Origin of the sequence: Lacibacter sp. MH-610 (assembly GCF_045780045.1) — a bacterium.
Taxonomy (GTDB): Bacteria; Bacteroidota; Bacteroidia; order Chitinophagales; family Chitinophagaceae; genus Lacibacter.
Window position 1 is genome coordinate 3,109,645 of sequence record NZ_CP116002.1, and the last position, 230,686, is coordinate 3,340,330.

The window sequence follows — 230,686 nt, forward strand, 5'->3', positions numbered from 1 at the left end:
ATCGCTTCAACAAGGAGTTCATAGTCAGGGTATGTGTATTCAAACCTAAACATGGTACTACCCTCAATTTAAATACAAATCAGCAGAAATGCAATGATAAATATTGTGTTACCACCTGATAGGATTCCGTTTTGTATACCAAACGTATTGTTTAATATTCATCCAAAAGGCAATAATGAAATAAAATAATACCGGCGAGCCCAACGTGAGGAAAGAGATATAAATAAAATACTTCCGGATGGTAGAGGTAGAGATATGAAAGCGTTCGCCCAGGAATGTGCAAACCCCAAATAAATTCCATTCTATGAAGTGCCGGATGCGGTTCATGTTCACGAAATTACAGATGTATTAACAAACGGAGAAGATAAAAGGTTTAGAGAACGTCATATTTTGGTAACTTCGCCCCGCAATTTTTCACCACTAAAACTTTCTTTCATGGTATTTGACCTCGACCTCATTAAAAAGACATATGCCGAAATGCCGGCCAAAGTGGATGCAGCCCGTAAAGCCTTGGGTCGCCCGCTTACACTTGCTGAAAAAATTCTCTACTCCCATTTGTGGAAGGGAGTTGAAATCAAAGATTTCCAGAGAGGGAAAGCCTATGTAGATTTTGCGCCCGATCGTGTAGCTATGCAGGATGCCACGGCACAAATGGCTCTTTTACAGTTTGATACTACCGGCCGCAAGAAAGTAGCTGTACCTTCTACGGTTCACTGCGACCACCTGATTGTTGCCAAAAATGAAGGCAAGAGTGATTTGAGCAAAGCAGTGGCTGATAATGAAGAGGTTTATAATTTCCTTGCTTCTATTTCTAATAAATACGGTATCGGTTTCTGGAAACCGGGCGCCGGTATCATTCACCAGGTGGTGTTAGAAAACTATGCCTTCCCCGGCGGAATGATGATTGGTACAGACAGCCATACGGTAAATGCCGGTGGATTGGGTATGATTGCAATTGGTGTGGGTGGCGCTGATGCCTGTGATGTAATGGCCGGCCTTAGCTGGGAACTGCTGATGCCCAAACTGATTGGTGTAAAACTTACGGGTAAACTCAACGGCTGGACGGCTCCTAAAGATGTAATTCTGAAAGTGGCCGGTATCCTTACAGTTAAAGGCGGTACCAACTCCATCGTTGAATATTTTGGCGAAGGTGCTACCAGCATGAGCTGTACGGGTAAAGGAACCATCTGTAACATGGGTGCAGAAATTGGTGCTACAACTTCCACCTTTGGTTATGATGAAAGCATGGCCCGTTATCTCCGTGCCACCGGTCGTGCAGAAGTTGCAACTGCTGCTGATGCCATCAAAGAATATTTAACAGGCGATGCTGAAGTGTATGCCAACCCCGAAAAATATTTTGACCAGGTAATTGAAATCAACCTGAGTGAACTGGAACCTCATTTGAACGGACCTTTTACTCCGGACCTGGCAACACCCATTTCTCAAATGAAAGAAGTGGCTGCTAAAAACGGATGGCCTACGAAAGTGGAAGTTGGTTTGATCGGCAGCTGTACCAACTCTTCTTATGAAGACATCAGCCGGGCTGTTAGTCTTGCCAAGCAAGTAGCTGAAAAAGGATTGAAAACAAAAGCTGAGTTTACCATCACTCCCGGAAGTGAGCAGGTACGTTATACCATTGAGCGTGACGGTTTCCTCGAAACATTTGATAAAATTGGTGCAACTGTTTTTGCCAATGCCTGCGGACCATGTATTGGTATGTGGGACAGAATGGGTGCTGAAAAACAGGAACGCAACACCATCGTTCACTCCTTTAACCGCAACTTTGCAAAGCGTGCAGATGGTAACCCCAACACACTTGCATTTGTAGCGAGCCCTGAACTGGTTACTGCTTTAGCCATTGCCGGCGATTTAACGTTCAACCCACTTACTGATACGTTGACCAATGAAAAAGGTGAACAGGTAAAACTTGATCCTCCAAGTGGTGATGAATTGCCTGCTAAAGGTTTTGCAGTAGAAGATGCCGGTTACCAGGCGCCTGCTGAAGACGGAAGCGGTGTGATCATTGATGTGAAGTCTGACAGTAAGCGTTTACAATTGTTATATCCTTTTGCTGCATGGGAAGGTACTGATCTGAAAGGATTAAAACTCCTGATCAAAGCCAAAGGAAAATGTACAACCGATCATATTTCTATGGCGGGTCCCTGGTTGAAATTCCGTGGTCACCTGGATAACATCAGTAACAACTTATTGATTGGCGCAACCAACTTCTTCAACGAAAAAACAGATAGTGTAAAGAATCAACTCACCGGTGAATACGGACCTGTTCCTGCAACGCAGCGTGCTTACAAAGCAGCCGGCATTGGCACCATTGTAGTGGGTGATGAAAACTATGGAGAAGGCAGCAGCCGTGAACATGCGGCGATGGAACCCCGTCACCTGGGTGTGCGTGTAGTGCTGGTAAAATCATTTGCACGCATTCACGAAACCAACCTGAAAAAACAAGGTATGCTGGCTCTCACATTTGCGGATAAAGCAGACTATGATAAAATTCAGGAAGACGACAGTATTGATGTAGAAGGTTTATTATCATTTGTTCCCGGCAAACCATTGCAGATTGTTTTAAATCATAAAGACGGAAGCAGCGAAACCATCCAGGCGAATCATTCTTATAATGAGCAGCAGATTGAATGGTTTAAAGCGGGCGGTGCACTCAATGTAATCCGTGCTGAGTTTGCCAAAGGCTGATAAATTTGTCTTTTGTAACAATATCATCCCCCTCCTGCGAGGGGGATTTTGTTTTTAGCGACTATAACGCAACGATGCAGGTGGGATATTAGTTATATTTGGATAGTATGCCGTTACGGATTGTTTATAGTGTCATGTTGCTGTTGATTACGGGTTACGTATCAGCACAATCCTGCGGCCGTCTGGGACAAACACCGGCTTCAGCTTATACCATTTGCGGAAACGGTACCCAATCAATTGCACCTTCTTCCAGTTGTTTTAACGGCAGTTTCTTTTTACCGGGCTGTACCAATGAAAATACCAGCTATGGAGATCTGAATGGAGTCTATTTTAAATTCACCTGCAAAACAGCAGGTTCACTTGCATTTTTTATTGCAGCATGGAAACCTGAGGATGATATTAACTGGCAACTGTTTGATATTACCGGAAAAAATCCCAATGAAATTTTTACCGATCGCTTTTTAACCATCGCCGGCAACTGGTCCGGCACAATTGGTCCTACAGGTGCATCTGCACAGGGCAGTTCTTTGATCCAATGTCGTACGTTTGCAGGGCAGGGTAACCCGGCCAATACCTTCAGCAGTATGCCGCAGTTAAAAGAAAACCATACCTACCTGCTCATGGTTGCGAATCTCAGTTTTCCGGGTGGTTTTGCATTAACAGTGGATGGAGGCAGTGCAGATATCAGCGGTGATATTGCAGTTCCTTTAAAAGCTGAAACAGCTTCCTGCAATCAAAACCAAATGATGCTGGTATTCAGCAAGCCGGTACAATGTTCCAGCATTACTTCATCAGGTTCTGAGTTTTTGCTTGTTCCCGGTGCTTCAGCTATCAGTAACATTCGTTTGTTTAACTGCAGTACAGCCGGCGAAACAGATTCTGTACTGCTGCAGTTTGCACAACCGCTTCCTTTTGGCAGCTATTCGCTGCTTATTAAAAACGGAACTGATGGAAATACTGTTCGAGATAATTGCGGCAACATCATTCCGCTTAATACAGAAATAAAGTTTAATGTTACGCCATATCCGCAAATTGATTCCATCAGCATCACCAGTTGCAGGCCTGATAAACTAACGTTGCTGCTTTCCAAACAAACGCTTTGCAACAGCATTGCTGCTGATGGTTCTGATTTCAGCATTACAGGTCCTTCGGCTGTAACGGTTCAATCAGCTACTATTGTATGCAGCAACGGCACTGCCAATCAAATTGAGCTTGTACTTCAAAATCCGATTACTGTAAACGGCAATTATAATCTGCAGCTTAAAACAGGCAGCGATGGTTCCACCATCACAGATGTATGTAACAATACATCACCTGTTGGCTCAGGAAAAAGCTTTCGCATCAAAGGTGTAGTTGATCCAGACTTTAATATATCCATAGCAAAAGGCTGTATTGCAGATACTGTTTCCTTTGTTCATGCCGGTGGTAATGAAATCAACCAATGGAACTGGAACTTCAGTAATAATACCGGCAGCAATCAGCAACAACCGGTGGTTCTTTTTACAAACGGTGGTACACAAACTGCTTCCCTCTATGTAAGCAACGGTCAATGTTTTGCCAACCTTGAAAAAACATTTGTACTTGAAGAAAAACTCAAAGCTGACTTTGATATACCTGCAATCGGCTGCAGTAATCAACTGATAACTATAACTGATAAAAGCATTGCAGCTTTGACGTATGAATGGAATTTTGGCAACGGCAACATCAGTAATCAACCGAACCCACCTGCTCAAACTTATACAACAGCTATCGATAAAAACTTTGCAGTCATACTCACCGTTCAAAAAAATGGATGTGTTGCAAGCACCGCTAAAAGTATCAGTGTAAAAGCCGGTTGTTTTGTTTCGCTACCAAATGCATTTACTCCCAATAACGATGGTTTAAATGATCTCTTTGGTCCACTCAACGGTTTTGGAGTAAGCGATCTGCAGTTCCGCATCTTTAACCGGATGGGTGAACAGGTATTTCAGGCTGCACCAACTGTATACCAGTGGAACGGAGATTTTAAAAATCAACCGCAGCCTGCTGGATTATATACATGGACGTTGCATTATACAGATCCTTTTGCCGGAAAAAAAATAACGCAGAAAGGAACAGTTATGTTGATTCGCTGATGGGAGTTTTTATTTTACTCTAACCCCACCCTTAATAACCATATCAACTTTTTGCAACAGGTTGATGTAACGCAGCACATCACCACGAACAGCAATAATATCAGCCGTTTTGCCTTCAGTAATCGTACCTACTTTATCTTCCACACCATGAAAAACAGCCGGCCAGTAAGTAGCAGAGCGTATGGCCAGCATAGGATCAACACCCATTTCCCTAACCCAGATATCAAGTTCGTTCCAGGTGCTTTGACTGTGAAATTTCATGGGGATGCCGCTATCTGTACCAATTAAAAGAATAACGCCGCTTTCTTTCAACTGAGAAAATTTTCTTTTCAATGTTGGCTTACGGTACGGCGTTACCTGGAAGTAAGAAAGCTGTGATGGATGAGCTAATGAGTTACGGATATCCTTCACAACACTGTCAGGCAATCCTACCTGCCAGCTGGGATCATCTAAATGTTCTGTATTACGGATATTGTAATCATTGTTAAACAGTCCTTCAACTGTAGGGCACCAGAATAATTTAGTGTTGCTGTTGGCAGTACGTTCCTTAATCATCTTCATCACATCTTCCGGATACTCAGGTGCGGTAGCCAATCCCGTGTGTTCAAAACAATCCACGCCTGCAATCATTCCTCTTCTGATTTCTTCAGGCCGATGACTATGCGCCACCACTTTTAATTTCCATTTATGCGCTTCATCTACAATTGCATTTACTTCTTCCTGCGTCATTTGATCCTGGTCAATAAGCTTAATACAATCAACACCGCCTTTTGCTAACCGCTGTACTTTAGCCCTTGCATCTGCTGGACCATTCACACCCCAGCGAAATTGTTCTGTTCCGGGGTAAGGTGCATGTTGTAAAAAAGGTCCGCTTACATACAAAGTAGGTCCAATCATTCTTCCTTTATTAATACTGTCCCTCACAGCAATAATATCTTCCAGCGGTGCACCTAAATCCCTGGCACTGGTTACACCGGCCATTAATAACTGACGGGCACCCGCCGGCATAATTACATTACGGAACAGTGGTGGATACTTTTTATCCCAATACGGATAATCGCTATGACCGTTTATCATGAGATGCACATGCATATCCCAAAGACCGGGCAGCACACTCATCCCTTCTGTTGAAATCACTTCATAACCGGCGGGTACAGGAAGGGTTTCTATCGTACCTACTTTTTCAATTTTAGTACCACTGATCAGAATAACGGAATTACGGAGCGGATCACCACCAAAGCCATCAATTAAAGTGCCGCCCACCAATGCTTTTTTTTGTGCAGTACTGCTGAGGAAAATCAGCAACAGGCACATTGAAAGAAAACTTCTCATGCTGTTGTAAATTAAGGGAGCTGTAAGTTAAGGAAAATTGTTTTGTAAGCGGTAAGCACTACTTGCCATCTTCTTCTTATCTTTTACATCAAAATAAAAAAGCTATGGATCAGCAAATCATCAATCTTTATGATGAATATACACATAAGCCTTTAACAAGAAACGATTTCATGAAACGTTTGGTAGTGCTCACCGGCAGCACTGCTGCAGCATTGGCCATACTTCCGTTACTGGAAAATAATTATGCCAAAGCAATGGCCACACCTGCTGATGATTTGTTTACTGAATACATAACTTATCCTTCTGTTTCCGGCGAACCTATGAAAGCTTATGTGGCCAGACCCAAAAAAGAAGCGAAGTACGGAACAGTGATCGTAATTCATGAAAACCGTGGATTGAATGCACATATTGAGGATGTAGCACGTCGTGCGGCCACTGCAGGTTTTTTAGCCATTGCGCCCAACGCTTTAGCGCCACTTGGTGGAACGCCTGCTGTAGAAGACGAAGCACGCACTTTGTTTACCAAACTCAACCAGGATGAAACCAAACAAAACTTCATCAACATCTTTCAGTATCTCAAGACAAGAAAAGATAGCAACGGCAAGTATGGATGTGTTGGTTTTTGCTGGGGTGGCGGTATGGCGAATACGTTAGCAGTAAGTGTTCCTGAATTAAAAGCTGCGGTTGCATTCTATGGTCGTCAGGCTGCAGCCACAGATGTTCCCAAAATAAAAGGAGCTGTTCAATTACATTATGCTTCGCTGGACGAACGCATTAATGCAGGTATTGCTGCTTATGAAGCAGCCTTAAAAGAAAATAAAATTACCTATGAGTTGTATATGTATGAAGGTGTAAACCATGCTTTTCATAATGATACAGCAGGACAACGTTATAATGCAGATGCAGCAAAACTGGCATGGGGCAGAACCATTGAATTCTTTAATAAGTATCTCAAGTAAACAAAAAGCTATCACTATACCACATGATTATGTGATCTTAAGTAAAGCATGTAACCTGTTTCTTTACGGAAACGTATTACTTGCATGACCATTCAACCTTTCATCAGCCAGAAGTTTAAGTTCTATTCATTTCTGTCCATGTTCTTATTGGTATATGTGCATGGATACAATCTGAACAACTCTTACCTGCAGCCTTTTACCATTGTAGAAGAGCCTTTAACTTTTACAACCTTTTTTGAATATCTCACTGCAAATGGTTTATTCCGTTTCCGTATTCCGATGCTGTTTGCCATTTCAGGCTATTTGTTTGCATTGGGTGATGAACAACCCTATCTCCAACGCATCGGCAAAAGAACCAGTACATTATTGTTACCCTATTTTATCTGGAGTGCAATTGCATTACTGATTACTTTTTTATGGCAGCAGTTTCCCGTAACGGCAAAAGCTGTTTTTAATGCACAAATAGATCAGTTTGGTGATAACCGTCCGTATACACAAATAGGCTGGAAAGGCATCTTGGAAAGATGGACACTTGTACCGGTTGCTTTTCAACTCTGGTTTGTCCGTGTCTTGTTTTTTTACAATCTGCTCTACCCTCTTTTGAAACTGGCCGTAATTAAAATTCCGAAAATCTGGTTCCCGATCAGTATCATCTTATGGTTAGGGATGTTTGGATTGCATTTTATTGAAGGAGAAGGAATGTTGTTTTTTTCATTAGGCATCTGGCTGGCTAAACGAAACAAGGATATCACTGTTGTACCCCGGTGGCTCAACCTGAAATGGATTGCTCCTGTTTTCATCGTTGTTTGCATCTTAAAAACGGTTCTTGCATTTTATGCATTGCCCAATATGTTCTATGGAATCACTTTACTGCTGCTGCATAAAATAACCGTCTTTACCGGCTTTATTACTGTTTGGTTCGGTTGTGATGGATTGGTGAGATACTGTATGCAGAAAAAATGGTTTGTATGGACGAGTGCGTTTTCATTTATCATTTATGCACTTCATGTGCCATTGATTAACTATACGCATCAACTTATTTTACCTTACATCAAAACAGTAGCATTGTACCGTCTTGCTGATTACCTGTTGCTTCCTGTACTCATTACAGGCATCAGTATTGCAACAGGCGCTTTATTACGTGCTGCAATGCCAAAGGTGTACAGCGTATTAACGGGAGGCAGAGGTTTGTAAAATCAATACCGAATCACTGCTTTTAACTTTCCCCACAGCTCATTATCAAAGCTGGAAACAGCGAGTTGCACATTGCCGGCGCTTTCTCCCATACGAATGACCACCAGCCGCTGCGAGGGAACCACATAAATTTTCTGATCGTTTTTACCCAGTGCTGCATACATATCAGCCGGTGCATTGGGAGCAAAACTTCCGTTAAACACGTGAGAAGTTGCAGGAAGCATATGTGTAGCTTTTCCATTAAGCCAGGTTAAATAACCATAACTAAGATTGAGATTTTGTGAGGTGTTTACCTGCGCATTAAAATAATTTGTATCAGCAAGAATAGCAGTCCCATCCCATTTGCCTTTATTCAACATCAGCAAGCCAAAACGGGCCATGCTACGGGTATTACTGTAATAAATATTATTATACCCGTTTTTAATCCACAGACCATTCATACCAATACGGTTTCTTATCTTATTCTGGAAATAGGCATTATAAGTTTGACCGCTTGCGTTTTCCACTACTTTATCAAGTAAGGTATAAGGTGCATTGTGATAAAACCATCGTGTACCTGCATCAGCTTTGTACTGCAGGCAGGATGGCAAAGTGCAATCATCATCAGGTACATTGTTTTCCAAACCAGTGGTCATGGTTAACTGGTTACGTACAGTTATCAAATCTTCTTTTGCCTGAGGCATACTCGTCCAGCCATTACCAAGATATTGTGAAGTTTTATTGTTGATGTTAAGCAATCCTTCCTGCTGGGCAATACCCACCAGCATACCCGTCATTGTTTTTCCGGCCGATGCCCAGTACCAGATACTATCAGCCGTGAATGTTCCGAAATAACGTTCTGCTACAAGCTTGCCATCTTTGAGAATGATGAATGCTTTTGTATTTTTTGAAACGAGGTAGGTATAAAGATTGTTCAACTCAGTTGTGTTCCACTTTAAAGAAGCCGGATCAGTTGTTTCCCAAGTCGTACCACTCACAGGAGGAAAGTACATTACAGGCACAGCAGGAGTTGTTGGTGTTGGGGCCGGTTCTTCTGTAGACTTTTTACAGGAAATCAATAATAGAAGTGCCGCAATAAGAAAGTTGAGTTGTTTCATAACAATGGTTGAGGCTATTGGATGCCGTAATAACGAAAAAGTTTAAAGATTGTTTTAAAAAACAAAAAATCATTATTTTGCAATACATCCAATTTCTGCATGAAACAACTGATTATTGCTTCTTTCGTACTTTTTTTCGCAATCAACCTGTCAGCACAAACACCCCCCAAGCGTGAGCTGCGTAGTGCATGGATTGCCACTTACATTAACCTTGACTGGCCCACCAACGCTTCACAAACTCCAGACCAGGAAAGAGCTGCTTTCATCAATCTTTTAAATACCTTAAAACAAACCGGCATCAATGCCGTGTATGTACAATTAAGAAGTGAGTGTGATGCCATGTATCCCAGCAGTATTGAACCATGGAGTGCGGCGTTAACAGGAACACAGGGCACACCTCCAAGTCCGTACTATGATCCGCTGCAGTTTATGATTGATGAATGCCGTGCACGTGGTCTTGAATTTCATGCATGGTTCAATCCGTTTCGTGCCATTAATAATTTTAATAATATCAACAACTTTGCTGCCAACCATGTTGCCAAAGTACACCCGGAGTGGTTACTCTCCCAGGGCACGTACCGCATTTTAGATCCGGGTATTCCCGCCGTTCGTGATTATGTGATCAGTGTGGTGATGGATGTTTTACGGAGATATGATATTGATGGCGTTCATTTTGATGATTATTTTTATCCTTACCCATCACAAGGTGGTTCGCCTGCCCCTCCCCGTTTTAATGATGATGCTACTTATACCGCTGATCCAAGAACCTTCCCCAACACCACTGCCGGAAGAAATGACTGGCGCAGAGACAATGTAAACATTTTTGTACAACGCATGTACGATAGTATTAAAACTGCTAAGCAATGGGTAAAGTTTGGCATTTCCCCATTCGGTATCTGGCGTAACAGCAGCAGTGACCCGGTAAATGGCTCTGCAACGAATGGACTACAGAGTTACAGTGATATCTATGCAGACACACGTTACTGGTTGCAAAATGGTTTATTGGATTATGCAACGCCACAGGTATACTGGAGTATTGGTTTTAATGCGGCTAATTACGGTGTATTAGCACCCTGGTGGAATAACAATTCATTTGGTCGTCATATCTACATTGGTCATGCTGTGTATAAAGTAAATGCGGATGCAGATGCAAACTGGACCAATCCATCTCAAATCAATAACCAGGTACGACTGAACCGTCAGCAGCCAAACGTATGGGGCAGTACATTTTTCAGAACCGGAAATTTAATTGCCAATCCTTTGTTTGTTCGTGATTCACTCACTCAATACGTGTACACAAAGCCCGCATTATTACCGGCCATGAGTTGGAGAGATAATACAGCACCGCAACCGGCCAGCAATTTAACAGCTAATGTTACTGCAAATACTGTAACACTCAACTGGACCAAAACACCTTCTACTCCCAATGAACTTGATAAAGCAAGGCAATATGCCATCTATCGTTTCAATACTGCTACCATTGATCTCAATGATGTAAATGCGTTGCTTCATATTACTCCTAATGATATAAGCACTTTTGATGATAACAATGTATTACCCGGCACTTACTATTATCTAGTAACAGCTTTGGATCGTTTTCACAATGAAAGTACAGCTACCAATACTGCGGTAGCTACGGTGGTAACAACCGGCATCAACTCTCCGGAGTTGCGCAGGCTCAACTTCAGAGCCTATCCAAACCCGGCTATGGCTGCAACGCAACTGAGTTTTGAACTCATCAAACCCATGGATGTTTCATTAAAGCTCTATGATATCAATGGAAGGGAAGTCATGCATATCAGCAACGGTAAACGATTCCCAGGTTTGAACATCGTTCCCCTTCCTGCAGAATCATTACAGGCCGGAATTTATTTTGCAACACTTCAAACAAATGAATTCACAAAAACCATTCAGGTTGTTATTGTGAAGTGATTTTGATAAGCTGTTGTTGGTGTTATAATCTGTACTACACTGCCTACCTTTGCACAAACAATTTTATGGCAGAAGATTTACATATTATACAGGGCACAAAAGAAGAGCAATACAAAGAACTCATTCCACAAATCAAAGGTTTACTCACCGGCGAACCGGATTTAACAGCAAATCTTGGAAATATCTGTGCCGCATTAAAAGAACAATTCAGTTGGTTGTGGGTGGGATTTTACTGGGTAAAACCCTTCGGCTCCGCTCAGGAAGAATTAGTTTTAGCTCCCTTCCAGGGACCCGTTGCCTGCACCCGCATCCGCAAAGGAAAAGGAGTTTGTGGTACCAGTTGGGCACAAGCCAAAACCTTAATTGTTCCGGATGTAGAACAATTTCCCGGTCATATTGCCTGCAGCAGTTTAAGTAAAAGTGAAATTGTGGTACCTGTTATCAGAAACGGACAGGTGCTGGGTGTACTGGATGTTGACAGTACGGAATTAAATACATTCGACACTACTGACCAGAAGTACCTCGAAGAAATTGTTTCGCTTATTGAAATCTCCACGAATGAAAACTAAAGTGCTGGTTTATGGTGCCAATGGTTATACAGGTGAATTGATTACCCGTTTTGCAAAAGACTTTGGAATAGAACCCATTGTTGCCGGAAGAACAGAGGCAACCGTTGTGGAAGTAGCACATCGTTACAATCTTCCCTATCATGTTTTTTCATTGGATGATACAGAGGCTTTGGTGAATGCGTTAAAGCATGTAGCTGTGGTAATTCATGCAGCCGGACCGTTTCATTACACAGCTAAGCAAATGGTGGAAGCATGTATTGCTACCGGCACCCATTATATTGACATCAACGGTGATACTTCTGTTTTTGAATTCATAAAGCGGTATGATGCCAAAGCAAAAGCAGCCAATGTAATGCTGCTGCCCGGCAGTGGTTTTGATGTAGTTCCTACTGATTGCCTTGCTTATTCATTAAAAGAGCAAATGCCTGATGCAACACATATTGAAATCGCTTTTTTACCAAGAGGCGGTGGCGGAGTAAGTCATGGCACGGCTACTACAATGGCTTCTAAAGCAGGTGAAGGCGGATGTGTAAGAGAAAATGGCAGCATCAAACGAACACCACTAGGGCATAAAGGCAAATGGATCAGCGTAAACGGTAAAAAAATATTCGCTATGTCCATACCATGGGGCGATATTTCCACAGCGTACACCTCCACTGCTATCCCAAATATCATCACCTATACAGCCATGAAACCATCGGTGTACCGTGTTCTAAAATTTCAATTTCTCTTTAATTGGCTGTTACGAATGGGTTGGATACGTAATATCATTCAAAACAAAATCAACAAACGTTCCACCGGTCCTTCTGATGAACAACGTAAAAACGGGAAAACATATGTATGGGCGCAGGTAAGCAATGCAAAAGGTGAAACCAAAACAGCTGCCATTCAAACCAATGATGGCTATACAGTTACTTATGAAGCTGCTCTCATCATTGCAAGGAAAATTTTAAACGGATATTGTAAACCCGGCTATCAAACACCTGCCGCCTGTTATGGCGCTTCTTTAATCTTTGAACTGAGCGGCACTAAAGAATTACAGTAATAAAATACGTTTATAAATTGCGCTGATGAAAAGCAGTATTTTCTTCACACTTACATACAAACGCAACCCTTAGTTTTGCGTTGCTGAAAGATTATTACGCCATATTAGAACTGCCGGTTACTGCTACCATTCCTGAAATAAAAAAAGCATACCGGAAACTGGTGATGCTGTATCACCCTGATAAAACGGGTGCTGATACATATAGTGCTGCACATTTCAATGAAATTAAAGAAGCATATGAAGTGCTTACCAATTCCACAGCTAAAGAACAATACCTGCAGCAACGTTGGTTAAAAAAAGCAGCCGGCGCCTGGATGCCGGATGAACCTATAACTCCTCCCATTGTTTTAAAACAGGCATTGGAATTGAATAAATCTATTTCATTACTGAATGTTCACCGTATGGATGCAACCAATGTGGCGCAACGCATTCTGCAAATCATTCCTACGCCCACCATTGAAAAAATGAAAAGTTTCAATGAGCCTGAAATCAATGCAGCCATCTTAACCACCTTGCTCCAGGCAACTTCTGTACTGCCCTTGCAACAAACAGAAATGGTAACAGACCAATTAAGAATACTGGCAGGAACTAATACAGAAGAACAGATTAAAATTGACCGTGTACTGCTGCAAAAAAAGAAACAGGAAGATTGGGAGCGGCGCAAAATCTGGTTAATCCTCATTGCAGTAGTAGCGCTTTGCCTGCTTATTTACTGGAGCGGGAAAACATGAGTTTTTAAAACAAAAGCATAACTGAACGCCGGGCTTTATCTTTGCCGCATGCATTATGTATCGGCAGAAGGATTGACCAAGAGTTACGGTATCACACCCCTGTTTTCAACTATTACATTTCATATTGAGGAAGGCGATAAGATTGCTCTCATTGCACGCAATGGCAGTGGTAAATCCACGCTTTTAAAAATATTGGCCGGTAAAGAAACAGCCGATGATGGTAAACTGTGGATCAATAAAGACGTAACCATTGCTCTCTTTGAACAGGAACCGGGCTTTGAAGAAACGGCCAGCATCATTGATAATATCTTTCATCATAGCCATCCTGTTATTAATGCCATTAAGGCTTATGAATTGTTGATTGATGAACCGTTGGAATCAGCTGAATACTTTCAGCAACTCAATGATGCTACCATTAAGATGGATGAACTGGGCGCCTGGGATTTTGATGCCAAAGTGAAACAGATACTCGGCAAACTGAACATTCATCACCTGCAGCAGCCGGTAAATACACTCAGCGGCGGACAACGCAAACGGGTGGCGCTTGCAAGAACTTTAATTGATATCGGCTTTGAACATAAACACGTGCTGCTGATTATGGATGAACCTACCAACCACCTGGATATGGAAATGGTGGAATGGCTGGAACATTATCTCAACAAAGAAAACATTACACTCTTACTCGTAACACATGACCGTTATTTCCTCGAAGCGGTGTGCGATGAAATATGGGAACTGGACGGCAGCCGTTTGTATGAATACAAAGGCGACTATGAAAATTATCTGGAAAAGAAAGCAGCAAGAGTGGAAAGTGACCTTGCCAGTATTGATAAAGCAAAAAATCTATACCGTAAAGAACTGGAATGGATGCGCAAGCAACCCAAGGCACGTACTACGAAAAGCAAAAGCCGGCAGGATAATTTTTATGAAGTAGAAGCAAAGGCAAAGCTTAAAATAGAAGAGCAGCAACTGCAACTGAATATGAAGATGAACCGGCTGGGTGGAAAAATTATCGAACTCAAAAAAGTGTATAAGAGCTTTGGTGAGAAGCCGATTCTCAAAGGCTTTGATTATACATTTAAAAAAGGGGAACGTGTGGGAGTGATTGGCAAGAACGGAGCCGGCAAATCAACATTTATTGAAATTATACAGGGCTTACAGTCTGCTGATAGTGGTAAGATTAATATTGGCGATACAGTGATCTTCGGTAATTATTCGCAGAAGGGACTGGAAGTAAAAACAGATATGCGGGTGATTGAATATGTGAAGAACATTGCTGAAAGTTTTCCGCTGGCTACGGGCGGATCACTCAGTGCTGCACAGTTTCTGCAATTGTTTTTATTTGATCCGGAAAAGCAGTACACCTATATCTCTAAATTGAGCGGTGGTGAAAAACGTCGGTTGCATCTGCTTTCGATTCTTTTCCGCAATCCTAATTTTTTAATACTGGATGAACCTACAAACGACCTCGATCTTCCGACACTGGCCGTATTGGAAAATTTTTTGAGTGAATTCCCGGGATGTTTGTTGATTGTGAGTCACGACCGGTATTTTATGGATCGGTTGGTAGATCATTTGTTTGTGTTTGAAGGTGATGGAGTGATCCGTGATTTTCCGGGAAATTATTCACAGTACCGGATTTGGGAAAAGGTACAAGAGACCACAGACGACAGACCACAGACCACAGTGAATACATCTAAGCCTGCAATGGTTGAGCAGGAAGTGGAAAGCGTGCAGCCCAAAAAAAGAATGGGCTTTAAAGAAAAGCGGGAGTTTGAATTGCTGCAAAAAGAAATTGAACAATTAAGCAAAGAAAAAGAAACCATCACCCAACAGCTTAACAGCGGCGCCCTGCCGTTTGAGCAATTGCAGCAGTTAAGCACACGCATAGGTGAAGTAACACAGTTGCTGGATGAAAAAGAAATGCGTTGGCTGGAGCTGAGTGAGATGAGTGAGTGAGGTAGTAACGCATTGAATATATTGTAATGTATTTTACCTGGTTAAAACTTTCGTATATTTAATTGTTGTGCGAAACCGTAACTACCAAAACGATATCATGAGTAAAGAGTTTGTAAATATTCCTTTGACCCAAAGTGAGGCGCTCGTATTGTTGGATATGTTAGCAAGAATCAATGAAACTAAAAACGAGTCACTTTTCGAACATGACGCTGAACGGAAAATACTTTGGAGGATAGAAACATCATTAGAAAAGACAGTTACTGAAACTTTCTCACCTAATTATAATGAACTGCTTGCTAAAGCACGACAAGAAATAAATGAAGCCAATTAAGGAAGACAGTATATTAAAAATCATTTCTTATTTAGAAAAACACTTGGGAAAAGACAGTTTCCTAATTGCAGACCATTGGGATGCAGATATGTGTGCTATCGGACTGACACATCCAACTGGTGAACCATTAATTTACATTAGTAATTACAATAAGCCGACAGATACATTCTACGTTGAAATCGAAAAGACAGGTTCAAGCGATAGCAAGATCTGTTTTGAAACAGTGTCTAAAGAGCGGTTGCTTATCATTTGTAAAGAACAATTCGCATCTGGCGCAGGTCTCCCGACCTGATGCCATCCGTTACTTTTTCCCGCATCTGGCGCAGGTCTCCCGACCTGATGCCATCCGTTACTTTTTCCTAAATAATTTTTATCCTAGTGCTACAAGTGAAAATAATCCATTTCTTTTTCCGCCCTTGTTGGTCTCTTTCTGGCGCAGGTCTCCCGACCTGATGCCATCCGTTACTTTTTCCTAAATAATTTTTACCCAAGCATTACAAGAGAAAGCAATCCTTTTCTTTCAGTATAATAATCAAGTGCACTGCTGTACAACCATTCTTCAGGCACACTAACAAATCCTGCCCTTACAGGATTTTCATGCAGGTATTTCATACGTTCATCCAGCATTTTATTTGTATCCAGGAGTACGGGGTGGTTTTCGTGCTGCCAAAACTGAAACCGGTAATTACTCTTATTAGACTGTCCGTTCTTTTCAAATAAATCAAGCATCCATTTTTTTCGGCTTTCCTGTGGATTGTTAATAATCGCATCAATGATTTTCAATGCTGTAAAGCTCTTGATGTTCTTTAATACCAAAGCAGGGTCTTTCCCATCAACAACAGAATAGATCATGTGCAGGTGATTCGGTATTAACATCCACGCATGTACCTGCAATCCCTGGTTTTGCTGACAATGCCTGATGCTATCCAGTAAAATATTTTTGTAAACATCACGTGTAAAAACATCAATCCAGTCAACGATCGTTGCAGTTACAAAATAAGTTGCCGTTGTATCAGTGAATTTGTATTTGGTGCTCATTCACACAAAGTAAACATTCAATCACAAAAAGAAAAGTGACGACAAGGCACAGGTCGGGAGACCTGCGCCAGTTAAGGTAACGCATTGAATATATTGTAATATATTTTACCGGGTTAAAACTTTCGTATATTTAATTGTCAGCTATAATTTTATGGAAACTTCTTGCCAACGTATCTCACTATTAAAATTTAATGACAATTTCAAAAATCTACTATTTAATATTCGCTTTGACTTTATTCAGTTGTTCAACTTCTAATAACAATTCAACGAATTTAATTGGCACTTGGATACTAGACAGCATTTCGACTCCAAGACAAGGTTTTGTTAGTGTTGACAAATGTGAATCACTAATATTTCATAATCAAACAGACTATTCCTATATAAGAGTTTGTGGAGACGTTCACCAAAATTTTACTGGAAAATACTTTGTTTTGTACAACCCGAAAAGAGGACTAAAAACAGTTACATTAATTCCAGACATACATATTGACACACTATCTAAGGACACAATAAGAATCGGCTACTCAAATTTTGACATTGTTAGTTTGACTCCAGACAGACTTCAAGTTGTGAATGAAACTAAATTTATAAATAGAGACAACTTGCCGACAGTCTTTTTTAACAAAAATGAAATTTATAAGCGTAATAAATAAATTTACTGATAACATTACATTTGCGATATGTCGGCAGACAGATTATGCCGCTTCAACTGCGTGCTACTTTCAGCTTCTGCCCAGCCTTACCTTTTAAATTCAGCAACAGAATTAATCATGAACTTTTGTATTTTACATCAGCATTTGTACTAAGCTTACGGTTTTCAAATTCCGCCACAAACACAAATTCGAAATCGTTGGTCGTAATTGCAACCGATATTTCAAGCATATAAGAGTAATGAAAAGACAACTTGCATATGTTGAATTGAAAACTGGTTATTCAGACAATGGACCTGCCTGGATTGGCTTAGTCGAATTTTCAAAATCTGGCCAGACTATATATTTTGACGACAAGGCTTTAAAAAAGCAAAAAATACCTGGTAATAATTCAAATCACTACGATATTGAAACGGGAAATGAATATTGGGTGTCTGGTGTTAAAAAAAATGGGCAGGACAGACATTGGGCTGGAAAGGGAAAGATAATGATTGACAAAAATTCTATTGAAGATTATTTATTATTCACAAATACAAAAGAATTAAACTCGACAAAATTTCAAATCATTGAGTTTAAGAAAACAGACAAAGAACGGATAAGCAAAATTGAAAATGCAGTTTTGACAGATGAAGAGTGGAATGAAAACAGTCGCCAATATTGGGACAAGGGTTCTAAGAAATTTGAGATTTAATTTTACCAAGTCGACGCAACATACTTCATCTGACACAACTCTCCCTATCAGATGTAATCCGTTTCTTTTCCTAAACAGTTCTTACAAGCCATAGGTAAACAGATTACTATCAATTAAAAACAATCCCTCTACTCTTCCACCACAAACCCTTCCTGCTTGGGAGAATTTTCAATCATAGCTGCAACTACGGGAGGAGGTATAGTAAGTTTTCGTTTCATGAGATCCATCCATGCAAGATCGGCATACAACACAGCGGCTACTGTACCATCTGCTTTGATAATTTCATGATACACGCTGAAACGGCTTCCGTCTTTGCGGGCCTTGGTGAGCTGAAAGTTTACGGTTACTACTTCACCGGCTACCAGCTCTCTTCTGAAAATACATTCTTCCCGGAACAGAATCGGTCCGAATAACTCTTTCTTAAAAAGCTCCGGTGTAATTCCGTTTTCGTACAAAAAGCTCATACGGCAATGAGCGCCCAGTTCATAATATTTAGAATGCATCACATGCATATTGGCATCCACATCGCTCCAGCGGAGTTCAAAGGTTTTTGAGTAAGTGTTCATGAAGTGAAAGTAAGAAGAAAAGCCCCTCTAACTTCCCAAAGGGGAGAATTGCATGTCATGAGGCCAGCTTGTTAAAAAAGATTGAATGATTAATAGCAGAGTGTTTATCCCCTCCCTGGAGGGGTAGCAGAGATTAAAACAGTGATACTGTTGGAAAGGGGTGGGTTGATGAATAGAAATAACCAAGTAGAAGTGTGCGACGCAACCGCATTTACATAGCAGTACATCAGCTAAGTACATAAAAATAAAAAGACCGGTCTCTCAACCGGTCTTCAATTATATGCACTACAGCCAATATTCACTATTGACTATTCACTATTCACTTCTTCTTGTACAGCAGGTTATAATACTCAGCCGCCATGCGGTTACTGTCAAACTGGAAGCGAACATCACGCATACCATTCTGCATAATCTGGCGCCATACGCTGAAGTTTTCATAATACAGCGGAAGGATTTGTTTTTCCAGCACTTCATATACCTGGTCCAGGTCGTATTGATCCTGCTCGGTTACATGCACACTTGTATAATCAATAGGCGGAACAATAAAGCTGTTATTACCATGATTGGCAAACTCACAGATCCATCCGTCAAACGTGCTGAAGTTTACAGCACCGTTCATAGCAGCCGTCATACCACTGGTTCCGCTTGCTTCACGGGGCACACGGGGATTGTTGAGCCACACATCTGCCGCCTGTTTTAAACGTTTGCTCAGCGACAGCTCATAACCTACACACACCGCCATGTTTTTATACTGCTTGCTGATGTGTACAAGGTTGTTAAACTCACTGATGGCAGGATAATCCAGCGGATAAGGCTTACCGGCCCAGATCACCTGCACCGGGTATTTTTTATTGTTCATGAGCGCATGAAAACGCTCTGTATCCCTCGTTAATAAATCAGCACGTTTGTAACCGGCAAAGCGACGGGCCCATACAATGGTAAATACGTTGGGGTCAAACAGTTTACCGGTTTGATCTGCCACCATATCCATAGCACGCTTCTTCAGGTATTTCTTTCGGTCATCAAAACGTTCCTCATTGCTTTCGTCCATGGCAAAGTACATCTGCTTATCAGCCCAGTACCTCCAGTTCTGTGCATTGGTGATGCTGATGATGGGAGCAATACTTTCATAAGCGCCCCACATTTTACGGCTCACTTCACCATGCAAAGCACTTACACCATTGGCAATACGTGCAAAACGCAATGCTGCCAGTGAATGGTTGAACTGATCATCCTGGATGCCGGTGATACGACGAACTTCTTCCAACGGTACACCGCAGAAGTAACTCATTTTTTCGCAGAGATAAATATCATGCTTTTCATTACCTGCTTCTTCGGGTGTATGCGTAGTAAACACCAGGTGTTTTTTAACTTCTTCGGTACTGCCCCATTTTTTATAGAGATAAAAAGCAGAAGAAATAGCATGTGCTTCGTTCAAATGATAAACATCCGGATTAAAGCCCAGCTCATCAATAAGCTTTGCCCCACCCACACCCAACAATATAAACTGGGCTACTTTGGTAGCTACGTTGGCATCATACAAACGATGGCTGATGGTTTGCGATACATAATCATTCTCCGGCAAATCCGTACTCAGCAAAAACATGGGAGCCGTTTTAAAGGTCTCCGGGTTTAAATACCATGCTTTTACCCATACAGGATGATCGTGAATGCTGATCTGGAATTTAATACCGGTATCTTCCAGGAAATTGTAGATCTTTTCATTCCACTGCACCTGCAGGGTTTGATCCTGGTTGCGGGCCTGATCGTAATAACCATACTTCCACAAAATACCGATACCTATTAAGTTTTGTTTGAGTTCGTATGCGCTGCGCATGTGTGAGCCTGCCAGGAATCCTAAACCACCACTGTAGATTTTCAAAGGTTGGTGCACGGCAAACTCCATCGAAAAGTAAGCTACCTTTTTGGCGTAATTACTATCCACGCTGTAAGGCACTTTAAAATTTGTAAAGGACATAATCGAGTTAGGTTTCACTAAAAAGTGTCGCAATATAGGCCTTAAAACTTAAACAGGGGTTTTTTGTGGGGAGGGGTTTATACACAGTTAAGGTGCGGTAACGATTGCAGTAGCCTCTATTTCCACTAACATCTGTTGGTTAATGAGGGCGCTTACTTGTACCATAGCGGAGGCGGGCTTAATGGATTGAAATACTTCACCATGCGCCTTACCCACTTCTTCCCAGCGGCTGATGTCAGTTACATATACACGGGTACGCACCACATCATTCATGGTGGCACCTGCAGCTATGAGTGCTTTTTCTATTTTTTGCAGAATGAATTTTGTCTGTTCGTACATGCTGTCGCCGCCAATCAATACATCACCAACTACTGCGGTGGTACCTGCTACTTCAATAATATTACCGATACGAACAGCTCTTGAATAACCTACGATATCTTCCCATGGTGAGCCGGAGCTGATGTTGATTCTGTTGCTCATTTCTTTTTGGATGATTTACGTTTTACAGCTTCTTTTTTGCGTGGATAGCTGCCTTCAAAAAAACAGGTAATATCCCTGTAACTGCCGCAGCCATTTGTTTCTTTAATGCTTACACTGTTGCTGCTGAATGAAAACAATATTTCACAGGGACTTCCTTTATCATGAAACACACCTTTTCCATTAGCAGTAAACTCACCTTCGCCCTTTAACTCACCCACACAATCACCGTTCTGTTTACTGAAATGAATAAAGAACTGAAAGGTTTTGGGTGTTCGTCCGTCACGTATAGAAACAAGATTCTTTTTATCACCGGAGTAATCACCCGAGTATTTGTTTTTTCTGGGCAATGTATCAATGGGGTTGCCCATGATTTCATCACTCAAATCTTCTGTACTGTTGGTCATGGTGAGCACCATCTTACCGGTCGGGTCCATGTAATAAATACTTTCATCGGTCCAGTACTCACCTGTGGCTGTACGTTGTTCTTTGATGAACGAAATATTGTAACGGCTGTCTATTCTTACATAACGGCCGGGTTTGGCAGCGGGGCCATTATCCAGCAGTTTGGTACTTCCTGTAAAATTGCTTTTTTCATTAAAGTAGTACAGGTGCACTGCTTTGCGGTTGCCGGCTACAGATTTAATGAAGACATAGTTTCCTTTTTGAGCATCGGTTGATTTACCGAGTACAAAAAGTTTGAGTTGTTTGGTTACAGGATAATTCTTTTTAAAAACGGAGTCGGGTATAAAAGATTGAAATACTTTTTGATTGAGCGCCGTGGAATCTTTTTCTTTTTTCTGCAGAGTGGAATCATGCACTACAAAAGGAAGCTTTAACTCCGGCGAAAGTTGCAGAAAGTCTTTAATGGTAAGATCTTCATCTGCCACGCTGCGAACCTTGGTTTCTTTACAGGCAAACAAAAACGTTACAAACAGAGTACAAATGATTCGAAGCATCATATGTTGCGGTTGGTTTTGTGAATATAAAGCATCAAAATCGTGCCGCAAAATTCTGTTTGGGGCTACGGAAGAAAGCAGGAAAAGAGTTCCCCGGTTTCCCACAAAGACACAAAGCTCACAAAGAATATTTTTCCCCTCCCCGCCTTCCCATCTTCCCGGCAACTTCTCTCTTCTTTGTGCCTTCGTTCCTTCGTGGTTTGTTATACCACTAAGACACAAAACTCACAAAGAATATTTTTCCCTTCACCGCCTTCCCGCCTTCCCAGCAACTTCTCTCTTCTTTGTGCCTTCGTTCCTTCGTGGTTTGTTTATACCACTAAGACACAAAGAACAAGAAGAATACATTTTTAGTGTAGCGATTTACCGCACCAGTGTCCTTCTTCTTTCTGTCTTAGCGCCTTCGTGGTTTGTTTATCACCAAGACAAAAAGCCCACGAAAATTTCTTTTTCCTTCCCCACCCTCCCGGCCTTCCCATCTTCCCGGCAGTTTTTTTCTTCTTTGAGTCTTTGCGTCTTCGTGGTGAAAAAAATTTACAGCGGATTCAAAAATTATTTTTAGGTTTGTCTAAATTTTATTTTCATAGCACATGAACTTTTCCATCGCTGAAGAAAATTACATCAAAGCCATCTGGCATCTGCAGCAGACTGACAGCAACGTTACCACCAATGAACTGGCTGCAGAACTCAACACCAAGCCCGCTTCTGTTACTGATATGCTCAAACGGCTCAAAGAAAAAAAACTCCTCAACTATGAACCGTATTACGGAGTGAAACTAAATGCCGAAGGAAAAAAATTAGCACTCAACATCATCCGCAAACACAGACTGTGGGAATATTTTTTAGTAGAGAAATTAAAATTCAACTGGGATGAAGTACATGCCATTGCCGAAGAACTGGAACATGTGAGCAGTCCCGAACTGGTAAAACGCCTGGATGATTTCCTCGGCAATCCCCGCTTTGACCCGCATGGCGACCCCATCCCCGACCACAGCGGCAAAATGGAAAGCATCAACCAAATAAGTTTGCATGAACTCAAAGAACACACATCAGCAATCGTAACAGGTGTGGGCGACCAAAGCAGCAGCCTGCTGGAACTGCTTAATCGAAAAAACATCAACATCGGCACCAAACTCGAAATCAAACAGCGCAACAGCTTTGATGCTTCTGTTGAAATTAAACTACGTAACCAGCCACTCGTTACCATCAGCGAACAACTGGCAAAGAAAATATTTGTAAAAACAGTTTAATACAGGTTTGTAGTTTGGTGTTTGTAGTTATGCAATCAAACTCCTCAAGCCACCAACAACAAACCAGAAACTACAAACTATAAACTACAAACTGAATGATGCAACAACTCGAAACTTTTTTTCAAAATGCCGGTCCTATGTGGAGCGCACTCATTGGCGGTGTGTTTACATGGCTCTGTACATTACTCGGCGCCTCCTTTGTTTTTTTCTTTAAAGAAATGAAACGCTCCGTGCTTGATACCATGCTGGGACTCAGCGGTGGTATTATGCTGGCCGCCAGTATCTTCAGTTTGCTGGTGCCAAGTATCGAAATGAGTGAAACCATTTATCCATCCATGCCGTGGATGCCTGCCATTGTTGGATTTGCATTGGGAGCTTTGTTTGTATTTGGATTGGATAAAATTTTACCGCATGTGCACATCAATTTTAAAACCAGTGAAGCAGAAGGTGTAAAATCATCATGGCACCGCACTACCCTATTAATTATGGCCATTACCTTACACAATATTCCCGAAGGCCTGGCCGTAGGTGTTATTTTTGGCGCCGCATTGGAAGGCGGCACTGAAACAACCATCGCCGGAGCTATTGCACTCGCTATCGGCATCGGCATACAGGATATACCGGAAGGTTTTGCAGTAAGCATGCCTTTGCGCCGGCAGGGTTTGAGCCGATGGAAAAGTTTTTATTACGGCCAGCTATCTGCTGTTGTTGAACCCATTGCTGCACTGCTGGGTGCGGTGCTGGTTATTTACATGCAAAACTTTTTACCCTTTGCCCTTGCCTTTGCAGCAGGCGCTATGATTTTTGTGGTGGTGGAAGAAGTGATTCCCGAAACACAGCGTGATAAATACACTGATGTGGCAGCGCTTGGTTTTATTGCCGGCTTTTTGATTATGATGTTTTTAGATGTGAGTTTGGGATAGCATTTACCGGTCGGCCCGGGTTCAGTGGTCTGACCGATTAATGCGATAATGATGAAAAGAAATTATTGGGGCTGTGAGCAGTGGTGCTTGCAGGAGCTATTATCGGGCTTTACGCTATACCTCCGCTACGCTTCGGTGCCGCTTCAATCCCGCAGCCAGTAAGCATATAATAATCTGTAGAGCATTAAAAAAATCAGTTTTACTATAATCAATATAGATAATTTCAAGTAAACAGATTTCATAATTGAAACAAATAATAATATTATAAAAGCCATATGCAAGTCCAAATAATATCTTACCACTTTTGCAGTTAATACGTTCAGTATTAAGAATTAATTTAATAAATAAACAAGATGTTAAATACTCATTAAGTCATTTTACCTTACAAGGCATCTTTTTGAATCCAAAAAAATACATCTCCTTAATTGATGAAATTTTTAATACTTATCTTTATTTATTAAGTAAATGATTTATCAATGAAGAATAACATACCAAAGCCATTTTTAAAGTGGGCAGGCGGAAAAAGTCAACTAATAAACGATATTAATAAAGCTTTACCCAAGGAAATTACTAAGTCAAACTTTACATATATAGAACCATTCGTTGGAAGTGGCGCAGTTTTATTTTGGATGCTTACAAACTACCGAAACATCCAAAAAGCTGTAATTAATGATATCAATGAAGACTTAATAAATACCTATAAGATTATTGCCTCAAAACCAAACGAACTAATTGGTTTACTTCAAACACTTCAAGAAGAATATCATGCCCTAGAAAATAAGGCCGAAGAGAAAAAAGAATATTACTATCAAAAAAGAGAATTATATAACACAAGAAATGAAGAGAAAAGTAGGCAAGCAGCGTTGTTTATCTTTTTAAATCGAACTTGTTTCAACGGACTTTATCGAGTTAATAGAAGTAATGCTTTTAATGTACCAATGGGTAGTTATAAGAAGCCAACTATTTGTGACTCGTCTAACATTTTAGCAGTGAGCGATGCCTTGCAAAAGGTAGAAATTCTTTGTGGTGATTATGAAGCCACAATAAATAAAACTACAGACAACTCATTTTTCTATTTTGATCCACCCTACAAACCTCTAAGTAATACTTCAAGCTTCAATTCTTATGCAAAAGACGAATTCAACGACGAAGAACAAATTAGACTAAGAAATTTTTGTTCCTTACTAGAAATGAAAGGACATAAGTGGATATTAAGTAATTCAGATGTTGCTGGGAAAAACGTAAACGATACTTTCTTTGACGAAATTTATTCAGACTTTTCAATTTCCAGAGTAAAAGCAAGAAGAACAATAAATGCCAATTCAGAGAAAAGAGGAGAATTAAATGAACTTTTAATCAAAAACTACCATTAGCATTTACCTAAATCCTGGCTGGGAAGCTTGAACAACTTGAATATAATCTGCTGTTCCATTAGTGTAATCAAGTACTGTCTGAAGTAAATCTCTAAACATATAAGCTCCTGCATTTCTCTTTTCGTTTAGACAAAACAGCTCAATAATTATTGCTACATATTCTAACGAAAGAGTATAGGACTGATTAATATGTGAATAGTTAGCTACTATATGCCCCAGAGTTTGTAATTGATAATTATGTCTTGAATTAGGAGTTTGAAAAGGGGTTAGTGTGTTATAAAAGTCCAAATAATATTTAACTATATCTCTTACTTCATTTTTGTAGTCATTTATTTTCAACATTAAATCAACAACCCATAAAGAGTGTATAGGAGGAAAAGGCCTTTCATTCAAACCCGGTTTTAATATTTTTACTACAAAATCGATATCTGGATACTGTCCTCTTTTTCCTTGAAACATTCCTATTATAATACCATCACTAGTTTTATAAGTGTTAATCGCTTTAGCAGCAGGTCGTAATTGCCAAAGAGAATTAGAGTGATAATAATTTGAATTATAGTTCATTTATAAACCGATTTCATCCAAAGGCAAAACCTCAATAAAGTATTTGCACCCTACACTATTAATATATTCAAAAACATCTCTATTGGAATCCTGTTCAAACCATCTATTTAGAACATAGTAGAACTCTACATTTATTCCTAAGGGTGCAAATAGCTTTTGATACTGCTTTTTCTTAAAGTCACATGTCTGCAGCTTTTCATCAACAGAACCTGCACCGGCTTGATATTTTTTTTCAACTATATAAAGAGTATCACCAACCAATAATGCACCATCTGGCAAAAGCTTTTTACTTAGAACTGTCTTATAGTTAATCCCTTTGGGCTCAAGAAACTTTTTATATAGACCATTTTTTTCAAAATATTGAGCAACAACTAAGTTGTCTTTTACAACTTCATCTTTTTCATTTAACTTATAAATTGGATGTTGCCTTATAGCTTCTCTTAGATCTGTTCTTCCTTCAAACTGAAGTCCGTTTAAATTTGTTCTTGCTCCACCTCCAACCAAATTGGGCATTTTCGCCATAGCTTATAATTTTAATAAATCAGACATTGTTAACCCAAAACACTCCGCAAAAATTTCAACATTCTTTAACGATAGGTTTCTTTCACCTCTTTCAATCATACCAATATAGGTTCTGTGGAACCCAGTTTTGTCAGCAAGTGTTTCTTGAGACCATCCTTTTTCGTTTCGGAGTTCTCGTATTTTATTGCCGAACTTTATGAGAATATCGCTTTTCACTTCTGCAAAGTTGTTACAATGCACACAAAAAGTCTACATACAATTAGTAGCGTTCAGTAAACGTTTTATATATTTGCTATATGATTAAACCCTACTTTAAGTCTTTAGATAAAAACTTTAATCTTCTTCACGGTGATACAATGGAGCTTTTGCCTCAATTCAACCACAAGTTTGATATGGTTTTTGCTGACCCACCATATTTTCTTTCAAATGACGGGCTTTCAATTCAGAGTGGAAAAATTGTTAGTGTTAATAAAGGAAAATGGGACAAGTCCGAGGGTTTTGATTACATAAATGAATTCAACAGAAAATGGCTTTCGTTAGTAAGAGAAAAAATGAAAGATGATGCTACTATCTGGATCAGTGGTACATTACATAATATATTTTCAATAGGGCAGCTATTAACTGAACTGAATTTTAAAATTTTAAACGTCATTACGTGGGAAAAAAATAATCCACCTCCGAATTTTTCATGCCGCTTTTTTACACATTCAACCGAACAAATTATATGGGCACGAAAAAAAGAAAAAGTACCACATTATTTCAACTATGAATTAATGAAGCAACTTAATGGTGATAAACAAATGAAAGATGTTTGGAAACTTCCTGCCATTGCACCATGGGAGAAGTCCTGTGGTAAGCACCCAACTCAAAAACCGCTTTCAGTTTTGACAAGAATAATTTTAGCCTCCACAAAGCCTAATTCATGGATACTTGACCCCTTTACAGGTAGTAGTACAACGGGAATTGCAGCCAATCTTGCAAACAGACGGTTTTTGGGAATTGACAAGGAAGAAGAGTTTTTAAATATTAGCAAAATAAGAAAAAAAGAAATAGAAAATTTAAAAATAGCTTCTGAGTACAGACAAAAAATTGGCGGTTTTAACAACAAGAAAGAACTTGAATTATTCTTATTTGAAGAAGCAGTATCAGATTATGGATCAGATTTACAACTCTAAAAAATCAACAACATACTTCTTAAAGTGTTTTACTTCCGCCTTAATTCGTATCTCCACAAACCATATTAAAACTAATACCTAAATAAATACCTTTATTCTAAAATTAGTTGTTATGGAAGCAGAAAAAATGCTGGACTTTATCAGCCGTGGTCGTACTGATTTCGTTTTGGAGTTAATGAATCATCCTGGTTGGAAAGAGCTCTTGCAGCAAGGTGCGGTAAAACCCCTGCAATGGCTCGTTTATTATAACGATATTACAGGGCTCAAAGCAGTTTTAAAAGCAGGCGGTTCGCTTGACAGCATCAACCTGAACGAAGAATTGGGTAATGCTGCTTTCTTCGGGCATTGGAAAGTATGTGATTTCTTAATCAATAACGGTGCAGATGTAAATGCAAGAACAAATAAAACGAACGAATCACCTTTGCACAGTGCACTTTCAAAAGCAGGACGGCCTTATTATTTCCATACCGTAAAACTTCTTGTAGATAAAGGAGCAGATGTAAATGCAAGAACCATTGCAGGAATGGAAACAGGCGCATTTATGCGTGATGTAAGAACAAAAGGAGAAACCCCATTACACAGAGCGGCTGCTTATGCTGATGAAAAAACAATTTCTTTCTTATTAGAACATGGTGCCGATAAAAAGATGAAAGACGCTCATGGCAATTCGCCATTAAGTTGGGCCAGTGAACATTTACGACCCGGAACGATTCTGTCATTGTTAACGTATGACCATTTCCAAATCAGTGATAAGCATAAAATCTTAAACACAAGCGACCATGGAACCGGCTGGGGAAACAGTATGGACTGGAATTTATTCGGTGACTATTTGCCTGAATAACAATTTTACATCACCGCTCCCTCAATCTTCACATCAGCCGCTTTAAACGCTTTTTCAAATCTAACTTTCACCGCCGCTGCTTCTTTTGTTTTTTGCTGCAGCAATAAACTTTGATACAAACCCATCAAGGCCCAACCGTTCTCAGCATTGTTCAATAAATCTTTTTCAAACACCGCTTGTGCTTCTTTTCCTTTTTTGGCTTTGAGCAAGGCATCACCATAATAATGTTTGGGGTTGAGCAACCAGTCACGGGGTTCATTGTACACCATATTTTCTTCGGTAGTCGCAGCTATTTTAAATGCAGCAATGGCGTCATTCAATTTATTTTCTTTTAATGCAATCGTACCTTTTAATAAATGTTCAGCAACAACAGCGCCATCAATAGCAGGAGAAAAAGGTGTAAACGGTATTTGCAATACAGAATCTTTCATCCACTCCTGCATCTGTTGCAATTGTTCTTTGGCTTCATTCAACTTTCCCGTGTTAGCCAATGCCATGCCTTTACCAAATGCAACAAGTATGTTGGCATATACCTGTTCTTTCGGCGGTTGTTTCAACTCTAACAAATCCTTCCACTTTGCAAAACGTATTTGTGCCAGTACAGGCACATGATACACATACTGCACGAGACTGCCCATGGCACCGGGAATACCCAAATAGTAAATAGGAATACTTTCCTGTGTTTCCATAGCAGCAGCCAACGTAGTTTTTGAATCGCCCAGCAACATCGCATTATTTGTTTTCATGTGCAGGTTGTGGATGATGTATAAAAAGTCAGCGCCTGTAACAGGTGCATACAATGGAATGGAAGTTTTATAACTGTTCACCGCATTAATATTTACATCCACACCTTTTTGATAATAACCTGTTTTCAAATAAATATGCGAAGGCATGTGCACTAAATGTGAAAGACCCGGATTCGTTTTTCCCAATCGCTCACTGCTGGGCAAAGCCAGCTTTGCAAACGGTGATGCTTCCATTACATGAATGTAGTAATGATTGCCGCCGGGATGCATAGGTGAAACGGCAAGTGTTTGTTCCAATGTTTTACGAATCAAAGGCGTCCATGGTTTGGGTGTGCCGTTACCATTCCATAATTCCCAGGGATGTTCCAGCATCATCGCATCGGCATACAAAGCCAATGCATCAGGATTTTCAGGATACTTCGATGTTAACTGTTTCATTCTTGCTGTATAAGCTTCATTCAATTGTTTGCGGGTGGCATCAGTTGAGTCAGCAGTATAACGCACTGTCATCACATCCATCAACTCTTTTTCAAATGCAGTTACATTGTTTGCAAACTGTTTGGCTTTGTTCAACGCTTCCAATGCTTGTGGTGAAGCACGGTAACCATAGTCGTTAATGTTGGGGCCGTAGGTTAATGCCTGAGCCCAATAAATCATAGCACATTCCGCATCAAACTTTGCTGCTTTCTTAAACGAAGCCATCGCTTCAATGATATGAAAGCCGTAGTACATGTTGATGCCCTGGTTAAAATAGAATTGGGCACTGTCGCTCTTGGTGGAAATCTTCCATTGATAGGTTCCTGCACCGGGCATGGGTGGAATATCCGTTTCTTCCAGCCAATCTTTTAACGCTTCCCAATCTGCCGTACAGCGAATGATGGATTTGTTTTTATAGGTGCGACTGTTAACTGAAGTTTCTTTTTGTTGCTGTTGTTGTTGTGTAAAGGCAACGATGCCTGCCGTAAAAGCAACGGATGCTGCAAAAAATAAAAAGCCTTTCATACACTTGGTTATTTTGGGTGAAGAAAAGGTACAAAAAAAAGTCAGCTGCAAAAACTACGGCTGACTTTTTCATAAAGAAACTTTTTAAAGCCTTTACCAAAGAGTATAATTGAATAAATGATAATTTCATTAGCGTTCTCCTCTGCGAACTCCTTTCCTCTGCGTGCCATTCTTATATTGAACTTCATTCTCACGCAGAGGAGCAGAGGCCGCTGAGAAACAAATGCTGCGCATTTTCACAAAAAGAGCCCACATGATGAGTTTGTCTTATTGCTTCTTCCCTTCTATCTCCCTGCCGTTTTGATAGAGCACCAGTGCAACTGTTTTACCCGATGCATCTTTCTTAAATTCAATCTGTGCATCTACTCCTTTGGCCTTAAAACGCACCGGGCTGATGGCTTCCATTCCGATTTTTCCTTGTCCTGTAGCCTGGCCAACTAACTCATCCCCTTCCTGTGTAATGGTTAAGATAAAGTTGGCCGCCAGTTGATACGCTCCTGTATAATCTGCAAGCAACGCAGGGTCAACCTTAATCACTGCGATCGGCTGTGGCAAAGGTTTGTTTGTTTTCTTCCACTCAGATGTTTCGTTGTTATTTTTATAAATGAGTTTATCAAAACTGCCGGAGCTGCCTTTCACAAACTCTATGAATGAAAAAGAACCCTCAAAGAAAAATTTATTGGTTTCATACATTTTCAGTTCAAACACATTACCGCCTCCCCGTTTTGAAGTGAGCTTACCATCTTTCCATTGAATGATGCGTTCTTCATTTTCATACGCATACACACCTTCATACTGTTTGGCATCTGCCTCTTTCAACGGTATTGCTGTGAAATTGTAAGGCTTGCCAATGGTAATGGCGGCCATTTTGGTAGCCGCATTATCAGGACTTTTACAATCACAGTTTGAAAACACGGCCACAAATACATCATCTTTCGGCATATAAATTCCATAGGTTAAAAAACCGGGGATACCGCCGCCGTGGTCATACACCGGGCTGCCCTGTATGGATGAAACAGCAATTCCATAACCATAATTGGTGGATTTTCCATCAGCCAGTTTGCAAGGCGTAGTGAGTTTATCCACCCATTCTTTACTGATGATTTTGTAACTGTACAACGCTTTATTCCATTTCCATAAATCATCCACCGTAGAAACAATAGAACCTGCTGCATGCGGTAAGGTCATGCTGATATAATCGGAATTAAAAAAATCTTTTTCAGTCTTCTTATATCCTTTTGCACGGTTTTTAATAATCCTGCTGTCACTGCCGAAATAAGAGTTGTTCATACCCAACGGGGTAAAAATATTTTGCTGCAGATAATCTTCATAAGTTTTGCCGCTTAGTTTTTCAATGATATAACCGAGCATCACAAAAGCCGTGTTGTTGTAATTGTATTTGGTGCCGGGTTTAAACTCCAGTGTATCTTTTTCGGTGAGGCGGATAATTTCCCGTGGCGTCAAGTCTTTCCGCATCTGTTGCCAAAAGGTATCCACATTGGTATAGCTTTTAATCCCTGATGTATGCGTGAGCAGATGTTCAATGGTAATGGGTTCTTTGATGCCGTAATCAGGAATGTATTTTTTGATGTCATCCTGCAGGGCGAGTTTTCCTTCGCTTGCCAGTTTGAGAATACAAACAGCCGTAAACTGCTTGGTAATGGAGCCGATGCGGAACACCATATCCGGTTGCACCGGCACATTCAATTCCATATCGCCCATGCCAAAACCTTTTTTGTAAACCACTTCCCCTTTCTTTACCACAATGGCTGCGGCACCGGGTTCACCGGTTTTAAATTCTTTGTTGAGTAATGAATCAAACGATTTTGTGAGCGTATTGCTTTTTGTTTGGGCATTTGAAACCGAAACGAGCAAACAGGCAACTGCAAGTAATAAGTAACGCATGATGATGAATAATTTGGTTGATTGTTTTGTGAGACGCTGTGAGACCAATTGAAGTTACAGGTTTAAAAAACAAACCGCAATAGAGCAGAAGCATTTATTTTTGCCCTTTATGAATCTTCAACTTGCATCCATCAACAGCGGCAGCAATGCCAATTGCTATTACATCGGCAATGATAAAGAAGCGGTGCTTATAGATGCAGGCCTCAGCTGCCGGGAAACGGAAAAGCGGATGAAACGGCTGGAACTGGACATTCAAAAAGTAAAAGCCATCTTCATCTCCCATGAACATGCTGACCATATTGCCGGGCTGGAAGTGCTGAGCAAAAAACACCAACTGCCTGTGTACATTACGCCACGTACCTTGGCCAACAGCAATCTGAAATTAGAAACCCATCTCATCCATTCATTCAATAAAAACAAAGCAGTTAATATTGGTGATTTAGAAATTCTTCCGTTCACAAAAAGTCATGATGCCGATGACCCGCACAGTTTTACAATAAGCGCTTACGGATTAAATGTCGGTGTGATTACAGATATAGGTTATGCCTGCAAACAGGTGCTCAAACATTTTGCAAACTGCCATGCTGTTTTCCTTGAAAGCAATTATTGTGAAGAGATGCTGATGAATGGCGGCTACCCTTATCATCTCAAGCAACGCATCAGCGGTGATGAAGGACACTTGAGTAACAAACAGGCACTGGATTTATTTCTCAACTACAAAGCACCGCATTTACAACTGCTGCTGCTCTCCCATCTCTCAAAAAATAATAACAAACCCGAAGTAGCGGAAGCATTGTTTGCACCGCATGCCGGCCATGTGCAAATTGTAGTAGCAAGCAGAGATAAAGAAACAGAACTGTTTACAATAAAGAACAGCGGCTTTGCTTTTAAGCCCCGTAAGCACACACAAAAGAAAAATCAATTCCAGCTCAGCCTGTTTGATGGAGGCATTTAAAATCAACGTATCTTTTCTCATAAATCATTGTATGAGAAAATTACTCGTATTCATTTTTTGCTGTTCGCTTTTCGGTTGTACGGAAAAAACAGAACATGCCACGCTTCAACAACATCTGAAAAGTGGTCAATGGATTGACCTGAGTTATGATTTTTCTGATAAAACATTGTACTGGCCCAACAATCCCACAGGCTTCAAATTAGATACACAGTTCAACGGAATGACGGATGCCGGATTTTATTATTCATCCAATGCTTTTTTTACACCTGAACATGGTGGTACACATTTAGATGCACCGGTGCATTTTGCAAAAGGCAAATGGAGTGCTGATGAAATTCCGCTTCAAAGTTTACTGGGTGAGGCCGTAGTGATAGATGTAAGTAGAACAGTTGGTACTAATGCCGATTATTTAATTTCAGTTGATGATGTTACTGCATGGGAAAAAACAAACAGCACCATTCCTGATGATGCGATTGTATTGTTTAAAACGGGCTGGGGAAAGTTTTATCCGGATGCTGAAAAATATTTAGGTACAAAAGCAAAAGGTGATAGTGCTGTAGCCAATCTGCATTTCCCGTCTATCAGTCCGGAACTGGCAACATGGATGGTTAAGAACAGAAAAATAAAAGCAGTGGGTGTAGATGTTGCCAGTGTTGATTACGGGCAATCCAAAGATTTTAAAACCCATCAGATTTTGTATGAAAAAAACATTTTAGGTTTTGAAAATATTGCCAACATGGATGCCTTACCGGTGAAAGGTGCCTACATCATTGCTTTACCCATGAAAATAAAAGGTGGCACCGGCGGACCGCTTCGTGTGATTGCATGGATACCAAAAACAAATTGATATGCTGAAAATTTATTGTATCGGAATTATTGTTTTATTGATTGCTATACTTGCCAATGTGCTTGCAAGTGTATCAGGTGTGATGAGTTGGTATGATGCTATCAGCGGCTTGCAAAAAAACGGTTGGGCTTCGTTAAAAGAATGGAGTTGGAAAGATTATCTCTGGTTATTCTTGTTGTATCCTTTGATTTTAGGTGCAGCAGGTTATTATGGATTAAAACTGTACGAAGTGTTGATAAAATAAACGGGGCGCCGCAGGCGCCCCGTTATAAACCTATCGTTGAAAAATCCTGAATGCCTCTTATAATGCAAGACCCAAGCCAACCTGCAATCCCTGGTTTCTCCACTTGGTTGAATTACTTACATCGCTGATATCATTTAACCCGATCATATAACGTCCGTACACCCGCAACTTTAAAAGATTCAACTGCACACCACCCAGGAGCGAAAGATCTCCGTTCTTAAACGCATTACTTCCGTTTTGAAGTGCCGTACTGCTCTTGTCAATTAAAATACCAAACTGCGGACCTGCCTGGAAGGTGATAACCTTTGCCGGCGAATAGTTGAGCAGGATGGGAATGCTGAGATAATTGAGTTTTAAATCATTGAAATTATCAGCCTGGTTGCCGAGGTTCTGGTACAATGCCTTGAACCCTGAAACCGTATCCGTACTGATTTGATTCCACAATACCTCCGGCTGGATACCCCACTTCTTGCTGAAGTTGATCTGTACAAAGCCACCTACATGATAGCCTAAAGAATATTTTTCATCAAAGCCGGCGCCATCAATTTTACCCACATTAGCGCCCAGCTTGGGACCGATTTTAATACCCTGGGCAGAGGCACTGAAACCGGCAATGGTTAAAAACAGAATGATAAGATACTTGTTCATGTGATTTTGATTTAGTGTATAGTTAACGTTCCAATTAAATGCCAATTGCATAAGCAGGTTCGTAAATTATTGTTAACCCTTTTCTGTTACAGACTTTCTCATAAAATAAATCCGGCCTGTAAAGTAAAAATAGTCGTGAGCTTTTGATCAGCTTCCGGGAAATAATAATCAAAATATACCTGCGGGTTGATATAAAATTTCTTCAGGTAAAGTGTGGCCTCGAGATTGAGACCAAGTGATTGTAATTGAAAACTGGTGGTATTTAAAAAATTACGGGTTTCATTCAACCCTGAAAAGCTTCGTTTCAGCTCTCTTAGAAATTGTTCCCTTAATAAAGGTCTGCTTTGAAGGAAGAACTGTGTGCGGGGAGATAAAGCACTGGCAGATGAATATTCAACTTCGTATTCGTTCCTCGCAAAAAATAAGAGTAAAGATGGTGTAAACGTAATGTAATTGTTTGCATTCTTCATCTCAAATACAAATTCCTTCCTCGCAGAAAGTATTGCAGAGAAATCTCTGAGTTTTACACGTAATGTATCAAAAATTGTGTACTGAATGGTTGTATCAGGTCGAAAAGGTCTTTGTAAAATGAAAGAGGTATCCGTCTTCGATGTTTCAGTAAACTTACCAGTAGAGTAACCGAATGCGAGTGATGGTTCTACCTGCCATTTATTGTATTGCAAATACCCGTAAAAATCATTTTGATAAGGTGATGAAATCTGTGCAAAGTTTTTGTTGCCGATAAAACGGGTATAAGAAAAACCAAAATCAAACCGCTTATCTTTTGAAAAATCATAGGCCGGGGTAATACTGTGCTGTACAATGCCGCTGTTGTTGTTATTAATGCTGATGAAATTATTATAGGTAAAGCTCAACCCGCTTTTATCGTAATACATTACCGTAGGAATCAGTGTTACGCCTTTACTTACCTGCTGTGCATTAAGGGCCACATTGTTCACACTGAACTGGGTATTACTGGCCCCCAATGATAATTGCCAGTAGCTTTTAGGTTGTTTGGCAGAATCCAGCAAGGCAAGGAATTCATCTACAGCTTTCTCAATGGAGTCTTTATTAACAGGAATAGAATCCTGTGTTTGGGCTAATAGATTGAAAGAGAAGAACAGCATTACTGCCGGCAGAATAAATGTTTTCTTCATACAATGGTGGTTCGGGTTAAGACCATTGTGATGCAAGATAGTTTAAAGCTTCGGTAAAAATTATACGAAAGCCGCAGGAGCAAAAGTATTGAAGATCTGAGAAAAGAATACCTGTTTCACCATCAACTCAACTCAATCAACGTAATCTCCGGCAAAATGCCCACACGGCCGGGGTAACCGATAAATCCAAAGCCACGGTTCACATACAATTTCTGGGCAGCTTCCTCATACAATCCTGCCCATTGTTTGTACACATACTTCACCGGGCTCCAGCGGAAACCGGGAATTTCAACACCAAACTGCATTCCATGTGTATGACCGCTGAGAGTTAAATCAATATCATTAAACTTTTTAGTCACCTCTCCGTTCCAGTGAGAAGGATCATGACTCATCAGTATTTTAAAAGGTGCTTCTTTTGCACCGGCATGTGCTTCTTCTAACTTACCAAACGAAGGGAACCGGCTTTTGTAGCTGGTATTATCCACACCAAGGATCGCTATTTGCTCACCATCCCTTTCAATCAACTCATGGGCATTGCTCAATGTTTTCCAGCCAAGCTGTTGATGCACCCCTACCACTGCAGCAGCATTGGTTAATTGCATTTGCTTGGTTTCTTCTTTTGTTTCACCACGTGGAAAACCATAATCATGATTGCCCAATGTGGCATATACACCATGTTTCGCTTTCAACTGACTGAACACATCCATATAGTCCTTCATCTCATCTGCATGATAATTCACCAGGTCGCCGGTAAACAAAATCACATCCGGGTTTTGTTCGTTAATCAATTCCACTCCACGTAACACCGCCTGTTTATCAGTAAAACTGCCGCTATGAATATCGCTTATATGAATGATTTTAAATCCTGCAAAAGAAGCCGGCAGGTTGGGAAACTTCATGGGCACCCGCTGCACATTGTAACGGTACTTGTTTCCAAAACCATAGATGAGTGATGAAAACAATCCGCCACCTACAGCAATACCCATCCAGCTCAGAAAAGTGGAACGGGTGATGCCGGTTCCGGTACCCGTGTTTTTAGGGTTGAGTGAAGGCATTACAAAACTGGCAGCCCATTGCACCATCCGGCGTAAATCATCTACCAGGAAAAAAGCACTGGCCAGCAGTTTGGCAAAAAACAAACCCATGATACCGGCAAACACATAGGTACGAAGGGTACGATGCCATGTTTCATAATTGGTAAAAGCCAGCGAAATCATAAGCGTTAGCGCCATGATGCTGATGCCCCAATACGTTCCGTAAATTATCCAGCGGGTACGGGGTGCCGTGCTGAGTGTTACGGCTTTAACGGCCTGGAACACGTAAATATCCACCACAAAAAGGACGAGTATAAAAATCCAGGAACCTGCTAATCGTTGCATGTGTACAAAATTGAGAAATGAACCCGATAATTGCTGTTATGATTTTGTTGTAGTCTGTAACAGTTCGGGGATAAGTATTGTTCCCGAAATCTGTGCCAACCCTTATTTTTGTCACAATGGCATTTAGTGGGTCTTTTCAACTTTTTTAAAGGCCTAAGCCGGTAAAACCGTAACTCGTAAAAGCAATGAAACTTACATATTTCGGACATTCCTGTTTCAGCGTGGAAGTAAAGGGGAAACATTTGTTGTTTGACCCTTTTATTACGCCTAATGAGTTAGCCAAGGGCATTGATGCTGATTCAGTACAGGCCGATTATATTTTTGTAAGCCATGGTCATGCTGATCATGTGGCTGATTTAGTAAGTATTGCCAAACGCACCGGGGCGCTTGTGATTTGTGCATGGGAAATTTATGTGTGGCTGCAAGGCCAGGGCGTTGAAAATGTACACCCCATGAATACCGGCGGCAAAAAGGAATTTGATTTTGGCTGGGTGAAATGTGTGGTGGCCCAACATTCCAGCAGTTTGCCCGATGGTAGCTATGCCGGCAACCCAATGGGTTTTGTAATAAGGGCTGATAAAAGTTTTTACTATAGTGGCGATACAGCATTAAGCATGGAAATGCAGCTGGTAAGTCAGGGCGGTGCACTGGATTTTGCTGTAATGCCTATTGGCGACAACTTTACCATGGGCTATGATGATGCAGCGAGGGCCGCACACATGATTAATTGTCATACGGTAGTGGGAGTTCATTACAATACATTCCCCTACATTGTGATTGATACGGTAAAAGCAAAAGATCATTTCAGTAAAAACGGGTTGAATTTGTTGTTGCCTGCGGTGGGAGAAACGATTAATATTTAAGAAGCTGATAGCTGTAAGCTACAAGTAGTACTATTAACCTTATAAAACTTTGCTGGCAGCTCGCAGCTCTTAGCTCGAGGCATAGTAATTTTAAACTTTGGAACTATAAAAATTCATGGGAAGAATCATTGGTATTGCAAATCAGAAAGGAGGTGTTGGTAAAACAACAACGGCTATTAACCTGGCAGCGAGTTTTGCTGTGCTGGAATACAAAACATTGCTGGTAGATGCAGATCCGCAGGCCAACAGTACTACCGGTGTTGGTTTTGATTTGCACAATATTCAGCAGAGTTTGTATGACTGTTTTGTAAATAATGCCAATGCAAAAGATGTGGTGCTGAAAACGGAAGTACCAAACCTGGATTTGATTCCCTCGCATATTGACCTGGTAGGTGCTGAAATTGAAATGATCAATCAACCCAACAGGGAAAGTGTTCTTAAGCAACTGCTGGAGCCGTTGAAAAATGAATACGATTTTATTGTGATTGATTGCTCCCCTTCGCTCGGACTGATTACGGTGAATGCATTAACAGCTGCAGATAGTGTGGTGATTCCTGTGCAGACAGAGTTTTTTGCACTGGAAGGTCTGGGCAAATTGCTCAACACGGTAAAGATTGTACAAAGCCGCTTGAATACTTCACTGGTGATTGAAGGTATTTTGATGACGATGTATGATGGTCGCCTTCGTTTGTGTAACCAGGTTGTGAGTGAAGTACGCAGGCATTTTGAAGGCATTGTGTTTGACAGCATCATTCACCGCAATACACGTTTGAGCGAAGCACCCAGTTTTGGTAAGCCGGTGATATTGTATGATGCAGATAGTAAAGGCTCTATTAATTATTTGAATTTGGCGAAAGAAATTTTGCAACGGAATAATCTGACGAAGATTAAGCAGGAAGACAGGGTGCTGGAAGGATAGTAAGAAGTTTATTGTTTGTGGTTTATAGTTCTGAACTATTGAATTCAATGACCATTTGATTTGATCTTCCATCGATTCTTCATTATTCAACATTATTTTTCTTTCTCATTGAATGAAAGCAACTGATTTACGAATTGTTTTTATGGGTACGCCTGAGTTTGCGGTGGCGAGTCTGGATGCGCTGGTGAAAGCTGGTTGCAATATTGTGGGAGTTGTTACCGCTCCTGATAAACCGGCAGGTCGTGGTATGAAGCTTAACGAAAGTGCAGTGAAGAAATATGCAGTAGAGCACGGACTGCATGTATTACAACCAGAAAAATTAAAGAACCCTGTTTTTATTGATGAGCTTAAAGCATTGCAAGCTGATTTGCAGATTGTAGTTGCTTTTCGCATGTTGCCTGAAGTGGTATGGAATATGCCGCCCATGGGAACAATTAATGTGCATGGCAGTTTATTGCCGCAATACCGTGGTGCTGCACCTATTAACTGGGCAGTCATCAATGGTGAAAAAGAAACAGGTGTTACTACGTTTAAACTCAAACACGAAATTGATACCGGTGATATTCTGTTGCAGCAATCATTCCCCATTGGTGAGGATGAAACAGCAGGTGAAGTACATGATAGGATGAAAGAGATTGGTGCACAATTGCTGGTGAAGACGGTGGAGGGAATAGCGGAAGGAAGGCTGGAAGAAAGACCACAGTCCACGGTCCACAGTCCACAGTTGAATACAGATTCACTACCGTCGTCTGTCGACCGTGGACCGTCGACCCTTCTCAAACATGCCCCCAAAATTTTTACTGAAACCTGCAAGATTGATTTTTCAAAAACGGTGGAGGAAGTGCATAATTTGATTCGAGGGCTCTCGCCTTTTCCCGGTTCGTTTACAGAGTTGCAGGGAAAGATGTTGAAGATATATCGGTCGAAGAAAGAAACCTCCCCTAACCCCTCCCAAGGAGGGGAATTAGTGACCGACAACAAAACCTTTCTCAAATTCTCATGCAGCAATGGATACCTACATGTATTGGAATTACAATTAGAAGGAAAAAAACGAATGGGTGTGGAAGAGTTTTTGAGGGGATGGAGAGGATAGAAGTTTACTTTAAATCAACTTTACGTTTGTTTCTTTCTCGTATTAATAGAATTATAGTTGCAACTAAAATTGACGTTGTAATTAAAATAAAGCCGATAATTGTTGTAACAAGCCAAAGTTCAACACTATCAAAGCTATCAAATAGATATTTTACAACTAATTCGGAAGAAAAAAACCACATTACTGAAAGAGTTAGCCACAAAGAGATAAGTATAACTATTTTCTTAAGCATATAATTGCATAATGAACTTCATTAGTTTGCAATTTATCATAAGCTATTGAATGTTTATTGCTGCGATAGAAACAGAACCATGAAACGAGCGTGGCAAAACCGCTGCCATGAAAAACAAAAGCCGGTAACCAAAAACTACAAACTAAAAACTCAGAACTGATTTACTTTCCCCACACCAACTCCGCATTAAACTTCTCTGCACTGATGCCAAGCTGTGATGCAGCCGCATTACTCAATAAAAACAATGCACTGCTGTTGGGCGTTGTTTCTTTTACACCTGCTAATACCTTTGCATAAATCGCTTTGCCATTAGAAGGATTCCGTACCATCACAATCGTTCCTTTTTCAAGGTTATCCATCAACACATAATATTTTCCATCGCTCCAGCCGCTGGTGCTTTTGAAGGTAGCACCATTTCCATTGGCAGAAGATGTGTTGCGTCCGTTATTGCTTTGTTTGTTGTATTCGTCTTTAAAAAATCCATTGCCTTCATACGAAGCAGGTGCGGGTTGTGTTTTGGGCTCTTCCTTTACAACAGGTTTGGGTTCTTCTTTTTTAGGTTCGGGCTTGGGCTCAACTTTTGGTTCAACCTTTGGCTCTTCTTTCTTAGGTTCTTCTTTTACCACTGGCTTGGGCTGTTCTTTTTTGGGCTCCTGTTTTACCATTGGTGGTTCCTGTCTGCTCATGCCTTGTGCCGCCAACGGAGATAATGTTTTATCTACTTTCAAAAAACCGATGATGATTTTTTTACCCGTAGCGACTGCATCCGAACTCAGATTATTCCAGCTTTTTAAAGAAGCATTATCTGTCTTAAAAGTACGACTGATTGCAGCGAGGTTTTCACCTGTACCAACCGTGTAGTACAAAGGCAATACCACTTCATTTTCCTTACGGCCACCGGCTTGCCAGAAATTCTGTTCGTTCAGTGGAATTCGAATTGCCTGACCGATACTCAACGGACTTGTTAACTCTAAACCATTGTAAGGTGCAAACACTCTTGGGCTGATATTGTAAATGCGACCCACGCTGTAAAAATTTTCTTTAGGTGCCAGCGTGTGTACAAGATAAGGCTGATTCTTACTGTCCAGCTGTACTGTTAAAGGCGTAGTTTGCGCTGTAACTACCGCACACATCAAAGTCAAAAGATAAGCAACAAAGGTTCGCTTCATGGAATTTGTATTTACGGGGCAAAGATGCAGAAATATCGGGCCAAAACAAAAAACGACCTCATCCTCTCATCCTTCTCCCAGGGAGAAGGACGGTACAAATGAATTTTTTCAAGCTTTTTATTCTACCACACATGACATTCATAATTTTCAGCATTAACGCTACTAAAAGAACAATTAGTGTTTACAAAAAGTTAGGATTGTGTGCGGTTCCTCTCCTTTGAAGTAGTTAGGTGAGGCGCATTTTTCTTTAACATTGTATTGAAATGAGCAAACAAAAATTTTATGTAGTATGGAAAGGTAAGCAGCCCGGTATTTATCATAACTGGAATGATTGCAAAACACAGGTGGACGGGTTTCCTGCAGCGGCTTACAAAGCCTTCCCTACTATGATGGAAGCAGAGATTGCTTTTAATGAACATTTTGCCAAACACATCTACAAAAAAGATAAAGAAGAACCGAAAGTAAAAGCCGGAGTTGGTACTCCCATACACGACAGTATTGTTGTTGATGCTGCGTGGAACAGTGTGCAGAAAGATATGGAGTACCAGGGTATTCTGTATAAAACCAATACCCGCATTTTTCACCAGGGACCTTTTGCAAACGGCACAAATAACATTGGTGAATTTTTAGCCATCGTTCATGCATTGGGCTATTGCAAAAAACATAACCTTACAGTAATCCCTATTTACAGCGACAGCCGGAATGCCATTGCATGGGTAAAAGCCAAAAAATGCAAAACCAACCTGGAAGTAAGTGCTAAAACAAAACATATTCATGATTTAATAGCCCGTGCGGAGCATTGGCTTGCCAACAACAACTATAAAAACAAAATATTGAAATGGGAGACTAGTAGTTGGGGTGAGAACCCTGCTGACTTCGGGAGAAAGTGAGCCCCCATCCCCTAAAGGGGGGCTTTGAGAATGCGATATTCTTTCGGATAATAATTATTGATACGATTGCCCAGCAGTTTCATCCATCCGAGATTCATTCCTTTATACCTTGCCAATGCCCAGCCTTTTTGTGAAGCATCAATGTGCAAATCATTTTTACGTAAATAGGTTAATGCCTGTTCTTCATTTAATTCCACGAAAAAAATGTGTTGATTGATAAGCGTGCTTAGTGCTAATGCATGCTCCGGCAACAAATCATTCTTGGCAATGGTGCCGAGCTCTGTTCCTGCATAACGCACCTTCAACTCCTGCATAAGAAATTGAATGGTGTGATGCCATGCAGCAGGAATTGCAGCTATATTTTGTCCCTGTAAGATGAAGGATATATCCTCGGTTGATTGCAACCACTTTGCTGCAATCTGTATATCCTGTTTTGACGGAACAGTTTCTTTTTTAATTTTCATCCGCAGTTCATCTGTTGCTTCTTTTTTCCGGAACGCTGCAATAAAAAAACCTTCACCTTTTACTTTATACGGCCAGAAACGATAACCATAAGCACCTGTAGCACTTTGTACTTCATCAATATTCCATTCTTGTTCTACCTTCAACCTTATGCCTTCCACCTTTAACCTTTGCACCGTCCAATCCAGCAGTTCTTCATCTTCTTCTGTTGAATACGAGCAGGTAGAATAAATAAGCACACCGTCTTCTTTCAAACAATTCCATGCATCGGCAATAATTCGTTGCTGACGTTGGGAACAGAGTTGCACATTGGCTTCACTCCATTCATTGATCGCTTCGGGGTCACGACGGAAGAGGCCGCTACCGCTGCAGGGTGCATCAATCACCACAATATCAAACAATCCGCTGAGCTTCGTAAAATCTTTCGGGTCATTGTTAGTTACAACAACATTGCTGCTACCCCACTTGATGATGTTTTCTTTTAGGATGTTTACCCGTGACTGAATCACTTCATTACTCACCAATAAACTTTCCTTGCTGATGATGCTTTGCAACAATGTTGATTTACCGCCGGGTGCTGCACATAAATCCAACACCAATAATGGTTGTGAGGTATCAGTTGTTTGCTTTACTGCTTGTTCCAGAAACATAGAGCTGGCTTCCTGCACATAATAGGTACCTGCATGAAACAATGGATCGAGTGTGAAGGAAGGACGGGATTGAAGGTAGTAGCCGAGGGAAGACCAGGGAACGGATGCCGCCCTGAGCGGAGTCGAGATGGATTGCTTTGCAGGATTTATTCTTATGGAAGTAATTTGTTCACCGCTTTGATGAATGTTGATGAAAGCAGCTTCATCAAAGTTCTTGACTTTACTTAGAGAATTGATTAAGAAAATCGGAAGATTCATTGATTAACCCTGCTTCTTTGGGCGAAGTTGAGCTTTTTATTAATGTGATGGCGAAAAAAAAGAGTGCAGCAAAATAAAACACCAATAATAATATTGTTGAAGCGGGATAAATTATAAAATTACCAATTCTTGCGGCATCAGATATTATTCCATTTGGTGATGACATTTTAAAAAGTGGAGCACTTAAAGGAACCAGAACTAATGCTATAAATGAAAGCCAAACATGAACCCTGCAATAAAAAATATTGACATATCGCTGTCGCATAATAAAGTATCCAATTGCAGTTACTAAAGATATTAAAACACAAACCAACCCGATTTTAGTTTGGATGTCAAAAATTAATGACCATGATATAGGATATTGATAAGTATACTTTTTTTGTAATGCTACTAATGATAAAACCCGTGAACAAATTGAATAGACCCAGAAAATAATTATGATAGAAATGACGATAAGAGGGAATCGCAGAAATCTATTTTGATATTTCATACTATTCAAAGGAAGATTTACTATTGATTACTAGAATCAAACCCCGTCCGACGAGGGCGTCTGACGTGGCGTTACAAATTCTTCACCTCCCCAATCAAATCCTGTATCACCTTTTTTGCATCACCAAACAACATACTTGTTTTGGGACGGAAGAACAACTCATTTTCAATACCTGCATAGCCGGGCTTCATGCTTCGTTTGTTTACAATCACATTCTTGGCCAGTTCCACATCTAAGATGGGCATGCCGTAAATGGGTGATGTAGGGTCGGTTTTAGCTGCAGGATTCACCACATCATTGGCACCCAGAATCAAGACTGCATCAGTTGAATTAAATTCATCATTTGCTTCTTCCATTTCTTTGAGCAAATCATAACTCACATCTGCTTCGGCCAGTAATACGTTCATATGACCGGGCATACGGCCTGCTACGGGATGAATGGCATACTTTACTTCCACTCCTTTCTCTGCCAATAATTTTTCCAACTCATGACAGGCATGTTGCGCCTGCGCTACTGCCAAACCATAACCGGGAACGATATACACTCTGTTGGAATAGGAAAGCAATACAGCAGTATCACTTAATGAAATTTCTTTGTACGTGCCCTGTGCTTTTGCTCCGCCGCTTGCTGCACTGCTGCCGCCAAAGTTACCGATGAGTACATTCGTCAACGAACGGTTCATGGCTTTACACATCAAAATGGTCAGCAATGTACCTGCAGCACCCACCAGTATACCACCGGTGAGCATTGCTTTGTTATCATACAGAAATCCACCACAGGCTGCAGCCACACCGGTAAAAGAGTTGAGCAGCGAAATTACAACAGGCATATCTGCACCGCCGATGGGCATAACGAAGAAGATGCCGTAGATAATTGATAAAGCAAGAATCACGTAAAAGAATAAAATCGTTTCTTCAGGTCTTGCGATTAAGATGAATGCAGTTAGTCCGATTAAAACAACCAGCATTAAAATATTGAATACCTGCTGACCTTTAAATGAAAAATCTTTTACTCTTCCGTCCAGTTTACCCCATGCAATCATACTGCCGGCAAAAGAAACCGTACCAATAATTAGCCCGGCAAGAATGATTAACAATGTAGTGCCATCCAATGAACTGAAGAATGTAAAATCATCAGGATTATAATTATGTACCAGGTGGTCAAACTCAACAATTGAAATCAAAGCCGCACAAGCACCACCCATACCGTTGAACAGACTTACCATTTGCGGCATGGCCGTCATCTTTACTTTTTTGGCTGCTAATGTTCCAACTACTGAACCGATAATTAATCCGCCGAATATCCAACCGTAATTCCCCAGCTTCACACCCTCTTCTTCATACAAAAAGATAGTGGCCAATATGGCAATAACCATTCCCGCCGCTGCAATTAAATTTCCTTTGCGTGCAGTAGCAGGATTGGACAACATTTTTAATCCTAGAATGAAGGTTACAGATGTAATGAGATATGATATGATGAGTATGTTCATAATTAAAAATTAAATTCCAAAATACAAATAACAAGAACCAAATAATGAATACAAAAAAATACTAAATCAAAAAACCTATTCACCTCCACGTTTTCTTAGGATAGCAGTAAAAATTAAAACAAGTTCTTTTGCTTCCTGTCGCAACGCTGCTCTTTCGTTATTCGCCTCAGTTGTTCCATCAGTTATTACCATCCGTAACCAATAGGCTGATTCTTTTGCTTCACGCCTGCAAGTTTTAATTTTCATTTTAAAGTCTTTATCACCTAATGTTTCATTTGCTTCAATGTAATTAGCGCCTGGCGAACTACCGGAACGAATTAATTGAGGAATGTATTCCTTATTAGCTTCATTCTTTGGTAGCTTTAAAGCAAAATCTCTTATTCTTTCAGCATAAACCGCCGTACGCTCTTCCAAGTCGTATTTCTTAGGATTGTTTTCCATTTGAGATTTGACTTTTTGTTTTTCTTTTTTGGTTCTTGCCTTTTGGTTCTTGGTGCTTTTTTATTTTTTCTTCTTAAACATTTCAAGCATTCGGTCTGTCACTACAAAACCACCAACTACATTAAGTGTTCCCACAATCACCGCAATAAAGCCAAGAATGAGTGCCAGGTAATTATCAGCTTCAGCTTTGCCCATCACAATGATAGCACCGATGATAACAACACCATGTATAGCATTGGCACCACTCATTAAAGGTGTGTGCAATACAGCAGGCACCCGGCCAATGACTTCAATACCTACAAAAACCATCAGGATGACGATGTAGATCATCTGCTGATGCGTGGAGAAGAAAGAAAGAAAATTATCCATATCGTTATTTGTTAGTGATTATTTTAAATGATGATTGTTTCCCACAAAGACCACGAAGGGCACAAAAGTTTGTAATAACGAACCACAAACTATAAACCCTGCATCCTTTCATGCACAACCACTCCTTCATGTGTAATACAACAACCCTTCACTAAATCATCTTCAAAATTTAAGTTGATGTTTGCTTCTTTATCAATAATCAACTGTAAAAAGTTGAAAATATTTTTTCCGTACAACTTACTGGCATCACTGGGCATGGTAGCCTGTAAATTACTATTGCCGATAATGCTCACACCATTGTACAATACCGTTTCATTATTTTTTGTAAAAGGCGTATTACCGCCAGTGGCTGCTGCTAAATCAATAATCACAGACCCATTACGCATATTTTGCAGCATCTCTTCTGTAATCAGTATGGGTGCCTTCTTGCCGGGTATCTGTGCCGTGGTAATAATGATATCAGCTTTAGCAGCACACTCTGCAATTTTTTGTTGTTGCTTCTGTTTGTACTCTTCTGTTTGCTCTACTGCGTAACCGCCTGCAGCACTTGCATCAGCTGCACCTTCCACTTCAATAAACTTTGCACCCAGACTCATCACTTCTTCTTTCACCGCAGGTCGTGTATCAAACACTTCCACCACTGCACCCAAACGCTTAGCCGTAGCAATCGCCTGCAAGCCGGCTACACCGGCTCCCAGTATCAACAGTTTTGCAGGAGCAATACTTCCGGCCGCCGTCATAAACATGGGAAAGTAACGGCCATAGTTAGCAGCAGCTGTTAATACCGCTTTGTATCCGGCAATATTTGCCTGACTGCTGAGTACATCCATACTCTGTGCACGGGTGGTACGTGGCAGCATATCCATGGAAAAAACAGTAGTACCGGCAGCTGCAAATGTTTTCATCGCATCAACATTCATTAACGGTTGATAAACGCCGATTAAAATTTTATTGCTGATACTATCAGCAGGTTGATGAATGCTTAACAATACATCAGCGGCAGCCATTACTTCGCTTCTGCTTTTTACGGAAGCCCCTGCTGAAGTATAATCAGCATCAGCAGCAAAAGCGTTAGCTCCTGCGCCTTCTTCCACAACTACCTTTATATTTTTTTTAATGAGAGCGGATACGGTTTCGGGCAACAGTGAAACTCTTGTTTCAAAGCCCGGTTCTTTTAACACACCAAGAATCATGTGAACGTTGGTTTATTATGTGGTGAAAATAAGTAAAAAATAAATGATAAGATGAAGCCCACCCCCTTCAATCAACATTAATATTTAATACGACGACGCCCCTCCAGGGAGGAGATATGCATCCTGCTGTTCTCACTTTGCGCCTTAGCGTCTTAGCGGTAAAATCAAAACCGCACCACAAAATGCTCTTTCTCCTTTTGCTCTTTTCTGAAAAAGACCAACCCGATGAAAAATAAATCAACCGTTAAGGTAACTGATGCATGCTTCTTGATTTCTTCCCAGGTTTCTTCCATCTCTTTACTCCAGTGAATATCATCAAATACCATTACGGAATTGTTATGTACACAGGGAATCAATTGACTGAAATAACGCAGTGTGGGTTCTTTACGATGATTACCGTCAATAAAGATGAAGTCGTAATCTTTATTTGTTACAGTTTGCAGCGTTTCATCAAAATTGCCTGTAACTGTTTTGATATTCTTTAATTGTAGTGTATCAAAAGTTTGTTGCGCCAATGCAGCAATGGAAGCAGCTCCTTCCAAAGTGGTAACCTGCGATTGTTTAGCAGCACTTGCAAGGTAAGATGTTGTAATACCAAGAGAAGTACCCAGTTCCAATACTTCTTTTGACTCAAAATACTTTACCAGTCTGTGAAGCAATTGTGCATACTTCTTCGGCTTGAGTGAGGAAGCTGCAATCTGCTGCACCACCCTTTGCTTCTTTAGTCCTTTTACAGAGCCGGCTCCAAAATCATCCACTTCAATAATAGATTCATTACCCAGCAATAAACTTCGCTGCTGCTCAATTCGTTTATATTCAGGATAGTTTGTTTTATCATTCAGTACCTGTGTAACCAGGTTGAAAACAAAAGGCGAATGAATTCCATGACCCTTACCGTTGGCAGCCGTGCAATAGTAACGGAGATATTTTGAAGCAAGTTGAAGAGAAGAATACATTAGAATAAAATCGAAAATTAAAAGTTCAAAATAAAAAGCAGTATTGCAGTATGATATATTTCCGATTTTTCACTTTTCATTTCCTACTTTTTCCGCTCCCATACCTGTATAGAAAATGAATACGCATGTTTTTCATCCGCATTAAAATCATTGTTCTTAACCAACTCCCACTCTTCTACATTGATATCAGGGAAAAAAGTATCAGCTTCAAAATGCGCATGCACACGGGTCATGTAAATACGATGAGCGATTGGCATTGATTGTTCATAAATCTGTGCCCCGCCTACTATAAAAATTTCATTGCAATGTAATTGCCGGGATTGTTCAATGGCTTGTTCCAGTGATGTGGCCCACCATACTTCCCCATCGGTTGAGGCCTGTGCATTTCTGGAGATGATGATGTTTTGCCGGCCCGGTAATGGTTTGCTGTTGACAGACTCAAATGTTTTACGGCCCATAATCACCGGCATGGCCCATGTGGTATTTTTGAAAAACTTTAAATCAACCGGCAAATGCCAGAGCAATTGATTGTTTTTGCCGATGGCGTTGTTGGTGGATGCAGCTACAATTAAACTTATAATCACATTTCAGATTTTAGAATGCCGATTGCGGATTGTAATCTAAAATCTACAATCTGCAATCTGAAATTAAACAGCTACCGGCGCTTTAATAGCCGGGTGACTCACATAATTCTCCAGTGTAAAATCTTCAAACTTAAATTCAAAAATATCTTTCACTGCCGGATTTAATTTCATTGTTGGTAATGGATAAGGTGTGCGGCTTAATTGCAACTGCACCTGCTCCATATGATTGCTGTAAATGTGCACATCACCAAACGTATGAACAAATTCGCCATACTCTAAATCACAAACCTGTGCAATCATCATCGTTAATAACGCATACGATGCGATGTTGAATGGCACTCCTAAAAACACATCAGCACTGCGTTGATAGAGTTGACAACTTAATTTTCCATTGGCCACATAAAATTGAAACATCGTATGACAAGGCATCAAGGCCATCCTGGGCAAATCAGCCACATTCCAAGCACTGATGATGAGTCTTCTGCTATCCGGATTTTTTTTGATTTGCGCAATCAGTTCTTTCACCTGGTCTACCACTACTCCATTCGCCCCTTCCCAGCTTCTCCATTGTTTGCCATACACCGGACCGAGCTCTCCATTTTCATCTGCCCACTCATCCCAGATGCTCACTCCGTTTTCTTTGAGATAAGCAATATTAGTTTCACCCTTGAGAAACCAGAGCAATTCATGAATAATACTGCGGAGATGTACTTTTTTTGTGGTAACCAACGGAAAGCCTTCATTTAAATCAAAGCGCATCTGGTAACCAAAAACACTTTTGGTGCCTGTTCCTGTGCGGTCACTTTTTTCAGCACCTGTATCTAAAATATGCTGTAGTAATGCGTGGTATTGTTGCATGGCTGCAAGGTAAATAAAAGCCGCAAGTTGTTAACCTGCGGCCCCTGACTGTGGGCAATATGTGGAAGATGTTTATTTTCCTTTAAAACCAAAATAACGCTGATAACCAAGATATAACCCGGTATTATTAGCATGCATCTCAAAAGAACCGAAACGACCATTGATAGAAACACCCCCTCCCAGTGAGGCCATTAATTTCAGACCCTCTTCCTTGTAGCGGTAATTAGTCCAGCCCGGGTAGGAAGAAGGATAATTGGAACCCGATTCATAGCTTGAATAAAGAACGGGAAATGAACCCTGCCCAAACAGGCTCACCACATTTCTGCGACCCAGTGGCACATAATAACGGGCAAATGGTGCCAAACCTAAATCAACTCCCTTGCTGGTATTTTTGGTGTCGCCAATATATCGGGGTGGATTAACACTGTAATCATAGTTGGAGTATGAGTAAGACTCATGATTAAACCCTACAATAGCCTGTGCACCTAATACAAAGTTGCGTTCAATAAACCATCCAAAAGAAGGCAAGGCCAGCAGTCCATATCTTTTATTGGACTCGTTAATATCCAGAACAGTTACGGAATTAATAGGATACTCGCCTGCAACACCCAATTGCAAACCAATTACTTTATTACCACGCTCAAAATAATTACGGTATGAGGCCCGCTCTTCTTTTTGAGCCAGAACAGATGTAGAGGAAAAAACAAATAAAACAAGCAACAGTGATGTGTATTTCATAAACATGTGTTTTACCAAAAATAAACACGCAAAACATCCAAAACGCTGCTCTGCCGTTAAAGAAAATAAAATATAGCAGTTAGTGATAAATCAGGAAATGGCTCTTCGTTTCATTTCTTTTTTGATCAACCCTAATTCTCTTCCGGTTTGTCCGCTCATACTGCTGTTTTCCTGTGCCCGACGCATAAGGTAGGGAACCACATCTTTAATGGGACCAAATGGCAGGTACTTGCTTACATTATAACCTGCTTTGGCAAGATTGAAAGTGATGTTATCACTCATTCCATACAGTTGAGAAAAATGTACATGATGATGATTGTGCGGCAATCCTTTTTCATCCAGAATTTTTGCAGCCAGCAGATTACTTTCATCATTATGAGAAGCTACAATGGTTGCAATTCGATCAATATTATGTAAACAAAAGGTGACAGCCGCATTAAAATCACGGTCGCTGGAGGCTTTGTCCGGTTGAATGGGCGAAGGATAGTTCATTTCCTCAGCACGTTTTCTTTCTTTTTCCATGTAAGCACCACGAACCAACTTCATTCCAAGTATAAAATTCCGTTGTGCTGCTGCTTCAAAACAATCTTTTACAAACTGCAAACGATCGTGCCGGTACATCTGAGCTGTATTATAAACAACAGCCTTTTCTTTGTTGAAATGATCCATCATGAGGGTTACCAATGCATCCACCGGATTCTGTATCCATGTTTCTTCCGCATCAATCAGCACACCGATATTTTTTGAAGAGGCGGTCGTGCAGATCAACATCATTCTGTCCCACACCCGTTGCCACTCTGCTTTTTCATCAGTATTCAACTGTGTAAGTACCTGTTCATAACGTTTGATTAAAGTACCCTGTGCTTCGTGCATCAGCTGATCCATTTTTTCCAGCAACGAAAACCGAACCAGCCCGGTAACTTTAATACTCATAAAGGGAATATTATGTTGCGTAGCCGCATAGTTGATCACCCGTATGAATTCGTCCCTTGCATGATCTTTTTCATCTTCACCATAATCTCCGCCTTCCACTCCATAATCCAGAATCACCTGTACATGATATTCTTCCAGCTTATCCGCCACTTTAGCTGTTTGTTCCAATGTTTCACCACCTACAAACTGTTCGAAAATGGTAGAACGGATGATTCCTTTTATGGGCAAACCGGCTTTAATAGCCCAGGGTGTAATTTTTGTGCCGATGTTCACCAGCCAGTTATTACCCATGGCGGAAAACAGGAAATGTGCTTTTTTTAATTGCTGGTTGGATTTATACTCAAACGCATTGGCAGTATTGTCAAATGACAGATTCAAACTCATAAAACAATCGTTGTGGCGCAAATATAAATGAAATCCAAGATGAAGGAATTTACCGATTAAGTAATATACATCATACATTATCTTGATCTCTGCAGATAAATTTGGGCTTTAAAATATCATGAAGGCCTTTCATAAATATGCATGATCAAATTAAGTTGTTTATCATAGCTAATTGTATACTTTGAGTCCTGTACCCTGCCCAATCCTGCCCTACGCATAACAAACGAGACAGATTCGGTTGTCTCTGTTTCTACCTTCAGAACTATAATGTATGTTTTCCCGGGAAGTCCATTTAAATCCATTTCAATATAGTTATCCTGTGCAGAAGACCACTCTTCTAATTTCACACCATCAAAATACAAGGCAACTTTTACAGCAGGGTTGTTTTTTTTAGCCGCCAGAAAATCAATAACAGGCTTCTCAACCTTTCTTTGAGGGTAGGCAATATGCCTGATTACTATATCATTTACTTTATGTTTTGCAATAGAATCAGGGAAATACTTTTTTTTAAACCCGTTAATTTTGTCAATTGTAAGAGTAGATAACTCATCGTCTCTCTTTTTTAATTTCAAAGTGCCAGGTGGTCCTAATAAGGTTTCTTCCATCATAAAAACAGAAGCCTTAATACTAGCTCCTGATTCATCAATCGAAATAACGCCTTCTGCTTTCAGAAATAACCCCACATCGGAATTGTTCATTCCAAAATTGTCAATAACTTGCAAACGCTTTAATTCAATCTTGTCTCTTTTTGATTCGCCCCATATCAAATAGTCACAGCCTATAATTTTTCCTTTCTCGTTGTTTCTTACAGATAGAACCCCAAAAAAACGATTCCCATCTTCCGTAATTTCTAAACTTGAATTAAGTCTGAAGGCATCAGAATCAAATTTGTAGACAAGTGTCCCGATCCATCTTCCGGATAATGAATTAGCAGCAGTAACGAAAGAAACAAATATGAAAACTATGAAGATGTATAAACTTTTCATATTTGAAAAATACCTTATTTTCTGTTCTGCAATATTTATAACAGGTTAAATGATTTAAAAAATTTAAATCGCCTGGTGATTAAAAGGCTGTAGCACCATTTCACTCACCACCCCGCTGGCAGGCTGCTGGCAGAGGAACCAGATGGCTTTGGCGGCTTCTTCAGCACGGATCATTTTTTCACGCTGTACCCGTAAATCAATGGTATCCCAAAATGCAGAATCAACACCACCCAAAAAGAGATTGGTGATACGGATATCCGTACGCTTTAATTCTTCCCGAATGCTCTGCATCATTCCCACCAATCCGTATTTGCTGGCACTGTAAGCAGCAGCTCCCGCCATCGGCGTTTTACCCAACACACCTGGGATATTTATAATTAAACCTTTCTTTTGCTCTTTCATGTTAGGCAGAAAATTCTTAATTAAAAGGAACGGAGCATAGAGATTGAAATTCAATGAGCGTAAAAATTCAACTTCGCTTAATGTATCCATTGGCTTAATGATTCCAACACCTGATGCATTCACCAGCACATCGATAGCAGGAAAAACAGCAAAGAACTGTTGTGCCAGTTGCTGCACCTGCTCCGGTACACTTAAGTCTGCTGCAAATGTGTGTGTTTGGGGAATAGATAATTGCTCCGCTACGGTATGCAGTTTTTCAGCATTACGACCGGTTAAAAATACCTGCGCCCCACTGCCTGCCAGCAATTTTGCTGTTTGTGAACCGATACCGCCGGTAGCTCCTGCAATCAAAACATATTTTCCTTTTACTGATTCCATGCTGGTTGATTTTTTTTGATTGATTACAACAATGCGCAGGAGGATTTGTTGTGTACAGCATGTCTTTAGCCACGCTTATTTTTCCGCACCAGTTGTTTGAGTTAAACCCGGCATTGCAGAAAGATGTTCCTGTTTTTCTTGTTGAAGAATTCCTGTTTTTTAAACATTACAATTTTCACAAACAGAAACTGGTGCTGCACCGTGCTTCTATGAAACATTATGCACAGGAGCTGGAAGCAAAAGGATTTAAAGTGAACTATGTGGAAGCACCGGAAAAAGAAAGTGATATAAGAACTTTGGTCAAATCATTATCTAAAAAAGGAATCACAGCGCTGATTTATGTGGATACAGTAGATGATTGGCTGGAAAGAAGAATAAAGCAATCTGCAAAAAAGCACCAACTGCAACTGCATCAAAAACCATCGCCCAACTTTTTAAATCAGATGGCCGAGGTGGAAGATTTTTTCAGCAAAAAGAAAACCTACTTCCAGACAGATTTTTATACCTGGCAACGCAAGCAACGGAATCTCCTGCTGGATGAACAACAAAAACCTTTAGGCGGCAAATGGACCTTTGATGCTGAAAACCGTTTGAAGTTTCCCAAACAGGAAAAAGTACCTGTGATTCTTTTCCCAAAAGAAAACAAGTTTATAAAAGAAGCAAGATCGTATGTTGAAAAGCATTTCCCTAACAATTACGGTAACCTTGATTCATTTATTTATCCTGTTACGCATCAAGAAGCCGGACAATGGTTGCATGAATTTTTAGAAACAAGATTTGAAAAGTTTGGTGTGTATGAAGATGCCATGGTGGCGAAAGAACATTTTCTCTATCACTCGGTATTAACACCCATGCTCAACATTGGGCTGCTCAATCCAAAACGGATAGTTGAAGCAGCTTTACAAACGGCTTCACAAAAAAATATACCGTTAAACTCACTGGAAGGTTTCATTCGCCAGATCATTGGTTGGCGGGAGTTCATCCGTATTGTATATGAGCGGGAAGGAAGAACACAACGCACTAAAAACTATTGGGGCTTCACCAGGAAAATTCCGGAATGCTTCTGGAATGGCACTACGGGTATTGAACCTGTTGATGCAGTGATTAAAAAAACAATACAAACAGGCTACAGTCATCACATTGAGCGGTTGATGGTGCTGGGCAATTTTATGTTACTGTGCGAGTTTGATCCGGACGAAGTCTATCGCTGGTTTATGGAACTTTATGTGGACAGTTATGATTGGGTGATGGTACCAAATGTATATGGCATGACACAGTTTGCTGACGGCGGCTTGATGACCACCAAGCCTTACATCAGCGGAAGTAATTATTTAATGAAGATGGGTGATTGGAAAAAAGGTGACTGGCAGCAGATATGGGATGGATTATTCTGGCGCTTCATGCATGTGCACAGAAACTTCTTTGGATCCAATCCAAGATTGGGCATGTTGTTAAACACGTTTGATAAGATGCCTGAAGCAAAAAGAAATGCACATCTGCAGCATGCAGAGCAATTTCTGAAAAAGCTGGATACACTGAATGATTAATCTTTCACCACCAGGCGATTGATTTCATACGTGCCGGGAGCTACTTCCGTAAACACAGAGCCATAACGCTTTTTACGTACATCAGTTTTAATGGCCTGGTACATGTGTTGTTTGATGAACTCTTCATCCTGCGGACGCCAGTAACCATCTTTGATGGCTTCCTTGGTAATCTCAGTATAATGCAGCGGACGGCCTGCTGTCTTGAGAATTTCAATAGCGGCCTGGCGGAATGTAACAGCGTCTAACGGCTTATAGGTGGTAATTGTTTCTTCCATAAGCTATCAACAAACACAAAAAGAATTTGTTTAAATAAATTTTTAAAATATCACATGAAAGAACAACAACTGAGTGCAGCAGATACAGACCGGATTATAGAAATGGCCTGGGAAGACCGTACCCCGTTTGAAGCCATTGAACTGCAGTTTGGTCTGAAAGAAAAAGAAGTAATTGAGCTCATGCGCCGGCAAATGAACGCCTCCAGTTTCCGTATGTGGCGCAAACGCATGCAGGGCCGCAGTACAAAACATGCCCAACTCCGTTTGAAAGATGTTAGCCGTTTTAAATGCAGTCGTCAAAGAACCATCAGTAATAATAAAATCAGCAAACGATAAACTATGACTTTTCCTGTTGACTATCATTCGATATTACAAAAAGTAGAAAATATTGATCCCATACGCTATGGAAAAACAAGAAATTTTATTGATGGTGATGTAACGTATTTATCGCCTTATATTTCAAGAGGTGTGCTTACACTACCGCAGGTGAGAGATATCGTGTTGAAAAAAGGGTATAAACCTTACCAGGTTGAAAAGTTTTTACAGGAGCTGGCCTGGCGTGAATTTTTTCAAAGGGTGTGGTTTGCAAAAGGAACAGCATTATTCAGTGATTTAAAACAACCACAATCAGAAGTAGAACATGAACAGATGATTGCAGCGGTGGCTGATGCACGAACAGGTATCACTGCCATAGATGAACAGATCAACCATCTTTATGAAACGGGCTACATGCACAATCATGCACGTATGTATGTGGCGGGCATCACCTGCAACATTGGTAAAGCTTATTGGAAAGCACCCAGCCGCTGGATGTATTATCATTTGCTGGATGGTGACCTTGCAAGCAACACCTGCAGCTGGCAATGGGTAGCCGGCAGTTTTTCATCAAAAAAATACATTGCGAACCAGGAAAATATCAACCGGTATTTAAAAAGCAATCAGCAGCATAGCTTTTTAGACCATCCCTATGAAACCATTTTTAATCAACCGGTTCCGGATGTATTGAAAGAAACAACAAATCTCAGCTTAATTACCAAACTTCCGCAAACAGATGAAGGCTTTGCAATTGATGCATCAAAAGATGTCTGCATTTATACTTCTTATTGGCTTAATCCGCAATGGAGAAAAGAAGAAGATTGCAACCGCATCCTGCTGCTGGAACCATCTCACTTTGAGCAATTCCCGGTGAGTGATAAAGTAATTTCATTTATTACAGCACTTGCAACAGCAAATATTCCGGGCATTCAGATTTTTACCGGTTCATTTGAAGAATTACAGCAACAGTTACAGCCCCGGCAAAAAATTTATTTTCTTGACCACCCGTTGCACCGTCATTTCAAAGGCTGGGCCGATGCTTACCCATGGATGTTTCCGCAGGTAAGCGGTAGTTTTGGATCCTTTTTTTCGTTTTGGAAAAAAGCAGAACGGTACCTGTAAATTATTGCCGAATAAAATAAAGCACAACATTGATAGCGCCCGTGGCAGCTGCTGAAATTTCCTGCATTACACCCTTGTGCTGAATAATAATTCCAAGAACGGCTTTGTAGCTGCTTACTGATTTATTGACAATAATGAGATTGTTTTCACCCACCGGCATATCTTTCAGGCGTAAGCGAAGAGGATTTTTATAGAGGTGATTGATGGAAGTAAGTATTTCACTGTTGAGATAAACATCAATGGAATCACGTGCAGTTGAATCCCTGCTTCGTATTTCAACAACCAGGTCGCTGCTGTCCACTTCGCCATTGTAGATGCCTTCAGTAAAACGGTCTTCCACTTTCAAAAAAATCTTTTGTTCTTCATAAGATTGTATAACAGCAGCTTTGTACAATGCAAATTCTTCCTTTGCGGTAAAGGAAACAGAATCGCTTACTTTTTTACATTCTGCCAATTGATTCTCCCAGTATCCATTGCCAGATGCCGCTGAGTGTTACAGAATCTTTCATTCTTAAAAGAAGTGCTGCCATTTGAGAGCAATCATCCTTATTCATACTGATGGCACGTTGTACATTTGCCCAGCGTAACTGTACGGTATTACTTGAAAATTTACCCGTAATAATATAATCACAACCAAACATGGTGTTCTTTTTATAACCTCTGCTGTACAATACGCCGTAGCAATCATCTCCTTCCTGCATTAACTCCATACGTATTTTCAGCCGGTCTGCCTTTGCATCTGTTAACTTTACCACGCCTTCCCAAACACCTGTAAGAGACTGCGCAACTGCTGATGAAAACAGCAGTGTAAAAAGCAGTACAAAAGTTATTGGTATAATAATAGTCCTAATCATCCAAACCCATAATTACAAGAACCTGTCGTTGATAACTAAAGTCGAACAAAAGATCTTTTACCACATTAGCTGCACTTCTGCGCACTGTAAATCTCAGAATTTCAACAGAAGGCGTTTCTACCTTCAACACAAAACAATGCATGCCTGCATCCAGCTTTGTAACATCCACTTCCATGGTATTGGATTCATTGGCCTTCCATTGATCCACTAAATTTCCATTAAAGTACAAACTCACTTTTACTGAATCAGCATTTCCTTTTGCAGGTATAAATTCAAAAAAAGGTTTTGTTCCTAACTGCTTTCGCCATAAGATCGTTCTGAAATCTGTATTCATGATAGCAGGCGCCCCTGCCTGTGAAGGAAAGAACAAGGCAGTATATTTCTTTAACAACTCTTTTGACTCTGCTGTGAGTGCTGTATCTTTTTGCTGCAACTTCAAAGTACCCGGAGGGCCAAAAGTATTTTCTTCTTTCATAAACACAGCTGCCCTTATTTTTTGTTGCCTGTCAGAAAAATCAAATTTGGCATCGGCTCTTGTAAACAGTGTTGCATCCACCTCCGTCAAGCCGTTATTTTTCAGAATAAGCATACGGCGAAGTTCCAATCGTTCTTTATTAATCCAGCCGTATATGAGATAATCACATCCTGTTTCTTTTCCATTCTCCTGCCGGGTGAGATATAAAACACCCATCATGAAATTTCCGTTTTGCTCAAAATCCATGCGGGCATTAAAACGCAAATCCTCCAGTGAAATCATATAGTTTAAGGTTCCTGTCCAAGTACCGGTAAAACCACCTGCCTTTACGGCTGCAGAGAGAGTAATTACAAATAAAAAAGTAAACATTTGTTTCATAAGCTGCTGCAATTTTTCTACCGGAAAATACATGAAAATCATTCAAATGTTCAAACACCTTCGTTAATTTACTTATAAAGCTTAACCGGAATTCAAGATAAGTTCTTTCCTTCATAAAAAAGGTCCCGTTATAAGTAACGGGACCTTTTCATTTACTTCGTGATTTTTAGAAAATATACCTGATACCAAACTGCATCTGCCAGCGGCTTTGCAAATCAGGATTTGATAAAAATGTTTTTGTAAGAGAAGGATCAAAACGATAAACAGGTGTATTACCACTCAATGATACACTAAGAGGTTGAAAATAACCTGAAGTTGTTGCATATTGTCTTACACCCCATTTACTGCTGATGAAATTACCAAGGTTGATAAAATCAAAACTGAACTGCACCATCTGCTTTTTATCCTTTCCGATCTTCATATCCTGGAGAACACGTAAGTCTACCTGGCTGTACCATGGTGTTGTAGCGCCATATTTTTCAGTGTATTTTCCACGGAGACCACTGAGGTATTTATCCTGTGAAATAAATTTTTGAAAAGCGGTACGCTGTGCGGCAGGACTTTGTACGTTACCATTAATATCAGTAAAAGGAGCAAAGCTCATCGAATTGATTTCTGCATCAGTAGGAACATACATAATATCATTGGAATTAGTACCATCGTTATTGATATCACCACCATATACATAAGCAAAACGATCACCTGCATTCCATGAACCAAAAGCAGAGATGGTAGTAGACCAACGTTTACCGTAATCATACTTCTTGGATACGGCAGCAATAATGCGGTGCTGAATACCATACAAAGAAGGTGATAGTATGGCTGCATTGGCATTATTCAGAATCGGGTTACGGTCAAAGGCATCACTTGAAATTTCTGCAGAAATAGAGCTTGCATCTTTAGCAGTGAGGTAGTTATATGCAACCATTGCATACCATCCGTTTTTGAATGTTTGCTGTGCCTGGAAACTTGCATTAAACTGATACCCCACATTGGTATTAGTAAACACATATGCATTAGCCGTGCCTTTGTCAGCCGCCGTATAAATTTTACGGTTATCACCTGTACCTGAATTCAATGTACCTGTAGGCGTACCTAAATTATAATTACGAACCATCATGGCATTCACATCTTTTGTATAAGCAATATCAACGGTAAAGATGGTTCCGAAAGGAATTTTAAAATCAGTGCCGATATTGGTTCTCCAAACCTGCGGCCATTGGAAATCCCTGTCTGTTGCATTATAGAAAAAGCTGAAAGGATTACCGATGTGATTACCAATCCATACAAAGGGGAAACGACCGGTAAACAATCCGCTACCACCACGAATCTGCACACTCTTATCACCTTTTACATCCCAGTTAAATCCTGCACGGGGTGATAAAAGAAATTTCTTAGTAGGAAGACGATTATTGTCTAAATCTCTTCCGGCACCATTTGTGATTCTTCTTCCGCTTGCATCAAACAATGTAAGATTGTCGTTATTCTGAAGAGTGGGTGAACCTTGTGTAACTGTTCCTTTATAAGTACCATCTGCATTAAAATCCGGACTCACAAAACTCAGGTTTGTATAATTGGGCTTATCTGCACGTAATCCTAATGTAAGCGTAAAGTTTTTAGATACATTTATTTCATCCTGGAAATAAAACGATAACTGTGATACTGTTAAATAATACCAGGACCATTGATCAGCTCTTGCACGGTTGCGGGCATAATTTACGTCAACATCCAATGGATAAGCACCAAATACAAATGGCCTGCTTCCCGGAACACTGTCTTTAAATGTTTGAATATCGGCCTCTGAAAATAAAGTGGGGCCATATCCTGTTAAGTTAAAGGAGTTACCAAACTTAAACTGCTCATAAGAAAATCCTGCAGTTAAAGTGTGATTTTTCAAGAACACATTGAAGTTATCAGTGATTTGTAATGCATCCTGGTTTAAACGGTTATAAATGGAGAAAGGCTCGTGCCCTGCAATAATATAACGAACTCCGTTTTTGGTAAGGTTAACTACCGGGAATGGTTCTGAAAATGGATTTCGCTTATCACGAAAACTCGTAAACACGCCACGCAGTTTATTAGCAAACTTGCTGTTGAAGTTTGATTTTAATTCACCACTGAAAGAGTTCAGATTGTTCACGATTTCATAACCGGAGTTACGGAATTGCAAAGTTGTAAAATCAGGCCCACGGCGTCCAATAGCGCTTGGGTGTGCCGGCTTGCCTTTTGATGCACTCAAACCATTATAGGTTAAAGCAAGTTTATGAACCTCGTTAATATTCCAGTCAATTTTTGCCAGCCACTTGTAGTTTGTTTGGTCATAAGTAAATCCCTGGTAAGGACCGGTTTCATAATTAAACTTGTTTCTCAAAATGGAACTCACAGCAATCAGATCGCTTTCTAATACACGGGAAGTATTGGATTTACCTGTATTACCTGCATTCTGAGCCACATAACTGGTGGGTTGATCTGAACGTTGCTCTGTTTCAAAATTAATGAAGTAGAAAAGCTTGTTCTTTTTAATAGCACCGCCCAATGATGCACCAATTTGTAATTGACTGAGCGAAGGAATTTCAAACTTTGTTCCATCTACTTTTTTACCTGTAAAATTTTGATCACGGTAAAACACATAAACGGTTCCGAATGTTTTGTTACTACCACTCTTGGTTACAGTATTAACACCTGCACCGGTAAACCCGGCTTGTGTAACATCATATGGTGCAATATTTACCTGTATCTGATCAATGGCATCCAGTGAAACCGGTTGTGCATTGGTTTGTCCACCGGGTGTTGGTGCGTCCAATCCAAATGGATTATTAAACACAGCACCATCCAATGAAAAATTATTATACTGACCGTTTCTGCCGGCAAATGACAACCCATTATAGGTGGAAGATGCTGAAGGTGTTAATCGTAAATAATCATCAGCAGAACGATTAATGGTTGGCAGACTTCTGATAAGACGGTTATTGATTGTGGTAGAAGCCCCGGTTCTTTTGTTGTCAAATATTCTGTTACCACCTTGAATCACTACTTCTTTTAACTCACCCGCCTTTTCTTCCATTGCCACTTCCACCGGAGTATTCTGACCTAATTCCAGGAAAACATTATTAACAACAGTGGTATTAAATCCTACAAAATTGATGGTGATTTTATACGGGCCTCCCACACGCAGGTTCGGAACTGTAAATCTTCCGTCAGCTTTGGTTGTTACTGTTTGTTTAATACCGGCATCAGGAAATTCAATAGTCACCGTTGCTGCAGCAAGAGCGGCTCCTTTTTTATCCTGTACCAATCCGTTTAACGTAGCTGTAGTAACCTGTGCTGTTGCAAAGTAACCACAGAAAAGCAGTAGCATACTTAATGATGCTTGAAGTAAATATTTCAACATAACTGATGATTTGCAACAAAAGTAAGCGGCAGTTAATAATAAGTTGACGATTTTTTAACACATCCTTAAAACTTAATATTGCTATTCACAACTTATGCAGGTATTTGTGCTTTTCTGTCCCGCTGTCAAAGCATGATGAATAAGAATTACAACAAAAAGCCCGTCAGTTGACTGACGGGCTTAAATTCTTTCGATTCATACAGCCTACTCCAATCCAAATATTCCTTTATTCAGCACTTGTAATGTTTTGGTTCGGTCATCGCTGGGCACCAGCAAAGAAATGTTATGCGGACTGCCGCCATAGCTCACCATTCGAACGGGAACATCTGAGAGGCTATCAAACAGTTTGGTGAGTACATTTTCTGTTTTGGCAATTTCATTACCCACAATACTTACAATACTCATGTTCTTATCAATATCAATGGTGCCGAATGGTTCCAGCTCTTTAATAATTTCTGCAAGATGCGTATCGTTATCAATCGTAACTGAAACCGCCACTTCAGAAGTAGTGATCATATCAATAGAAGTACGGTACTTCTCAAACACTTCAAATACTTTACGTAAGAAACCATAAGCCAGTAACATGCGGCTGCTCTTGATCTTGATGGCAATGATGCCGTCTTTGGCTGCCACTGCTTTTACTCCTACACTTCCGGCCTCTTCCACAATCAATGTGCCCTTGGCATCAGGCTGCATGGTGTTGAGCAACTTCACGTGAATATTGTAATGTTGTGCCGGCCAGATGGAAGCAGGATGCAGAATTTTTGCACCGAAGTAAGCCAACTCTGCCGCTTCATCAAAACTCAACTGTTCAATAGCTACTGTTTTCTTTACAATACGTGGATCATTATTGTGCATACCATCAATATCCGTCCATATTTCACAAACGCTGGCATTGATAGCTGCAGCAATCAGTGAAGCTGAATAATCACTGCCACCTCGTTTTAAATTATCCACTTCACCTTTAGCATTACGACTGATGTAACCCTGCGTAATAAACAATTGTATATCCTTATGCTGATTGAGCAACTGACTCAACTTTACTTTAATGGTGCCTACCTGAGGTTCATCATAACTGTCAATAGTCATAAAATCAAGAGCCGGCAACAATGCATGTTTGATTCCTTTTTCTTCCAGGTAACAGCTGAACATTTTTGTACTCATTAATTCACCCTGCGCCAGGATATCTTTATTCAACGCTTCATTAAAAGATATCTTCAGAATAATATTCAAAAACTCAAAATGCTCGGCAATGATGGTACGGCATTTTTCTTTGGCTGCATCTGTGCTTAAGAGGTTGTTGATGAAATTTTGATAATGCTCATTCAAGGCATCAATCTTTTGTTTGGCTTCCCGTTTATCACCGTTGGCTAATGCATCACCTATAGCTACCAAAGCATTGGTAGTGCCGCTCAATGCACTTAACACCACAATCTTGCTTTCGTTATCACGTGTAATTAAACTTGCTACATCATGCATACGTTCCGGCTTTCCCACAGACGTACCGCCAAACTTCATCACTTTCATGTTCGTAAATTTTGCCCCCATCCCCTAAAGGGGTGTTATTAGCCATCTAATTAAAATGGGAGTGGTTTTAAATTTATATTTTATGTTTTATGTTATCAGTTTCACTACTACTATTCAACTGCTGTTGCGTCGCATGGTACATCACGTCTTTAGCGTGACTCTTTTGCTTTTTGATTTTCATGGCATCAACACACCTCTTTCAATCCTCACTATTTTTTTGAGCCACTATTCCCCCTCCGGGGAGGGGATAAACAGTTTCCTTAAAAGAGATAAAATATTGTCTCACCTGCCAGGTGTCTAACGTCTTCGACGTCCTGACACCATTAACTCACTGAAATTTCAACATGCGAATTCACCGATGAATTTCTTCATCATCCCCCCACCGTCTTGTTAAAGTTGAAAATTCTTTAAAAGCCGTTCAGCAAAAAATCTTTCTTATGAGCAAGCAATCGTACCGGCGGTGATTAGCATCTAAATCAGCCGGGCTGCGAAATTAAAGATTGACGTTGAATTTCTGTCCAACTTTTGTCAAATCTTCCACCACTGATGCTACCAGCGGAATTCCTTTCTCCATCCTTTCCTGTTCAAACAAACGTTCAGGGTCGCCGGGTACTAACACTTTTTGTTCCGGGTGAATGGGAGTTGCAGTTCGGAAACGATGCAGCCATTGGTCCATATCTTTTTTAAAATCTTCAGCTTTACGAAATGCATCAATACGCATGGCACCTAAAAAATGTCCCAAGCCCTTGCCGGGTTGATTCTCCGGCATGGGTACATACGCAGGAAAAGGATTAGCCCAGGGACCGTAATTAGCACCGCTCAACACTGCTGAAAAAATATCAACAATACTTCCCAATGCATATCCTTTATGACTGCCATGTTCTCTATCACTGCCGAGTGGCAATAAGGCCCCGTTATTTTTTAAGACATGCGCATCGGTTGTTTCATTTCCGTTTACATCCTGGATCCACCCCAAAGGTGCATCAGCATGCTTACGCTGAAGAATTTCAAGTTTACCATTAGCAGCAGTTGTTGTTGCAAAATCAGCAACAAATGGTTCTTCCGCTCCGGCGGGAATTGCCACTGCAATAGGATTAGTACCCAGCATCCGTTCTTTTGAAAACGTTGGAGCTACTAATGCACTGGCATTGGTCATGGCCATACCAATCATATCATGCTGTAACGCCATCATGGCGTGATAGCCTGCAATACCAAAGTGATTACTGTTTTGTACACTTACCCAACCGGTACCACAGATTTTGGCTTTTTCAATAGCGATGTTCATGGCATACACAGCAACCACCAAACCGAGGCCGGCATCGCCGTCTACTACTGCTGTTGACGGGCTTTCATGAATAATGCGGATGTTGGGAGTTGCATTTACACGACCTGCTTCCCACAAACGCACATAACCACTCAGGCGTGCCACACCATGACTATCAATACCTCTTACATCGGCCGCCAATAATGCTTTTGTGGCGGTTGCAGCATCTTCATCACTGCAACCAATGGCGAGAAAAATATTTTGGGTGAAATTGTAAAGATGTGTGTATGAAAAAGTTTGATCCATGAACAAAACTGTAATTAATTGTGATGATTACAATTGCAGACCAGCGCCGCTATATGCACATGCTCTGATGTGTGCGACGCAAGGGACGATGCTATGGAAAGCATGCGTTGGTATCAAAAGAATAATTATTAATTATTCATTACTAATTATTCATTACTTATGCCTGCGCCGTGGGCCCGCCAAAATTCATGGGAATAGCCATTTCTTCCAGGTCACGGATGCTTCCATTAGCCGCTTCAAAACGCTGAATATTTTCTGTGAGCGCCTTCATAAAACGCTTGGCATGCTGCGGTGTAAAAATGATACGGCTTTTTACCTTGCTCTTGGGCGTGCCGGGCATAACGTTTACAAAGTCAATCACAAACTCTGCATGGCTGTGGGTAATAATGGCAAGATTGGCATACTCCCCTTCGGCTACTTCTTCGGTAATTTCAATATTGAGCTGGTTCTGGGGATTCATTTGTTGTTCATCCATAATAAAAAGTTGAGGGGCGAAGATACGATGCCGGGTTGATGAAAAACGGCTTCTGAGTTGGAGCGAAAGCTTAAAAACAAAAAAGGCTTCGAATCTTATTCGAAGCCTTTGCGGACCGGACGGGACTCGAACCCGCGACCTCCGCCGTGACAGGGCGGCATTCTAACCAACTGAACTACCGATCCTTGAACCCGAGCCATGACCTCTGACATGATCAGAATTATGGTTCGTTTTCGGGACGGCAAAGATAGGGGTTTCAACTTTTCAGCGAAAAACTTTTTAGATTTTTTATTGCAGAAAAATCAACCTGAAAAAGAAGCTCTACCATAACTCCCTACCCTGGTAAAAATCAAGCAGTTTGGTACGGAAAGTATACTCATACTTCGCCTGGATGAGATTGATGGTACTCCGGTCAAAATTATTTTTTACGAGTAAGAACTCCACAGCGTTGATTACGCCGTTTTCAAAACGAACCGTGGCAGCACGGAAAGATTCTTCAAAATTCATAACCTGCTCCTGCAAGGCATTGTAACGTTTGTACGAAGCATTCATGTTGAGCCATGCCTGTTCAATATTCTGACGAAGCTGGTAATGGGTGTTTTGTGCATCCAGCTGAACATTTTTATAATTGATATCAGCCAGTTTGATACGGTTCCTTGCCTGCAGGTTATTGAAGATGGGCACCTGCACACTTAAACCGGCGAAATAACCGATGTTGTTTTTCATTTGTGTGAAGTATCCAACAGGTTGTTGATTGAACTTTTGCACTTCCGTAAAAACAGGTGTACGTACGGAACCGTTTTTGGTGTACAACCCTGTATTTTCTTCCACAACTGATGTGGGGGTTAAACTTCTGAAAAAACTGGAATACCCACTACCCATGGCGCCTGTTAAACTTATAGTAGGAAAGTAAGCACCCTTTGCCACCTGCCTGTTTTTTTCGGCACTTTTTACCCGGTATTCATTGGCTTTTATAAGCGCCATGTATTCCATTGCTGCTGCAATAACATCTGATGAGGATTGTGCATACACTGCATCATTTAATTGAACCTGATTCCGTTCCAGTGTAAGTGCTGCTGCATAAGGTATGTTCATGAGCTGGCACAAACTGAGTTTTGATTGCTGCAAACTGTTTTCCAGGTTCACCAGGTTAATCTGTTCGTTCGCCATCTGGCCCTTCATATCAGTCAGTTGAAAACTTCCTGCCGAACCTTCTTTCACCAATACATCCATTCGCTCCACTTGTTTTTGCGTAACTGCCAGTTGAGCTTTGGATGCAGTAATCAAATCTTCATTCACCAATACCTGCATGTAAGCAAGAATTACATTGAGCACCAGGTTATCCTGCGCCTGTTTATAATCCATGGCTGCGGCTTTATAATTATAGTTAGCCTGCTGCAGCAGGTTTTGCAAACGCATGCCGTTATACAGCACCACGCCTGCATTTACATTGGGGTTGGATGATTCCAGTTGATTGTTGGTAAATGTATTGGTGATGGGGTCCACATTCCGGCCAAAGTTGAAACCATAGTTCCAGGAGCCATTTACGGCAGGCAGTAAATTCATTTTTGCCTGCTGATTGTTAATGGAAGCTGTTTGTTTTTGCAAACCGCTCTGTTGTACCTGGATGTTATTTTTAAGGGCTGTATCAATGCACTGCTTTAACGTGAGTTGCTGTGCATGAAGGCTGCAGGAAAAAAGAATAAAGATTGCCGTTAAATAATATTTCATAACTAATTGTGTATTGTGTTTTCAATTCTTCCATCCAGCAGGTGAATGGTGCGGCTTGCATAAGCTGCATTTTTTTCACTGTGTGTTACCTGTATTATAGTAACTCCTTCCTTGTTGAGCTGTTTAAATAATTCCATAATCTCCTCCCCTTGTTTGGAATTGAGATTACCGGTTGGTTCATCCGCCAGAATCAAACGTGGCTTGGATATGAGCGCCCTGGCAATACCAACTAATTGTTGCTGACCACCGCTTAACTGCGTGGGAAATAAATCCTTTTTACCAACGATGTTGAACCGATCCAGCATATCTGCCACCAATGCTTTCCGTTCAGATGATTTTACATCCTGGTAGAGTAAGGGCGTTTCAATGTTTTCATATACGGTTAATTCATCAATCAAATGATATTGTTGAAATACAAAGCCGATGTATTGCTTATACAGTTGGGAACGTTGCTTTTCTTTTATCTGGTGCACTTCTTCATGAAGAAACCGGTACGCACCTTCATCAAAACCATCCAGCATACCAATCACATTCAACAGTGTTGATTTACCTGAACCGGAAGGCCCCATGATGGAAATAAATTCGCCTTCCTGCACCTGCAGGTTAATATCTTTGAGCAGAAAGGTTCTGTTACCACCGATGGTAACCCACTTGAAAATGTTTTTTAATTCTAACAGCATTGTATTTTATTTATTCTGTTCTTAGAGATTTTACAGGATTTGAAACGGCCGCTTTTACCGCCTGGAAGGAAACAGTAAGTACGGCTACGAGTATAATGCACACGCCTGCAATGACAAACATCCATGCATTCAACACTGTACGATATGGATAATTCTGCAACCATTTATCGGCCAGCAACCACGCAACAGGAATGGAAATAAGGAGTGAGATAATTACCAGTTTTAAAAAGTCTTTTGATAAAGCTGTAGTAATGTTTGTAACAGATGCCCCCAACACTTTACGAACTCCAATCTCTTTTACCCTTCTTTCTGCTGCCAATACGGATAATCCGAATAACCCGATGCAGGAAATAAAAATGGTAAGTACAGCACCAAATAATAACATCTTTTTCCACCTCGCTTCTGATTCATATTGCCGTTGATTACTGATGTCTTTAAACTCATAACTGTAAGGCTGTATTGGTAATAGTTTTTTAAACACCTGTTCAATGTAGGGTAATACAGCTGCGGCAGTTCCTTCCTTCATACGTACAACAGCTAATCCAAAGTTATTTTGATTATTACTGAATAATTGAGGTTTAATTGCTTCATTCAGGGATGAGTAATGGTGATCTCTAACTACGCCAACTACTGTTAATTTTTTTTGATTATACCAGAAATCAACTGTTTGTCCTATCGGATTTTTCCAGCCTGCTGCTTTTACAAATGCTTCATTTACCAGCACAGATGAAGTAGAATCATAGGCCATCGTCTTTGAGAAATTCCGGCCCTGTACAACAGGTATTTTATAGATGGGCAAATAGTCTGCATCAATCCAGTCCATCGTAAATTCAATTTCCTTGTCCACATTCACTCTTGCAACGGTGATGTTAAAACCATTGTTACGGATGGCTACCTGTTCAATATTCGGATTCTTGAGCAACTCCTGTCGGAAAACAGATATTTCATTATTTGAAACATTAGGTATGGTGATTAAATGCTTATCATCATATCCCAGGTCTTTTGAAACAAGAAAATGAAACTGCTTATACATAACCGTTGTAGCGATGATAAGTAATGTAGCCAGCGAAAATTGCAGTACTACGAGTGATCGTTGCACATAATTTTTTCCGGAGAGTCTGAACCGGTTGTATAATGTTTCAACCGGGTTGAACCCTGATAGCACCAAGGCCGGGTAAAAACCAGCTAAAAATCCTGTGATCAGGAACAAAAAAACATATCCAGCCAACAGCTTCCAGTCAAACAAATAGCTTAATGACAAAACTTTATTAGAAAGCTCATTAAAAAACGGAAGTAAAAGTTGTGCAATTGCCAGGGCTAAAAGAAATGCAATCAAACTGATGATATAGGACTCACCTAATAATTGCCAGATGAGTTGCCGGCGATCGCTGCCCACAACTTTACGAACCCCGATTTCCTTAGCCCTTTTTAATGAACGTGCCACAGTTAGGTTTACAAAGTTGATACAGGCTATGATGAGAATAAATAAGGCAATTCCGGAAAGAATATAGGAGTACATCGGATTACTGGCACCAACCATTCCATTGTCAGCCCTGTACTCTTTACTCAAATGAATATCAGTATAAGGCTGCAGCAAATAAGTAGCTTTTGATTGGAAGTTATACTTCTCAGCCATCTGCTTAATCATTTCTTTTGCATCCGTTTCATAGAAACGCATCATCTTGGCTTCTGTTTGCTGTACATCAGCACCGGGCCCCAGTACTACAAATGTGTTGAGAAAGAAATTGAACCAATTGGCTCTGTCAGAAATTTCCTCGGGTGTTAATTGCAGTTTTGTTAGCAATTGAAATTTGAGTGATGAATTTTGCGGACAATCTTTAGCCACTGCTGTAACGGTGAATGGTACAAATCTGCCATCACGTTTTAATTCCATTGTCTTGCCTACTACATCCGAGGTGCCAAAAAATTTTTCAGCAACTGTTTCAGTGATTACAACAGCATCAGGATTTAACAATGCAGTCTTTGCATTTCCATAAAGTAGCTGAAACTGCATGAGTGAAAAGAAATTACTATCCACTCTGTGCCCTTCCTGAGGTAATATCTCGGTTCCTTTTCTAATATTCAAAAAATCACCCTGGATGCGTACAAACGAAACAATTTCAGGAACACCGGATGCAAATGCCGGTCCATGAAAACTTCCTGTATTACCACTCTGCATTTGAATACTTCCATCAGGATTTACATGCTTGCTTACTATGCGATAGATGTTTGAAACGTTTGGCAGAAACCGATCATAGCTCACTTCATCTTTTGTATACAAAAGAATCAACATAGCACAGGCCAGCCCCATGCTTAACCCGGCAATATTGATGATAGAATATACCTTATTCCTGATGAGGTTACGGAATGCTGTTTTGAAATAGTTTTTGAACATAACAGGTATTTAATTTTAAGCATACTAACATATCAGTAACTCGCAATGAATCATTCCTGATTACTCGGTCCTCAACCCCTTTACAGGATTTGAAAAGGCAGCCCTCCATGATTGCGATATCACAATCAATAAACTCAATGCCAGCATCACAAACACACTCAACACCAATATCCAGATGCTGATGCCTACACGATTTGCAAAAAAACGAAGCCACATATTATTGAGGATATATGCAAGGGGCAAAGCAATCACGGTTGCCAGCAACAACAGTTTTACAAAACCTTTTGATAACAGCATCATTATTTGCGGCACGCTGGATCCAACCACTTTGCGTATGCTTATTTCTTTGCTTCTTGTTTGAGCAGTATAGGAAGCCATGCCCAACAAACCAAGACAGGAAATGAAAACCGCCAATAAGGAAAGGAAGCCTAACACTTTTGCCACATCGCTCAGCATGGAATGAGTAAACAATATCTGTTCATCGAGAAATTGGTATTCAAACTTTGTGTTAGGGTTCACTTTCTTCCAGGTGCTTTCTAAAAATGCTATGGTGCCTGCAGTGTTAGTGCCGGAAATTTTTACAGCAGCCACTCCAAATGTTTTCGGCCTGTTACGTAGTATCAGCGGCGATATGCTGTTAGTGACATGCAGAAACTGGAAGTCTTTCACTACACCAATGATTTCAACTGTATTATCTTCCATCAATACTCTTTGACCGATAGCAGCACTGGCAGCACCAAAATGCCAGTCTTTCAACAAAGTTTCATTCACTATCACATAACTTTCGCCGGTAGTATCGGGTATCTCCGGAAACGTTTTTCCTGCAATCAGTTGCAACCCCATCACATCAAAAAATCTGGAATCAACATCAATAAAACTTATTTGCAAACTGTCTTTAAGATTATCTGCTTTAAAAACCTGTGTGCCGTTTTGTGTGCCTGTAGAAGGCATGAAAGAAACTGCAGACACACCCGCCACAGCCCTGTTCTTTGAAATTTCCTGTGCAAAGCGCTGATAGTTTCCGGGGTTATACAGGTTTATATCCACCACATTACTCTTATCAAAACCATAATCAAAATGGAGTACATGATTTGTTTGCTGATACAACACTGCTGTGGAAACAATAAATATGATTGATATGGTAAACTGCAGCACCAGCAACGCTTTTCGTATAGTAAGTCTGCGAAACATTTTCATACTACCTAAATTCCGCATCATCACAACCGGGTTGAATGCAGACATATACAGGGAAGGAAGCAACCCTGCAATAACCCCTGTTAAAATGCTGAAGAAAAGAAACAGCACATACAAAGAAAAATTCTGTTCCAAGCTGATATGCAAAAACTGGTTGAGCCAAAGACCGGTAAACGCATTTTTTAAAAAGGATAAAAAGCCAACAGCCAATATGAGCGAAAGCAACGCTACTATAACTGCTTCAGCAATAAACTGCATGAATATTTGTGCCCTTGAAGCGCCTGATACTTTGCGGATGCCTACTTCCTTTGTACGTGCCAGCGACCTTGCCACTGATAAATTAGTGTAGTTTAAACAGGCTGACAGCATTACAATCAATGCCAGCACACCCAGCACCAGAAGTACTGTTGGAGGCAATGTAAAGTTTGTTTCGTTGCCAACAGGATCAGACGATGCTATTTGAGTAAGCGGTTTTGATGTAAAAGCATATTCATTTCCACTACCTTTTATATACTGGCTTGCTGCAATACGGTTGAGTGCCGATTGCAAATCCTGTTCTGTTTTAGATTTATCAAGCAGCACATACGTATAGCTTTCCCACACGTTGTTCCAGTCATTTACATCAATGTTGATTTTTTTGTCCACTACCAGCACAGGCAATGTGCTTAATGATGCCAGCAATTTAAAAGGCAGATGTGTTTTACCGGGCACTTCTTTGAGCACGCCGGTGATTGTGAACAATCCATACGGAGTTTCCCTGTTTCCTTTCTCAGGTCCGCCGGGATTGACACCTTTATCATTGAACTGAACAACTTTTCCGAGCGCTTCTTCATTGCCAAACAACTGCTTCGCTAAATCTTCAGCAATCACCAGCGAAAAAGGGTTTTCAAGTGCTGTTGCAGCATTGCCTTTACTCAATGCGAAATCAAAAATTTTGAATAACTGTGCGTCAGCAAAATAGCCGCCACCGGTCGCCGCTTTTTCTTTATACAGCATATCGCCGCCTATTTTCCTTACCAATGTGGCGCTTTGCTCCATACCGGGAAAATCCTGTTTCAGTTTTTGGGCCAATGGAAATGCTGAACTGGCAGTTTTAAATTCATTCCTTCCCCTGCCCTCTGTCATGATCCTGTAGATGCGGTCCTTTTTGCTGTGAAAAGAGTCATAACTTTTTTGCTCCGCAAACATATTGATGATGAGCAGGCAAACCGACATGCCAACAGCAAGCCCGGTGATATTAATAAAGGAGAACACTTTGTTTTTTACCAGGTTTCTCCAAGCAGTTTTAAAATAGTTTCGCAGCATGATGATTGGTTTTATTCAGTTCGTAAGCTTTTTACAGGATTACTCAATGCAGCTTTTATAGCCTGGAAACTTACTGTAATGATGGCAATAGCCATTGCTGCTATAAGCGTTACAGCAAACACCTGCCAGCTTATATTAACCCTGTAAGCAAATTTTTGCAGCCATCCGTTCATTACGTACCATGCCAGCGGAGATGCGATGACAGAAGCAATCAATACGGGTTTTAAAAAGTCTTTTGACAATAATGAAACGATACTTGCTGTACCTGCACCCAGCACTTTACGTACACCAATTTCTTTTATACGCTGCTCAGCGCTGAACGCCGCCAGGGCAAATAATCCCAAACAACTGATGATGATGGCAATACAGGTAAAATACCAAACCAAAGAAGATAATTGCTCCTGTGCCTTGTAGTTCTTTTGAAAATCAGCATCAAGAAAACTGTATTCAAAAGGTTCATCAGTTACAGCCGTCTTCCAGCTTTTTTCAACAGCTGAAATTACCTGGTTCATAGCATGACCATTACCATGCACAATCAGGTAATTATAACTGCTCCCAGTATTCAACAGAAAAGCATAAGGTGTAATGGGCTGTTGTAAATCTTCATAATGAAAATCCTTTACAACGCCTGTCACTGTAAAATCAAGAACCTGGTTTCTGAAGTTGAAGAAAACTTTTTGCCCGATGGTGTTTTCAGCCGAAGCAAAACCCATTTCTTTTACAGCTTTCTCATTCAGGATAATACTACGGTTAGTGTCAGCAGCAAATTGTGACGAAAAGGAACGACCGGCGATTGTTTGAATGTTGAGCGTTTTTAAAAAATCATAATCCACCCTGTTGATTCTTGTATGTTTTGCCTGTGATGCATCCTGACCTTCTTTGTACAGGTTGTTATCTTCCGGATTAAAAATACCGGGATAATACACCGATGCTCCCACTGAAAGAACATCTTTGTTCTTACTGATTTCAGTTTTGAGAAAAGAATATGCCCGTTTTGCTGTTTCACTTCGCAGTGGTATTACCAGTTGATGCTCCTTTGCAAAACCTAAATCCTTGGAACGCATAAAGTTCATTTGCCGGTTGATAACCACAGTGGCCAGGATAAGACTTACTGAAACAATAAATTGAACTACCACCAATGCTTTCCGTAACGTAGCTGCGGCGAGGGTATTGGTAATTCTTCCTTTTAAAACTTTAACGGGTTTGAAAGAAGAAAGGTAAAATGCAGGATAGCTTCCTGCCAGCACACCTGTAATAAATGCAAGCAAAAAGAAAAACAAAATGAGCATCAGATTTTCAGTAAAGGAAAACGTTAACTCTTTACCGGCAATGGTTGAGAAAACAGGAATCACCATTTTTACAATGAGCAAGGAAAACAAAAATGAAATCAACGCCATCAATACAGATTCACCAAGGAATTGCCTGATGAGTGAAGATTTTTCTGCACCTAACACTTTTCGTACGCCTACTTCTGCTGAACGTTTGGAAGAACGTGCTGTTGCCAGGTTCATAAAGTTGATACAGGCTATGAGCAATACAAATAATGCAACAGAGCCGAGTATATAGAGATAAGTTAAGTTACCACTGGGTGTAACTGTATTATCCATTCCTGAATGCAGGTGCAGGTCTTTGAGCTTTGTAAGAAACTGAACTTTTTGCAGACCTGCCGCTTTAAGATCATTACCGGCATGTTTTTCCAGGAAAGCCGGAAACTTTTTTTCCAGAAGCCCAGCCTCAGTGCCCGGTTTCAATTTAAGATAAGTAAAGAACATGTTGTTGTTCACTAAGTTTTTGCCCTGGCTCAGTACATACTCTTCAATTGCACTTCCTTTATATGCCAGGAAAAAACGGGCGTCAATATGTGAAGGTTTACCGGTGGTTTTAAATACACCTGTAACTGTAAACTCTACATCACCGCCGGTAAGATTACTGGCAACGGTGATGCGTTTATTGAGAGCGGGCTCTTTACCGAAAAACTTTCCAGCAATTTCATCCGACAATACAACGGAACGGGGTTGTTCCAATGCAGTTGTAGCTGTACCTTCCACGAACTCATAACTGAATACTTTAAAAAATGCCGAATCAGCGATATATCCTTTGGGTTCATAAAAAGTAAGTGGTGCACTGTTAGCAGGTTTGTAGCGAAGCAGGGTTTTATCTTCCGTAAACAAACCCAGTAGTTTTGTATTGGTACTTATTTCAGGAAATTCCTCTTGTAACATGGAACCGAGTAAATAGGGAGCTGTTGGCATTTTATTTTCATCACCTGATCGTTTGATAACAGTACCAACCTGGTAAATCTGTTCATGATCTTTAAAATGCAGATCATAGCTGTGCTCATGTACCAGGTAAATAACAATCAACATACATACAGCAAGACCAACCGTTAACCCGAATACATTAATAGTGGTTGCTGTTTTGTTTCTGAGCAAATTTCGCCAGGCAATTTTGAAATAATTCTTCAACATGATGATAGGTTTTATTCTGTTCGTAAACTTTTAACAGGGTTATTTAATGCTGCTTTAACAGCCTGGGAACTTACTGTTAGCAGTGCAATCAATAAAGCAACAAATCCTGCCAGAGCAAATACCCACCAGCTGATAGTAACTCGGTAAGCAAAATCCTGCAACCATTGGTACATAGCCCACCATGCCACAGGAAATGCTACAAGAGAAGCAATACCCACCAGTTTTATAAAATCTCTTGATAACAGCGTAGTAATACTTCCTACAGATGCACCTAATACTTTACGTACACCAATTTCTTTGGTCCGTTGTTCAGCCATGTAGGCTGCCAAACCAAATAAACCCAAACAGGCAATGAAAATGGCCAGCAGGGAAAAGGAAAGAGCCACTTTGCCAACCCGCTGTTCTGCACGGTACATATTGTCAAAAGATTCATCAAGGAACTGGTAGCTGAAAGGCATATCAGGAGCCATTGTTTTCCATTTCTGCTCAATGGTTTTGATGAGACCATTTACATCAGCTGCGGCAACTTTAAATGCAGCAGCCCACTTATTATTGCCCAACCGCATGGAAAGAGGACCGATGTTTTGGCGCAGTGATTCAAAGTTGAAATTTTTAACTACACCAATTACTGTATAAGCAGTGGCAGTACTGGCGCCATTGCCATCCGATGAATATAATTTTTTACCAACAGGATTATCTACACCCATGATTTTTGCTGCAGCTTCATTAATAATGATAGCCGATGAATCAGAACCATACTGTGTTGAAAAATTACGGCCCATGACCATTTCCATTCCTAAAACCGGTATGTAATTATAATCCACGTTCCATGTCTGCATATTAAACCCGGTTTTTTCTGTCATCACCGCTTCGGTGGAAAAGCTGTTATCACTACGTGATGAATTACTTACAGGCAAATAACCTGCAAAGGACGATGCCTTTACACCACTGATTTTGGCCACTTCATTTCTGAATGCATCTACATTACTGCCCAAAGCTGAAGTGCCATTAATAATCAATAACTGATCTTTATTAAAACCGATTTTAGTGTTCTGAATATAGTTAAGCTGTTTGTACACCACAATGGTTCCGATGATGAGCACAATGGATGTAAAAAACTGGAACACCACCAAGGCACTTCTGAAATTATTTTTACTGAAGCCACTGTTTATTTTTCCTTTAAGTACAGTTATGGGCCGGAATGATGAAAGAAAAAATGCAGGGTATAAACCTGCGAGCACACCCGTTGCAATGGGCATAAGAATCAAAAACAAAAGATAACCGGGTTGTAAAAGTTCCTTTATGTTTAATGCTTTACCTGCTATAGAATTGAAATAGCCAATACTTAACCCTACCAGCCCGATGGCAAGTATAAGACCCATAAACACCATAAGTGTTGATTCCGTTAAGAACTGACCGATCAGCATTTTCTTTTCTGTACCTAACACTTTTCTGATACCTACTTCCTTCGCCCTGTTTGCTGAACGGGCTGTGGAGAGATTCATAAAGTTTACACAAGCAATGAGCAGAATAAATAGTGCAACTGCAGAAAAAATATAAACATATTGCATACTGCTGTTCACACCCAGTTCCGGAAAACGGTCTGATTTCAAATGAATATCCAGCAACGGCATCAGTGAGTACACAAGTTTATTGCCTGTTTTTTCAAAGTCGGCCATACTATTAATCTGCATAAACTGTTTGGCCTGTGGTAAAATATACTTATCAACAACCTGCGTAAAGTTTCTATCAAATGCTTTGGTATCAGTTCCTTCTTTCAATAAAAGATAAGTATGAAAATTATGACTCAGAAAATTTCCCCATCCATACTCCACATTATCCATGGAAAAAAAGAAATCAAAATTGAAATGTGAATTGGCTGGAATATCTTTTATAACAGCAGTTACTTTGTAAAGTGTTTTGGTATTATCATTGGTTTCGATATTTTGACCAATGACGTTTACAGTACCAAAATATTTATTGGCGGCTGATTCTGTAATCACCACCGTGTTCGGTTCATTTAAAGCAGTTTGCGGATTTCCGGCAATCACCGGCAGGGTAAAAACTTCAAACAATGTTGAATCAGCATGTGTAACACGGGTTTCATTAATAAACGCATTTCCCTTTTTTATGAGTTTGGAGCCGGCGGAGTTATAAATCCTTACAAACTGCTCCACCTGCGGATAATCTTTTTTAAGCGTAGCACCCATGGGATCACTGGATACTGCCAGTTTTAAATCTGTACCACCAAAACGTATATCAGAGTTAATCCTGTAGATACGGCTTGCTTTTTGGTGATAACGGTCATAACTCAATTCATCTACTACATACAAAGCAATTAAAATAAAACAAGCAAGCCCTACTGCCAAACCTGCTATATTAATGATGGAAAAAGTTCTGTTTTTCAGCAAATTCCTCCAGGCAATAACAAAATAGTTTTTCAGCATAACGATAAGGTTTTATTCTGTTCTTAAACTTTTTACCGGGTTTGATACAGCCGCTTTAACTGACTGAAAACTTACAGTTATCAATGTGATGAACAAAGCAACTCCTACTGCAAGTACAAATACCCACCAGGGCATATCAGTACGGTAGCTGTACTTCTGCAGCCATTCACGCATGTAGTAATAAGCAATGGGCACAGCAATCAACGAAGAGCATAATACCAGCAGTACAAAATCTTTTGAAAGCATTTGCCAAAGGTTGAGTACCGATGCTCCTAATACTTTGCGGATACCGATTTCTTTGGTTCTTTGTTCCGCTACATAAGCAGATAAACCAAACAGACCCAAGCAGGAAATAAGAATGGTTAACAATGCAAATATGGCTGCCAGTTTACCCACCATCATTTCAAAACGGATCTTCTTACCAAACTCTTCATCGGTAAAATGATATTCAAACGGAAAAGCAGGATTGTATTTCTGGAAAATAGGTGTGATGGCAGCAAGAGCTTTACCGGCAGAAACATTGGATTTAATCCTGAACATTAACGTGCTGGACCAACCCGGATTGTAAAAAAACAAAGCAGGGCCCACCGGTTCAAACGGATTACTCATGATGGTGTTTTCTGTAACGCCTACAATGGTATGTTTTATTCCGTCGCCAAGATTCACATATTTACCGATGGGATCTTTCAATCGCATTCTTTTTACGGCTGCTTCGTTAATGAGCACATTGGTTGAATCTATACCGGATCCATCCTGGTAAAAATCTCTCCCTTCTTTTATTTTTATATAGAGTGTTTTAAAATAATCTTCACTGGTAGCAATGGTAGCTACAGTGATATTTTCACCGGGCTCTTTACCGGGAAAATCTTCCACCAGCCAGTTTGACCAGATAGAACTGATGGGACTTGACGACTTGGTTACATCCTCAATGTATCCTGTAGCCAGCATTTCTGCTTTTACCACATTATAGTTTTTAGCCAAATCCTCTTTCATATCTACCTGCACCACGCCGTTAGGATTAAAACCCAATGGGCGTGCCTGTACTTTTTGGATCTGCCTGTAAATAACAATGGTACTAACAATGAGTGCTACTGATGCTGTGAATTGTGCCACCACCAGTATCTTGCGTGGAAGTGCAGCGTATTTACCTAACTTAAATGTTCCCTTCAGCACTTTGATGGTGGAGAAGGAGGAAAGATAAAATGCAGGATAAGAACCGGCAATGATTCCTGTTGTTAGAATTACCAGCACACTCATGATCCAGAAGTAAGGGCTGGAAAAAGGAATGCTGATTTTTGATTCAATCAACTGATTGAAGGATGGCATCAACAGCAACAAAAAAAGCAATGCTGTTATATAGGAAAGAGCTGCAATAAAAACAGATTCACCGAGAAATTGCAGTACCAGGCTTCGCTTGTCGGAGCCGATTGATTTACGTACCCCTACTTCCCTTGCACGTTTTTCGCTGCGGGCTGTACTCAGGTTCATAAAGTTGATACAGGCAATCAATAATACCAGAAAACCTATAACACCAAACATTTTAATATAATCAATCAAACCACCATTGGCTTTCCATTCATGAAATTCGTTATACAAACGCCATTTTGTAATGGGGTGTAATGCTATTTCACTTTTAGCCGTTGAATCATGTTGCCTGATGAGCCCTCTTATTTTAGATTCTACCTGCTCCTGTGTTACATTTTCATCCAACGCCACATACATCTGAAAGGAATAATTATCCCACTGTGTACGTGCCTGCTTTACCCAACTCTGCCTGTTTTCATAATGAGCAAAACTCATGAAATACTCAAACTCGTTGAAGTAACTGTTTTGTGGTATATCCTCCACAATGCCTGTTACTTTTAAATCAGCTACATTGTTCCAGCGAACAGTCTGGTTCATGGGATCCTTATCACCAAACAGGCTTTTAGCAGTACTTTGCGTAAGTACAATATTATCCGGCTGCTGTAAAACTGTAGCCGCATCACCTCTTAAAAAACGAAACTGAAAAATCTTAAAAAAATCAGGCGCTACTTCGGTTCCATACTTTGTGAATTTGTTGTCGCCCACTTTTAACCCCTGCTTGCCTTCCCAATTAGTTTCGGCTACATACTTAATGCCGGGAATATCCTTTCTGAAAATTTCAGCAAAAGGAAGCAATACCGCCGTCATTGTAAACTTTTCACCGGTATTACCACTTACACCATTTACCATTACCCTGTATACCTGGTTTTTGTTTTTATGAAACCGGTCATAACTCAGCTCGTTATAAATCCATAAACCAATGAGTAAAGAAACAGTGATGCCGATAGCTAAACCAAAAATGTTGATGGCACTGAAAGCTTTATTCTTACGAAGGTTACGCCAGGCAATTTTGAAGTAGTTCTTAAGCATGTGATAAGGTTGAATGTATTTACACCAGGATGTTTTCTGTAACTGTCTGCCCGTCCAGCATTCTTATAATACGGTGACTGTATTTAGCATCATGTTCACTATGTGTTACCATAATGATGGTAGTGCCCTGTTCATTTAAATCAGTAAGCAACTGCATTACTTCATTTCCATTGCTGGAGTCAAGATTACCGGTAGGTTCATCAGCAAGAATAAGTTTGGGATTGTTTACCACGGCTCTTGCTACTGCTACACGCTGCTGCTGACCACCACTTAACTGCTGGGGATAGTGATTGCGGCGGTGCATGATCTGCATTTTGTCCAGCACCTCTTCCACACGTTTTTTTCTGTCTGCTGTTTTTACACCTGTATAGATCAGGGGCAGTTCTACATTTTCAAAAACAGTGAGTTCGTCAATGAGGTTAAAACTCTGGAATACAAACCCGATATTCCGTTTGCGGAGATCAGCACGTTTACGTTCATTAAAACCTGCTACTTCAATTCCGTTGAATAAAAAGCTGCCGCCATCAGGATCATCTAAAAGTCCAACGATGTTTAATAAGGTTGATTTTCCGCAACCGCTGGGTCCCATTACAGCTACAAATTCACCTTCCTTTACTTCAAAAGAAAGTTTATTGAGTGCCACTGTTTCCACTTCTTCAGTGCGGTAATACTTTTCCAGGTTGGTAATTTTTATCATGTGCTATGGTTTTTACTGTTGAATTAATTAAAGAAAAAAGATTGGGTTAAAGGTGAACTGTCAAAAACTTGGAATTTTTGAAGAGCCGTTTTTTTGGAAACAGGCTTAACTGCACCGGTTTTCTTTGCCGCCGGCTTTTCAGTATTAGTTGTTGATTTTGTTTCGTTGACGCCGGGATCCGTCAATAAAAAAATGGAAACCAGGATTGTAAAAAAAGAATAACTCATAAATAAGGTTTAATGATTAATGATCAGTCCAACTATTTTTTCAGAATCAGTTCCTGCATGGTTCCATAGTTTTCGTAACTGCTGGTAACTACTTTATCACCGGGTTTTAAACCGCCTAACACTTCATAGAAATCAGGATTCTGACGGCCCAGTTGGATATCTACTTTATACGCCATTGTTCCGTTCTCATTCACTTTAAATATCCAGTTACCGCCGGTTTGCTGGTAAAAACCACCTTTGGGTACCAGCACAGCCTGTGTTTCATCACTCAATGCCAAACGTATCTGTAAGGTTTGACCACGACGGATGGACTCAGGAATTTTTTCAGTAAACTCCATATCTACCTGGAAGCGGCCACTCACTACCTGTGTGTACACTTTTTTTATTTTCAACTGGTAGGTTTTTCCGGCTACATCACAGTTACCAACAAGGCCTGTAAAAATGCGGCTGATATAATGTTCATCAATATCCACTCTTACTTTATAGCCACTCATCACATCAATCTGCCCCAGCCGCTGACCTTTATTTTTGTTTTCACCAATTTCTGCATCGAGTGAAGTGAGTTGTCCGTCAACCGGTGCACGTACAATCAAATCACCCACCTTCTTACGCATTAATGCCAGTGTACGTTTCATTTGCTCATAACTTTCAGTAGCCTGGTCTACCTGTTGTTTGGTACTTACCGCATCCGTCTTCATTATCTGCTCAGAAAGTTTTTTGCGGCGCAACTGGTACTCGTATAAATTTTTACTGCTTTGATATTCCTGTGCACCAATCACTTTTTGATCAAACAGTTTTTTATTGAGATTGTAAACACGTTCCGCTTCCCGTAAAGCATTATCAACATCCGCATCCTGGTTTTGACGGGTAATGGAGTTTTGCTCCACATTGTTTTTGGCAATCTGCATCTGGGTTAACACATTAAACACCTGTGTTTCCTGGTTTGCCAGTTGTAATTCAAGATCGGTATTGCTTAAACGAAGAATGGGTTGATCTTTTTTCATCATAGCACCATCTTCAACAAATTTTTCTTCTACACGTCCGCCTTCCATCGCATCCAGGTAAATAGTTGTAACCGGAAGTACTACTCCGTTTACCGGAATAAACTCCTGGAAGGTTCCTTTTTTAATTTCACTGATGGTGATGCGTTCTACTTCTACATTCAGTTTTGATTTGCCCGAAGTAAAATAAATGCTGCCTGCAACCAATGCCACAATTGCGGCGACGCCTGCAATGGTGAGCACCCGTTTTGAATTCCATTTCTTTTTTTCTATCACTCTGTCCATAAAAATCGTTCCTGTATTCTTTAAGTTATTGATGATACGTTAGAACGTATGCCACCGTTACAGATGGCATACGTTTTTTTACCAAAAATCAATTGTTGATGATAAGAGCTGCACATTACCTGTTAAATCCGTGCCAGTAAGTTAAGTGCCTGATTTTCATGCAGGTTGACAAACCACTAATCAAAAAGTGTTCGGTTTTGATACACTTGTTGTACGGTTTTGATACAGCCCGCACAAAAGCTTCCGGAAAAAGAAGAATTAGTTGTGAATGGTAATTGAAGTTGGTAAAATTGTGTTTTGAAATCAGAACACAAAAGTGCATATACGGCAGCCGGTAACATGAACATTAAAAATGCATCCATACTTGTAATTGATGATGATACAGATGTGCTCACAGCTGTGAGGCTGTTATTAAAAACGGAAGTAAAGGAAGTTGTTACCGAAAAAAATCCTGAAAACATCCGTCAGCACATCACCCGTCATCATTTTGATTTGATTCTGCTGGATATGAATTATAACAGCAGCATCAACACAGGTAATGAAGGCATTTACTGGCTCCGTAAAATCAAAGAGATTACAAAAGAACCTGCCGTTATTATGATCACTGCTTATGGCGATATTGACCTTGCTGTTCGCTCATTAAAAGAAGGAGCTGCTGATTTTATGATCAAGCCCTGGCACAATGAAAAACTGATAACCACCATCAGCGAAGCACTGAAGAAAAAAGAACAAAACAAAGCAACTGCTTCTATAAAAGCAAAAGCAACAATCGGAAGCTCGCCCATCATTGGAGAAAGCGAAGCCATGAAAGATATCTTTGTGAAGATTGAAAAAATTGCACCTACTGATGCCAATGTTTTGATCCTGGGCGAAAACGGAACTGGTAAAGATTTAATTGCCTCGGCCATTCATCAACAATCCTTACGGGCAGGTAAACCATTGATTAAAGTGGATGCGGGTGCTTTAACAGAAAGCCTGTTTGAAAGTGAATTGTTCGGTCATAAGAAAGGAGCGTTTACTGATGCAAGAGAAGACCGTATCGGCAGGTTTGAAGCTGCAGATGGCGGCACTTTATTTCTTGATGAAATCGGAAACATTTCTTTACAGCAACAGGCCAAATTACTTTCTGTATTACAAAACAGGCAGGTGATTCGTTTAGGAACCAACGAACCCATACCCGTGGATATACGTTTGATCTGCGCTACCAATCTTCCAATTACTGAACTGGCAAATGAGCAACGGTTTCGTAAAGACCTGGTGTACCGAATCAATACGGTTGAAATGATATTGCCGCCGCTGCGTAAACGAAAAGATGATATTCCGCTGCTGGCACAACATTATATGCAGGTGTACGCAGAAAAATACATCAAACCCAAATTAGAACTGGATAAAAAAGCCATTGACAAATTGATGAGTCACCCCTTCCAGGGTAATGTGCGTGAACTGCAGTACACTATTGAACGTGCAGTGATTATGGCCGAGGGTGAATTCATTAAACCGGAAGACCTCATCTTCTCTCCCATTGAACAGGCAAAAGAAGATACAGGCGAGGAACAGGATTTCAGTTTGAGTACGGTTGAAAAAAACACCATCCTGCGGGTGATTGAAAAACATAATGGCAATATTACGAAAGCGGCTAAAGAATTGGGTTTAACCAGGACTGCCCTGTACAGAAGATTAACGAAATATGATATTTAACCGATACGAATGGCGTTTATTGATCCGCATTGTACTGCTGGCTGCTGTATTATTTGCAGAAGCCTGGCTGGTACAAAAGCAATTGTACACTTATGCTTTTGTGTTGGCATTGCCAATATTCTACCAGTTGTATGATTTATACAGGCTCCTGAAAAAAGCACAGGATGAAGTAAAAGAATTTGCAGAGAGCGTACACTACCGTGATTTTTCAAGATACTTTAATGTAAAAACCGCTCCTGCTGAACTGCAACCCCTACGGGAAGGATTTAATGAAATCAACAGCACGTTTAAAGTGATCAGCCGGGAAAAAGAAACGCAGTATGTGTACCTGCAAAAAATCCTGGAGTTGGTGGATACAGGTATCATTTCCTACAATGTGGGCAGTGGTGAACTGGCATGGATGAATGAAACTTTTAAAAAGATGATGGACATTCCTTATCTCAAAACCATTCATTCCCTGGAAAAAAGAGATGAGCAACTGTACCGGGAAGTGATGAGTATTAAAACGGGCGAAACAAAGATTGCCAAAGCAAGTACCGGGCGCAGTAGTTTTAAAGTATTACTATCAGCCACCGCTTTTCAAACAGATGAACAGATTTTTAAATTGATTGCTTTTCAGAATGTGAGCGAAGCATTGGATGAAACAGAAGCAGAAGCCTGGCGCAAACTGCTGAGTGTAATGACGCATGAAATTATGAACTCCGTTGCGCCCATCTCTTCACTGGCAGATACATTGAAAAACAGGCTTACGCTTGCGGCTAATCATTTACAAAATCATGAAGGTGCAGTAGATGACCTGGAGCTGGGTATTGAAACTATTAAACGTCGCAGTGAGGGTTTACTGAAGTTTGCAGAAACCTATCGTAATCTGAATAAAATTACCACACTCAATATTAAAAAGATATTGGTGCGTGACCTGTTTGAAAACCTGCATCAATTGATGCAGCCTACTTTAGAACAAAAGCAGATAGAACTGGATATTATTTTAAAAGACCCGGCTGTTACACTGGATGTTGATACCAATTTAATTGACCAGGTACTTATTAACCTGCTGGTCAATGCCATTGAAGCTGTAAAGGAAAAAGAGCACCCGGTGATTACTCTTTCAGCACAAACCACCAATAACAAAACTACCATTAAAGTAGCTGATAACGGAACCGGTATGCCGGCAGAAATCTTAGACAAAATCTTCATCCCTTTCTTCAGCACCAGGAAAACAGGCAGCGGTATCGGTCTGAGTTTATGCAAACAGATTATGCTCTTACATAAAGGCAGCATACAGGTGCAGAGTAAAGAAGGCGAGGGAACGGTGTTTGTGTTGGTATTTTAAAAAAGCGGCCTTCCACCAACCCTTATTATATTTGCTGAATAACATCTTTATCATGCTCAAAATCGGCGTTTTTGGTGCGGGTCACCTGGGTAAATTTCATTTAAACAACTGGAAGGAAATTGAAGGCGTGGAATTGGTTGGCTTTTATGACCCCAGCGACCGTACCGCCAAAGCTGTTACTGAAAAATACAACCTCAAACGTTTTATCAACCCGGAAGATTTAATGGCACTGGTAGATGCGGCTGATGTAGTGGCCCCTACCAATCATCATTTTGATTTATGCAAGCTGGCCGTACGTATGGGCAAGCATGTGTTTGTTGAAAAACCCATGTGCAATACCATGGAAGAAGCCAATGAACTGGTGAAACTGGTGCGGGAGGCCAATGTAAAATTACAGGTAGGTCATGTGGAGCGTTTCAACCCGGCATTCCTGGCGGTTAAAGACCTGCAATTGAACCCAATGTTTATTGAAGTACATCGTCTTTCGCAATTCAATCCACGTGGCACAGAAGTGAGTGTGATACTGGATTTGATGATTCATGATATTGATATTATTTTAAGCCTGGTGAAGAGTGATGTTAAACAGGTGCATGCCAATGGTGTAGCAGTGATGACGGATACACCCGATATTGCCAACGTACGTATTGAATTTGATAATGGCTGTGTAGCCAATCTTACCAGCAGCCGCATCAGTATGAAGAAGATGCGTAAGATCCGTTTGTTTCAACGGGATGCGTATATCGGCATTGATTTCCTTGAAAAGAAAAGTGAGATCATTAAAATGAAAGACACCAATGATAAGGATGCCTTTACGTTTGATATTGAAACAAAGAACGGCACCAAAACCATTGCGGTTTCTAATCCTGCTGTTAAAGATGTAAATGCCATTAAGATGGAATTACAGCAGTTTAAAGATGCAATCATTAATAACACACCTACTGCTGTAACAGAAGTTGATGGTTTGCGGGCAATGGATGTAGCACACCAGATTCTGCAAAAAATTGAACGTAGTACCGCCGGGTGAACATGAGTTTGAATAAAAAGATATCAGTCCGTTGGTATTTGCTGGGCGATTGGCTGGCAGCGGTTATCAGTTGGGGTTTATTCTACCTGCTGCGTCGTTTGGTTTTGGGAGAAGCTCAATCCCTGTTTCAACAGGAACTGGATGATAATTTTTATCTCGGCATCACCATCATTCCACTCTGCTGGTTAGCTTTATTTCATCTGGCAGGCACCTATCGGAATCTTTACTATAAATCAAGATTGCAGGAATTAACCAATACTTTTTTCAGCACCTTACTGGGTTGTACTTTTTTATTTTTTGCATTCCTGCTGGATGATAACATTTCTTTCTACACATTGTATTATAAAGAAGCCGTTCTTTTATTCGGCATTCACTTCGTTTTATTCTGGTTAAGCCGCTGGAGTATATTAGTGTATATAAAAAATCAATTAACCAGCAGGCAGGTTGTTATTCCCACTCTTATTATTGGAAATGGACTTAAAGCATTGCAGGTTTACAAGGACATTAAAGAAGCCCGCTCGGAAATTGGGTATGAAGTATGTGGTTACATTCAAACAGGTAACTACAATAACGGATTTAATAAACAGGTTCACTTATCAGGTACCATTGATAATCTTTCTGATGCTATCAGGCAGCACTCCATTGAGCAGGTTATTATTGCCACTGAAGAAAAAAGCACCACTGATTACTGCATCAATCTACTCAGTGAACATGATGTAAATATTAAACTTTTACCCGATACTTCTGATATTCTTTCCGGTTCGGTAAAGACAACTAATATCACAGGTGCTGTGTTGATTGAATTGCATAATAACATGATGCAGGAGTGGCAACTCAACATCAAACGCCTGGTGGATGTGGTGCTTTCCTTACTTGCTTTATTGATTCTTTCACCGTTGATGCTTTATACAATGCTCCGTATTCGTTTCTCATCGCCGGGAACAATTTTTTATTCGCAGGAACGGATTGGTTTGAAAGGAAAGCCCTTCCGAATTCATAAGTTCAGAAGTATGATTATGAATGCCGAACCTGACGGGCCGGCACTTTCATCAAATCATGATGAACGGATTACAGCCTGGGGTAAGGTAATGCGTAAATGGCGGCTGGATGAGTTGCCGCAGTTCTGGAATATTCTGAAAGGAGACATGAGTCTCGTTGGCCCACGGCCGGAACGTAAGTTTTATATTGACCAGATTGTACAAAAAGCACCGTACTACCGGTTTTTGTTGAAGGTAAAACCCGGGCTCACCAGCTGGGGCATGGTCAAATTCGGCTATGCTGAAAATGTAGATGAAATGATTGAGCGGAGTAAATACGATTTGGTGTATATTGAAAACATATCACTGGGACTGGACCTGAAAATATTAATCCACACTTTACGTTTAATATTTTTGGGGAAAGGACGATAGCTGAAATGCCAGATCCAAACAAACCGGAACACAACGCTTTACATTTTAATATCCATTAAGTGAGATACATAACCCTGCTGCTTACGTTTTTTATTTCAACTTATGCTTTTGCCCAGTCATCCTACTGGCAACAGCAGGTAAATTTTAAAATAGATGTAGCGCTCAATGATGCAGAACATACACTGGATGGCTTTGCAAAAATTGAATACATCAACAGCTCCCCGGATACACTCCGGTTTATATGGTTTCACCTTTGGCCTAATGCTTACCGTACCGACCGTACTGCTTTCAGTGATCAGTTATTAAAAAACGGTCGTACGGATTTTTATTTTTCTAACAAAGAAGAAAGAGGGTATATCAACCGTCTTGATTTCAGGGTAAACGAAGCAAGGGTAAATACAGAAGATCACCCGCAGCATATAGACATAATAAAAGTTGTATTGAATGAACCATTGGCTCCTGGCGCATCTGTTTTAATTACCACACCCTTTCATGTTCAACTGCCGAAGAATTTTTCAAGAGGTGGTCATGTTGATCAATCTTATCAAATAACACAATGGTACCCTAAACCGGCTGTGTATGATAAGAATGGCTGGCATGAAATGCCTTACTTAGACCAGGGAGAATTTTATAACAACTTTGGTAACTATGAAGTGAAAATTACCATTCCTAAAAATTATGTAGTGCTCAGCAGTGGTGAATTGCAGAATGCAGAGGAAAAACAATGGCTCATCAGCAGAAAGAATTTTACAGTACCGGTGGTGAAAGCTGCAGCACCTAAGCCCGGCACCATCCCTTCAAAAACAAAACCCAATCCAGTTCCATCTGCTAAAGAATTAAAAACACTTGTTTTCAAACAAAACAATATTTCAGACTTTGCATGGTTTGCTGATAAAAAATGGAGAGTATTACATGATACAATTCAAAGCAGTAACGGTAAAACAATTGATGTATTCACAGCCTTTGACCCCTCATCGCAAAAAATCTGGGCGCAAAGTACAGCCATGGCAAAAGATGCTATTCGTTTCCGCAGCAATCTCATTGGTGCATATCCTTACACATCCGTTGCAGTGGCAGAAGCTAAAATGGGATTTGAAGGGGGAATGGAATATCCCTGCATCACCAGTATATCTCCAACTAACAGCGAAGAAGCATTAGAAAGTGTAATTGAACATGAAGTAGGACATAACTGGTTCCAGGCAATGATAGGCAGTAATGAACGGAGATTTGCGTGGATGGATGAAGGCATCAATTCCTACTACGATAAACGCTTTGACAAGGAAGTGAGCCGCTTTAAAGAATATTGGCTGCACGAAGAAAAAGATATTGCCGGTGAAAAAACATTCCTCAGCAGTTTGTATCAATGGAAAAAAGATCAACCTTTAAATACAAACAGTGACAGTTTAACGGAACTGAACTATGGCTTAATTGCTTATACAAAAGGTGCAGCGTTTATGCAACTGCTGGAGCATAAGCTTGGCAAAGCTGCATTGGACAAAGCTATGCAATTGTATTTTGAACAATGGAAGTTCAAACACCCCTCCCCTGCTGATCTGAAACAAACACTGGAACAATCCAGCGGTATGACTCTGGACTATGAATTCAGCCTGCTGAACAAAACAGGTCCGTTAGTGCAACCCTCGAAGTTAAAAATACAGTTCAAGCCTTTGATTGGTTTTGGTAACGATAGTACAAGAATTGTTTCTATCAGTCCTTTTCCTGCTTTTAACATGTATGACGGTTTCATGCTGGGCGCAGCAGTTACAAACTACACATTACCTTCCTCCCGTTTCCAGTTTCTGCTGGCACCGGCCTACGGTTTCAAAAGCAAAGAGTTGAATGGTTTAGGAAGAATAGCTTATACATTTCACCCCCACAAAACATTTGACCGCATAACGATTGCCCTCAGTGCAATGAAATTCAATGCAGACAATTTTACGGATACCGCTAACAATATTTATAATCTCGCCTTCAGGAAAATAGCTCCCTCCATAAAAATTATTTTCAAAGAAAATGACCCTCTAAGCACAAGAGAACGATTTATTCAATGGAAAACTTTTTTCTTTAATGAAGATGGTCTTCGTTTTGGCAGAGACACATTACCGAATGGCGATCGCATTACCAGGATTTCTGAAGAAAGAAGCAGTCGTTATCTCAATCAACTTCGTTTCGTAATAAGAGAGAGCAGAGCACTTTATCCGTACAGTGCTGAGTTGCTGGCAGAACAAGCCAAAAATTTTGTTCGGCTTGCTTTTACAGGTAATTATCATTTTAACTACAATGATAAACATGGAGTTGATGTACGTTTCTTTGCAGGCAAATTCTTTTATACCGGCAATATCACAAGTACAGAACGTTTTCTAACAGATCCGTTTCATTTGAACCTTACGGGTGCCAATGGTTATGAAGATTATACGTACAATAACTATTTTGTTGGGAGAAATGAATTTGAAGGATTTACCAGTCAGCAAATTATGCAGCGGGATGGTTTCTTTAAAGTGCGCACAGATTTACTGGCTTCTAAAATCGGTAAAACAGATGACTGGTTAACAGCCATCAACTTTACATCAGATATACCGGACCAGATAAATATACTCAATGTATTACCGGTAAAAATTCCTTTAAAAGTATTTGTTGATGTGGGCACCTATGCAGAAGCGTGGAAACGGAATGCAGAAACCAGCCGGATTGTATATGATGCAGGCTTTCAACTGTCCCTGTTTAAAAAAGTGTTGAACATTTATGTGCCTGTTTTGTACAGCCGTGTGTTCAGAGATTATTTTCAGTCATACATTCCAGAGAAGCGTTTTACCAGGAATATCAGTTTCAGTATCAATATTCAGAACATCAGTTTAAAAAGTTTTGACAGACGTTTGCCCTTCTGATGGCTGCCATTCAATACATACCAAACCAGTCAATCAATAAAGAAAAATGGGATCACTGTATTACACAATCTTCCAATGGATTGATTTATGCTTACAGTTGGTACCTTGACACGATGAGTAAAAACTGGGATGCACTGGTATTAAATGATTATGAAGCTGTACTGCCATTAACATGGAATAAGAAATATGGCATTTACTATTTGTACCAGCCTTGGTTTTGTGCTTCATTGGGGATTTTTTCAGGCAGAACAATAACTGAAGAACAGTTGCATGAATTCTTAAAAGCAATACCGGAAAAATTCAGGTACATTGATATTTACCTGAACCGTAAAAATATGTTTAGTATCGAAGGCATTCCCATGACGGTTCGAAGTAATTATATTCTTGATCTGCACCAAACTTATGAACAAATTACCGGTAAGTACAGAACCAACCTGAAACGGAATATTAAGAAAGCAGCAACTTCAGCATTGGAAATTCGTAATGATGTTCCGGTAAAAGAGGTACTGGTTTTAGCAAAGCAAACCCTGCAACGGATTTCACCTATCCGTGACGAAGAAGTTGAACTGTTTGAACAATTGTACCAGAAAGTACAGCAACATCAAAAAACTGAAAGCATCGGGATTTACCTGAAAGACGAGTTACTGGCTTCTGCCATTTTTTTCTTTTCACACAATCGCTGGTACTATATTCTTGCCGGTAATCATCCCAATGGAAAAACGATCGGAGCCTCCCATTATTTGATTGATCGTTTTATACATAAACATGCAGGCGAAAATTGCTTATTGGATTTTGAAGGAAGTGATGTAAGGAACCTCGCCTATTTTTACAGCAGTTATGGGGCGATAGAAGAAACCTATCCCGCTTTAAGAATGAATCGCCTGCCTAAATTACTGAGATGGATGAAAGAATAGTGATCAATTTTCAAGGATACTTTCAGCAATAACCAAATCAACAGGATTCGTAATCTTAATATTGGTTTCCTCACCAGGCACCAGTGTTACTTTCAAACCAAAGGCTTCCACTACATTGGCTTCATCAGTAAACCGTTCTTTATAATCAATTTCAAAAGCAGGCAGGAGAATTTTGCTGTGAAATGTTTGTGGCGTTTGTACCAGTTTTAATTTACTGCGGTCAATGGCTTCATTACCGGCTTCAGAAACCTGCCGGACACTATCCTTACAATCCGTTACAGGTATGGCACTTCCTGTTTCCATAGCTGTTTCAAAGCAACGTTGGATCAACTGTGTACTTAACAGGCAGCGAACACCATCATGCACAAATATTATACTTTCTTCTTCAATAAGTTTTAACCCGTTTTGTACTGAATGAAATCTTGTTTCACCACCTCTTGTAATTAAGATACCGGAGGCATCAAAATAACCATCTACAATTTCTTTTCCTAATTCCAGATGTTCTTCGGGTAAAACAAGAATAATCCTGATATCATTGAATGCTTTCTGAAATGCATGGATGGTATAATACAATACCGGTTTGCCCTTCAACAATAAAAACTGTTTGGGAATTTCAGTACCCATTCTTTTCCCGGAACCTCCGGCAACAATTACGGCGTATTTCTGCATATGTCAAAGATAAGACAGAGATGTATTATTGATAGATAGCCGTTACTTTTTCTCCGTTACTCTTCTGCCATCCACGATACATTCCTTCGCTGTTAAAAACCAAAGCCACATTCCCGTTTGCATCTGTACCAATCATTCCTCCTTCTCCGTTTATCTTTACCAGTTTATCCAGCGTAACGGTTTCCATTGCCTGCTGCAAAGTATATCCTTCATACTCCATCAAACAACTTACATCATAAGCAGCTACTGCTTTTATAAAAAGCTCTCCATGCCCGGTACAGGAAATAGCACAGGTTCGGTTATTAGCATAAGTACCGGCTCCTATGATGGGTGTATCGCCAATACGATTGTAGTTTTTATTGGTCATACCACCTGTACTGGTAGCGGCTGCAATATTCCCCTTTGCATCACAAGCCACAGCGCCAACTGTTCCAAACTTTTTTTCTGTTTTAATATTATGATCCAACGCTATTGTTTGTTCATCTTTTACTAACTGCCATTGTTCATAACGGAATTGCGAAAAGAAATAAGTTTCTTCTTCCAGTTTCAGTTGCTGCTCTTTAGCAAACTGAAGAGCTCCTTCGCCGCTCAACATTACATGCTCACTCTTTTCCATAACCGCCCTTGCCAACAAAACAGGATTCTTCACCTGCTTTACACAGGTAATTGCACCCGCCTGTAAGAAAGCTCCATCCATAATGGATGCATCCATTTCATGTGTTCCTGTTTTCGTAAACACAGCACCACGGCCGGCATTAAAAAGAATACAATCTTCCAATGATACTACTGCTGCGGCTACTGCATCCATAGCAGAAGCTCCTTTTTCGAGTAAAGAATACCCTGCTGCCAACGCTTCACTAAGAGCAAGATGATAAGCCGCTTCCTGTTCAGGTGAAAGATCATTTTTTGAAATGGTACCTGCACCACCATGAATGGCTATAGAGAATGGTTGACTCATGCTAATAATCAGAAAGAATTAAATAAATATAATGGCTTGCAAACAACTACTACTGCATGCAGCATTAATTAAGTAAATGTTTACACTCCTGTAACAAACGGTCTTTGTTGATGGCTGCCGTACCTACTTCTTCGCATACAAGACCACCGGCTATATTGGAAATTTCAGCCATCAGTTCTGTATTTCCGGTAGCAGCAAATACCAATGCCGCTGTGGCAATCACTGTATCACCTGCTCCACTCACATCAGCAATATTGCGGAGATGTGAAGGGATGATTTTGCTTTCTTTGGAATCTCTGTAGAAAACGCCTTTTTCTGAAAGCGTAATAAACGAAATCTGATGCTTCAGCTGTTGATGTAATTGCTCATGAATACTCTGAAGCGATTCTATATCAGCTTTTGCTGAAAGTATGTTCAGTGCTTCTCTTACTTCTTTTAAATTCGGTTTGAAAATATCTACACCTGTGTAGGTAAAAAAGTTTTTCCGCTTCGGATCAACCGCCGTGATAATGCGATGATGCTTACACAAATCAATAACTTTACGGATCACTGTTTCTGTTAATACTCCCTTGTTATAATCTTCAAGAACAATCACATCCGGTTTTTCCTGGGCAATAAAATGTTGTACAGCCAGTATCAACCTGTTTTCATCTTCATAACCAAGATCAGCAGTAATTTCATTATCCACCCGCATCATCTGTTGATTACGGCTGATGATACGTGTTTTATTAGTGGTTATACGTTTGCTGCTTTCCAATAAAAAATCAGTCTTGATTTTTTGATCTTCCAATAATCCTTTCAACTGACGGCCATCTTCATCTGACCCCATCACACTCAGCATACTTACCTGTGCTCCGAGTGAAGCAAGATTCAATGCTACGTTTCCGGCACCGCCAATACGGGCTTCTTTTTTCTCCAGTGTAATAACCGGCACGGGAGCTTCCGGTGAAATACGTTCTACCTTCCCCCATAAATAGGAATCAAGCATTACATCACCTATTACTCCGGCTTTAATAGATTGAAATTGCTGAAATAATTGTTCAAAATTCACACGCATTGTTTTATTTCTTTTGCGAAGCTACAGCAATATAATACAACGGTATTCCAATCAATGTAATTCCAAGTCCAATTAATGCAAACTTCGGCTTCATTAAGATCAAGAATACACAAAAAGTTACTGCCAGTAATATATAAAAGGCAGGGAGAATGGGATAACCAAAAGCCTTATAAGGTCTATCTATTTGTGGTTTGGTTTTTCGTAATCTAAAAATTCCAAATATTGTAAGTGCATAAAATAATACCACAACAAATGATACCATATCCAAAAGGTCACCATATCTACCACTTAAGCACAATAAACATGCGACAATACATTGTGCCCACATTGCCCATTCGGGAACTGCATTCTTGTTTAATTCACCTGTTTTTTTAAAGAACAAACCGTCTTTAGCCATAGTATAATAAACTCTGGCACCAGCAAGTATTAATCCATTATTACAACCAAAAGTTGAGATCATGATCATAACAGCAATAATAATAGAGCCAGCTGTTCCAAATATTGAATTTGAAGCTGCAACAGCAACACGCTCACCTTCCGGAAAAGCAATACTATTTGTACCTGTTAATGGAAGAACATAGAGGTACATTAAATTAGCGGTAATATAGATAATAGTAACTACTGATGTTCCCAAAAAAAGACTTAAGCCGATATTACGTTTTGGATTTTTAATTTCTCCTGCTATAAATGTTACATTATTCCAAGCATCACTGCTAAATATTGAACCCGTCATAGCAGCAGCAATCGCCCCAATTAAAGCAGTTCCTGATATTGGTAACCAATTGCCATTTTGTAAGAAATTCCCATCAGCTCCCTTTTCCAACTGAGCAGATTGTAATCCTGTTTCCCAATTTTGTGCCCAAAAATTTTCTTTAGCGAGTAAAAAGCCTAAAATAATTAACCCAAAAAGGGAAAGAAGCTTTGCCGAAGTAAATGTTGTTTGAATTATTTTACCGCCTTGAATACCCTTAGTATTTGTATAAGTTAATATTATAATCAACAGTATTGCCAATAATTGTGCGGCACTTATTGAGAAAGAATATTGCATTACACCTGCTTCATTCAAACCATTTTCAATACCCCATAGAATATTTTTTTCACCAACCGCAGGAATTAGAAATGCGGTGAATCGGCTAAATGCTACACCAACTGCTGCAATTGTAGCGGTTTGTATCACTGCAAAGAAACTCCATCCGTATAAAAAGCCTGCCAAGGGATTAAATGCTTCCTTTAAATAAACATACTGCCCACCAGCTTTTGGATACATACCACTTAGTTCACCATAGCTAACGGCAGCTATTATAGTCATTAAGCCGGTGATCAGCCATACAGCAATCAGCCATCCGGCACTGCCTACATTTCGGGCAATATCTGCACTAACAATAAAAATACCGGAACCGATCATACTGCCCGCTACAATCATGGTAGCATCCAGCAATCCCAAAGTGGGTTTAAATTCAGTTTGTGACATGGGGTTGGTTTTCGTTTCAGAATTGAAACGGAAGATAAGCATTAACCGTAAAAAAGGAAGCTGATTTTAAAACCGGTACCCTTACTGTTTCTTGGTCTTTTTATATTCTTCATTGAGGCCTTTAATCACGTCAGCAGTAATATTAAAGGCACTGTCCTTATAATACAAAGTAGGATTTCCTTCCTGGGTGGAGAAAATAAAATCGTAACGCTTTGATTGATTATAACCCTGCAGAAACAGGTTGATTCTTTTTTGAATATCATCAATGGCTTTTGCCTGGCGGTCTAAATGTTGATTCTGGAGTGTTTGCTGACGTTGACCTATTTGCTGATATCTTGACTGGTACTCCTGCTGAAATGCTTCTGCTTCCTGCTGGGTGATGGATTGACCACGTTTTAAGAAAGCAACCCGGTCATTTTCCAGCTTGGAAAGATCACTCTGAATCTGGTTATCGATACGCTGTTTATCAGATTCAATTTCGTTATTCTTCAGTTTGAAAAATTCATAGTACTTCTGTATGGTATCCAGATCAATATAAGCAACCTTGATATGACGTGCTGAATCATTAGGGTCCTTTGCTTCTTTTTTATCAGATGCCGGAGATGATGATTTTTTACCGGCAGTAAAATGCAATACAAATAAAACCGCAACTGCAGCCGTTACCACATACAATAATATACTCTGAAATCCTTTCATAGCGGGCAAAGTAACACATTCAACGCCTTTCAAAAAAATTGAAATGAATTTTAAGAATGCATTAACAGATGCGCCATTCTTACAATGAAAAACGCCTCAACAAATGAATGTTGAGGCGTTGAAAATATTCGACTAATGGTTATTCTTCGTCGTCAAAACTCATCGCTTCCTTGGTGGTTAACAGCAATTCATATTCTTCCTTGCTGCCCACGATCATGTTTTCAAACTCACGCAAGCCTGTACCTGCAGGGATTGCGTGACCGGTGATTACATTCTCTTTCAATCCAAGTAAGTAATCCGTTTTACCTTCTATGGCTGCAGTGCTCAACACCTTTGTTGTTTCCTGGAAGGATGCTGCAGAAATCCAGCTTTGTACACCCAATGAAGCTTTGGTAATACCCAGCAATACCGGTTGTGCAGTAGCAGGATGTGCATCACGTACTTCAATCAACTTCTTATCAGCACGGCGCAGCACACTGTTTTCTTCACGCAGTTCACGGAGGGTGATGATTTGACCGGGACGGAACTTACTGTCGCCGGGCTCTGTTACCACCTTCTTATCAAAGATGCGGTCGTTCTCATCAATGAATTCGAAACGATCCACTAAATCTTCTTCTAAGAACTTGGTATCACCCGCATCAATGATTTCTACTTTCTTCATCATCTGGCGAACGATCACCTCAATATGTTTATCATTGATTTTTACACCCTGTAAACGATATACTTCCTGAATTTCATTTACCACGTATTCCTGTACTGCAAAAGGACCTTTGATGGTAAGGATATCACCGGGAGCAATTTGTCCATCGCTCAAGGCGCTGCCTGCTTTAACAAAGTCGCCTTCCTGTGCCAGGATCTGGCGTGTAAGAGGCACTAAGTATTTCTTGGTTACTTCATCCTTACTGGTTACAATGATCTCCCTGTTACCACGCTTAATGGCACCAAATGCTACCACACCATCAATTTCAGAAACAATAGCAGGGTTACCTGGGTTACGGGCTTCAAACAACTCCATAACACGTGGAAGACCACCCGTGATATCTTTCAATTTACCAAGTACACGTGGAATTTTCACTAACACCTGTCCGGCTACTACTTCATCACCTTCTTCCATTACGATGTGTGAACCTACAGGAAGGTTATAAGATTTTACATCTTTGCTTCCTTCTACAATCAACGCAGGAATCTTGGTCTTATCTTTTGTTTCAATTACCACTTTCTCTCTGTGACCGGTTTGCTCATCTGCTTCTTCACGGAACGTAATACCATCAATGATGTTTTCAAACTTGATCTTACCTGCAATTTCAGCAACTACTACGTTGTTGAACGGATCCCAGGTACATAACACATCACCTTTCTTAATCTGCTGACCTTCTTTCACTGTTAAGGTTGCACCATAAGGAATGTTGTTGGTGATGAGGATACGATCATTTTTCAGATCCATGATCCTTGCTTCACCGGTACGACCGATTACGATCTGTACTTTATCGCCTTCGTTATTCGTTGTAGTTACAGTACGTAAACCATCAAACTGAACAGTACCATCAAACTTAGCAGGCAATGCACTTTCTACTGATGCAGAACCCGCAACACCACCCACGTGGAAGGTACGGAGTGTTAACTGTGTACCAGGCTCACCAATGGATTGTGCCGCAATGATACCTACTGCATCACCTTTTTGTGCAATGGCACCTGTGGCCAGGTTTTTACCATAACACTTCACACACACACCACGCTTGCTTTCGCAAGTCAATACAGAACGGATCTCAACTGTTTCAATACCTGCGTCTTCAATTTTGCGTGCAACAGCAGGGGTAATTTCTTCACCTGCCCCTACAATCAAAACATCGGTTTGAGGATCATAAACATCATGTAATGAAGTACGTCCTTCAATACGATCGCTCAATGGTTCAATAATATCTTCGTTATCTTTCAGTGCACTGGTAGCAATACCACGCAGTGTACCACAATCTTCATCATTAATCACCACATCTTGTGCAACGTCAACGAGACGACGGGTTAAGTAACCCGCATCCGCAGTTTTTAACGCAGTATCCGCAAGACCTTTACGGGCACCGTGTGTAGAAATGAAGTAATCCAATACGCTCAATCCATCTTTAAAGTTGGAAAGAACCGGGTTTTCAATGATCTCACTTCCGGTAGAACCACTCTTACGTGGCTTCGCCATCAATCCACGAATACCGGCCAGCTGTTTTACCTGCTGCTTACTACCACGGGCACCACTATCCAGCATCATAAACACGGAGTTGAATCCTTGTTTATCTGTTGCCATTTCACGGATCAATGTTTCTGTTACACGTGTATCCACACGGCTCCAGATATCAATGATCTGGTTATAGCGTTCGTTGTTGGTGATAAGACCCATGTTATAGTTATCCCATACTTCACTTACTTCACCTTGTGCATTATCAACCAACTCGGCTTTGATTTCAGGAATGATCAGGTCATTAATGTTGAACGACAATCCACCCTGGTAAGCCATACGGAAACCAAGCTGTTTGATGTCATCCAAAAACTTAGCAGTCTTTGGTACGTTCGTAATTTCAATAATATCACCAATGATTTCACGAAGGTTCTTTTTCGTCAATACCGCATTTACAAAACCTACTTCTTTTGGTACATGCTGGTTAAAGATCACACGACCTACTGTTGTTTCAATCAACTTGTTTACCAGTGTTTCGTTTTCACGAACATTGGCTTTTACTTTGATTGGCGCATGCAGATCTACACGACCTTCATTGTAGGCAATAATCACTTCTTCAGGAGAGTAAAATGCTTTGCCTTCACCCTTCACTGTTTCAGTAGCAGTAGATTTCTTTGCTTTTGAAATGTAGTACAGACCCAACACCATGTCCTGTGAAGGAAGGGTGATTGGTGTACCGTTTTGCGGGTTAAGAATGTTATGACTCGCCAACATCAGCAATTGTGCTTCTAATACAGCAGCATTGCTTAACGGTACGTGTACCGCCATCTGGTCACCGTCAAAGTCGGCGTTGAAGGCACTCGTTACCAGCGGGTGTAATTGAATGGCTTTACCTTCAATCAACTTCGGCTGAAAGGCCTGGATAGACAAACGGTGCAGCGTTGGGGCACGGTTGAGCATCACAGGATGACCTTTCAAAATATTTTCAAGGATATCCCAAACAACAGCTTCTTTCTTATCAACCAATTTCCTTGCGCTCTTCACTGTTTTTACAATACCTCTTTCAATCAACTTACGGATGATGAATGGCTTAAACAATTCAGCAGCCATATCTTTTGGTAAACCGCACTCATGCAATTTCAATTCAGGGCCTACTACAATTACAGAACGACCAGAGTAGTCAACACGCTTACCGAGTAAGTTTTGACGGAAACGACCTTGTTTACCTTTCAACACATCACTCAATGATTTCAATGCACGACCGCCTTCAGCTTTTACGGCGTTTGATTTTCTTGAGTTATCAAACAAGCTGTCAATCGCTTCCTGCAACATACGCTTCTCGTTACGAAGGATTACTTCAGGAGCTTTAATCTCCAACAAACGCTTCAAACGATTATTACGGATGATTACACGACGATACAAATCATTCAAATCACTTGATGCAAAACGACCGCCATCCAAAGGCACTAACGGACGCAGTTCCGGAGGAATAACAGGAATGTATTGCATTACCATCCACTCAGGGCGGTTGGTAATATTCAAATTCGCTTCACGGAAAGCTTCTACCACACTCAAACGCTTTAAGGCATCCGCCTTACGTTGCTGAGAAGTTTCATTAGCTGCAGCGTTACGCAACGTGTAGCTCAAATCATCAAGATCAATACGTGCCAATAAATCATGCACAGCTTCAGCACCCATTTTCGCAATAAACTTATTGGGGTCTTCGTCAGGCAGGTATTGATTATCCTTAGGAAGTGTATCCAGCAAATCCAGGTACTCTTCTTCGGTTAACAAATCACCTTTATTGAGGTTTTCTTTTACACCGCCCTGTATTACCACGTAACGCTCGTAATAAACAATCGTCTCTAATTTCTTAGAGCTCATACCCAGTAAATAACCAATCTTGTTGGGCAATGATTTAAAATACCAGATATGCACTACAGGCACCACAAGTTTAATGTGACCCATGCGCTCACGACGTACTTTCTTTTCTGTTACTTCCACACCGCAGCGGTCGCACACGATGCCTTTATAACGAATACGCTTGTACTTACCGCAGGCACACTCATAATCTTTTACAGGACCAAAAATGCGCTCGCAAAACAAACCATCACGTTCAGGTTTGTAAGTACGGTAGTTAATTGTTTCGGGCTTCAACACTTCACCAAAACTGCGTTCCAGAATGGTATCGGGAGACGCAAGACCAATGGTAATTTTTGAGAAAACTGGTCTTTGACGATTGTCTTTTTTGAATGCCATATGTTTTGAGCTTTTAGCTTCAAGCAACCAGCTATGAGCTTGTTACTTTTTATTTACTGTTACTAATTGTGTTATAATTACAGCTCGCAGCTCATGGCTGCAAGCTCATGGCTCTGCCTTTTTTATTCTTCAAACTTCAGATCCAGTCCCAATCCTCTTAATTCATGCACCAATACGTTGAAGGATTCAGGAACACCCGGTCTTGGAATGTTGTCACCCTTAACGATGGCTTCATAAGTCTTGGCACGACCGATGATGTCATCAGATTTAATAGTGAGTAACTCCTGCAGGATGTTGGATGCACCGTACGCTTCCAATGCCCATACCTCCATCTCACCAAAACGCTGACCACCAAACTGAGCTTTACCACCCAGCGGCTGTTGTGTAATGAGTGAGTAGGGTCCGATAGAACGGGCGTGCATCTTATCATCCACCATGTGATGCAGTTTAATCATATAAATGATACCCACTGTAGCTTTCTGGTGGAAACGCTCACCTGTTTCTCCATCATACAGGAATGTATGACCGAAGCTTGGCAATCCTGCTTTTTCAATATTGCCTGCAATTTCTTCAACAGTAGCACCATCAAAGATGGGAGTTGCAAAACGTACATTAAGTTTTTCACCTGCCCAGCCAAGCACCGTTTCATAAATCTGGCCAAGGTTCATACGGCTTGGTACACCCAATGGATTCAGTACAATATCAACAGGAGTTCCATCTTCAAGGAACGGCATATCTTCTGCACGTACAATCTTAGCCACAATACCTTTGTTACCGTGACGACCCGCCATCTTATCTCCCACTTTCAGTTTACGCTTCACAGCCAGGTAAACTTTCGCAAGCTTCAATACACCTGCAGGTAATTCATCACCAATGCTGATGTTGAATTTCTCACGCTTGTAACGGCCGAGTTCTTCGTTGTACTTGATGTTATAGTTGTGGAGCAACTGGTTGATGAGCTCATCTACATGTGCATCACCTGTCCATCCAAGAGGATTTACGTTTTGGTAATCAATACCTGCAAGGTTCTTCGGATTGAACTTCGCACCTTTACCAATCAACACTTCACCAAAGTTGTTACTTACACCGGCACTTGCTTTATCTTTCAACAGACCTGTAAGTTTGCCAAGCAGCAACTCCATCAGGTCGTTGATATTCTTCTCATGAATCTTCTCTACTTTCTCCAACAATGCCTTTTCACGGATCTTACTATTCTTATCTTTCTTCGCACGCTGGAAGAGTTTCTTATCAATCACCACACCTTCTGTTCCGCTTGGTGCTTTTAATGAAGCATCTTTTGCATCACCGGCTTTATCACCAAAGATGGCACGCAATAACTTCTCTTCAGGAGTTGGATCGCTTTCACCTTTAGGAGTGATTTTACCAATGAGGATATCACCTTCTTTAATGGCAGCACCAATGCGGATGATACCGTTTTGGTCGAGGTCTTTGGTAGCCTCTTCACTTACATTAGGAATATCAGGAGTTAATTCTTCTTCACCCAACTTTGTATCACGCACTTCCAGTTCATATTCTTCTACGTGTACAGAAGTAAACAAGTCTTCACGTACAATCTTTTCATTAATTACGATGGCATCTTCAAAGTTGTAACCTTTCCATGGCATGAACGCCACTTTCAGGTTACGGCCCAATGCCAGCTCTCCATCTTTTGTAGCATAACCTTCTGTAAGGAAGTCACCTTCTTTTACAGCCTGTCCTTTTGCAACACATGGTTTTAAGTTGATACAAGTGCTCTGGTTGGTTTTGATGAACTTGGTGAGTTTGTACACTTTCAGGTCCTCTTCAAAACTTACCATCTTCTGCTCATCATTACGGTTATAGCGCACATGAATTTCATTGGCATCTACATACTCAACCACACCGTTACCTTCTGATGTTAATTGAATACGGCTGTCACGTGCGGCCATGGCTTCCAATCCTGTACCTACAATAGGTACCTGTGGACGTACTAACGGTACCGCCTGGCGTTGCATGTTTGATCCCATCAGGGCACGGTTGGCATCATCATGCTCCAGGAACGGAATCAACGAAGCACTCAAACCTACAATCTGGTTGGGCGCAACATCCATATATTCTACTTCTGCTTTATCCAGGATCGGGAAGTCACCACTTTCACGTGAACGGACTTTCTCTTCTGATAAATGTCCTTTCTCATCCACTTCCACATTCACCTGTGCAATCTTCGCTGTATCTTCTTCTTCTGCACTTAAGTACGTGAGTTTCTTGAAATCAACTTTACCATCATCTACTTTACGGTAAGGTGTTTCAATAAAGCCCATATCATTTACTTTGGCATGTACGCACAAAGTAGAGATCAAACCAATGTTCGGACCTTCAGGAGTTTCAATCGTACAAAGACGACCATAGTGACTGTAGTGTACGTCACGCACCTCAAAGCCGGCACGCTCACGACTCAAACCACCGGGACCTAAAGCTGAGATACGACGCTTGTGCGTGATTTCAGAAAGCGGGTTGGTTTGATCTAAGAACTGTGATAACTGTGATGTACCAAAGAAAGAGTTGATCACTGAAGAAAGTGTTCTTGCATTAATCAAATCCACCGGAGTAAACACCTCGTTGTCACGTACGTTCATACGCTCACGAATGGTACGTGCCATACGTGCCAGACCCACACCAAACTGAGCATACAACTGCTCGCCCACTGTACGTACACGACGGTTGCTCAGGTGGTCAATATCATCAATCTCCGCTTTGGCATTCGTAAGTTTTACTAAGTACTTAATGATAGAGATGATATCATCCTTCGTTAATACTTTCTTCTCTTTAGGGAAGTTTAAGTTGAGCTTGCGGTTGATTTTATAACGACCTACTTCGCCCAAATCATAACGCTTATCACTAAAGAATAATTTATCAATAATACCACGGGCTGTTTCATTATCAGGAGCATCAGCACCACGCAACTGGCGATAGATGTGCTGTACCGCTTCTAACTCACTGTTTGAAGTATCTTTATTTAATGTATTGTAGATAATGGCAAAATCACCACTCACTTCTTCTTTCTGAATGAACACACTCTTCACTTCCATTTCGCTGATCATTTCAATGGCTTCAGCATCCAGGATGGAATCTCGCTCCAATACCACTTCATTACGCTCAATGCTCACTACCTCACCGGTATCTTCATCCACAAAATCTTCTACCCAGCTGCGGAGTACACGGGCCGCCAAACGCTTGCCTTCGTGTTTTGCCAGGGCTTTTTTATCAGCAGGCACTTCATCAGCCATACCAAACAGTTCCAGAATATCTTTATCTGTTTCAAAGCCGATAGAACGCAACAGAGTTGTTACAGGGAATTTTTTCTTACGGTCGATGTAAGCATACATCACATTGTTGATGTCTGTAGCAAATTCCATCCAAGCACCTTTGAAAGGAATTACCCTTGCAGAGTAAATCTTGGTTCCATTCGGGTGAATGCTCTGACCGAAGAATACACCGGGTGAACGGTGAAGCTGAGAAACTACTACACGCTCAGCACCGTTAATAACGAATGTACCACGGGGCGTCATGTAAGGAATGTTTCCGAGGAACACATCCTGTACAATGGTTTGGAAATCTACATGCTCCTCATCATTACAGCTCAAACGGAGTTTGGCTTTGAGGGGAACAGCGTAGGTTAAACCACGCTCCATACATTCGTCGATGGTGTAACGGGGCGGGTCAATAAAATAATCAAGGAACTCCAGAACGAAGATGTTACGGGTATCAGTGATCGGGAAGTTTTCCTTGAACACTTTAAAGAGACCCTCATTGTTACGCTTGTCTGGTGTAGTTTCTAACTGGAAAAAGTCTTTGAAGGATTGAATCTGGATTCCCAGGAGGTCAGGAATTTCTGCCAGATTCTTCACTTTTCCGAAATTGATTCTTTTGTTTGCTGCAACTCTTGATGAAGACATACGTTTCTAACCGGTTTTTATGTTTGTGCACACGAATAGCTCCTGTCTTTTTGCAAAGACGAGATAAATTGATTTTCAGTTATTTATGACTGTAAATGGGCGCCAACTTGCTATTCAGCCTTAATTAAGGGAGGCAAAGTTAGGGAGATTGTGGTTTGGAACAAAATTTGCGAGGCGGGTTTTTTGAACACTAAGCGTCATAAAAACAAATCCCGCCGTTTGGCGGGATTGTTCTACTTCTATGCAAAGTTCAATTAAGCGATTTCTACATCTGCACCTGCTTCTTTCAGCTTAGCTGCAATTTCATCAGCTTCTGCTTTAGAAACACCTTCTTTAATTGGCTTAGGTGCTCCGTCTACTAAGTCTTTCGCTTCTTTCAATCCAAGACCGGTTAAGTCTTTAACGATCTTAACTACGTTGAGCTTAGAAGCACCACCGCTCTTCAAGATTACATTGAAAGCAGTTTTTTCTTCAGCAGCAGCAGCACCACCACCGTCACCTGCAGCTACAACTACTGCAGCAGCAGCAGGTTCAATACCGTACTCTGATTTTAATACTTCAGCTAATTCCTGAACTTCTTTTACTGTTAAGCCTACTAATGATTCGGCTAATGCTTTTACGTCTGCCATTGTTTTACTTTTTAACCGCCTTCATTCTCTTCAGGAGTCCGGCGGATGGTTATTTAATTGTGCCGCATTTGAACCTCATCGGCATTGGTTGTGCCCCCATCCCCTGAAGGGGAGTAAGAGCTATTAATTTTAAGAACTTGATTTGTATTCCTTGTCCCCCTTTAGGGGATAGGGGCTACTTACTCTGCCACAGCAGCTTCACCTTTCTTCTCTGCATTGTGTAACAAAGCAGAAAGTACACGCTTAGCAGGAGATTGCAACAATCCGATAACTTCTCCGATGAGTTCGTTCTTTGTTTTGATCTGTGTGAGCGCCTTCAACTGGTTGTCGCCGCTGTACACATCACCGTTAATGAAAGCTGCTTTGAGTACAGGCTTATCACCATTGCTTTCTTTACGGAACGTAGAAAGAATCATTGCCGGTTCTTTCGGATTTTCAGAGAACATCAATGCGGTTACGTTATTGAGTGCTTCGTAAACACCGGTGTAACGCTCTGCATCAATTTGTTCCAATGCTTTTTTGATAAGGGTGTTCTTAGCCACTTTCATTTCAACATTCTTGTTGAAACAGGCACGGCGCAGTTTACCCACTTGTTCTACTGTTAAAGATTCAGTATCTGTAATGTAGAAATTATTGTATTGACTGAATTTGCCTTTCAGCAGTTCAATCACTTCGTTCTTTTGATCTTTTGTCATGACTTTGTGTTTTTAAACCCTGAAAGGATTAGTTCATGAATGATTTTGTGTCAATGGAAATACCGGGGCTCATGGTGCTGGCCATGTAAATGCTCTTCAGGTATGTTCCCTTTGCAGTAGAAGGCTTCGCTTTTACTATTGCATTGAGGAACTCCTGTACGTTGGCAGCAATTTTCTCAGGAGAGAAACTTACACGGCCTACAGAAGCATGTACAATACCTGCTTTATCAACCTTGAAGGCAATTTTACCGCCCTTCACTTCATTTACAGCAGCAGCAACATCATTGGTTACTGTACCTGTTTTAGGATTGGGCATCAGGTTACGGGGACCGAGTACTTTACCCAGTTTACCAATCTTAGGCATTACAGCAGGAGTTGCAACGATTACATCTACATCAACCCAGCCGCCTTCAATTTTAGTAATGAATTCATCCAAACCTACATGATCAGCGCCGGCAGCTTTTGCTTCGGCTTCTTTATCAGGAGTACAGAGAACCAATACTCTTTTTGTTTTACCGGTACCATGCGGTAAGGTTACAGTACCACGGATAGCCTGATCAGCTTTCTTAGGATCTACACCTAAACGAACGTGTACATCCACAGAGCTGTCAAACTTAGTGCAGTTAATTTCTTTTACGAGTGCAGAAGCATCTTTAAGGGAATAAGCTTTGTTATTATCCACCTTAGCTTGAGCCACTTTTCTTTTTTTAGTCAGAGACATGTTTCAATTTTTTAAAGGTGAATAATATTAATTTTCCCAGGGGGCTTTTCCGTCAACCGTTAAGCCCATGCTGCGTGCAGTACCTGCCACCATACTCATAGCACTGTGCAGTGTAAAGCAGTTAAGGTCAGGCATTTTGTCCTGAGCAATGGCCTCAATCTGAGCCCATGTTACTTTACCCACTTTTTGACGGTTTGATTCTTTAGAACCTTTCTGAATTTTTGCAGCTTCCATTAACTGAACTGCTGCAGGAGGAGTTTTAATGATAAAGTCGAACGACTTATCAGTATAAACGGTGATAAGAACCGGTAATACTTTACCCATCTTATCCTGAGTTCTTGCATTGAACTGCTTGCAGAACTCCATGATGTTCACACCCTTTGAACCGAGTGCGGGACCTACGGGAGGTGCAGGATTGGCTTGACCGCCTTTTACCTGCAGCTTCACAAATCCTGAGATTTCTTTAGCCATTGTAAAATGTTTTTTGGTGATAACGTACCGCCTTCGGCGATACTCCCAAGCAATAAATTCAAATCCATCTTCGCCAAGGCTATGACGGACAACAAAGAACTTTTTGGGACGGCAAAGGTAAGGGGCAAACGCTTACCGGCAAAGGGTTTGAGCAAGTATTTTTAGCCTTTTTCAGCTAAAACAATGGGCAATTCAGGGTTGTGAATAAGTTGATGTTCAGATGAAGGCTTGTATTTTCCAATATTTATCCCCCTTTACTTTGAGGAATTCGTTTCAAAGTCCCACATTCTTAGTGTCTTTCTTTGTTTATTGGTTTACGGCATAGCCAAGCTTTTTCCAAAAAATCACTTTGTCTTCCCCGTCATTCCAAAAATCTTTGATTACTGCTTCCTGTCTGTACCCAAGCTTGTTATAAAATTTTCGGGTCAGGGAATAATGGTCAGTACTTGACGTCTCTACAATTAAAACCCTTTTCCCATTTTCAGCCAGTAATTTTTCAATGTAGTCCATCATTTTCTGTCCAATACCTTGCCCCTGTAATTCTTTTCGCACTGCGATTGCATAGAGGTTATATGTTCCGTTGGTTAGTTTTTCCGGTGCACAATAACCAAGTGCAACAGGTCGGTTGTTGTGAATATAGGTAAACCAAATATCTGTTGTTTCTTGATTTGTAAAGTAGTCAGAAATCATATCTTCCAGATATTCCGACGGAAACAGCTCACTTGAGTCTAATACTTCTTTCAATCCGGGGATGTCTTCATTTTGAACTTTTCTTATTTTGTAACCAGTCATTGTTTTGATTTTTTTAGTTTATCTACACCCTATTCTTTTGAATGAATAATATTTACTTTAAACACCGCCAGCCAGTTCACAAGCCTATAGCTTCAATAGCCTGATTTCAGCTATGGCCTTCAAACTTGAATTACTATTTGCTAAAACAGTTGCCGCAGAAGCATCTAACAGTTTGATAGGTTGTTGTGGAGTTGTGGGCGGGTTGCTATACCCGAAAACATCCCCCTCCTCTGTACCTGAGTCATATACAAAGAGTTGAACTGTTGTATCGGCCACCCATTTCTTATTGGTGAAAAGATTTAATCCGCTGAGACCGATAAACCAATCCGGGCTGGGTGCAATCATAGAGGCAACACTTATCATTGAGTAATTGGAATTGCAATAAATGGTTGACTTTTTCATTCCCGTGGCTGATGGCGGTGTAAACAGAATGAGCGAAAGTGCATTTTTGGTTCTGATGACAGAATCAATTTCCAGGAGAATGGCGGTAGTACTTCCGGTTTCTGCTACATTCTCCACTCCTTTTGTAGCCAGCTTGCCCGGCTTCCACAATTCGCCATCAGCATTATGAACCATCCCTGCAAAATTGGTGAAGTGAACTCCGGCAGGCACCGTAAAATCTGGCGAAGCCCATAAGCCTTTAACCTCAATAGCATAGGTAGCTTCTGAGTAATCAGATTCTTTAATGATTTTCGTTTTTTTACAGGAGAAAAGCAATAGCAACAAAGGCATTAATAAAGGGAGTTTCATCAGAGGTAAATTTTACTTCAAATTTTATAATTATTCTTTTTGCATTCTGTCGTGAAGATTACATTTCTGATAGCAATAATTTTTTAAAAAAATACCAGTCAAAAAACAATCCCTTCATTATTTCATTTAACTTCAATCTCCCAACAACTCAACAACTAAAAACTCATTCTATTATGGCAAAGTCAAAGAAAAAAGCTGCAAAGAAACCTGTAAAAAAAGCAGTCAAGAAAGCTGTTAAGAAAAAGGCAGCAAAGAAAAAAAGTGCTCCAAAAAAAGTGGCGAAAAAAGCAAAGAAGGCCGCTAAAAAACCGGTGAAGAAAGCAGCTAAGAAAGCAATAAAAAAAGCTTTTAAAAAAGCAGCAGCAAAAAAGAAAGCCGCTCCAAAGAAAAAGGTGGTAAAGAAAGCAGCACCCAAAAAAGCAGCAAAAAAACCTGTAGTTAAAAAAGCGAAACCGGCAGTTAAGAAGAAAAGTGCTCCCAAGCCCAAACCTGTAGTTGCAGCACCCGCTCCAACACCCGCACCGGAGCCAGTTCCTGTTGTTCAGGCAGAACTTGCTTTACCTGAAGTTGAAGCAACAACAGACGCACCTGCTGCAGATGCAACTCCGCAAGAATAATTAATTCATTCAGCATAATAAACCCCGGCTATCAGTCGGGGTTTTCAATTTTTATTACGCAATAAGTTAACGATATTCTCCTCTATTATTTTCATCTTATGTATTAAAACAAACAATACTTTCGCCGATGTAAAAATTGTTGGCAGCAAAATAAAAACAATGAAGCTTTTTCTCATTCGTTATACCAAGATCATTTTCATAAGATTTCAGGCAGATAAAATTTTCAGTTTCCTCTCCGGTTTTTTATCAAATCTCTATTACTTAACCAAACTTTCTGCCTGGATCAGAAAAAATAAAAAAAACGCAGTGAATGATTTCCCGTCTAAATGGGATTATGAAAAAAGATACCCCTTGTATCAACGGGTTTTGGAAGCGGAGCATCTTTTAGATGCGCCTGTTCATTATCTTGAATTTGGTGTGGCAGCAGGTCAATCATTCCGCTGGTTTCTGAATGAAAATAAAAATGAAAACAGCCGCTTCTGGGGCTTTGATACATTCACGGGTTTGCCGGAAGATTTCGGTGTGTATAAAAAAGGGATGTTCAATACTAATAACCAGGTACCTGCAATCAATGATGCAAGAGGAAGTTTTCACCAGGGTTTATTCCAGCAAACCTTATCCTCTTTTTTAAGTTCATTTCAGAATGACAAAAAGAAGATCATTATGCTGGATGCAGATTTATATTCTGCTACCCTCTTTGTTTTAACTTCATTTGCACCCCTGCTCAACAAAGGCGACATTATTTTCTTTGATGAGTTCTCTGTTCCCACCCAGGAATTCAAAGCCTTTCATGAATTTCAACATGCCTACCCGCATATAAACCTGCAGTTGATAGGGGCTGCTAATAATTTTTACTTCACCGCCTTTAAAGTAGTTTGATCTAAAATAAAAACCCCGACTGATAGCCGGGGTTTAATTTTATTAGGTAAAATTTTATGCGATTTTTTCTACCTGCATGTAGTTTAATTCTACCGGTGTAGCACGGCCAAAGATTTTTACCGTAACACGGAGTTTCTTCTTTTCATCGTTTACTTCTTCAATCACACCATTGAAATCATTAAACGGTCCATCAATGATCTTAATGGTTTCACCAATGATGAATGGTTCACTCATGGTCATACCGGTTGCATCTGCCATTTCATCTACCTTACCCAGCATTTTATTTACTTCAGCTTTACGTAATGCAATAGGATGTTCTTTACCCAGGAAATGAATCACATTGCTGGTATTGGCAATGGTTTCACGGATGTCATCACTCATCTTGCCGCCTTCTACTTCAATCATTACATAACCGGGATAGAAGTTGCGCTCACGTACTACTTTTTTTCCATTGGCAACTTTGTACACCTTTTCCACCGGCAGAAAAACCTGTTTTACAATTTTATCCCATCCACTGCGGGTAATTTCTTTATCCAGGTATTCTTTCACCTTCTTTTCCTTGCCGCTCACAACACGCAGCACATACCACTTGCTTGTTTCAACATTTGCTGCTTCAGTACTCATCACACTTAAGATTTAAAGAATGAATAAACTAACTCTAACAGGCTGGCAATACCTAAATCCATTACCCATACAATACCGGTAATGATGAGGGTAGCCACCAGTACAATCATGGTTGATTGCTGCAACTGGCTCCAGGTGGGCCAGGTTACTTTTTCCAGCAACTCTCTGTAAGAGTCCTTTACGTAGGCGGTTAATTTGCTCATTTCAAATTTTGGATTTGAAGATTTGAAAATCTGAAAATTGGAGAATCTTCAAAAATTCTTGTTTTTAATGTTCGAATTTACTTCGCACGGGTACTAGGATTCGAACCCAGACTGAAGGTTTTGGAGACCTCTGTACTACCGTTATACTATACCCGTAGAAAGCTAAAAGCTATTCCGCAGTTGCGGAACAGCTTTTAGCACTATGTTGCAAAGATAGAATCTTTTGCGTGAAAGCCTCACGGCCCGTAGCTAAAAGCCCGTAGCTCGCAGCTTTTAGATTACTTCAGAATCTCAGTTACCTGACCGGCACCTACTGTACGACCACCCTCACGGATAGCGAATTTCAAACCTTTCTCCATAGCGATAGGAGCAATCAGTTTTACAGTAAGATTGGTGTTATCACCAGGCATCACCATTTCTGTACCTTCCGGTAACTGGCATTCGCCGGTTACGTCAGTTGTACGGAAATAGAACTGAGGACGGTATTTGTTGAAGAATGGAGTGTGACGTCCACCTTCTTCCTTGCTCAATACGTAAACTTCACCTTTGAATTCAGTGTGAGGAGTAATTGATTTAGGAGCACAGATAACCATACCACGACGGATATCTTTCTTTTCAATACCACGGAGTAGCAAACCGGCGTTATCACCAGCTTCACCACGATCCAGCAACTTCTTAAACATTTCCACACCTGTTACTGTAGAGTTTAAAGGAGCTTCCATTAAACCAACAATTTCAACTGCTTCACCTACTTTCACTACACCACGCTCAATACGACCGGTAGCTACTGTACCACGACCGGTGATAGAGAATACGTCTTCCACACTCATAAGGAAAGGCATATCAACCGGGCGGGGAGGAAGAGGAATGTAAGAATCTACAGCTTCCATCAACTCTTCAACGCATTTTACCCACTTTTCTTCACCAGCTAAAGCACCTGTAGCAGATCCTTTGATGATTGGAGTGTTGTCACCGTCAAAGCCATAAGAGCTTAACAGGTCACGGATTTCCATTTCAACCAGGTCAAGAAGCTCAGCATCATCAACCAGGTCAACTTTATTCATAAACACAACAATTTTAGGTACACCTACCTGGCGTGCCAAAAGGATGTGTTCTTTTGTTTGAGGCATAGGACCATCAGTAGCGGCAACTACGAGGATAGCACCGTCCATCTGGGCAGCACCGGTAATCATATTCTTCACATAGTCAGCGTGACCGGGACAGTCAACGTGTGCATAGTGACGGTTTGCTGTTTGGTATTCAACGTGTGCAGTATTGATAGTGATACCACGCTCTTTTTCTTCAGGCGCACCATCAATTTCATCGTACTTTTTTGCCTGGGCCAGACCTTTCTTAGAAAGGATGTCTGTAATAGCCGCAGTCAAAGTTGTTTTACCATGGTCAACGTGGCCAATAGTACCAACGTTAACGTGGGGTTTCTCCCGCTTAAAGGTCTCTTTTGACATCTTATTTGTTTTTAATTGTGTTTACAAAAAACTGTTTAAAATCATTTATGTAGTCAGCTACAGAAACATTTATCAGCTTCTGTTGCGTCGCACTCTTGTACGTTCTTAACTCTATTCATCAAAAACAGAGCCGTTGATGAGAATTGAACTCACGACCTCTTCCTTACCAAGGAAGTGCTCTACCACTGAGCTACAACGGCTGGTAGAGTATCAGTGAGGCGTACTCACATCAACTTATTTAAAGAACTCTTCTTGGAGCGGGAGACCGGGCTCGAACCGGCCACCTGAAGCTTGGAAGGCTACCGCTCTACCAAATGAGCTACTCCCGCATATCAATTTGAAAATTTGAAAATGAGATAATTTGAAAATTACCCCGCTTCCTGTTTCAAACTCAAAGAACAACTACAATTATCAAATTCTCAAATTGTATTCGTGGGCAGGAGAGGATTCGAACCTCTGAAGTCGAAAGACAGCGGATTTACAGTCCGCCCCATTTGGCCGCTCTGGAACCTGCCCTTCCCCAATTCCAAACGAACGGAACTGTTGAGAGCCACTTGTCGGACTCGAACCAACGACCTGCTGATTACAAATCAGCTGCTCTACCAACTGAGCTAAAGTGGCGTATACTACTATTTCAAAAACCTTTGCCTTTTGTGCTCAACCAACGACCTTCCCGACGTTTACAGTCGGGATGCTCTACCAACTGAGCTAAAGTGGCATAATTAAATTTCAAAAAACAATCTGTAAAAGAGCCTGATTACTGTGCATACGTATGCACCCCTATTTTTTGGGAAGGCAAAGGTAACGGAAAACATGAAATGGAAAAATTTTTAAAGAGAAAATTCAATGAATTTATTAACGCCCTTTCACCAAACAAAAAATCCCATTGCCGTGGCAATGGGATTGGAGTAGTTTTTTAAAGCTGGTATTGCTTTTCTTTTTTTCGTTTTAATTGAGTAATGAGTGAATCAAGGGCTTCATCAAATGACTGTTCAAATGATTTGGAAGTTTGTTTTACAAATAACTGCTGACGGGGAACATGTACTTTAATCTCTGCTACCTTGTCTTTAATGTTGTGTACCACGTTGTCTAATTTAAGGTACACATCCACTTTCATAATTCGGTCATGAAAGCCGAGAAGTTTCTGTACACGCTGTTTTACGTAATCAATCAGTTTAGCATCGGCGTCGAACCGCACAGTCTGGATGTTTACAGTCATAGCAAACTTTTTTTTCGTGTGAATAATTATGTGAAAGAACTGGAAACTGGATTCAAAGGGTCTTGAATTTTTTCCTGCATTCAATTTACTCCAATACGATCTTTTTTCAAAATATATTTAGCTGACAGTGGCAGATTTTAACCTGATTTTAATCGGCCGGCTTATGCCTTTGGGTGGGCTTTTTTGTGTATGTCCTTCAGCTTTTCAATTGTATTGTGCGTATAAATCTGTGTGGCGGCCAGGCTGCTGTGTCCCAATAACTCTTTTACAGCATTCAAATCAGCCCCGTTGTTCATTAAGTGGGTAGCAAACGTATGACGTATTACATGCGGGCTTTTCTTTTCGGCAGTAGTTACAAGCGAAAGGTATTGTTTCACTTTTGTTTGTACATACCTGGGATGCAAGCCCCTGCCCTTTTCGTTTACAAGCAGGCAGTGATCTGCTTCAGTTGAAAATTTTTCCTTTTTAGCTGATAAATATTGCTGCAGCTCTTCACGAAGTTCCTCATTGATAGGTATGAGCCGCTCCTTGTTGCCCTTGCCCAAAATCTTCAGATTGTTTTTGCTTAAATCCACCTGCGATTCTTTAAGATGCACCAATTCACTTAAACGCATACCGGTGCTGTAAAACAACATGAGCATCAGCCTGTTTACCTGCCCTTCCCATGAATCAGGAAACTCCACATGAGCAAATAAAACGGACATGCTCTTTTCCTCTACAAAGGATGGTAGGCGCTTTTTGATACGGGGAGAAACCACTGTAGTCATAGGTGTGGCACTTAAACTGCCGGTTTTCATGGCATGTTTAAAAAAAGACTTAAGACTTGAAATTCTCCGGTTGATGGTTTTGGCGGAATCGCCTTTTTCTTTTTGATAGGCAAGCCAGCTACGTATAAAAGACGCAGAAATTTCTTTTAAGCTGGTTTCACCAAAACTTGCTGTAAGGTATTGAAAGAAAAGCTCCAGGTCGTCCCGGTAAGCCCGGATGGTATGTACAGAATACCGCTTCTCATACTTGAGGTATTCAATAAATGCATTGTATGGGATATTGGCTTCAGGAGTCATAAAACAACGATAGCCGTAAAGTTAATAAACTCTACGGCTATCAGCTATTTCTGTAGTTAAATGTTCTTACAGTTCAATTTTTCCGCTCGCAATCTGCTGCTTGTAGATTGCTTTCAACACTTCACCTCTTCTGCGTACAGAAGGTTTGGTAAATGACTGACGCTCACGCAACTGAAGCAATACCTTGCTCTTTTCAAACTTCTTCTTGTACTTTTTCAGCGCCTTGTCAATGTTTTCGCAATCTTTAGAATCGATAATAAGCATATATACCCCCTTAAATATTTTAGAGGCGCAAATATAAGCAGCTTCCATCATTCAGCAAAACATAAATTCGGCTTTTACCAAAAGCAGGTAATTTTGCAGCCATGTTTACAGGAATTATTGAAACTACGGGCACTGTTACCGATGTTGAACAAAAAGGCAGCAACTGCACTTTCTGGATCAGTTCTTCTATTTCAAACGAATTAAAGGTAGACCAGAGTGTTTCGCACGACGGGGTTTGCCTGACAGTGGAAGAAATAAAACCCGGCTCCCATCGTGTCACGGCCATTGAAGAAACCTTGTTGAAATCCACGCTTGGCAGCTGGCAACCCGGTGCTATAATCAACCTGGAACGTTGTCTTTTACTCCCCTCAAGACTGGACGGGCACCTGGTTCAAGGGCATGTAGATACAACAGGAATCTGCATCAGCTTGATTGAAAAAGAAGGCAGTTGGGAATATGAATTTGAGTTTGACCCAAAACCTGAGTTTATGAGGCTGATTGTAGAAAAAGGGTCCATCAGTTTAAACGGAACCAGTCTTACAATTTTCAATATCAAAGAAAACAGGTTTACAGTAGCGATTATTCCCTATACGTATGAGCATACTTCTATCAGAAATGTAACACCGGGTACAAAAGTGAACCTGGAGTTTGATATTATAGGTAAGTATGTGCTGCGTAGCCAACAAGTACGCAGTTACTCGTAAAAATACGCCGTTAAAAATCACAAAGTTCCCCCCTTTTACAGGTACTGCTTCCTGCATATCTTGCATCTATATTAAAGCACCTTGCTGCTAACCCTTAATGGAAACTTTAAATGGCAGATATTTCGATAATAGTACCCGTTTACAATGAAGCTGAGTTTGTCCTACCCTTTTACTATGAACTCAAAAAACACGTTCCTAAAAATATTGAGTTGATTTGGGTGGATGATGGCAGTACCGACAGCACTTTGGCTGAAATTGAGCAATTGGTAATGCTGGATTCAAGAATCCGTTGTATTTCACTTACCAGGAATTTCGGGCAGGTGGCTGCAGTATCTGCAGGTATTGACTTTGCACTTGCGGCAACGGTTATAATCATGAGCGGTAATCTTAAACATCCACCTTCGGTGCTGCCTGTTATGCTTAAAAAACTTGCAGAGGGTTACGAAATTGTAAAAGCTCTGCCCGATACAGGTAATAATACATCTCCTCTCATCAAAGGAATACTCAATCTGTACTATAAACTGATTGACAAGATAGCTCCCGGAAGAAATGAAAATAACATCACTTCCTTCAGAGCCTTTAATTACAAGGTTTCAGATGGCATACGACAGTTAAAAGAGCGTAACCTCTTTTTGGAAAACTTCTTTTCCTGGTCAGGTTATAAAACAGCATCGGTTGCATATCATTGCCCTAACTGCAGTAAAAAGGATCTGAAATATTCCTTTTCCCATTTACGCAGCGAAACTCAAAAAATGCTGCAAAACATTAGTCCTGCAATTGTAAAAACTTCCCTTGCCGGTGGTCTGCTGTTATTGGCTGCTGCTGCCTATAATTGTTCCGCTATTATTAACCAGATGAATGCAGACAAACCTGTGAATCCATTTGCAATTGCTTTAACAGCTTTGACTTTTGCCGGATCAATTGCTTTACTGATTAAAAGCAATTACAGGCTTATTGAAAGAAAAGTACTTCAGCGCAGCAACCGCTTACCTAAATACCTAGTAAAAGATATTATTGAACAAGATCATAATTATGCACGCTTACAGTATGAAATGAATACCCGGTAAGAGTTACCACGTATGATATAGTTTCAACAAAAGAGCCGGTTCAAATGAACCGGCTCTTTTATTTTATTCACTTAAACTTTATCGCATCAAGTACATTTTTCCGTATCCACGGTTAAAGAACTGGTCCGTTTGATCGCCGGTTGCTTTATATTGATCCAGTGACTGACCGTTGAGATTAGTGATGACACGGTACAGATAGATACCATTTGCCAGTTTATTACCAAACTGATCGGTTCCATCCCATTTAAACTCAGTGATATTTCTTCCGATGCGGATGGGTCCTAATTCTTCTTTGGTAATTTCCCTGATTACTTTTCCTGTAACCGTTAATATCTGTATCCGTATGTTTTGAGGCACCTGTGAACCTGTGAGTGTGAACACAAAGGCGGTTGAGGTGGTAAACGGATTAGGATAGTTAAGCAGGTTAGAGATCATTGGTTTATTGATTACCTGGAAGGCAACATTGTACTCCAACTCTCCGGCTTTGTTGCCGCTGCGGTCGTTACCTGAAACAGTGAGTTCATAATCACCATCAGCAAGGAAATTAGGATAGAGATCCACAGTGGCAGTGTTATCACCATTGTTTAAAGATGCAGGCGTGAAACGGGCTGAATCAGTTCCCAGTTTAAACTCCCTTATCACACCTGGGTTACCGGGGTAACGAACTTTAATCTTTAATCCGGTTGTATCATTCAGCGCCATAAAGCGGCTGTCGTCTTTTAACTTGATGAGGATATGTGGTTTTGATGAAACGATATCCCTGTTGAGAATATGCACACCATCAAACGTAACATCCAGCCATGGATTAATCTTATCGCCCTTCACATAAAAACTCTTGTACAAAAAGTTATTAAAGAGGTATTGCTCGGGTTGATCATTATCCGGGTTCACCATTAGGTACAACAGGTTGTTTCCTTGCCTGTTTTTGGTATCAATGGTATAAGAAACAGCAATCGTATCTCCTGAAACCAATGGTTTCTTCTTGGGCAAATCAATGGTTACCGGTACGTTATTATTATCTGTGAGCACCAGTTTCAACTTCAAACTGTCAAACGCTGCTTCACTGATATTGCGGAAGGCAACTGAAAAATTCAAAGGCTCTCCTAACTCCAATGTATCTTTTGCTTTAAACAACACATTAGGAGCGATAGCACCTTCAGGATAAGACGAACCTGTTAATCTCCAGTATTGTAACTGGTAGGGCGTAAGACTTATATCGCCCTTTGAATTTAATTTCATTTTCAGCTGCGGATACATTTTTGCATCAATAAATGAAAGTGATGTATCCTTGGCATTCGTTACAGTTGCAAGTTTATGCTCAGCACCGGCTGGAGTTTTTCCATACAATTCAAAGTAAACTGAATCGTTTGGTTTTTGACCTCCTTTATAAAATCCATCCCATGTAAAGTTTTTCCATTCTTTTGATGGACCGAGCCATGGAGATTCTACGGATCCCTGTGTAAGTTTTGCCGGCAAATCAACAACCACATCAATATAGTCGTTCTCGTTTTCGCCAATAAACTGTCTTAAAATCTGGGGATTTCCTTTTTCATACAGGAAGGCAAAAGGCAGGTTTTTGGTGAACTTGTTAATATCAGTTAACCCGTTACGGATAAACGTATGATAAATACTCTTACCGGAACCGTACGTTAATGTATCGTTCTGCCATTGTTGAATAAACGCTGAGTTAGGATTTACAAAACCGCCGCCCTGGCCGGTACCCTGGTTTACAATCAAAACAATTGAACCGGCAGGAATAGAATCCTCAAGGAATAACCTGGCCCTGTTACGGTATTCCTGTATTTCCATTGGGAATTCGAAAAATTTACGAACATAACCACCGCACATCGGGTCAAGACTTCCAAATCTTCCTCCGGGAGCATTTACCCATGCTCTCAAACTCTTTGGTTCAAATACATAAATACTGAACACATTAAATGAACAACGCCAGTTATCAACTACCTGCAGATCAAGAAACACATAGTTATGAATAGATCGGAAATAGGGGAAGAGGCCGGTCTTGATTGCCAGCTTACGGCTAACAGATTTATAATCGAGCCCACGTGAAGAGCTATCCATCACCATATCACTGAAATCATTCTTGGTGAACTGGTAAAAATGAGATTGATTATAACCTGTATCTGATGTGCTTCTGTAAACAAAACTATAACCATTCCATACCACCGGGGTATTTGCATCGGGCTTAATACCAACACGCCAGTAATAAACTGTGTTGTTGCTGAATGTAATACCGGAAGGCTTAAAGGCAATAGAACCGCCTCCTGAAGTAACAGAGTCCTGCTTTCGGAATGCAGAATTGAATTTTTCAGTGGTATCAATTTCAAAGTAATACTTGCGTACTGATCCTAAAGGATTGGCTGTAGAAGCATAATAGGTTAAGTTCTGTTTATTTACAATACCGAAGTTGTAAGGATAAGCAGGCCGCACTTCATCTTCATAAATGAAGATTTCCTTGATCACTGTATTATTGGTTTCGCACATTTCATCAATCATTCCATCACCATCTACTGTAACAATAATTTTATTCAGTCCTTTATCAGTTAATGCATTAATGTTGAAATCAATGTCAATAGAATCGGCAAACGGGATGTACTTTACACGTTGGCTGAAAACGGTTTGTCTTGATCCGTTTGGAAATTCCCGCTGCACTTCTATCTTAACTGAATCACTCGTTGCCTTTGCTGCATTAACGATTTTTACATTGGCTGTAAATTTATCTTCAGCAATAGAAATAAACTGGGGAGCTATTTTCACATAAGAAGGCTTCACTGCATAATCCGGCTTGGGTGTATGATAAAAGGTGATAGCAGGATCACCATGCAGTGTAATTTCCTCAACATGCATCCGCACATAAAAATCATAAATTGAAAAACGGCGGACTAATGTATCAATGGTGTTAGACAAAATAGTTCCGATGCTTTTACCATAAGAATCCCTCACAAACTGGTTGTACACTTCTTCAGTATAAATATTGAGATATTGAACAATACCAAGGTGTGTACTGGCAATGAAGGCAATTGCACCTTTATCCGGACTTGAAACGAGGTATTTTTCTGAGAGTGTATAACTACCGTTGAACCTCATTGAATCGGCCAGGAAAAGGTTACCGGCATTACATCCGTTTACAAGGAAGATGGGGTACTTACCTGTAGCAGGATAATTATCAGGATTATCAAGATTAAACTCGAGTGTATTGGCTGATGAGTGACCGAAATAAGTCAATAATTGAAATCCATTGGTAAACCTGTCATTTACGATTTCTCCGGAAAGCGTTTGAATGGTGGTAAGAGATGACTTCTGAAGCGTTGCAATATTAGCACCAAAAGTAGTATCCTGAGCAACCAGTTTATACTGACCAAGATGGTACTGGATCTGATCACCGAGGTAATCATTAGCACCGCCAATATGCAAGGCTTTTTTCTTCCACAACTCATTATCCGGATCACAGGAAAAGTTTCTTTGCCATGTATCGTACTGTTTCAGTTTGTTAAGATACTCTCCTACTTCTGTACCATCTACTACGTTTAAGCGGCCAATTGGAATTTTTGGAACCACATCGCCTTCATCTGCTGCTAAAGTCATATCAGAGGAAGGAGTACCCCAGGTGGGTACAAGATTCATCCTGTTTGCAGCACTTCTGTTTTCAATAGCCCGAACGTTTGGCAGGGAAACCCCTTTACCAATTAATAGTGTGTACTTTGGATATACTGCAAACCGTTGGCGGGCGAAGCGTAAAAAATTTCTTATGGCCAGTGCATTATACTTAATACCCCAGCCAAACTGATCAATCAGTTCATTTACATCATACACTTTTGCGTTAAATCCACCACCGTTTACACTGCTGCGGTATAAACGGTATTCATTTACCTGGTTAACTCCGTTATTGTCGTTATAAACAAGCGGATTGGAAATCATAATATAATCCGCCTGGTTAGAGATATTTGAGTAATTGATAAAGTTACGCTGTGCAAAAGGAGTTGTTGATTTAATCTGGCCCGGATCAACGGAAGCCATTACCAATTCTCTTTCAGTGGCAGAAGGTGGTATTACCACACGATATTGATTACCGCCTAATGATTGTGCTACAATCCGGAGGTTATTGGTAAGATCATACAATACAGGAGCAACACTGCCTCCGTTAAAATTGCTGATCACTAAATTATTTCCAACAGCACTCGCCGGCATTTTAAAAGGGAAAAACGGTGAGCCTGCAAAATCAAAAACACGGGGGTAAGTAAATTCATACATACCCACCACCATCCGGTCAGTTGACTCGGGCGAAGTATTACGTATCTGAACAGTGGCTGAATTAGAACTGATGAGGGAATAAGGAACTGTTGTTTGATCTTTAACGATATTAAAGTAATTCATTTCCCTGTCAGAGATCTGAGTGCCGTTAATTGACACACGAACAGTTCTTGTATTCAATGCCCTGCCTGCCGCCGTATAGTAGAACGTGGCATCCGGACCGTTAGGTGCAATACCTAAATTGGGAAATGAAAATGTAAACGGGTTTGCCGGTCTGAATTCAGTTGTAGAATAACCTTCGCCTGCATCATAGGAAGAAGAATACACATAGTCTCCTACTACAGCAGCAAAGCCCTGGTTATAAATATTTCTGAAACCCCAGCGGATTCTGTTCATGAAATACGGCTCTGCAGGTAATCCTGATGCAAGATTATTGACCGTTTCAATAAGCCGTTTATTCGGAGTAAGTGTATTCACAGTTAAAAACCATGTAACTGAATCAGTAAATACACTCACAAAAGGATTGATTTGTTTTTCGGGATCGAGGTACAAACGTTTTTCCCATTCGCCATCACTGGTTGCTCCCCAAAATTCGATAAACCCATTGGACGGCAGAGCACCCATTGGTACTGATGTATGAATGGCTACTTCCTGCCCGTTGCGCCACAATTGAAAATGCTGTGCATTAACGGCACCTAAACCCGCAGCTGCTAATTGTGCCTGGGTAATACGGTGCACACCAAACTCACCGGTTCTGAATTTATAGTATGTTTTTCCATGGTCAATCTATTCATTCATAAAAGACTGAGCATCGGCATGGGCCGATGCAAGAAAAAACATGAGACTATAGAGTACAATTCTTTTCATGCTCTTCATTTTAATTCTTTTTAGCTTTATTATTCACAAGGTCGAGACGTAAGGATATGATATGTGTATACAGCGGATTAGACTGATTGGCAAGATTGGTAAACGCATAGTCCACAAAAAAGGATCCTCCCAGTTTAAAACCTGCACCTGCTGCCGGTTGATAAATCCAAACCTTTTTACGGTTCAGGGTATCACCATCAGCAAATGTTTTCTGGAAGTTGTAAATACCTCCTCTTACAAAGAATACATCTTTCAGGCTCAGCTCTGCTCCAATACGTGGATCACCATTGATAACATCAGAACTCAACAATGTATTTCTTCTGCCATCAAATGTTAAATCAAGATTGGCTTCTGCTTTCAGTTTTACTCCTTTACCCAATTGAAAATCGTAAGCACCACCTAATATTAAACGGGGTGCTGTTAACTCGGTAGATTTTACCGGTATTTCGTTATTGGTTAAAAACAAAATTTCTTTTTCCCTTTCTGTAAATGAAAAACTCCAGCTGTTAAAGGTGGTGGTAATATCACGTGCGGTTGCACCAACTGACCAGTTGCGGCCTTTCATCTGGATACCCGCATCCAAACCAAAACCCCAGGAGTTTGCAAAACTTCCTACCACTCGACGGATCACTTTGGCATTCACACCTACACTGATCAATTTATTATCCGTTTCTTTTACTGTTTGAGCTACAGAAAGCAGGAACGCCCAATCAGCACTGCTGAAGCTGCGGATATTAGCATAGTTTACACTTCCGTCAGGCTCAATCAAATAAAGTGTATTAGGAATATCATCCACGGCAAAACGCAAAACAGAAAGACCGATGGTACGTTTGTTATTAGCAACGGGTATTGCCAGACTTCCGTAATCGTATTTACCGATTCCGGCAAAATACTCCGCATGCATTAAAGAAAGAGAAGGACTGTTTTTTACATGTGCAAGACCGGCGGGGTTCCAGTAACCGGCTGTAGCATCACTTACTGAAGCTACCTGTGCACCACCCATCCCTAAGCCACGGGCACCGGCACCAATATTTAAAAATTCATTGGAATAAATACGAATCTGCGAAAAGGCATGCGTGCATACCAACAGAAGGGTAACGGAAAGGTAGATGGATCGGGTAATCATCCGGTCAGTTTTCAAATAAACAATTAGTTGTATAGAGGCTCTAAACATGGCGAGAGCTGCTTCAACTGGTCAAAAATAGCCATTAAAGCAGCTAAAGTCAAGTTTTGTTGAAGCTCCTTACTAGCCGAAACGCTGATTTTCAAGGATTATTGTCTGATTTGTAAGAACAATAAAGAGCCTGCCCTACTTTTGCCGAAATTTCACTTGAAAATCATGAATTTAATTGAAGAATTACGCTGGCGGGGTATGATACAGGATATGATGCCCGGAACGGAAGAACAACTACAGAAAGAAATGACCAGCGCCTATATAGGTTTTGATCCTACGGCAGACAGCCTTCATATCGGCAGTCTTGTGCCCATTTTGTTGCTGGTTCATTTTCAAAAAGCGGGGCATAAACCCATTGCCCTGGTGGGCGGCGCCACCGGCATGATTGGCGACCCCAGCGGCAAAAGCCAGGAACGTAACCTTTTGGATGAAGCTACCCTTCAAAAAAACGTGGCCGGTATTAAAGCCCAACTGGAAAAATACCTGGATTTCAGCAGTTCGAACCCTAATGCTGCTGAAATGACCAATAACTATGATTGGTTCAAAGGCATTTCTTTTATTGACTTTTTAAGAGATACCGGAAAGCATATTACCATCAACTACATGATGGCAAAGGACAGTGTGAAGAAACGTATTGAAAGTGAAGTAGGATTAAGTTATACAGAGTTTGCTTACCAGCTCATGCAGGGATATGATTTTCTGTGGCTGTATCAACACAAAAACTGCAAACTACAGATGGGCGGAAGTGACCAGTGGGGAAACATCACCACCGGTACCGAACTCATCCGCAGGAAAACAGGTGGCGAAGCATTTGCCTTTACCTGTCCGTTGATTAAAAAAGCAGATGGTACCAAGTTTGGAAAAACAGAACAAGGCAATGTGTGGCTGGATGCATCTAAAACATCTCCTTACCAGTTTTATCAATTCTGGCTTAATGCCAGCGATGTAGATGCAGAAAGCTGGATTAAAATCTTTACGCTGCTTTCTAAAGAAGAAACTTTTGCATTGATTGAGGCACACAAAACAGATGCCTCTAAACGAATTCTTCAGAAAAAACTGGCAGAAGAAGTAACACGTTTCATCCATGGTGAAGAAGCGTTGCAGGAAGCCATAACCACCACTGAAAAATTATTTGCCAATCAAAGTGCACCTGCTGAAAGTTTAAGTGAAGCTGATCTTGAAAGCATGGAAGGTGTTGTAAAAATGGATTATGCTGTTTCTAGAGTTAATGAAGGAGTTGATATCGTTTCCTTCCTGGCAGAAACAGGCATTTTTACCAGTAAAGGCGAAGCAAGAAAAATGGTACAGGGCGGTGGTGTAAGCATCAACCGTAAAAAAGCTGAAGGCATAGAAATGAAAATCGAAGCATCCCTTCTATTGCATAACAAATACCTGCTGGTGCAGAAAGGAAAAAAGAATTACTACCTGGTGCAGGTTATTTAATGGATTTGAGCTGGTTCCATAGCTGTTGAGCCACCAGTAAATTCCCCTGGGCATTCAGATGAACTCTATCGTAAGTAAGAATTCCCCTGTCTTTGTTTTCTTTATTGTGCCGGAGATTATAGTCAAGAAAAGACTTTCTAAGATCAATCAATGGAAGTTGGTTGGTCTTTGCAATTTGACGGATGATGTTGCTATAGGCATTCAGATCACCATCCTGCGGATTACTGAAATCTGTTTTTTCTCCAATCACAGCCGGTGTACACATAATGATCTTTGCACCGGCAGCTTTTATCTGCTCAAGCATTGCCTGGTAAAATTTTTCAAACTTATCAGGATCTGTACCTGTGCCGAAAGAAGATTTATGCCACACATCGTTTACACCAACATAAATCACCACCACATCCGGCTTCTTACTGAGTACATCTTTTTGCAACCGTAAATAAAGATCATAAACCTTGTTACCGCCAATGCCTGCACCTATCCATTCAAATTTTTCCTGCTGCCCTTCTGCCCTGCTCAAACTATCAATTAAAGAAATGTAACCGCCTTTTTCAACACCCATCTGTGTGATGGAATCTCCAAAGAAAATCACTCTTGTTTTTTGGGGTTGCTGAAAACCGAAAGACATTACACTCAGTACAAGCATGAAGACATATTTCATGAAATGTATTTTAGTTGCTTTAAGAATCGTTTGCAGAGTCACACGACTGCTATTCTACATCCACCCTTTTGGGAATAACAGCACCTTCACTTGCTTCCATTAAAAACCGGCGTTCATTTAGAATGAATCCATTTCCTTTCTCACAAAAGTGAACCATCAGGTTTTCTACACTCACGGGATTGCCATCAGGAATATCGGCAATATTGGAATGAAGAATATTATGCCCATCAATTATAATCACTAACCCGCTGCCGATCGCTTCCATCTTATTTCCTTCTGTGATCAGCATGCCGGTATCTTCACCCAAACCAATTCCGATCAAACCCGGATGTGTAGCAACTGCCTGCGCTAAGCGAACAAACCTTCCCCGCTTTTCAAAATGCGAATCAATAATCACAGAACCAATGAAACCCAGCCCTGAAGTCATCTTTACTTCACCTTTGAGATGTGCTCTTGCAGCATTGCCTTCATAAATCATGGTTTGGCTCATTGCCATGGCACCGGCACTGGTACCGGCAATTACAAAATTTTCATTTTGATACCGTTGTTTGAGTATATGCAGAAACTCAGTACCACCATCTGTAACACTTAACCTTAATTGATTACCTCCGCTGAACATTACGGCATCACAGGTGCGGATGCGTTCGATGAAATCAGGATTGGATGTATCCTGCCGGTTGCGAATATGCATAAGGCCGATATTGGTACAACCGATTTTTCCAAATGCATTGAGGTAATTATCTCCTACTTCGTACGGTATGGTTGAAGCGGTAGTAATTACTTCAATACGGGCATCAATACCACCGGCTTCCTGCACCACACGGCGAAGAATACCCAATTCAAAAAAGTTGAGATTATTTCTGTGAATTTCTCCCGCTTCTGTATCAGCACCTTTATCTTCTGCGCCACCAATAGCGATGAGTTTTCCTTTGGGATACTGCAAGACAAGTGATTTTTGATTCATTGCAAAAATAAAGGAATTGTATGGCTTCATTTAAATGCCTGTCCGGCACTTTATCCACTGTAATCGTATCATCAAAAAATACTATCTTCCTGCTCTAACTGATCAACTATGCAAATTCTGGAACTGAAAGTACTTCGTGGACCAAATTATTGGAGCATTCGCCGCCCTAAACTCATTCAAATGAAACTGGACCTGGAAGAGTTGGAAGAGCGGCCCACTAATCATATTCACGGGTTTCGGGAACGGCTTGAAAAAATGTTTCCCAGCATGTACAGCCATCGGTGCAGTGTAGGCGCACCGGGTGGTTTTTTTCAGCGGGTGGAAGAAGGCACATGGATGGGTCATGTGATTGAACACATTGCATTGGAAATGCAAACACTGGCGGGCATGGATACCGGCTTTGGACGCACCCGTACTCCCGAAGGTGAAAAGCCGGGTGTGTACTATGTAGTGTTCAGCTATATGGAAGAAGATGCAGGTTTGTACGCAGCACGTGCTGCTGTACGTGTGGCACAGGCATTGGTGGATGGAACTGATTATGATCTTTCTGAAGATATTCAAAAGCTGAGAGAGATTCGTGAAGATACCAGGCTGGGACCATCAACAGGATGCATTGTGGATGAAGCAGCCAAGCGTGGCATTCCTTATATCCGTTTAAACAAACAAAGTTTGGTGCAACTGGGTTATGGAGTGAATCAAAAACGTATTCGTGCCACGATTGCTTCCACCACATCTAATATTGCAGTAGATATTGCCTGCGATAAAGAAGAAACAAAACTGTTACTGGAAGCCGCAGAAATTCCCGTACCAAGAGGAACAGTGATCCGTACTGAAGTTGGTTTGGATGAAGCCATCATGAAATTTGGTTATCCGTTGGTGATTAAACCCATTGATGGGAATCATGGCAAAGGCAATACCACGAACATCATTAACAAGGAGCAGGCATTAAAAGCATTTGAAGCAGCCAAAGCCTACAGTCGCAGTGTAATTGTTGAACGTTTCATTACAGGATATGATTTTCGTTGCCTCGTGATCAACAATAAATTTATTTGTGCAGCACTGCGTACACCTGCCAGTGTGGTGGGTGATGGTGAGCATGATTTAAACTGGCTCATTGAAGAAACCAACAAAGACCCCCGTCGTGGCTATGGTCATGAAAAAGTATTAACACAAATCACCATTGACCAGTTTACACAAAAAATGCTGGATGATGCCGGTATTACATTAGAATATGTTCCGAAAAAAGGTGAACGTGTTTTATTAAAACCTACAGCCAACTTATCAACCGGAGGTACGAGTACAGATGTAACAGATGAAGTACATCCGGCCAATGTATTTATGTTTGAACGTATTGCACGCATCATCGGTTTGGATATCTGTGGTATTGATGTGATGGCAACCGACCTGCGTACACCCATTGCAGAAAATGGTGGTGCAGTGCTGGAAGTAAATGCGGCTCCGGGTTTCCGAATGCATATTGAACCTTCAGAAGGATTACCCCGCAATGTGGCAGAACCGGTGGTGGATATGCTCTTTCCCAAAGGAAGTGCAGGACGTATTCCCATCATTTCAATAACAGGAACTAATGGTAAAACAACTACTACACGTTTAACTGCACATATTGCCAAAAGCGCAGGCAAAAAAGTAGGTTATACTACCAGTGATGGGGTGTACATCCAGAACCAGTTGATGATGAAAGGAGATTGTACCGGACCGGTTTCTTCACAATTTGTACTGAAAGATCCTACGGTAGATTTTGCGGTGCTGGAATGTGCACGTGGCGGTATTTTAAAAGCAGGATTAGCTTTCCAGAATTGTGAAGTGGCCGTGGTAACAAACGTAGCTGCTGATCATTTAGGGCTGGGTGGTATTTACACCGTTGAAGCCATGGCCAAAGTAAAAGCAGTGGTGCCTGAAACGGTATTTCCGCATGGTTATGCCGTGTTGAATGCTGATGATGATCTGGTCTACAAGATGCGCAAAGATTTGAAGTGCAATATTGCCCTCTTCAGCATGGATGAAAACAATCCACGTATTAAAGAACATGCAGCAGAAAACGGATTGAGTTGTGTATTTGAAAACGGATACATTACCATCATGAAAGGCAATTGGAAAATTCGTGTGCTTCCTGTAAAGGAAATTCCGATTACCTACGAAGGAAAAGCAGTGCATAATATCAACAACTGTTTACCGGCTGTACTCAGTTGTTATTTGTTCCGTGATATAACAATAGAAGATATACGCAGCGGTTTGCAAACTTTTATTCCCAGTGAAAAGCTAACACCGGGTCGATTGAATTTCTTCCACTTCAAAAACTTTACCATGCTGGCCGATTTTGCACACAATCCGCATGGACTGAACCTGCTTTGTGATTTTGTAAGCAAGCTGGATTACAAAACAAAAATCGGTGTGATCAGTGGTACCGGCGACCGGAGAGATGATGACATCAGAGAGTTAGGGGCCATCAGCGGCAAGCATTTTGATGAAATCATTATGCGTTGTGATAAAAACCTGCGTGGCCGCACAGCAGATGAAATCATGGGCTTATTGGAAGAAGGTATTCGTAAGGTGAATAAAACAGTGCCCATCATTAAAATTGCGAATGAAAATGAAGCGCTTGAATATATCTATGCCCATCCGAGGGAAGGAGCCTTGTACACAATTATGTGCGATGTAGTGGCAGGAGCCATTGATAAAATCAAGGAGTTAAAGACAAGAGAAGATGCAGAAAAACAATAGCGTTTAAAAAATGGTTGATGTAATAATCAACCATTTTTTTTAAGCGAACTCTTTCAAATAATTTTGACCGTAAATCAACTTATGTCCCGCCAGAAAATTGTATTGCTGCTTACGGTATTCATTGATATGATCTGTTTCAGCATGATCTTTCCCGTACTCCCTTATTTTGTAAAGGAGCTGAACCTGAGCGATATCATGGTGGGTATTGCAGCCGCCAGTTTTGCATTGATGAATTTTTTGTTTGCTCCCTTTTGGGGCAGCATGAGCGACCGCAGAGGAAGAAGACCTGTGATGCTGCTGAGCATTGCCATCACCTTTGTAGCGAATATTATTTTATCATTTACCAACAGTTTGTTTTTATTACTCGCCGCAAGAATTATGGCAGGTATCGGCAGTGCTAATATTTCCGTAGCACAGGCTTATATGGCTGATATTTCCAAACCGGAGGAGCGAACGAAAAACCTGGGCATGGTGGGTGCTGTTTTTGGATTGGGTTTTATCATAGGTCCGGTAGTGGGTGGTTATTTAAAAAGTTTCAGTGGCGAAGGAAGTGTTGTATGGGTGGGCCTGGGAGCAGCCATTCTTAATATGATCAACCTTGCTTCCGCCTGGTATTCGCTTGTGGAAAGCAATCAAAACATTGACCGGAACAGCAAACGTTCCATTAACCCCCTGGAGCAGATTATACGATGGCTGCAGGCACCCGTTATCAATCAACTCATGTGGATCTTCTTTTTGTATGTTACTGCTTTCAGCATGATGCAGATTACAAGCGGTTTGCTGTGGAAAGAAAAATACGGGTTGAATGAAAAACAATCCAGCTATGTATTTGCACTCATCGGAATTGTAAGTGCACTCAGCCAGGGTTTATTCATTCGCTGGTTTACGAAAAGATATACGGAGAAACAACTCATCATCAGTGGTGCATTGCTCATGGGCATTTCACTTGCGCTAATACCTGTGCCCGGTAAAGAATGGTTTGTGCCTTTGGAATTGATACTCGTAGCACTGCTTGCTTTTGGCAATGCGCTCATTACACCGCCGCTCACCAGCTGGCTCAGTAAAATAGCGCCTGTGCAATCTGTGGGTCAGGTTATGGGAGCCAATCAAAGTTTTGCATCTTTATCGAGAGTGATTGGACCGGCAGTAGGCGGACTCCTCTATCCCATCTGGCACAGCGTGCCCTTCTTTGTTTCGGGAGGGATGATGATTATTCCTCTTTTTTTGATTCTGAAATTAAAACCTGCAGATACATAACGTGAATATTTCAGTTTACAGGGTTGGGGGCTTTCTACAACCTCTATGTATAAAAACTGTATTTCATTAACACAAGATTTTTACTCAAAACGGAACATCATCATTGCTTTGCTGTTTAGCATAAAAAAATTATGATGAAAAAAATCTACACAACCGGAGTATTGCTCTTATTTCTTGTGCTGACTGTCAAAGCCCAAAATGCCGCTAACACTTCTTCTAACATCAGGTTTATGGCATCAGGTTCTTTTGGCTTGGGTTTTAGAACTGCTAAAATTGATGCCTCTGTGCCGCCACAATTAGAGAATCATTTTAAAGAATTACGGAATGGTACAGCGTTTTCATTTGAACTGGGTGCAAAAGCAGAGAATAATGGATTTACTCTCTCCTACTCACAATTCAGCTCATCCAGCAAAGATTATCCGTTTACAACATCTGTTCCGGGGCCGGGGGGTCCTACAACTGCTTCAGGCACGATTAGCACCTCCGATAAGATAACCGTTATCACCGGTAACTGGATCAGCTTTACTCCTCTCAGTAAAAATGAAACAGTGTTTTTAACTTCTAAACTTGGAATAGGTGCTATCAGCTACCGCTCTGATAATGATTTATCTTCTGCCGGAAGCAGCAGTTCTTTTGAATTAAGCGGAACAGGGCTTGCTTTAGCAGGAGGATTGGGTCTTGATTTCAAGCTCAGCAAAAATGTTTACTTCGCAGTAAATGGTGATTATCTGAACGGGCGGGCAAAATTAAAATCAGATCAGCAGGGGCTCACTGCATCTGAAGAAGACGAACCGGAAGGATTAACACATATCCGTTTTACAGGAGGTTTGCGAATTATACTCTAAATCGCAATTTTTTTTGGCAGTTTTTCTCATCCACCCTACTTTTGCCACCCCAACAAATGCAACAGCAGGCGATGGGAAGGATTGCCCGATAGTATAATGGTAGTACGACAGATTTTGGTTCTGTTTGTCTTGGTTCGAATCCAGGTCGGGCAACTACCGCAACAAAAGGTATCTTGATTTTCAGGATACCTTTTTTGTTTGCCCTACTCAAAACAAATCTGCTTTTATTAAAACTTTTGTCAAAACCATCTCCGGTAAATCAGCCCGAATATTTGCTAAGTTTGGCTACAACAAAAAAGGCATTGCACATGCTGCAGCAAATCTCAGAAGCATACGGAATGCAGGAAGCGGCTCTTTCCATCACTCCTGTTGGTTCGGGATTGATTCACAAAACATGGAAAGTAACTGATGGGGATGAGGTATTCATTCTGCAACAAATCAATCATAATGTATTTCATGACCCATATGCCATAGCTGAAAATATAGAACAAGTTGCCTCTTATCTTAAGGAACATCATCCGGATTATCTTTTTGTTGCTCCGATATCCACAAAAGCAAAGGAACCTGTATTTTATAATGAAGAAGAAGGTTATTACCGTTTGTTTCCTTTTGTAAAAGGATCACATAGTATAGATTCTGTTTCAACACCTGAACAGGCATACGAAGCTGCACAACAGTTTGGAAGGTTCACCGGCCTGCTGGCAGGATTTAACACTGAGAACTTAAAAATTACAATACCTGATTTTCATAACCTCACCTTCAGGTACAGACAATTTTTAAATGCTTTAGAAAATGGGGATGAGAAAAGAAAGGAACATGCAAAGCAACTGATCAAAGAACTTATCAGCTTCGAATCAATTGTTACTACCTATGAGCAAATTAAACGGAGTCCGGACTTTCGCCTGCGTGTTACACACCATGATACCAAAATCAGTAACGTTTTGTTTGATTATCAAAATCATGCAATCTGCGTTATTGACCTGGACACCATAATGCCCGGCTATTTTTTTAGTGATGCAGGTGATATGATGCGTACTTACCTGAGCCCGGCCAATGAAGAAGAAACCAACTTTTCACTCATTCAAATACGGGAAGAATACTTCCAAGCCATTGTTTCGGGGTATTTACAGGAGATGAGTCATCTTTTAACGCCCGTTGAAAAAAATCATTTTGTATATGCCGGCAAATTCATAATCTATATGCAGGCATTACGTTTTTTAACGGATTACCTCAACAACGATGTTTACTATGGTGCCCGGTTTGAACTGCATAACTACAACAGGGCTATGAATCAAATGCATTTATTAAAAGAGTTGATCAATAAAGAATCTCATTTAGAAAAGATAGTGAGAGCAGTAACGGAAAAACAATTCAACTGATTATTCAATTCTGCTGCAAGAGTTCCATACATTTTACAAGACTCGCCTTCCAGTTAGGAATTGTGAGATGATAAGCTGCCTTGATTTTTGTTTTATCAAGCAGGGAGAAATGCGGTCGCCTTGCGGGAGTTGGATACGCTGTACTTGCAATAGGATGAATGATGCAATGACTGCCGGTTAATTCTTTGATGGCTACTGCAAAATCATACCAACTGATTTTACCTTCATTACTGTAGTGATAAATACCTGCCTGCCATTTGCCTGTTGCGATGACATCAAGAATGAGTTTTGCAAGATCAGCGGCATAAGTCGGTGATCCGATCTGATCATTCACCACATTGATTTCATTACGTTCCTGCATCAAACGCACCATGGTTTTTACAAAATTGTGTCCAAAGGATGAGTACACCCATGAAGTACGAATGATGATAGCATCCGGATTTTCTTTGATGCACAACTGCTCACCTGATAATTTGGAACGGCCGTATACATTAATCGGACCGGTGGTATCTGTTTCAACATAAGGCGTTTCACTTTCACCGTCAAACACATAATCCGTTGATATATGAATAAACTTAGTATTGTATTTTTTGCAAATAGCGGCCAGGTGGCCCACCGCTTCACCATTTACCAGCATGGCCATATCAGGTTCATTCTCTGCTTTATCAACAGCAGTGTAAGCAGCACAATTGATACAGTATTGTGGCTTTGTGGCAATGAAAAAATTTTCAACCAACCCGTAATGATGCAATTTTAAATCTTCCCGTGAAGCAAAAACAAAACGGAATTGCGGAAATGCTGTTGCTAACTGCTGCAATTCTTTGCCCAGCTGGCCATTACTTCCGGTAACTAATACAGTGGGTTGCATATTTAAAAAAAGGAGTCTTCGCTTAACCTGTCAAAGGAAGGCAATTCCAGATCTTTTGCTGATACAATCTGCTTCTCTGTTTCAATCTGCCAATCAATCTGCAGCGAAGGATCGTTGTAAAGCAAACCGCCTTCACTTTGCTTGTTATAAAAATGATCACACTTATATAAAACTTCAGCCTGCTCACTTAATACAGAAAAGCCATGTGCAAATCCACGGGGAATGAGCAATGCTTTTTTATTTTCCCCGGTAAGTTCTGCTACATATGTTTTTTTGAAGGTGGGAGAATCTTTTCTGAGATCTACCACTACATCCAGGATACATCCGCTTAAACAGCGCACCAGTTTAGCCTGTGCATGTTCACCTTTCTGAAAATGTAATCCACGAATTACACCATAGGAAGAACTGGATTGATTATCCTGAACCCAGTTATAAGAATAACCCGCAGCATCAAACACCTGCTGATTATAGGATTCAAAAAAATAACCACGTGCATCGCCAAATACATTTGGTTCAAAAACCACTAATCCCGGAAAACCTGTTTCATGAAACGCCATGAGATAGAAGAAAATTTATTTCGCTTTAAATAGTACTTAGTGTTTGTATTGTTCTTCATAGTATTTCTGGTAATCACCGCTGGTAACATGGTTGATCCAGTCTTCATTGGCAAGATACCAGTCCACTGTTTTTTCCAATCCTTCTTCAAACTGCAGCGAAGGCGACCAACCCAGTTCTTTGTGCAACTTAGTGGCATCAATAGCATAGCGTAAATCATGACCGGGCCTATCAGTTACATAACTAATCAACTGCTCACTCTCTCCGGCTGCCCTTCCGAGCTTTTGATCCATAATGCGGCAGAGTAATTTCACGAGATCAATATTTTTCCACTCGTTAAAACCACCTACATTATAACTTTCGCCCTGCTTACCTGTATGAAAAATAGTATCAATAGCTCTTGCATGATCTTCTACATACAACCAGTCACGAACATTTTCGCCTTTACCATACACCGGTAAAGGTTTTTTGTTTTTGATGTTGTTGATCATTAACGGAATCAACTTCTCAGGAAAGTGATGAGAACCGTAATTGTTACTGCAATTACTCATTACTACCGGCAACCCATAGGTATCATGATAAGCCATTACAAAATGATCAGAAGAAGCCTTGGAAGCTGAGTAGGGAGAATGCGGATCGTAGGGTGTTTCTTCTGTAAAGAAACCGCTTTCACCTAATGATCCATATACTTCATCCGTTGAAACATGATAAAACAGTTTACCGGCATATTGATTTTTCCAATAGTTACGGCACGTATTCAACAATACCACGGTACCCAACACATTTGTTCTTACAAATGCCAATGGATCCATAATACTACGATCCACATGACTTTCAGCCGCCAGGTGAATCACTGCATCAAAACGATATTGCTCAAATAAATGATTGACGCTTTGCTCATCAGTAATATCTACTTTTTCAAAAACATAATTAGCTTTCTCCTGCACATCTTTCAGATTTTCAAGATTGCCGGCATAGGTTAATGCATCACCGTTTACAATTTTGTAGTGCGGATATTTGTTCACAAACAAACGAACAACATGGCTTCCGATAAAACCGGCTCCACCGGTAACCAATATGGTTTTAGAAAAATCAGGCATTATAAACTCCAGTATTTCAGTTTAGAAATTTTATTACGGTAAATTCCTTTGAGATCAGCAAACAAAGCCTGCTCATTACAAACAGACATTAAAAAGGATTCATCAAAATCTTTGTATGGGTGATGCGCTACAGCAAGTACAACTGCGTCATATCCCTTACCTATTTCTTTAGTAAGTGTTAAACCGTATTCATGCTTTACTTCATCAGCATCTGCATGCGGATCTACAAAATCAACAGCCACATTGTATTCTAACAGCTCACGCACCATGTCAGCCACTTTTGAATTGCGGATATCCGCCACATTTTCTTTAAACGTAGCACCCAGCACTAATACTTTTGCCGACGCTGCATCAGGCGCATATTTGATAATATGCTGAATGATTTTTTTAGCCACATAACGAGGCATTTCATCATTTACAAAACGGCCGCTGGAAATTACTTTGGAATTGTAACCCAACTGCTGGGCTTTGTATGTAAGATAATAGGGATCTACACCAATGCAATGCCCGCCCACAAGACCGGGCGTGTATTTATGAAAATTCCATTTGGTGCCCGCCGCTTCCACTACATCATACGTATTGATGCCGATACGATCAAAAATGATGGATAACTCATTCATCAGAGATATATTCAGATCCCGTTGCGCATTTTCAATAATCTTTCCGGCTTCGGCTACTTTAATATTCGGCGCACGGTGTACACCCACTTTCACAACACTTTCATAAACGGCTGCAATCTCCTGCAGCGATTCAGCATCACATCCTGAAACAATTTTAACGGTGTTGCTGAGTGTATGCTGTTTATCACCCGGATTGATCCGCTCCGGCGAATAACCGATTTTAAAATCAACCTTTCCCTTTAATCCGCTGAACTGTTCCAGTATAGGCATACAATCTTCTTCTGTACATCCCGGATAGGTGGTGCTTTCATATACTACATAATCACCTTTCTTTAAAACTTTACCAACGGTTTCACTTGCTTTCTGTAATGGTGTAAGATCAGGTACTTTGTATTCATCAACCGGTGTGGGAACCGTTACAATAAAGAAGGAAGCTTCTTTTAATACATTGATATCATCAGTAAACACAATGTCTTTTCCTGCAAACACTTCAGCTTCCACTTCCTTACTGGGGTCTTCGCTCCGCTGCATCATTTCAATGCGTTTGCGGTTGATATCAAAACCAATCACACGCATGTGTGCCGCCAGTTCCAATGCAAGCGGCAACCCCACATAACCAAGACCAACAACGGCTATTTTCTTTTCTTTATTGATAAGTAACTGAAACATAGTTAAAGGGTGCTTTAAGGTGGTTTTTTATTTCATGCTAACAAATTCTTTGGGCAGTTTGCTCCATTCCTCTTTAGGCAGATTCTTAAAATAATCATACGTAATCTTTAATCCTTCTGCTCTTGAAACTTTTGGTTCCCATCCAAGAATCTGTTTTGCTTTTGCAATATCCGGTTGTCTTTGTTTTGGATCATCAACGGGCAATGGTTTATAAACGATCTTTTGTGCAGTACCCGTTAACTTAATCACTTCCTCTGCAAACTCTTTTAATGTAATTTCTGATGGATTACCCACATTTACCGGCATATCATAATCGCTCATGAGCAAACGGTAAATACCTTCTACCAGGTCATCTACAAAACAAAAACTTCTGGTCTGACTTCCATCACCAAATACTGTTAAATCTTCGCCACGCAATGCCTGGCCAATGAAAGCAGGCAACGCACGGCCATCGTTTAAACGCATACGGGGTCCGTATGTATTGAAGATGCGAACAATCCTTGTTTCAACACCATGAAAACGATTATAGGCCATCGTTATACTTTCCATAAAGCGCTTGGCTTCATCGTACACACCACGAGGCCCCACAGGATTTACATTGCCCCAATACTCTTCTGTTTGTGGATGCACCAGCGGATCTCCATAAACTTCTGAAGTGGAAGCAACGAGAATGCGGGCTCCTTTTGCCTTTGCTAATCCCAGGCAATTATGGGTACCATGTGCTCCTACTTTCAATGTCTGGATCGGAATCTTTAAATAATCGATAGGACTGGCAGGCGATGCAAAATGCAAGATATAATCCAACTTACCGGGAATATGGATGAACTTGGTTACATCATGATGATAAAACTCAAATTGCTCCAGTTTAAACAGGTGTTCAATGTTGCGTAAATCACCGGTAATAAGGTTATCCATAGCAATCACCTGGTAGCCCTCTTTGATAAAGCGGTCACACAAATGAGAACCGAGAAAACCGGCTGCACCGGTAATTAAAATTCGCTTACGTTCCATTATTGATTATTTGTTACGGTTAACCTTCCTACACTTTCGTAATGATAGCCCAGTTCTTTCATTTGTGATGCATCATATACATTACGTCCATCAAACACTACTTTATTTTTTAGCAGTGAGCTCATTTTTTCAAACTCAGGTGTGCGGAACTCGCTCCACTCCGTTGCAATAATTAAAGCATCTGCATTCTGCAATGCTTCATATTGGTTAGATGCATAGTTGATCTTATCTCCCACCACCTGCTTGACATTATTCATTGCTTCAGGATCAAAAGCTGTAACCGTTGCTCCGGCAGCAGTTAACGCATCAATCATATACAAAGCAGGTGCTTCCCGTATATCATCAGTATTGGGTTTGAAGGCCAATCCCCACAAAGCAAAATGTTTACCTTGTAACTCATTTTTGAAGAAAGATTGGATTTTAGGAATGAGGAAGAGTTTCTGATCTTCATTCACCTTCATCACTGCATTCAGAATTTCAAATTCATATTCCACTTCTTTGGATGACTTTACCAACGCCTGTACATCTTTAGGGAAACAACTGCCGCCGTAACCAATACCGGGGAAAAGGAAACGCTTACCGATACGTTCATCACTGCCGATACCTTTACGTACCATATCTACATCAGCACCCAAGCGCTCACACAAGCGGGCTACCTCATTCATAAATGAAATTTTTACAGCCAGAAACGAGTTCGCTGCATACTTGGTAAGCTCAGCACTGCGTTCGTCCATAAAGATCACCGGATTACCGCTTCTTACAAAAGGAGCATAGAGCTTGGTCATGATTTCCTTTGCCATTTTATCACTGGTACCAACCACTACCCTGTCAGGTTTCATAAAATCTTCCACCGCTACACCCTCTCTCAAAAACTCCGGATTACTTACCACTGCAAAATCACCCTTGTAATTTTTGGCAACAGCTGCACGTACTTTATCCGCTGTTCCTACAGGCACGGTGCTTTTATCAACAATCACTTTATAATCAGTAAGAATTTTTCCTAAATCTTCAGCTACACCTAAAATGTATTTGAGATCAGCACTTCCATCTTCGCCGGGAGGCGTAGGCAATGCTAAAAAGATAATAGTGGCATCCTTAATACCTTCTGCAAGGTTTGTAGTAAACCGCAGACGGTTTTCTTTGAGATTACGGAGAAATATTTTCTCCAGGCCGGGTTCATAAATAGTAATCTGTCCGTTTGAAAGTTTCTCTACTTTTTTGGTGTCTATATCCACACAGGTTACCTGGTTGCCCGTTTCAGCAAAACAAGTGCCTGTTACTAATCCAACATAGCCGGTTCCAACGACTGCGATTTTCATATGTTATGAGTTTTAGGTTTAAAGATGAACAATGAATGAATTTATTTAGGTTTATTGCTTGTTAAGATACTCCAGCACTTTTGATGTAATGTGTTGTAATTGCTCTTCCTCCAGTTCTGTATGCATGGGCAAAGAAATAACACGGTCGGTCAACCAATCTGTTATTTCAAGTTTGAAATCATTACCTCCAAAAGATGCAAACATGTTTTGACGATGTGCGGGCACCGGATAATAAATCATAGATGGAATGTGTTGCTCTGCCAGCCATGCATTCAAGCCATTACGCACTTCTGCAACGTTCTTGTAACCATCCAGTGTTAAAGTGTATTGATGAAACACATGATTGCTGTAAGGCGCACGGTAAGGAACTGTAATGTGTGGATGATTGGCAAAAGCCGCATCATAATAATCTGCTGCTTTGCGGCGGGCAGCAATATAGTCATCCAGTTTTTTGAGCTTGATTAAAAGGATGGCTGCCTGTACAGTATCTAACCGGGAGTTACAGCCTACCACCTCATGATAATACCGAACTTTCTGACCATGATTGGCCACCATGCGCAACTGATCAGCTAATACGTCATCGTTTGTAAAGATCGCTCCCCCATCACCGTAACATCCCAGGTTCTTGGAAGGAAAGAATGAAGTACACCCGATGGTTCCGATAGCACCTGTCTTCTTTGAAGTTCCGTCGCTATAGGTATAATCAGCTCCTATCGCCTGGGCATTATCTTCAATCACATACAGATTATGCTCCTGGGCAATTTTCATAATCTCTTCCATATTAGCCGCATGACCATAGAGGTGTACGGGTACGATGGCCTTGGTTTTTGGAGTAATCGCTTTACGGATAGCAGCCGGATCAATACAAAATGTTTTAGGATCTACTTCTACAAAAACAGGTTTTAAACGAAGCAAAGCCACCACTTCAGTAGTTGCGATGTAAGTAAAAGAAGGAGTAATCACTTCATCACCGGGCTGCAGATTCAATGCCATCATAGCAATCTGCAGAGCATCAGTACCGTTAGCACATGGAATGGTATGTTTTACGCCGAGGTAACTGCTCAAATCGGCAGCCAGCTCCTGTACGGGTTTTCCGTTTATAAATGCAGAACTGTTCAACACATCCAGCACGGCAGCATCTACCTGTTCTTTGATTGCCAGGTACTGCTGCTTTAAATCAACCATTTGAATTGGCCTCATAAATTGGCTTTTTTAGCGGCAGCGAAAGTACGGCAAAAAATGGGCTTTTACTACCTAAATTCAACGTATGGAGAAGGGAAATAAAAGGAAATTGTTTGATGTTTCCTTTTATTTTGCAGGCATGATTCTGTTTTACCATTTGTTCCGGTTTGTGTACTTCGGCAGTATTCGTTTGGCTGCACGGTGGAACAGGAAAGCAGCTTTGTGGGCGGAAGGAAGAAATCAATGGAAAGAAAAGCTGCAGCAGCAATGGAAAATGAAGCCGGGAGAACAGTCCGTTTGGATGCATTGTGCTTCATTAGGCGAATTTGAGCAGGGCCGTCCCCTGCTGGAGACTATTAAAAAGCAATACCCTGATTGTAAGATATTACTCACTTTTTTCTCACCCTCCGGCTACGAAATACGAAAAGATTATAAAGGAGCTGATCTTATCATGTACCTGCCGGAAGATGGACCGGGCAATGCAACTGCCTTTTTGAATATTGTACAACCTTCACTTGCTGTTTTTGTAAAATATGAGTTCTGGCATTATTACTTAGCCGAGTTGAAGAAAAGAAATACAGCAACCATACTTGTTTCAGGCATTTTCAGAAATACACAACCGTTTTTTCAATGGTGGGGCGGGTTTTACAAAAACATGCTGTTTCAGTTTTCGCACCTGTTTGTGCAGAATGAAGCATCGGCCCGTTTACTGGCTTCCATCAACATCCATAACAATGTATCTGTGTGCGGCGATACAAGATTTGACCGTGTGCTGGAACTGGCTGAGCACTGGCAACCTGTTGCTGCTGTTCAAGCATTCATTCACACCAATAAAAAGCTTCTGGTAGCCGGCAGTACCTGGCAGGAAGATGAAGCATTGATTGCACAATGGTTCCATAAGCATCAGAAAGATTGGCAATTACTGATTGCACCACATGAAGTTGATGAAGCACATATTCAGCAGTTAGAGCAATTGTTCAGCAATTCTGTTCGCTTTACACAACTCCGGCCGGATCAGGCAATGCCTGCCAACTGTAACTGTATCATCATTGACAGCATAGGGCATCTTTCAAAACTTTATAAATACGGAACGATTTGTTATGTAGGTGGCGGGTTTACCAAAGATGGCATACACAATACATTAGAAGCAGCTGTTTATAACAAAGCAGTTATTACCGGGCCTAACATCAGAAAATACAGGGAAGCTGTTGAAATGAAAAAAACAGACGGTTTGTTTACCATAAGCAGTTACAACGAACTGGAAAACCTGGTTCATAAAATTGATCTTGAAGAAGCAGGTCAAAAAGCAGGCGCTTATGTGCAAAAGAATGCAGGTGCTACTGCAGCTATTATGAATTACATTCAGGAGAAACGTCTTTTCACCAATGCATAGAAATCCTGGGTAGCTTGCCGGTGATCATCCCAGCCAAGTTTGATTTTTAACTCCCGTTCCATCCAGTACTGTGCTTCGGGGTAAATAGAAAAGTTATTGATGGTTTTGATGCTGCGTTCATACATGGCTTCATCGCCCCGGAACAATTCATTGATGAATACAAAACGATCGTTGATGCCTATGGCTTTTTTCAAATCCCTTATGGCCCCGGCCTCACCAAGTTTGTGTCCAACTTCAGTAGTTGTTTGTTTTAAAAAATCATTTAACGAAGGCGTTTCTAAAGCAACCGCTTCATTAATTTCTTTACCGCTTTTTTGGACAGGTTCTTTATAATTGGGTTGATGGATGAGTGTTGGTATTTCAGGTTCATCATCAAATAACAATGCCGGCTTAGCAGGCGCTGTATGTGCTTTTGCTTCAATCTTTTTGGCAAACTCGGCTTTTTGACGAATCTCTTCCAACTCCGCTTCTACATCTTCTTCATTAACCTGCAGCACTTCCAGGATTTTTTCTTCTTCTTGTTTTGTTTCGATTTTTGGAGGGACAGGTAACGCTGTTGGTTGAACGGTTGTTGACTGTTGCACGGTACGTAAACCCGGCATCACCACCGCAACTTTTGGGGTACCGATTGCAGCAGGTTCTTTCTGTTGCAGCAATTGCAACTCAGCCTGCAGCATATTGGCAAGCAACACCAGGCGTGAGGTATCTGCTTTTTCGCTGACTGCCTGCTGTAATTGTTCAATCAATGAAGCAATACGTTCCATGAATAGTCCTTACTTTTGGCGGTATTGGAAATTTACGACTGTAAGTTACAAACAGTTGAGCATAAAAAATTGCGAATGTTTATTGAACCAAATATAAGAGGTGATAAAAGAGGTTGGATTGAGGTCATCTGCGGCTCCATGTTCAGTGGTAAAACAGAAGAACTCATCCGCCGTTTGAAACGAGCCCGTATTGCTAATTTAAAAGTAGAGATTTTTAAACCGGCTATTGATGTAAGGTATGATGAAGTAAAGATTGTGAGTCATGATGAGCGGGCCATTCAATCCACCCCGGTTGACAATTCACAGAAAATATTACTGATGGTGGGCGATGTGGATGTGGTGGGTGTAGATGAAGCCCAGTTCTTTGATGAAGGTATTACTGAAGTGTGTGAAAAGCTGGCACTGCGGGGCATTCGTGTAATTGTTGCCGGACTGGATATGGATTATAAAACAAAACCCTTTGGCCAAATGCCCAACCTGCTGGCAGTGGCCGATTATATTACCAAACTTCATGCGATCTGTGTAGTGTGTGGTAATATTGCCAACTACAGTTACCGTAAAAGTGCCGATGCAGGACAAGTGCTGTTAGGCGAAAAAGATGTGTACGAGCCGAGGTGCAGGCATTGTTATTATGAATAAAAAACTATTCGTAGAATGAAGCTTTACCTGTTTATATCCTTTATTATATTTTTAAATACCCCTGGGTTTGCTGATGAACAGCGACTCAGGACAGCTTTTAAAAGTAAAAACGGGCAATACACGATAAAACTAAACAAAAACAAATGGCAGCTACGTAACAAGAAAGGAAAAGTATTGTATTCGATACCGGATAATTCTTATACCAGCATGACAATATTAGTTTCTGATAATGGAGAAAATCTTGTTGTAATAAATGATTTTGTGGAAGGTTTTCAGTTCCAAAATAGAATCGGATTACGTTTCTTCAACAATGGCACTCTTTCTAAAAACTATATGATAACAGACCTAATTGCAGATTCATGTAATATTTCTCAAAGTGTCTGGCATTCCAGCTGGTTAGTAGAAGATTTTGGATTCATCAAGTCTGATTCAAGCTTTTCAATAGCAACATACGAATTCAATGAATTTGAATTTGATACAAAATCAGGAGCTATTATTAAAAAGGATAAACCGCAAGCATTTGATGACAATACAGTAATTGTAATGACCGAATTTGACAAACATGAAAAAACTGACAGTGTATCTCTAAAAATTATTAAGCAAATCTCAGGTATATCAATTTTAAAAAACGGCTCAATAATTTCAACAAATGCCTACGGCCAAGGAAGATGGAGGACTATTCTTATGATTAAAAACAAGAAAGATGTTACTCCAAACAGATTTAGAAACAAAATATTTCTTAATAGATGTTTGAGCTGAAAATGCCCAACCAATAAACAAATCAACCCCGTTGTCTTCTTCAAAAAAAATACTCGCCCTGTTTAAGAAAGACCTGTTGCTGGAAGTAAGACAACAGTACACGTTCTACGGCATTCTTTTGTATGTGGCCTGTATCGTTTATGTGTTGTTTCTTTCACTGAGCGAGGCGGATGCAGAAACATGGAATGCATTATTTTGGGTAAACATGCTGTTCATCAGCATCAATGCCGTAGCTAAAAGTTTTTTGCAGGAAAGCAGGGGAAAAATGCTGTATTACTATTCCATTACCAGTGCCCGTGAGTTCATCATTGCCAAGTTGTTGTATAATATTGTGCTGATGCTCATCATGAGTTTGCTGAGCCTGGCTACCTTCAGTTTCTTCCTGGGAGCTCCTTTTACTGACGGTGTTAAGTTTATGGCACTCACCCTGCTGGGCGGCATCAGTATGTGTTTGGTGTTTACCCTCATGGCCGCCATTGCATCAAGAGCCAATCAAAATGCAGCGATTATGGTGATCATGGGCTTTCCGGTGATCATACCGCAACTCATGTTGCTCATACGCATTTCCAAATCTGCATTTGGAGAAGTTTTCAGAGAAGGTGCCTTGGTGCAGTTAGTATTGTTGTTGGGGGGATTGGATATTCTGGTGGTTGCGCTCTGCATGATTTTGTTTCCTTTTTTGTGGAAAGATTAAAGCAACCCACTAACTTTGCCCGCACTTTACAAACGGTAGTAAAATGATTGCCTTTACTGTTTGTTTTCGTTAGAAATTATGCATAAACCCTGGTGGAAGATATTATCGGTTCTTTTATTGGTGTACACCATAATTGGCGGGTTCCTCATGGATGTTCCCCGTCTTTTCATTCTCAATGAGTCCATCCGCAACCTGTACTTCCATGTTTGTATGTGGTTTGCCATGATGATTTTATTTGGTGTAAGTCTGGTGTACAGCATCAAATACCTGCGCAATCAATCTTATCTAAACGATATTTATGCCTCTGCCTATGCAGCTACCGGTTTGTTTTTTGGTTTGTTAGGCTATGCCACCGGAGCCATATGGGCTAATTACACATGGGTTACAGATCAGGGCCAGTCTATGGCTAATATTTTAAAAGAACCCAAGCTGTTGGGAGCCGGTATTGCCATCCTTATTTACTGTGCTTATTTTGTATTGCGTGGCAGTTTTACTGATATTGATAAAAGAGCCCGTGTAACTGCCGTGTATAATATTTTCGCTTTTGCTATGCTGTTTCCTACCATCTGGATCATCCCGAGATTGGTGGGTAGTTTGCACCCCGGTGCACCAGGCAGCGATAGCGGCAACCCGGCTTTGAATTTTAAAGATATTGACTCCCGTTTACGTATGGTGTTTTATCCCGCCGTTATTGGTTGGACACTCATGGGCGTATGGATCACCACTTTAAAAATCAGGATTGAGTTATTGAAAGAAAAAGCATTACTATCATGAGAAAATTAATTGCACTATTCATGTTGCTGCTGATTTCTTTCAGCACGTTTGCGCAAACAGAACAGCCGGAAATGGCCGATGCTATGCGCAGCAATGGTAAAATTTATGTAGTGGTGGTGGTTTGCCTGGTGATTTTATTGGGATTGGTGGGTTATGTGTTTCGCATCGACCGCAGGCTTTCAAAGCTTGAACAAAAGAAGGATTGATTTCTATTGCTATAATAAAAACTAAAAACGATTGTTATGTCAGCTACTTACAGCTTCTTCGGCGCTGTTGAAAAAAGCTTCGATAAGGCCGCCGCTTTTACCAAATGGGAAAAAGGAATTCTGGAACAGATCCGTGCCTGCAACAGTGTGTACCAGATGCGCTTTCCTGTAAAAATGGACGATGGCACCATTGAAGTAATTGAAGCCTATCGTGTGCAACACTCGCATCATAAAACGCCTTGTAAAGGTGGTATCCGTTTTTCAACAGAAGTAAACCAGGATGAAGTAATGGCACTTGCAGCGTTAATGACGTACAAGTGTGCGATTGTAAATGTTCCTTTTGGTGGTGGTAAAGGCGGTATTAAAATTGACCCCCGCAAACATTCAGTTTACGAACTCGAAAAAATCACCCGTCGTTATACTTCAGAATTGGTGAAGAAAAATTTCATCGGCCCCGGTACGGATGTACCTGCTCCTGATTACGGAACAGGTGAACGTGAAATGGCATGGATTGTAGATACCTATGCTTCGTTAAAACCGGGCGAGCTGGATGCTGCAGGTTGTGTTACCGGTAAACCTATCACACAAGGTGGTGTTCGTGGTCGCAGAGAAGCTACCGGATTAGGCGTATTTTACGGCATCCGTGAAGTATGTAATATGCCCGATGTAATGAGCAAACTGGGCTTAGGCACCGGTGTTGAAGGTAAGAGAGTAATTGTGCAGGGCCTGGGTAATGTGGGTTATCATTCCGCCAAGTTCTTCCAGGATGCAGGCGCTAAAATTGTAGCACTGGCAGAGTATGAAGGAAGCATTTATAATTATGATGGTTTGGATGTAGATGCTGTATTTCAGCACCGCAAAGCCACTAAGTCTATATTAAATTTCCCCGGCGCTACCAACTGTGTTAAGAATACAGATGCGTTAGAACTGGATTGCGATATCCTTATTCCTGCGGCATTGGAGAATGTTATCAATGGCGATAATGCACCACGTATCAAAGCAAAAGTGATTGGCGAAGCTGCTAACGGACCTTTAACGCCTGAAGCAGATGAGGTGTTTGCACAAAAAGGAATATTGGTAATTCCTGATATGTTCCTGAATGCAGGTGGTGTAACTGTTTCTTACTTTGAGTGGTTAAAGAACCTGAGCCATGTTCGTTACGGTCGTTTGGAAAAACGTTTTACGGAGAATCAGAACAATGCCATCATTGCACAAATTGAAGGCACTACCGGAAAGAAAGTGGATCAGAAAGTAAAACAGGATATCCTGCACGGACCTGATGAAGTGGACCTTGTGTATAGCGGTTTGGAAGAAACCATGATCACTGCCGTTAATGAAGTAATGGATTGCTGGAGAGCCAATCCTTCTATACCTGATATGCGTACAGCCGCTTATGTGGTTGCCATTAATAAAGTAGCCACCAGTTATGCAGAGCTGGGTATTTTCCCGTAACAGAAATTTCAACTGTATTGATTGTAAAGATCCCGTTGCTGATGCAATGGGATTTTTTTATGATAAAGAATATTCAATCAATTCGTCGATGATGATTTATTCAACTTCTTTTAATACATGAAATAAAGACAATGTGATTTTGCTGATCATTAGCTCTTTTATCATCAGCAGCGTGTCAAATAAAAAAATACTGATTCACCTTCAAACCTAAGCACTATTGGAAAACGGAACCTCAACTGGTGCGACGCAAGGGACGATGCCATGAAATACAAAAGCCCGTTATCAAAAAATGCCTTTCCTGCCCTCATTAACAGTTACAAACCCTGTAACTTTAACTCTATCTACGAAACTGTTCATAAGTTGTTAAATGTGGCTGATGGGTAGGCCTGAAATGATGACAGCTTCGTTACTTTACAGAACAAAAGGCATGGCCTTTGATAAATTGAAAAAGATTAACAGCAAGTGATATGAAAGCAAAACACATTTTATTGGTTGTTCTTATTAGTGCCGTTACAGGTGTGGGCAGTGCCTACCTGTATGGAAAATACAACAACAGATCCGTAAGCTACAGTCAAAGCCAGGTACCTGTAAACTATGCAGGATTATTTGACAGTGGTGCAGGCGCCCCCGGCCCGGTTGATTTTGAAAGTGCGGCAGGCAGCGCTGTGCCGGCTGTAGTGCATATCAAAACAAAAACCAATCCTACCCAAACAAATATGCAACGCAGGCGCAGCCCGTTCAGTGATTTGTTTGGTGATGATTTCTTTGATGACTTTTTTGGAGGTCGTGGTAACAATGTTCCGCAAATGGCCAGTGGCAGTGGTGTATTTATTTCAGGTGATGGATATATTGTAACCAACAATCACGTGATTGATGGAGCTGATGAAATTACCGTTACACTCAGCAATAAAAAACAATATAAAGCCAAACTGGTAGCTACTGATGCTAATACAGATTTAGCAGTCATTAAAATTGAAGGAACCGGTTTCCCTTACCTGCTTTATGGAAATTCTGATGAAGTAAAAGTAGGCCAATGGGTACTGGCAGTAGGTTATCCCCTTACGTTGGAAACAACGGTTACCGCAGGTATTGTAAGTGCCAAGTATCGTTACCTTGGCGTAAATCAACGCAAAGCAAAACCCGGTGCCAATACTGTTGAAAGTTTTATTCAAACAGATGCGGCGGTAAACCAGGGTAACAGCGGTGGAGCATTGATTAACACCGGCGGACAATTGATTGGTATTAACGCTGCCATTGCTTCACCAACGGGTGCTTATGCAGGATATTCTTATGCTATCCCTGTAAACATCGTTAAGAAAGTAGTAGATGATTTAATTAAGTACGGAACGGTACAGAGAGCTTATTTAGGTATTCGTCCGGCTGCCAACCAGGATAACGGTACTGACTCTCAAATTAAAGAAGGTGATGGTGTTGAGATCGGTGAGATTTTACCAAAGAGCGCTGCAGAAGAAGCAGGATTGAAAAAAGGCGATAAAATTGTGAAGCTGGATAATAAAATGGTGAGCACCTGGACAGAGTTAACAGGTACTGTTGCCAGCTACCGCCCCGGTCAGAAGATGAATGTGACTTATATAAGAAATGGAAAAGAGGGAACAGCAACACTTACATTAAAGAACAGTGCCGGTAATACAGATGTAGTAACTACATCATCTCTCGACAGGTTGGGTGCTGAGTTTGCCACACTGGATGCAAAGAAAGCCAAAGAGTATGGAATTGAAGGTGGTGTGGTGATTAACTCCATTACTGATGGTTTAATTGCTGAGCAAACTACTTTAAAGAAAGGCTTTATCATCATCCGTGCAGGAGGTAAAACCATTAAGAGCGTAGATGATTTTAAACGTGCTATAGAAAGTGCCGGCAACAGCATCATCGTTGAAGGTATTTATCCCGGTTATGAAGGCGTGTATCAATATGCCATTAATGACCTAAACAGAAATGAGCCTTAAACGTTGAGATAATTATCATAAGAAACGGGGCGCCTTTGGCGCCCCGTTTCTTATTTATGAAGTACCAAGTAACCCCAGGGCGGTAAGATGAATTGCTCTGTTAACTGATGTTCTTTACCGCTAAACAAATCAAGATAAGAGCCGCCGATCCTTGTATCATTTATATGAAACTTATGTTTCTTATCAGACAGATTCAGCACTGTAATCACTTCTCTTGAACCTGACCTGCGAACAAAAGAAAATAAATGTTCCAGTTCTGTAGTTGCAATACGCCAGGTAATCACGTTTCTGTTGGCTGCTCTTAATGCAGGATGTTGTTTGCGGAAGCGTAAAAGTGTTTGATAAAACTCATGAAGCTTGGGCTGGGCTTTCCACTTGATTTCATCTTTATCAAAAAAAGCGAGGCGCTTATGATTCGGCAATTCCTGTCCGCTATAAATCAAAGGAATTCCATTCCACATACAACTGAATACAGCAAAAGCCAAAGCGGCATCGCCATACTTTTCGTACTCGGTTCCATTCCAACTGTTTTCATCATGATTGGTTGTAAAAAAAGAACGGATATGATGATACGGTTGTTTTAATTGATAACCGGAGAGCGCATCATCTAATACAGCCAGTTTCTGTTGCTGTTTATAAAATGTTTCAGAGATATGCATCCAATGCCAGCTGTAGCTCACATCAAAAGCAAGGGCATAAGGTTCATCACCACCCCATTGGTCAAATTCTCCCAACCAGAATAATGGACGAATAGCATCCAGCTCTTTTCGGGCTTCCAACCAAAAGTCAAAAGGCACCAGCATCGCCATATCACATCTGAACCCATCAATATTGCATTCATCCACCCAAAACTTCATCGCATCAATCATCGCTTCACGAAGCTGCGGATTGTTGAAGTTCAGATGAATCACATCTTCCCAGTTTTCAACCGGAGGTTTAAAGCTGCCATCGGCATTGCGGTTGTAATATTCAGGATGAGCAACCGTCCATTCATGATCCCAGCCGGTATGATTGGCCACCCAGTCAATAATCACCTTCATTCCCAAAGCATGTATCTGGGTAACAATATTCTTAAAGTCATCCATTGTTCCGAATTCAGGATTCACCTGCACATAGCTGCTACAGGCATAGTAACTGCCCAGTGTTCCTTTCCTGTTTTTTACAGAAATGGGTGTAACAGGCATGAACCAGATGATTTCCACGCCCATGTCTTTTAACCGGGGCAAATGTTTGGCAAAAGCACTGAGCGTGCCTTCTTTTGTGTACTGCCGAAGATTTACTTCATAGATGTTTGTAGATGCTACCCACCCGGGTACTTTGGAATCATTCAATGTCATGGTTCGTAATTAAAGCAATGATACGAAGCCCGCCGCTAACAGATATTATTCTTATAGAGCCCAAACTTTTACCTTTGCACTTTGTTACTCCCTTATGAAGAAATTCAATGTTCCCAATATTTACAGAAGCTCACTGCTTACGGCTATTAAAAACAGACGCAAACAGGATGATAAACTCAAAAAAGATTTTACTCCTACCTTGCTGGATCTTGGTGATGTACAGTTTTACATAGCAAGGCATTTCGGTTTTTGTTATGGTGTTGAGAATGCGATTGAGATTGCCTTTAACACGATTGAGCAAAACCCGGGCAAACGGATTTTTCTTTTGAGCGAAATGATTCATAACCCGCAGGTGAATGCCACCTTAAAAGAAAAAGGAGTTACTTTTTTACAGGATACTTACGGCAAGCAAATCATCCCTTTTGAATCACTCACCAAAGAGGATGTAGTCATCATTCCTGCATTTGGTACAACACTTGAAATTGAGCAGATGCTGCATGAAAAAGGAATTGCTACTGAACAATATAATACCACCTGCCCGTTTGTAGAAAAGGTTTGGAACCGGAGTGAACAGATTGCACAGAAAGGTTATTCAATTGTTATACACGGCAAACCCAAACACGAAGAAACAAGAGCTACTTTTTCGCATGCCAGCTCACATATTGCATCTGTTATTGTTAATGATCTGAAAGAGGCTATTGAACTTGGCAAGTATATCACCGGAGAAAAACAAGCCGAATCTTTTTATGAAGAGTTTAAAGGGTTGTATTCAAACGGATTTAATATTGAAACAGATTTACAGCGTTTCGGAGTTGTGAATCAAACCACACAATTAGCCAGTGATACTCAGGCAATAGCTGAATACCTCAAGCAAGTGGTGATGCAGCATTATGGATTAGATGAATCCACCATCAGCGAACGCTTTGCAGATACAAGAGATACTTTATGTTATGCTACCAATGATAACCAAACAGCCGTTGCCGGTTTACTGGAAACAGAAGCTGACCTGGCAATAGTTGTTGGTGGCTACAACAGTTCCAACACCACCCACCTGGTGGAGTTATGTGAAGAAAAGTTACCTACTTATTTCATCAACGGAACTGACAAATTAATCTCTTCAACAGAAATCATGCATTTCAACTTTCATAACAAACAGGAATATGTTACGAAAGATTTTTTACCGGCCAAACGCCCTGTAAAAATTCTCATTACCAGTGGTGCTTCCTGTCCGGATTCATTGGTGGAAGCAGTAATGCGTAAGATAGCTTCCTTCTTCGCCGTTGAAGAACAATTTAAGCAGTTGGAACTACAATTCACCTGATCCTTCACTTCATTCAGATTTCAGTTAGAAACTATAAACGAGAAACCCCCATGCGGGGGCTTCTCTCTTCTTCTGTTCTATCTGGTTTTTCCTGTCCTTAAAAAACTTATGACGGTATACATCAATTCAGCCCATGCTGAATTAATAATACCAAAATGGAAATAGTTTTAATTTGAGTAAAATGAATTTGAAAAGATTGTTGAAACAGGTCTGGAAGAAAATGAAGTTTCAACAGATATTGGGTAATGTGTATCCAAATATAAGATAGATTTTGACCGATGTCAATACCTGTGCACAAATCAATAACTCTGTATCGCTTGCTTCATCGCCAGTTCTTTTGCTAAACGAAGTTGTTCTTCCGGTGTAAGATCACTATTGTCAATTACAACCGCATCGTCTGCTTTCCTTAAAGGACTTACATCCCTGTGAGAATCAATATAATCTCTCAGTTCAAGATTATTCTTTACTTCCTCAATGGTGATGTTTGGATTCTTAGCATACAGCTCTTTAAAACGTCTTTCTACTCTTATGGCATTATCCGCTGTCATAAAGATTTTTAATTCAGCCTGTGGAAAAACCGTGGTGCCGATATCTCTTCCATCCATTACAATTCCTTTTTTAACGCCCATCAATTGCTGCTGATGCACAGCAAATTCCCGAACTTCTTTGATAGCCGCTACTTCACTCACCTTTTCTGCTATAACAAGATCTCTGATAACGTACTCAACATTTTCACCATTCAGATACATTTCTGATTGCCCGGTATTGGAGTTAGGATGAAACTCCAGTACAATCTGCTGTAATGCTTCCTGCACCTGTGCCTCATCTGTCCAGTCAATATGATTGCGTAGAAAGTATAATGTAATTGCCCGGTACATAGCCCCGCTGTCAATGTAAATATAGTTGAGCTCCTTAGCCAGTTGCCGGGCCAATGTGCTTTTTCCGCAGGAAGAATAACCGTCTATTGCTATGATAATTTTTTGCGACACAAATAAATAATTGGAGCAGGCAAAAATAAAAAACCCTCCGCTGTAAGGAGGGTTTTCATACAAGTTTATTTATCAGGCTTCTGACTTATGCGACTTCTTCGATTTTTCTTTGAAGGAGAATTTAATTACCTGGTTTTCTTTATCCAGATCAGCAATCAGCACATCGCCTTCTTTGATATTCATTTTCAAAATTTCTTCTGCTAATGGATCTTCCAGGTACTTCTGAATCGCCCTGTGCAGCGGACGTGCACCAAACTGAACATCATAACCTTTCTCAGCAATAAAATCTTTTGCTTCCGGAGTCAGCTCCAGGCTGAAACCAAGATTCTTTAAGCGTAACAACACACCCTTCATTAAAATATCAATGATCTGGAAAATATTGTCTTTGCTAAGTGAATTGAAAATCATCACATCATCAATCCTGTTCAGAAATTCAGGAGAGAATGTTTTCTTCAATGCTTTTTCAATAACTGCTTTGCTGTTTTCTTCCTGGTTCTGTACACGGGTGGCAGTTGCAAAACCTACACCTTCACCAAAATCTTTCAACTGACGAACACCAATGTTCGACGTCATAATGATGAGGGTATTTTTGAAATCTACTTTTCTGCCCAAACCATCTGTTAACTGCCCATCATCTAACACCTGGAGCAAGATGTTATAAATATCAGGATGTGCTTTTTCAATTTCATCCAACAAAACAACTGAATAAGGTTTACGACGAACACGCTCTGTTAACTGTCCGCCTTCTTCATAACCCACATAACCGGGAGGTGCACCAATCAAACGGCTTACAGTAAACTTCTCCATGTATTCACTCATATCAATACGTATGAGTGCGTCATCACTGTCAAACATATAACGGGCAAGGGCTCGGGCCAACTCTGTTTTACCAACACCTGTTGGGCCAAGGAAGATAAACGTACCAATTGGTTTTTTAGGATCTTTCAAACCTACCCTGTTACGCTGGATGGCTTTCACCACTTTGCTGATGGCTTCATCCTGTCCTATTACTGCACCCTGCAAATCTTCTGACATACGGCGTAACTTTTCTGTTTCAGCCTGCACCATCCGCTTTACAGGAATACCCGTCATCATACTTACCACTTCAGCAATTGCTTCTTCATCAATGGGGTAGCGCATGTGCTTGCTTTCCTCTTCCCATTTTGCTTTTGCTTTTTCCAGTTCTTCGCCCAATCGTTTCTCTGTATCTCTCAATGCAGCTGCCTCTTCAAAACGCTGGCTTTTTACAACCTTGTTTTTCTCCAGCTTGATATCTTCTATCTTCTTTTCAAGATCCAGGATTTCTTTTGGCACATTGATGTTTTTGAGATGCACACGGGCACCTACTTCATCCATAACATCAATCGCTTTATCAGGCAATAAACGATCGGTTATATAACGATCACTCAGTTTTACACAAGCATCAATGGCATCATCAGCATAAGATACATTGTGGTACTCTTCGTATTTTGATTTGATGTTATTGAGAATCTGTACAGTTTCATCCACACTTGGAGGATCTACCATTACTTTTTGAAAACGACGGTCAAGGGCTCCATCCTTCTCAATATACATTCTGTATTCATCCAGTGTAGAAGCACCAATGCATTGGAGTTCACCTCTTGCCAGCGCCGGTTTGAAAATATTGGAAGCATCCAATGATCCACTGGCACCACCCGCACCAACAATGGTATGTATTTCATCAATAAAAAGAATTACATCCCTGTTCTTTTCCAACTCGTTCATGATGGCCTTCATACGCTCTTCAAACTGGCCACGGTATTTCGTTCCGGCAACTAACGCTGCAAGATCTAATGACACAACACGTTTATCATACAGCACTCTTGAAACTTTGCGCTGTACAATACGAAGTGCGAGGCCTTCTACAATTGCTGTTTTACCAACACCTGGCTCTCCTATGAGAATGGGGTTATTCTTTTTACGACGACTCAAAATCTGTGATACACGTTCAATCTCTTCTTCCCGTCCTACAATCGGATCCAGTGTGCCACTTTCGGCAAGCTTTGTAATGTCTCTTCCGAAATTATCAAGTACCGGCGTTTTACTTTTTGCCCCGGCCGGTTGTTTTGATTTGGATTGAGAATATTTTTTTTCATCATCAAAATCCTCTTCGCCCGGATCATCATACTCAGCTCTTGGTTCGTTTGATTTTACCATACCTAATTCATTTCTGAAAATATCGTAATCAATTTCAAACTGGTTGAGAATTTGTGTAGCAATATTTTCTTTGTTTTTAAGAATAGACAACATGAGGTGCTCTGTTTCTACCTGCGGACTCTTTAAAGCTTTTGCTTCCAAAACAGTTACACGGATTACTTTTTCTGCCTGGCGTGTAAGTGGCAAACTGTTGATGTTGGCAATGTTTTTCCCGGTTTTATCTTTTACGGCCAATTCAATCTCTTTACGAAGCTCATAAAGATCAACGCTCAATTGTTTGAGTATTTTGATGGCTGTATTCTCGCCTTCCCGTATCATGCCAAGAACAAGGTGTTCTGTTCCGATAAAATCATTTCCCAACCGCAATGCTTCTTCACGGCTGAAGGAAATAATTTCTTTTACTTGTGCTGAAAAATTATGATCCATAGTGGATATTCGGTTTTTACAATTATAACGAATATTTTTGAGAGAACTTTTCTATAAGTTACACACTTTCTGTTAATAAAGAAATATGAATGTCAAAATTGATACCAAGGAAAAATTTCATGTAATTACCCCTCAGGAATCCGTTCTTTCTGTTAATATGACAGATGAATTAAGCCGTTTGTTGCTTAGCCATCTGGAAAAGCAGGTAAAGAATGTAATTCTTAATCTGAAAAATGTGGCAGAACTTTCCACAGAAACTGCCGATTTGCTGGTACAAACACAGCAAAATTTTTATGAACAGGGCGTTTCGTTTGTCATTTGTGAGATGCAGCCGGCCGTTGAACAATGGCTGGATGATCAGGAGCAACTGGAGCTGCTTAATGCTACTCCTACTGAAAGCGAAGCCTGGGATATTGTTCAGATGGAAGAAATTGAAAGAGAGCTGTTGGGTGATGAATAAAAAAGTCCTCCTTATGCAGGAGGACTACGGCTTTTCAAAAAAAGGACAACACTATTGTATTATCGTTGAATGACTAAACGATCTGCAATCATTTCGCCATTAAAATGAAATTGTACCTGGTACACTCCTTCATTAAGTTTTGCAACTTCAGCCAGTGACACACTGTTTACTCCTCTGAGAATCTGCACCTGTTTTCTGAAAACAATGCGTCCGCTAAGATCAGATACGGCCACATCAGCTACTCCGTTCACATCACTGCTGTAACGTATTACTGCATTAGTTGCTGCTGGGTTAGGTGAAAGATTTAATTTACCTCCTTTGATTGTACGGCGAACAGCCACTACATTGCTGTACACAAATTTTCCATCAGCATCCACCATTCTTAAACGATAGTATAAAACAGCACCTGCTACATCTTTTACATCATCTGTAAACTGGTAACTGGCTGCTTTGCCGGATGCACCTTTTGACATAACATGTCCGATAATGCCAAATGTTTTTGCATCAGCGCTACGCTCCAGTTCAAAATGACTGAAACGCTCTTCTTGTTCTGTAAACCAGTTTAAAGAAGTGATGCCGTCTTTATACGTTCCGTTAAAGCCGGTTAATTGCAAAGGAAGTGGTCCCTGGTTTGGCAGGTTTACGCAATTGAAGCGGGTACCAAACTGGCGTGGACCTGTAGTGCCACTTGCGCCGGCGGCTCCCTGATAATCATAACCAAGGCGAACAGTTAATTGGTTGGCTGCACCGTTAAACCTGTAATACTCTGCCACCTGTGAACAACGGGAAACATTATCTCTTTCGCAAACAGAACCTGCTACACCGTTCCAACTGCTGCCGGCATCAGAATAGATATAACTGCGGAGTTCTGTAATACCGGCGGTAATAACAGAAATATCGCCGGGATTGGTGCTTCGAATTACAGCCGTTTCTCTGAACCAAGCAGTACCACTTGTGTTTGCCTGGTTTCCATCCACATCATAGTGAATGAAGTTGAGATTACTTAATGAAACAGGTGTTTGAAAATCATTATCTCTAAACGTGGCATTTACAGGAGCTGCCTCCACAAAAAACCGGATGGTGAATTGAACATAGCCCCTGCGATCTGTAGTGGTTAAAGACGCAACATCAGTGCCGATGCGTGGAGCGAAAAATTCAATGTTTACAGTAGGGTCAGATGAAGCATCGTCATCTATATTGTTTAAAACTGCCTGGAAAATGGCATCCACTGTTACAGTAGCATTAATTTGTGTGCCACTTACATTGCCTACATTCTTGTAACGATACACAGAACCTACGGCATTATTGGTGCCGCTGAATAACTGGCGGTTACGAAAATCTGAAACAAATGAATTGTTACCCGGCAAACACTGATCCCATGGAAATGCACCGGTGGTAGTGGTGCAACTTGTGGAATTACAACCTGCGGGCGGTGCAGGTGGCTTTGAGGGTTGTGCATAGGCTAACTGACTTAGCAAAGCCAGTAAGGCTCCTAATGAGTAAATTTTTTTCATTAAAAAAAAGATTTAGAGGTGAAAAATTCATTTCACTAGGAAGATGGATAGAGTGTTGATGAAAGATTTAATTAATGCAGACAATAAAATACTTGCCTGACATCAGTTGATAATCGGTCTGTAACAAAAAGGATAATGAGACGGGAGTTTCCGAAGGATGAGGAGTTATCTGTGGTTCTCAATTAACGGAGTTGACTGAGAGGAACAAAAGTATAGTTTTATTTTATATTTTCACATGGATAATAAAACTAATGCTGGCAGTTACAATTTTAGGCAACAATTCGGCGATTCCTGCATACGGAAGACACCCCACAGCTCAAATCGTTACCACAACTGACGAACTATTGTTATTTGATTGCGGCGAGGGTACTCAAATTCAGATACTGAATATGAAAGTGCGGCGCAACCGCATCAACCACATCTTTATTTCGCACCTGCACGGCGACCACTATTTTGGACTGATTGGCCTCATCAGCAGCTTTGCTTTGCTTAACCGTATTCAACCCCTGCATGTGTACGGCCCGGCAGCTCTGGAGGAGTTACTTTTTAAACAACTGGAGTTGGCCCACACACAGCTTCCTTTTGAATTTACGTTTCATCCCCTTACAAAAGACGGGGTGGTTTTAGAAACCAAACACTATACCGTGGAATGTTTTTCAACCGAACACAGAATTGAGTGCAGGGGATTTATTGTTCGTGAGAAAAAACCGGAACGCAGAATACTGGTGGATAAAGCCAGAGATTTTAATATACCTGTTACATTTTTCCAGAACCTCCAACATGGGGAGGATTACGTTAATGAAACGGGTGAAATTATCAGCAACAGCCAGGTAACGGTTGCCAATAAGCCTGGCAAATCCTATGCGTTTTCGGCAGACACCATTTTTGATGAACGCCTCATTCCGCTTTTTAAGCAGGTGAGTTTGCTGTATCATGAAGCAACTTATCCGCATGCATTGGAACAGAAAGCAAAAGAGCGTTTTCACTCCACCACCAAACAGGCGGCAACTATTGCCTCAAAAGCCGGCGTTGAAAAATTACTGATTGGTCATTTCTCAGCGAAATTTGAAGACTTATCAGAATTTGAAGCAGAAGCAACAGATGTATTTGCGAATACGGAATTAGCGAAGGAAGGTGTTACTTATCTTATTTGACGACGAAGCCATTGATAACATTCATAAAACTCCTGCTGCCAGAAACGTTCATTATGTCTGCCGCCCGGCACTGATTTAAAAAATAAATTTTTGTACCCGCTTTGTTTGGCAACATCGTAAATGGCTTTCATTTCAGTTACCATTGTGTTAGATTCCTGGTCGCCACATACAAAATAAAAAGCAGGCTTTGCAGAACTGTTTTGCTTTTTTAATTCATCAGCCATCATTGGTGCAATCCAGAAGGAAGGTGAAAAAACACCGGCACCACCAAAAACTTCAGGAAATTTTAAGGCGGCGTAAAACGAAATCAATCCGCCCATAGAACTGCCTGCAATCATAGTGCTTTCTCTTCCCGGCTTTGTACGATAAACACTGTCAATAAATGGTTTGAGTGTTGTAACAATAAACTCAACATACTTATTCCCCTCACCTTTTCCAAAACGGGAATCAAAGGGATTGTATTCTGTTAAACGGTAACGATCGCCATGATCAATACCGACGATAATACATTGCTGTGATGATTTGATGGTATCCATCATCTCATCTGCACCCCATTCACCATAAGGAGCCGTAAGGGCATCAAAAAGATTTTGACCATCCTGCATGTATAAAACAGGAAAGTGTTTTTTAGAAGTAAAATAATCTTCTGGCAGATAAATCCAGATGCGGCGATGCCGCTGCAATTGAGGCATATAAAAAGCAGTATCTGCAATAAATACCTGTTTTGATTTGGTTGAAACCGGTGGTCTGCCCGGGAAATCATCCATCCATCCTTCAATGGTAAGTTGCAGAACAGTATCCCTGCTGAAACGAATGGATCTGTTTGATATGGATTGTCCGCCGGATGTACTTTCTGTTTTGCTCCAACTGCCTCTTGTTATTTTGTATTCATAAAAGCCCTGAGGCACATCTTTGAGTTCAAGATAATCGATCCCTTTTTCATTTTTACTGAAACGATATGCAGCAAGAGAAGGTTGCCAGTTATTAAACGAGCCGGCAATATAAAGTGTATCTGTTGTGTGCAAGCCAGGCTTTGAAACAATTTCAATACGAATTGTGCCCTGTGCAGCACAGTGAATAAAATTGAAACCAGCTAATAACAGAAATAGAATCTGTTTCATTAATTGATTGTGCTTTGTTATAAAGCAGCTACATATTGCTGCACCTTTTTCATTACCTCGTCTGAAAGAGGCACTAAAGGAAGCCGTAAATGATTTTGGATAAGTCCCATAGCAGTGAGGAATCCTTTTACACCGGCAGGATTGTTTTCACAAAACAGCAGATTATAGGCTTCAAGCATTGTATCATTAAGTCGCTTTGCCGCTGTAAAATCATGCTTTAAAGAAAGACGCACCATTTCACTGAACTGACGGGGCAAGCAATTAGCCGCCACGCTAATCACACCGGTCATTCCACAGGCGATTTGTGCCATGGCCAGGTTATCATCACCGCTCACCACCATGAAATCAGCAGGTTTATCTTTCAAAAGCTGCATACACAAACTCATATCGCCACTTGCTTCTTTAATGCCTGCAATATTCTGCACTTCATGCGCCAGGCGTAATGTAGTTGAAGCATTGACATTACGGCCCGTTCTGCCGGGCACATTATAAAGAATAAGTGGTTTGGGAGAAACCGCTGCCAATGTTTTATAATGCTGAAAAATCCCTTCCTGTGAAGGTTTGCTGTAATAAGGCGCAGCGCTTAACACAGCCGCTGCTTTGTCAAGCGGAAATTGTTCCAGGTCTTTAATCAACGCCTGTGTATCATTGCCGCCAATCCCTACAACAACGGGAACTTTGGAGTCAGCAATCTTATAAGTAAACTCAATGAGTTCTTTTTTCTCTTCTTTTGACAATACCGGTGTTTCGCCTGTAGTACCAAGGGTTACTACATACTCACACCCATTATCAATAACATTACGGATCACTTTTTCAAGTGCATTAAAATCAATGGCGCCCTCCTTTGTAAATGGAGTTACTAACGCCACACCTGTTCCTCTTAAAATTGTTTGTAACGACATGCTCCAATAAAATCTTTAAAAAACAAAATTACAGTTCATCCCAAAAGCCCATTTTGGAGTATTTGGCAATACGGTTTTGAATACGTTGATCAGCATCCTGCTGCTTTAATTCTTTTAAAAGAGGAAGTAAAGCTTGCTTGAGCAAATGTCCCGCTTCATCATAATCCCAATGAGCACCACCTGCAGGCTCGGGTACAATGCCATCAACCAATCCAAACTCCTTCATGTATTCCGGTGTAAGTTTTAATTGCTCGGCGGCTACTTCTTTTTTCTCCCAACTGCGCCATAAAATAGAGCTGCAGCTTTCGGGTGAAATAACTGTGTACCAGGTATTCTCCAGCATGAGTACTTTATCTCCAACGCCAATACCAAGAGCACCACCGCTTGCTCCTTCACCAATGATAACACAGATAACAGGAACCCGCAAACGGATCATTTCATAAATGTTCCTTGCAATGGCCTCGCCCTGCCCCCTTTCTTCTGCTTCCAGGCCGGGAAAAGCGCCCGGTGTATCAATCAAGGTAATGATGGGTTTGTTGAATTTTTCTGCCAGCTTCATAAGGCGGAGCGCTTTACGGTAACCTTCAGGATTGGCCATACCAAAATTCCGTAGCTGGCGCATTTTGGTATTGATTCCTTTTTGCTGACCGATGAGCATCACTGTTTCTCCTTCCAGTTGTGCAAAACCACCCACCATGGCTTTATCATCTTTTACACCACGGTCACCATGAATCTCTACAAAATTGCTGCACATTTTTTCAATGAACTTCAAGGTATAAGGGCGATCCGGATGACGGCTCAATTGTACTTTCTGCCAACTGGTAAGATGCTGGGTTATTTCCTTTCTTTTTGCGGCAATGCTTTGCTCCAACTGTTCAATGGTGGGGGCATAATCCACCTTTGCATGCTTCTCTGCACTTTGCTTTATTTCTTTCAGTTCGTCCACCAAATCCTTGATGGGCTTTTCGATTTCAATAAACTGACGGTTTTCTAATGAAGGCATAGTATGAATTAGAGCGGTAAAATTAAGCGTTACGGTTTAAATACAAATAAAAAAGACCGCCATTGAAAGGCGGTCTTTTTCAAAAAAGCGGGATACCTTATTGTTTACGTAATGTAAGCTGGTAGTTACCGTAAGACAATCCTGTATTACCCGGCACATGATGACGAAGTAATAAGGTAATTGTTCCTGTACAGGAGTATACGAAGTTTCCTGAACCCTGAGTGGTAACAGCAACCGGTGTTGTACCATAATTACCATATTCCTGATTTGTTACCGTAGCGACACCACTGGCAACAGTTACATTAACAAGAATTGGTTTAGGACTGTTTCCTCCAAACGCAGGATTAGGGAAAACGTTTAACAATGATAAACTGGTTGATGTAGTAGCGGAAACAATATTATTCAACACATCTCCGGGGCTCCAGTCCGCCCAGTCATCCTGTACTACTAAATAATTACCCGCCATTACTGCAGGATTGTAGGGACAAACAACACTTCCTCTGAAAGAAAAAACGGGGTAAAAAAAGTTTGCACCACTCGCTGTAAAGTTGGAATTATTAGCTGTAAACTTTTTACCATCTGTTGTTACTACTTCAACATAACAGGTGAAGATACTGCCCGGTGCAAAATTGCCGGTATTTGCATTTAATTGCAGATTTAAAGCTGTAGCAATTTCCTGTGCTGTTACATAAATATCGAAATAGTTTGTGTCAACAATATTTATTTTTTTAATAAACTTCCAGTTGGCCTGGTTACCATCCGTATTACGAACACAATAGATGTTAATGAAAGAAATAGGGTCGCCCCATTGTCTAACTTTTACACCTATGCGTGCTGTTGATAAATTTGCTGCGTCTAAAGTATTCCCTAAATTACTTTGATCAGTCCATTGGTTTGTATTGGGATCGAAGAATGCCTTCCCTTTCATATAGGCTCCGGTTCCTAATCCCGCAACAAAGTCATTAAAGTCGTTTACAGTTTTGGTTGTACAGCTATAGAAGCCGGTAACCACTGCAAACAACAGGATTGTTACTATAAGATTTTTTTTCATTTTAATGATTTTTTATTTTTAGAACAATGTTGCTGAACCGTTATCCCAGAATACTCTTGCGGTATTATCAGTCTTTTGTTTAGCATTCAGGTTTAAAGTTACATGGTCTGCAGGATACCAGAAACTTCTGATAAACGGACCGGGATTCGGACTCAAAGAAGGTTGCATATTCGTTGGCATACCTGTTCTTCTGTAAGCATTCAGAAATTCAACGCCGTTACCAAAGCTGGCAATATGAAACTCTTTCATTACAATGTTGAGTTTTCCTGTTGCACTTGCTGCGTCATAATTACTTAATACAGTATTCACATAATCATTAATCTGTGATGTAGTAGCTGCATATGCAGGATCAGGTGTAACTGCTACAGTTGCAGGGAAGTTAACCACTTTTGTAATGTGCTGGCGCATAGCTGTTTCAAACAGGGAACGTGCAGTACCTGTTGTACTTAACACCAAATTTGCTTCTGCCAGGATAAAATGGGTGAAAGAAGACAACCAGATTGGATGAATTCCAGCTCCACGTCCACCAACATTTGAAGTTTGTGTTACAGCACTTGTAACCACGCTCGCAGCTGTACCATTATTATCACGGAGGGCATCAAAATCACCTGCCGCAGGATAAACACCCCATGCAGTACGGAACTGACCATCTGGCGGAATACCTGAAGGATCGTTATGATCACGTCCAAAAAAACCATCTCCTACCATACAATAAGCCATATTAGAAGGATAATGACCCGGAGGTAATTGTCCTTGGCAAGCTAACGTTGCGCCTGAAACAATCTGAGCGCCGCTTGAGTTTAGTTGATTATTTCTGAAATTGATCTGACGACGGAAATAATATCGGGTACGTGGATCAACGATTCCTTTTTCTACTAACATTTCCCAAGCAAGGTAGTTTGAGATATAAATGCCCACACCACCAGCAGCACGATAACAAGCTGTGTATTTAGGATGGCGGGAAGCGGGGTTTTCCAGATTGGTACCAAAACGGAACACAAAATCCTCTGCTTCAGTATCAATGATATCGCCGGTAGCAATTACTGCATTGATTTTAGAAGCAGCCTGAGCATCTGTAAGCCTGGTTGTGATATAAGCTTTCAACTTTAATGTATTGGCTAATGTCTTCCATCTTGTGATGGCAGCAGCTGTAGTTTGACCACCTGCACTGTAATATAGATCATTAGCTACCGGTGCACCTGCTGTTTTATTGAAATTAGCGATAGCATCATCCAGCAATTTGATACAGGCAGTATAAATATCTGCACCACGATCAATTTTTGGATTGATTACTGAGTTGGTAGGATTAGCTGCTTCTGTCCAGGGAACATCACCAAAATGATCCACCAGGGTCATGCCTGTATAAGCCTTCAGTACCTGTGCAATCCCTAAATGATGCCATTTATTTTGGGCTGCAGCAATGGGCTCCATGGCATTGGCCTGCGTAAGGATGCTGCGGTAAGCAGTGCTCCAAACGCCATTAAAGGTTTCAGGACGGTAAGCATTTAAGTAATTGGCTCCACCCATATTATTCAAGCGGGTTACTTCAGAACCTCTGTCTGACATGGTATTAAAAAAATCAGCAAAGCTTAACTGGATACCATTCAGGTAAAGATCCACATCCGCTTTATCCAAAGTAGGAGTGTTTGGATTCACCAACAACTCATCTAACTTCTTTTTACAGGATGTAACTGAAAGAACCAGTGCAGTTACAATCAAAAGATATTTATATTGTTTCATGTTCATAAAATTTAGAAGGTGATTCTGATACTTGCACCAATTCTTCTGGAAGAAGGAGCAGTCATTAATTCAAATCCACGAGCATAACTGCTTACACCCAGTGTAGAGGTCTCAGGATCAAAATTGGTATACTTAGGAAACGCAGGTGCATTATACCAGAGGTTCTGACCGGAGATGGTTAAAGAAATACCTCCAAACGGTGTTTTATTTAACACAGACTCAGGCAAGGCATAAGACAATGACATTTCACGCAGACGGATAACAGTTGCATCCCAAACACCAAACTCATCTGCACTAACTAACCTGTTATTAAAAAACACGTCAGAAACTGTGATCTGTACATTGTTAGGCTGTCCTTGCTGGTTAACACCGGGAATAACATACATCTGCTGACGGTCAATTTCAGTATCCTTAGTTACACCACGTGATAAAAGAATCAACGGAGTCATAGCAAACATATCGCCGCCACGGGAATAATCCCATTGCATACGGAAGCTGAATCCTTTGTAAGAAAGGTTGGTAATACCACTAATTTGGAAATCAGGGTTTACATCACCAATAACTCCAAGTGTAGGATCAACTATATAGTTTCCGTTTCCATCAACAACAGGTTGATTTCCTTTACTGGGATCTCTTTGAACTTTAGAACCATAAATCAAACCAAGTGGCTTATTAGGAAATGCAAAAATTCCGAGATCACTGTAACCGGCCAGGCCTATTTGCTGGATTTCAGCAGGGAAATCATAAGCACGGTTCCTGTTGAGTGTAAAGTTGGTATTTACATCCCACACCAGGTTTTTACGACGGATAATAGTATAACCTAACCCAAGCTCGATACCTTTATTTTCAACAGTTGCAGCATTAATACTTTGAACTGTGAAGCCTGATGAAGGATCCAGATCTTTATCAAGAATCTGGTTAGGATTACGACGACGATATAAAGTAAGATCGATATTCAAACGGTTATTGAACATCTTACTTTCAACACCCACTTCTACCTCTTTTGAAAGTTCTGGCAACAAATCCGGATTAGGACGACGACCAGCTAATGTATTTGAGTTAACCGTTGTACCGCCTTGAGTAAGGAAACGATTTGCCTGGATACCCAGAACTGCCCTTGTTTGATATGCACTACCGAAAGAAGCACTTGTTGAATAACCCGCACGGATTTTCAAATAGTTCAGTACTTTACTGTTTTGTAATGCTTCAATAGCTGCTGTTGGAATAAATGAAGCAGTTACATTGGGGTAAAGTTTTTGGCGGTTGTCAGATTCAAACTTAGATGACCAGTCGTTACGGGCACCCACATTTAAATACAAATAATCTTTATACCCAACTGAAGCGAAAGCAAAAGCACCTAACAGCATTTGTTCTTCACGGAAATCCAGGTCAGCTCCGCTTTCACCTGTCTTAGCTTGCTGTATGAAGTTGGAATGATCGAAAAGATCAAACACTAATTGCTGAGAACTATATTGTCCGAACTGCTTGTAATTATTGATATAAGCGTTCAAACCACCATCTACGTTCAATGTAAAATCTTCACCAAACTTAGTGCTGTAGTTTCCGATTAAGGAATGATCCCATATTGCCCTGCTTGCAGAAACAGTTCTGTAGAAACCAAGAGGCAACTCAACCCCTCCTTTATTGTGCTTATGAATGTGCTGCTCTGAATAGTTATCAAAACCGATCTTATATGTAAAGTTCAGATTTTTCAATGCATCGAAACGTAATTGAACATTACCATAAGCACGGTTAGTAATTTGTTGTACACGTGAGTTAGCTACAGTCCAACGTGGGTTTGTGATATCATTACCTGCCCTGTAATAAACAGAAGATCCATCAGCAGGGTTTTGATAAGGCCAGTTCATCAAGTCTACTGACGTTGGGGTGTAAATTAAATCACCGAAGACAGAGACACCATTATCAGATCCGCTTCCTGTACTACTTGCAGTAGGAGGTGTTTTAAAATCTGATGTTACAAAGTTGGCAGAGGCATTCAACGTAAACTTGTTAGTAAGTTTTACATTACCCCCAACACCAAATGAATTACGTGACACAGTGTTACCTGGTGTAAAGCCCTGATCATTCAGGTTACTGTAGTTGGCATTAAAAGCTGCTCCGGGACCACCGCCAGCTATATTCACACTGGTATTACTGATAACACCGGTGCGGAAAAAGTCTTTAACGGAAGGATAAAATTTATAGTCATATTTGGCCCCTACTAATTCAGGGAATGCTCCTCTTAAAGCAGGGCGATCGTAAGGATGTGGTAAACGCATTGGAGGATCAGTAAAAGCTATTGCTGACCAGTTACTGAAGAAGTTTCCAACTGCATTATTGAAACCATTACCGTATTTGGTAGTGTACTCAGGCAGGTTTGCTACCTGGTTCATAAACACAGACTGGTTTACAGTAATTTCTGTTTTCTTTCTTTCTCTGCGTGATACTGAACCATTTTTGGTAGTAATCAAAACCACACCATTACGGCCCAGAGAACCATAAAGTGTAGTGGCGCTTAATCCTTTCAATACGTTGATGCTCTCAATATTATTTGGATCAAGATCAAAGAAACGGCTACCGGTTTGGTTTCCGTATAAGAAACTTCCCTGTTGGTTAGTAGAACCATCAAAAGGCACACCATCCACTACAAACAGAGGTTGAGAACCACCTGTTAAAGAAGAAACACCACGGATGGTGATATTGGTACCCGAACCGGAAATACCACTACTGTTCAAAATGTTTACACCGGGAGCCTTACCCTGTAATAACCTCATAGGGTCACCTTCAGGACGGAGTTCTAACTGCTTCTTATCAACCGTAGCAACAGCATAACCTAATGCTTTTTTCTCACGTCTGATACCAGATGCTGTTACAACCACTTCAGCAAGTGATTCGCTGGCATTTACCATTTGAATGTTGAAAGTGCCGCCACTTCCAACTGACATAACCTGTTTGTTAAAGCCCACACTCGAAATTTCGATTGTGGCATTGCGTTTAACAGAAAGCTTGAATTCACCACTTGAATTAGTGGTAGTTCCGTTTGAAGTGCCTCTTTCCAAAACTGAAGCATTCGGCAACGGATTGCCTTTGTCGTCCGTAACCTTACCGGACACATCCACAGTTTGGGCCAGTGCTAATTGAGTGAAAAGCACAAGCACCCCAACCAGGAGGGATAACTTTTTTCTCATGTTGATAGATTTAGTTTTTAACTTCTCAAATATAGCTTTTCTGGATTAATGACAAAAAAATGTTAAAAAACCAGTTTCAAGCCTATTTTCAAGCTATGACAGAAGAATTTTAACATTTGCTGCACCTGTTTAAAGATTGATACCTCTTAAAATTTCCACAGTAATTGCACACGGCATTCAGTACGGCTATTCCCGGCAATTTCGTCCAGTCCGGAGCCTACCGTTTGGCGGTTGAGGTAAGTAGTGCGGGCCAGCCTGAGCCAGATGGAGAGTTGTTTTGAAACATCATAATTTACATTGGTGTAATAGCGGAACCCCTTATCAAAAAAGGCGGGGATAGAAAATCCATAAAGCACATCGTTTTCATAGGCGTATATACGGCTGTCAAAATTATCGGTTTCAAAATACTGCAGACGCAGGTTGCCGGAAAAGGGCTTCAGCATCGGTTTATAAAAAACATCAAAGAAGGCGAGGAATCCATTGCTCTGCAAGGGGCCTTTTTTATCATACCACATCGCATCAAGCCTTTGTCTCAGGGTAATAACCGAACTCACTTTGTACTGTGCCTGTATGCGCCAGTTTTTACGGGGAACGGCATTAACTACCGGCTCTATCGCCTCGTTATCGGGGTTAAAGTTGAGTGGCCTGCTTTCCTGCCGGTAACGTGTATAAATTTCCAGTTGCTTGTTAGGCTTATGTGTTAACTGAACAAGGAACTCCTTGCCAGAAGCCGGTGCATCAATCCTGAAACGGAGAAAAGGAAAACGGTAGAGATCCATATAAGCATCCAGCCGCCATTTAGAACTGGGTTTTAATGAAACTCCGCCAAAGAGACCTTTTTCATTGGTGGGCAAGGAACCTTCAGTAAATGCATTGCCAAAGATTGTTTGATACTGCGGTTGAATATTCCGGTACACCAGCGAAATATCAACTTTGGGATCAGCGCTCATGAGTAATCCATTGGTAAATGCAAGGTATTTTGACTGATGTAGCGCCGTCTCACCAAACCAATGCAGGTTGCGCCAGGTATAACTCCAGTCTAAGCTGTAATTAGTGAGCTTTGTACCTCTGAAAGCAAAGCGATTGTAAGGAACATCATCCCTGTTAAAAGGGCGGTTAAACTGAAAATGTACACCATTGATGCCAACATGGAGGTTGTTTTTATTATAGCTGATATTACCGCCAAATGAATTCATCTGCACCTGGTTCTTATCACTTTGTTCATTACGGGTTCTGTGCAAACCGGAAGTAAGCAAGGATGAAAAATAATCTTCGGCATTGGTACTGGTATCGGCTACAATATTTCCGCTCACTTTTCTGAACGATGCAAAGGCGGTGAACTGAAAACTTTTTTTCTCCAGCGTAATACCGGCGCCCCTGTTAAAAAAGTATTCGTTGGTTGAATTATAAGGACGCAGCAATGTTGCCTGCCGTTTAATATTGGTAACATCTACACTTTTACGAAAAGCAAGTGATTGCCATTGCATCAATCCCTGCCCCATATTAACTGTAAAATCACCAATAGCTAATGCCTTTACAATACCCAGGTTTCTTACAAACAAATGAGCGGAGTAAAAATCAAACCCGTTTTTTTGTGCACCTTTAAACCATTGCTCCCCGGGATCTTTTTCACCGGTTATACCATACTGTAAAAGATTTTTGTATTGATATTTATAGCGAACCAACAGACGCTCTCTGCTGCCCGGATAAAAACTGGATGCAGTGGTATCTCCTTTCAAACGGAAGCCCCTTGATTTTTCAAATACATAAGTGGCTCTTGATAGAATACTATGTTCCCCTTCTTTCAACCGGACTCTTAAGTCTTCCTTTGTTGACAAAGCAGCCCCAACAGTAATAAACGGAAGCATTTTCTGAATGGTTTCCACATCCCAGCCGGGCACCGCCTGTAACTCGTAAATACTGATGAGTTTACCAAACAGACGACGGTAGTTCATAAATGATACTATCTGCAGGGGAGATAAAAAAGGAAACTCTTTTAACTCCACTTCTGTAGCTGCATTCAGGTTTAATTTGTTGCGCAGATATTGCTGCAATGACTGGATATAAGAATCATCTTCTGTTTCGCTTTCATCTGCTTCCGTTATGTTTTCAACTTGCTGTTCTGTTACCTGCGTTTCTTGTGCAACAGCAGAAAAAAAACAGACACAAAAAAACAATATGAAGCAAAAGCACCTCACTCGTTTTCCTCCGGTTTAGAAAATTGAAATAAAAGAAGTACAGCAGGTGAAATACCCAACTGCGGATGATAACTGGTAGCAAAATCAAGTCTCAACTGACCCAGTTTTAAACCAACACCTGCAAAAGGTTGTTCGCTCAATGTATTGATTCCGGCACGAACCAGAAGTTGCTCAGCTATGGCATATTGAAAAGCAGCATTTACCGCCAGGTTTTTATTTTCTTCCTTCACTATTTCGGCAGTAATAAAAAACTTAGAAGAAATTTCATAACCGAAACCACCCCGGTAAACAGCGGCGATCTTTTCTTTGGTTTCTTTATTCAACTCACCGCCCACAGGATTAAACACACTCAATCCTGCATGGAGTTTTTCACTCAAATGCATGAGCACGCCGGCTTCAAAATGAAATGCAGCAGCTTTTCCATAAGCGGGTATCTGCAAATTGTAATAATTAAACTTAACACCTACATCCACTTTGGAACCAAGTGAACGGCCATATCCCAATCCCAGTTGTGTTTCATTGTAATTTTTATTGCCGAAATAATCAGCCTGCACTCCAAAACTGCCGGATGCAGTTTTAAATGCTCCAACAGCAGTATATTGGTTGAAAGCATTCAGTAAAAAACGACGTTCGCCATACACACCTGCGCCGGAACTTTTCATAGCTCCAAGAGAAGCCGGATTGATCATCATCGAAAAAGCATCGGCCCTGTTTTTACTGTAAGCCCCGATGGCAGGATATAAAGCAGATAAAGGCTGACGTACTGTTTGTGCACATAAAGAAGCCGTACAGATCAATAATGCCGGGATCAGGAAACGTTTCAAGCAGTTTTGTTTTGAGAGGTAAACTTAAGTATTTACCTGACGCCGCTCAATTAAAATTTTGTAATCAACTCAAAAGCAGGATTGATGCTTTATTTTTGCGGCATGCAATTACTCGACGGAAAGAAAGCCGCACAGGCCATTAAAGAAGACCTCACTCAAAAAACCACACAACTCACCAACGCCGGTAAACCCCGCCCACACCTGGCAGCCATTTTGGTGGGCAATGATGGAGCAAGTGAAACCTATGTAGCTTCTAAAGTTAAAACATGTGCTGAAATAGGTTTTGAAAGTACGCTCAAACGATTGCCCGCTACAGTTACTGAAGATGAACTGTTACAGGAAATTGAAGCGCTTAATAAAAATGAAGAAGTAAATGGCATCCTGGTACAGTTGCCGTTGCCCAAACATATTTCTGAAAGCAAGGTGATACAGGCTATACATCCATCAAAAGATGTGGATGGCTTTCACCCGGTGAGTGTGGGTAATATGGTGAGCGGTGCTCCTACTTTTATTCCGGCAACGCCTTACGGAATTTTATTGCTGCTGCAGCATTACAATATTGAAACAAAAGGAAAGCATGCAGTGGTTATTGGCCGCAGTCATATTGTGGGAACACCCATGAGTATCTTGCTCAGTCGAAATTCTTATCCAGGTAATTGTACCGTTACTATTTGTCATAGTGCCACAAAGAATCTAAAAGAATTGTGTTTGCAGGCAGATATTATTGTAGCAGCATTAGGCCGGGCCGAATTTGTTTCGGCTGATATGGTGAAAGAAGGCGCTGTTGTTATTGATGTGGGAATTACAAGAGTAGCGGATGCTTCCAAAAAATCAGGCTTTAGTTTAAAAGGCGATGTGAAGTTTGATGAAGTAGCTCCCCGTTGCAGTTATATCACACCGGTTCCTGGTGGTGTTGGCCCTATGACGATTGCAGGATTATTGATGAACACTTACAATGCCTATTTAAAAAAACATTCCTGAGTGAACGCTGTAACAACCATACAACAACTACCCGTTATGGAGTCCTTCTACACGCTGCAAGGTGAGGGATTTTATCAAGGCCATGCTGCTTATTTCATTCGTTTAGGGGGTTGTGATGTGGGTTGTGTTTGGTGTGATGTAAAAGATAGCTGGGATGCCACTAAACATCCTAACTATAGTGTGGATGAAATCATCGCAAAGATGAACAGCGATATTGCTGATGAAACCGGCAACAGGATAAACCAAAACAATACTGCCAAACCCATCGTTGTTATTACCGGCGGCGAACCTTTGATGCACAATTTAGATGCGCTTACCAAAGCATTGCACAATCAAGGTTACAAAACCAATATTGAAACCAGTGGTTCACATCCGTTAAGTGGTGAATGGGATTGGATTTGTCTTTCACCCAAAAAATTTAAAGCACCGTTACCGGAACTTGTACCGCAGGCTCATGAATTAAAAGTGGTGATCTTTCATAAATCAGATTTTGAATGGGCAGAACAATATGCAGCACAGGTGGCACCCCATTGTAAATTATACCTTCAGCCGGAGTGGGATAAAGCAGCACAGGTAACACCTCTCATCATCAACTACATTAAAGAACATCCGCAATGGGAACTGAGCCTGCAGTTACACAAATACATTAACGTGCCTTAGCAATTTCCCGTTTCATTTTTCGTTACTTTAGAAGAATGAAATTCAACTCATTGAAAAATCTTTTTTGCTTCAGCCTTCTTCTTCTTTCATTTACTGTAAGTGCACAGTGGTACAATCCTGATAAAGTAGATAAAAAGCTGGGCTATAAATACGGCAGTGCCCTTAACCTGGCGAAAGAGCGTAATTATGATGAAGCACTTCGTTTACTGGATGGATGTATTGCAGATGACAACCGTTTTGTAGATGCATGGCTTAGCAAGGCTGGTATTTTATCTGAGTTGAAAAAATACAATCCTTCGATTGAAAGTTATCAGCAGGCATTCCTGCTGGATTCTGTATATGCCTCCAATTTTCTGCTCTCCTACTCTATTGCACTGGCTGGCAAAGGTTCTTTTGCAGCAGCTAAAAATGCAGTCACTGCATTTCTCACCAAACAGAATTTAAATGAACGGGTGATAAAAGCAGCACAATACCGGTTAAGCTGTTACAATTTTGCATTAGAATACCAGCAACAGTTTCAAACAGGTGCTTATGTATTTCAACCAAAGAATCTTGGCGACAGTATCAATACAAAATTCTCTGAGTACCTGCCATCAGTTACAGTGGATGGTAATGAACTTTTATTTACACGGAGAGTAAATAACCGGAATGAAGATTTTTTTATCAGTCAAAAAAGGAATAACGTTTGGAGCAACGCTGTTCCTGTTCCCGGCGAATTAAATACGGATGTAAACGAAGGAGCTCCAAATATTTCACAGGACGGAAAACAAATTGTATTTGCGGCCAACTACGGTAATGAAGGCGAAGGCAATTTTGATATTTATATGTCGTTTCTCAACAAAACCGGCTGGGGTCCGAAGATCAACCTTGGCAGAAATATTAATTCAGAATATTGGGAAACGCAACCCTGTTTATCACCCGATAAAAAAACACTCTACTTTGTGGCAAGTGATCCAAGTGGTTTTGGCGGAAGTGATATTTATGTAAGCTCCCTGCAACCTAATGGCAGATGGGGCCAGGCCCGTAATATGGGAGCCGGCATCAATACAAATGCTGACGAAGGAAGTCCTTTTATACATGCCGATAATCAAACACTTTATTTTACGAGTAAAGGACATCCCGGTTATGGAGGTAATGATGTGTTTATGGTACGCAAACAGGCAGATGGCAGTTGGAGTAAACCACAAAATCTTGGTTATCCCGTAAACACCATTGATGAAGAAGGTGGATTGATCATTGCCAGTGATGCAAAAACAGTTTACTTCTCCAGCGATGGATGGGATAGTCGTGGCGGACTGGATATTTTTACATTTGAATTACCCACTCATGCCCGTCCCTTTAAAACATTATGGGTTAAAGGAACGGTGTTTGATAAAAAAACAAAACAGGGATTGCCCAGCAATGTAGAACTGATTGATTTAAGTACTGCACAAACCATCAGCAATGTACAAACAGATGAAGAAGGAAATTATTTGATTACACTACCCGTAGGAAAAAACTATGCTTTCAATGTAAACCGGAAAGGCTATTTGTTTTTCAGCGAAAACTTTATGCTGCTGCAAAAAGAAAATGACAGTGCGTACAATATCAATATTCCTTTAACGCCCATTGAAGTAAATGCCAGCATCGTTCTCAAGAACATTTTCTTTGATACAAAAAAAACCGAACTGAAATCTGAATCACTCATTGAGCTGGATAAAGTAGTGCAACTGATGAAAGAGAATCCTACGCTTAAAATTGAAATCAGCGGACATACTGATAATGTGGGCAAACCTGCCGACAATCTGCTCTTAAGCAATAACCGGGCAAAGGCAGTAATCAATTACCTGCTTAGCAAAGGCATTGCTGCCACAAGACTCAGCTTTAAAGGAATGGGGGCCAATCAACCTATAGCAGATAATAAAACAGAAAACGGACGGGCTCAAAACAGGAGAACAGAGTTGAAAGTTTTAGGCAAATAATGTATTTTCATTGCCTTATCAATTCCATATTGAACACCGACCTCTTATACCAGCTTGCCTTAACACAGGTACCACAAATAGGATGCGTGCAAGCCCGTTTACTTTGTGATGAATTTGAAACAGCAGAAGCTATTTTTAAAGCAAAAAAAACATTACTCGAAAAAATTGAAGGTATTGGCGAAGTAAGGGCCAAAAATATTAAAGCCTTTACTGCTTTTAAAGAGCAGGAAGAAGAAATAAAGTTTGTTGAAAAATATAAAATTACACCACTCTTTTTAAAAGACGCATCGTATCCGCAACGTTTGCTGAATTGTTATGATCCGCCCACCGTTTTATTTTATCGTGGTACTGCCGATTTGAATCATGCAAAAATTATTTCTGTCATCGGTACAAGAAGTAATACGGATTACGGAAAACAAATAACCGAACAGATTTTGGAAGAACTTGTTTCGTTACAACCTTTGATTGTAAGTGGTCTCGCCTATGGTATAGATGCCATCGCTCACAAAAAAGCAGTGAAGGAACAGTTGCCAACAGTGGGTGTATTAGCACACGGGCTGGATAAAATTTATCCTTCATCTCACACTTCGCTTGCAAAAGAAATGATTGCAGCAGGAGGCGGTTTACTTACCGAGTTCAGAAAAGATACCAAACCTGATAAACACAATTTCCCCACCCGTAACCGCATTGTAGCCGGTATGTGTGATGCAACAATTGTAATTGAAACCGGTGTGAAAGGTGGCAGTATGATAACAGCACATCTGGCTAACAGTTATAACCGTGATGTATTTGCCATACCCGGTAAAACAACAGATAGCAAAAGTGAAGGTTGCAATTATTTAATTCAAAGTAATAAAGCCATGCTCATCAGAAACGGAAAAGACATTATAGAACAAATGGGCTGGCAGGATGCTGCTTCAAAAAAAGACGTGAAGCAGAAAAAACTCTTTGTAGAACTTACTGATGATGAAAGACTATTGTATGACCTGCTCTCCAAAAACGGGGCGATGCACATTGATGATATCAATATCAACTCAAAGCTCAGCAGTAGCGCTGCAGCAGCCGCCCTGTTAACAATGGAATTAAATGGCGTGGTAATGAGTTTACCCGGCAAGATGTACACACTTTCATAAATACACTCCCAATTCCAATTTGGAAGCAATACTGCCGCTACCCTATCTTTGCACATGGCAACAAGAAAATCTCCCGCTACCAAACTCAACAACAAATTTTTCGGTGAAGGTTTAACCTTTGATGATGTGCTCCTGATGCCGGCTTTCAGCCAGGTACTCCCCAGGGAAACCAATATCAGCACACAGTTAACCAAATCTATTTCCTTAAACATCCCCATGCTTTCTGCAGCCATGGATACGGTTACAGAAGCAGGTTTGGCCATTGCCCTGGCACGTGAAGGCGGGCTGGGCATGCTGCACAAAAACATGAGCATTGAAGAACAGGCTGCACAGGTGCGTAAAGTAAAACGAAGTGAGAGCGGTTTGATTATAGATCCCATCACCTTATTGCAGAACGCAACCATTGGCGATGCATTGCAGTTGATGAAAGAAAATAAAATCGGTGGTATTCCCATTGTTGATGCCAATAAAAAACTAGTTGGCATTCTTACCAACCGTGATCTTCGTTTTGAAACAAATGGCAAACGCAAAGTGAGCGAAGTAATGACTTCGGCCAATCTCATTACAGCTCCTGAAGGAACAGATCTTAAAAAAGCAAAAACAATTTTAAGTCAGCATAAGATTGAAAAATTACCGGTTGTAAAAAAGGACGGAACACTTATCGGCCTGATTACGTACCGAGATATACTGCAACTGCAAAGTCATCCTAATGCGGTGAAAGATTCTTATGGCCGTTTACTGGTAGGCGCTGCTCTTGGTATTACAGCTGATTTATTTGACCGTGCTTATGCCTTACAGCAGGTAGGTGTGGACATTGTTGGTTTGGATAGTGCACATGGCCACAGCAAAGGTGTAATGGAAGCCTTAAAAGGTTTGAAAAAGAATTTTAAAGGTCTGCAGGTAATAGCAGGAAATGTTGGTACAGCAGCAGGTGCCAAAGCATTAGCTGATGCAGGTGCTGATGCGGTAAAAATAGGAATCGGTCCCGGCAGTATTTGTACCACACGTATAGTTGCAGGTACGGGTGTGCCGCAACTCACTGCCATTATGGAAGCCAGTAATGCTTTAAAACAAAAAGGAATTCCTGTTATTGCTGATGGTGGTATCCGTTATACCGGTGATATGGTAAAAGCATTGGCCGCCGGTGCCAACTCGGTGATGATGGGAAGTGTATTTGCTGGAACAGAAGAGAGCCCGGGTGAAACCATCATCTTTGAAGGAAGAAAATTCAAACAATACCGTGGTATGGGGTCCATTGGTGCTATGCAACAGGGAAGTGGCGACCGTTATTTCCAGGATGTAGAAGATGGTATTAAAAAATTAGTACCGGAAGGAATTGAAGGAAGGGTTCCGTTTAAAGGCAATGTTGCTGAAATCGTACATCAGTACACTGGCGGCTTACGTGCCGGTATGGGTTATTGCGGCGCAAAAAATATTAAAGACTTACAAGGTGCAACGTTTATTAAAATCACGAATGCGGGTATGAAAGAAAGCCATGCGCATGATGTGATTATTACAAAAGAAAGCCCGAATTACTCCCGGTAAATAAATTATATGAAATACACAATCCTTATTATTTTACTTTTTAATGTGAGCCTCTCCTGCATATCGCAGGAAACTGCTGTAACAAAAGATGGTAAAAAAGTTCTTTTGTATGAAAACGGAACATGGAAATATATACAGGATGTTGAAGGGGTAAAAATGCCCGACAGCTCCATGAAAAAATTTTCAAGACCCGCTGCCTCAAAAACACTACTGGCTTCCAAAAGAACAGATCATGCAATTTGGTATGATGCTACAAAATGGGCATTATCTGATATGAAAGTTTCAGATGTAAATGAATATTTGTTCAAGCTCAAAAACGAAGACGCTTACTGCATGACTGTTGTAGAAAAAATTGAAATCCCCATTGACAACTTTAAAAATATTGTTCTGAAAAGCCTGGAAATGAAAGGCCTTGAATCAGTAGAGGTTCTCGATGAAGATTTCAGAATGGTTAACGGACAAAGAGTTTTGCAACTCCAGTTTACAGGTTCGTTACAAGGTATGCGTTTCACTTATATGGGATATTATTTCAGTAACGAATCAGGTACTTCACAAATTCTTTGCTATACTTCAGCAAACCTTTTTAAGCAGTATAAAGCACAGTTTGAAAATATGCTGAATGGTTTCACTGTTCAGTTGACAAAATAAGCGTTGAACACACCCGCTCCGCCCGCTGTAAGCGGTCTTACCGGGGATTTAGTGTTACTTGCTTGTTTAAAAACAAAAGGCCAGAGCTTATCACCGGCTTTCATTTATTTTTACATAAATCAATAAAGTGAGAAAAGCTTATCCTGTTTTCTTATCATTGCTTTCCGGCTTCCTGTTTTACTTATCCTGGCCTCCTGTAAGTTTTACTGCAGCCGCTTTTTTTGCGTTCATCCCATTGTTCTTCATCCGGGATCAGCAGTTTTCAAGAGTCAAGTTTTTTTCACTTATATACCTTGCGTTATTTGTTTGGAATGTTAGTACTACCTGGTGGATCTGGAACTCAACTGCTGTGGGTGCTGTTATGGCCATCGTTACAAACAGTTTGCTCATGTGTATTCCATGGATGGGTTTTAATTACATACACAGAAAACTCGGAGCAGTGTGGGCCTATCCATCTTTTACTGTTTTCTGGATGAGTTTTGAATACATCCATCTGCAGGATTGGGGATTAAGCTGGCCTTGGCTTACATTGGGCAATGTATTTGCATCCAGAACAGAATGGGTTCAGTGGTATGAATACACAGGTACCAGCGGAGGCACTTTATGGATACTTTTGATAAATGTACTCGTCTATAAATTTCTTTCTGCGCTTCATCATTCAGCAATACAAAGAATAAAACAAACAGCATGGATAGCAGTTTTATTAATTGCGCCTGTATCCCTATCCCTGCTCATTGAAAAAAAATGGCTGCATACACCATCAGGAAATAATAAATCGGTTGTTGTAGTACAGCCTAATATCGATCCCTATGAAAAACTGGCAACGGGTACCTTTGAAATGCAACTGCAAAAACTCATCCGTTTAAGTGAATCAAAAATTGACAGCTCAACATCCTTACTCGTTTGGCCGGAAACTGCATTGTACTCTGCTAATGGTTTTGATGAAACTAATCTCAACACTAATTTCTTTTTAAATCCATTGTTTGATTTCTTAAAACGACATCCCGATCTCCAATTGTTTACCGGCATTGAGAGTTACCGGGTCTTCAATGAAAAAGTATCCAACGTGGCAAAACCTATTGAAGGCACTTCTAATTATTATGAAGTGTACAATGGAAGTGTGTTGATGGATAGTACCGGCGCCAAACAATTTTATCACAAATCAATGCTGGTACCCGGTGTAGAAACATTGCCGAAGTTTTTACTTTTCCTTGGACCTGTATTTGAAAAATTCGGCGGTACAGCCGGCGGTTATGCCACCCAAAAAGAACGTACACCTGTAACCACCACTAAACAATGGATACTGGCGCCTGCTATTTGTTATGAAAGTATTTATGGCGAATACATGAGTCAATATGTGTCCAACGGTGCTAACCTCATCACCATTATCACCAATGACGGATGGTGGGGAAATACACCCGGCCACAAACAACATCAACTGTATGCCAGGCTTCGTGCCATTGAAACCAGGACATGGGTAGTACGCAGTGCCAATACAGGCATCAGTTGCTTTATTGATCCTTCAGGAACAGTAATTGATCCGCAACCATGGTGGAAGGAATCTGCAATAAAACATCAACTCCCCGCAGTACAAAACAAAACCTTCTTTGTTCGCTATGGCGATTTATTAAGCAAAGCAGCTTTAATCATCACAGCACTCATTTGGCTAGTTGTATTGTATAAGAGGTTCAGCAATAAATGAACTTAATACCCCCGCCTTCGTTAATCATTTCTCAAATCAAAAAGCACAAACAACTTTACCGGTTACATTTAGTAATTTCAACGCTATGCAGGAAATGATTTCTTATAAAATCTATGGAGCAGGTGCACCGGTTCTGCTCATTCATGGTTTTGGAGAAGACAGCCGGATCTGGAACCATCAGATTGATTTTCTGAAAACTTCCTGTCAACTTATTGTACCGGATTTGAGAGGAAGCGGTGCATCAGCTGCATTACCTCCGCCTGGGTCAATTGAACAAATGGCGGAAGACATATTGCAAATACTGAATGAAGAAAGAACAGAAGTTTGTACAGTAATTGGTCACTCCATGGGTGGTTATATCGCCTTGGCCCTGATGGAAAAATATCCGCATCGCTTTCATGCCTTAGGCTTAATACATTCCACCGCCTATGCTGATAACGAAGAAAAAAAGCAGGCACGTTTAAAGAGTATAGAATTCATTCAGCAAAACAGCGCCTATGAGTTTATAAAAGCCACAATCCCTAATTTGTTTGCTGACAAATTCAAACAGGAACATACAGGGCTGGTAGCTGAACTAATTGAACAGGGACGTCAATTTTCAAAAGAAGTTTTAATTGGCTATTACACGGCTATGATTAACAGACCTGCAAGAACGACATTGTTACAGCAAACAAATAAGCCGGTCCTTTTTTTCATTGGTAGCGAAGATAAAGCAGTGAATCCTGCAGATGCGCTGCAACAGGCATCACTGCCCGCAATAACCATGATTAAATATATAGAAGAGATTGCTCATATGGGCATGTGGGAAGCAACATCTGTTCTCAACCGGACTTTGGAAGAATTTTTGCAGTTGGTGCAACAAATCAATCGTCCAACAGCTCTAAGCAATAGCAAATGAAAAAACTGCTGGTATTTATTCTGTTAACGATAGCGTGTTTACACGTAACTGCCGGGCATATATCCGGTGGTGAAATGTATTACCGCTATATCGGCCCCGGTTCCGGAACAAACAGAATTTATGAAGTCACACTTCGTTTGTTTCGTGATTGCAATCCCCAGCAAAATTCAGGCCCCGTTGGATTAGCTGAGTTGCCGAATGTAGTTTCATTAGGTGTATTTATAAATGGTTCAAACGCCACCTTTATTGCCGGCAGAAATGTTAACAGAACCAGCAGACAAGATATTCAATTACAAAATCCATTCACCTGCATTCAAAATCCGCCAACTGTTTGTTACCAGATAGGGCTGTATACAACTCAGTTTGAACTTCCATTAAATGCAACAGGTTATACGATAGCATTTCAATCCTGCTGCCGGTTAAATGGGCTTTCAAATGCTGGGCCATCACAAGGCGCCACTTATACAGCTAATATACCCGGAACAGATGTGCTGGGTAATGAAACAAATTCAAGCCCGGTGTTTGATGTAAAGGATACGATACTGGTATGCCGCAATAAAAAATTTGATTTGCCATTCTCTGCATCAGATCCTGACCCGATAGATTCATTAAGCTTCAGTTTCTGCGAAGCCTATCCCAGCGTAGGTATTACAAATGCAGAAATTACCCCACCCTTTGCACCACCTTATGGCTCTCTTGGCTATATAGGAAGTTATAATGGCTCTAACCCGATGGGCCCGCAAGTAAGCATTAACACAAAAACAGGCATCATCTCAGGTATTGCACCTTCAGGAGGTGTTATTAATCCCAGCGGTGCTTCATTTTGGGTTGTGAGTGTGTGTATTACTGAATGGCGGCGTGGTAAAGCAATTTCAATTCATAGAAAAGATTTTATCCTCCGCATTTCCGATTGTGATTTTGCAGATGCAGAACTACCGGTTGATAATCGTACCTGTGATGGCTTTACTTATACATTCAACAATCTTACAAACAGCAACCAGGTAAAAACATGGAGTTGGGATTTTGGAGTAGCCGGTGTATTGAATGACACTTCTAATCAATCAGCTCCCACTTTCACTTTTACAGATACAGGTTTATACAAAGTTCGCCTCATAGTTAACCGTGGTGAAGTATGTACTGATACTGCCTACTCCGATATTTATGTATTTCCTGGTTTTACCCCCGATTTTCAATATTACAATGGTTGTAAAAATGTACCCATTCAATTCAGGGATGCAACAACATCTGCTTATGGTACACCCAATTATTGGTTTTGGGATTTCGGAGTAAACGGTATTTTTTCAGATACTTCAATTATCCGTAATCCGCTTTATGCTTATACACAAAACGGAACTTACCGTGTGAAATTATTAGTAGGCAGCAGTAAAGGTTGTTTAGATACAATTTCGCATCAGCTCACTATCAGCGATAAACCCCCGCTTCAGCTTACGAATGACACGCTCATTTGTTCTATTGATACACTCCGGCTGAATGCAGTTGGAGTGGGAACGTTCAGTTGGTCGCCTAACTATAATATCAACAATCTTACCATCAATAATCCATTGGTAAGTCCAGATATTCCAACCACCTATTATGTTACTCTTACACTGGCCCCTGGCTGTTTTAATACTGACTCTGTAAAAGTGGATGTTAAAGACGTAGTAACCATATTGCCTATGAGCGATACCACAATTTGTCGTGGCGATCCGGTTACATTAAGACCTGTAAGTGATGGTTTGTATTATAGCTGGAGTCCCCCGGCATTATTTGCAGATCCCAATATTAAAAATGCTGTTGCAACTCCTGTTGCTGCATCTACAACTTTCACTGTCATTTCCAGGATTGGAAAATGCAATAATAGCACAACAGTTACCGTTAGAACAGTTCCATATCCTGTTGTGAATGCTGGCCCCGACCCTACTATTTGTTTTAAAGACACAGCACTGCTCACAGGAAGCGGAAATGCGAGTAGTTGGCTTTGGTCACCGGCTCGGTTCGTAAACAACCCCACAGCCACCACAACATTTGCTTTTCCACTGGCAACAACTAATTTCATTTTAAGAGGAACAGATACACTTGGTTGTCCGAAACCGGTGTTTGATACAGTTCGGGTAATTGTAATTCCTCCTGTAAAAGCATTTGCCGGAAATGATACGGCAGTTGTAATAGGTCAGCCTTTGCAATTCAGCGGCAGTGGGGCAACATTTTATCAATGGTCACCACCTGCTTTTTTGAATAATGCAGATATAGCAAATCCGGTTGCAGTATTTAATAGTTCAGTGGAACGGTTTAGTTATATCATGAAAGCCACTACTCCTGAAGGCTGTTTCGGATTTGATACCGTTAACATCCGAATCTTTAAGACAGCACCTGACATTTTTGTACCAACAGCCTTTACACCGGATGCAAACAATTTGAATGATGTATTTCGACCCATTGCAGTAGGCATCTCTAAATTTGATTACTTCCGTGTCTTTAATCGCTGGGGAAATTTATTATACACTTCACCAACAGTTAAAGATGGGTGGGATGGCACCTACAAAGGAATTCCGCAGGCACCGGATACTTATGTATGGATGGTAAGTGGTACAGATTTTACCGGAAAGAAAGTGGTCAAAAAAGGAACAGTACAGTTAATTAGATGATGCTACATACTATAATAAAGACATCATTCAGATACCAATTTTATCAATAAAGATTCTCGAAATAGTAACATAGTAATTTTAAAGAAAGAAACACATAAATCTGATTCGTGTCAATCAGTGCATCTCGTGGCAAATCAAACCACAATACTAATTCAATTAAAAAACACAATAGTTACAAGTTTGTAATCCCAATTCATCAGGAACATAAATTCCTTTCAGTTCATCACTGTACTCCATTTACATCAATAGGATTCACTAAAGACAGAACTTTTGAGGCATATAACCTCAATCCCTTTGAAAACAAAACAATCAAAACAGCATCAGGTAATTTGTATGATGAATTTGTATCGTCGCCTGCAGGTTAATTGTGGTGACATATGTACAAAAAAAAGCCCCGACATAAATGTCAGGGCTCAATAAATATGGCAGCTACCTACTCTCCCGCATTGTTGTGCAGTACCATCGGCCATGAAGGGCTTAACTTCTCTGTTCGGTATGGGAAGAGGTGAACACCTTCGGCAAAACCACCATAAAATCTTCACTGTTATTCACAGCATAAATAAGATCATATTGGGAAAAGTTGTAATCAAATGAAAGACGATAAAAAAAATTAAAGCTTACGGGCAATTAGTACTACTCGACTTTACTGTTACCAGTTTTACATCTGTAGCCTATCAACGTCATCGTCTTTGACAGCCCTTAAAAGTAAACTCATCTTGTGGAAGGTTTCACGCTTAGATGCTTTCAGCGTTTATCCTGTCCGTACATAGCTACTCTGCACTGCACCTGGCGGCACAACAGATACACCAGCGGTACGTACGACCCGGTCCTCTCGTACTAAGGTCATGTCCACTCAATTTACTAGCGCCCACCACAGATAGGGACCGAACTGTCTTGCGACGTTCTGAACCCAGTTCACGTGCCACTTTAATCGGCGAACAGCCGAACCCTTGGGACCTTCTCCAGCCCCAGGATGTGACGAACCGACATCGAGGTGCCAAACCTCCCCGTCGATATGAGCTCTTGGGGGAGATCAGCCTGTTATCCCCGGAGTACCTTTTATCCTTTGAGCGACGGCCCTTCCATGCAGAACCGCCGGATCACTTTAGCCAGCTTTCGCTCCTGCTCGGCTTGTGTGCCTCACAGTCAAGCACCCTTATACTAATGCGCTCTACGTACGATTACCAACCGTACTGAGGGTACCTTTGCGAGCCTCCGTTACTTTTTAGGAGGCGACCACCCCAGTCAAACTACCCACCATGCACTGTTTCCCGTAAGGGATTAGATTCTAAATCAAAGAAGGTTGGTATTTCAACGACCGCTCCACACTACCTGGCGGCAATGCTTCAAAGCGTCCCAACTATTCTACACATCCGTAATTCAAAATCAATGCAAAGTTGTAGTGAAGGTTCACGGGGTCTTTCCGTCCCGTGGCGGGTAACCGGCATCTTCACCGATACTACAATTTCACCGGGCTCGTGGAGGAGACAGTGTTCAACTCATTAGACCATTCGTGCAGGTCGGAACTTACCCGACAAGGAATTTCGCTACCTTAGGACCGTTATAGTTACGGCCGCCGTTTACTGGGGCTTCAGTCAGAAGCTTTGGCTTGCGCCGAACATCCTTCCTTAACCTTCCAGCACCGGGCAGGTATCAGGCTCTATACGTCATCTTTCGATTTTGCAGGGCCCTGTGTTTTTGCTAAACAGTTGGTTGAACCATTTTACTGAGACCTACCGAAGTAGGTACGCTTTATCCCGAAGTTACAGCGTCAATTTGCCTAGTTCCTTCTCCACGGCTCACCCGAGCGCCTTAGAATATTCATCCCGTCCACCTGTGTCGGATTACGGTACGGGTTGCTTTTGCCTAGCCTTAGAGGTTTTTCTCGGAGGTTTGATTAGGAACACTATCCACGCCGCCGAAGCATTGTGGTACTATCACGTTCGACATTCTCTGCGGATTTACCTGCAAAAAATATATCTACACGCTTTAACCATCTATTCCGTAAGATGGCGGTTCTTTCACTACCCCGTTACCCCATCGAAACAAAAGCAAGTGTTGGAATATTAACCAACTTTCCATCGACTACCCCTTTCGGGTTTGCCTAAGGACCCGACTAACCCTGATCCGATTAACGTTGATCAGGAAACCTTGGACTTACGGCGAAGTAGTTTTTCACTACTTTTATCGCTACTCATACCTACATTTTCTTTTGAAATCGCTCCAGCATCCATCACCAGACACCTTCGCAGCAGATTTCAATGCTCCCCTACCAATTAACTACATGGTAGTAATTTTAGAACTTCGGTTCGTAGTTTGATGCCCGATCATTTTCCGTGCGGGACCTCTCGACCAGTGAGCTGTTACGCACTCTTTAAATGAATTGCTGCTTCCAAGCAAACATCCTGGCTGTTATAGAAGTCCTACCTCGTTTGTTCAACTTAACTACGTATTAGGGACCTTAGTTGCTAATCTGGGTTATTTCCCTCTCGGCCACGGACCTTAGCGCCCGCAGCCTCACTCCCGGAGATATGTGTAAGCATTCGGAGTTTGTCAGGGTTTGGTAGGCGGTGAAGCCCCCTAGCCCAATCAGTAGCTCTACCTCTTACACACTTCTTATATCCGAGGCTGTTCCTAAAAACATTTCGGGGAGAACGAGCTATCTCTCAGTTTGATTGGCCTTTCACCCCTATCCACAGGTCATCCCATAACTTTTCAACGTTAATGAGTTCGGACCTCCAGAGAGTGTTACCCCTCCTTCATCCTGCCCATGGATAGATCACAAAGTTTCGCGTCTACCCCCACTGACTAAGCGCCCTGTTCGGACTCGCTTTCGCTTCGGCTCCGTTACTAAAGAACTTAACCTCGCCAGTGAGGAGTAACTCGTAGGTTCATTATGCAAAAGGCACGCCGTCATCCATTGCTGGACTCCGACCGCTTGTAAGCGTACGGTTTCAGGTACTATTTCACTCCCCTGTTTCGGGGTTCTTTTCACCTTTCCCTTACGGTACTGGTTCACTATCGGTGTCTGAGGAGTATTTAGCCTTATCGGATGGTGCCGACAGATTCAGGCAGGATTCCTCCGGTCCCGCCGTACTCAGGATACTGCTCGTCCCTCTCAATTTCTACCTACAGGACTATCACCTGCTATGGTTCAACTTTCCAGAAGATTCAGTTTGATGAGAGCTTCTAAATGCAGTCCTACAACCCTCAAGCGGCACGCCGCTTAAGTTTGGGCTCTTCCCGTTTCGCTCGCCACTACTCAGGGAATCATTGTTATTTTCTTTTCCTCTCCCTACTTAGATGTTTCAGTTCAGGAGGTTGGCTTCCTTTCGGATAACACACCTTCAGTGTGCTGGGTTGTCCCATTCGGAAATCTTCGGATATAACGCTTGTGTGCAGCTCCCCGAAGCTTATCGCAGCTTACCACGTCCTTCATCGCCTCTCAGACCCAAGGCATCCACCATACGCCCTTATTCGCTTTAAAAGAGTTATTATACTAATCGCCTTTCAATTACAATTACAACTTGTTTTATCCCAATATGTCAAAGAACTTATAAATACATTGCTGTATCTAATAAGCTGATGTCTTGATTACGAATCAACAGACCTATAAGTCAACATCAAATAAAGAACTTTAATTGTGGAGGATATCGGAGTCGAACCGATGACCCCCTGCGTGCAAGGCAGGTGCTCTAGCCAACTGAGCTAACCCCCCTCCTGAAGTTTTAGTAGACCCGCCCAGATTTGAACTGGGGACCTCTACATTATCAGTGTAGCGCTCTAACCAACTGAGCTACGGATCTATTTAATTAGCCAATTAGCCATTTAATCCGCAACTGGCCGAACACTAAAAATATAAGAACTTAAATCTTGAAAGTGGAAAAGCAACAGCAGTAAACAGCATGCTCTAAAAGGAGGTATTCCAGCCGCACCTTCCGGTACGGCTACCTTGTTACGACTTAACCCCAGTCACTAGTTTTACCCTAGGCGGCTCCTTGCGGTTACCGACTTTAGGTACACCCAGCTTCCATGGTTTGACGGGCGGTGTGTGCAAGGTCCGGGAACGTATTCACCGTATCATTGCTGATATACGATTACTAGTGATTCCAGCTTCATGGAGTCGAGTTGCAGACTCCAATCTGAACTGAGAGAAGGTTTTTGGGATTAGCTCCTTATCGCTAAGTGGCAGCCCTTTGTCCTTCCCATTGTAGCACGTGTGTAGCCCTGGGCATAAAGGCCATGATGACTTGACATCATCCCCTCCTTCCTCACGTCTTACGACGGCAGTTTCTTTAGAGTTCCCAGCATTACCTGATGGCAACTAAAGATAGGGGTTGCGCTCGTTGCGGGACTTAACCCAACACCTCACGGCACGAGCTGACGACAGCCATGCAGCACCTTACTGGCAGTGTATTGCTACAAAGATGGCTTTCACCATCGATCTCCCAGCATTCTAGCCCAGGTAAGGTTCCTCGCGTATCATCGAATTAAACCACATGCTCCACCACTTGTGCGGACCCCCGCCAATTCCTTTGAGTTTCAACCTTGCGGTCGTACTTCCCAGGTGGATTACTTAATGCTTTCGCTTAGACACTAACTGTAATATCGCTAATGTCGAGTAATCATCGTTTAGGGCGTGGACTACCAGGGTATCTAATCCTGTTTGATCCCCACGCTTTCGTGCCTCAGCGTCAATATTCCCGTAGTAAGCTGCCTTCGCAATGGGTGTTCTATGTCATATCTAAGCATTTCACCGCTACATGACATATTCCGCTTACCTCCAGAAAATTCAAGACTTGCAGTATCAATGGCAGTTCCCAAGTTAAGCTCGGGGATTTCACCACTGACTTACAAACCCGCCTACGCACCCTTTAAACCCAGTGAATCCGGATAACGCTTGCACCCTCCGTATTACCGCGGCTGCTGGCACGGAGTTAGCCGGTGCTTATTCCTCTGGTACCGTCAGGCCCGATGGAAATCGGGGGTTTCGTCCCAGAGAAAAGAAGTTTACAATCCAGAGGACCTTCATCCTCCACGCGGCATGGCTGGTTCAGACTTGCGTCCATTGACCAATATTCCTTACTGCTGCCTCCCGTAGGAGTCGGGCCCGTGTCTCAGTGCCCGTGTGGCTGATCATGCTCTCACATCAGCTACTGATCGCAGGCTTGGTGGGCCGTTACCCCGCCAACTACCTAATCAGACGCACGCCCATCTCTTACCGCCGGAGCTTTAATATTAAAGTGATGCCACTTCAATATGTTATGGAGTATTAATCCACCTTTCGGTGGGCTATCTTCCAGTTAGAGGGAGGTTGCGTACGTGTTCCGCACCCGTTTGCCGGTCGCCAGCGTCTGTATTGCTACAAACCTGCTGCCCCACGACTTGCATGTATTAAGCCTGCCGCTAGCGTTCATCCTGAGCCAGGATCAAACTCTCCATTGTAAATGTTGTTTGATACTGACATTGTTAACTTTGAAATTAACGTGTCGTTTATCGAATTTTGTTACGCTTGTTTACCCGTTCTAAAATCATTTAAAACGTTGCTGTTGCTTCCAATCTTTCAAAGAACTTTTTGCTTTTTTCGTGACCCGTTTTTTGAACGGAGTGCAAAGGTAAGGGGATTTACATTTCAACCAACTTTTTCTGAAACTTTTTTTTCAAATTTTTTTCATCCGATTTTTTAAAAAAGAATGAAATTTCATTGGAGAATTCACCTTAAAACCCTTTCGAAGAACTACCGCTTTTTTCATTTGCGGGTTGCAAAGATAAGGGCGTACAGAAACACAAACCAAACTTTTTAAAAAGTTATTTTTTCACGAATTCTATAACTCAATGCTGTATTAGGTTTGCGCCGAAAAAATTTTTCAAATTATTTTGAAAACTGTGCATCGGGGTAGTTCACTTTGCACAAAAACAGCCCTTTTGCAGGTGCTGAAAAATCAGCAGAGGCCTGCTTAGGATCTGTGAAAAGCCGCTGAAAATCAGTGATTGACCTGTTGCCACGTGCCACCTGCATCATGCTGGAAACCAGGGCACGCACCATTCCACGCACGAAACGGTTGGCTTTTACATTATAGACTAACATCTCCTGCTCCTGTATCCAGTAGCTCTCCATTATTGTACAATCAAATGTTTTAACCTGCGTATTCTGGCGGGAGAAGGAAAGAAAATGTGTATTGGACTTTATGATTGCTGCCGTTTGATGGAGTAGTTCCAGATCCAGTTTATACGGGAAAAACCAGGCACGGTCTTCCAGGAAGGGGTTCTTTTCAAAATAAATATAGTATTTGTATTCCCGGCTGGTGGCATTAAAACGACTATGAGCTTCTGGCGCAACCTGTTTCACTGACCTAAGCACAATATCACCCGGTAAAATTGCATTGATGTTATAGAGATGCTTTTCTAAGACCTCCCCATCCCAATCAAAATGAAAGTAATTCTGTAAGGCATGTACACCTGCATCTGTACGGGAGGAACCTGTAAGTTCTACTTCTTTCCTGTAAAAAACCTGAAATGCTTTCTGTACTTCTGATTGAACCGTTACAGCATTTTCCTGCACCTGGAAACCACTGTACCGTTCACCCTTATAAGCAAGTTCAAGAAAATAACGTGGCATGTGTTATTGATTAGGCAGGAGTGCCTGGAAACGTTTCCTGTAATAATCGTCTGTAATCGTATCACCCAAAGATTTAAAAGAACCAAAGTCTGACACAAAAGGCAAGGCAGCATCATAAAAACGGTAGCGCCATTCATCAGTTAGAAACAATACCGCCAGATTCTTTAGCTGTGTCGTAGAGAAACACTTAGTCTTAAATACTTTTTTTGCCTCGCTTACCATGGCCTCTTCTTTTGATTGTGCAGCCATGCGTTTGCGAAGCTTCATAAAATCATCTTCCCCTGCATTATCTTTGCAATTACTGTTCGGTATGGCAGCAGGTTTTGTTTCTGTAACTGGATCAGCTACGGGTTTTGTAACCTGTAACGCAGGTGCTGATGGTTCTGTTTTGGGTTGCTCTTTCACAACGAGCGGTGTATCAACTGTTTGCTTTATTTCTTCTTTCTTTTCTTCGGTTTTTGGCAGTACCTGTTGCTGAACAGGAACAATCGTATCTTTTTTGATTTCTGTAACCGGCTCCTCTTTTACTTCGGTTTGCACGAACGAACTATCCGCAGCAATAAAAATCCTGATGGTATCTTTTCGCCCATTCGTTTCCGTTACTTCAAACACACAATCCACTCCTTCCCTGCTTTCAAATTTGCGGATCTGTTGTACCGGCGTTTTTGAAGGGGCTGTCCACACAGGCTCTTGCTGAACCGGTTCCTGCACTTTTACAACCGTATCTTTTACACCCGGATTCATTGGTGTAATTGTTTGCTGCAAAGGAGTATCCACCTTTTGAATTTTTTCCTGCACAGGTGGAGTGGTTACGACATCTGGCTTTGATTCTGTAACAACAGGTTTGGGTGTATCCTGTTTTATTTCTGTTTTTACCGGTGCTGTTACCAACTTAGGTGTATCAGGTTTGGGTTCCTGTTTTTTTACAGTAACATTCTTAACCGTTGTATCCTGTGTTACATTGGAAAGCATGTTTGCAAAAGGATCATCAGCCGGCTTGGTTGCCGGCGTTGTACTGTTGCCTTGAACTACGGCTGCCGGCGAGGCGGCATATACCACGGCAGCTGTTTGCAAATCAAATAAGCCCCAACCCTTTTCACCAAAGTTTTTGATGAGATATCCTTTTTCTGTTTTATCAACGTTTATCTGAAAGGGTTGTTCCGGTTGTTTTGATTGAGGAAAGCCTACTATGATTTCTACAGACCCTTCTTTCAATTTACTGAGAATCAGATAACCACTGGAAGTGGAACTGATGATTTTACTGTTATAGCGAATGTAGAACGGCTGGTTATTATCTGACTGCAGGTATAAAAAATGATTGAGTTGTGCCACAAGACTACCGGAACTGAGAACGAGCATCACCACCAATAATCCAATAAGTTTACCCTTGTATCTACGCATGTGACAAAGCTAATTTTTTTTACCAATCCTTTTAAAAAACCTTTTGTCAAAATAAATGACAATGAAACCTCCTGCCGCTATCTTTACAAACTCAAAAAAAGTAATTCCATTATGAACAAACAACTTCTATTGCTTACAGCCCTGCTCTTTTTAGTGTTTGTAAGTTTTGCCCAGGATGGTGAAATACAAGACACCAGCTGGAAAAAAATATACCGTGCCACACCTGAAAAAAAGCACAGCCTGATCCACACCAGACTGGAAGCCGGTTTTGATATTCCCAATGCTTATTTAAACGGGAAAGCATGGCTTACCCTCAAACCCCATTTTTATGCCAGCAATGAGCTGGAACTGGATGCCAAGGGAATGGATATTAATGAAGTAGCCATTGTAAAAGGAAGCACCCGCTCCAAATTGAAATATGATTATGACGGGCTGACACTGAAAATTTCACTCGATAAAACCTACAAAGGCGGCGAATCTTTTACTGTATATATTGATTACAAGGCCAAGCCCAATGAATACAAAGCCAAGGGCAGTGCGGCCATCAGCGATGCAAAAGGATTGTACTTCATTAATCCCAAGGGTGAAGAAAAAGACAAGCCCACACAAATATGGACCCAGGGCGAAACAGAAGGCACCAGCGTTTGGATTCCTACCATTGACCGCCCCAATCAAAAAACCACGCAGGAGTTTTATTTAACCGTGCCTGCCAAATGGGTAACGCTGAGCAATGGAAAACTCATGAGCCAGAAACCCAACAGCAACGGTACCCGTACAGATTACTGGAAAATGGACCTGCCACATGCCCCTTACCTGTTTTTTATGGGAGCAGGTGATTTTGCCGTGGTAAAAGATACCTGGAAAGGCAAAGATGTCTGGTATTATGTAGATAAGGAATATGCCTCTGTTGCGAAAAAGATATTCGGTCACACACCCGAGATGATGACCTTCTTTTCTAAAATCACCGGTGTTGAATACCCTTGGGTGAAGTACGGCCAGATGACGGCTCATGATTATGTAAGTGGCGCTATGGAAAATACCACCGCTACCCTGCACCAGGAAGGTGCCCAGCAGGATGCCAGAGAATTAGTAGACGGAAACGGATGGGAAGGCACCATTGCCCACGAACTGTTTCACCAATGGTTTGGTGATTATGTGACTACTGAAAGCTGGAGCAACTTAACATTGAACGAATCATTTGCCAACTATAGTGAATTACTTTGGGATGAATACAAGTACGGCAAAGACAAAGCAGCCTTTACACATTACCAGGCCATGAATGGTTATTTACAAAGTGGCAGCGAAAAGAAAGACCTGGTTCGCTTTTATTATGCTGATAAAGAAGACATGTTTGATGCGGTGAGCTACAACAAAGGTGGCCGCATCTTACACATGCTCCGCAATTATGTGGGCGACAGCGCTTTCTTTAAATCATTGAATCTGTATTTAACAACCAACAAATACAAAGCTGCAGAAGCACATCAGCTGCGTTTGGCGTTTGAAGAAGTTACCGGTAAGGATCTGAACTGGTTCTGGAATCAATGGTATTTCGGAAGTGGTCATCCGGCGCTGGACATTAATTATAGTTATGATGCAGCTACTCAAAAAGCAAAAGTGATTGTAAAGCAAACACAGAAAGACAAAATCTTTATCCTGCCGGTTGCCATTGATATTTACAATGGTGCTTCCAAAACACGTCATACCGTTTGGGTAGAAAATGCAGTTGACAGTTTTGAATTTGCCAGCAGCACCCAACCTGATCTCATCAATTTTGATGGTGACAAAGTGTTACTATGCACCAAGAAAGAAAACAAAACAATTGACAACTACATTCACCAGTATAAACATGCAGGTTTGTATCTCGACAGAAGAGAAGCAGTTGATTTTGTATCGAAGAAGTTAGATGATGCCAAAGCAATTGAACTGATCAAACAGGCTTTGGCTGATCCGTTTGACCGTATCCGCAATCTTGCTATCCAACGTATTGATGTAAAGAAAGTGAAACTGATGGAAGCGGTGGAGCCCATGGTAGCTGCCATTGCCCAAAAAGATCCTTCCCGTATTACCCGCAGCATTGCCGTAGATAAACTGGCTGAAACCAAGAAAGCTGCATACAAAGAATTGTACAGTTCATTACTCAACGATTCTTCTTACACCCTGAGTGGTTCTGCTTTGAATGCGCTGGAGAAAGTTGATAATGCAGCAGCATTGGCAGAGGCCAAACGTTTGAGCAAAACCAATCCTAAAGGAACACTGAGCGAAGCCATCGGCAGTGTATTGATCAAGAGCGGTGATGAAACTGCGTTTGATGAAATCATTGCTGCTTACGGCAAAATGGGATTAACACAGGCGAAGTTTAATCTTACATCTTCCTTAGCTAATTTCTTAGGCTTGATTAAAGACACGGAGAAAGTAAAACGTGGTGTGGATGAGATTGTAAAATTCCGCAACTCTATACCTGAACAGTTTGGTGTAACACCTGTGATTGATAATATGCTCAAAACAATCATTGGTAAAAAAGAAGCGGCTAAGAAAGAACCCGGCGCTGATGTAAATGCCCTGCAGGCGCAGATTGATTATGTGAAAGGACAGTTGAAGAATTAAAGCATTAACAACCCTTTTGATGAAAAGCCGGTCAACAAAATTGACCGGCTTTTTCTATGTAGCATAACTTTATAACAGTAAAGCAAATACAAAAACCAAATGCAAATGCTCCGATCCGTATTCAAAGAACTATTTTCCAGAGAACTCCCCGATTGGTTCCGGGTTATGAATTTTGGTATGCTGCTGCTTGTGCTGTTATGGCCATTTGTACTTTTTATGACCATTGTTATGTTTGATCAACCCAATAGTGGCACCACCTTCAACTATGTTCTTTTTTTTATCATCAATGCCTATCCATTTTACTTATTACCGATTTTATACTACAATACGAAACTGTTCCAAAAAAACAGGCTGCTTGGTTCTGTTTTACCGGTAATGGTGGCATTGGCTGTTGCAGGTGCTTTTCTATTGATGCGATTGGATGCTTACCTGTAAAAAAGAAAACCCGTTCAATACTGAACGGGTTTTCTTTTTTATGATTGTTCATTGCTTACCAGCTTCCCCCGGCGCCGCCGCCACCAAAACTGCCGCCGCCAAATCCACCGAAGCCACCGCCTCCGCCGCCGCTCCAGCCACCACCACTTCCACCTCCGCCACCGGAGGGAAACCACCAGATGGGTGGTGAATTATCCCATCGGCGATAACCACGACGGCTCATCATACCACCACCGCCACGGCGGTTGATATTTGATAATATGATCATGATAACCACAAAGATGATAGCGGCCACAATGAGATTACCACCTTTTTTTCCTCCTCTTCGCTGACTGTAACCGGCAGGTGGTTTGTATTCACCTGCAGCAGCACGCATCAGATCGCTGGTGCCTTCATCCAACCCACGGTAAATATCATTAGCTTTAAAATTAGGGATGATGTCGTTATCAATAATCTGCTTTGCGGTGATATCAGGTATAGCTCCTTCTAATCCGTAACCCGTAGCAATCCACACCTGGCGTTTACCTCCATCCTTGGGTACGAGTACAACAATGATTAACCCATTATTGAATTCCTTGCCGCCTACGCCCCACTTGCGGCCCAGTGCAACCGCAAAGTCAGAAATATCATAATCACCAATGTCAGCTGTGGTAACAATTAATATTTGATTGGAAGTGCTGTCGTCATAGGCCACTAATTTTTTTTCGAGTGCTTCTTCCTGTGCTGTTGTAAGCAAATTCAACTTTTCGTCATCAATTACCAATCTTGGCGGATTGGGCGACTTTGGAAAATATTTCTCAACCCCTTCCTGCGCATATGCAAAAGAGGAAACAACAAAAAAAAGGATTATGATTTGTAATTTCTTCATTCAACTAAATATCATCTGCCAAACACAATATCATCAGGCAGTTCATTACGGTCTTCATTTTCGTAAGGGAAATGCGTTACCAATGCCTCCCCTATTTCTGTAATAACGGTTACGATTCCATCCGCAAAATGTTGTTTGGAAAACTCACCAAGAATTTTTTGTACTTCTTTATTCCAGAATGCTGTTCCCACTTTTTCGTGAATGCCTTTATCGCCATAGATGGCCAGCTGGTGATCTTTGGTAGCAATGTACAGCAGCACGCCATTGCGGTCTTCTGTCTGCTCCATTTTTAAACCATAAAAGATTTCCGCAGCACGGTCCACCGCATCTACATAACTGCAGCGGCTTTCTACAAACACCCTTATTTCACCGGAAGTGCGTTTTTCGGCTGCACGAATGGCGGCCACTATACGCTGCTCCTCTTCATCCGTAAAAAAAGGTTTGGCGGGAAAAAGTCGGGATAGAAAACTCATGAGCTCGTTAGAATTTTACTTCGGGTGCTTTTTCGCTTCCGGCTTCGGCTTTGAAATAACCCATTTCTTTAAAGCCCATAAAACCTGAGTAGAGATTATTAGGGAAACGCCTGATCAACGTATTAAAGCCTTGTGTAGCTGCATTAAAATCGTTACGGGCAACTTTAATCCTGTTTTCAGTGCCTTCTAACTGTGTTTGCAGATTGCGGAAGGCATCGTTGGCCCGCAGGTTGGGATAATTTTCTGTTACCATTAATAAACGACCCAATGCCTGTGACAACTGTCCCTGTGCAGCCTGGTACTCCGCAATTTTTTCAGGAGTTAAATTGGTAGGATCGATTTTTATTTGAGTTGCACTTGCTCTTGCGTTGATGACATTTTGTAAGGTTGTTTGTTCAAAATTGGCTTCGCCTTTTACAGTATTCACCAGGTTGGGAATCAAATCAGAGCGGCGTTGATATTCGCTCTCGACATTTGCCCATTTTCCTTTGATGTTTTCTTCGGCTGTTACTGCATTACGCTGAAAGTTTACAGCGCCGCAGCCACCAAATAATAAAAGACCACCGATTACGGCCAGCAAAATGATAGTACTTGTTTTCATCTTAAATTGATTTGACTATAAATGTAACTGTTTTCTTTTTGAGTTACGGATATGGGGGAACGAAAAGGGTGCCAGATATAAAAACCTGACACCCTGACGTTTTAGAAGATCAAAAACATTTAACCCGGGGCGAACAATTATATTATAGCAACTCTCAGGTAATTTTTTCACGCAAAGGCGCAAAGAAAACAAAGACGCCAAGAATACCCTGTTGCTTTAAGTGAGCTATACTTCTTTTAAGCTTGTTCTTTAATTTTTCACTGCAGCTATACCCGGTAATACTTTCCCTTCAAAAAACTCCAGCATGGCACCGCCACCGGTGGAGATATAACTCACTTTATCAGCAAAACCAAAATCATTCACGGCTGCCACACTATCGCCACCGCCTACCAAAGAAAACGCTCCATTGCCTGTAGCATCTGCCACGGCCTGTGCAATGGTTTTGGTACCATGCTGAAACTTTTCCATTTCAAACACACCCATCGGTCCGTTCCATAAAATGGTTTTAGAATGCAACAATACATTCCGGAACTGACCGCAGGCGTTTTCTCCAATATCCAATCCCATCCAGCCATCAGGAATATGATTGCTGGGCGCTACAGAAGTATTGGCATCCGCTGCAAACGCATCTGCAATGATACTATCGCTGGGCAAATGAATGTTTACCCCTTTAGCCGCTGCTTTTTCCAGGATAGCTTTGGCTGTTTCAAGACGGTCTTCTTCACAAAGGGATTTGCCGATGGTGCCGCCCATTGCCTTCATAAACGTATAGGCCATACCACCGCCGATGATGATATCTGTTGCACGCTCCAGCAGGTTTTCCAGGATCAGAATCTTATCGCTCACTTTAGCACCACCGATGATAGCAGTGAACGGTTTTTCTGCTTTGAGCAATACTTTTTCGGCTGCTGCCACTTCACCTTCCATCAGCAAACCGAACATGCGGTTTTCAGGCGTAAAGAATTGTGCAATTACTGCTGTGCTTGCATGGGCACGGTGTGCCGTACCAAAAGCATCATTAATATATACATCACCCAGCTTGCCCAACTTCTCTGCAAATGCAGCATCACCTTTTTCTTCTTCTTTATAAAAACGGAGATTTTCCAGCAGCAACACTTCGCCGGGTTTGAGCATCCCTGCTGTGAGATAAGCCTGCTCACCAATGCAATCATTGGCAAACAAAACTGTAGTACCGCCGAGGAGCGTTGATAAATGTTGAATGAGATGTTTGAGGGATGATTTTTCTTCCGGACCTTCTTTAGGTCTTCCCAAATGGCTCATCAGAATAACACTGCCACCATCGTTCAGAATTTTTTTGATGGTAGGAACAGCCGCTTTCATACGGGTATCATCAGTAATAGCAAAACTTGCTTTATCTAAAGGCACATTAAAATCCACACGGATGAGTGCTTTTTTTCCTGCAAAGTTGAAGTTTGAAAATTTGCTCATAAATTGTAATTAAGTGTTACGAATGTAGGTTTGAAAAAAGTAACGAGTGTTAAGTTTTCACAAGTTACTGATGAGTTGTTTTACACAGTTGAGATTACGGCTCACATCATCATCACCAGTAATTTTTACTTTCATCAGGGCTCCACTCAAAAGTTTGTAAGCTTCTATACCTTGCGCTTCGTTGTAAAAACAGTCGTACCAATCCGTCAACTCATCAGCATAAGCCATACTCACTTTGTTGCTGAAAAATTTTACAGGCTTGGGATACCATCTCCCACCCGGATTTTCAAGATTGTTATCCTGTGCATGTGCGTAAATAGCCTCGAGGAAACGCAGGTAGTTTGAGGTGCGTTCTTTTATTTGTTCCGGAGTTTCTGCTGTTGCCGGTTTGTTACGCCAGGTGTGCATTGTAAGATCATAAGGATTTCGTGAAGATTGGTTGGGCAGCGCCCTCACTTCCACCACTTCATCCTTATCATCATCCGTAAACGGATATTGATTATAAAATGTAAAAAGTGTTTTTCCGTTTTTCTGCTTTTCATCCATTACATAACGCTGTTGCTCTGAACCATCTCTTGTTTTGCTGCGAAGCACCATTAACTGTTTATCATCATCAAAACTCCATGTGCCCGTTTCAAAAATCAGGTCGGCCGCAAGTAGATAGCTTTTGTTGGGATACAAACGCAGCACATAAACATCCAGCCTGTTTTTAGTACCACCGTTGAGCGGACTTTCCGGCACCACATACCATTCACAATCCTCAGGATTAACTGCAGCTATTTCTTTTGTTTTCGGCTCATTGCAGGAAAAAATAAAAAAAAGGATACCGGTTATGAGGTATCCTTTAAAGATTAAAATTCGTTTCATCGGATTATTTGATGAGTTTAGCGAAGTAGTGTAATGTACGTACGAGCTGACTTACATAACTCATTTCATTATCGTACCAGCTAACTACACGTACCAGTTGTGTATCGCCTACGCTCTGTACACGTGTTTGCGTAGCATCAAACAAAGAACCATATGTAATGCCGACGATATCGCTGCTTACAATTTCATCTTCTGTATAACCAAAGCTTTCATTTGCTGCTGCCTTCATAGCGGCGTTAACTTCTTCTACCGTTACTTTCTTGCCGAGCAACGCTGTTACTTCAGTTAATGAACCGGTAAGAGTGGGTACACGTTGTGCACTGCCATCCAGTTTGCCTTTTAAGTTAGGCAATACCAAACCAATGGCTTTAGCAGCACCGGTGCTGTTAGGCACAATATTCTGTGCGGCAGCACGGGCACGGCGCAGATCACCTTTTGGATGAGGCGCATCCTGTGTGTTCTGATCATTGGTATAAGCATGTACGGTTGTCATCAAACCATTTATAATACCAAACTTATCATCCAGTACCTGTGCTACAGGAGCCAGACAGTTGGTAGTACAACTGGCGCAGCTAATTACTGTTTCACTTCCATCTAGAATATTATGGTTTACGTTAAATACTACTGTTTTAAGATCACCGGTAGCAGGAGCGCTGATTACTACTTTTTTAGCACCAGCCGTTAAATGAGCTTCTGCTTTTGCCTTATCGGTAAAGAAACCGGTACATTCTAATACTACGTCCACATCATGACTGCCCCAGGGAATTTGAGCAGGATCTTTCTGTGCATAGATTTTTACTTCATCACCGTTTACAATTATAGAACCGTCTGTGCTTTTTACTTCTGCATCAAAACGGCCCTGTGCGGTATCATATTTAAGAAGATGTGCTAATACTTTGGGAGAAGTGAGATCGTTGATGGCCACCACATCAATTCCTTCCATTTTATAAATCTGGCGATAAACCAAACGACCGATACGTCCGAAACCATTGATGGCTACTTTAACTGTACTCATTGTAGTGAAGATTTAAATTGAAAATTGAGACGCAAATGTACGTAAAAGCGAAGTTTTATGACTGATCTTTAAGGTTTCAAAAGCTGATGGCAGTAATACCATTGTATAAAAGCCGGATGATGAAAGTGTAGTCCGCTGCTTTTTTGAAAAAAAATGCATGAAACACAGAAATTAGTTTGGGTGCAATTTGCAGGCGGCCTATCTTTGCCGTCCCAAAACCGAAACAAGGTTTTCCGCCGCGTTGGTCAAGGGGTTAAGACGCCTCCCTTTCACGGAGGAATCACGGGTTCGAATCCCGTACGTGGTACATAGGAGACTTACTCTCCAATCTCACAAAGGGTTGCTCTACAATAAGCAGCCCTTTCTCTTTTAAAATCAACTCTTTAGAAGCGATCAGTTCACTCAGGTAAGGAGTTCGGAAACAGTTGTGGGAATAATACAGAAACCCGCCAAAAATCAAATTAACAAAGTCATGTTTGCGCTCAACGGGTATCTGGTGAAACACCTGTTTTAAATTGGTAAGACTGTTAAACACGTCATTCACCACCTCAATGTAATAGGAGCGGCTGAGCTGGTATGAGCTCAGTTCGTGTTCCAAAGCAGATTTGCGGCTGTTAAACTCCGCCATCGTTTCTTTGTAAACGTCCACACTTACACCTTCTGTAGTGAGGTATTTTTTTTGCACCTCAGCAATCCGGGTATTGAGCAAGGCAATGTCTTTTTTGATACCATCCGCTTTTTTAGTGCCGTCCTCAATTTCCTGCAATACAGTAGCAAGCACCTGGCTTTTCATCCACTCCGCTTCTTCCCGTTCAAATGTGCACACTTCCAATATAGCATCAAATTGAGCATGCAGTTTATCAGCGTTCAGATTAATGCCATGTTTTGGGTCAATGTAGTAGTTATACAGTTTGCCCATCTTACCCCGGCTCCGGCTGCTGCTCAGCTTATTTCCGAACTCACTGTACAACACACCACGCAAATAAACCTCATCATCAGCATGACGTACCGGCTTTTTGCGTTTTAACCGAACCTGCACCGCATCAAAAAGAGGCTTCGGTATTAGCGGCTCATGCCTTCCCTTCTCAATAAAACCTTGTGATTTTGTAGTGGGCGGCACCATAATGTAACCGGCATAAATAGGGTTCTGCAGCATACGGGTTACAGTGGAGCGGCCCTTAACCTGTATGCCCTTTGTTTTCAGCCATTCCTTCAATTCCATTTGCCCTTTACCTGAAACGAACAGTTTAAACATTTCAGCAATAACTGGTGCTTTTTCTTGGTCTATACAAATAACACCGTTCTTTTTATCATCCTTTGCGTTCATGTAACCGAGCGGAGCCCGGTGAGGATAATAGCCCTGCCGCTTCATGCTGGTTTGCCGTTGAATAATCCAGTCCCTGGTATCTTCCCGCTGCTTCTGTGCGTAGAATGATTCAAAGGTTTGTTTCAGCCGAACCATGAGATCATTCACATTCACTTCCGGGTTATCATCCAGGTTGAGAATTTTAACGCCGTACTGGTTCTGTATGTACGTCCGCTTCATCATAGATTCGATGAAGTCAGTACGGCCAAAACGGGTGGTATCCCGCATAACAATAAAGTCAATTTCCTTGTGCTGCTTTTTAAGGGCCGCTTCCAGTTGCAGCCAGCCTTTTCGCTTAAACGTGGCACCACTCACACCATCATCTGTAAAAGATGCTTTGATGATGATGTTATTACGGCTGCAATATTCCTCAATCAACTTTGTTTGTGTATCAATAGCACCTTCATCACTCAGTCGTTCGTATGTGAATGCAAAACGGATCATTTTAAAACAAAATTAATCTCTTGACCATCATTTTTTGTAATCATTACAGTAATAGATTCAGGCTCGTTGCTTGCTACATTTTTAAACTTAAAAATAATGGTAATGTTTTCGCCTTTTTCTGTTTTGCTTCCATAGGTTATTGTAACACCTAATCCATAAGAATAGCGATCACTATACTCAAACAAATATGTTTTACCAAAACCAAGCGAGCCAGAGTAAGTTCCCTTAACATCAATGACAATGTTGTTATAACAGGCCATGTTATCAGCCCCTAAAATTTGTACACGCCAATCTTTAACCATATCTACAATAGCCTCTCCTGATTTATATGTTACCTTATTGCCCATGAAATCAACCTTCTTATCTATCCAGTGAGGATATTCAAAAGTTTGAGACTTGCAATAGAAAAAAGTCAATAAAATAAATACTAATGTGCAAAAGCGCTTTTTCATATTATGTGGGGTTTATGATGAAATGTACTCTATAAGCAAAAATCACATCATCAATCAGTACTTCTTGATCGGGAACGTTTTTATTGTATGCTACTAACTTAACATATCCTTTTTGCTTAGCTGGATGAACATATTTAGTTGTATCCATCCCGCTTTTCGTTTTGATGGTATAAATTTCTCCGTACACAATTCCGTCCATTGTACAGGTTTTACCAACCAGCACGGCTTGATTCATAATATAGGGATACATGCTTTGTCCCTTTGCTTTTTCTGCAAAATCACATCCGGGAAATACTTCTGATGGTAATTGGGCAACTACTTTGTGACGGTTTTTATCATCATCAAAAACCTCAATATTTCCCAAAGTGCTGAAACTTCCATACATAGGCACAGGTGATTGATTTCCATTCTTTAGGTTTCTTCGGCGTGTCAAATAAGTTGTTTCTACATTTGTCAATACTTGACCAAGCGCTTCTGAGTTTAAGTCAATATTTACTTCTTTTTTTATTGCTTCCCATTTCTTCTTAAATCTGTTTTCAATTTTTATAATGGTTTCAGGTTCAAAGTCTTTGCTTTTGAACAACTGAAAAAGATTTTGCTTTGACATCCCAAGCTCAGTAGCCAAGTCTTTTTTTACCAAATCTTTCGATTCAACAAACGCATGAAATATTGCGCCGTCCATTTGTTAAAATTTTGTTAAAGGAAATATTGACCCTTGTTGAGTAAATATTGACCTCTATATTTGTATAGCATTTCGCTAATGCAGCAATATAATAAAACAATCATTTATGGCAAAGAGGTTTACAAGTGAGGCGTTGGATTTCATAAAGGGAGATGCCGACTGTTTTGCAGAGGTTTCAAAAGAAATGGGTATTGAACCCGGTTCTTTATTGTCTGCAATCAACAGAAACACAGCAACACTTAATCAATACTCAGTAGTTACACTGGTGGCAAATCACATGGGCAGGAACCCGGACGAGTTAGTAGAAGAAGTAATCGGGATAACAAATTTACAACATGGATAAGGCTTTGTCAATACCACAAAGCGGGAAGTTTACTCCTACAGCAAAACACTATGAGTTGGTTGATTTTTTGAAAACAATAGTTCATCAGCAAATCATAAACAGCTATTTAAAGTCCGATGAATCAAAACCAAAACATACAGGAAACAACACACAACGTGGATGATGAGCTTACGGCTTCTGAACTGTGGCGTAAAATAATGTTTGGCACCAGTAAAAGGCTGTTTGTTGATGGCAACAGTATTATTGAGCGTGAAATAAAAACGTTTGAACAAAAGCTGGAAGCAGCTATTGAAAACCAAATAAACGATCAGTATTAAACAAACACTTGCTATATGAAAAATTTCATTTCTCTTTTTCTTTTGCTGTTTTGCCTTACATCACAAGGGCAGCATTTGTACACATCGTTTGGGCCCGGCATGACGGGTAAATATTTGAGCGGAGAACTGCAGGTTGGCATCCGCACTAACAATGTAACTATGAGTGCTGGGTACATATCAATGATTGATAACAGCCAGCCATCATTATTTAATGCCCGTGCAGGTTACATTTTAGGAAACAGGCTGCATTTGTATGCCGGATATGTGTGGGTTCATAAATCTAACGAAAACAAAGAAATGAACAGTAAAACGTGGAGCATAGGTGGTGCTTATCACTTCATGCACTATGACCGTGGAACCTTCTTTGTCTCCGGCAACTACTCACCACGTTTCGTAACCGCAACCGTTGGCATGAGCTTTAATCTTTTCAAACAATAGATTATATGATATATCAATTCACCTACAACGTACCGGCAGACTACACCCTTAACAAAAGGCCGGATTGCTTTATCAACGTAAAGGTAACTCAGCAAATAGGTGGGCACTTTATTACAATTGATAAAGAAACCACAATGGATGATGTGGCGGCAGTTATTGATTGGGCGGCAGTTAAACAAGATATACAGGAATTGGCAAGCGTTTACTTTAAAAACAGAATGAATGCGGTGGCTTATTAAAATATTTGGGTTAAGGAAAAACCATAATTACGACCCTTACAAAAGAGTAGAAAGATTTGGGTACATACCCAAAGCATAGGTAGGCTGGCCGGGCTACTCTTAGCCTGGCATCTTTTAAACTTAAAAATATTGATATGAACACTTTGATTATTGCATTTGCATGTTTTGCTGTGGCGCTTCTTTTACTTGTTGGGCTTGCTCTTTGGGCGGTGAACACTCCAATAAACCGAAGTGATGATATTGAACATTTTTTTTGATGATTCATATGGCAAGCAAAATCGTACGCCGCAGGGTTTCTACTCAGCGGCCTTAATTGAAAAAAGTTATTTGAAATAATTGGCGTTCGTGCAGTATAGGGTTCAGGCCGGTGTTATGTCCCACTTCATAACTCCTTGCACCAATCAACCTGAAGCGCCAACACGGAGAAGTAGCAAAGTTGGTCTATGCGGAGGACTGAAAATCCTTAGATGTTGGTTCGATACCAACCTTCTCCACAACCATACAGAGAGGGGTTCATGTTCTTTAATTAGTATTTATTGGCGGGAGGGCACAAACGTATAAGATTAAAGTAACGAAGTAACTACAGCAGATGCTACGAACAATACGGTACGGTCAACGCTGTTTGAGACCGTGAAAAAAAGCAGGGACAGCCGAAGCCAATAGAGGGGGTTAAAGAATAGTAGCAATGAACCCGAATTAGCAACCCAAAGGGCGGTGAATTAAGTAGCCGCCCTTAATAAAAAAAGATGATCTACAACAACATTTCAGAGTATTTAGAAGCTAAAAACGCATGGCAGCAGCAGCCAGTAAGCGTTGTTGGTGGTTTGATAAACTTAAACGGGAGGTCATACCATCCTGCAGAGTTTTACGCCGCCAACCCAAAACCAAATTTTGAACCGTCCATTGATCAAAACAATCCTGATAAAACGGTGATACCCGCAGGAGTAAAAACAAGGAGAAAATGATGTGGTACCTGCTCAATACAAAAACTGGGGAACTGTTCTGTGAGTTTGCAGAACACGTACCGCTCGATACAAGTAAAAAAGAAGAGGCCTGTACATTCTCTATGTGGGAAGATGCGGCCAGGTTAACAGCATGGGTGGGCAATCACTACGAACCAAAACATGTAGATCAAATAAAAAAACATGAGTAAAGTAGTTTGTTCATTTGATTACAACATTCCGGCTTTTTTCTTAAAAAAAATAGCAGGGGCAGAATATTCCGTAACCGTAAAAGCAACTTGTGCAATCATTCCAGAAACAAATACAATAGGCGTACACATAGGAGGGCTGGCACCCGATCTTTCTTTGATAAGCGACTGGATGGGTGTTATTGAACATTGTCAAATGTTAGCACAAGAAATTTTCAACCAGCAACAAATAAACAAAGCAGCGTAAAACAAAAAATTATATGCAACTACAAAAAGCAACACGTAAAAAAGTAAAACTAAGGCTCGGTCTTTCTGCCGTATCTGGCGGGGGTAAAACATACAGCGCATTAAAACTTGCAAAAGGGCTGGTTGGAGACTGGAACAAAATAGCTGTAATTGATACAGAAAATGGCAGCGCCTCCCTTTATTCTAATTTAGGCGATTTTAATACTGTTGAATTGTCTGCTCCGTTTTCTCCGGAAAGATATATTCAAGCTATCAAAACGTGCGAAGATGCTGGCATGGAGTGTATAATCATTGATAGCATTACGCATGAATGGGATGGTAAGGGCGGGTGCCTTGAAATAGCCGACCAGGTAACCCAAGCAAGCACTTCAAAAAATTCTTACACAGCATGGGCTAAAGTTACACCAAGACATCAGGCCTTTATTGATGCAATACTTCAAAGCAAGTGCCACGTAATAACAACAGTAAGAAGAAAGCAGGATTACGACATGGTTAAAGAGGGCAATAAAACACAGGTTGTAAAAGTAGGCCTTAAAGAAGTTACCCGTGAAGGATTTGAATATGAAGTAACCATAAACTTTAACCTTGAAACATCACACTACTGCACCGCAAGCAAAGACAGGACGGGATTGTTTATGGATAAGCAGCCGTTTATAATTACAGAGGAAACGGGAGGGTTGATAAAGAACTGGTGCGAAAACGGGGTAGATCAGCAAAAAGAAGATGAAGAAGCCGTGCAGCAATGGATTCAATCTATCAACAACTGTACAACAGAGGAAGAACTTAAAAAAGTATTTACAGAAGCTAAAACAATGGCCATTAAATACCCGGCTATTGTACAGGCTAAGGATGCAAAAAAGGCAACGTTTGAATCCGCAAAACAACCCGCATGAGCTACTCTTACTGGAAAGCCATACAGGACGACCCTTCATTAGCAATTGAACCCGTTCCCAGCAGTAAAAGAAAACAACACGTTCCTGTTTGGATTCAAAAGCTAAGATGGGAGCAGGAGTTTAGAAAAGAAATAGGCGAAGAAAGGTATCAGCAGTTTTTGAAGCAGGACGAAGAAAGAGAAAGGAGGTATCAACAATATATGGATAATGAGTAACGTGTTCTACATACACAAACGCAACGGAGGTTTCACCAACACTCAATCTCTAAAAGATTATTGGGCGGCGGCAGAAGATGGCACCTACCAGGTAGAAATAAAGCGTAAGCAAAAAAGAACACTCAGCCAAAACGCATGGCTACATGCCATACTTCCAATTGTAAAAACTGCTTTGTATGACGCAGGTTACACAGATGTAAAAACAAACGATGATGCAAAACTGGTTTTGAAGGCGCTGTTTTTTAAGAAAAAAATCAGCAACGGAGTTGAGGAAATTGAAATCATAGAAAGCACCAGCGCTCAGGATAAAATGGATTTTGCGGCAAAAGCTGATGAAATTATCACATGGGCAAAAGAGTATTTAGGAATTGATATTGCTCCACCGGGAGCGCCACTTGTAATGTTTAACTAACAAATCATTTCATAACAATTAAAAAATAAATCATGGCAAAACAATTCATGCCAGAACTATCACAAAAAGAACGATACGTTCTCATGCAGGAAAACGCATCAAAGGTGGAGCAAACCACGTATCAAAAAACACTTACGCCGGAAGAACTGGCAGCAAGGCGTGAAGACTTGGCCGATAACTGCATCCGGCTAAACAAGTTTGAAGATGAGCTGAAAGAGGTGAAAGATGATTTTAAGCTAAAAATGGATCCTCTTAAAACAATCAACAAAACCTTGCTTACAGAAATTAAAACCAAACAAACAGAGGTAACCGGCACCCTGTTTCACATGGCAAACCACGATGACGGAATGATGGAAACATACGATTCTGATGGCTTCCTCGTGGGCTCCCGCCGCCTCCGTCCCGAAGAAAAGCAAGGAACTATTTTTTCACTCTCAAAAGCAGTTAATCAGTAATGGAAAAACTTGAATTGAAAATCGAAAACACGAATGGCGAATTAATCATTCGTGAGGGCAATGCGGTTGAACCGCTGCCGCTGAGAGAACCCAACATCATTAAAATTATTGGTGACATTCGCTCCGTATCTGCATTTATCAAAAAACGACAAAAAGGACACGGTTCGCAGTTTATTGATGAAAACAAAGCGATCGTAACAGTTGATAAGCACAGCAGAACAATTACACTGCAGCTTGACCCGGAAAATTATTACGGCGCCTCTGTTACTGCAAAACTCGAACAATCAGAAGAGTTGAAACAGTTTGGCATAAACACGGTTACAAAGTTCAGCCGCAAGCAACTACTTGACCTGTTGCGCTTCAACCGCTTATTTTTTCCCGACAAAAATCAACATGCACAGGTTTTACTGGGTCTTTCAAAACTTCGTATTAAAAGCGAAACAGAAATTCAGCAGGAAAGAGATAACCAGGGTAACAAAAGAAGCCTGCATGATGTAAAAACGGTTGATGATGGCGGGCTTGTTAAAGAGTTTGGTATTACCATTCCTATCTACAAAGGATTTTCTCCACAAAACATTACAGTTGAAATATGCTTTGATGTGGTAAATGGTGATGTGCAGTTCTGGCTTGAATCTGTTGGCCTCAAAGAAGCCATGGAATCACAGATTGATGATATTTTCAACACGGAGTTACAGTCTTGTGATGGCCTTGTAATTATTAACAAATAACAACTTAAAAGCTGCTGAAACAAAGTAGGCAGCTTATTTTTTTTGCATGAGTAAAACTCTGGTACGTATCGGTGTTGACCCGGATTTAAAAGCCTCTGGGTTCTGCGTCCTCACTAAAACACCGTTCAAAAACGGGTGGGTAATTGAGGAGTTGGAGACACTACCCTTCTTTCGGTTAATTGAAAGATTGGAAGTTCAAACAAAACTGGCGCAGTTACCAGGAACATCTTTGCTTATTTGTATTGAAGCCGGTTGGTTAAATAAGTCAATCCATCACTTTGCAGCCAACAAAAGTGTTGCTGGTAAAATTGGCAAAAACGTTGGCCACAACGAAGCAATAGGTAAACTCTTTGAAGAATGGTGTAAAGAAAACAACGTACCCTATAAGCTCATTAAGCCTGAAACTAAAAAATGGGATGCTGATTTGTTTAAGAAAGTAACCGGATGGGATAAGCGCACTAATCAGGAAGAACGGGATGCGGTTAGAACAGCATGGAATTAAAAACAAAGAAATGCAATCAACAAAATTGAAATATCAACCAACACCCACACAGGCTTCTATGCTATATGATGCCTGTAAGCACTTAGCGGCAGCAAGACTTCTGTTTCGTGATTTAGCCTCAGACTATACGTTCCCGCATTTTGTTCGCTCCGTGTGCACCGGAGCAGCAGCAGACAGCAGTTTTGCGCTCAACAGGTTTAAAAACATTTTCAGCAAAGAAAAATTTGAAAAGTTTGAGCAGCAGGTTACAGAAGCAGACCCGTTTACTGTAGAACAAATAAAGGAAATGGTAAGACGAATGAACCCTGAGCAACAGAGTATGATAGAAAACGTGTGTATGGCCATTCACAGAGGGGAAACTATTCAGGTGGAGAAAAACCAAACATCCTAATGAAAAAAATATACACCATCCGTATCACATCAACCAAGAAAACGGGTATTTGGTATGCCAATAAAAAAAACGCTGAGTATGAAGCCGAATTAAAGGTAAAAGGGTACAACCCAGCAACTGAAACAGGATATGTGGTATTTGAGGTAAACCCTTGTCAGTTTGTGTATCCTACAGATTGTGAAGTAATAAAAGAAAGATTAGTTGAACCGTATATTCCAAAAGAAACAAAATGAGCTACGTTCAAAAATCAATACTTGATGAAATAGCCGAAGGAGAAAGGCTGAAAGAGCATGGTATGCAGCAGGCGATAGACCACGCAAACGCTGTTACTCCAGGTTGGAGTGATAAAGCCAGGAAGTTTATCCTAAAACAATTCCTGCCCCTTCACAAGCGGTTTATGACGGAGGATATAAGAAGCTATGCAGCACAGGTAGAGTTTGAATTACCCGCTCATGGTCGTGCGTGGGGCGGTGTTGTAGCCGGTATTGCTAAAGATTTTTACATCATCAACATTGGCACCAGGAAGGTTACAAATAAAAAAGCACACAGAACACCCGCTACTTATTGGGAGCGCAACTGTGAAAAATTCATACAGGAAGGAATTGAATTGATTGTAAGCTGATAAAAACAACAGAATGGCAAAAAGAATGACAGACTGTGATAAGTGGAAAAAGCCTTTTATCAAATCATTAACACCGCACCTAAAGTTGTTTTGGTTGTTTATACTTGACGATTGTGACCATGCCGGTGTTTGGCACGTAGATATTGAAGTAGCTGAATTGAGGCTTGGGATTAAAATAAATAAAACAGAGGCACTAAAGGCATTTGGAGAAAAAGTGTTTGTTATAAACGGGGGTAATATGTGGTTCATCCCAGACTTTATTACGTTTCAATATGGGGAACTAACTGTTAAAAACAAAATGTACAAACCGGTTTCTTCTATACTTAAAAAATACAACCTTATGGGGCATCTATCCCCCATAAATGGGGGTAAAGAAAAAGAAGAAGATAAAGTAAAAGACAAAGAAATAGACGAGCAAAAAGCATTTGAATACTTGCGCAGGGCTGCCCCTGTATTTATTCCGGATGCAGATTTAAGGCTGGAAGTAGGGAAAATGATAAGCGCATACGAAGGCAAAAAAATTGAAAACCTTGCAGCATTATGTAACAGATGGGCCTCAAATATCAAATTTGAAAAACCACAAATAACCACTGTTCCACTTAGAAAAATTTCGTAATGTATCAAAAAAACATCCACTATTCGCCTGATTTAGAAGCCGCCGTTCTTGGTGCCTGCCTGCTTGAAAAAACAGCAGTGGGAAGAGTCTACGGTTTTTTAACGCAGGAAATGTTTTACTCAGAAGCCAACGGATGGGTGTGGTGGGCTATTAAAAACATGTTTGACCATTCGCTCCCTATTGACCTGTTAACCGTTGTTGATGTGCTTATCAGAAAGAAAAAACTGGAATTATTGGCTGAGCACAACACAGCATACTATTGCACACTGCTTATCAACAACGTTGTAAGCACCGCACACCTTGAATACCATGCTAAAATTCTGCAGGAAATGTGGAAAGAGCGGGAGTTGATTAAATTAACACGGTCAGGGTTTAGTGAAGATGCTAACCGGTTTGAGGTTATTAAACAAATCAATGAAAAACTTACCCAACTTGCCAGTGGTGATTCAAACCAAGACTGGCAGGACATGGAAGTGAGTGTTGTAAACCTGTTAAAGCATCAGGAAATGATGGAACAGGCAAGGGGTATGGGTATTACAACTATGATCCCTGAACTTGATAAAAAAACTGGCGGCTTTTTCCCCGGCAATTTTATAGTGTTTGGCGCAAGGCCATCGGTGGGTAAATCTGCTTACGCAGGTCAACTTGCTATCACAAACGCAAGGGCTGGTAAAAAGGTGGGTTTCATATCGCTTGAAATGAGTAATGCAGAGGTGGCGGCCAGAATTGCCAGCATTGACACCCAAACTGATTTTAATGTCATTTTCAGGGGGTTGATTAAAGATGAGCGGGAGCGTCAAAACTTTTACAACAAAGTCAGCCAAAGCACCGCCAGGCTTCCCATATTTATTTCTGATAAGACAGGCGTAAATATTCACGATATAAAAGCCAAGGCCGCCATTTTAAAGCACCGCTACGGAGTAGATATGATTATTGTAGATTACCTGCAGCTTGTAGAGCCAGATAATAAAAAAAACAGCAATCGGGAGCAAGAGGTATCAGCCATCAGCAGGGGTTTAAAATTAATGGCAAAAGAGTATCAAATACCTGTTATAGCCTTAGCACAGTTAAGTCGTGAGGTTACTAAGCGAAAGGGGCAAGATCGCTACCCTATGCCTTACGACCTGCGGGAAAGCGGTAGTTTGGAGCAAGATGCAGATGTCATTATGTTTCTGCATAGTGATTTTTTAACTGGCATTACCGAAAATTCTGTCACAGGATTTAGTACAGAAAATGAAAGGGATTTAATTGTACGAAAATGGAGAAATGGCCCCGCAAACATTCATATAGAACTGGAATATATACCAACTAAAATGATGTTCAAACCAAAAACAGGGATGGGCCACTTTGTACCAGTGATAAATGGTTATGAATAACAGCGATGCCCCGTGTGCAGAAAGGGCTGTGTAGTGGCAAATTTTGCCTTACGTTGAAGCATTGCTGTAGTTTGGCACTTGAAAATAAAAAGTCTTATGAATATTACTGATGAAGAATTACTTACTGTGGCTCGTAGCTATGCAGCCGCTTGGAATACTAAAGAAGAGCAGGACGTTGCAAGGGTGAGCTTTATTCACGCTGTGCGATGGTATGAAGCCAAATTGCGGCAATGCAATGTTATGCCATCGTTGCGGGATTTCAAGTTGATGCGGGCAAAGGCAGGTATGACACTTCGTGACGTTGAGAAGTTGACTGGAATATCTAATGCTTACTTATCGCAATTAGAAAGAGGAAAGATTAAAAAGCCTAGTCACGAAGTCGTTCTAAAGCTGAATAGCGTTTATGCAGCCAGCAATGGGGCATAACGAACAGGGCTTGGCGAAGTGCAGATATTCTGTGATTCGCCAGACCGGATTAAGAACTAAAAGATGATTAGAGATATGAGTTTTACTGATATAAAGCTGGGTTTGTATTTGTTTTTTGAAGCTGCGGAGCATCTCTCTTAAAAATAAATTTGGTGAAACCAAAAAGTTTCCGTATCTTTGTGTAAACAAACGATAAATATTATGCCAAACAAAGTATTTTATGAATGGTCAGTTGAGACTATTGACGAATTTGGGGATATAGAAGATAGCAGTTTCTATGATACCATTGAAGAAGTCCCAACGCTTGAAGATAACCAGCGTTTATGCCTTGTAAGAAATGAAGGCAATGACGATGAAGGCTTAACTCACAGGCTTTGGGCTTATGTTAAAGACGGTAAGCTGCCTGAATATTTTTCAGATAGTAATGAATGTGAGGTTGGATATAAAGTTCCTTTAAAATTTAAAGGAATGCAACTATGAATGCCGAACAATTTTGCGCTGAATATGGTTATGAGACAAAAAGCGGCAGGGTCTCTTTCAGCAAAAAAACAGTTGATAAATTCATAAAAACATACACTGATTTGCTGCCAGAAGATTTCACTGAAAGTATGAGAGAAAGATTAAAAATTGGTGTTATGATAGATTTATATTCTGCTGGATGTAGTAAACATTATATTGATGCTTACAAAGATTTTCCTGTTGAAAAAATTGATTTGCCTGAATTTATATTCAAATGAAGTTGTTTGATTATATAAAAGCCGATCCATTCTTTGCTGAATTTCTGCCAGAGATAAAAAGCCACAAGTTCAAGATACGTGGTTTCAATAGTAGAAACAACCCAACAGATTTTACAGATGAAGAAAAGATGAAGATAAATAAAGCACTACAAAAGCTGATTGAAAAACATAAGCTGGGTAAGAAGCGTGGGCAAAAAACAAATACAAATGATGTCGCTGAATAATGAACCGTCAGCGGCATTGCAAAGAACGTTCAGGTATTGCTGCCGTGTGGGATTTCTTGCACGTTAGCCGAATAAATTACTAAAGCAAAATTGAATTACTATGGATAAAAATTTGAACGTCAGCCCACATGGAACCAATGCCATGTTAGCTGCTGCCTTTGTCAGTCGATGTAAAAGAAAGTTTCGACCATACGAAGATTTAAAAATAAAGTCAAGCGGTGGTATGCTTGATTTGTTTGATAACGCAATAAAAGAAGTTTACAGAATTACAGATGATGAATACGACTACTTAGCAGAAAATTTAACCGATGGCGAGATGTCATATTTTGTTTCTGAAAAACTTTCTTTTGGTGAGAAAAAACAGTGTTTACGTATTGTAGAAAATCACTTGTCGAATTATTATGCTGTGTCCGAAAGGTAGCAGCTAACGTTTTGCGGCTATGACCAGTGGCGGATTACGAGTACAAAACTTTCAAAATATGGTACAGAATGAACGAAGATACAAACTTACAAATTAGCACACAGCCGCCATTGGTTATAGCCGATGTTAGCAGCTGCCCTTCTATTCGGTTTATTAATGCCGACTGTGTGGAGGTAATGAAAACATTTGAGGACAAACAATTTGATTTGGCAATAGTAGACCCCCCGTATGGGTTAAACTTTGGGGCGTTTAATAGAACAAACAAGGATAGCAACGGAAACCGCTATAAAGCGAATAAATATCACAATGCAGATTGGGATAAAGAAACGCCACAAGATGAATACTGGGAGCAGCTTTTTAGAGTAAGCAAAAATCAAATTGTTTGGGGGGGGCAACTATTTTCCGCTACCACCTACACAATGCTTTATATTTTGGTATAAGCAGAATCCTGTTGCAAATTTTGCTGATGGTGAATTGGCGTGGACTTCATTTAAAAAACCCGCACTTTGTTTTGATTATAGATATTATGGGGGGCTACAAGGCAACACAAGTGCAGAAACGAAAATACACCCTACACAAAAGCCAAAACAGCTTTATCGGTGGATTTTAAGCAAATTTGCAACAGAAGGACAAACGATACTTGACACGCATTTAGGTAGTGGAAATAGTGCCATTGCAGCGTTGGAAGAAAAGTTTTCATTTACTGGAATAGAGATAAACAAAATATATTACGAAAATGCAGTTAAACACTTTAAGGAACAGTCGGCACAGACGAGGCTCTTGTTCCGCCGTTTTGCAGCGGAGAAACTTGAACAATATAAAACGAAGAAGTCATGAACAATCAAGAATTAAGAGATAAATTAATTAATAACGGAGTTAAGAACCTGCAAGAATTTGGTTATCCATATGTAAACAAAAATAACATTTTAACTGATGATGTTTACAAGATGTTTTTTAAGTCTATCTTAGAAAGTAATTTAGGTCATAAAAAACAAATAGATGTAGTTATTAATTCTTTGCTTCAAGAAATCAAATAGAATGAAACACATACTCAAATGGCTTTTAAGCGTGGTGATAGCGGCGGCTTTTATTTTAGCTGGATACCTTCTGTATTTAGCGGCAAGATACTACTCTCAAGAAACAATTGGTGTAATATCATTTTTGTTTGTTATTTACCTAATATGGGCAGCTAAACAAATAGTTAATGAGTATCTGTAAAACCTGAAAAAATAAATCTATGCAAAAGTTCAATTTACATTCGTCAGCCGTACTTGTGGCAATTTTATTGTTAGTGGCTGTGTTTTCATCTTGCGGCGAGCTGATGCCTTCTGATGGAAGATTTTATGTTAAAAATGTACAGCCTTATGGTAAAGGCATTTATCAATACCAAATGATTTCAGTTACAGGGAAAAACTCGTGGTGGTTAAAAGATAGTGCTAATAAATACATTGTTGGTGACACGGTTATGATTGTGTCTATACATAGCCGCTAACGTTCAGGGTTTTGCGTTCGGGCGGGAATTTGGAAAACCGAACGCTTAATCAGGGAACTGAAGCCCGACTGACGCAATAAACATTTTATTCATCAAAAAATATAAACAATGTCAGATTGTACTACTTGCAACGGGACTAAAAAGATATTCGTATCAATGCCCACTGTTGGCGGCGGCTACGAAACTGATTGTCCAGAATGTTCACCTTCATTTACCGAAGTTTTTAAGAGTGAACTTATAAAGTCTGTAATCAATTATCCTGAAATTTATGATAATAAATATGAAGGAACAGAAGATGATGCAAGAGCTACCATGTTTTTTGCATCTATAAAAAATACATTTGGTAAATATGTGGAGAATAAGACAGTTGTTTTTGAAGCCTTTTCTGCTAATGAAATTAAGCAGATAATGTTCGATAAAAGCCCCGTTCAAATTTATAATATACTATACAGCACGAAAGAGCCGTGGATGCACATAACAAAAAGGATATTACCATCTCATGAAGGAGTTTATGGTTATTTTAATTCAGCAGCGGATAAGACACCGAAGTATTTTACCTGGGCTCAATTTTACTGGCATATTCTTGTTAGCGGGATAGAAAATATAAGATTTTGATGAATGATTAATAAAATGTTGAATTGGAAACTAATGTGTGGCGTGGGCAAAAAAATAAATACAATCGTTATGCAGTTCATGGATGATTGTCTGCCCATTACCACTAACGGTTGGGTATTTGCGTTCGTTGCCCACGCAGACACCTCAATTTTAGCAGACACCTCAAAGGGCAATGACGCAAATGCCTTGTTACCATAGGGTGCGGCTGCGATGTTTTAATACTGATTCTTTTTGCCATTCGTTATAATTTTTAATCCAAACTTGTGTTGCTGCTGTATGCTTATGCTTTGCGAGGTTAAATCGGCAACAACGGTACGGGGCTTTTCACTACCCGCATTGCGGCGGATTTGTTTCAGCGTGTTGCCTGCACCTACTGATCGCCTTTTTTTGCCGCTCTTATTTAGAGGAACCGTTTTAATATTCTTTCGCATTTTTGTTTCCAACCGCCACTTTTTACATTTATACCTACCGTTTTACATTTATCGTACTTTATAGCACTTAATTCAATAATATCATCATCCAGATGCCATATAACCTTTGTGTGCATCAGGTAAAGACTTTTACTTTCCATGCAGGTAAAGCGAACCCTCCATCTCGGTATGCCTACTTGATCAACTACCTCCCATAAATCATCTATAGTAGGATTGTGCGGGTAACGATGCTTATGAAGCTCATCGAATCTGCTTGTAATAACCCATACTTTAATACCACGGCTAATCAATTCTTTGGCATAGTCCTGCACATCTTTTCTGGAAAGCGTGTTATCAAAATCAAATGATACTATCATAATTGGATTGCATCGTGAAACACCTTATAATAAGCCGCTATCAATTGAGCTTTGTCAAGCAGATTAATAATACGCCGGGCATTGATTACATCAGTTTTGGTGTTAAAGTAATCACTAAGTTTTTTACCTGTATATAACCCTCTCAGCATCCCTTCATACGTTGCCCATATACTCGGCTCCATCTCCAGCAATAACTCAGGCTTATTTAAAAAATCCCAATCCTTGCCTTGCTTTCGTGCCTCTCTCGTAAGCATTTCATACACCTCATACCATGTGTTTTGCGTGTGCCCACGGCCGTAGTACAATTTATCAGGTGTGGCGTAAGGTTTGCCATCAAACTTAATCTTACTGCCGTAGCGCTTACCACGTCCTTTTCCGTACTCCTCAATAGCTTTCATGGTTTGCGCCGTTTCATGAAACACGGTTGCGAGTATGTAAGCCACAAAACGCTTATCTGTTACTTTACGGGCTACCGCTTCTTTGATTATAGCATCAATATTTGTTACCTGGCTTTGGGATAGTCTGCCGCCTCGGAACATTGGCCGGATGGCATTGTAGTTTAAAATCACCTGTACAAAATTTTGTGATAGAATAAATTAAACGTGCCGTTCCATGCGGCACCGATGGCGAGTATATCCAGCCACCAATGGCCGGTGCTTTCAAAAAACACCATTGCAAAAGCAAGGAGTATAATCATGCTGCTTTTGGCTATATGCCAGACATCAGCTTTCCAGCCGAATACCTTAGCGGCATACTGCCAGCTTATTTCCTTGCACCAAAAGCGCTTATCTGCATGACTGAATACGGAACGGTTAAACGCTACAATGTTTTCTGTGCGATCCATAATAGCATTCATGGCTGCCGCCAGAAAAATGAGCAGGTATGTGATAATCATATTCAAATTATTTACCAAACCACAAATCCCAATAATCATTTCCTAAAACAAAAATTACCGTTCCAAATGCAATGTGAATAAGGAACATATAAAACATTGATGTTTTGTAGATAGGGATTTTTTTACCATCAAATACTTTCTCAATCCTCCTACCCCATTGGTCACGCTTCCAATAGTAAGAACCGCCGCTGTGTTGCTTCCATGCAAAAAACAGCCAGATAAAGCTGCTCCAAAAACAAAAGGTTGTGATAATCCAAAAGTCTGCTGTGAGTGCTAATAAAGTCATATTAGTAATTTTATTGGTTATAAATATTTGTGTCTCCTTTTACTTTATTCAGCCCTTTGAAGATGTGTACAAACCCGATGGCGCAACCGATCAGGATTAACTTTTGTACAATATCTTCCTTGATGAAATAAGCGAGCAAACCACAGGTAAACAGGCTGAGTGCGTACCAGTATTTATTTTTAACAACGGCAGCGGTACCACCTTTTACCAAGTCAATAAGTGCCACCACAATAAGGGCGAACACTACGAATAACAATAAACTCCAGTTCATAATTAAAATTTTAATGGTGAAATAAGTCTGAGAATCGGCTTTCTGAATTGAATAGTAATAGATACAATAAGGATTATCCAGAAGTACAACTTCCACTTACCCGTTTTCTTTTTCTGCGCCTGTAAATCATCCTGAAGTGATACTATCTTTTCATTTAGTTTACTTTTATCCTCCAGATGTTTACTAACTTCTTTCTGTAGAAGATTTATGCGTGAATTGTCGGTAACTACTGCTGTATCTCTGATGATAACACGTTTCTCTACTGTCTTAAATTCAGTGCGTACCACTGTCTTTACATCATCTATGTAAACAGTATCGGTTTTGAAATCAAGAGAATAAAGCGTGTCAAGCAAAACGGTCGTATCGCTTGAAAAGATGGTGTCATTTACACATCCGCCTTCGCTCACAAACTTATCTGTTACAATCTTGTACTTCTCGTCATCAAGCAGCACACGGCGTACCGGGTTACAACTGCTGTGCGATAAAGCATAGAAAAGAAGTATCAGCAGCATACATATTGCTGATACCGTTTTAAAATTCCAGTTACCGGGTTCAAACCCCAGGTTGTTGTTCGCTGTCATCTGGTTTTGTTTTTGGTTTTTTCGCCTCCACAAATGAGAAGAATACACTGTTACCAAAGTAACCGAGTACAACTGTAGAGAACGGAGTTATTACAAAAAGGTCTGCAATATCTTCACGGAGATATACAAGCAGCCATGTTGTTAACAAAGAGAGCGCCGCCATAGGAACAGCTTTCTGCCATCCGTAGCTCAACCCTTTGTTGTTATGGTTTACCCAATCTTTAAAATAGTGAATAGCCACACCTGCGGCTCCTAACAAATAAAGTTCAAAGTGTATCATGTTTTGCTTATTAAGTATTTGATAAATAATGTCAATCCGCTACCAACAATAGAACCAACAAATAAAGCCCCTGCAATCCAGCCTTTAGCTTTCTGCATCTGCTCTTTCATTGAGTTTACTTCCGTCTCCAGTTTTATCACCCGCTCAATCAACCCTTCCTGATGCAAAGCCTCATCACCTGCAAGCAATACGTAAATTTTTTCAATCTTTTTATTGGCTTCATTCATCTGATCTATAGCCTGCCAGAACTTTTGCCTTTCTTCTATTGTGAGCTGACTTTCCATCTTTTTTAGTAACTTTTACCTGTGAAACGTTTTTTAAATTACCTCCCGCTTGCGCTTATTATTGTTTTGAGCTGTTTACTGATTGCTTTCATTAATTGGCTCTATACCTCGTTCTTCGCTTAGGAGTAGGGCAGTTATTGAAATTAATTGCCGGCGCCTCTTCCTTTTGAAAAGTAGCCGCTGCTCCGTTGCTGATACGTGTATTGCCACAAATGAAATTGTTGATCTTCCTGAATGTGTTCCTGTAATCCGCTGCACCGATATTGGTTACGTTTTTAATCAACCCCAGCCTGTTATTGTAAATCCTGAAACCTGTACTGTCATTCACCGGGTTCTCTGTTTGTCTGGTGGCTAAGAAGATGCTGTAAATATTGGTGGTGAGATTATTGGTGTAAACGGGATCGGTGCTGTACCTGATCGCTTCAGGGCTGCGGCCCCAGAACTGGAAGTAGTTAAGATACCCTGCACTGTCAACATAGTTGTCGTAAATCTCTAAAGGCTTAGGGCCGCAAGAGCCGCTGGAAGCAATGCCCCAACCCATCGTGCATACAACTGTATTACCGAAGATAGATGCCTGCGTATAGTTGCCTACCACAATACCACCCCACTGTGCCTGATCGCCGCCGATGCCTGAGTGCTTTACTATATTGTTATAGATGTAGCTGTAACCTTTACTGGCGCTTGATAACTGAATACCGGCACGGCCTGTACTGTCTGTGATGCAGTTAAAGATTCTGATATTGCCCATACGTGCAGGCATAGGGTATTTCGTGGTGCCACTACAGTTTACAGGTCTTTCGTCATAGCCGCCTAACCGGTTATCAGGTGAAGTATTGCCCACATAAAAACCCTGGTTCCATGTTTTTATAGCAGCACAGTTGCGGATAGTGATACTGTCTATTGTCCATAAAGGGTAGTTGAAACTGCTGTCACAACGGCCTTCGTCCTTTATTGAAAAACCCATACCTGTATTACGGGCAAGGATATTACTATAGGTAACACGCTTACTTTTCCCGTCAAGAGAAAAAGAGATCAGGCTGTTTAAAACGCTGTCATTACTATAAGGTTGTGATACGATGCCGTAGTTGTCTTTACTTCCCGTACCTGTAACGTTTACATACTTGCAGGAGTAAAGGTTAAAATAACCTGTTCCCGGATTAGCCCAATTTCGATACGTTACCTGCTTATTGGTATTCATAATGGTAATAGGACAGCCAGCCGTACCTGTAGCATTAAATAACTCAAACTGAGCGTACAGGTTATTGCCGTCAAGGAATAAAGTATCGCCGGGTTGTAGGGCTGCTCCATTGGTGTTGTAGTAATAAGCTCCAACGGTGTAAGCGGTGCCGGAGCATGAACTGTTTGCGTTTACCGCCACAATATCACTGCCGCCGTGTCCATCACTATCAACTACACTAAACTGGTAAAGATGTTTTCCTTTGTAACTTAAAGAATCAATGGCTGTTGATGTAGATGTGCTGCTTCTTATTTTGTCGAAGTTTTCAGCTATGTATCTGAAAGGATTGATTGCACGAATTAGGTTATTAATTTCCGTGTGAAACGTACCGTTACCATGTACTTGGTCGCCAATGGTCATTGTTGTTTTCCAAAGGTCGTTTCCTGTGTTTTTGCCTATCTTCATCACATTGGCGAACCTTGTACCGAAAATAAGTATCAAAGAATCGTTCAGCCTGTTTAATCGTGTTCTGTCTCCCGCACTAAAATCTTCACGGGGTTGCGTACCCATTACGATGTACTCATAACCTCTGTTTACAATACTATCCCTCCACTCTCTGAATCGGTTTAATATCTGTGCATCTGTATAAGTGCTGCCGTTGTAACCGTTAGACGGGTAAGAAAGAATGATTATTTTTCTTTGATGCGAACCGCCGATATTTAAACGGCCTGTGATAGAAGCTCCAAATATGGTTTGCCCACCCTCACCTGCGTTGTAAACGCTATCAACTAATCCTAAAGGCTTATAATAAGATGATAACTTAGTGCCAAAATATTCTGCCGTAGTTACTCCAAAACCCTGTGCTGTAGAACTGCCGATAATCACAATAGAGTATGTCTGCTGCCGTGGCGTTTGAACCTTCGTCCACAACTGTGAAACCATTGTAGCACCGTCATAATACGTAACACTTGCGCTTGCTGATGTACTGTTTACGGGTAACGTAAGGTTTATATCACTACCTGCATTTACAAGCGGTGACGTATGTTGTGCTATCGCAAATTGCGATACGAGATAAAAGAATATGGTTAATAAAAATCTCATGATGTTCTGATTATTCTTACTGCATTTATATAACCGAATGTGTTTGCCGGGGCAGCCGCAATTCCCAATGAAATCTCGCCGCTCCCGTTTGGAACTTTACCTGTAAACCGGTAAATAGTACCAGTTGATATTTTTTGATTCCTGATAGTGCCGAAATTGTTTGTTGAAGGTGCTACGTTTATGTCATTGATAGTTTCAGTGCCTCCGTTATCAATACAGGCTATTAACGAAAGCCTGTTATCTGTAACCTGCGGACGAACCATTAATATTTCAAGTGTATAAGTTCCTGCTGTATTTAATCCACTAAACCTCATATTCCCCCCTGCCGGATAGGTAGTAGATTGATTAAAATAATAACCACTACCGCATTCAATAGGGAAATCAGAGTTTTGCAAATCAATAATTACCCATCCTGCCGCCGAAATTCCATTCCAGTTCCAGTTGCTTGAACCTGTACCCACTGTACTACACGTAATAGTTGAACCGCTTCTTGAATCATTACCCGTTACAACGGCTGTGTAAGGGTCTCCCATCATAGTAACCCAATCAGGCACGTTAGACGGGAAGCCTGTATATGTGAAATTGAACTGAGCTACTACTTGTGGGTAACCTGTTCTGCTCAACCCAATCGGGTTTTGAGCAAAAGCAACATTGATTAAAAAAAGTATGGTAAGTATTAACCTCATTGTCTTGTGGTTGTAAATATTAATTGTGTGCTTAAATAATCCACATCCAGTGTTCTTGCTGTTGTACCCACACTCTTAATCATACCCCAGCCAAATCCTAATTCACGGCCCGTGCCCGATGGTATGTTTGTGGAGTGAACCCCAACCGATGTGCCATTTACAAAAAACTGTGCAGAAGTAGCATCAGCGTTTACTATAACAGTTAATCGTACCCATGTAGCGGCACTTACCGCTGTGGATGTAGTTGTAAATGTTCTTGCGCTGTTGGATGCCGTTACTATCTGCCAGTTAGCACTTGCAGCACTACTTGTACTCACACCGCCTTCATCATAAAGAAAATAAACTCCATCAACCTGATTTGCTGCTGTGTAAGTATCAAAGAATCCGAATAATAATTGATAGCGTTCTGTTCCTGTTGATAAGGTTGTAACGTTTACCATTGTTTCATACTTCCACCAACCGCCGCCTAAACGGATGGCTGCTGATGCAGTGTTTACATAGCTTCTGCCCGTAGCGGTTGTACCTGTAGTAGTTCTTACTAAACCTACACGGTTTGTAGCATCAGTTGTTTGTGCTGATGTAGCTGCACTTGCACCACTGTTTAAAGCCACCACATCTGCACCAGGTGCAGCAGTTCCTACTGTGTTTATAAATTCATTATGGTAATCGTATGCAACTCTTGTTTGATACTCAAACCGCTTTTTCAGTATGCTGTCTAACTTTACGTTATCCCATTCGCTGTTGGTGTTATCCCATTGGAGCAAATCACCTGTCGCAATAGATGTTTTATTTACTACTTCTGTTTGTTGCCATCCTTTTGTACCGCTTCCGTTTGTGCCATACACCTGATTGTTGCCGGGGCTGGCCGCATCGTTCACTAACTTAATGCTATCACCCACTGCGCCTGTACCTGTTACGGATTGTGTGGTTAAAGAAGATCCGCCGCCGCCTGTATTATCTGTACCGGGTGCCCATGCACTGCCATTCCATTTAAGAACCTGCCCGCTTGTAGCCCCGCTTTGCGCTATCTGAGAAGGATTTAAACTACCACCTAAAGATGATAAACTAAAGTTGCCCTGATTGATGGTGTACCTGTAATTCTTACCGTAAGTACCCACGGCACTATCAATAGTAAGCAGGTTGCTCATGCTGGTATGTGCCAGTGAGTGAATGAATATGTCTGCTCCTGTTTGTGTAGCAATAGGCGCAAACTGTGAGTTGATAGTGATGTTACCCATTGCGGCCATACTATCTAAAAACTCAGAGCGTGTGGTATAAGAAAAGAAACGGTTATTGATTGAGGCAGAGGTATCACTTGGGAATATTGAAATATTACCGCTGCCTAATAAACTTGTACTGTTGATTGTTTTTATATTAGTACCGCTTACAAGTAAATCCTGCTTACCTAAAAACCTGTTGCCTATTGATAAGGAGCTATCAGACGGAAAACGGGCTAAGATGCGGTTGTTGATGGATAAGGATGTGTCGGAAGGGAAGCCGCTGCCAGAACCAGAAGGCCAGTATTCCAAAGGTCTTATGCCGCCTGTTGCCGATATGCCTAATGGTTTATATGTAGAGGTATCGGATGTCGTACCAGATAGGTTCTTAAAAATAAATAAACCCTTTATTACAGTTCCGTTATTTGGATGAAAGCCTAAGTAGCTTGAATAGGAATCATCTTTGAATCCAAATAAATCAACATTGTCACCTAAATCTGTAGTTGTAAACTTTCCTAAAAAAGTTGTATAGTAATTGCCTGAAGAATTTTCGTACAGGCTTTGGGTTATTTTAAAATTATAACTTGAAGGCGTTGTTATTGTTGTATTTTCTGATATTGTACCGCCTAACTTAAACTGATTCCCACTTAACGTTAAACCATTCCCCGCCGTGTATGTTGTGCCGGCGGCTAATATCCTGTTGTTAATAGATAGTGAGGTATCAGAAGGAAATGGATTGCTCCATGAATATGTTCCCGAACCGTTGTTGTACAACCATCCTGTGCCGTTTACTAAATCGGAGAAATTAGTGAGCTTTAAATTAAGTGGCTGATAAAATGAAGCGTAATCACCGCTTTGCGCTGTGATAACTCCCGTCCTTCCGAACACACTTGTTACAGGTGCTGTGCCGCCAACGCTTCCTGCATTGAACGTGTTACCGTTTTTCCTGTAAAATAAATTACCGCCGCTTATCCATGCACTGTCAACCGCCGCTAAGTTTTCAATTACAATTCTTTGCTGCGCTTGTGTGCTTAATCCAATCAGTAAAAATAATATCGCTACTAAATATTTCATGCTTCTACTTTATCTGCGTTTATAAAAATTTCATCTACCTGTTCATCGGTTAAGTTCAACACCTGTTTAATAAATAAGGTAGTTGGTGAACTTCTTAACACCGTATTACTGTATTCTATGCCTTCCTCGGCTGCAATCTTTTGTACCCCGTCAGGCATTGCAGCAATGGTATCTTTAACAGGTTGTAATAAGTTCATTGACCTTAACACTGTTCTTAAACACCAAAGTGGAACTGATTGCGGTACGGGTTCTTTTACTACCACATCAGCAACTTCTACTTCTGTGATAGGTAGGTTTGAATTATTCCTTTGCTTCCAATCTTCGGCCAGTTGCATCGTATTAAAATCATACGTATTCTGACCTGAAGTGATACGATACTTAATACTCATACAATCTAATTTTATCTATTAAAAATCTTCTTTCTGCTGTGCCGCTTCGCTTAACTATCGCAGCGTTCATTAATACAGGAAAAACAGTTGCAGGCTCTGTTAATACCGCTTCACCTACTTTTGTACCGTTAATAAAAGCTCTTATAAACGTTGGTTCTTTTTGAACTACCAGATTATAAATTGTTGAATCATCAACCGCCGTACTTGTATTTATTGTTGTTGTACCGCCCCCATCTACAATAACTAACTGCCAGTTACCACTATTTAATGTGTCAGTGTATCTCCAAAAAATAGAGTTAGATGTGCCGTCTGTTTGCTCAACATCTCTTGAACCTGCATAAAAAACAAATCTGTCTGTGGAGTTAGATGTATGAGAAAAAACAACTCTATGCTGCATTACCATGTAACGGGTACTCATAGAAAAACTCGGAACACTTTGCGATGTGTTTAACCTAAATCCTGAAACACCGTTAGAGTTAGTGCCTGTAACAAATATGGCACTTTCGTTCATGCCCAACGGATAAGCATTAAAAGCACCTACAAAACCACCGTTAGCCGTAAATGTTGTCAATCTTGGGTTTGTGCTTCCCGTCATTGAGTGGAACTTTATATCGTAAATCATTTCAGGGTATTCCCATTGCCAACCCCTCGGAGTATATTTGTAAAATCCTACTAACTCATCCGTTTGGTAATAACGTTGTCCTATAAATGGAGAGACAGGACGGTTTGCAATCGTGCCTGTATCAATTACCTTTCGCATATAAGGATTTAGCATTGAAGCCGTATCGCTTATATTTAGCTTTTGATTAATTCGATTACTTAAAGAAGTTGTATCTGTAGAACCGCCGCCTCCACCACCGCCCGAACCGTTTGCAAAAATTACTGTATCTTTTATGCCGTTAGCTCTCTCAAAAATCAACCCGCTATCACCTAACGCAACAATATTTCTAAACGCTCCGCTATCTATTCCTGAAAATGAACCGCCGCTCCCAATCTTTAGCGCCTGGACACCCGTCCACACATAAACAGAACTGTCAGAAATATTATAAAACAATGATCCCGGTCGCTTCCCTTTCGATGCAAGTATTTGAGGTAGCCCCATAATACTGTCATGCAGCACCCGGTCAATCTTATCATTCCTCCTCATGTTTTGGTAATACTGCCCGTCAATCACACTCTGCCCCTGCACCGCCATGCTGCACACTAAAGTCAATATCGTTATAACTTGTTTCATCAACTTTCTTTTAATAAAAACAAATACCAAGTTCCCGCTACAAATTCATCACCTACATTCGTTTTACTTACAGTGCTGCCCGTTAAACTTATATCCGTATCTCTCAGCACCATGCCCTCATTAGCGGTCATTAAAATACTTTTGCCGCTAAACACAGCATTCGTATAACTGGGGGCCGTTGTACTCATGGTTACAAAAAACTTTGTAACATCACCGGCCGTAACCGCATAGCAAAAAACATAAGGGGCTATCGCTGTATTGGTGTTAACATAAGCGGGAGCGGCGTTATAGTAAATGGTCAAAAACTCATTTACATAATCAATCACACCCGTTGTACTACCGGCTTTCAACCGCTCTAAAATGTGGAAATACAAATTAGCTGCATACTCATAGGCTTTCTTTGCTGCCTCATACGGCTGGCAGGAAGCAGCAAGATCATCGGCCCGCTGTTTAATGGTATTCAAGTAAGCAAGTAAGCTGCAGGTATCGGGCGGTGTGTTTGCTTGGGTGTTCAATGTACTTGCCACCACATCTTTAATGCTCACCCACGTATCATTGCTGTTGTTGTAAACCAGCGTAGTGCTCAGCGCAATGGTATAAGCCGCATCGTAATAAACACCTGCAATAGCAAGGTCAAGCGTGGCTGTACTTCCGGTAACCGTGCCCACTGTTCCCACCGTAGCCACCCAGCTTCTTACCGTGCTGGCAATTGTGTAACCACTAATGCCATAGTTCACATTGTCAAGCGCCCTCAACTGTGGCGTAAACACATCAAAACTTTTAGTAATCACACCCGTAACGGGCACGTATTGAAAATTCACGGTTTTGGTAAGCACCGTAGGAGTATAACTCGGATGGTCAATTGTGTACTTAAAGATGTAAGTGCCGCACTGTGGTTTGTTCTGTGCGTTTCTTCGCAAATCCCTCAGCCCGGTTGTTAAAGCGCTGCCGCCCCATGAAATATCAGGAGTTGCCCACGCCCCATCTTCTCTTATCTGGTCAGGGTGCGTAATATCAAAAATGCCAATCAGGTTATTAGCCACACCGCCGGGATAGGTGCCCGTATCCGTCAAAACAAATTTGTTTTGCGTGTAGTCAAATCGCACCGTAAAGTTGATATATGCACTTAAATCCGGCATGGCTACCAAAGTTTTTTAAAAGACCCTCTCTAAACAAAGAGGGTCAGTAGCTTTACGGGCTACTACAAACACAAAACACATCATTGCGCAGCTTTGGCAGCTACCAGTTTCTTGATTGTTTCGTATTCTTTTTCACCTTTTGAGGTCGTTTTAAAATATTCATCCAGTTGTTCGTGTGTGCTCTTACCCTCCACACGTTTTAATGTTGCCACTACATTGTTGCTGGCAGTATTCGTTACTGTCATTTGCACGGCATCGTAAACCAATATGCCTTCGTCCAGCGCCCTCTTAATCACAGAAAGGCTTTCAATCTTCTTATCATCTTTCATCAGCGCCTCAAATCCATCCGGGTTTCCTTCCGCAAAGGCCCACAAATCATCTTTAATCATTTCAGGAGATTGCCCTTCTGTTGGCCTTCCCACCGCTTTGGCCACCATAATCAAATCCCTGCCCGAAAGCCTGTTTACGTAAGTTTGTATTTCAAAGAGTTTGGTTCGTTTGCTCAGGCTTGCTTTTGCTTCTGCATTCTCATCCACCTCGTAAAACAAAGCCGTCTTGCTGTTGTCCCTGTCTTTTCTCTTAGCATTATAATTGCATAACTGCATATACCAATACAGGTACCTGTCCTCATCACTGTTGCCATACAGGTAAATATTACCCGTGCCGGGCTCCGGCCTGAAAAATCTTCGTATAATCTGGCTGTCAATAGCAGTGCCGCTTGCATCCACTCCGTTCACCAACCCAATATCTACAATAGCACCACCGGCTTCATTGGCATAAGGATCGTAAATACTATCCGTAGGCGGCAGCTTAAAAACTTCGGGAAAAGCATACTCTTTCTTCCCGTTCTCGTTCACAATAATCCTGTCTGTATTGTACCGGAACTTTTTACGCTCTCCCGGTTTAAGCTGTTGTACACCCAGCTCCTGCAAAAACTTAGCAGAAACTCTGTTGTAACGTCCAAGCTGTTTCATGTTTGTGTGTTTATGTAAAAAGATAGAAAGGGGAGTTGCCTCCCCTTTGGTATTAAATGAACTGCAACTTTGAGAAGTGCTGAGGGCCAAGAATTTCAAGCCCCTGCGCAGTGTAAAAACGCTTCTCCATGTTTGCTTTCAGGCTGTTACCGCCTTTGCCAAACATACCGCTGTGTGCTTCCGCAATCATACCGTTACCATACTCAGAAGGAGTATTTTTATAACGGAGGCGGATGCGGCCGGCATAACCACCGCCCACCAGCTTCACTTTGTCAAGTGGAATATGGTAAAGCGTGTTATGGAAAATATTACCGGTCATATTAAACAAACGTGGGTTGTTCAATATGGGCAATACAGCGTATTGGAAGGTTAAACCACCAGATGTAACTTTTTCAACATCAAAGTTGATCTCCTTGCCATCCACCTGCAGCCTTGCACTGGTCATTCCGGTATTGCTGGTGCCTTTAAAATAACTGTCCATAATGTTTGCAATCTTGGTAGAACGCAAACCGAGGAACGATGTAGCGGTTGTTCTGTTAGCTACAATCTGGTTTACATGGTCGTCCAGATCGGCTTTTGTAAACGTACCTGCAGAAGCCACACTGTCGCTTACGCCACCACCAAAGGCAATGTAATCATGCAAGCCACGGGTGCTTTGATACGTGTAGCCATCAGCATCCACATCACCGGGAGCGCTGTCAGAAAAACTGGTAGCACTCATCTGCCCTGCAATCATCTGATAGTTTACCTGGCTTAAAAGTTTCTGCAATGTTTTCAACGCACCGTAGTCAACAATCATTTTGCTGCCCTGTACGCTTACTTCTTTGGTATCAAACTTTTCAACATCGGTAATCCGGTAGGTTTCAGAAAACGCTTGAATCTTACCCAATGCTTTGGTAGGAGTAAAATTCAGGTTCTCAGGAGCGTTACTGTTTTCACGCTCTGCACGGCTACCCACAACCAGCACGTCACCGGCTGTTACAGTAAGGTTGCCACCGTCAACAGATTTAATAACCATGCTGTCAGGTGTACCCCTTGTTACTGAAAACACACGGGCCTGCTTTCCGGAAACGGTAGTAATCAAATCCCCCTCACGCACATAGTTTTGTACGTTAATAGGAACGGTTACAGATGGTGTTCCGCTTGTTAATACAGTTGCCTGAGCGGTTACTGTACGGTTCACATCCTCATCTGTAAAATTGTGAAATACCCAGTTGGAAGAAGTGTGTTTCTCCATACGGTTACTGAGCTTTAAAATATCCATCAACCCTTCCTGGTCGTAGATGTCTAAGATACCGTCACGGAATATGTCTCTTGCGTCGTACATATCCACCGCACTTACGGTCTTTTTATTTTGAGTGCCTAATCCTTGTGGCATAATTGATAAGGTTTAATAGTTAAAAATGTTTTACCCGTGCTCCTGTCGTAAAGCATCAGCAAGCGCCTGCATCGTGTTTACAGGGGCACTATCAGGTACTACTGCCTGTCCGCTCGGCGCTTCGGGGTTCAGTTGCTCTGCAATCTGTTTTGTTCCCAAAGATTTACCGTGCTTCATCAGCAGCGTATTGTAGTTCTGCCGGTCTGTAATGTGTGCGGCTAATTCCAAAAGAAATGAATAGTCGGGCACCGGGTTGCCGTTTACATCCGTCAAAATCCTTCCCATCTCATCTTTCTTGGAGGTGTAGAAAGTCATTTGTGCAGGATCAACCAACACGCCCAATGCTGCATTCACATTCTTTGCTTCGTAGTTAAATGATAGTTCATCGTCACCAATCTTCAACAGGGGCTTTTTTACAAACTCCTGCACCAGCGGTTCGGCCAAAACACGCTGCTTGGTGGCTTCAATCAATTCTTCATGGCTCGGTTCCTGTACCTGCTCCTGTGGCTGTTTAGGTGGTGCTGCAAATTTTTGCTGCCGCTCCATAAACTCTTTACGGTATAGGGCAGCATCCGCTTCCATACGCAGGCGGCCCAGCTCCACATCTGTCTCAGAAAATGTAGCTTCGTCCTGTTTGTAGGTTTGTATCAGGTCATGCTGCACCAGTTTGTTTACCTTATCCTCGGCCAGCCCAAGTGAGGCGTACTTCTCTCTGAGTTTACGCTCTACGATCTGCTGCTCCGGCATTTTGGCAAAGTCTACCGTTTTTGCTTCCAGGTAAGGGGTAAGGTCTCCTTGTGCTTTGTAATAATCCAAAGCGCCAATCAGAAAATCATCTAACCCTAATTGCTTTAAAAGAGCTGTTTTATCTTCAAACCGTTGAACAAGTTCTTCGGCTGTCAATTCCTTTTGTGGCGGCGGAGCGTACTCAATCTTTGGGGTCGCTATCTCCGGTGCCGGGGTTGATTCGGGTGCAGCGGGTGCTGGTTCTGCGGTTACAGTTGTGGCCGCTGGTTCAGGTGTTGGGTTGGCGGGTTCTTCACTGCTCGGCGTTTCCGCTGGTTTCAAAAGCTCACTTAACGATACCACTTCCAGTTCCTCTACACTTGTACCCTGCTCCTGTGTTTCTTGTGTTTGTAAATCTTCCATGTTTGTGTTTATTTTTTATCCTTGGCAGGTTTTTCAACGGCCTTGTGTTCTGCTTCAAACACATCTTTTTTCTGCACCGCAATCACTTCGCCCTGTTTGCCCAAAAGAATGTAATCGCTTTCCTGTGCAATGGCAGATGCTCCGTTAATCACCAATTCAATAAAAAGATCGCTGCCATTCTTTTTAACGGGGCAGTTCAGCACCCACTCTACAGGTGTTTTAGAAGCAAGTATTTCTTTCTTCTGCTTTTCAGTAAACACCAGTTGCAATGCTTCAACCTCTTTAATAAATTTTGCCATACAGATACATTTTGTATCTCAAAGATATTTTAAAAATTCTAATAGTAAAATAATTTTATTTTACATTTCTTCATCTTCCGTTACAGGCTCAATTTGTATCTGTTGCTGCGGGGCAGGCGGTAGTCCCAATTCTTTGTCTTTAATCCGTTCTTTGGTGGTTTGCTCTTTATCGGTTACGCTTACTTTGCCTTCTACTTCCAGTTGTTTCAGCATCAGCT

General features: G+C 41.0%; 214 protein-coding genes, 11 tRNA genes and 3 rRNA genes (2 of these 228 running past the window's edge). 96 read left to right on the top strand and 132 right to left on the bottom strand.

Going from position 1 to position 230,686, the window contains the following annotated elements; genetic code table 11:
• Both PDL71_RS14350 and PDL71_RS14355 read right to left on the bottom strand, forming a co-directional pair.
• Nucleotides 1-53: the start of a helix-turn-helix domain-containing protein gene (locus tag PDL71_RS14350; protein WP_407522257.1), read on the bottom strand. It extends 946 nt beyond the left edge of the window; only the first 53 of its 999 coding nucleotides appear in the window; the start codon lies at nucleotides 51-53; its stop codon lies off the left edge, out of view.
• A 55-nt stretch (nucleotides 54-108) separates the two neighbouring features.
• Nucleotides 109-327 (bottom strand): PspC domain-containing protein, encoded by a 219-nt coding sequence (locus PDL71_RS14355; RefSeq protein WP_407522259.1) that lies wholly within the window; start codon nucleotides 325-327, stop codon nucleotides 109-111.
• A 108-nt stretch (nucleotides 328-435) separates the two neighbouring features.
• On the opposite strand from PDL71_RS14355, the gene PDL71_RS14360 reads away from it, so the two are divergent.
• The gene (locus PDL71_RS14360; RefSeq protein ID WP_407522261.1) at nucleotides 436-2,706 is read left to right on the top strand and encodes an aconitate hydratase; all 2,271 of its coding nucleotides are present in this window, start codon (nucleotides 436-438) and stop codon (nucleotides 2,704-2,706) included.
• Nucleotides 2,707-2,813: 107 nt separating this feature from the next.
• Complete coding sequence (locus PDL71_RS14365) at nucleotides 2,814-4,820, top strand: gliding motility-associated C-terminal domain-containing protein (RefSeq protein WP_407522263.1); 2,007 nt, start codon at nucleotides 2,814-2,816, stop codon at nucleotides 4,818-4,820.
• 9 nt (nucleotides 4,821-4,829) lie between these two features.
• On the opposite strand, the gene PDL71_RS14370 is transcribed toward PDL71_RS14365, so the two are convergent.
• A complete protein-coding gene (locus PDL71_RS14370) occupies nucleotides 4,830-6,152 on the bottom strand; it encodes an amidohydrolase family protein (protein WP_407522265.1) in 1,323 nt (440 codons plus the stop codon).
• 104 nt (nucleotides 6,153-6,256) lie between these two features.
• Between PDL71_RS14370 and PDL71_RS14375 the strand changes: the two genes are divergently transcribed.
• Together PDL71_RS14375 and PDL71_RS14380 are read left to right on the top strand one after the other, a co-directional pair.
• On the top strand, nucleotides 6,257-7,111 hold the full coding sequence (locus PDL71_RS14375) for a dienelactone hydrolase family protein (protein ID WP_407522267.1): 855 nt from the start codon (nucleotides 6,257-6,259) through the stop codon (nucleotides 7,109-7,111).
• 84 nt (nucleotides 7,112-7,195) lie between these two features.
• Entirely contained in the window at nucleotides 7,196-8,305 is a 1,110-nt protein-coding gene (locus PDL71_RS14380) for an acyltransferase family protein (RefSeq protein ID WP_407522269.1), read from the top strand.
• A 2-nt stretch (nucleotides 8,306-8,307) separates the two neighbouring features.
• Here PDL71_RS14380 and PDL71_RS14385 read toward each other — a convergent pair whose 3' ends face one another.
• The gene (locus PDL71_RS14385) at nucleotides 8,308-9,402 is read right to left on the bottom strand and encodes a serine hydrolase domain-containing protein (protein WP_407522271.1); all 1,095 of its coding nucleotides are present in this window, start codon (nucleotides 9,400-9,402) and stop codon (nucleotides 8,308-8,310) included.
• Between the two features lie 99 nt (nucleotides 9,403-9,501).
• Here PDL71_RS14385 and PDL71_RS14390 point away from each other — a divergent pair, with 99 nt between their 5' ends.
• The 7 genes from PDL71_RS14390 to PDL71_RS14420 all read left to right on the top strand — a co-directional run bounded on the left by PDL71_RS14390 (nucleotide 9,502) and on the right by PDL71_RS14420 (nucleotide 16,261).
• Nucleotides 9,502-11,334: a family 10 glycosylhydrolase gene (locus tag PDL71_RS14390; protein ID WP_407522273.1), complete on the top strand. Its 1,833-nt coding sequence runs from the start codon at nucleotides 9,502-9,504 to the stop codon at nucleotides 11,332-11,334.
• A 65-nt stretch (nucleotides 11,335-11,399) separates the two neighbouring features.
• Nucleotides 11,400-11,903, top strand: a complete 504-nt coding sequence (locus PDL71_RS14395) for a GAF domain-containing protein (RefSeq protein ID WP_407522275.1) — start codon at nucleotides 11,400-11,402, stop codon at nucleotides 11,901-11,903.
• Nucleotides 11,893-12,948 (top strand): saccharopine dehydrogenase family protein, encoded by a 1,056-nt coding sequence (locus tag PDL71_RS14400; RefSeq protein WP_407522276.1) that lies wholly within the window; start codon nucleotides 11,893-11,895, stop codon nucleotides 12,946-12,948. The genes PDL71_RS14395 and PDL71_RS14400 overlap by 11 nt, the downstream gene beginning before the upstream one ends.
• 80 nt (nucleotides 12,949-13,028) lie before the next feature.
• On the top strand, nucleotides 13,029-13,679 hold the full coding sequence (locus PDL71_RS14405) for a J domain-containing protein (RefSeq protein WP_407522278.1): 651 nt from the start codon (nucleotides 13,029-13,031) through the stop codon (nucleotides 13,677-13,679).
• A gap of 48 nt (nucleotides 13,680-13,727) precedes the next feature.
• Nucleotides 13,728-15,638, top strand: coding sequence for an ABC-F family ATP-binding cassette domain-containing protein (locus PDL71_RS14410; RefSeq protein WP_407522280.1), 1,911 nt, complete (start codon nucleotides 13,728-13,730; stop codon nucleotides 15,636-15,638).
• A gap of 97 nt (nucleotides 15,639-15,735) precedes the next feature.
• Nucleotides 15,736-15,969: a hypothetical protein gene (locus PDL71_RS14415; RefSeq protein WP_407522282.1), complete on the top strand. Its 234-nt coding sequence runs from the start codon at nucleotides 15,736-15,738 to the stop codon at nucleotides 15,967-15,969.
• Complete coding sequence (locus tag PDL71_RS14420) at nucleotides 15,956-16,261, top strand: hypothetical protein (protein ID WP_407522284.1); 306 nt, start codon at nucleotides 15,956-15,958, stop codon at nucleotides 16,259-16,261. Before PDL71_RS14415 ends, PDL71_RS14420 begins: the two co-directional genes overlap by 14 nt.
• Nucleotides 16,262-16,452: 191 nt before the next feature.
• On the opposite strand, the gene PDL71_RS14425 is transcribed toward PDL71_RS14420, so the two are convergent.
• Nucleotides 16,453-17,007, bottom strand: coding sequence for an REP-associated tyrosine transposase (locus PDL71_RS14425; RefSeq protein ID WP_407522286.1), 555 nt, complete (start codon nucleotides 17,005-17,007; stop codon nucleotides 16,453-16,455).
• A gap of 891 nt (nucleotides 17,008-17,898) precedes the next feature.
• On the opposite strand from PDL71_RS14425, the gene PDL71_RS14430 reads away from it, so the two are divergent.
• A complete protein-coding gene (locus PDL71_RS14430) occupies nucleotides 17,899-18,348 on the top strand; it encodes a mannose-1-phosphate guanylyltransferase (protein ID WP_407522288.1) in 450 nt (149 codons plus the stop codon).
• A gap of 128 nt (nucleotides 18,349-18,476) precedes the next feature.
• Here the strand turns inward: PDL71_RS14430 and PDL71_RS14435 are convergent, their stop codons facing one another.
• The 4 genes from PDL71_RS14435 to PDL71_RS14450 all read right to left on the bottom strand — a co-directional run bounded on the left by PDL71_RS14435 (nucleotide 18,477) and on the right by PDL71_RS14450 (nucleotide 22,331).
• The gene (locus PDL71_RS14435; protein WP_407522290.1) at nucleotides 18,477-18,914 is read right to left on the bottom strand and encodes an acyl-CoA thioesterase; all 438 of its coding nucleotides are present in this window, start codon (nucleotides 18,912-18,914) and stop codon (nucleotides 18,477-18,479) included.
• Between the two features lie 319 nt (nucleotides 18,915-19,233).
• Entirely contained in the window at nucleotides 19,234-20,892 is a 1,659-nt protein-coding gene (gene glgP / locus PDL71_RS14440; RefSeq protein ID WP_407522292.1) for an alpha-glucan family phosphorylase, read from the bottom strand.
• Between the two features lie 87 nt (nucleotides 20,893-20,979).
• Nucleotides 20,980-21,372: a RidA family protein gene (locus PDL71_RS14445; RefSeq protein WP_407522294.1), complete on the bottom strand. Its 393-nt coding sequence runs from the start codon at nucleotides 21,370-21,372 to the stop codon at nucleotides 20,980-20,982.
• Complete coding sequence (locus PDL71_RS14450) at nucleotides 21,369-22,331, bottom strand: hypothetical protein (protein ID WP_407522296.1); 963 nt, start codon at nucleotides 22,329-22,331, stop codon at nucleotides 21,369-21,371. Before PDL71_RS14450 ends, PDL71_RS14445 begins: the two co-directional genes overlap by 4 nt.
• Nucleotides 22,332-22,918: 587 nt before the next feature.
• On the opposite strand from PDL71_RS14450, the gene PDL71_RS14455 reads away from it, so the two are divergent.
• From PDL71_RS14455 to PDL71_RS14465, 3 genes are all read left to right on the top strand, one after another.
• The gene (locus tag PDL71_RS14455) at nucleotides 22,919-23,578 is read left to right on the top strand and encodes a metal-dependent transcriptional regulator (protein ID WP_407522298.1); all 660 of its coding nucleotides are present in this window, start codon (nucleotides 22,919-22,921) and stop codon (nucleotides 23,576-23,578) included.
• 95 nt (nucleotides 23,579-23,673) lie between these two features.
• Complete coding sequence (locus PDL71_RS14460) at nucleotides 23,674-24,501, top strand: ZIP family metal transporter (RefSeq protein ID WP_407522300.1); 828 nt, start codon at nucleotides 23,674-23,676, stop codon at nucleotides 24,499-24,501.
• Nucleotides 24,502-24,977: 476 nt separating this feature from the next.
• Nucleotides 24,978-25,874 (top strand): DNA adenine methylase, encoded by an 897-nt coding sequence (locus PDL71_RS14465; RefSeq protein ID WP_407522302.1) that lies wholly within the window; start codon nucleotides 24,978-24,980, stop codon nucleotides 25,872-25,874.
• A gap of 3 nt (nucleotides 25,875-25,877) precedes the next feature.
• On the opposite strand, the gene PDL71_RS14470 is transcribed toward PDL71_RS14465, so the two are convergent.
• From PDL71_RS14470 to PDL71_RS14480, 3 genes are read right to left on the bottom strand one after another with little or no spacing between them, the layout of a single operon-like run.
• The gene (locus tag PDL71_RS14470) at nucleotides 25,878-26,438 is read right to left on the bottom strand and encodes a hypothetical protein (protein ID WP_407522304.1); all 561 of its coding nucleotides are present in this window, start codon (nucleotides 26,436-26,438) and stop codon (nucleotides 25,878-25,880) included.
• Nucleotides 26,439-26,960, bottom strand: a complete 522-nt coding sequence (locus tag PDL71_RS14475; protein WP_407522306.1) for a hypothetical protein — start codon at nucleotides 26,958-26,960, stop codon at nucleotides 26,439-26,441. It abuts the gene before it with no gap.
• Between the two features lie 3 nt (nucleotides 26,961-26,963).
• A complete protein-coding gene (locus PDL71_RS14480) occupies nucleotides 26,964-27,200 on the bottom strand; it encodes a helix-turn-helix domain-containing protein (protein WP_407522308.1) in 237 nt (78 codons plus the stop codon).
• Between the two features lie 56 nt (nucleotides 27,201-27,256).
• Between PDL71_RS14480 and PDL71_RS14485 the strand changes: the two genes are divergently transcribed.
• On the top strand, nucleotides 27,257-28,135 hold the full coding sequence (locus tag PDL71_RS14485; protein ID WP_407522310.1) for a DNA-methyltransferase: 879 nt from the start codon (nucleotides 27,257-27,259) through the stop codon (nucleotides 28,133-28,135).
• Between the two features lie 112 nt (nucleotides 28,136-28,247).
• On the top strand, nucleotides 28,248-28,976 hold the full coding sequence (locus PDL71_RS14490; RefSeq protein ID WP_407522312.1) for an ankyrin repeat domain-containing protein: 729 nt from the start codon (nucleotides 28,248-28,250) through the stop codon (nucleotides 28,974-28,976).
• Nucleotides 28,977-28,981: 5 nt separating this feature from the next.
• Here the strand turns inward: PDL71_RS14490 and PDL71_RS14495 are convergent, their stop codons facing one another.
• Both PDL71_RS14495 and PDL71_RS14500 read right to left on the bottom strand, forming a co-directional pair.
• Entirely contained in the window at nucleotides 28,982-30,724 is a 1,743-nt protein-coding gene (locus PDL71_RS14495; RefSeq protein ID WP_407522314.1) for a hypothetical protein, read from the bottom strand.
• A gap of 267 nt (nucleotides 30,725-30,991) precedes the next feature.
• Nucleotides 30,992-32,629 carry a serine hydrolase gene (locus tag PDL71_RS14500; RefSeq protein WP_407522316.1) on the bottom strand — a complete coding sequence of 546 codons (1,638 nt, stop codon included), beginning with the start codon at nucleotides 32,627-32,629 and terminating at the stop codon, nucleotides 30,992-30,994.
• A 109-nt stretch (nucleotides 32,630-32,738) separates the two neighbouring features.
• On the opposite strand from PDL71_RS14500, the gene PDL71_RS14505 reads away from it, so the two are divergent.
• From PDL71_RS14505 to PDL71_RS14515, 3 genes are read left to right on the top strand one after another with little or no spacing between them, the layout of a single operon-like run.
• A complete protein-coding gene (locus tag PDL71_RS14505) occupies nucleotides 32,739-33,584 on the top strand; it encodes an MBL fold metallo-hydrolase (RefSeq protein ID WP_407522318.1) in 846 nt (281 codons plus the stop codon).
• Nucleotides 33,585-33,615: 31 nt separating this feature from the next.
• On the top strand, nucleotides 33,616-34,431 hold the full coding sequence (locus PDL71_RS14510) for a cyclase family protein (protein ID WP_407522320.1): 816 nt from the start codon (nucleotides 33,616-33,618) through the stop codon (nucleotides 34,429-34,431).
• A 1-nt stretch (nucleotide 34,432) separates the two neighbouring features.
• Nucleotides 34,433-34,675 carry a hypothetical protein gene (locus PDL71_RS14515; RefSeq protein WP_407522322.1) on the top strand — a complete coding sequence of 81 codons (243 nt, stop codon included), beginning with the start codon at nucleotides 34,433-34,435 and terminating at the stop codon, nucleotides 34,673-34,675.
• Nucleotides 34,676-34,732: 57 nt separating this feature from the next.
• Here PDL71_RS14515 and PDL71_RS14520 read toward each other — a convergent pair whose 3' ends face one another.
• The 3 genes from PDL71_RS14520 to PDL71_RS14530 form a co-directional block, all read right to left on the bottom strand.
• Nucleotides 34,733-35,323, bottom strand: coding sequence for a porin family protein (locus tag PDL71_RS14520; RefSeq protein WP_407522324.1), 591 nt, complete (start codon nucleotides 35,321-35,323; stop codon nucleotides 34,733-34,735).
• Between the two features lie 98 nt (nucleotides 35,324-35,421).
• The gene (locus PDL71_RS14525; protein WP_407522326.1) at nucleotides 35,422-36,480 is read right to left on the bottom strand and encodes a hypothetical protein; all 1,059 of its coding nucleotides are present in this window, start codon (nucleotides 36,478-36,480) and stop codon (nucleotides 35,422-35,424) included.
• Between the two features lie 122 nt (nucleotides 36,481-36,602).
• A complete protein-coding gene (locus PDL71_RS14530; protein ID WP_407522328.1) occupies nucleotides 36,603-37,859 on the bottom strand; it encodes a metallophosphoesterase in 1,257 nt (418 codons plus the stop codon).
• Between the two features lie 185 nt (nucleotides 37,860-38,044).
• On the opposite strand from PDL71_RS14530, the gene PDL71_RS14535 reads away from it, so the two are divergent.
• From PDL71_RS14535 to fmt, 3 genes are all read left to right on the top strand, one after another.
• Nucleotides 38,045-38,722 (top strand): metal-dependent hydrolase, encoded by a 678-nt coding sequence (locus tag PDL71_RS14535; RefSeq protein ID WP_407522330.1) that lies wholly within the window; start codon nucleotides 38,045-38,047, stop codon nucleotides 38,720-38,722.
• A gap of 115 nt (nucleotides 38,723-38,837) precedes the next feature.
• A complete protein-coding gene (locus tag PDL71_RS14540) occupies nucleotides 38,838-39,641 on the top strand; it encodes a ParA family protein (RefSeq protein WP_407522332.1) in 804 nt (267 codons plus the stop codon).
• 112 nt (nucleotides 39,642-39,753) lie between these two features.
• Entirely contained in the window at nucleotides 39,754-40,734 is a 981-nt protein-coding gene (fmt, locus tag PDL71_RS14545) for a methionyl-tRNA formyltransferase (protein ID WP_407522334.1), read from the top strand.
• Nucleotides 40,735-41,127: 393 nt separating this feature from the next.
• Here the strand turns inward: fmt and PDL71_RS14550 are convergent, their stop codons facing one another.
• Nucleotides 41,128-42,135: a LysM peptidoglycan-binding domain-containing protein gene (locus tag PDL71_RS14550; RefSeq protein ID WP_407522336.1), complete on the bottom strand. Its 1,008-nt coding sequence runs from the start codon at nucleotides 42,133-42,135 to the stop codon at nucleotides 41,128-41,130.
• 263 nt (nucleotides 42,136-42,398) lie between these two features.
• Here PDL71_RS14550 and PDL71_RS14555 point away from each other — a divergent pair, with 263 nt between their 5' ends.
• Complete coding sequence (locus PDL71_RS14555; RefSeq protein ID WP_407522338.1) at nucleotides 42,399-43,025, top strand: viroplasmin family protein; 627 nt, start codon at nucleotides 42,399-42,401, stop codon at nucleotides 43,023-43,025.
• Nucleotides 43,026-43,036: 11 nt separating this feature from the next.
• On the opposite strand, the gene PDL71_RS14560 is transcribed toward PDL71_RS14555, so the two are convergent.
• From PDL71_RS14560 to PDL71_RS14620, 13 genes are all read right to left on the bottom strand, one after another.
• Nucleotides 43,037-44,395 (bottom strand): methyltransferase RsmF C-terminal domain-like protein, encoded by a 1,359-nt coding sequence (locus tag PDL71_RS14560; protein WP_407522339.1) that lies wholly within the window; start codon nucleotides 44,393-44,395, stop codon nucleotides 43,037-43,039.
• Nucleotides 44,358-44,885: a hypothetical protein gene (locus tag PDL71_RS14565; RefSeq protein WP_407522342.1), complete on the bottom strand. Its 528-nt coding sequence runs from the start codon at nucleotides 44,883-44,885 to the stop codon at nucleotides 44,358-44,360. Before PDL71_RS14565 ends, PDL71_RS14560 begins: the two co-directional genes overlap by 38 nt.
• Nucleotides 44,886-44,956: 71 nt before the next feature.
• Nucleotides 44,957-46,375, bottom strand: a complete 1,419-nt coding sequence (locus tag PDL71_RS14570) for an NAD(P)(+) transhydrogenase (Re/Si-specific) subunit beta (protein WP_407522344.1) — start codon at nucleotides 46,373-46,375, stop codon at nucleotides 44,957-44,959.
• A 75-nt stretch (nucleotides 46,376-46,450) separates the two neighbouring features.
• A complete protein-coding gene (locus PDL71_RS14575; RefSeq protein WP_407522346.1) occupies nucleotides 46,451-46,816 on the bottom strand; it encodes a four helix bundle protein in 366 nt (121 codons plus the stop codon).
• A 60-nt stretch (nucleotides 46,817-46,876) separates the two neighbouring features.
• A complete protein-coding gene (locus PDL71_RS14580) occupies nucleotides 46,877-47,185 on the bottom strand; it encodes an NAD(P) transhydrogenase subunit alpha (protein ID WP_407522348.1) in 309 nt (102 codons plus the stop codon).
• An 89-nt stretch (nucleotides 47,186-47,274) separates the two neighbouring features.
• Nucleotides 47,275-48,378, bottom strand: a complete 1,104-nt coding sequence (locus PDL71_RS14585) for a Re/Si-specific NAD(P)(+) transhydrogenase subunit alpha (RefSeq protein ID WP_407522350.1) — start codon at nucleotides 48,376-48,378, stop codon at nucleotides 47,275-47,277.
• A gap of 164 nt (nucleotides 48,379-48,542) precedes the next feature.
• Complete coding sequence (locus PDL71_RS14590; RefSeq protein ID WP_407522352.1) at nucleotides 48,543-49,334, bottom strand: O-methyltransferase; 792 nt, start codon at nucleotides 49,332-49,334, stop codon at nucleotides 48,543-48,545.
• Nucleotides 49,335-49,417: 83 nt separating this feature from the next.
• Nucleotides 49,418-49,918, bottom strand: a complete 501-nt coding sequence (locus tag PDL71_RS14595) for a dihydrofolate reductase (protein WP_407522354.1) — start codon at nucleotides 49,916-49,918, stop codon at nucleotides 49,418-49,420.
• A gap of 63 nt (nucleotides 49,919-49,981) precedes the next feature.
• On the bottom strand, nucleotides 49,982-50,791 hold the full coding sequence (locus tag PDL71_RS14600) for a thymidylate synthase (protein ID WP_407528422.1): 810 nt from the start codon (nucleotides 50,789-50,791) through the stop codon (nucleotides 49,982-49,984).
• 57 nt (nucleotides 50,792-50,848) lie between these two features.
• Entirely contained in the window at nucleotides 50,849-51,514 is a 666-nt protein-coding gene (locus tag PDL71_RS14605) for a hypothetical protein (protein WP_407522356.1), read from the bottom strand.
• 90 nt (nucleotides 51,515-51,604) lie between these two features.
• The gene (locus PDL71_RS14610) at nucleotides 51,605-52,831 is read right to left on the bottom strand and encodes a proline dehydrogenase family protein (RefSeq protein WP_407522358.1); all 1,227 of its coding nucleotides are present in this window, start codon (nucleotides 52,829-52,831) and stop codon (nucleotides 51,605-51,607) included.
• Between the two features lie 116 nt (nucleotides 52,832-52,947).
• Entirely contained in the window at nucleotides 52,948-53,817 is an 870-nt protein-coding gene (locus PDL71_RS14615) for a hypothetical protein (protein WP_407522360.1), read from the bottom strand.
• Nucleotides 53,818-53,880: 63 nt separating this feature from the next.
• Nucleotides 53,881-54,597: an SDR family oxidoreductase gene (locus PDL71_RS14620; protein WP_407522362.1), complete on the bottom strand. Its 717-nt coding sequence runs from the start codon at nucleotides 54,595-54,597 to the stop codon at nucleotides 53,881-53,883.
• Nucleotides 54,598-54,656: 59 nt separating this feature from the next.
• On the opposite strand from PDL71_RS14620, the gene PDL71_RS14625 reads away from it, so the two are divergent.
• Nucleotides 54,657-56,144, top strand: a complete 1,488-nt coding sequence (locus tag PDL71_RS14625; RefSeq protein ID WP_407522364.1) for a cryptochrome/photolyase family protein — start codon at nucleotides 54,657-54,659, stop codon at nucleotides 56,142-56,144.
• Here the strand turns inward: PDL71_RS14625 and PDL71_RS14630 are convergent.
• Nucleotides 56,141-56,419 (bottom strand): winged helix-turn-helix domain-containing protein, encoded by a 279-nt coding sequence (locus PDL71_RS14630; RefSeq protein WP_407522366.1) that lies wholly within the window; start codon nucleotides 56,417-56,419, stop codon nucleotides 56,141-56,143. The two genes, PDL71_RS14625 and PDL71_RS14630, sit on opposite strands and share 4 nt — an antisense overlap.
• 54 nt (nucleotides 56,420-56,473) lie before the next feature.
• On the opposite strand from PDL71_RS14630, the gene PDL71_RS14635 reads away from it, so the two are divergent.
• Nucleotides 56,474-56,755 (top strand): TIGR03643 family protein, encoded by a 282-nt coding sequence (locus PDL71_RS14635; protein WP_407522368.1) that lies wholly within the window; start codon nucleotides 56,474-56,476, stop codon nucleotides 56,753-56,755.
• 3 nt (nucleotides 56,756-56,758) lie between these two features.
• Entirely contained in the window at nucleotides 56,759-57,856 is a 1,098-nt protein-coding gene (locus PDL71_RS14640; RefSeq protein WP_407522370.1) for an FAD-binding domain-containing protein, read from the top strand.
• Nucleotide 57,857: 1 nt separating this feature from the next.
• Here PDL71_RS14640 and PDL71_RS14645 read toward each other — a convergent pair whose 3' ends face one another.
• The 17 genes from PDL71_RS14645 to PDL71_RS14725 all read right to left on the bottom strand — a co-directional run bounded on the left by PDL71_RS14645 (nucleotide 57,858) and on the right by PDL71_RS14725 (nucleotide 83,350).
• Nucleotides 57,858-58,310, bottom strand: a complete 453-nt coding sequence (locus PDL71_RS14645) for a hypothetical protein (RefSeq protein WP_407522372.1) — start codon at nucleotides 58,308-58,310, stop codon at nucleotides 57,858-57,860.
• Nucleotides 58,297-58,710 carry a hypothetical protein gene (locus tag PDL71_RS14650; RefSeq protein ID WP_407522373.1) on the bottom strand — a complete coding sequence of 138 codons (414 nt, stop codon included), beginning with the start codon at nucleotides 58,708-58,710 and terminating at the stop codon, nucleotides 58,297-58,299. The genes PDL71_RS14645 and PDL71_RS14650 overlap by 14 nt, the downstream gene beginning before the upstream one ends.
• Nucleotides 58,703-59,563 (bottom strand): hypothetical protein, encoded by an 861-nt coding sequence (locus PDL71_RS14655; protein ID WP_407522375.1) that lies wholly within the window; start codon nucleotides 59,561-59,563, stop codon nucleotides 58,703-58,705. The genes PDL71_RS14650 and PDL71_RS14655 overlap by 8 nt, the downstream gene beginning before the upstream one ends.
• A 166-nt stretch (nucleotides 59,564-59,729) precedes the next feature.
• Nucleotides 59,730-62,954 (bottom strand): carboxypeptidase regulatory-like domain-containing protein, encoded by a 3,225-nt coding sequence (locus tag PDL71_RS14660; protein ID WP_407522377.1) that lies wholly within the window; start codon nucleotides 62,952-62,954, stop codon nucleotides 59,730-59,732.
• A gap of 204 nt (nucleotides 62,955-63,158) precedes the next feature.
• Nucleotides 63,159-64,481 (bottom strand): aspartate kinase, encoded by a 1,323-nt coding sequence (locus tag PDL71_RS14665; RefSeq protein ID WP_407522379.1) that lies wholly within the window; start codon nucleotides 64,479-64,481, stop codon nucleotides 63,159-63,161.
• A gap of 493 nt (nucleotides 64,482-64,974) precedes the next feature.
• Nucleotides 64,975-66,051 (bottom strand): Ldh family oxidoreductase, encoded by a 1,077-nt coding sequence (locus PDL71_RS14670; protein ID WP_407522381.1) that lies wholly within the window; start codon nucleotides 66,049-66,051, stop codon nucleotides 64,975-64,977.
• 157 nt (nucleotides 66,052-66,208) lie between these two features.
• Complete coding sequence (locus PDL71_RS14675) at nucleotides 66,209-66,526, bottom strand: DUF3467 domain-containing protein (RefSeq protein ID WP_407522383.1); 318 nt, start codon at nucleotides 66,524-66,526, stop codon at nucleotides 66,209-66,211.
• Nucleotides 66,527-66,637: 111 nt separating this feature from the next.
• Nucleotides 66,638-66,711: transfer RNA gene (locus tag PDL71_RS14680), tRNA-Asp, on the bottom strand.
• A gap of 136 nt (nucleotides 66,712-66,847) precedes the next feature.
• Nucleotides 66,848-68,257, bottom strand: coding sequence for a TolC family protein (locus PDL71_RS14685; protein WP_407522385.1), 1,410 nt, complete (start codon nucleotides 68,255-68,257; stop codon nucleotides 66,848-66,850).
• A gap of 2 nt (nucleotides 68,258-68,259) precedes the next feature.
• The gene (locus tag PDL71_RS14690; RefSeq protein WP_407522387.1) at nucleotides 68,260-68,937 is read right to left on the bottom strand and encodes an ABC transporter ATP-binding protein; all 678 of its coding nucleotides are present in this window, start codon (nucleotides 68,935-68,937) and stop codon (nucleotides 68,260-68,262) included.
• Nucleotides 68,938-68,947: 10 nt separating this feature from the next.
• Nucleotides 68,948-71,332 (bottom strand): ABC transporter permease, encoded by a 2,385-nt coding sequence (locus PDL71_RS14695; RefSeq protein ID WP_407522389.1) that lies wholly within the window; start codon nucleotides 71,330-71,332, stop codon nucleotides 68,948-68,950.
• A 60-nt stretch (nucleotides 71,333-71,392) separates the two neighbouring features.
• The gene (locus PDL71_RS14700; RefSeq protein WP_407522391.1) at nucleotides 71,393-73,831 is read right to left on the bottom strand and encodes an ABC transporter permease; all 2,439 of its coding nucleotides are present in this window, start codon (nucleotides 73,829-73,831) and stop codon (nucleotides 71,393-71,395) included.
• Nucleotides 73,832-73,842: 11 nt separating this feature from the next.
• Nucleotides 73,843-76,299 carry an ABC transporter permease gene (locus PDL71_RS14705; RefSeq protein WP_407522393.1) on the bottom strand — a complete coding sequence of 819 codons (2,457 nt, stop codon included), beginning with the start codon at nucleotides 76,297-76,299 and terminating at the stop codon, nucleotides 73,843-73,845.
• 11 nt (nucleotides 76,300-76,310) lie between these two features.
• Nucleotides 76,311-78,746, bottom strand: a complete 2,436-nt coding sequence (locus PDL71_RS14710; RefSeq protein WP_407522395.1) for an ABC transporter permease — start codon at nucleotides 78,744-78,746, stop codon at nucleotides 76,311-76,313.
• Between the two features lie 12 nt (nucleotides 78,747-78,758).
• Nucleotides 78,759-81,140, bottom strand: a complete 2,382-nt coding sequence (locus PDL71_RS14715; RefSeq protein ID WP_407522397.1) for an ABC transporter permease — start codon at nucleotides 81,138-81,140, stop codon at nucleotides 78,759-78,761.
• 19 nt (nucleotides 81,141-81,159) lie between these two features.
• Entirely contained in the window at nucleotides 81,160-81,837 is a 678-nt protein-coding gene (locus PDL71_RS14720; RefSeq protein WP_407522399.1) for an ABC transporter ATP-binding protein, read from the bottom strand.
• A gap of 259 nt (nucleotides 81,838-82,096) precedes the next feature.
• A complete protein-coding gene (locus PDL71_RS14725) occupies nucleotides 82,097-83,350 on the bottom strand; it encodes an efflux RND transporter periplasmic adaptor subunit (RefSeq protein ID WP_407522401.1) in 1,254 nt (417 codons plus the stop codon).
• Nucleotides 83,351-83,647: 297 nt separating this feature from the next.
• On the opposite strand from PDL71_RS14725, the gene PDL71_RS14730 reads away from it, so the two are divergent.
• From PDL71_RS14730 to PDL71_RS14755, 6 genes are read left to right on the top strand one after another with little or no spacing between them, the layout of a single operon-like run.
• Nucleotides 83,648-85,048: a sigma-54-dependent transcriptional regulator gene (locus PDL71_RS14730; protein ID WP_407522403.1), complete on the top strand. Its 1,401-nt coding sequence runs from the start codon at nucleotides 83,648-83,650 to the stop codon at nucleotides 85,046-85,048.
• Nucleotides 85,038-86,378, top strand: a complete 1,341-nt coding sequence (locus PDL71_RS14735; protein WP_407522405.1) for a sensor histidine kinase — start codon at nucleotides 85,038-85,040, stop codon at nucleotides 86,376-86,378. Before PDL71_RS14730 ends, PDL71_RS14735 begins: the two co-directional genes overlap by 11 nt.
• A gap of 52 nt (nucleotides 86,379-86,430) precedes the next feature.
• Nucleotides 86,431-87,402: a Gfo/Idh/MocA family protein gene (locus tag PDL71_RS14740; RefSeq protein WP_407522407.1), complete on the top strand. Its 972-nt coding sequence runs from the start codon at nucleotides 86,431-86,433 to the stop codon at nucleotides 87,400-87,402.
• A 2-nt stretch (nucleotides 87,403-87,404) separates the two neighbouring features.
• Nucleotides 87,405-88,811 carry a sugar transferase gene (locus PDL71_RS14745; protein ID WP_407522409.1) on the top strand — a complete coding sequence of 469 codons (1,407 nt, stop codon included), beginning with the start codon at nucleotides 87,405-87,407 and terminating at the stop codon, nucleotides 88,809-88,811.
• A 59-nt stretch (nucleotides 88,812-88,870) separates the two neighbouring features.
• A complete protein-coding gene (locus PDL71_RS14750; RefSeq protein WP_407522410.1) occupies nucleotides 88,871-91,696 on the top strand; it encodes a M1 family metallopeptidase in 2,826 nt (941 codons plus the stop codon).
• Complete coding sequence (locus PDL71_RS14755; RefSeq protein WP_407522412.1) at nucleotides 91,696-92,610, top strand: GNAT family N-acetyltransferase; 915 nt, start codon at nucleotides 91,696-91,698, stop codon at nucleotides 92,608-92,610. The genes PDL71_RS14750 and PDL71_RS14755 overlap by 1 nt, the downstream gene beginning before the upstream one ends.
• 3 nt (nucleotides 92,611-92,613) lie before the next feature.
• On the opposite strand, the gene PDL71_RS14760 is transcribed toward PDL71_RS14755, so the two are convergent.
• The 13 genes from PDL71_RS14760 to PDL71_RS14820 all read right to left on the bottom strand — a co-directional run bounded on the left by PDL71_RS14760 (nucleotide 92,614) and on the right by PDL71_RS14820 (nucleotide 109,877).
• Nucleotides 92,614-93,279 (bottom strand): 2-C-methyl-D-erythritol 4-phosphate cytidylyltransferase, encoded by a 666-nt coding sequence (locus PDL71_RS14760; RefSeq protein ID WP_407522414.1) that lies wholly within the window; start codon nucleotides 93,277-93,279, stop codon nucleotides 92,614-92,616.
• Between the two features lie 25 nt (nucleotides 93,280-93,304).
• Nucleotides 93,305-94,237 (bottom strand): isoaspartyl peptidase/L-asparaginase family protein, encoded by a 933-nt coding sequence (locus tag PDL71_RS14765; RefSeq protein ID WP_407522416.1) that lies wholly within the window; start codon nucleotides 94,235-94,237, stop codon nucleotides 93,305-93,307.
• 64 nt (nucleotides 94,238-94,301) lie between these two features.
• Nucleotides 94,302-95,288, bottom strand: coding sequence for a bifunctional heptose 7-phosphate kinase/heptose 1-phosphate adenyltransferase (locus PDL71_RS14770; RefSeq protein WP_407522418.1), 987 nt, complete (start codon nucleotides 95,286-95,288; stop codon nucleotides 94,302-94,304).
• A gap of 10 nt (nucleotides 95,289-95,298) precedes the next feature.
• A complete protein-coding gene (locus PDL71_RS14775; RefSeq protein ID WP_407522420.1) occupies nucleotides 95,299-96,765 on the bottom strand; it encodes an APC family permease in 1,467 nt (488 codons plus the stop codon).
• An 81-nt stretch (nucleotides 96,766-96,846) separates the two neighbouring features.
• Nucleotides 96,847-97,461, bottom strand: coding sequence for an OmpH family outer membrane protein (locus PDL71_RS14780; RefSeq protein ID WP_407522422.1), 615 nt, complete (start codon nucleotides 97,459-97,461; stop codon nucleotides 96,847-96,849).
• A 139-nt stretch (nucleotides 97,462-97,600) separates the two neighbouring features.
• Nucleotides 97,601-101,884, bottom strand: coding sequence for a DNA-directed RNA polymerase subunit beta' (gene rpoC / locus PDL71_RS14785; protein ID WP_407522424.1), 4,284 nt, complete (start codon nucleotides 101,882-101,884; stop codon nucleotides 97,601-97,603).
• Nucleotides 101,885-102,006: 122 nt separating this feature from the next.
• Nucleotides 102,007-105,819 (bottom strand): DNA-directed RNA polymerase subunit beta, encoded by a 3,813-nt coding sequence (rpoB, locus tag PDL71_RS14790; RefSeq protein WP_407522426.1) that lies wholly within the window; start codon nucleotides 105,817-105,819, stop codon nucleotides 102,007-102,009.
• A gap of 254 nt (nucleotides 105,820-106,073) precedes the next feature.
• Nucleotides 106,074-106,448 carry a 50S ribosomal protein L7/L12 gene (gene rplL, locus PDL71_RS14795; protein WP_407522428.1) on the bottom strand — a complete coding sequence of 125 codons (375 nt, stop codon included), beginning with the start codon at nucleotides 106,446-106,448 and terminating at the stop codon, nucleotides 106,074-106,076.
• 179 nt (nucleotides 106,449-106,627) lie between these two features.
• Entirely contained in the window at nucleotides 106,628-107,143 is a 516-nt protein-coding gene (rplJ, locus tag PDL71_RS14800; protein WP_407522430.1) for a 50S ribosomal protein L10, read from the bottom strand.
• A gap of 28 nt (nucleotides 107,144-107,171) precedes the next feature.
• Nucleotides 107,172-107,858 (bottom strand): 50S ribosomal protein L1, encoded by a 687-nt coding sequence (gene rplA / locus PDL71_RS14805; protein WP_407528425.1) that lies wholly within the window; start codon nucleotides 107,856-107,858, stop codon nucleotides 107,172-107,174.
• A gap of 33 nt (nucleotides 107,859-107,891) precedes the next feature.
• A complete protein-coding gene (gene rplK / locus PDL71_RS14810; protein WP_407522432.1) occupies nucleotides 107,892-108,335 on the bottom strand; it encodes a 50S ribosomal protein L11 in 444 nt (147 codons plus the stop codon).
• A 306-nt stretch (nucleotides 108,336-108,641) separates the two neighbouring features.
• A complete protein-coding gene (locus PDL71_RS14815) occupies nucleotides 108,642-109,127 on the bottom strand; it encodes a GNAT family N-acetyltransferase (RefSeq protein WP_407522434.1) in 486 nt (161 codons plus the stop codon).
• 84 nt (nucleotides 109,128-109,211) lie between these two features.
• Nucleotides 109,212-109,877: a spondin domain-containing protein gene (locus PDL71_RS14820; protein ID WP_407522436.1), complete on the bottom strand. Its 666-nt coding sequence runs from the start codon at nucleotides 109,875-109,877 to the stop codon at nucleotides 109,212-109,214.
• Between the two features lie 173 nt (nucleotides 109,878-110,050).
• On the opposite strand from PDL71_RS14820, the gene PDL71_RS14825 reads away from it, so the two are divergent.
• Nucleotides 110,051-110,494 carry a hypothetical protein gene (locus tag PDL71_RS14825; RefSeq protein WP_407522438.1) on the top strand — a complete coding sequence of 148 codons (444 nt, stop codon included), beginning with the start codon at nucleotides 110,051-110,053 and terminating at the stop codon, nucleotides 110,492-110,494.
• Nucleotides 110,495-110,653: 159 nt separating this feature from the next.
• Nucleotides 110,654-111,373: a class I SAM-dependent methyltransferase gene (locus PDL71_RS14830; protein WP_407522440.1), complete on the top strand. Its 720-nt coding sequence runs from the start codon at nucleotides 110,654-110,656 to the stop codon at nucleotides 111,371-111,373.
• A gap of 54 nt (nucleotides 111,374-111,427) precedes the next feature.
• Here the strand turns inward: PDL71_RS14830 and nusG are convergent, their stop codons facing one another.
• The 11 genes from nusG to rpsU form a co-directional block, all read right to left on the bottom strand.
• Nucleotides 111,428-111,997: a transcription termination/antitermination protein NusG gene (gene nusG, locus PDL71_RS14835; protein ID WP_407522442.1), complete on the bottom strand. Its 570-nt coding sequence runs from the start codon at nucleotides 111,995-111,997 to the stop codon at nucleotides 111,428-111,430.
• A 5-nt stretch (nucleotides 111,998-112,002) separates the two neighbouring features.
• The gene (secE, locus tag PDL71_RS14840) at nucleotides 112,003-112,200 is read right to left on the bottom strand and encodes a preprotein translocase subunit SecE (protein ID WP_407522444.1); all 198 of its coding nucleotides are present in this window, start codon (nucleotides 112,198-112,200) and stop codon (nucleotides 112,003-112,005) included.
• An 85-nt stretch (nucleotides 112,201-112,285) separates the two neighbouring features.
• Nucleotides 112,286-112,356 (bottom strand) — tRNA-Trp (locus PDL71_RS14845).
• 122 nt (nucleotides 112,357-112,478) lie between these two features.
• Entirely contained in the window at nucleotides 112,479-113,666 is a 1,188-nt protein-coding gene (tuf, locus tag PDL71_RS14850; RefSeq protein ID WP_407522446.1) for an elongation factor Tu, read from the bottom strand.
• A gap of 128 nt (nucleotides 113,667-113,794) precedes the next feature.
• Nucleotides 113,795-113,866, bottom strand: a tRNA-Thr gene (locus PDL71_RS14855).
• A 53-nt stretch (nucleotides 113,867-113,919) separates the two neighbouring features.
• Nucleotides 113,920-113,995 (bottom strand) — tRNA-Gly (locus tag PDL71_RS14860).
• A 104-nt stretch (nucleotides 113,996-114,099) separates the two neighbouring features.
• A tRNA-Tyr gene (locus PDL71_RS14865) sits at nucleotides 114,100-114,182 on the bottom strand.
• A 32-nt stretch (nucleotides 114,183-114,214) separates the two neighbouring features.
• Nucleotides 114,215-114,287 (bottom strand) — tRNA-Thr (locus tag PDL71_RS14870).
• A gap of 295 nt (nucleotides 114,288-114,582) precedes the next feature.
• The gene (locus PDL71_RS14875) at nucleotides 114,583-114,885 is read right to left on the bottom strand and encodes an HPF/RaiA family ribosome-associated protein (protein ID WP_407522448.1); all 303 of its coding nucleotides are present in this window, start codon (nucleotides 114,883-114,885) and stop codon (nucleotides 114,583-114,585) included.
• Nucleotides 114,886-115,046: 161 nt separating this feature from the next.
• The gene (locus tag PDL71_RS14880) at nucleotides 115,047-115,949 is read right to left on the bottom strand and encodes a tyrosine-type recombinase/integrase (protein ID WP_407522450.1); all 903 of its coding nucleotides are present in this window, start codon (nucleotides 115,947-115,949) and stop codon (nucleotides 115,047-115,049) included.
• Between the two features lie 66 nt (nucleotides 115,950-116,015).
• Complete coding sequence (gene rpsU / locus PDL71_RS14885; RefSeq protein ID WP_407522452.1) at nucleotides 116,016-116,213, bottom strand: 30S ribosomal protein S21; 198 nt, start codon at nucleotides 116,211-116,213, stop codon at nucleotides 116,016-116,018.
• A gap of 101 nt (nucleotides 116,214-116,314) precedes the next feature.
• Here rpsU and PDL71_RS14890 point away from each other — a divergent pair, with 101 nt between their 5' ends.
• Both PDL71_RS14890 and PDL71_RS14895 read left to right on the top strand, forming a co-directional pair.
• On the top strand, nucleotides 116,315-116,917 hold the full coding sequence (locus tag PDL71_RS14890; RefSeq protein WP_407522454.1) for a riboflavin synthase: 603 nt from the start codon (nucleotides 116,315-116,317) through the stop codon (nucleotides 116,915-116,917).
• Between the two features lie 110 nt (nucleotides 116,918-117,027).
• On the top strand, nucleotides 117,028-117,984 hold the full coding sequence (locus PDL71_RS14895) for a glycosyltransferase family 2 protein (protein ID WP_407522456.1): 957 nt from the start codon (nucleotides 117,028-117,030) through the stop codon (nucleotides 117,982-117,984).
• Nucleotides 117,985-118,062: 78 nt separating this feature from the next.
• On the opposite strand, the gene PDL71_RS14900 is transcribed toward PDL71_RS14895, so the two are convergent.
• Complete coding sequence (locus tag PDL71_RS14900) at nucleotides 118,063-122,991, bottom strand: C25 family cysteine peptidase (protein WP_407522458.1); 4,929 nt, start codon at nucleotides 122,989-122,991, stop codon at nucleotides 118,063-118,065.
• 139 nt (nucleotides 122,992-123,130) lie between these two features.
• Nucleotides 123,131-124,246 (bottom strand): PorV/PorQ family protein, encoded by a 1,116-nt coding sequence (locus tag PDL71_RS14905; protein ID WP_407522460.1) that lies wholly within the window; start codon nucleotides 124,244-124,246, stop codon nucleotides 123,131-123,133.
• Nucleotides 124,247-124,459: 213 nt separating this feature from the next.
• Here PDL71_RS14905 and tyrS point away from each other — a divergent pair, with 213 nt between their 5' ends.
• On the top strand, nucleotides 124,460-125,737 hold the full coding sequence (tyrS, locus tag PDL71_RS14910) for a tyrosine--tRNA ligase (protein ID WP_407522462.1): 1,278 nt from the start codon (nucleotides 124,460-124,462) through the stop codon (nucleotides 125,735-125,737).
• Here the strand turns inward: tyrS and PDL71_RS14915 are convergent.
• Together PDL71_RS14915 and PDL71_RS14920 are read right to left on the bottom strand one after the other, a co-directional pair.
• Nucleotides 125,730-126,398, bottom strand: a complete 669-nt coding sequence (locus PDL71_RS14915) for an SGNH/GDSL hydrolase family protein (RefSeq protein WP_407522464.1) — start codon at nucleotides 126,396-126,398, stop codon at nucleotides 125,730-125,732. The two genes, tyrS and PDL71_RS14915, sit on opposite strands and share 8 nt — an antisense overlap.
• Nucleotides 126,399-126,447: 49 nt before the next feature.
• Nucleotides 126,448-127,341, bottom strand: a complete 894-nt coding sequence (locus tag PDL71_RS14920) for a cyanophycinase (RefSeq protein ID WP_407522466.1) — start codon at nucleotides 127,339-127,341, stop codon at nucleotides 126,448-126,450.
• A gap of 129 nt (nucleotides 127,342-127,470) precedes the next feature.
• Here PDL71_RS14920 and cphA point away from each other — a divergent pair, with 129 nt between their 5' ends.
• From cphA to PDL71_RS14945, 5 genes are all read left to right on the top strand, one after another.
• On the top strand, nucleotides 127,471-130,101 hold the full coding sequence (gene cphA / locus PDL71_RS14925; RefSeq protein ID WP_407522468.1) for a cyanophycin synthetase: 2,631 nt from the start codon (nucleotides 127,471-127,473) through the stop codon (nucleotides 130,099-130,101).
• A gap of 81 nt (nucleotides 130,102-130,182) precedes the next feature.
• Nucleotides 130,183-131,358: an MFS transporter gene (locus PDL71_RS14930; protein ID WP_407522470.1), complete on the top strand. Its 1,176-nt coding sequence runs from the start codon at nucleotides 130,183-130,185 to the stop codon at nucleotides 131,356-131,358.
• 134 nt (nucleotides 131,359-131,492) lie between these two features.
• Entirely contained in the window at nucleotides 131,493-132,203 is a 711-nt protein-coding gene (locus PDL71_RS14935) for a hypothetical protein (RefSeq protein ID WP_407522472.1), read from the top strand.
• 82 nt (nucleotides 132,204-132,285) lie between these two features.
• Nucleotides 132,286-132,356, top strand: a tRNA-Gln gene (locus PDL71_RS14940).
• A gap of 155 nt (nucleotides 132,357-132,511) precedes the next feature.
• Nucleotides 132,512-133,582 (top strand): phosphotransferase enzyme family protein, encoded by a 1,071-nt coding sequence (locus tag PDL71_RS14945; protein ID WP_407522474.1) that lies wholly within the window; start codon nucleotides 132,512-132,514, stop codon nucleotides 133,580-133,582.
• Between the two features lie 4 nt (nucleotides 133,583-133,586).
• Here the strand turns inward: PDL71_RS14945 and rfbD are convergent, their stop codons facing one another.
• Genes rfbD through PDL71_RS14980 form a run of 7 tightly spaced genes read right to left on the bottom strand, consistent with a single transcriptional unit; the run spans nucleotide 133,587 to nucleotide 140,924 of the window.
• The gene (rfbD, locus tag PDL71_RS14950; RefSeq protein WP_407522476.1) at nucleotides 133,587-134,450 is read right to left on the bottom strand and encodes a dTDP-4-dehydrorhamnose reductase; all 864 of its coding nucleotides are present in this window, start codon (nucleotides 134,448-134,450) and stop codon (nucleotides 133,587-133,589) included.
• A 2-nt stretch (nucleotides 134,451-134,452) separates the two neighbouring features.
• On the bottom strand, nucleotides 134,453-135,007 hold the full coding sequence (gene rfbC / locus PDL71_RS14955) for a dTDP-4-dehydrorhamnose 3,5-epimerase (protein ID WP_407522478.1): 555 nt from the start codon (nucleotides 135,005-135,007) through the stop codon (nucleotides 134,453-134,455).
• Nucleotides 135,008-135,043: 36 nt separating this feature from the next.
• On the bottom strand, nucleotides 135,044-136,105 hold the full coding sequence (rfbB, locus tag PDL71_RS14960) for a dTDP-glucose 4,6-dehydratase (RefSeq protein ID WP_407522480.1): 1,062 nt from the start codon (nucleotides 136,103-136,105) through the stop codon (nucleotides 135,044-135,046).
• Entirely contained in the window at nucleotides 136,105-137,394 is a 1,290-nt protein-coding gene (locus tag PDL71_RS14965; RefSeq protein WP_407522482.1) for a nucleotide sugar dehydrogenase, read from the bottom strand. The genes rfbB and PDL71_RS14965 overlap by 1 nt, the downstream gene beginning before the upstream one ends.
• Nucleotides 137,395-137,421: 27 nt before the next feature.
• Nucleotides 137,422-138,405, bottom strand: a complete 984-nt coding sequence (locus PDL71_RS14970) for a UDP-glucuronic acid decarboxylase family protein (RefSeq protein WP_407522484.1) — start codon at nucleotides 138,403-138,405, stop codon at nucleotides 137,422-137,424.
• The gene (locus PDL71_RS14975; protein WP_407522486.1) at nucleotides 138,405-139,724 is read right to left on the bottom strand and encodes a UDP-glucose dehydrogenase family protein; all 1,320 of its coding nucleotides are present in this window, start codon (nucleotides 139,722-139,724) and stop codon (nucleotides 138,405-138,407) included. Before PDL71_RS14975 ends, PDL71_RS14970 begins: the two co-directional genes overlap by 1 nt.
• Nucleotides 139,725-139,775: 51 nt before the next feature.
• Complete coding sequence (locus PDL71_RS14980; protein ID WP_407522488.1) at nucleotides 139,776-140,924, bottom strand: DegT/DnrJ/EryC1/StrS family aminotransferase; 1,149 nt, start codon at nucleotides 140,922-140,924, stop codon at nucleotides 139,776-139,778.
• Between the two features lie 67 nt (nucleotides 140,925-140,991).
• Between PDL71_RS14980 and PDL71_RS14985 the strand changes: the two genes are divergently transcribed.
• A complete protein-coding gene (locus PDL71_RS14985) occupies nucleotides 140,992-142,299 on the top strand; it encodes a 3-deoxy-D-manno-octulosonic acid transferase (RefSeq protein WP_407522490.1) in 1,308 nt (435 codons plus the stop codon).
• On the opposite strand, the gene PDL71_RS14990 is transcribed toward PDL71_RS14985, so the two are convergent.
• Nucleotides 142,269-143,063, bottom strand: coding sequence for a hypothetical protein (locus PDL71_RS14990; protein WP_407522492.1), 795 nt, complete (start codon nucleotides 143,061-143,063; stop codon nucleotides 142,269-142,271). The two genes, PDL71_RS14985 and PDL71_RS14990, sit on opposite strands and share 31 nt — an antisense overlap.
• Before the next feature lie 75 nt (nucleotides 143,064-143,138).
• Between PDL71_RS14990 and PDL71_RS14995 the strand changes: the two genes are divergently transcribed.
• The 7 genes from PDL71_RS14995 to PDL71_RS15025 all read left to right on the top strand — a co-directional run bounded on the left by PDL71_RS14995 (nucleotide 143,139) and on the right by PDL71_RS15025 (nucleotide 149,554).
• Entirely contained in the window at nucleotides 143,139-143,702 is a 564-nt protein-coding gene (locus PDL71_RS14995; RefSeq protein ID WP_407522494.1) for a thymidine kinase, read from the top strand.
• A 15-nt stretch (nucleotides 143,703-143,717) separates the two neighbouring features.
• On the top strand, nucleotides 143,718-144,461 hold the full coding sequence (locus PDL71_RS15000) for a hypothetical protein (protein WP_407522496.1): 744 nt from the start codon (nucleotides 143,718-143,720) through the stop codon (nucleotides 144,459-144,461).
• A gap of 31 nt (nucleotides 144,462-144,492) precedes the next feature.
• Nucleotides 144,493-145,155 (top strand): heme exporter protein CcmB, encoded by a 663-nt coding sequence (locus PDL71_RS15005; RefSeq protein WP_407522498.1) that lies wholly within the window; start codon nucleotides 144,493-144,495, stop codon nucleotides 145,153-145,155.
• 78 nt (nucleotides 145,156-145,233) lie between these two features.
• Nucleotides 145,234-145,929 (top strand): ABC transporter permease, encoded by a 696-nt coding sequence (locus tag PDL71_RS15010; RefSeq protein ID WP_407522500.1) that lies wholly within the window; start codon nucleotides 145,234-145,236, stop codon nucleotides 145,927-145,929.
• Nucleotides 145,926-146,135 (top strand): CcmD family protein, encoded by a 210-nt coding sequence (locus PDL71_RS15015; RefSeq protein ID WP_407522501.1) that lies wholly within the window; start codon nucleotides 145,926-145,928, stop codon nucleotides 146,133-146,135. The genes PDL71_RS15010 and PDL71_RS15015 overlap by 4 nt, the downstream gene beginning before the upstream one ends.
• A 36-nt stretch (nucleotides 146,136-146,171) precedes the next feature.
• Nucleotides 146,172-147,587 (top strand): Glu/Leu/Phe/Val family dehydrogenase, encoded by a 1,416-nt coding sequence (locus tag PDL71_RS15020; protein ID WP_407522503.1) that lies wholly within the window; start codon nucleotides 146,172-146,174, stop codon nucleotides 147,585-147,587.
• 467 nt (nucleotides 147,588-148,054) lie between these two features.
• Nucleotides 148,055-149,554 (top strand): trypsin-like peptidase domain-containing protein, encoded by a 1,500-nt coding sequence (locus tag PDL71_RS15025; protein WP_407522504.1) that lies wholly within the window; start codon nucleotides 148,055-148,057, stop codon nucleotides 149,552-149,554.
• Between the two features lie 50 nt (nucleotides 149,555-149,604).
• Here PDL71_RS15025 and PDL71_RS15030 read toward each other — a convergent pair whose 3' ends face one another.
• Nucleotides 149,605-150,891, bottom strand: a complete 1,287-nt coding sequence (locus PDL71_RS15030) for an alpha-amylase family glycosyl hydrolase (protein ID WP_407522506.1) — start codon at nucleotides 150,889-150,891, stop codon at nucleotides 149,605-149,607.
• 94 nt (nucleotides 150,892-150,985) lie between these two features.
• Between PDL71_RS15030 and PDL71_RS15035 the strand changes: the two genes are divergently transcribed.
• The gene (locus tag PDL71_RS15035) at nucleotides 150,986-152,212 is read left to right on the top strand and encodes a 4-hydroxy-3-methylbut-2-enyl diphosphate reductase (protein WP_407522508.1); all 1,227 of its coding nucleotides are present in this window, start codon (nucleotides 150,986-150,988) and stop codon (nucleotides 152,210-152,212) included.
• Between the two features lie 299 nt (nucleotides 152,213-152,511).
• Here PDL71_RS15035 and cmk read toward each other — a convergent pair whose 3' ends face one another.
• Both cmk and PDL71_RS15045 read right to left on the bottom strand, forming a co-directional pair.
• Nucleotides 152,512-153,201, bottom strand: a complete 690-nt coding sequence (gene cmk / locus PDL71_RS15040) for a (d)CMP kinase (RefSeq protein WP_407522510.1) — start codon at nucleotides 153,199-153,201, stop codon at nucleotides 152,512-152,514.
• A 72-nt stretch (nucleotides 153,202-153,273) separates the two neighbouring features.
• Nucleotides 153,274-155,805, bottom strand: a complete 2,532-nt coding sequence (locus tag PDL71_RS15045) for an ATP-dependent Clp protease ATP-binding subunit (RefSeq protein WP_407522512.1) — start codon at nucleotides 155,803-155,805, stop codon at nucleotides 153,274-153,276.
• Nucleotides 155,806-155,890: 85 nt separating this feature from the next.
• On the opposite strand from PDL71_RS15045, the gene PDL71_RS15050 reads away from it, so the two are divergent.
• Entirely contained in the window at nucleotides 155,891-156,265 is a 375-nt protein-coding gene (locus PDL71_RS15050) for an STAS domain-containing protein (protein ID WP_407522514.1), read from the top strand.
• 59 nt (nucleotides 156,266-156,324) lie between these two features.
• On the opposite strand, the gene PDL71_RS15055 is transcribed toward PDL71_RS15050, so the two are convergent.
• Nucleotides 156,325-157,779 carry a T9SS type A sorting domain-containing protein gene (locus PDL71_RS15055; protein WP_407522516.1) on the bottom strand — a complete coding sequence of 485 codons (1,455 nt, stop codon included), beginning with the start codon at nucleotides 157,777-157,779 and terminating at the stop codon, nucleotides 156,325-156,327.
• Nucleotides 157,780-158,030: 251 nt separating this feature from the next.
• Here PDL71_RS15055 and PDL71_RS15060 point away from each other — a divergent pair, with 251 nt between their 5' ends.
• Complete coding sequence (locus PDL71_RS15060; RefSeq protein WP_407522518.1) at nucleotides 158,031-158,933, top strand: ribonuclease Z; 903 nt, start codon at nucleotides 158,031-158,033, stop codon at nucleotides 158,931-158,933.
• On the opposite strand, the gene PDL71_RS15065 is transcribed toward PDL71_RS15060, so the two are convergent.
• The 8 genes from PDL71_RS15065 to PDL71_RS15100 form a co-directional block, all read right to left on the bottom strand.
• A complete protein-coding gene (locus PDL71_RS15065; RefSeq protein WP_407522520.1) occupies nucleotides 158,921-160,054 on the bottom strand; it encodes an alpha/beta hydrolase in 1,134 nt (377 codons plus the stop codon). The two genes, PDL71_RS15060 and PDL71_RS15065, sit on opposite strands and share 13 nt — an antisense overlap.
• Nucleotides 160,055-160,071: 17 nt before the next feature.
• Nucleotides 160,072-160,956, bottom strand: a complete 885-nt coding sequence (gene dapA, locus PDL71_RS15070) for a 4-hydroxy-tetrahydrodipicolinate synthase (protein ID WP_407522522.1) — start codon at nucleotides 160,954-160,956, stop codon at nucleotides 160,072-160,074.
• Nucleotides 160,957-160,984: 28 nt separating this feature from the next.
• Nucleotides 160,985-161,959 carry an acetyl-CoA carboxylase carboxyltransferase subunit alpha gene (locus tag PDL71_RS15075; RefSeq protein WP_407522524.1) on the bottom strand — a complete coding sequence of 325 codons (975 nt, stop codon included), beginning with the start codon at nucleotides 161,957-161,959 and terminating at the stop codon, nucleotides 160,985-160,987.
• Between the two features lie 97 nt (nucleotides 161,960-162,056).
• Nucleotides 162,057-163,010: a hypothetical protein gene (locus PDL71_RS15080; protein ID WP_407522526.1), complete on the bottom strand. Its 954-nt coding sequence runs from the start codon at nucleotides 163,008-163,010 to the stop codon at nucleotides 162,057-162,059.
• Between the two features lie 18 nt (nucleotides 163,011-163,028).
• The gene (locus PDL71_RS15085; protein WP_407522528.1) at nucleotides 163,029-164,750 is read right to left on the bottom strand and encodes a SusD/RagB family nutrient-binding outer membrane lipoprotein; all 1,722 of its coding nucleotides are present in this window, start codon (nucleotides 164,748-164,750) and stop codon (nucleotides 163,029-163,031) included.
• A gap of 11 nt (nucleotides 164,751-164,761) precedes the next feature.
• Entirely contained in the window at nucleotides 164,762-167,938 is a 3,177-nt protein-coding gene (locus tag PDL71_RS15090; RefSeq protein ID WP_407522530.1) for a SusC/RagA family TonB-linked outer membrane protein, read from the bottom strand.
• A 146-nt stretch (nucleotides 167,939-168,084) separates the two neighbouring features.
• Nucleotides 168,085-169,992, bottom strand: coding sequence for a ComEA family DNA-binding protein (locus PDL71_RS15095; protein WP_407522532.1), 1,908 nt, complete (start codon nucleotides 169,990-169,992; stop codon nucleotides 168,085-168,087).
• A 140-nt stretch (nucleotides 169,993-170,132) separates the two neighbouring features.
• Nucleotides 170,133-170,960: a hypothetical protein gene (locus PDL71_RS15100; protein ID WP_407522534.1), complete on the bottom strand. Its 828-nt coding sequence runs from the start codon at nucleotides 170,958-170,960 to the stop codon at nucleotides 170,133-170,135.
• 102 nt (nucleotides 170,961-171,062) lie between these two features.
• On the opposite strand from PDL71_RS15100, the gene PDL71_RS15105 reads away from it, so the two are divergent.
• The 9 genes from PDL71_RS15105 (at nucleotide 171,063) to PDL71_RS15145 (ending at nucleotide 183,133) form a co-directional block, all read left to right on the top strand.
• On the top strand, nucleotides 171,063-171,941 hold the full coding sequence (locus PDL71_RS15105) for a bifunctional 5,10-methylenetetrahydrofolate dehydrogenase/5,10-methenyltetrahydrofolate cyclohydrolase (RefSeq protein WP_407522536.1): 879 nt from the start codon (nucleotides 171,063-171,065) through the stop codon (nucleotides 171,939-171,941).
• A 36-nt stretch (nucleotides 171,942-171,977) separates the two neighbouring features.
• Complete coding sequence (locus PDL71_RS15110) at nucleotides 171,978-172,601, top strand: 7-carboxy-7-deazaguanine synthase QueE (protein ID WP_407522538.1); 624 nt, start codon at nucleotides 171,978-171,980, stop codon at nucleotides 172,599-172,601.
• Between the two features lie 50 nt (nucleotides 172,602-172,651).
• Nucleotides 172,652-174,562, top strand: a complete 1,911-nt coding sequence (locus PDL71_RS15115) for an OmpA family protein (protein ID WP_407522539.1) — start codon at nucleotides 172,652-172,654, stop codon at nucleotides 174,560-174,562.
• 86 nt (nucleotides 174,563-174,648) lie between these two features.
• On the top strand, nucleotides 174,649-175,695 hold the full coding sequence (gene dprA, locus PDL71_RS15120; protein WP_407522541.1) for a DNA-processing protein DprA: 1,047 nt from the start codon (nucleotides 174,649-174,651) through the stop codon (nucleotides 175,693-175,695).
• 54 nt (nucleotides 175,696-175,749) lie between these two features.
• On the top strand, nucleotides 175,750-177,240 hold the full coding sequence (gene guaB / locus PDL71_RS15125; RefSeq protein ID WP_407522543.1) for an IMP dehydrogenase: 1,491 nt from the start codon (nucleotides 175,750-175,752) through the stop codon (nucleotides 177,238-177,240).
• A 9-nt stretch (nucleotides 177,241-177,249) separates the two neighbouring features.
• Entirely contained in the window at nucleotides 177,250-177,888 is a 639-nt protein-coding gene (locus PDL71_RS15130) for a hypothetical protein (RefSeq protein WP_407522545.1), read from the top strand.
• Between the two features lie 127 nt (nucleotides 177,889-178,015).
• Nucleotides 178,016-179,590, top strand: coding sequence for an apolipoprotein N-acyltransferase (lnt, locus tag PDL71_RS15135; protein WP_407522547.1), 1,575 nt, complete (start codon nucleotides 178,016-178,018; stop codon nucleotides 179,588-179,590).
• A gap of 85 nt (nucleotides 179,591-179,675) precedes the next feature.
• Nucleotides 179,676-180,488 (top strand): alpha/beta fold hydrolase, encoded by an 813-nt coding sequence (locus PDL71_RS15140; RefSeq protein ID WP_407522549.1) that lies wholly within the window; start codon nucleotides 179,676-179,678, stop codon nucleotides 180,486-180,488.
• Complete coding sequence (locus PDL71_RS15145; RefSeq protein ID WP_407522551.1) at nucleotides 180,485-183,133, top strand: PKD domain-containing protein; 2,649 nt, start codon at nucleotides 180,485-180,487, stop codon at nucleotides 183,131-183,133. Before PDL71_RS15140 ends, PDL71_RS15145 begins: the two co-directional genes overlap by 4 nt.
• Before the next feature lie 420 nt (nucleotides 183,134-183,553).
• Here the strand turns inward: PDL71_RS15145 and rrf are convergent.
• The 7 genes from rrf to PDL71_RS15180 all read right to left on the bottom strand — a co-directional run bounded on the left by rrf (nucleotide 183,554) and on the right by PDL71_RS15180 (nucleotide 191,153).
• Nucleotides 183,554-183,665 (bottom strand): 5S ribosomal RNA (rrf, locus tag PDL71_RS15150).
• Between the two features lie 75 nt (nucleotides 183,666-183,740).
• A 23S ribosomal RNA gene (locus PDL71_RS15155) occupies nucleotides 183,741-186,620 on the bottom strand.
• Between the two features lie 157 nt (nucleotides 186,621-186,777).
• Nucleotides 186,778-186,851, bottom strand: a tRNA-Ala gene (locus tag PDL71_RS15160).
• Between the two features lie 14 nt (nucleotides 186,852-186,865).
• Nucleotides 186,866-186,939: transfer RNA gene (locus PDL71_RS15165), tRNA-Ile, on the bottom strand.
• A gap of 107 nt (nucleotides 186,940-187,046) precedes the next feature.
• Nucleotides 187,047-188,578: ribosomal RNA gene (locus PDL71_RS15170) — 16S ribosomal RNA — on the bottom strand.
• Together the 16S, 23S and 5S rRNA genes with 2 tRNA genes alongside form the textbook arrangement of a ribosomal RNA operon.
• A gap of 427 nt (nucleotides 188,579-189,005) precedes the next feature.
• The gene (gene truA / locus PDL71_RS15175; protein ID WP_407522553.1) at nucleotides 189,006-189,752 is read right to left on the bottom strand and encodes a tRNA pseudouridine(38-40) synthase TruA; all 747 of its coding nucleotides are present in this window, start codon (nucleotides 189,750-189,752) and stop codon (nucleotides 189,006-189,008) included.
• 3 nt (nucleotides 189,753-189,755) lie between these two features.
• A complete protein-coding gene (locus tag PDL71_RS15180) occupies nucleotides 189,756-191,153 on the bottom strand; it encodes a hypothetical protein (RefSeq protein ID WP_407522555.1) in 1,398 nt (465 codons plus the stop codon).
• A gap of 111 nt (nucleotides 191,154-191,264) precedes the next feature.
• Between PDL71_RS15180 and PDL71_RS15185 the strand changes: the two genes are divergently transcribed.
• Together PDL71_RS15185 and PDL71_RS15190 are read left to right on the top strand one after the other, a co-directional pair.
• The gene (locus PDL71_RS15185; protein ID WP_407522557.1) at nucleotides 191,265-193,757 is read left to right on the top strand and encodes a M1 family aminopeptidase; all 2,493 of its coding nucleotides are present in this window, start codon (nucleotides 191,265-191,267) and stop codon (nucleotides 193,755-193,757) included.
• 105 nt (nucleotides 193,758-193,862) lie between these two features.
• Nucleotides 193,863-194,192, top strand: coding sequence for a hypothetical protein (locus PDL71_RS15190; protein ID WP_407522559.1), 330 nt, complete (start codon nucleotides 193,863-193,865; stop codon nucleotides 194,190-194,192).
• A 55-nt stretch (nucleotides 194,193-194,247) separates the two neighbouring features.
• Here PDL71_RS15190 and PDL71_RS15195 read toward each other — a convergent pair whose 3' ends face one another.
• The 6 genes from PDL71_RS15195 to gap all read right to left on the bottom strand — a co-directional run bounded on the left by PDL71_RS15195 (nucleotide 194,248) and on the right by gap (nucleotide 199,465).
• On the bottom strand, nucleotides 194,248-195,060 hold the full coding sequence (locus PDL71_RS15195; protein ID WP_407522561.1) for a TPM domain-containing protein: 813 nt from the start codon (nucleotides 195,058-195,060) through the stop codon (nucleotides 194,248-194,250).
• 11 nt (nucleotides 195,061-195,071) lie between these two features.
• Nucleotides 195,072-195,533 (bottom strand): TPM domain-containing protein, encoded by a 462-nt coding sequence (locus PDL71_RS15200; RefSeq protein ID WP_407522563.1) that lies wholly within the window; start codon nucleotides 195,531-195,533, stop codon nucleotides 195,072-195,074.
• A gap of 7 nt (nucleotides 195,534-195,540) precedes the next feature.
• The gene (locus PDL71_RS15205) at nucleotides 195,541-196,134 is read right to left on the bottom strand and encodes a LemA family protein (RefSeq protein ID WP_407522565.1); all 594 of its coding nucleotides are present in this window, start codon (nucleotides 196,132-196,134) and stop codon (nucleotides 195,541-195,543) included.
• A gap of 249 nt (nucleotides 196,135-196,383) precedes the next feature.
• Entirely contained in the window at nucleotides 196,384-197,583 is a 1,200-nt protein-coding gene (locus PDL71_RS15210; RefSeq protein ID WP_407522567.1) for a phosphoglycerate kinase, read from the bottom strand.
• A gap of 57 nt (nucleotides 197,584-197,640) precedes the next feature.
• A complete protein-coding gene (locus PDL71_RS15215) occupies nucleotides 197,641-198,450 on the bottom strand; it encodes a hypothetical protein (protein ID WP_407522569.1) in 810 nt (269 codons plus the stop codon).
• A 4-nt stretch (nucleotides 198,451-198,454) separates the two neighbouring features.
• Entirely contained in the window at nucleotides 198,455-199,465 is a 1,011-nt protein-coding gene (gene gap, locus PDL71_RS15220; RefSeq protein ID WP_407522571.1) for a type I glyceraldehyde-3-phosphate dehydrogenase, read from the bottom strand.
• Between the two features lie 235 nt (nucleotides 199,466-199,700).
• Between gap and PDL71_RS15225 the strand changes: the two genes are divergently transcribed.
• Nucleotides 199,701-199,772: transfer RNA gene (locus PDL71_RS15225), tRNA-Glu, on the top strand.
• Here the strand turns inward: PDL71_RS15225 and PDL71_RS15230 are convergent.
• Genes PDL71_RS15230 through PDL71_RS15240 form a run of 3 tightly spaced genes read right to left on the bottom strand, consistent with a single transcriptional unit; the run spans nucleotide 199,746 to nucleotide 202,409 of the window.
• Entirely contained in the window at nucleotides 199,746-201,275 is a 1,530-nt protein-coding gene (locus PDL71_RS15230; RefSeq protein WP_407522573.1) for a recombinase family protein, read from the bottom strand. The two genes, PDL71_RS15225 and PDL71_RS15230, sit on opposite strands and share 27 nt — an antisense overlap.
• Nucleotides 201,272-201,727, bottom strand: a complete 456-nt coding sequence (locus PDL71_RS15235) for a hypothetical protein (RefSeq protein WP_407522575.1) — start codon at nucleotides 201,725-201,727, stop codon at nucleotides 201,272-201,274. The genes PDL71_RS15230 and PDL71_RS15235 overlap by 4 nt, the downstream gene beginning before the upstream one ends.
• Before the next feature lies 1 nt (nucleotide 201,728).
• A complete protein-coding gene (locus tag PDL71_RS15240; protein WP_407522577.1) occupies nucleotides 201,729-202,409 on the bottom strand; it encodes a S24 family peptidase in 681 nt (226 codons plus the stop codon).
• 106 nt (nucleotides 202,410-202,515) lie between these two features.
• On the opposite strand from PDL71_RS15240, the gene PDL71_RS15245 reads away from it, so the two are divergent.
• The 30 genes from PDL71_RS15245 (at nucleotide 202,516) to PDL71_RS15390 (ending at nucleotide 215,267) form a co-directional block, all read left to right on the top strand.
• Complete coding sequence (locus tag PDL71_RS15245; protein WP_407522579.1) at nucleotides 202,516-202,752, top strand: hypothetical protein; 237 nt, start codon at nucleotides 202,516-202,518, stop codon at nucleotides 202,750-202,752.
• 116 nt (nucleotides 202,753-202,868) lie between these two features.
• Entirely contained in the window at nucleotides 202,869-203,069 is a 201-nt protein-coding gene (locus tag PDL71_RS15250) for a hypothetical protein (RefSeq protein WP_407522581.1), read from the top strand.
• A 15-nt stretch (nucleotides 203,070-203,084) separates the two neighbouring features.
• Nucleotides 203,085-203,507: a hypothetical protein gene (locus PDL71_RS15255; protein ID WP_407522583.1), complete on the top strand. Its 423-nt coding sequence runs from the start codon at nucleotides 203,085-203,087 to the stop codon at nucleotides 203,505-203,507.
• A 5-nt stretch (nucleotides 203,508-203,512) separates the two neighbouring features.
• Entirely contained in the window at nucleotides 203,513-203,746 is a 234-nt protein-coding gene (locus tag PDL71_RS15260) for a hypothetical protein (RefSeq protein WP_407522585.1), read from the top strand.
• 421 nt (nucleotides 203,747-204,167) lie between these two features.
• Nucleotides 204,168-204,240 (top strand) — tRNA-Phe (locus tag PDL71_RS15265).
• Nucleotides 204,241-204,492: 252 nt separating this feature from the next.
• Nucleotides 204,493-204,711 carry a hypothetical protein gene (locus PDL71_RS15270; RefSeq protein WP_407522587.1) on the top strand — a complete coding sequence of 73 codons (219 nt, stop codon included), beginning with the start codon at nucleotides 204,493-204,495 and terminating at the stop codon, nucleotides 204,709-204,711.
• Nucleotides 204,708-204,899, top strand: coding sequence for a hypothetical protein (locus PDL71_RS15275; RefSeq protein ID WP_407522589.1), 192 nt, complete (start codon nucleotides 204,708-204,710; stop codon nucleotides 204,897-204,899). Before PDL71_RS15270 ends, PDL71_RS15275 begins: the two co-directional genes overlap by 4 nt.
• Nucleotides 204,892-205,143, top strand: coding sequence for a hypothetical protein (locus tag PDL71_RS15280; RefSeq protein WP_407522590.1), 252 nt, complete (start codon nucleotides 204,892-204,894; stop codon nucleotides 205,141-205,143). The genes PDL71_RS15275 and PDL71_RS15280 overlap by 8 nt, the downstream gene beginning before the upstream one ends.
• Before the next feature lie 13 nt (nucleotides 205,144-205,156).
• Nucleotides 205,157-206,035: an AAA family ATPase gene (locus tag PDL71_RS15285; RefSeq protein ID WP_407522592.1), complete on the top strand. Its 879-nt coding sequence runs from the start codon at nucleotides 205,157-205,159 to the stop codon at nucleotides 206,033-206,035.
• The gene (locus tag PDL71_RS15290) at nucleotides 206,032-206,250 is read left to right on the top strand and encodes a hypothetical protein (protein ID WP_407522594.1); all 219 of its coding nucleotides are present in this window, start codon (nucleotides 206,032-206,034) and stop codon (nucleotides 206,248-206,250) included. Before PDL71_RS15285 ends, PDL71_RS15290 begins: the two co-directional genes overlap by 4 nt.
• Nucleotides 206,243-206,662 carry a hypothetical protein gene (locus PDL71_RS15295; RefSeq protein WP_407522596.1) on the top strand — a complete coding sequence of 140 codons (420 nt, stop codon included), beginning with the start codon at nucleotides 206,243-206,245 and terminating at the stop codon, nucleotides 206,660-206,662. Before PDL71_RS15290 ends, PDL71_RS15295 begins: the two co-directional genes overlap by 8 nt.
• Before the next feature lie 32 nt (nucleotides 206,663-206,694).
• A complete protein-coding gene (locus PDL71_RS15300) occupies nucleotides 206,695-207,117 on the top strand; it encodes a hypothetical protein (protein ID WP_407522598.1) in 423 nt (140 codons plus the stop codon).
• Nucleotides 207,117-207,845 (top strand): DUF2303 family protein, encoded by a 729-nt coding sequence (locus PDL71_RS15305; RefSeq protein WP_407522600.1) that lies wholly within the window; start codon nucleotides 207,117-207,119, stop codon nucleotides 207,843-207,845. The genes PDL71_RS15300 and PDL71_RS15305 overlap by 1 nt, the downstream gene beginning before the upstream one ends.
• Nucleotides 207,846-207,891: 46 nt before the next feature.
• Complete coding sequence (locus PDL71_RS15310) at nucleotides 207,892-208,347, top strand: hypothetical protein (RefSeq protein ID WP_407522602.1); 456 nt, start codon at nucleotides 207,892-207,894, stop codon at nucleotides 208,345-208,347.
• A gap of 10 nt (nucleotides 208,348-208,357) precedes the next feature.
• Entirely contained in the window at nucleotides 208,358-208,738 is a 381-nt protein-coding gene (locus tag PDL71_RS15315) for a hypothetical protein (RefSeq protein WP_407522604.1), read from the top strand.
• Nucleotides 208,738-208,971, top strand: a complete 234-nt coding sequence (locus tag PDL71_RS15320) for a hypothetical protein (RefSeq protein ID WP_407522606.1) — start codon at nucleotides 208,738-208,740, stop codon at nucleotides 208,969-208,971. Before PDL71_RS15315 ends, PDL71_RS15320 begins: the two co-directional genes overlap by 1 nt.
• Nucleotides 208,968-209,360, top strand: a complete 393-nt coding sequence (locus tag PDL71_RS15325) for a hypothetical protein (protein WP_407522608.1) — start codon at nucleotides 208,968-208,970, stop codon at nucleotides 209,358-209,360. Before PDL71_RS15320 ends, PDL71_RS15325 begins: the two co-directional genes overlap by 4 nt.
• Before the next feature lie 13 nt (nucleotides 209,361-209,373).
• Entirely contained in the window at nucleotides 209,374-209,976 is a 603-nt protein-coding gene (locus PDL71_RS15330) for a hypothetical protein (RefSeq protein WP_407522610.1), read from the top strand.
• Entirely contained in the window at nucleotides 209,976-211,352 is a 1,377-nt protein-coding gene (locus PDL71_RS15335; protein WP_407522612.1) for a replicative DNA helicase, read from the top strand. The genes PDL71_RS15330 and PDL71_RS15335 overlap by 1 nt, the downstream gene beginning before the upstream one ends.
• 96 nt (nucleotides 211,353-211,448) lie before the next feature.
• A complete protein-coding gene (locus PDL71_RS15340; protein ID WP_407522614.1) occupies nucleotides 211,449-211,778 on the top strand; it encodes a helix-turn-helix domain-containing protein in 330 nt (109 codons plus the stop codon).
• Between the two features lie 201 nt (nucleotides 211,779-211,979).
• Complete coding sequence (locus PDL71_RS15345) at nucleotides 211,980-212,258, top strand: hypothetical protein (RefSeq protein WP_407522616.1); 279 nt, start codon at nucleotides 211,980-211,982, stop codon at nucleotides 212,256-212,258.
• On the top strand, nucleotides 212,255-212,515 hold the full coding sequence (locus tag PDL71_RS15350) for a hypothetical protein (RefSeq protein WP_407522618.1): 261 nt from the start codon (nucleotides 212,255-212,257) through the stop codon (nucleotides 212,513-212,515). The genes PDL71_RS15345 and PDL71_RS15350 overlap by 4 nt, the downstream gene beginning before the upstream one ends.
• Nucleotides 212,512-212,739 (top strand): hypothetical protein, encoded by a 228-nt coding sequence (locus PDL71_RS15355; protein WP_407522619.1) that lies wholly within the window; start codon nucleotides 212,512-212,514, stop codon nucleotides 212,737-212,739. The genes PDL71_RS15350 and PDL71_RS15355 overlap by 4 nt, the downstream gene beginning before the upstream one ends.
• A 100-nt stretch (nucleotides 212,740-212,839) precedes the next feature.
• Nucleotides 212,840-213,160: a hypothetical protein gene (locus PDL71_RS15360; protein ID WP_407522621.1), complete on the top strand. Its 321-nt coding sequence runs from the start codon at nucleotides 212,840-212,842 to the stop codon at nucleotides 213,158-213,160.
• 68 nt (nucleotides 213,161-213,228) lie between these two features.
• Nucleotides 213,229-213,600 carry a hypothetical protein gene (locus PDL71_RS15365; protein ID WP_407522623.1) on the top strand — a complete coding sequence of 124 codons (372 nt, stop codon included), beginning with the start codon at nucleotides 213,229-213,231 and terminating at the stop codon, nucleotides 213,598-213,600.
• A 34-nt stretch (nucleotides 213,601-213,634) separates the two neighbouring features.
• Nucleotides 213,635-213,997, top strand: a complete 363-nt coding sequence (locus PDL71_RS15370) for a DNA methyltransferase (RefSeq protein WP_407522625.1) — start codon at nucleotides 213,635-213,637, stop codon at nucleotides 213,995-213,997.
• Nucleotides 213,994-214,197, top strand: coding sequence for a hypothetical protein (locus PDL71_RS15375; protein WP_407522627.1), 204 nt, complete (start codon nucleotides 213,994-213,996; stop codon nucleotides 214,195-214,197). The genes PDL71_RS15370 and PDL71_RS15375 overlap by 4 nt, the downstream gene beginning before the upstream one ends.
• A gap of 1 nt (nucleotide 214,198) precedes the next feature.
• Entirely contained in the window at nucleotides 214,199-214,378 is a 180-nt protein-coding gene (locus PDL71_RS15380; RefSeq protein ID WP_407522629.1) for a hypothetical protein, read from the top strand.
• Nucleotides 214,379-214,397: 19 nt separating this feature from the next.
• The gene (locus PDL71_RS15385) at nucleotides 214,398-214,652 is read left to right on the top strand and encodes a hypothetical protein (protein ID WP_407522631.1); all 255 of its coding nucleotides are present in this window, start codon (nucleotides 214,398-214,400) and stop codon (nucleotides 214,650-214,652) included.
• 108 nt (nucleotides 214,653-214,760) lie between these two features.
• The gene (locus PDL71_RS15390) at nucleotides 214,761-215,267 is read left to right on the top strand and encodes a hypothetical protein (RefSeq protein WP_407522633.1); all 507 of its coding nucleotides are present in this window, start codon (nucleotides 214,761-214,763) and stop codon (nucleotides 215,265-215,267) included.
• Nucleotides 215,268-215,667: 400 nt separating this feature from the next.
• Here the strand turns inward: PDL71_RS15390 and PDL71_RS15395 are convergent, their stop codons facing one another.
• The 19 genes from PDL71_RS15395 to PDL71_RS15485 all read right to left on the bottom strand — a co-directional run.
• On the bottom strand, nucleotides 215,668-216,054 hold the full coding sequence (locus tag PDL71_RS15395) for an HAD family hydrolase (protein WP_407522635.1): 387 nt from the start codon (nucleotides 216,052-216,054) through the stop codon (nucleotides 215,668-215,670).
• Nucleotides 216,051-216,623: a hypothetical protein gene (locus tag PDL71_RS15400; protein ID WP_407522637.1), complete on the bottom strand. Its 573-nt coding sequence runs from the start codon at nucleotides 216,621-216,623 to the stop codon at nucleotides 216,051-216,053. The genes PDL71_RS15395 and PDL71_RS15400 overlap by 4 nt, the downstream gene beginning before the upstream one ends.
• Nucleotides 216,620-216,949 carry a hypothetical protein gene (locus tag PDL71_RS15405; protein ID WP_407522639.1) on the bottom strand — a complete coding sequence of 110 codons (330 nt, stop codon included), beginning with the start codon at nucleotides 216,947-216,949 and terminating at the stop codon, nucleotides 216,620-216,622. Before PDL71_RS15405 ends, PDL71_RS15400 begins: the two co-directional genes overlap by 4 nt.
• A gap of 7 nt (nucleotides 216,950-216,956) precedes the next feature.
• A complete protein-coding gene (locus PDL71_RS15410; protein WP_407522641.1) occupies nucleotides 216,957-217,235 on the bottom strand; it encodes a hypothetical protein in 279 nt (92 codons plus the stop codon).
• A 10-nt stretch (nucleotides 217,236-217,245) separates the two neighbouring features.
• Entirely contained in the window at nucleotides 217,246-217,506 is a 261-nt protein-coding gene (locus tag PDL71_RS15415) for a hypothetical protein (RefSeq protein ID WP_407522643.1), read from the bottom strand.
• Nucleotides 217,507-217,508: 2 nt separating this feature from the next.
• Nucleotides 217,509-218,087: a hypothetical protein gene (locus tag PDL71_RS15420; protein WP_407522645.1), complete on the bottom strand. Its 579-nt coding sequence runs from the start codon at nucleotides 218,085-218,087 to the stop codon at nucleotides 217,509-217,511.
• Entirely contained in the window at nucleotides 218,059-218,367 is a 309-nt protein-coding gene (locus PDL71_RS15425; RefSeq protein WP_407522647.1) for a hypothetical protein, read from the bottom strand. The genes PDL71_RS15420 and PDL71_RS15425 overlap by 29 nt, the downstream gene beginning before the upstream one ends.
• Nucleotides 218,364-218,651, bottom strand: a complete 288-nt coding sequence (locus PDL71_RS15430) for a hypothetical protein (RefSeq protein ID WP_407522649.1) — start codon at nucleotides 218,649-218,651, stop codon at nucleotides 218,364-218,366. Before PDL71_RS15430 ends, PDL71_RS15425 begins: the two co-directional genes overlap by 4 nt.
• Nucleotides 218,652-218,742: 91 nt before the next feature.
• Complete coding sequence (locus PDL71_RS15435) at nucleotides 218,743-220,929, bottom strand: hypothetical protein (protein WP_407522651.1); 2,187 nt, start codon at nucleotides 220,927-220,929, stop codon at nucleotides 218,743-218,745.
• Nucleotides 220,926-221,615, bottom strand: a complete 690-nt coding sequence (locus tag PDL71_RS15440; RefSeq protein ID WP_407522652.1) for a hypothetical protein — start codon at nucleotides 221,613-221,615, stop codon at nucleotides 220,926-220,928. Before PDL71_RS15440 ends, PDL71_RS15435 begins: the two co-directional genes overlap by 4 nt.
• Nucleotides 221,612-223,906 (bottom strand): hypothetical protein, encoded by a 2,295-nt coding sequence (locus PDL71_RS15445; RefSeq protein ID WP_407522654.1) that lies wholly within the window; start codon nucleotides 223,904-223,906, stop codon nucleotides 221,612-221,614. Before PDL71_RS15445 ends, PDL71_RS15440 begins: the two co-directional genes overlap by 4 nt.
• On the bottom strand, nucleotides 223,903-224,295 hold the full coding sequence (locus tag PDL71_RS15450) for a hypothetical protein (RefSeq protein WP_407522656.1): 393 nt from the start codon (nucleotides 224,293-224,295) through the stop codon (nucleotides 223,903-223,905). The genes PDL71_RS15445 and PDL71_RS15450 overlap by 4 nt, the downstream gene beginning before the upstream one ends.
• Entirely contained in the window at nucleotides 224,285-225,529 is a 1,245-nt protein-coding gene (locus tag PDL71_RS15455; RefSeq protein WP_407522658.1) for a hypothetical protein, read from the bottom strand. Before PDL71_RS15455 ends, PDL71_RS15450 begins: the two co-directional genes overlap by 11 nt.
• Nucleotides 225,529-226,668, bottom strand: coding sequence for a hypothetical protein (locus PDL71_RS15460; RefSeq protein WP_407522660.1), 1,140 nt, complete (start codon nucleotides 226,666-226,668; stop codon nucleotides 225,529-225,531). The genes PDL71_RS15455 and PDL71_RS15460 overlap by 1 nt, the downstream gene beginning before the upstream one ends.
• Nucleotides 226,669-226,748: 80 nt before the next feature.
• Entirely contained in the window at nucleotides 226,749-227,642 is an 894-nt protein-coding gene (locus tag PDL71_RS15465; RefSeq protein WP_407522662.1) for a hypothetical protein, read from the bottom strand.
• A 52-nt stretch (nucleotides 227,643-227,694) separates the two neighbouring features.
• Complete coding sequence (locus tag PDL71_RS15470) at nucleotides 227,695-229,020, bottom strand: hypothetical protein (protein WP_407522664.1); 1,326 nt, start codon at nucleotides 229,018-229,020, stop codon at nucleotides 227,695-227,697.
• A 30-nt stretch (nucleotides 229,021-229,050) separates the two neighbouring features.
• Complete coding sequence (locus PDL71_RS15475) at nucleotides 229,051-230,169, bottom strand: hypothetical protein (protein ID WP_407522666.1); 1,119 nt, start codon at nucleotides 230,167-230,169, stop codon at nucleotides 229,051-229,053.
• Between the two features lie 8 nt (nucleotides 230,170-230,177).
• Nucleotides 230,178-230,468: a hypothetical protein gene (locus PDL71_RS15480; protein WP_407522668.1), complete on the bottom strand. Its 291-nt coding sequence runs from the start codon at nucleotides 230,466-230,468 to the stop codon at nucleotides 230,178-230,180.
• Between the two features lie 60 nt (nucleotides 230,469-230,528).
• On the bottom strand, nucleotides 230,529-230,686 hold the final stretch of the coding sequence (locus PDL71_RS15485) for a hypothetical protein (protein ID WP_407522670.1). It continues 2,119 nt past the right edge of the window; only the last 158 of its 2,277 coding nucleotides appear in the window; its start codon lies off the right edge, out of view; its stop codon occupies nucleotides 230,529-230,531.

What these genes read in the sequence shown, in the direction of transcription:
- PDL71_RS14620 (WP_407522362.1), bottom strand. Translation starts at nt 54,597, where the DNA reads ATGGAATCAGTAAAAGGAAAATATGTTTTGATTGCAGGAGCTACCGGC.
- PDL71_RS15425 (WP_407522647.1), bottom strand. Translation starts at nt 218,367, where the DNA reads ATGATACACTTTGAACTTTATTTGTTAGGAGCCGCAGGTGTGGCTATT.
- PDL71_RS14965 (WP_407522482.1), bottom strand. Translation starts at nt 137,394, where the DNA reads ATGTTTCAGTTACTTATCAATAAAGAAAAGAAAATAGCCGTTGTTGGT.
- rfbC (WP_407522478.1), bottom strand. Translation starts at nt 135,007, where the DNA reads ATGGCGTTTCATGAAACAGGTTTTCCGGGATTAGTGGTTTTTGAACCA.
- PDL71_RS14765 (WP_407522416.1), bottom strand. Translation starts at nt 94,237, where the DNA reads ATGAGTCAACCATTCTCTATAGCCATTCATGGTGGTGCAGGTACCATT.
- PDL71_RS14365 (WP_407522263.1), top strand. Translation starts at nt 2,814, where the DNA reads ATGCCGTTACGGATTGTTTATAGTGTCATGTTGCTGTTGATTACGGGT.
- PDL71_RS14700 (WP_407522391.1), bottom strand. Translation starts at nt 73,831, where the DNA reads ATGCTGCGAAACTATTTTAAAACTGCTTGGAGAAACCTGGTAAAAAAC.
- PDL71_RS15195 (WP_407522561.1), bottom strand. Translation starts at nt 195,060, where the DNA reads ATGAAGAAATTACAAATCATAATCCTTTTTTTTGTTGTTTCCTCTTTT.
- PDL71_RS15000 (WP_407522496.1), top strand. Translation starts at nt 143,718, where the DNA reads ATGAAGCTTTACCTGTTTATATCCTTTATTATATTTTTAAATACCCCT.
- PDL71_RS15395 (WP_407522635.1), bottom strand. Translation starts at nt 216,054, where the DNA reads ATGATAGTATCATTTGATTTTGATAACACGCTTTCCAGAAAAGATGTG.
- PDL71_RS15140 (WP_407522549.1), top strand. Translation starts at nt 179,676, where the DNA reads ATGCAGGAAATGATTTCTTATAAAATCTATGGAGCAGGTGCACCGGTT.
- PDL71_RS15025 (WP_407522504.1), top strand. Translation starts at nt 148,055, where the DNA reads ATGAAAGCAAAACACATTTTATTGGTTGTTCTTATTAGTGCCGTTACA.
- PDL71_RS15325 (WP_407522608.1), top strand. Translation starts at nt 208,968, where the DNA reads ATGAGCTACGTTCAAAAATCAATACTTGATGAAATAGCCGAAGGAGAA.
- PDL71_RS15410 (WP_407522641.1), bottom strand. Translation starts at nt 217,235, where the DNA reads ATGACTTTATTAGCACTCACAGCAGACTTTTGGATTATCACAACCTTT.
- PDL71_RS14825 (WP_407522438.1), top strand. Translation starts at nt 110,051, where the DNA reads ATGGCAAAGTCAAAGAAAAAAGCTGCAAAGAAACCTGTAAAAAAAGCA.
- PDL71_RS14385 (WP_407522271.1), bottom strand. Translation starts at nt 9,402, where the DNA reads ATGAAACAACTCAACTTTCTTATTGCGGCACTTCTATTATTGATTTCC.
- PDL71_RS15300 (WP_407522598.1), top strand. Translation starts at nt 206,695, where the DNA reads ATGGCAAAACAATTCATGCCAGAACTATCACAAAAAGAACGATACGTT.
- dapA (WP_407522522.1), bottom strand. Translation starts at nt 160,956, where the DNA reads ATGTCGTTACAAACAATTTTAAGAGGAACAGGTGTGGCGTTAGTAACT.
- PDL71_RS15405 (WP_407522639.1), bottom strand. Translation starts at nt 216,949, where the DNA reads ATGATTATCACATACCTGCTCATTTTTCTGGCGGCAGCCATGAATGCT.
- PDL71_RS14775 (WP_407522420.1), bottom strand. Translation starts at nt 96,765, where the DNA reads ATGTCACAAACTGAATTTAAACCCACTTTGGGATTGCTGGATGCTACC.
- PDL71_RS14500 (WP_407522316.1), bottom strand. Translation starts at nt 32,629, where the DNA reads ATGCGTTACTTATTACTTGCAGTTGCCTGTTTGCTCGTTTCGGTTTCA.
- rfbB (WP_407522480.1), bottom strand. Translation starts at nt 136,105, where the DNA reads ATGCCTGATTTTTCTAAAACCATATTGGTTACCGGTGGAGCCGGTTTT.
- PDL71_RS14670 (WP_407522381.1), bottom strand. Translation starts at nt 66,051, where the DNA reads ATGGATCAAACTTTTTCATACACACATCTTTACAATTTCACCCAAAAT.
- PDL71_RS14760 (WP_407522414.1), bottom strand. Translation starts at nt 93,279, where the DNA reads ATGCAGAAATACGCCGTAATTGTTGCCGGAGGTTCCGGGAAAAGAATG.
- PDL71_RS14355 (WP_407522259.1), bottom strand. Translation starts at nt 327, where the DNA reads ATGAACCGCATCCGGCACTTCATAGAATGGAATTTATTTGGGGTTTGC.
- PDL71_RS14980 (WP_407522488.1), bottom strand. Translation starts at nt 140,924, where the DNA reads ATGAGGCCAATTCAAATGGTTGATTTAAAGCAGCAGTACCTGGCAATC.
- rpsU (WP_407522452.1), bottom strand. Translation starts at nt 116,213, where the DNA reads ATGCTTATTATCGATTCTAAAGATTGCGAAAACATTGACAAGGCGCTG.
- PDL71_RS14715 (WP_407522397.1), bottom strand. Translation starts at nt 81,140, where the DNA reads ATGCTTAAGAACTACTTCAAAATTGCCTGGCGTAACCTTCGTAAGAAT.
- PDL71_RS15315 (WP_407522604.1), top strand. Translation starts at nt 208,358, where the DNA reads ATGCAATCAACAAAATTGAAATATCAACCAACACCCACACAGGCTTCT.
- PDL71_RS14720 (WP_407522399.1), bottom strand. Translation starts at nt 81,837, where the DNA reads ATGATAAAAATTACCAACCTGGAAAAGTATTACCGCACTGAAGAAGTG.
- PDL71_RS14640 (WP_407522370.1), top strand. Translation starts at nt 56,759, where the DNA reads ATGACTTTTCCTGTTGACTATCATTCGATATTACAAAAAGTAGAAAAT.
- PDL71_RS14635 (WP_407522368.1), top strand. Translation starts at nt 56,474, where the DNA reads ATGAAAGAACAACAACTGAGTGCAGCAGATACAGACCGGATTATAGAA.
- glgP (WP_407522292.1), bottom strand. Translation starts at nt 20,892, where the DNA reads ATGTCCTTTACAAATTTTAAAGTGCCTTACAGCGTGGATAGTAATTAC.
- PDL71_RS15320 (WP_407522606.1), top strand. Translation starts at nt 208,738, where the DNA reads ATGAAAAAAATATACACCATCCGTATCACATCAACCAAGAAAACGGGT.
- PDL71_RS15305 (WP_407522600.1), top strand. Translation starts at nt 207,117, where the DNA reads ATGGAAAAACTTGAATTGAAAATCGAAAACACGAATGGCGAATTAATC.
- PDL71_RS15020 (WP_407522503.1), top strand. Translation starts at nt 146,172, where the DNA reads ATGTCAGCTACTTACAGCTTCTTCGGCGCTGTTGAAAAAAGCTTCGAT.
- PDL71_RS14465 (WP_407522302.1), top strand. Translation starts at nt 24,978, where the DNA reads ATGAAGAATAACATACCAAAGCCATTTTTAAAGTGGGCAGGCGGAAAA.
- PDL71_RS15050 (WP_407522514.1), top strand. Translation starts at nt 155,891, where the DNA reads ATGAATGTCAAAATTGATACCAAGGAAAAATTTCATGTAATTACCCCT.
- PDL71_RS14625 (WP_407522364.1), top strand. Translation starts at nt 54,657, where the DNA reads ATGTCTTTAGCCACGCTTATTTTTCCGCACCAGTTGTTTGAGTTAAAC.
- PDL71_RS14490 (WP_407522312.1), top strand. Translation starts at nt 28,248, where the DNA reads ATGGAAGCAGAAAAAATGCTGGACTTTATCAGCCGTGGTCGTACTGAT.
- PDL71_RS14380 (WP_407522269.1), top strand. Translation starts at nt 7,196, where the DNA reads ATGACCATTCAACCTTTCATCAGCCAGAAGTTTAAGTTCTATTCATTT.
- PDL71_RS14985 (WP_407522490.1), top strand. Translation starts at nt 140,992, where the DNA reads ATGGAGAAGGGAAATAAAAGGAAATTGTTTGATGTTTCCTTTTATTTT.
- PDL71_RS14540 (WP_407522332.1), top strand. Translation starts at nt 38,838, where the DNA reads ATGGGAAGAATCATTGGTATTGCAAATCAGAAAGGAGGTGTTGGTAAA.
- PDL71_RS14575 (WP_407522346.1), bottom strand. Translation starts at nt 46,816, where the DNA reads ATGGAAAACAATCCTAAGAAATACGACTTGGAAGAGCGTACGGCGGTT.
- PDL71_RS15080 (WP_407522526.1), bottom strand. Translation starts at nt 163,010, where the DNA reads ATGAAAAAAAATCTTATAGTAACAATCCTGTTGTTTGCAGTGGTTACC.
- PDL71_RS14455 (WP_407522298.1), top strand. Translation starts at nt 22,919, where the DNA reads ATGAACTTTTCCATCGCTGAAGAAAATTACATCAAAGCCATCTGGCAT.
- PDL71_RS15045 (WP_407522512.1), bottom strand. Translation starts at nt 155,805, where the DNA reads ATGGATCATAATTTTTCAGCACAAGTAAAAGAAATTATTTCCTTCAGC.
- PDL71_RS14510 (WP_407522320.1), top strand. Translation starts at nt 33,616, where the DNA reads ATGAGAAAATTACTCGTATTCATTTTTTGCTGTTCGCTTTTCGGTTGT.
- PDL71_RS15245 (WP_407522579.1), top strand. Translation starts at nt 202,516, where the DNA reads ATGGCAAAGAGGTTTACAAGTGAGGCGTTGGATTTCATAAAGGGAGAT.
- tuf (WP_407522446.1), bottom strand. Translation starts at nt 113,666, where the DNA reads ATGTCAAAAGAGACCTTTAAGCGGGAGAAACCCCACGTTAACGTTGGT.
- PDL71_RS14615 (WP_407522360.1), bottom strand. Translation starts at nt 53,817, where the DNA reads ATGAAAAGTTTATACATCTTCATAGTTTTCATATTTGTTTCTTTCGTT.
- PDL71_RS15480 (WP_407522668.1), bottom strand. Translation starts at nt 230,468, where the DNA reads ATGGCAAAATTTATTAAAGAGGTTGAAGCATTGCAACTGGTGTTTACT.
- PDL71_RS15110 (WP_407522538.1), top strand. Translation starts at nt 171,978, where the DNA reads ATGGAGTCCTTCTACACGCTGCAAGGTGAGGGATTTTATCAAGGCCAT.
- PDL71_RS15450 (WP_407522656.1), bottom strand. Translation starts at nt 224,295, where the DNA reads ATGAGTATTAAGTATCGTATCACTTCAGGTCAGAATACGTATGATTTT.
- PDL71_RS14475 (WP_407522306.1), bottom strand. Translation starts at nt 26,960, where the DNA reads ATGGCGAAAATGCCCAATTTGGTTGGAGGTGGAGCAAGAACAAATTTA.
- PDL71_RS14905 (WP_407522460.1), bottom strand. Translation starts at nt 124,246, where the DNA reads ATGATTACCCGATCCATCTACCTTTCCGTTACCCTTCTGTTGGTATGC.
- rplJ (WP_407522430.1), bottom strand. Translation starts at nt 107,143, where the DNA reads ATGACAAAAGATCAAAAGAACGAAGTGATTGAACTGCTGAAAGGCAAA.
- PDL71_RS15350 (WP_407522618.1), top strand. Translation starts at nt 212,255, where the DNA reads ATGAATGCCGAACAATTTTGCGCTGAATATGGTTATGAGACAAAAAGC.
- PDL71_RS15295 (WP_407522596.1), top strand. Translation starts at nt 206,243, where the DNA reads ATGAGTAACGTGTTCTACATACACAAACGCAACGGAGGTTTCACCAAC.
- PDL71_RS14975 (WP_407522486.1), bottom strand. Translation starts at nt 139,724, where the DNA reads ATGAAAATCGCAGTCGTTGGAACCGGCTATGTTGGATTAGTAACAGGC.
- PDL71_RS14485 (WP_407522310.1), top strand. Translation starts at nt 27,257, where the DNA reads ATGATTAAACCCTACTTTAAGTCTTTAGATAAAAACTTTAATCTTCTT.
- PDL71_RS15345 (WP_407522616.1), top strand. Translation starts at nt 211,980, where the DNA reads ATGCCAAACAAAGTATTTTATGAATGGTCAGTTGAGACTATTGACGAA.
- secE (WP_407522444.1), bottom strand. Translation starts at nt 112,200, where the DNA reads ATGAGCAAATTAACCGCCTACGTAAAGGACTCTTACAGAGAGTTGCTG.
- PDL71_RS15390 (WP_407522633.1), top strand. Translation starts at nt 214,761, where the DNA reads ATGTCAGATTGTACTACTTGCAACGGGACTAAAAAGATATTCGTATCA.
- PDL71_RS15090 (WP_407522530.1), bottom strand. Translation starts at nt 167,938, where the DNA reads ATGAGAAAAAAGTTATCCCTCCTGGTTGGGGTGCTTGTGCTTTTCACT.
- PDL71_RS15470 (WP_407522664.1), bottom strand. Translation starts at nt 229,020, where the DNA reads ATGCCACAAGGATTAGGCACTCAAAATAAAAAGACCGTAAGTGCGGTG.
- PDL71_RS15380 (WP_407522629.1), top strand. Translation starts at nt 214,199, where the DNA reads ATGAAACACATACTCAAATGGCTTTTAAGCGTGGTGATAGCGGCGGCT.
- PDL71_RS14400 (WP_407522276.1), top strand. Translation starts at nt 11,893, where the DNA reads ATGAAAACTAAAGTGCTGGTTTATGGTGCCAATGGTTATACAGGTGAA.
- PDL71_RS15340 (WP_407522614.1), top strand. Translation starts at nt 211,449, where the DNA reads ATGAATATTACTGATGAAGAATTACTTACTGTGGCTCGTAGCTATGCA.
- rpoC (WP_407522424.1), bottom strand. Translation starts at nt 101,884, where the DNA reads ATGGCATTCAAAAAAGACAATCGTCAAAGACCAGTTTTCTCAAAAATT.
- PDL71_RS14740 (WP_407522407.1), top strand. Translation starts at nt 86,431, where the DNA reads ATGCTCAAAATCGGCGTTTTTGGTGCGGGTCACCTGGGTAAATTTCAT.
- PDL71_RS15275 (WP_407522589.1), top strand. Translation starts at nt 204,708, where the DNA reads ATGATGTGGTACCTGCTCAATACAAAAACTGGGGAACTGTTCTGTGAG.
- PDL71_RS14590 (WP_407522352.1), bottom strand. Translation starts at nt 49,334, where the DNA reads ATGTATTCTTCTCTTCAACTTGCTTCAAAATATCTCCGTTACTATTGC.
- cphA (WP_407522468.1), top strand. Translation starts at nt 127,471, where the DNA reads ATGCAAATTCTGGAACTGAAAGTACTTCGTGGACCAAATTATTGGAGC.
- tyrS (WP_407522462.1), top strand. Translation starts at nt 124,460, where the DNA reads ATGAATTTAATTGAAGAATTACGCTGGCGGGGTATGATACAGGATATG.
- PDL71_RS14525 (WP_407522326.1), bottom strand. Translation starts at nt 36,480, where the DNA reads ATGAAGAAAACATTTATTCTGCCGGCAGTAATGCTGTTCTTCTCTTTC.
- PDL71_RS14665 (WP_407522379.1), bottom strand. Translation starts at nt 64,481, where the DNA reads ATGAAAGTGATGAAGTTTGGCGGTACGTCTGTGGGAAAGCCGGAACGT.
- PDL71_RS15215 (WP_407522569.1), bottom strand. Translation starts at nt 198,450, where the DNA reads ATGAAACGAATTTTAATCTTTAAAGGATACCTCATAACCGGTATCCTT.
- PDL71_RS14530 (WP_407522328.1), bottom strand. Translation starts at nt 37,859, where the DNA reads ATGCAACGATTAGCAGGTTCCTGGATTTTTATACTCGTCCTTTTTGTG.
- PDL71_RS15435 (WP_407522651.1), bottom strand. Translation starts at nt 220,929, where the DNA reads ATGAGATTTTTATTAACCATATTCTTTTATCTCGTATCGCAATTTGCG.
- PDL71_RS14880 (WP_407522450.1), bottom strand. Translation starts at nt 115,949, where the DNA reads ATGACTCCTGAAGCCAATATCCCATACAATGCATTTATTGAATACCTC.
- PDL71_RS14420 (WP_407522284.1), top strand. Translation starts at nt 15,956, where the DNA reads ATGAAGCCAATTAAGGAAGACAGTATATTAAAAATCATTTCTTATTTA.
- PDL71_RS14495 (WP_407522314.1), bottom strand. Translation starts at nt 30,724, where the DNA reads ATGAAAGGCTTTTTATTTTTTGCAGCATCCGTTGCTTTTACGGCAGGC.
- PDL71_RS14970 (WP_407522484.1), bottom strand. Translation starts at nt 138,405, where the DNA reads ATGGAACGTAAGCGAATTTTAATTACCGGTGCAGCCGGTTTTCTCGGT.
- PDL71_RS14390 (WP_407522273.1), top strand. Translation starts at nt 9,502, where the DNA reads ATGAAACAACTGATTATTGCTTCTTTCGTACTTTTTTTCGCAATCAAC.
- PDL71_RS14895 (WP_407522456.1), top strand. Translation starts at nt 117,028, where the DNA reads ATGGCAGATATTTCGATAATAGTACCCGTTTACAATGAAGCTGAGTTT.
- PDL71_RS15260 (WP_407522585.1), top strand. Translation starts at nt 203,513, where the DNA reads ATGATATATCAATTCACCTACAACGTACCGGCAGACTACACCCTTAAC.
- fmt (WP_407522334.1), top strand. Translation starts at nt 39,754, where the DNA reads ATGAAAGCAACTGATTTACGAATTGTTTTTATGGGTACGCCTGAGTTT.
- PDL71_RS15255 (WP_407522583.1), top strand. Translation starts at nt 203,085, where the DNA reads ATGAAAAATTTCATTTCTCTTTTTCTTTTGCTGTTTTGCCTTACATCA.
- PDL71_RS14580 (WP_407522348.1), bottom strand. Translation starts at nt 47,185, where the DNA reads ATGGATAATTTTCTTTCTTTCTTCTCCACGCATCAGCAGATGATCTAC.
- PDL71_RS14815 (WP_407522434.1), bottom strand. Translation starts at nt 109,127, where the DNA reads ATGACTGGTTACAAAATAAGAAAAGTTCAAAATGAAGACATCCCCGGA.
- PDL71_RS14470 (WP_407522304.1), bottom strand. Translation starts at nt 26,438, where the DNA reads ATGAACTATAATTCAAATTATTATCACTCTAATTCTCTTTGGCAATTA.
- PDL71_RS15130 (WP_407522545.1), top strand. Translation starts at nt 177,250, where the DNA reads ATGAAATACACAATCCTTATTATTTTACTTTTTAATGTGAGCCTCTCC.
- PDL71_RS14375 (WP_407522267.1), top strand. Translation starts at nt 6,257, where the DNA reads ATGGATCAGCAAATCATCAATCTTTATGATGAATATACACATAAGCCT.
- PDL71_RS15355 (WP_407522619.1), top strand. Translation starts at nt 212,512, where the DNA reads ATGAAGTTGTTTGATTATATAAAAGCCGATCCATTCTTTGCTGAATTT.
- PDL71_RS14515 (WP_407522322.1), top strand. Translation starts at nt 34,433, where the DNA reads ATGCTGAAAATTTATTGTATCGGAATTATTGTTTTATTGATTGCTATA.
- PDL71_RS15365 (WP_407522623.1), top strand. Translation starts at nt 213,229, where the DNA reads ATGAACGAAGATACAAACTTACAAATTAGCACACAGCCGCCATTGGTT.
- PDL71_RS15075 (WP_407522524.1), bottom strand. Translation starts at nt 161,959, where the DNA reads ATGCCTTCATTAGAAAACCGTCAGTTTATTGAAATCGAAAAGCCCATC.
- PDL71_RS14660 (WP_407522377.1), bottom strand. Translation starts at nt 62,954, where the DNA reads ATGTTGAAATATTTACTTCAAGCATCATTAAGTATGCTACTGCTTTTC.
- PDL71_RS15210 (WP_407522567.1), bottom strand. Translation starts at nt 197,583, where the DNA reads ATGAGCAAATTTTCAAACTTCAACTTTGCAGGAAAAAAAGCACTCATC.
- rplL (WP_407522428.1), bottom strand. Translation starts at nt 106,448, where the DNA reads ATGGCAGACGTAAAAGCATTAGCCGAATCATTAGTAGGCTTAACAGTA.
- PDL71_RS14945 (WP_407522474.1), top strand. Translation starts at nt 132,512, where the DNA reads ATGCTGCAGCAAATCTCAGAAGCATACGGAATGCAGGAAGCGGCTCTT.
- guaB (WP_407522543.1), top strand. Translation starts at nt 175,750, where the DNA reads ATGGCAACAAGAAAATCTCCCGCTACCAAACTCAACAACAAATTTTTC.
- PDL71_RS14735 (WP_407522405.1), top strand. Translation starts at nt 85,038, where the DNA reads ATGATATTTAACCGATACGAATGGCGTTTATTGATCCGCATTGTACTG.
- PDL71_RS14505 (WP_407522318.1), top strand. Translation starts at nt 32,739, where the DNA reads ATGAATCTTCAACTTGCATCCATCAACAGCGGCAGCAATGCCAATTGC.
- PDL71_RS15270 (WP_407522587.1), top strand. Translation starts at nt 204,493, where the DNA reads ATGATCTACAACAACATTTCAGAGTATTTAGAAGCTAAAAACGCATGG.
- rplK (WP_407522432.1), bottom strand. Translation starts at nt 108,335, where the DNA reads ATGGCTAAAGAAATCTCAGGATTTGTGAAGCTGCAGGTAAAAGGCGGT.
- PDL71_RS14650 (WP_407522373.1), bottom strand. Translation starts at nt 58,710, where the DNA reads ATGATTAGGACTATTATTATACCAATAACTTTTGTACTGCTTTTTACA.
- PDL71_RS14780 (WP_407522422.1), bottom strand. Translation starts at nt 97,461, where the DNA reads ATGAAAGGATTTCAGAGTATATTATTGTATGTGGTAACGGCTGCAGTT.
- PDL71_RS15360 (WP_407522621.1), top strand. Translation starts at nt 212,840, where the DNA reads ATGGATAAAAATTTGAACGTCAGCCCACATGGAACCAATGCCATGTTA.
- PDL71_RS15250 (WP_407522581.1), top strand. Translation starts at nt 202,869, where the DNA reads ATGAATCAAAACCAAAACATACAGGAAACAACACACAACGTGGATGAT.
- PDL71_RS15010 (WP_407522500.1), top strand. Translation starts at nt 145,234, where the DNA reads ATGCATAAACCCTGGTGGAAGATATTATCGGTTCTTTTATTGGTGTAC.
- PDL71_RS14610 (WP_407522358.1), bottom strand. Translation starts at nt 52,831, where the DNA reads ATGAGTTTGAATCTGTCATTTGACAATACTGCCAATGCGTTTGAGTAT.
- PDL71_RS15375 (WP_407522627.1), top strand. Translation starts at nt 213,994, where the DNA reads ATGAACAATCAAGAATTAAGAGATAAATTAATTAATAACGGAGTTAAG.
- PDL71_RS14435 (WP_407522290.1), bottom strand. Translation starts at nt 18,914, where the DNA reads ATGAACACTTACTCAAAAACCTTTGAACTCCGCTGGAGCGATGTGGAT.
- PDL71_RS14445 (WP_407522294.1), bottom strand. Translation starts at nt 21,372, where the DNA reads ATGAGCAACAGAATCAACATCAGCTCCGGCTCACCATGGGAAGATATC.
- PDL71_RS15310 (WP_407522602.1), top strand. Translation starts at nt 207,892, where the DNA reads ATGAGTAAAACTCTGGTACGTATCGGTGTTGACCCGGATTTAAAAGCC.
- PDL71_RS15285 (WP_407522592.1), top strand. Translation starts at nt 205,157, where the DNA reads ATGCAACTACAAAAAGCAACACGTAAAAAAGTAAAACTAAGGCTCGGT.
- PDL71_RS15385 (WP_407522631.1), top strand. Translation starts at nt 214,398, where the DNA reads ATGCAAAAGTTCAATTTACATTCGTCAGCCGTACTTGTGGCAATTTTA.
- PDL71_RS14425 (WP_407522286.1), bottom strand. Translation starts at nt 17,007, where the DNA reads ATGAGCACCAAATACAAATTCACTGATACAACGGCAACTTATTTTGTA.
- PDL71_RS15105 (WP_407522536.1), top strand. Translation starts at nt 171,063, where the DNA reads ATGCAATTACTCGACGGAAAGAAAGCCGCACAGGCCATTAAAGAAGAC.
- PDL71_RS15030 (WP_407522506.1), bottom strand. Translation starts at nt 150,891, where the DNA reads ATGACATTGAATGATTCCAAAGTACCCGGGTGGGTAGCATCTACAAAC.
- rfbD (WP_407522476.1), bottom strand. Translation starts at nt 134,450, where the DNA reads ATGCAACCCACTGTATTAGTTACCGGAAGTAATGGCCAGCTGGGCAAA.
- PDL71_RS15290 (WP_407522594.1), top strand. Translation starts at nt 206,032, where the DNA reads ATGAGCTACTCTTACTGGAAAGCCATACAGGACGACCCTTCATTAGCA.
- PDL71_RS15460 (WP_407522660.1), bottom strand. Translation starts at nt 226,668, where the DNA reads ATGCCGGATTTAAGTGCATATATCAACTTTACGGTGCGATTTGACTAC.
- PDL71_RS14990 (WP_407522492.1), bottom strand. Translation starts at nt 143,063, where the DNA reads ATGGAACGTATTGCTTCATTGATTGAACAATTACAGCAGGCAGTCAGC.
- PDL71_RS14630 (WP_407522366.1), bottom strand. Translation starts at nt 56,419, where the DNA reads ATGGAAGAAACAATTACCACCTATAAGCCGTTAGACGCTGTTACATTC.
- PDL71_RS15240 (WP_407522577.1), bottom strand. Translation starts at nt 202,409, where the DNA reads ATGGACGGCGCAATATTTCATGCGTTTGTTGAATCGAAAGATTTGGTA.
- PDL71_RS14570 (WP_407522344.1), bottom strand. Translation starts at nt 46,375, where the DNA reads ATGAACATACTCATCATATCATATCTCATTACATCTGTAACCTTCATT.
- PDL71_RS14585 (WP_407522350.1), bottom strand. Translation starts at nt 48,378, where the DNA reads ATGATTCTTGGTGTGTTAAAAGAACCGGGCTTTGAAACAAGAGTTTCA.
- PDL71_RS15060 (WP_407522518.1), top strand. Translation starts at nt 158,031, where the DNA reads ATGCTGGCAGTTACAATTTTAGGCAACAATTCGGCGATTCCTGCATAC.
- PDL71_RS15475 (WP_407522666.1), bottom strand. Translation starts at nt 230,169, where the DNA reads ATGGAAGATTTACAAACACAAGAAACACAGGAGCAGGGTACAAGTGTA.
- PDL71_RS14745 (WP_407522409.1), top strand. Translation starts at nt 87,405, where the DNA reads ATGAGTTTGAATAAAAAGATATCAGTCCGTTGGTATTTGCTGGGCGAT.
- PDL71_RS14450 (WP_407522296.1), bottom strand. Translation starts at nt 22,331, where the DNA reads ATGATGCTTCGAATCATTTGTACTCTGTTTGTAACGTTTTTGTTTGCC.
- PDL71_RS15465 (WP_407522662.1), bottom strand. Translation starts at nt 227,642, where the DNA reads ATGAAACAGCTTGGACGTTACAACAGAGTTTCTGCTAAGTTTTTGCAG.
- PDL71_RS14725 (WP_407522401.1), bottom strand. Translation starts at nt 83,350, where the DNA reads ATGGACAGAGTGATAGAAAAAAAGAAATGGAATTCAAAACGGGTGCTC.
- PDL71_RS14605 (WP_407522356.1), bottom strand. Translation starts at nt 51,514, where the DNA reads ATGAAATACACATCACTGTTGCTTGTTTTATTTGTTTTTTCCTCTACA.
- PDL71_RS14460 (WP_407522300.1), top strand. Translation starts at nt 23,674, where the DNA reads ATGATGCAACAACTCGAAACTTTTTTTCAAAATGCCGGTCCTATGTGG.
- PDL71_RS15190 (WP_407522559.1), top strand. Translation starts at nt 193,863, where the DNA reads ATGCTCCGATCCGTATTCAAAGAACTATTTTCCAGAGAACTCCCCGAT.
- PDL71_RS14675 (WP_407522383.1), bottom strand. Translation starts at nt 66,526, where the DNA reads ATGGATGAACAACAAATGAATCCCCAGAACCAGCTCAATATTGAAATT.
- PDL71_RS14370 (WP_407522265.1), bottom strand. Translation starts at nt 6,152, where the DNA reads ATGAGAAGTTTTCTTTCAATGTGCCTGTTGCTGATTTTCCTCAGCAGT.
- PDL71_RS15200 (WP_407522563.1), bottom strand. Translation starts at nt 195,533, where the DNA reads ATGAGTTTTCTATCCCGACTTTTTCCCGCCAAACCTTTTTTTACGGAT.
- PDL71_RS15055 (WP_407522516.1), bottom strand. Translation starts at nt 157,779, where the DNA reads ATGAAAAAAATTTACTCATTAGGAGCCTTACTGGCTTTGCTAAGTCAG.
- PDL71_RS14935 (WP_407522472.1), top strand. Translation starts at nt 131,493, where the DNA reads ATGAAAAAAATCTACACAACCGGAGTATTGCTCTTATTTCTTGTGCTG.
- PDL71_RS15440 (WP_407522652.1), bottom strand. Translation starts at nt 221,615, where the DNA reads ATGAGGTTAATACTTACCATACTTTTTTTAATCAATGTTGCTTTTGCT.
- PDL71_RS14830 (WP_407522440.1), top strand. Translation starts at nt 110,654, where the DNA reads ATGAAGCTTTTTCTCATTCGTTATACCAAGATCATTTTCATAAGATTT.
- PDL71_RS15430 (WP_407522649.1), bottom strand. Translation starts at nt 218,651, where the DNA reads ATGGAAAGTCAGCTCACAATAGAAGAAAGGCAAAAGTTCTGGCAGGCT.
- PDL71_RS15420 (WP_407522645.1), bottom strand. Translation starts at nt 218,087, where the DNA reads ATGACAGCGAACAACAACCTGGGGTTTGAACCCGGTAACTGGAATTTT.
- PDL71_RS15085 (WP_407522528.1), bottom strand. Translation starts at nt 164,750, where the DNA reads ATGAAACAATATAAATATCTTTTGATTGTAACTGCACTGGTTCTTTCA.
- PDL71_RS14695 (WP_407522389.1), bottom strand. Translation starts at nt 71,332, where the DNA reads ATGTTCAAAAACTATTTCAAAACAGCATTCCGTAACCTCATCAGGAAT.
- PDL71_RS15145 (WP_407522551.1), top strand. Translation starts at nt 180,485, where the DNA reads ATGAAAAAACTGCTGGTATTTATTCTGTTAACGATAGCGTGTTTACAC.
- PDL71_RS14820 (WP_407522436.1), bottom strand. Translation starts at nt 109,877, where the DNA reads ATGAAACTCCCTTTATTAATGCCTTTGTTGCTATTGCTTTTCTCCTGT.
- truA (WP_407522553.1), bottom strand. Translation starts at nt 189,752, where the DNA reads ATGCCACGTTATTTTCTTGAACTTGCTTATAAGGGTGAACGGTACAGT.
- PDL71_RS15280 (WP_407522590.1), top strand. Translation starts at nt 204,892, where the DNA reads ATGAGTAAAGTAGTTTGTTCATTTGATTACAACATTCCGGCTTTTTTC.
- PDL71_RS14915 (WP_407522464.1), bottom strand. Translation starts at nt 126,398, where the DNA reads ATGAAATATGTCTTCATGCTTGTACTGAGTGTAATGTCTTTCGGTTTT.
- PDL71_RS14565 (WP_407522342.1), bottom strand. Translation starts at nt 44,885, where the DNA reads ATGAAATATCAAAATAGATTTCTGCGATTCCCTCTTATCGTCATTTCT.
- PDL71_RS15230 (WP_407522573.1), bottom strand. Translation starts at nt 201,275, where the DNA reads ATGATCCGTTTTGCATTCACATACGAACGACTGAGTGATGAAGGTGCT.
- PDL71_RS14430 (WP_407522288.1), top strand. Translation starts at nt 17,899, where the DNA reads ATGAAAAGACAACTTGCATATGTTGAATTGAAAACTGGTTATTCAGAC.
- PDL71_RS15065 (WP_407522520.1), bottom strand. Translation starts at nt 160,054, where the DNA reads ATGAAACAGATTCTATTTCTGTTATTAGCTGGTTTCAATTTTATTCAC.
- PDL71_RS14755 (WP_407522412.1), top strand. Translation starts at nt 91,696, where the DNA reads ATGGCTGCCATTCAATACATACCAAACCAGTCAATCAATAAAGAAAAA.
- PDL71_RS15015 (WP_407522501.1), top strand. Translation starts at nt 145,926, where the DNA reads ATGAGAAAATTAATTGCACTATTCATGTTGCTGCTGATTTCTTTCAGC.
- PDL71_RS14690 (WP_407522387.1), bottom strand. Translation starts at nt 68,937, where the DNA reads ATGCTGTTAGAATTAAAAAACATTTTCAAGTGGGTTACCATCGGTGGT.
- nusG (WP_407522442.1), bottom strand. Translation starts at nt 111,997, where the DNA reads ATGAGTACTGAAGCAGCAAATGTTGAAACAAGCAAGTGGTATGTGCTG.
- PDL71_RS15330 (WP_407522610.1), top strand. Translation starts at nt 209,374, where the DNA reads ATGGCAAAAAGAATGACAGACTGTGATAAGTGGAAAAAGCCTTTTATC.
- rpoB (WP_407522426.1), bottom strand. Translation starts at nt 105,819, where the DNA reads ATGTCTTCATCAAGAGTTGCAGCAAACAAAAGAATCAATTTCGGAAAA.
- PDL71_RS14520 (WP_407522324.1), bottom strand. Translation starts at nt 35,323, where the DNA reads ATGAACAAGTATCTTATCATTCTGTTTTTAACCATTGCCGGTTTCAGT.
- PDL71_RS14685 (WP_407522385.1), bottom strand. Translation starts at nt 68,257, where the DNA reads ATGAAATATTATTTAACGGCAATCTTTATTCTTTTTTCCTGCAGCCTT.
- PDL71_RS14535 (WP_407522330.1), top strand. Translation starts at nt 38,045, where the DNA reads ATGAAACTTACATATTTCGGACATTCCTGTTTCAGCGTGGAAGTAAAG.
- PDL71_RS14360 (WP_407522261.1), top strand. Translation starts at nt 436, where the DNA reads ATGGTATTTGACCTCGACCTCATTAAAAAGACATATGCCGAAATGCCG.
- PDL71_RS14560 (WP_407522339.1), bottom strand. Translation starts at nt 44,395, where the DNA reads ATGAATCTTCCGATTTTCTTAATCAATTCTCTAAGTAAAGTCAAGAAC.
- PDL71_RS14655 (WP_407522375.1), bottom strand. Translation starts at nt 59,563, where the DNA reads ATGAAACAAATGTTTACTTTTTTATTTGTAATTACTCTCTCTGCAGCC.
- PDL71_RS14705 (WP_407522393.1), bottom strand. Translation starts at nt 76,299, where the DNA reads ATGTTGAAGAATTATTTCAAAATTGCCTGGCGAAATTTGCTCAGAAAC.
- PDL71_RS15205 (WP_407522565.1), bottom strand. Translation starts at nt 196,134, where the DNA reads ATGAAAACAAGTACTATCATTTTGCTGGCCGTAATCGGTGGTCTTTTA.
- PDL71_RS15180 (WP_407522555.1), bottom strand. Translation starts at nt 191,153, where the DNA reads ATGCGTAGATACAAGGGTAAACTTATTGGATTATTGGTGGTGATGCTC.
- PDL71_RS15185 (WP_407522557.1), top strand. Translation starts at nt 191,265, where the DNA reads ATGAACAAACAACTTCTATTGCTTACAGCCCTGCTCTTTTTAGTGTTT.
- PDL71_RS14410 (WP_407522280.1), top strand. Translation starts at nt 13,728, where the DNA reads ATGCATTATGTATCGGCAGAAGGATTGACCAAGAGTTACGGTATCACA.
- PDL71_RS14875 (WP_407522448.1), bottom strand. Translation starts at nt 114,885, where the DNA reads ATGACTGTAAACATCCAGACTGTGCGGTTCGACGCCGATGCTAAACTG.
- PDL71_RS14710 (WP_407522395.1), bottom strand. Translation starts at nt 78,746, where the DNA reads ATGCTGAAAAACTATTTTGTTATTGCCTGGAGGAATTTGCTGAAAAAC.
- PDL71_RS15335 (WP_407522612.1), top strand. Translation starts at nt 209,976, where the DNA reads ATGTATCAAAAAAACATCCACTATTCGCCTGATTTAGAAGCCGCCGTT.
- PDL71_RS14930 (WP_407522470.1), top strand. Translation starts at nt 130,183, where the DNA reads ATGTCCCGCCAGAAAATTGTATTGCTGCTTACGGTATTCATTGATATG.
- PDL71_RS15445 (WP_407522654.1), bottom strand. Translation starts at nt 223,906, where the DNA reads ATGAAATATTTAGTAGCGATATTATTTTTACTGATTGGATTAAGCACA.
- gap (WP_407522571.1), bottom strand. Translation starts at nt 199,465, where the DNA reads ATGAGTACAGTTAAAGTAGCCATCAATGGTTTCGGACGTATCGGTCGT.
- PDL71_RS15235 (WP_407522575.1), bottom strand. Translation starts at nt 201,727, where the DNA reads ATGAAAAAGCGCTTTTGCACATTAGTATTTATTTTATTGACTTTTTTC.
- PDL71_RS15415 (WP_407522643.1), bottom strand. Translation starts at nt 217,506, where the DNA reads ATGAACTGGAGTTTATTGTTATTCGTAGTGTTCGCCCTTATTGTGGTG.
- PDL71_RS14395 (WP_407522275.1), top strand. Translation starts at nt 11,400, where the DNA reads ATGGCAGAAGATTTACATATTATACAGGGCACAAAAGAAGAGCAATAC.
- PDL71_RS14890 (WP_407522454.1), top strand. Translation starts at nt 116,315, where the DNA reads ATGTTTACAGGAATTATTGAAACTACGGGCACTGTTACCGATGTTGAA.
- PDL71_RS14415 (WP_407522282.1), top strand. Translation starts at nt 15,736, where the DNA reads ATGAGTAAAGAGTTTGTAAATATTCCTTTGACCCAAAGTGAGGCGCTC.
- PDL71_RS14555 (WP_407522338.1), top strand. Translation starts at nt 42,399, where the DNA reads ATGAGCAAACAAAAATTTTATGTAGTATGGAAAGGTAAGCAGCCCGGT.
- PDL71_RS14995 (WP_407522494.1), top strand. Translation starts at nt 143,139, where the DNA reads ATGTTTATTGAACCAAATATAAGAGGTGATAAAAGAGGTTGGATTGAG.
- PDL71_RS15455 (WP_407522658.1), bottom strand. Translation starts at nt 225,529, where the DNA reads ATGAAACAAGTTATAACGATATTGACTTTAGTGTGCAGCATGGCGGTG.
- PDL71_RS15035 (WP_407522508.1), top strand. Translation starts at nt 150,986, where the DNA reads ATGAAGAAATTCAATGTTCCCAATATTTACAGAAGCTCACTGCTTACG.
- PDL71_RS14550 (WP_407522336.1), bottom strand. Translation starts at nt 42,135, where the DNA reads ATGAAGCGAACCTTTGTTGCTTATCTTTTGACTTTGATGTGTGCGGTA.